General features: G+C 65.3%; 182 protein-coding genes, 1 tRNA gene, 1 other RNA gene and 2 pseudogenes (1 of these 186 only partly in view). 89 read left to right on the forward strand and 97 right to left on the reverse strand.

The window, feature by feature from the left end; genetic code table 11:
• The 3 genes in view from mgtE to M3P36_RS06115 are tightly spaced (at most 48 nt apart) and all read left to right on the forward strand, a layout consistent with a single transcriptional unit that may run on beyond the window.
• A protein-coding gene (mgtE, locus tag M3P36_RS06105; protein ID WP_249702364.1) for a magnesium transporter crosses the window boundary here: on the forward strand, window positions 1-631 show its 3' portion. It extends 812 nt beyond the left edge of the window; the window shows 631 of its 1,443 coding nt (coding positions 813-1,443); the start codon falls outside the window, past its left edge; it ends in the stop codon at window positions 629-631.
• A 48-nt stretch (window positions 632-679) separates the two neighbouring features.
• Window positions 680-1,357: an SDR family oxidoreductase gene (locus M3P36_RS06110; RefSeq protein ID WP_249702365.1), complete on the forward strand. Its 678-nt coding sequence runs from the start codon at window positions 680-682 to the stop codon at window positions 1,355-1,357.
• A gap of 21 nt (window positions 1,358-1,378) precedes the next feature.
• Window positions 1,379-1,774: a DUF1489 domain-containing protein gene (locus tag M3P36_RS06115; protein ID WP_249702366.1), complete on the forward strand. Its 396-nt coding sequence runs from the start codon at window positions 1,379-1,381 to the stop codon at window positions 1,772-1,774.
• 7 nt (window positions 1,775-1,781) lie between these two features.
• On the opposite strand, the gene M3P36_RS06120 is transcribed toward M3P36_RS06115, so the two are convergent.
• Genes M3P36_RS06120 through M3P36_RS06130 form a run of 3 tightly spaced genes read right to left on the reverse strand, consistent with a single transcriptional unit; the run spans window position 1,782 to window position 4,638 of the window.
• A complete protein-coding gene (locus tag M3P36_RS06120; RefSeq protein WP_249702367.1) occupies window positions 1,782-2,462 on the reverse strand; it encodes a DsbA family oxidoreductase in 681 nt (226 codons plus the stop codon).
• Window positions 2,459-3,337 (reverse strand): NAD(+) diphosphatase, encoded by an 879-nt coding sequence (nudC, locus tag M3P36_RS06125; protein ID WP_249702368.1) that lies wholly within the window; start codon window positions 3,335-3,337, stop codon window positions 2,459-2,461. Before nudC ends, M3P36_RS06120 begins: the two co-directional genes overlap by 4 nt.
• The gene (locus M3P36_RS06130) at window positions 3,334-4,638 is read right to left on the reverse strand and encodes a serine hydrolase domain-containing protein (RefSeq protein ID WP_249702369.1); all 1,305 of its coding nucleotides are present in this window, start codon (window positions 4,636-4,638) and stop codon (window positions 3,334-3,336) included. Before M3P36_RS06130 ends, nudC begins: the two co-directional genes overlap by 4 nt.
• A 96-nt stretch (window positions 4,639-4,734) precedes the next feature.
• On the opposite strand from M3P36_RS06130, the gene M3P36_RS06135 reads away from it, so the two are divergent.
• Entirely contained in the window at window positions 4,735-4,956 is a 222-nt protein-coding gene (locus M3P36_RS06135; RefSeq protein ID WP_249702370.1) for a hypothetical protein, read from the forward strand.
• Here the strand turns inward: M3P36_RS06135 and M3P36_RS06140 are convergent.
• Entirely contained in the window at window positions 4,953-5,975 is a 1,023-nt protein-coding gene (locus tag M3P36_RS06140; RefSeq protein ID WP_249702371.1) for an A/G-specific adenine glycosylase, read from the reverse strand. The genes M3P36_RS06135 and M3P36_RS06140 overlap by 4 nt on opposite strands.
• 29 nt (window positions 5,976-6,004) lie before the next feature.
• On the opposite strand from M3P36_RS06140, the gene M3P36_RS06145 reads away from it, so the two are divergent.
• The 5 genes from M3P36_RS06145 (at window position 6,005) to M3P36_RS06165 (ending at window position 12,389) form a co-directional block, all read left to right on the forward strand.
• Window positions 6,005-6,568, forward strand: coding sequence for a DUF721 domain-containing protein (locus M3P36_RS06145; protein ID WP_249702372.1), 564 nt, complete (start codon window positions 6,005-6,007; stop codon window positions 6,566-6,568).
• On the forward strand, window positions 6,565-7,239 hold the full coding sequence (locus M3P36_RS06150; protein WP_249702373.1) for a thioredoxin domain-containing protein: 675 nt from the start codon (window positions 6,565-6,567) through the stop codon (window positions 7,237-7,239). Before M3P36_RS06145 ends, M3P36_RS06150 begins: the two co-directional genes overlap by 4 nt.
• Window positions 7,240-7,369: 130 nt before the next feature.
• Entirely contained in the window at window positions 7,370-8,116 is a 747-nt protein-coding gene (locus M3P36_RS06155) for a thioredoxin domain-containing protein (protein WP_249702374.1), read from the forward strand.
• Window positions 8,117-8,146: 30 nt separating this feature from the next.
• Window positions 8,147-11,569, forward strand: coding sequence for a chromosome segregation protein SMC (smc, locus tag M3P36_RS06160; RefSeq protein ID WP_249702375.1), 3,423 nt, complete (start codon window positions 8,147-8,149; stop codon window positions 11,567-11,569).
• Window positions 11,570-11,576: 7 nt separating this feature from the next.
• Window positions 11,577-12,389: a helix-turn-helix domain-containing protein gene (locus tag M3P36_RS06165; protein WP_249702376.1), complete on the forward strand. Its 813-nt coding sequence runs from the start codon at window positions 11,577-11,579 to the stop codon at window positions 12,387-12,389.
• 46 nt (window positions 12,390-12,435) lie between these two features.
• Here the strand turns inward: M3P36_RS06165 and M3P36_RS06170 are convergent, their stop codons facing one another.
• On the reverse strand, window positions 12,436-13,104 hold the full coding sequence (locus tag M3P36_RS06170) for a spermine/spermidine synthase domain-containing protein (protein ID WP_249702377.1): 669 nt from the start codon (window positions 13,102-13,104) through the stop codon (window positions 12,436-12,438).
• A 122-nt stretch (window positions 13,105-13,226) separates the two neighbouring features.
• Window positions 13,227-13,658, reverse strand: a complete 432-nt coding sequence (gene soxR, locus M3P36_RS06175; protein ID WP_249702546.1) for a redox-sensitive transcriptional activator SoxR — start codon at window positions 13,656-13,658, stop codon at window positions 13,227-13,229.
• Window positions 13,659-13,800: 142 nt separating this feature from the next.
• Between soxR and M3P36_RS06180 the strand changes: the two genes are divergently transcribed.
• The gene (locus M3P36_RS06180) at window positions 13,801-14,172 is read left to right on the forward strand and encodes a VOC family protein (RefSeq protein ID WP_249702378.1); all 372 of its coding nucleotides are present in this window, start codon (window positions 13,801-13,803) and stop codon (window positions 14,170-14,172) included.
• 89 nt (window positions 14,173-14,261) lie between these two features.
• Here M3P36_RS06180 and M3P36_RS06185 read toward each other — a convergent pair whose 3' ends face one another.
• Window positions 14,262-15,632, reverse strand: coding sequence for a glutamate--cysteine ligase (locus M3P36_RS06185; protein ID WP_249702379.1), 1,371 nt, complete (start codon window positions 15,630-15,632; stop codon window positions 14,262-14,264).
• A 79-nt stretch (window positions 15,633-15,711) separates the two neighbouring features.
• Window positions 15,712-16,458 (reverse strand): 16S rRNA (uracil(1498)-N(3))-methyltransferase, encoded by a 747-nt coding sequence (locus M3P36_RS06190; protein ID WP_249702380.1) that lies wholly within the window; start codon window positions 16,456-16,458, stop codon window positions 15,712-15,714.
• 39 nt (window positions 16,459-16,497) lie between these two features.
• Between M3P36_RS06190 and ubiA the strand changes: the two genes are divergently transcribed.
• On the forward strand, window positions 16,498-17,403 hold the full coding sequence (gene ubiA, locus M3P36_RS06195; protein ID WP_249702381.1) for a 4-hydroxybenzoate octaprenyltransferase: 906 nt from the start codon (window positions 16,498-16,500) through the stop codon (window positions 17,401-17,403).
• Between the two features lie 3 nt (window positions 17,404-17,406).
• On the opposite strand, the gene M3P36_RS06200 is transcribed toward ubiA, so the two are convergent.
• The 5 genes from M3P36_RS06200 to M3P36_RS06220 form a co-directional block, all read right to left on the reverse strand.
• Entirely contained in the window at window positions 17,407-18,780 is a 1,374-nt protein-coding gene (locus tag M3P36_RS06200) for a methyltransferase family protein (RefSeq protein WP_249702382.1), read from the reverse strand.
• Between the two features lie 67 nt (window positions 18,781-18,847).
• Complete coding sequence (locus tag M3P36_RS06205) at window positions 18,848-20,209, reverse strand: outer membrane protein assembly factor BamB family protein (protein WP_249702383.1); 1,362 nt, start codon at window positions 20,207-20,209, stop codon at window positions 18,848-18,850.
• A gap of 14 nt (window positions 20,210-20,223) precedes the next feature.
• A complete protein-coding gene (locus M3P36_RS06210; RefSeq protein WP_249702384.1) occupies window positions 20,224-21,003 on the reverse strand; it encodes a tetratricopeptide repeat protein in 780 nt (259 codons plus the stop codon).
• A gap of 142 nt (window positions 21,004-21,145) precedes the next feature.
• A complete protein-coding gene (locus M3P36_RS06215) occupies window positions 21,146-22,312 on the reverse strand; it encodes a glycosyltransferase family 4 protein (protein ID WP_249702385.1) in 1,167 nt (388 codons plus the stop codon).
• Window positions 22,309-23,178 carry an alpha/beta fold hydrolase gene (locus M3P36_RS06220; protein WP_249702386.1) on the reverse strand — a complete coding sequence of 290 codons (870 nt, stop codon included), beginning with the start codon at window positions 23,176-23,178 and terminating at the stop codon, window positions 22,309-22,311. The genes M3P36_RS06215 and M3P36_RS06220 overlap by 4 nt, the downstream gene beginning before the upstream one ends.
• A gap of 68 nt (window positions 23,179-23,246) precedes the next feature.
• Between M3P36_RS06220 and M3P36_RS06225 the strand changes: the two genes are divergently transcribed.
• Complete coding sequence (locus M3P36_RS06225; protein WP_249702387.1) at window positions 23,247-24,584, forward strand: protein adenylyltransferase SelO family protein; 1,338 nt, start codon at window positions 23,247-23,249, stop codon at window positions 24,582-24,584.
• Window positions 24,585-24,680: 96 nt separating this feature from the next.
• Window positions 24,681-26,087 carry a succinylglutamate-semialdehyde dehydrogenase gene (gene astD, locus M3P36_RS06230; RefSeq protein ID WP_249702388.1) on the forward strand — a complete coding sequence of 469 codons (1,407 nt, stop codon included), beginning with the start codon at window positions 24,681-24,683 and terminating at the stop codon, window positions 26,085-26,087.
• 6 nt (window positions 26,088-26,093) lie between these two features.
• Here the strand turns inward: astD and M3P36_RS06235 are convergent, their stop codons facing one another.
• Window positions 26,094-26,834 carry a hypothetical protein gene (locus M3P36_RS06235; protein WP_249702389.1) on the reverse strand — a complete coding sequence of 247 codons (741 nt, stop codon included), beginning with the start codon at window positions 26,832-26,834 and terminating at the stop codon, window positions 26,094-26,096.
• Between the two features lie 99 nt (window positions 26,835-26,933).
• On the opposite strand from M3P36_RS06235, the gene rarD reads away from it, so the two are divergent.
• Window positions 26,934-27,866 (forward strand): EamA family transporter RarD, encoded by a 933-nt coding sequence (gene rarD, locus M3P36_RS06240; protein ID WP_249702390.1) that lies wholly within the window; start codon window positions 26,934-26,936, stop codon window positions 27,864-27,866.
• Here the strand turns inward: rarD and pyrC are convergent.
• The gene (pyrC, locus tag M3P36_RS06245) at window positions 27,863-28,900 is read right to left on the reverse strand and encodes a dihydroorotase (protein ID WP_249702391.1); all 1,038 of its coding nucleotides are present in this window, start codon (window positions 28,898-28,900) and stop codon (window positions 27,863-27,865) included. The two genes, rarD and pyrC, sit on opposite strands and share 4 nt — an antisense overlap.
• Before the next feature lie 38 nt (window positions 28,901-28,938).
• Between pyrC and ygfZ the strand changes: the two genes are divergently transcribed.
• Window positions 28,939-29,688 (forward strand): CAF17-like 4Fe-4S cluster assembly/insertion protein YgfZ, encoded by a 750-nt coding sequence (gene ygfZ / locus M3P36_RS06250; RefSeq protein ID WP_249702392.1) that lies wholly within the window; start codon window positions 28,939-28,941, stop codon window positions 29,686-29,688.
• Here the strand turns inward: ygfZ and M3P36_RS06255 are convergent.
• The gene (locus tag M3P36_RS06255; protein WP_249702393.1) at window positions 29,678-30,268 is read right to left on the reverse strand and encodes a TetR family transcriptional regulator; all 591 of its coding nucleotides are present in this window, start codon (window positions 30,266-30,268) and stop codon (window positions 29,678-29,680) included. The genes ygfZ and M3P36_RS06255 overlap by 11 nt on opposite strands.
• A 29-nt stretch (window positions 30,269-30,297) precedes the next feature.
• On the opposite strand from M3P36_RS06255, the gene M3P36_RS06260 reads away from it, so the two are divergent.
• Window positions 30,298-31,167, forward strand: a complete 870-nt coding sequence (locus M3P36_RS06260; RefSeq protein WP_249702394.1) for a metal-dependent hydrolase — start codon at window positions 30,298-30,300, stop codon at window positions 31,165-31,167.
• Window positions 31,168-31,176: 9 nt separating this feature from the next.
• Here M3P36_RS06260 and M3P36_RS06265 read toward each other — a convergent pair whose 3' ends face one another.
• From M3P36_RS06265 to rplU, 3 genes are all read right to left on the reverse strand, one after another.
• Window positions 31,177-31,743, reverse strand: coding sequence for a GNAT family N-acetyltransferase (locus tag M3P36_RS06265; RefSeq protein ID WP_249702395.1), 567 nt, complete (start codon window positions 31,741-31,743; stop codon window positions 31,177-31,179).
• A 181-nt stretch (window positions 31,744-31,924) separates the two neighbouring features.
• Window positions 31,925-32,194, reverse strand: a complete 270-nt coding sequence (gene rpmA / locus M3P36_RS06270) for a 50S ribosomal protein L27 (protein WP_249702396.1) — start codon at window positions 32,192-32,194, stop codon at window positions 31,925-31,927.
• A gap of 44 nt (window positions 32,195-32,238) precedes the next feature.
• Window positions 32,239-32,664 (reverse strand): 50S ribosomal protein L21, encoded by a 426-nt coding sequence (rplU, locus tag M3P36_RS06275; RefSeq protein ID WP_249702397.1) that lies wholly within the window; start codon window positions 32,662-32,664, stop codon window positions 32,239-32,241.
• 233 nt (window positions 32,665-32,897) lie between these two features.
• Here rplU and M3P36_RS06280 point away from each other — a divergent pair, with 233 nt between their 5' ends.
• Window positions 32,898-33,419 carry a hypothetical protein gene (locus M3P36_RS06280; protein ID WP_249702398.1) on the forward strand — a complete coding sequence of 174 codons (522 nt, stop codon included), beginning with the start codon at window positions 32,898-32,900 and terminating at the stop codon, window positions 33,417-33,419.
• Between the two features lie 94 nt (window positions 33,420-33,513).
• Here the strand turns inward: M3P36_RS06280 and M3P36_RS06285 are convergent, their stop codons facing one another.
• The 17 genes from M3P36_RS06285 to coxB form a co-directional block, all read right to left on the reverse strand.
• Window positions 33,514-33,972 (reverse strand): hypothetical protein, encoded by a 459-nt coding sequence (locus M3P36_RS06285; protein WP_249702399.1) that lies wholly within the window; start codon window positions 33,970-33,972, stop codon window positions 33,514-33,516.
• A 96-nt stretch (window positions 33,973-34,068) separates the two neighbouring features.
• Window positions 34,069-34,512, reverse strand: coding sequence for a molybdenum cofactor biosynthesis protein MoaE (locus M3P36_RS06290; protein WP_249702400.1), 444 nt, complete (start codon window positions 34,510-34,512; stop codon window positions 34,069-34,071).
• 4 nt (window positions 34,513-34,516) lie between these two features.
• On the reverse strand, window positions 34,517-34,756 hold the full coding sequence (locus tag M3P36_RS06295; RefSeq protein WP_249702401.1) for a MoaD/ThiS family protein: 240 nt from the start codon (window positions 34,754-34,756) through the stop codon (window positions 34,517-34,519).
• Between the two features lies 1 nt (window position 34,757).
• On the reverse strand, window positions 34,758-35,759 hold the full coding sequence (gene moaA / locus M3P36_RS06300) for a GTP 3',8-cyclase MoaA (protein WP_249702402.1): 1,002 nt from the start codon (window positions 35,757-35,759) through the stop codon (window positions 34,758-34,760).
• Between the two features lie 11 nt (window positions 35,760-35,770).
• Window positions 35,771-36,103, reverse strand: coding sequence for a Rossmann fold domain-containing protein (locus tag M3P36_RS06305; protein WP_249702403.1), 333 nt, complete (start codon window positions 36,101-36,103; stop codon window positions 35,771-35,773).
• Window positions 36,103-36,471 (reverse strand): dihydroneopterin aldolase, encoded by a 369-nt coding sequence (locus M3P36_RS06310; RefSeq protein ID WP_249702404.1) that lies wholly within the window; start codon window positions 36,469-36,471, stop codon window positions 36,103-36,105. Before M3P36_RS06310 ends, M3P36_RS06305 begins: the two co-directional genes overlap by 1 nt.
• 44 nt (window positions 36,472-36,515) lie before the next feature.
• Window positions 36,516-37,757 carry a hypothetical protein gene (locus M3P36_RS06315; protein WP_249702405.1) on the reverse strand — a complete coding sequence of 414 codons (1,242 nt, stop codon included), beginning with the start codon at window positions 37,755-37,757 and terminating at the stop codon, window positions 36,516-36,518.
• Window positions 37,758-37,900: 143 nt separating this feature from the next.
• Window positions 37,901-38,884 (reverse strand): class I SAM-dependent rRNA methyltransferase, encoded by a 984-nt coding sequence (locus tag M3P36_RS06320; protein ID WP_249702406.1) that lies wholly within the window; start codon window positions 38,882-38,884, stop codon window positions 37,901-37,903.
• Entirely contained in the window at window positions 38,884-40,296 is a 1,413-nt protein-coding gene (thrC, locus tag M3P36_RS06325; protein ID WP_249702407.1) for a threonine synthase, read from the reverse strand. Before thrC ends, M3P36_RS06320 begins: the two co-directional genes overlap by 1 nt.
• A gap of 13 nt (window positions 40,297-40,309) precedes the next feature.
• Window positions 40,310-40,936, reverse strand: coding sequence for an SURF1 family cytochrome oxidase biogenesis protein (locus M3P36_RS06330; RefSeq protein WP_249702408.1), 627 nt, complete (start codon window positions 40,934-40,936; stop codon window positions 40,310-40,312).
• Window positions 40,933-41,328, reverse strand: a complete 396-nt coding sequence (locus M3P36_RS06335) for a DUF983 domain-containing protein (RefSeq protein WP_502798366.1) — start codon at window positions 41,326-41,328, stop codon at window positions 40,933-40,935. The genes M3P36_RS06330 and M3P36_RS06335 overlap by 4 nt, the downstream gene beginning before the upstream one ends.
• Window positions 41,329-41,481: 153 nt before the next feature.
• A complete protein-coding gene (locus M3P36_RS06340; protein WP_249702410.1) occupies window positions 41,482-42,342 on the reverse strand; it encodes a cytochrome c oxidase subunit 3 in 861 nt (286 codons plus the stop codon).
• Window positions 42,343-42,406: 64 nt separating this feature from the next.
• Window positions 42,407-42,976 (reverse strand): cytochrome c oxidase assembly protein, encoded by a 570-nt coding sequence (locus tag M3P36_RS06345; RefSeq protein ID WP_249702411.1) that lies wholly within the window; start codon window positions 42,974-42,976, stop codon window positions 42,407-42,409.
• Entirely contained in the window at window positions 42,976-43,101 is a 126-nt protein-coding gene (locus tag M3P36_RS15155; protein ID WP_283773360.1) for a cytochrome c oxidase system small membrane protein, read from the reverse strand. Before M3P36_RS15155 ends, M3P36_RS06345 begins: the two co-directional genes overlap by 1 nt.
• Window positions 43,098-44,024 carry a heme o synthase gene (locus M3P36_RS06350; RefSeq protein WP_249702412.1) on the reverse strand — a complete coding sequence of 309 codons (927 nt, stop codon included), beginning with the start codon at window positions 44,022-44,024 and terminating at the stop codon, window positions 43,098-43,100. Before M3P36_RS06350 ends, M3P36_RS15155 begins: the two co-directional genes overlap by 4 nt.
• Before the next feature lie 44 nt (window positions 44,025-44,068).
• Window positions 44,069-45,787 (reverse strand): cytochrome c oxidase subunit I, encoded by a 1,719-nt coding sequence (gene ctaD / locus M3P36_RS06355; protein WP_249702413.1) that lies wholly within the window; start codon window positions 45,785-45,787, stop codon window positions 44,069-44,071.
• Window positions 45,788-45,847: 60 nt separating this feature from the next.
• A complete protein-coding gene (gene coxB / locus M3P36_RS06360) occupies window positions 45,848-46,888 on the reverse strand; it encodes a cytochrome c oxidase subunit II (protein ID WP_249702414.1) in 1,041 nt (346 codons plus the stop codon).
• 189 nt (window positions 46,889-47,077) lie between these two features.
• Here coxB and pyrE point away from each other — a divergent pair, with 189 nt between their 5' ends.
• Genes pyrE through ruvX form a run of 7 tightly spaced genes read left to right on the forward strand, consistent with a single transcriptional unit; the run spans window position 47,078 to window position 52,438 of the window.
• The gene (pyrE, locus tag M3P36_RS06365) at window positions 47,078-47,659 is read left to right on the forward strand and encodes an orotate phosphoribosyltransferase (RefSeq protein WP_249702415.1); all 582 of its coding nucleotides are present in this window, start codon (window positions 47,078-47,080) and stop codon (window positions 47,657-47,659) included.
• Window positions 47,656-48,402, forward strand: a complete 747-nt coding sequence (locus M3P36_RS06370; protein WP_249702416.1) for a pyridoxine 5'-phosphate synthase — start codon at window positions 47,656-47,658, stop codon at window positions 48,400-48,402. The genes pyrE and M3P36_RS06370 overlap by 4 nt, the downstream gene beginning before the upstream one ends.
• A 3-nt stretch (window positions 48,403-48,405) precedes the next feature.
• Complete coding sequence (acpS, locus tag M3P36_RS06375; RefSeq protein WP_249702417.1) at window positions 48,406-48,807, forward strand: holo-ACP synthase; 402 nt, start codon at window positions 48,406-48,408, stop codon at window positions 48,805-48,807.
• Window positions 48,808-48,818: 11 nt separating this feature from the next.
• On the forward strand, window positions 48,819-49,697 hold the full coding sequence (gene lepB, locus M3P36_RS06380; RefSeq protein WP_249702418.1) for a signal peptidase I: 879 nt from the start codon (window positions 48,819-48,821) through the stop codon (window positions 49,695-49,697).
• Window positions 49,694-50,803, forward strand: a complete 1,110-nt coding sequence (locus tag M3P36_RS06385) for an AI-2E family transporter (protein WP_249702419.1) — start codon at window positions 49,694-49,696, stop codon at window positions 50,801-50,803. Before lepB ends, M3P36_RS06385 begins: the two co-directional genes overlap by 4 nt.
• Complete coding sequence (locus tag M3P36_RS06390) at window positions 50,796-51,959, forward strand: DUF3089 domain-containing protein (RefSeq protein WP_249702420.1); 1,164 nt, start codon at window positions 50,796-50,798, stop codon at window positions 51,957-51,959. The genes M3P36_RS06385 and M3P36_RS06390 overlap by 8 nt, the downstream gene beginning before the upstream one ends.
• Window positions 51,941-52,438: a Holliday junction resolvase RuvX gene (gene ruvX, locus M3P36_RS06395; protein WP_249702421.1), complete on the forward strand. Its 498-nt coding sequence runs from the start codon at window positions 51,941-51,943 to the stop codon at window positions 52,436-52,438. The genes M3P36_RS06390 and ruvX overlap by 19 nt, the downstream gene beginning before the upstream one ends.
• On the opposite strand, the gene M3P36_RS06400 is transcribed toward ruvX, so the two are convergent.
• From M3P36_RS06400 to argH, 7 genes are all read right to left on the reverse strand, one after another.
• The gene (locus M3P36_RS06400; RefSeq protein ID WP_249702422.1) at window positions 52,435-53,334 is read right to left on the reverse strand and encodes a transposase; all 900 of its coding nucleotides are present in this window, start codon (window positions 53,332-53,334) and stop codon (window positions 52,435-52,437) included. The genes ruvX and M3P36_RS06400 overlap by 4 nt on opposite strands.
• Window positions 53,334-54,287 carry a hypothetical protein gene (locus tag M3P36_RS06405; RefSeq protein WP_249702423.1) on the reverse strand — a complete coding sequence of 318 codons (954 nt, stop codon included), beginning with the start codon at window positions 54,285-54,287 and terminating at the stop codon, window positions 53,334-53,336. The genes M3P36_RS06400 and M3P36_RS06405 overlap by 1 nt, the downstream gene beginning before the upstream one ends.
• A 28-nt stretch (window positions 54,288-54,315) precedes the next feature.
• Window positions 54,316-54,474: a hypothetical protein gene (locus M3P36_RS06410; protein WP_249702424.1), complete on the reverse strand. Its 159-nt coding sequence runs from the start codon at window positions 54,472-54,474 to the stop codon at window positions 54,316-54,318.
• Between the two features lie 75 nt (window positions 54,475-54,549).
• The gene (locus M3P36_RS06415) at window positions 54,550-55,356 is read right to left on the reverse strand and encodes a precorrin-2 dehydrogenase/sirohydrochlorin ferrochelatase family protein (protein WP_283773361.1); all 807 of its coding nucleotides are present in this window, start codon (window positions 55,354-55,356) and stop codon (window positions 54,550-54,552) included.
• On the reverse strand, window positions 55,353-56,618 hold the full coding sequence (gene lysA / locus M3P36_RS06420; protein WP_249702426.1) for a diaminopimelate decarboxylase: 1,266 nt from the start codon (window positions 56,616-56,618) through the stop codon (window positions 55,353-55,355). The genes M3P36_RS06415 and lysA overlap by 4 nt, the downstream gene beginning before the upstream one ends.
• A 12-nt stretch (window positions 56,619-56,630) precedes the next feature.
• Window positions 56,631-56,816, reverse strand: a complete 186-nt coding sequence (locus M3P36_RS06425; RefSeq protein ID WP_349630547.1) for a hypothetical protein — start codon at window positions 56,814-56,816, stop codon at window positions 56,631-56,633.
• A 56-nt stretch (window positions 56,817-56,872) separates the two neighbouring features.
• Window positions 56,873-58,249, reverse strand: coding sequence for an argininosuccinate lyase (gene argH / locus M3P36_RS06430; RefSeq protein ID WP_249702428.1), 1,377 nt, complete (start codon window positions 58,247-58,249; stop codon window positions 56,873-56,875).
• Between argH and M3P36_RS06435 the strand changes: the two genes are divergently transcribed.
• A complete protein-coding gene (locus M3P36_RS06435; RefSeq protein WP_249702429.1) occupies window positions 58,209-58,862 on the forward strand; it encodes a TlpA family protein disulfide reductase in 654 nt (217 codons plus the stop codon). The two genes, argH and M3P36_RS06435, sit on opposite strands and share 41 nt — an antisense overlap.
• Window positions 58,855-59,634, forward strand: a complete 780-nt coding sequence (locus M3P36_RS06440) for a peptidase associated/transthyretin-like domain-containing protein (RefSeq protein ID WP_249702430.1) — start codon at window positions 58,855-58,857, stop codon at window positions 59,632-59,634. The genes M3P36_RS06435 and M3P36_RS06440 overlap by 8 nt, the downstream gene beginning before the upstream one ends.
• Here M3P36_RS06440 and M3P36_RS06445 read toward each other — a convergent pair.
• Together M3P36_RS06445 and M3P36_RS06450 are read right to left on the reverse strand one after the other, a co-directional pair.
• On the reverse strand, window positions 59,631-60,848 hold the full coding sequence (locus tag M3P36_RS06445) for an FAD-dependent oxidoreductase (protein ID WP_249702431.1): 1,218 nt from the start codon (window positions 60,846-60,848) through the stop codon (window positions 59,631-59,633). The genes M3P36_RS06440 and M3P36_RS06445 overlap by 4 nt on opposite strands.
• Window positions 60,849-60,931: 83 nt before the next feature.
• Window positions 60,932-61,864, reverse strand: a complete 933-nt coding sequence (locus M3P36_RS06450; protein ID WP_249702432.1) for a LysR family transcriptional regulator — start codon at window positions 61,862-61,864, stop codon at window positions 60,932-60,934.
• 78 nt (window positions 61,865-61,942) lie between these two features.
• Between M3P36_RS06450 and M3P36_RS06455 the strand changes: the two genes are divergently transcribed.
• The 10 genes from M3P36_RS06455 (at window position 61,943) to M3P36_RS06500 (ending at window position 71,966) form a co-directional block, all read left to right on the forward strand.
• A complete protein-coding gene (locus tag M3P36_RS06455; protein WP_249702433.1) occupies window positions 61,943-63,058 on the forward strand; it encodes an FAD-dependent oxidoreductase in 1,116 nt (371 codons plus the stop codon).
• Window positions 63,059-63,084: 26 nt separating this feature from the next.
• The gene (locus M3P36_RS06460) at window positions 63,085-63,987 is read left to right on the forward strand and encodes a VOC family protein (RefSeq protein ID WP_249702434.1); all 903 of its coding nucleotides are present in this window, start codon (window positions 63,085-63,087) and stop codon (window positions 63,985-63,987) included.
• Between the two features lie 4 nt (window positions 63,988-63,991).
• Entirely contained in the window at window positions 63,992-65,149 is a 1,158-nt protein-coding gene (locus M3P36_RS06465; protein WP_249702435.1) for an alpha/beta hydrolase family protein, read from the forward strand.
• On the forward strand, window positions 65,143-65,832 hold the full coding sequence (locus tag M3P36_RS06470; protein WP_249702436.1) for a glutathione S-transferase family protein: 690 nt from the start codon (window positions 65,143-65,145) through the stop codon (window positions 65,830-65,832). The genes M3P36_RS06465 and M3P36_RS06470 overlap by 7 nt, the downstream gene beginning before the upstream one ends.
• On the forward strand, window positions 65,829-66,392 hold the full coding sequence (locus tag M3P36_RS06475) for a cupin domain-containing protein (protein ID WP_249702437.1): 564 nt from the start codon (window positions 65,829-65,831) through the stop codon (window positions 66,390-66,392). The genes M3P36_RS06470 and M3P36_RS06475 overlap by 4 nt, the downstream gene beginning before the upstream one ends.
• Entirely contained in the window at window positions 66,389-67,357 is a 969-nt protein-coding gene (locus M3P36_RS06480) for a fumarylacetoacetate hydrolase family protein (protein ID WP_249702438.1), read from the forward strand. Before M3P36_RS06475 ends, M3P36_RS06480 begins: the two co-directional genes overlap by 4 nt.
• 334 nt (window positions 67,358-67,691) lie before the next feature.
• Window positions 67,692-69,761 (forward strand): TonB-dependent receptor, encoded by a 2,070-nt coding sequence (locus tag M3P36_RS06485; RefSeq protein WP_249702439.1) that lies wholly within the window; start codon window positions 67,692-67,694, stop codon window positions 69,759-69,761.
• A gap of 17 nt (window positions 69,762-69,778) precedes the next feature.
• Window positions 69,779-71,248: a PepSY domain-containing protein gene (locus tag M3P36_RS06490; RefSeq protein WP_249702440.1), complete on the forward strand. Its 1,470-nt coding sequence runs from the start codon at window positions 69,779-69,781 to the stop codon at window positions 71,246-71,248.
• Between the two features lie 29 nt (window positions 71,249-71,277).
• On the forward strand, window positions 71,278-71,772 hold the full coding sequence (locus M3P36_RS06495; protein ID WP_249702441.1) for a hypothetical protein: 495 nt from the start codon (window positions 71,278-71,280) through the stop codon (window positions 71,770-71,772).
• A 118-nt stretch (window positions 71,773-71,890) separates the two neighbouring features.
• A tRNA-Val gene (locus tag M3P36_RS06500) sits at window positions 71,891-71,966 on the forward strand.
• A gap of 111 nt (window positions 71,967-72,077) precedes the next feature.
• On the opposite strand, the gene M3P36_RS06505 is transcribed toward M3P36_RS06500, so the two are convergent.
• From M3P36_RS06505 to M3P36_RS06520, 4 genes are all read right to left on the reverse strand, one after another.
• Window positions 72,078-73,055, reverse strand: a complete 978-nt coding sequence (locus M3P36_RS06505) for a winged helix DNA-binding protein (RefSeq protein WP_249702442.1) — start codon at window positions 73,053-73,055, stop codon at window positions 72,078-72,080.
• 89 nt (window positions 73,056-73,144) lie between these two features.
• Window positions 73,145-74,434 (reverse strand): adenylosuccinate synthase, encoded by a 1,290-nt coding sequence (locus M3P36_RS06510; protein WP_249702443.1) that lies wholly within the window; start codon window positions 74,432-74,434, stop codon window positions 73,145-73,147.
• 161 nt (window positions 74,435-74,595) lie between these two features.
• Window positions 74,596-76,368: a sodium:solute symporter family protein gene (locus tag M3P36_RS06515; protein ID WP_249702444.1), complete on the reverse strand. Its 1,773-nt coding sequence runs from the start codon at window positions 76,366-76,368 to the stop codon at window positions 74,596-74,598.
• An 8-nt stretch (window positions 76,369-76,376) separates the two neighbouring features.
• Complete coding sequence (locus M3P36_RS06520) at window positions 76,377-76,682, reverse strand: DUF4212 domain-containing protein (RefSeq protein ID WP_249702445.1); 306 nt, start codon at window positions 76,680-76,682, stop codon at window positions 76,377-76,379.
• 156 nt (window positions 76,683-76,838) lie between these two features.
• Here M3P36_RS06520 and wrbA point away from each other — a divergent pair, with 156 nt between their 5' ends.
• The gene (gene wrbA, locus M3P36_RS06525; RefSeq protein ID WP_249702446.1) at window positions 76,839-77,441 is read left to right on the forward strand and encodes an NAD(P)H:quinone oxidoreductase; all 603 of its coding nucleotides are present in this window, start codon (window positions 76,839-76,841) and stop codon (window positions 77,439-77,441) included.
• Window positions 77,442-77,465: 24 nt separating this feature from the next.
• On the opposite strand, the gene M3P36_RS06530 is transcribed toward wrbA, so the two are convergent.
• The 3 genes from M3P36_RS06530 to M3P36_RS06540 all read right to left on the reverse strand — a co-directional run bounded on the left by M3P36_RS06530 (window position 77,466) and on the right by M3P36_RS06540 (window position 82,582).
• A complete protein-coding gene (locus tag M3P36_RS06530) occupies window positions 77,466-77,987 on the reverse strand; it encodes a winged helix DNA-binding protein (protein ID WP_249702447.1) in 522 nt (173 codons plus the stop codon).
• 419 nt (window positions 77,988-78,406) lie between these two features.
• Window positions 78,407-79,453, reverse strand: coding sequence for an MlaA family lipoprotein (locus tag M3P36_RS06535; RefSeq protein WP_249702448.1), 1,047 nt, complete (start codon window positions 79,451-79,453; stop codon window positions 78,407-78,409).
• Window positions 79,454-79,588: 135 nt separating this feature from the next.
• Window positions 79,589-82,582 carry a TonB-dependent receptor plug domain-containing protein gene (locus M3P36_RS06540; RefSeq protein WP_249702449.1) on the reverse strand — a complete coding sequence of 998 codons (2,994 nt, stop codon included), beginning with the start codon at window positions 82,580-82,582 and terminating at the stop codon, window positions 79,589-79,591.
• Window positions 82,583-82,784: 202 nt separating this feature from the next.
• On the opposite strand from M3P36_RS06540, the gene purC reads away from it, so the two are divergent.
• From purC to purQ, 4 genes are all read left to right on the forward strand, one after another.
• A complete protein-coding gene (purC, locus tag M3P36_RS06545; protein WP_249702450.1) occupies window positions 82,785-83,588 on the forward strand; it encodes a phosphoribosylaminoimidazolesuccinocarboxamide synthase in 804 nt (267 codons plus the stop codon).
• A 50-nt stretch (window positions 83,589-83,638) separates the two neighbouring features.
• Window positions 83,639-86,524 carry a M16 family metallopeptidase gene (locus tag M3P36_RS06550; protein ID WP_249702451.1) on the forward strand — a complete coding sequence of 962 codons (2,886 nt, stop codon included), beginning with the start codon at window positions 83,639-83,641 and terminating at the stop codon, window positions 86,522-86,524.
• A gap of 127 nt (window positions 86,525-86,651) precedes the next feature.
• Window positions 86,652-86,891, forward strand: a complete 240-nt coding sequence (gene purS, locus M3P36_RS06555) for a phosphoribosylformylglycinamidine synthase subunit PurS (RefSeq protein WP_249702452.1) — start codon at window positions 86,652-86,654, stop codon at window positions 86,889-86,891.
• Complete coding sequence (purQ, locus tag M3P36_RS06560) at window positions 86,891-87,562, forward strand: phosphoribosylformylglycinamidine synthase subunit PurQ (protein WP_249702453.1); 672 nt, start codon at window positions 86,891-86,893, stop codon at window positions 87,560-87,562. Before purS ends, purQ begins: the two co-directional genes overlap by 1 nt.
• A gap of 242 nt (window positions 87,563-87,804) precedes the next feature.
• Here the strand turns inward: purQ and M3P36_RS06565 are convergent, their stop codons facing one another.
• Genes M3P36_RS06565 through glmU form a run of 6 tightly spaced genes read right to left on the reverse strand, consistent with a single transcriptional unit; the run spans window position 87,805 to window position 94,683 of the window.
• Window positions 87,805-90,159, reverse strand: a complete 2,355-nt coding sequence (locus M3P36_RS06565) for a putative bifunctional diguanylate cyclase/phosphodiesterase (protein WP_249702454.1) — start codon at window positions 90,157-90,159, stop codon at window positions 87,805-87,807.
• Between the two features lie 57 nt (window positions 90,160-90,216).
• A complete protein-coding gene (gene glmS / locus M3P36_RS06570; RefSeq protein WP_249702455.1) occupies window positions 90,217-92,040 on the reverse strand; it encodes a glutamine--fructose-6-phosphate transaminase (isomerizing) in 1,824 nt (607 codons plus the stop codon).
• 17 nt (window positions 92,041-92,057) lie between these two features.
• Window positions 92,058-92,438, reverse strand: coding sequence for a PIN domain-containing protein (locus M3P36_RS06575; RefSeq protein ID WP_249702456.1), 381 nt, complete (start codon window positions 92,436-92,438; stop codon window positions 92,058-92,060).
• Window positions 92,435-92,812, reverse strand: a complete 378-nt coding sequence (locus M3P36_RS06580; RefSeq protein WP_249702457.1) for a ribbon-helix-helix domain-containing protein — start codon at window positions 92,810-92,812, stop codon at window positions 92,435-92,437. Before M3P36_RS06580 ends, M3P36_RS06575 begins: the two co-directional genes overlap by 4 nt.
• A gap of 57 nt (window positions 92,813-92,869) precedes the next feature.
• Window positions 92,870-93,325: a hypothetical protein gene (locus tag M3P36_RS06585; protein ID WP_249702458.1), complete on the reverse strand. Its 456-nt coding sequence runs from the start codon at window positions 93,323-93,325 to the stop codon at window positions 92,870-92,872.
• Entirely contained in the window at window positions 93,322-94,683 is a 1,362-nt protein-coding gene (gene glmU, locus M3P36_RS06590) for a bifunctional UDP-N-acetylglucosamine diphosphorylase/glucosamine-1-phosphate N-acetyltransferase GlmU (RefSeq protein WP_249702459.1), read from the reverse strand. Before glmU ends, M3P36_RS06585 begins: the two co-directional genes overlap by 4 nt.
• Window positions 94,684-94,744: 61 nt before the next feature.
• On the opposite strand from glmU, the gene M3P36_RS06595 reads away from it, so the two are divergent.
• The gene (locus tag M3P36_RS06595; RefSeq protein WP_249702460.1) at window positions 94,745-95,419 is read left to right on the forward strand and encodes an HAD-IA family hydrolase; all 675 of its coding nucleotides are present in this window, start codon (window positions 94,745-94,747) and stop codon (window positions 95,417-95,419) included.
• Window positions 95,420-95,439: 20 nt separating this feature from the next.
• Window positions 95,440-96,099, forward strand: a complete 660-nt coding sequence (locus tag M3P36_RS06600) for a DUF4328 domain-containing protein (protein ID WP_249702461.1) — start codon at window positions 95,440-95,442, stop codon at window positions 96,097-96,099.
• Here M3P36_RS06600 and M3P36_RS06605 read toward each other — a convergent pair whose 3' ends face one another.
• From M3P36_RS06605 to M3P36_RS06620, 4 genes are read right to left on the reverse strand one after another with little or no spacing between them, the layout of a single operon-like run.
• Window positions 96,100-96,453: a DUF2794 domain-containing protein gene (locus tag M3P36_RS06605; RefSeq protein ID WP_249702462.1), complete on the reverse strand. Its 354-nt coding sequence runs from the start codon at window positions 96,451-96,453 to the stop codon at window positions 96,100-96,102.
• Window positions 96,453-97,157, reverse strand: a complete 705-nt coding sequence (gene epsC, locus M3P36_RS06610; RefSeq protein ID WP_249702463.1) for a serine O-acetyltransferase EpsC — start codon at window positions 97,155-97,157, stop codon at window positions 96,453-96,455. Before epsC ends, M3P36_RS06605 begins: the two co-directional genes overlap by 1 nt.
• Window positions 97,158-97,184: 27 nt before the next feature.
• Window positions 97,185-97,793 carry a P-loop NTPase family protein gene (locus tag M3P36_RS06615; protein WP_249702464.1) on the reverse strand — a complete coding sequence of 203 codons (609 nt, stop codon included), beginning with the start codon at window positions 97,791-97,793 and terminating at the stop codon, window positions 97,185-97,187.
• A 25-nt stretch (window positions 97,794-97,818) separates the two neighbouring features.
• Window positions 97,819-99,093 (reverse strand): heavy-metal-associated domain-containing protein, encoded by a 1,275-nt coding sequence (locus M3P36_RS06620; RefSeq protein WP_249702465.1) that lies wholly within the window; start codon window positions 99,091-99,093, stop codon window positions 97,819-97,821.
• Between the two features lie 69 nt (window positions 99,094-99,162).
• Between M3P36_RS06620 and purM the strand changes: the two genes are divergently transcribed.
• On the forward strand, window positions 99,163-100,260 hold the full coding sequence (gene purM, locus M3P36_RS06625) for a phosphoribosylformylglycinamidine cyclo-ligase (RefSeq protein WP_249702466.1): 1,098 nt from the start codon (window positions 99,163-99,165) through the stop codon (window positions 100,258-100,260).
• Window positions 100,253-100,834: pseudogene (gene purN, locus M3P36_RS06630) on the forward strand (phosphoribosylglycinamide formyltransferase); the annotation flags it as partial. The gene purM and the pseudogene purN, both read left to right, overlap by 8 nt.
• A gap of 35 nt (window positions 100,835-100,869) precedes the next feature.
• On the opposite strand, the gene M3P36_RS06635 reads toward purN, so the two are convergent.
• The 6 genes from M3P36_RS06635 to M3P36_RS06660 all read right to left on the reverse strand — a co-directional run bounded on the left by M3P36_RS06635 (window position 100,870) and on the right by M3P36_RS06660 (window position 104,436).
• Window positions 100,870-101,115, reverse strand: coding sequence for an HP1242/YdcH family protein (locus M3P36_RS06635; RefSeq protein ID WP_249702467.1), 246 nt, complete (start codon window positions 101,113-101,115; stop codon window positions 100,870-100,872).
• Between the two features lie 140 nt (window positions 101,116-101,255).
• Window positions 101,256-101,678 (reverse strand): nucleoside-diphosphate kinase, encoded by a 423-nt coding sequence (ndk, locus tag M3P36_RS06640; RefSeq protein WP_249702468.1) that lies wholly within the window; start codon window positions 101,676-101,678, stop codon window positions 101,256-101,258.
• A gap of 134 nt (window positions 101,679-101,812) precedes the next feature.
• Window positions 101,813-102,310, reverse strand: coding sequence for a hypothetical protein (locus M3P36_RS06645; RefSeq protein WP_249702469.1), 498 nt, complete (start codon window positions 102,308-102,310; stop codon window positions 101,813-101,815).
• A gap of 51 nt (window positions 102,311-102,361) precedes the next feature.
• Entirely contained in the window at window positions 102,362-102,799 is a 438-nt protein-coding gene (locus tag M3P36_RS06650; protein ID WP_249702470.1) for a DNA polymerase III subunit chi, read from the reverse strand.
• Entirely contained in the window at window positions 102,800-102,967 is a 168-nt protein-coding gene (locus tag M3P36_RS06655) for a DUF2256 domain-containing protein (RefSeq protein WP_249702471.1), read from the reverse strand. It abuts the gene before it with no gap.
• An 8-nt stretch (window positions 102,968-102,975) separates the two neighbouring features.
• Entirely contained in the window at window positions 102,976-104,436 is a 1,461-nt protein-coding gene (locus M3P36_RS06660; RefSeq protein WP_249702472.1) for a leucyl aminopeptidase, read from the reverse strand.
• 98 nt (window positions 104,437-104,534) lie between these two features.
• On the opposite strand from M3P36_RS06660, the gene M3P36_RS06665 reads away from it, so the two are divergent.
• From M3P36_RS06665 to rsmA, 4 genes are all read left to right on the forward strand, one after another.
• Window positions 104,535-106,955 (forward strand): LPS assembly protein LptD, encoded by a 2,421-nt coding sequence (locus M3P36_RS06665; protein ID WP_249702473.1) that lies wholly within the window; start codon window positions 104,535-104,537, stop codon window positions 106,953-106,955.
• 171 nt (window positions 106,956-107,126) lie between these two features.
• Window positions 107,127-108,467, forward strand: a complete 1,341-nt coding sequence (locus M3P36_RS06670) for a peptidylprolyl isomerase (RefSeq protein ID WP_249702474.1) — start codon at window positions 107,127-107,129, stop codon at window positions 108,465-108,467.
• 40 nt (window positions 108,468-108,507) lie between these two features.
• Window positions 108,508-109,509 carry a 4-hydroxythreonine-4-phosphate dehydrogenase PdxA gene (gene pdxA, locus M3P36_RS06675; RefSeq protein ID WP_249702475.1) on the forward strand — a complete coding sequence of 334 codons (1,002 nt, stop codon included), beginning with the start codon at window positions 108,508-108,510 and terminating at the stop codon, window positions 109,507-109,509.
• A complete protein-coding gene (gene rsmA / locus M3P36_RS06680; RefSeq protein WP_249702476.1) occupies window positions 109,506-110,327 on the forward strand; it encodes a 16S rRNA (adenine(1518)-N(6)/adenine(1519)-N(6))-dimethyltransferase RsmA in 822 nt (273 codons plus the stop codon). The genes pdxA and rsmA overlap by 4 nt, the downstream gene beginning before the upstream one ends.
• A 6-nt stretch (window positions 110,328-110,333) precedes the next feature.
• Here rsmA and M3P36_RS06685 read toward each other — a convergent pair whose 3' ends face one another.
• The gene (locus tag M3P36_RS06685; RefSeq protein WP_249702477.1) at window positions 110,334-110,825 is read right to left on the reverse strand and encodes a PilZ domain-containing protein; all 492 of its coding nucleotides are present in this window, start codon (window positions 110,823-110,825) and stop codon (window positions 110,334-110,336) included.
• A 120-nt stretch (window positions 110,826-110,945) separates the two neighbouring features.
• Between M3P36_RS06685 and M3P36_RS06690 the strand changes: the two genes are divergently transcribed.
• From M3P36_RS06690 to M3P36_RS06705, 4 genes are all read left to right on the forward strand, one after another.
• Window positions 110,946-112,157, forward strand: coding sequence for a hydrolase (locus M3P36_RS06690; protein ID WP_249702478.1), 1,212 nt, complete (start codon window positions 110,946-110,948; stop codon window positions 112,155-112,157).
• Window positions 112,154-113,173 (forward strand): arginine N-succinyltransferase, encoded by a 1,020-nt coding sequence (locus M3P36_RS06695; protein WP_249702479.1) that lies wholly within the window; start codon window positions 112,154-112,156, stop codon window positions 113,171-113,173. Before M3P36_RS06690 ends, M3P36_RS06695 begins: the two co-directional genes overlap by 4 nt.
• The gene (locus M3P36_RS06700; protein WP_249702480.1) at window positions 113,173-114,420 is read left to right on the forward strand and encodes an N-succinylarginine dihydrolase; all 1,248 of its coding nucleotides are present in this window, start codon (window positions 113,173-113,175) and stop codon (window positions 114,418-114,420) included. The genes M3P36_RS06695 and M3P36_RS06700 overlap by 1 nt, the downstream gene beginning before the upstream one ends.
• Before the next feature lie 116 nt (window positions 114,421-114,536).
• Entirely contained in the window at window positions 114,537-114,779 is a 243-nt protein-coding gene (locus tag M3P36_RS06705; protein ID WP_249702481.1) for a hypothetical protein, read from the forward strand.
• Window positions 114,780-115,054: 275 nt separating this feature from the next.
• On the opposite strand, the gene ssrA is transcribed toward M3P36_RS06705, so the two are convergent.
• Together ssrA and mscL are read right to left on the reverse strand one after the other, a co-directional pair.
• Window positions 115,055-115,398, reverse strand: a transfer-messenger RNA (tmRNA) gene (gene ssrA, locus M3P36_RS06710).
• Between the two features lie 124 nt (window positions 115,399-115,522).
• On the reverse strand, window positions 115,523-115,942 hold the full coding sequence (gene mscL, locus M3P36_RS06715; protein ID WP_249702482.1) for a large conductance mechanosensitive channel protein MscL: 420 nt from the start codon (window positions 115,940-115,942) through the stop codon (window positions 115,523-115,525).
• Between the two features lie 161 nt (window positions 115,943-116,103).
• Here mscL and M3P36_RS06720 point away from each other — a divergent pair, with 161 nt between their 5' ends.
• Genes M3P36_RS06720 through M3P36_RS06740 form a run of 5 tightly spaced genes read left to right on the forward strand, consistent with a single transcriptional unit; the run spans window position 116,104 to window position 119,758 of the window.
• On the forward strand, window positions 116,104-116,727 hold the full coding sequence (locus M3P36_RS06720; RefSeq protein WP_249702483.1) for a LemA family protein: 624 nt from the start codon (window positions 116,104-116,106) through the stop codon (window positions 116,725-116,727).
• Between the two features lie 26 nt (window positions 116,728-116,753).
• A complete protein-coding gene (locus tag M3P36_RS06725) occupies window positions 116,754-117,581 on the forward strand; it encodes a TPM domain-containing protein (RefSeq protein ID WP_349630548.1) in 828 nt (275 codons plus the stop codon).
• A gap of 1 nt (window position 117,582) precedes the next feature.
• Entirely contained in the window at window positions 117,583-118,260 is a 678-nt protein-coding gene (locus M3P36_RS06730; protein ID WP_249702484.1) for a TPM domain-containing protein, read from the forward strand.
• A gap of 35 nt (window positions 118,261-118,295) precedes the next feature.
• Window positions 118,296-118,838, forward strand: a complete 543-nt coding sequence (locus M3P36_RS06735) for an NUDIX hydrolase (protein WP_249702485.1) — start codon at window positions 118,296-118,298, stop codon at window positions 118,836-118,838.
• Window positions 118,835-119,758, forward strand: a complete 924-nt coding sequence (locus tag M3P36_RS06740; RefSeq protein WP_249702486.1) for a ketopantoate reductase family protein — start codon at window positions 118,835-118,837, stop codon at window positions 119,756-119,758. Before M3P36_RS06735 ends, M3P36_RS06740 begins: the two co-directional genes overlap by 4 nt.
• A 7-nt stretch (window positions 119,759-119,765) precedes the next feature.
• Here the strand turns inward: M3P36_RS06740 and M3P36_RS06745 are convergent, their stop codons facing one another.
• Complete coding sequence (locus M3P36_RS06745; protein ID WP_249702487.1) at window positions 119,766-120,680, reverse strand: isopenicillin N synthase family dioxygenase; 915 nt, start codon at window positions 120,678-120,680, stop codon at window positions 119,766-119,768.
• A 72-nt stretch (window positions 120,681-120,752) separates the two neighbouring features.
• On the opposite strand from M3P36_RS06745, the gene M3P36_RS06750 reads away from it, so the two are divergent.
• The 8 genes from M3P36_RS06750 (at window position 120,753) to M3P36_RS06785 (ending at window position 130,987) form a co-directional block, all read left to right on the forward strand.
• Complete coding sequence (locus M3P36_RS06750; protein WP_249702488.1) at window positions 120,753-121,586, forward strand: beta-etherase; 834 nt, start codon at window positions 120,753-120,755, stop codon at window positions 121,584-121,586.
• Window positions 121,582-122,550 carry a 2-hydroxyacid dehydrogenase gene (locus M3P36_RS06755; protein ID WP_349630549.1) on the forward strand — a complete coding sequence of 323 codons (969 nt, stop codon included), beginning with the start codon at window positions 121,582-121,584 and terminating at the stop codon, window positions 122,548-122,550. Before M3P36_RS06750 ends, M3P36_RS06755 begins: the two co-directional genes overlap by 5 nt.
• The gene (locus tag M3P36_RS06760) at window positions 122,547-123,413 is read left to right on the forward strand and encodes a kinase (protein WP_249702489.1); all 867 of its coding nucleotides are present in this window, start codon (window positions 122,547-122,549) and stop codon (window positions 123,411-123,413) included. The genes M3P36_RS06755 and M3P36_RS06760 overlap by 4 nt, the downstream gene beginning before the upstream one ends.
• A gap of 70 nt (window positions 123,414-123,483) precedes the next feature.
• Window positions 123,484-125,589: a PQQ-dependent dehydrogenase, methanol/ethanol family gene (locus M3P36_RS06765; RefSeq protein WP_249702490.1), complete on the forward strand. Its 2,106-nt coding sequence runs from the start codon at window positions 123,484-123,486 to the stop codon at window positions 125,587-125,589.
• Window positions 125,586-126,854 carry an FAD-dependent oxidoreductase gene (locus tag M3P36_RS06770; protein ID WP_249702491.1) on the forward strand — a complete coding sequence of 423 codons (1,269 nt, stop codon included), beginning with the start codon at window positions 125,586-125,588 and terminating at the stop codon, window positions 126,852-126,854. The genes M3P36_RS06765 and M3P36_RS06770 overlap by 4 nt, the downstream gene beginning before the upstream one ends.
• Window positions 126,851-127,948, forward strand: coding sequence for an alpha/beta hydrolase (locus M3P36_RS06775; protein ID WP_249702492.1), 1,098 nt, complete (start codon window positions 126,851-126,853; stop codon window positions 127,946-127,948). The genes M3P36_RS06770 and M3P36_RS06775 overlap by 4 nt, the downstream gene beginning before the upstream one ends.
• A gap of 76 nt (window positions 127,949-128,024) precedes the next feature.
• Window positions 128,025-129,980, forward strand: a complete 1,956-nt coding sequence (locus tag M3P36_RS06780; RefSeq protein WP_249702493.1) for an outer membrane protein assembly factor BamB family protein — start codon at window positions 128,025-128,027, stop codon at window positions 129,978-129,980.
• Between the two features lie 23 nt (window positions 129,981-130,003).
• A complete protein-coding gene (locus M3P36_RS06785; RefSeq protein WP_249702494.1) occupies window positions 130,004-130,987 on the forward strand; it encodes a VOC family protein in 984 nt (327 codons plus the stop codon).
• Between the two features lie 84 nt (window positions 130,988-131,071).
• Here the strand turns inward: M3P36_RS06785 and M3P36_RS06790 are convergent, their stop codons facing one another.
• The gene (locus M3P36_RS06790) at window positions 131,072-131,476 is read right to left on the reverse strand and encodes a c-type cytochrome (RefSeq protein WP_249702495.1); all 405 of its coding nucleotides are present in this window, start codon (window positions 131,474-131,476) and stop codon (window positions 131,072-131,074) included.
• Window positions 131,477-131,703: 227 nt separating this feature from the next.
• Here M3P36_RS06790 and M3P36_RS06795 point away from each other — a divergent pair, with 227 nt between their 5' ends.
• From M3P36_RS06795 to M3P36_RS06835, 9 genes are all read left to right on the forward strand, one after another.
• Window positions 131,704-132,261: a hypothetical protein gene (locus M3P36_RS06795; protein WP_249702496.1), complete on the forward strand. Its 558-nt coding sequence runs from the start codon at window positions 131,704-131,706 to the stop codon at window positions 132,259-132,261.
• 3 nt (window positions 132,262-132,264) lie between these two features.
• Window positions 132,265-132,954, forward strand: coding sequence for a HupE/UreJ family protein (locus tag M3P36_RS06800; protein WP_249702497.1), 690 nt, complete (start codon window positions 132,265-132,267; stop codon window positions 132,952-132,954).
• A complete protein-coding gene (locus M3P36_RS06805) occupies window positions 132,951-133,634 on the forward strand; it encodes a hypothetical protein (RefSeq protein ID WP_249702498.1) in 684 nt (227 codons plus the stop codon). The genes M3P36_RS06800 and M3P36_RS06805 overlap by 4 nt, the downstream gene beginning before the upstream one ends.
• A gap of 149 nt (window positions 133,635-133,783) precedes the next feature.
• A complete protein-coding gene (locus M3P36_RS06810; RefSeq protein WP_249702499.1) occupies window positions 133,784-135,748 on the forward strand; it encodes an outer membrane protein assembly factor BamB family protein in 1,965 nt (654 codons plus the stop codon).
• Entirely contained in the window at window positions 135,748-136,806 is a 1,059-nt protein-coding gene (locus M3P36_RS06815; protein WP_249702500.1) for a hypothetical protein, read from the forward strand. Before M3P36_RS06810 ends, M3P36_RS06815 begins: the two co-directional genes overlap by 1 nt.
• Window positions 136,803-137,933, forward strand: a complete 1,131-nt coding sequence (locus tag M3P36_RS06820; RefSeq protein ID WP_249702501.1) for a hypothetical protein — start codon at window positions 136,803-136,805, stop codon at window positions 137,931-137,933. Before M3P36_RS06815 ends, M3P36_RS06820 begins: the two co-directional genes overlap by 4 nt.
• Before the next feature lie 74 nt (window positions 137,934-138,007).
• The gene (locus M3P36_RS06825) at window positions 138,008-139,129 is read left to right on the forward strand and encodes a hypothetical protein (protein WP_249702502.1); all 1,122 of its coding nucleotides are present in this window, start codon (window positions 138,008-138,010) and stop codon (window positions 139,127-139,129) included.
• 170 nt (window positions 139,130-139,299) lie between these two features.
• The gene (locus M3P36_RS06830; RefSeq protein WP_249702503.1) at window positions 139,300-140,994 is read left to right on the forward strand and encodes a carboxylesterase/lipase family protein; all 1,695 of its coding nucleotides are present in this window, start codon (window positions 139,300-139,302) and stop codon (window positions 140,992-140,994) included.
• A gap of 79 nt (window positions 140,995-141,073) precedes the next feature.
• Window positions 141,074-143,191 carry an outer membrane protein assembly factor BamB family protein gene (locus tag M3P36_RS06835; protein ID WP_249702504.1) on the forward strand — a complete coding sequence of 706 codons (2,118 nt, stop codon included), beginning with the start codon at window positions 141,074-141,076 and terminating at the stop codon, window positions 143,189-143,191.
• A gap of 76 nt (window positions 143,192-143,267) precedes the next feature.
• On the opposite strand, the gene M3P36_RS06840 is transcribed toward M3P36_RS06835, so the two are convergent.
• On the reverse strand, window positions 143,268-143,843 hold the full coding sequence (locus M3P36_RS06840) for a DUF6644 family protein (RefSeq protein WP_249702505.1): 576 nt from the start codon (window positions 143,841-143,843) through the stop codon (window positions 143,268-143,270).
• A gap of 14 nt (window positions 143,844-143,857) precedes the next feature.
• Entirely contained in the window at window positions 143,858-144,349 is a 492-nt protein-coding gene (locus tag M3P36_RS06845; RefSeq protein WP_249702506.1) for a DUF6644 family protein, read from the reverse strand.
• Between the two features lie 465 nt (window positions 144,350-144,814).
• Here M3P36_RS06845 and M3P36_RS06850 point away from each other — a divergent pair, with 465 nt between their 5' ends.
• From M3P36_RS06850 to M3P36_RS06865, 4 genes are all read left to right on the forward strand, one after another.
• The gene (locus M3P36_RS06850) at window positions 144,815-146,731 is read left to right on the forward strand and encodes an outer membrane protein assembly factor BamB family protein (RefSeq protein ID WP_249702507.1); all 1,917 of its coding nucleotides are present in this window, start codon (window positions 144,815-144,817) and stop codon (window positions 146,729-146,731) included.
• A gap of 63 nt (window positions 146,732-146,794) precedes the next feature.
• Complete coding sequence (locus tag M3P36_RS06855) at window positions 146,795-147,589, forward strand: hypothetical protein (RefSeq protein WP_249702508.1); 795 nt, start codon at window positions 146,795-146,797, stop codon at window positions 147,587-147,589.
• A 72-nt stretch (window positions 147,590-147,661) separates the two neighbouring features.
• Window positions 147,662-148,090, forward strand: a complete 429-nt coding sequence (locus tag M3P36_RS06860) for a DUF6152 family protein (RefSeq protein WP_249702509.1) — start codon at window positions 147,662-147,664, stop codon at window positions 148,088-148,090.
• 123 nt (window positions 148,091-148,213) lie between these two features.
• Window positions 148,214-149,410 (forward strand): alpha/beta hydrolase, encoded by a 1,197-nt coding sequence (locus M3P36_RS06865; protein WP_249702510.1) that lies wholly within the window; start codon window positions 148,214-148,216, stop codon window positions 149,408-149,410.
• On the opposite strand, the gene M3P36_RS06870 is transcribed toward M3P36_RS06865, so the two are convergent.
• Window positions 149,407-149,769: a thiol-disulfide oxidoreductase DCC family protein gene (locus M3P36_RS06870; protein WP_249702511.1), complete on the reverse strand. Its 363-nt coding sequence runs from the start codon at window positions 149,767-149,769 to the stop codon at window positions 149,407-149,409. The genes M3P36_RS06865 and M3P36_RS06870 overlap by 4 nt on opposite strands.
• A gap of 157 nt (window positions 149,770-149,926) precedes the next feature.
• Complete coding sequence (locus tag M3P36_RS06875) at window positions 149,927-150,556, reverse strand: PAS domain-containing protein (protein ID WP_249702512.1); 630 nt, start codon at window positions 150,554-150,556, stop codon at window positions 149,927-149,929.
• Window positions 150,557-150,722: 166 nt separating this feature from the next.
• On the opposite strand from M3P36_RS06875, the gene M3P36_RS06880 reads away from it, so the two are divergent.
• On the forward strand, window positions 150,723-152,012 hold the full coding sequence (locus M3P36_RS06880) for an OmpP1/FadL family transporter (protein ID WP_249702513.1): 1,290 nt from the start codon (window positions 150,723-150,725) through the stop codon (window positions 152,010-152,012).
• Between the two features lie 13 nt (window positions 152,013-152,025).
• On the opposite strand, the gene M3P36_RS06885 is transcribed toward M3P36_RS06880, so the two are convergent.
• Complete coding sequence (locus M3P36_RS06885; RefSeq protein WP_249702514.1) at window positions 152,026-153,015, reverse strand: hydroxyquinol 1,2-dioxygenase; 990 nt, start codon at window positions 153,013-153,015, stop codon at window positions 152,026-152,028.
• A 1-nt stretch (window position 153,016) separates the two neighbouring features.
• Window positions 153,017-153,514 carry a cupin domain-containing protein gene (locus M3P36_RS06890; protein WP_249702515.1) on the reverse strand — a complete coding sequence of 166 codons (498 nt, stop codon included), beginning with the start codon at window positions 153,512-153,514 and terminating at the stop codon, window positions 153,017-153,019.
• 155 nt (window positions 153,515-153,669) lie between these two features.
• On the opposite strand from M3P36_RS06890, the gene M3P36_RS06895 reads away from it, so the two are divergent.
• Together M3P36_RS06895 and M3P36_RS06900 are read left to right on the forward strand one after the other, a co-directional pair.
• A complete protein-coding gene (locus M3P36_RS06895) occupies window positions 153,670-155,091 on the forward strand; it encodes an aldehyde dehydrogenase family protein (RefSeq protein WP_249702516.1) in 1,422 nt (473 codons plus the stop codon).
• 95 nt (window positions 155,092-155,186) lie between these two features.
• Window positions 155,187-155,354 (forward strand): hypothetical protein, encoded by a 168-nt coding sequence (locus tag M3P36_RS06900; RefSeq protein ID WP_249702517.1) that lies wholly within the window; start codon window positions 155,187-155,189, stop codon window positions 155,352-155,354.
• A gap of 42 nt (window positions 155,355-155,396) precedes the next feature.
• On the opposite strand, the gene M3P36_RS06905 is transcribed toward M3P36_RS06900, so the two are convergent.
• Window positions 155,397-156,326, reverse strand: a complete 930-nt coding sequence (locus M3P36_RS06905) for an HWE histidine kinase domain-containing protein (protein WP_249702518.1) — start codon at window positions 156,324-156,326, stop codon at window positions 155,397-155,399.
• A 463-nt stretch (window positions 156,327-156,789) separates the two neighbouring features.
• Between M3P36_RS06905 and M3P36_RS06910 the strand changes: the two genes are divergently transcribed.
• Window positions 156,790-157,932 carry a cupin domain-containing protein gene (locus M3P36_RS06910; RefSeq protein WP_249702519.1) on the forward strand — a complete coding sequence of 381 codons (1,143 nt, stop codon included), beginning with the start codon at window positions 156,790-156,792 and terminating at the stop codon, window positions 157,930-157,932.
• 7 nt (window positions 157,933-157,939) lie between these two features.
• The gene (locus M3P36_RS06915) at window positions 157,940-158,482 is read left to right on the forward strand and encodes a pseudouridine synthase (RefSeq protein ID WP_249702520.1); all 543 of its coding nucleotides are present in this window, start codon (window positions 157,940-157,942) and stop codon (window positions 158,480-158,482) included.
• Window positions 158,483-158,490: 8 nt separating this feature from the next.
• Here the strand turns inward: M3P36_RS06915 and M3P36_RS06920 are convergent, their stop codons facing one another.
• The 8 genes from M3P36_RS06920 to M3P36_RS06955 are packed head-to-tail and all read right to left on the reverse strand — an operon-like array spanning window position 158,491 to window position 168,125.
• Window positions 158,491-159,093: a carboxymuconolactone decarboxylase family protein gene (locus M3P36_RS06920; protein ID WP_249702521.1), complete on the reverse strand. Its 603-nt coding sequence runs from the start codon at window positions 159,091-159,093 to the stop codon at window positions 158,491-158,493.
• A 17-nt stretch (window positions 159,094-159,110) separates the two neighbouring features.
• Window positions 159,111-159,716, reverse strand: coding sequence for a CDP-alcohol phosphatidyltransferase family protein (locus M3P36_RS06925; RefSeq protein WP_249702522.1), 606 nt, complete (start codon window positions 159,714-159,716; stop codon window positions 159,111-159,113).
• Window positions 159,717-159,721: 5 nt separating this feature from the next.
• Window positions 159,722-160,975, reverse strand: a complete 1,254-nt coding sequence (locus M3P36_RS06930) for a NupC/NupG family nucleoside CNT transporter (protein ID WP_249702523.1) — start codon at window positions 160,973-160,975, stop codon at window positions 159,722-159,724.
• Between the two features lie 24 nt (window positions 160,976-160,999).
• Entirely contained in the window at window positions 161,000-164,026 is a 3,027-nt protein-coding gene (locus tag M3P36_RS06935; RefSeq protein ID WP_249702524.1) for a TonB-dependent receptor, read from the reverse strand.
• Window positions 164,023-166,170 (reverse strand): dihydrolipoyl dehydrogenase family protein, encoded by a 2,148-nt coding sequence (locus M3P36_RS06940; RefSeq protein WP_249702525.1) that lies wholly within the window; start codon window positions 166,168-166,170, stop codon window positions 164,023-164,025. The genes M3P36_RS06935 and M3P36_RS06940 overlap by 4 nt, the downstream gene beginning before the upstream one ends.
• 57 nt (window positions 166,171-166,227) lie before the next feature.
• Window positions 166,228-166,422, reverse strand: a complete 195-nt coding sequence (locus M3P36_RS06945) for an anti-sigma factor family protein (protein ID WP_249702526.1) — start codon at window positions 166,420-166,422, stop codon at window positions 166,228-166,230.
• Window positions 166,423-166,424: 2 nt separating this feature from the next.
• On the reverse strand, window positions 166,425-167,009 hold the full coding sequence (locus M3P36_RS06950) for a sigma-70 family RNA polymerase sigma factor (RefSeq protein ID WP_249702527.1): 585 nt from the start codon (window positions 167,007-167,009) through the stop codon (window positions 166,425-166,427).
• A gap of 3 nt (window positions 167,010-167,012) precedes the next feature.
• Window positions 167,013-168,125 carry an FAD-dependent oxidoreductase gene (locus tag M3P36_RS06955; protein ID WP_249702528.1) on the reverse strand — a complete coding sequence of 371 codons (1,113 nt, stop codon included), beginning with the start codon at window positions 168,123-168,125 and terminating at the stop codon, window positions 167,013-167,015.
• 144 nt (window positions 168,126-168,269) lie between these two features.
• Between M3P36_RS06955 and M3P36_RS06960 the strand changes: the two genes are divergently transcribed.
• Entirely contained in the window at window positions 168,270-169,034 is a 765-nt protein-coding gene (locus tag M3P36_RS06960) for a DUF1499 domain-containing protein (RefSeq protein WP_249702529.1), read from the forward strand.
• A 2-nt stretch (window positions 169,035-169,036) separates the two neighbouring features.
• On the opposite strand, the gene M3P36_RS06965 is transcribed toward M3P36_RS06960, so the two are convergent.
• From M3P36_RS06965 to M3P36_RS06985, 5 genes are all read right to left on the reverse strand, one after another.
• Window positions 169,037-170,323, reverse strand: a complete 1,287-nt coding sequence (locus tag M3P36_RS06965; protein ID WP_249702530.1) for a sugar MFS transporter — start codon at window positions 170,321-170,323, stop codon at window positions 169,037-169,039.
• A 38-nt stretch (window positions 170,324-170,361) separates the two neighbouring features.
• Complete coding sequence (locus M3P36_RS06970; RefSeq protein WP_249702531.1) at window positions 170,362-172,779, reverse strand: glycoside hydrolase family 3 protein; 2,418 nt, start codon at window positions 172,777-172,779, stop codon at window positions 170,362-170,364.
• Window positions 172,780-172,921: 142 nt separating this feature from the next.
• On the reverse strand, window positions 172,922-173,989 hold the full coding sequence (locus M3P36_RS06975) for a LacI family DNA-binding transcriptional regulator (RefSeq protein ID WP_249702532.1): 1,068 nt from the start codon (window positions 173,987-173,989) through the stop codon (window positions 172,922-172,924).
• A gap of 1 nt (window position 173,990) precedes the next feature.
• Window positions 173,991-175,013 carry a glycoside hydrolase family 16 protein gene (locus tag M3P36_RS06980; protein WP_249702533.1) on the reverse strand — a complete coding sequence of 341 codons (1,023 nt, stop codon included), beginning with the start codon at window positions 175,011-175,013 and terminating at the stop codon, window positions 173,991-173,993.
• A 126-nt stretch (window positions 175,014-175,139) separates the two neighbouring features.
• Window positions 175,140-178,325 carry a TonB-dependent receptor gene (locus M3P36_RS06985; RefSeq protein WP_249702534.1) on the reverse strand — a complete coding sequence of 1,062 codons (3,186 nt, stop codon included), beginning with the start codon at window positions 178,323-178,325 and terminating at the stop codon, window positions 175,140-175,142.
• Between the two features lie 253 nt (window positions 178,326-178,578).
• Between M3P36_RS06985 and M3P36_RS06990 the strand changes: the two genes are divergently transcribed.
• The 3 genes from M3P36_RS06990 to M3P36_RS07000 all read left to right on the forward strand — a co-directional run bounded on the left by M3P36_RS06990 (window position 178,579) and on the right by M3P36_RS07000 (window position 181,080).
• Window positions 178,579-180,087, forward strand: a complete 1,509-nt coding sequence (locus tag M3P36_RS06990; protein WP_249702535.1) for a tryptophan halogenase family protein — start codon at window positions 178,579-178,581, stop codon at window positions 180,085-180,087.
• A 47-nt stretch (window positions 180,088-180,134) separates the two neighbouring features.
• Window positions 180,135-180,569: a nuclear transport factor 2 family protein gene (locus M3P36_RS06995; protein ID WP_249702536.1), complete on the forward strand. Its 435-nt coding sequence runs from the start codon at window positions 180,135-180,137 to the stop codon at window positions 180,567-180,569.
• Between the two features lie 97 nt (window positions 180,570-180,666).
• Window positions 180,667-181,080 carry a nuclear transport factor 2 family protein gene (locus tag M3P36_RS07000; protein WP_249702537.1) on the forward strand — a complete coding sequence of 138 codons (414 nt, stop codon included), beginning with the start codon at window positions 180,667-180,669 and terminating at the stop codon, window positions 181,078-181,080.
• A gap of 12 nt (window positions 181,081-181,092) precedes the next feature.
• Here M3P36_RS07000 and M3P36_RS07005 read toward each other — a convergent pair whose 3' ends face one another.
• Window positions 181,093-182,700 carry a GMC family oxidoreductase gene (locus M3P36_RS07005; protein WP_249702538.1) on the reverse strand — a complete coding sequence of 536 codons (1,608 nt, stop codon included), beginning with the start codon at window positions 182,698-182,700 and terminating at the stop codon, window positions 181,093-181,095.
• 298 nt (window positions 182,701-182,998) lie between these two features.
• Between M3P36_RS07005 and M3P36_RS07010 the strand changes: the two genes are divergently transcribed.
• Window positions 182,999-184,294, forward strand: coding sequence for an O-acetylhomoserine aminocarboxypropyltransferase/cysteine synthase family protein (locus M3P36_RS07010; protein WP_249702539.1), 1,296 nt, complete (start codon window positions 182,999-183,001; stop codon window positions 184,292-184,294).
• A gap of 98 nt (window positions 184,295-184,392) precedes the next feature.
• Here M3P36_RS07010 and M3P36_RS15320 read toward each other — a convergent pair.
• The 3 genes and pseudogenes from M3P36_RS15320 to M3P36_RS07025 all read right to left on the reverse strand — a co-directional run.
• A pseudogene (locus tag M3P36_RS15320) lies at window positions 184,393-184,524 on the reverse strand (IS6 family transposase); the annotation flags it as partial.
• 190 nt (window positions 184,525-184,714) lie between these two features.
• On the reverse strand, window positions 184,715-185,413 hold the full coding sequence (locus M3P36_RS07020) for a cytochrome b/b6 domain-containing protein (protein ID WP_249702541.1): 699 nt from the start codon (window positions 185,411-185,413) through the stop codon (window positions 184,715-184,717).
• A 13-nt stretch (window positions 185,414-185,426) separates the two neighbouring features.
• On the reverse strand, window positions 185,427-185,921 hold the full coding sequence (locus tag M3P36_RS07025) for a c-type cytochrome (protein WP_249702542.1): 495 nt from the start codon (window positions 185,919-185,921) through the stop codon (window positions 185,427-185,429).
• Window positions 185,922-186,591: the final 670 nt, after the last annotated feature.

A 186,591-nucleotide genomic window follows, 5' to 3' on the forward strand; every position in this document is an offset into this window, starting at 1 on the left:
GCTGGTGGGCCAGCTCACGGTCGATGACATCGTCCACATCATCCAGGAAGAGGCGGGCGAGGATGCCCTGCTGATGAGCGGCGCGGGCGATGGCGACATCAACGAACCGATCCGCGATGCCTATTACAGCCGCGTGCGCTGGCTGGTGGCGAACCTCGGCACGGCCTTGGTCGCCAGCCTGATCATCGCCGCCTTCGGTGGCGCGATCGAACAGCTGGTGGCGCTCGCCGTGCTGATGCCCATCGTCGCCTCTATCGGCGGCAATGCGGGCACCCAGACCATGGCGGTGACAGTGCGCGCCATCGCGCTGAACCAGCTTACCCGTTCCAACACCAAGCGCATGGTCTGGCGCGAGCTGCGCGTAGCCATGCTCAACGGCGTGACCGTGGCAGCGCTCGTGGGGATTGCCACGGCGCTGGTCTTCACCCCTCAACTGGGCGTGGTGATCGCCGCTGCCGTGGTCATCAACACCGTGACCGCAGGCCTTGCCGGGGTTGCCGTGCCGATCATCTTCGACCGGCTGGACCAGGACCCTGCCGTCGCCTCCAGCGTGTTCGTGACCATGATCACCGATTCGATGGGCTTCTTCGCTTTTCTCGGGCTGGCCGTGGCAGCAGGGCTGGCGGGATAGCGTCTTGCTTCCTATCTCCGGCGTTCAACACCGGCCGGAGCAAACCCCATGGCAGACCAGCAGACCGCACTCATCATCGGCGCATCGCGCGGGCTTGGAGCGGGGCTGGTGCGCGAACTGGCGGGGCGCGGGTGGTCGGTCATCGGCACCCAGCGCAAGCCCAGTGCCGAGCTGGCCGAAGCGGGCGCGGCGGCCATCGAGACTGTCGATATCGACGACCATGCCAGCGTTACCGCGCTGGCGGGCAAGCTGGCAGGCCAGGCGTTCGACCTCGTGCTGGTCAACGCCGGAGTGACCGGTCCCGGTCACGCCTCGGCAGACAAGGTAACGGGGCAAGAACTCGGCGCGCTGATGATGACCAATGCCGTGGCCCCGATCCGCACCGCCCGCACCCTGCTGCCGCTGGTCAAGGACGACGGCACCGTGGCCTTCATGTCCTCGGGCCTGGGCTCGGTGGCGGGCCGCACGCACGACATGGCCGAGCTCTACAGCGCCAGCAAGGCTGCGCTCAATTCGCTGACGCGGGGATTTGCGGCCAAGGATGTGGCGGGCAAGAACGTGGGCGTGGTCAATCTCCACCCCGGCTGGGTGAAGACCGACATGGGCGGCGAAGGAGCCGATATCGACGTAGCCACCAGCGTTGCCGGAATGGTCGATGTGCTCGAAGCGAACAGAGGTCCGGGCCACAAGTTCCTGGATTACCAGGGCAAGACCCTGCCCTGGTAGGCTGCGGAGAGAATTTCGCCCATGCCGCTCCACATGACCAAGATCGCCTATCGCGCGGCCAGCTTGCGGGAATTGCAGGACTGGTTCGACGGCGCCACGCCCGAAAAGCGCCTGCGCACCCGCTACCTGCCCAAGCGGCATGAGGAGATGCAGGGCGGCTCGCTCTACTGGATCCACGAACACGCCATGGTCGCCCGCGCCGCGATCCTCGGCTTCGAGCAGCGGCCCGACGGGCACTGGGACATCGTCATGGAAAACCGCCTGCGGCTGGTCCATCCCAAGGCCAAGCGCGCCCACCAGGGCTGGCGCTACCTGGCCGACAAGGATGCCCCGGCAGACCTGCTCGACGGCGAGGTGGCAGGAGACGCGCTGCCCGTGCGGATGGTGCGCGACCTGAACAAGCTGGGGCTGGTCTAGCCCTCGCTCAAGCCATCGCCTCCATGCTCGCCAGCTTGGTCAGCGCCTGCCGGTAGCTTTCCGGATCAGACGAGCCCTGGAGGATGTACTTGCCGTTGACCACATAGGTCGGGACCGAGCGGATGCCGTTTTCGGCGGCGCGCTGTTCTTCCATGCGGATCGCGGTGGATAGCGCCGGATCGTCGAGCGCCTCTGCCGCCTTCGCGCGGTCCAGCCCCAGTTCCTCCGCCAGTTCGAGCAAGACCGCGCGGTCCGACACGTCGAGCCGTTGCTGGAAATAGGCCTTGAACAGCGCGACCTTGAGCGCGGTCTGCACTTCAGACCCCGCCACGGCGAGGGTCCAGCGCAGCAGCATGTGCGCTTCGTGGGTGTTCCACACCCAGCGCGGCGGCTCTGCCTCGATACCGCGCCAGTCCATCGGAAAGCCCGCCGCCTCTGCCGCCGCTTCCACCGTGGCGCGCATTTCCGCGACTTCTTCCAGGGTCTTGCTGTAGTTTTCGGCCAGCAGCTCGGCCTGGCCGCGTCCTTCAGAGGCCATGTCGGGATTGAGTTCGAACGGCATGAAGCGTGTTTCCACTTCAACGTCGCCCGCCAGGTCCTCAATGGCCCGCGAGAACTGGGTGAAGCCGATGGCGCACCACGGGCACATCACGTCGGACCACACGTCCACTACCAGCTTGTCGGTCATGCCTCGTTCTCCAGCCACCACTTGAGCATGTGCCAGGCAATAGCGTGGCGCGGCGGCGGAATGAAGGCCCTTGCGTCCTTTCCTCGCGCCATAGCCTCGGCCACCTCGGCGCGGGTGAACCAGCGGGCATCGTCGAGTTCGGAATAGTCGATCACCAGATCGCGGGCATCGGCGCGGGCATGGCAGGCAATCATCAGCTGGCTGGGAAAGGGCCAGGCCTGGTTGCCAAGATAGCTGACCGAGTGGACCGCCACCCGCACCTCCTCCAGCACTTCGCGCGCCACGCCCTGCTCGATCGTTTCGCCCGGTTCAATGAACCCGGCCAGCGCCGAATAGGATCGCGGCGGGAACTGCGTGCCGCGCCCCAGCAGCAGCGCGCCGTCGTGTTCGACCAGCATGATCGCCACCGGATCGGTGCGCGGGAAGTGCTGCGCCCCGCAAGCCGGGCAATCGCGCTGCCAGCCGCCTTTGGCGATGGCGGTGGCCGATCCGCAGCGGGCGCAGAACCGGTGCCGCGCATGCCAGTCGACCAGGCTGCGCGCCCCGCTGTAGAGCGCAAGGTCAGCGGGCGAGAGCACGGCGATGGCCACCCAGTTGGGCCGCTGGAGATAGGCCGGGCGATCATCGCCTGCCAGCGGCACGACGGCAAAGACCGGCGCACCGGCATCGAGGCCGAGGAACACCGTCTCCGCACCTTCGGGCAAAGAGTCGAGCCCGGCCCAGGATAGCCGGTTCGCATCGTCGAGTAGCGGCGAGAGGCCATCAAGCACCAACACCCGCGCATCCGGCCGCGCGCGCAATTCGGCTTGCGCTACTGCATCGGGGCGCAGGTTGTCGGCGCGGTCCAGCCCGTGCCCGGCAAAGGAAATTGTCATGCCCGGGCTGCGTCTGCCGCCACGACGAGCGGGAAATCGTTCTGCAGCGAGTACTCCTGAGCAGGCATGTATTGCGTCATCAGCGTGTGGCGCAGGCCCTGCCTCATATTGACGAGGCCTGCAGTGCCAGCCGCGCCGAACCAGCCGAACAGCCCCGCCGCATCGCCCCGGCCAACCAGCCCGCCCGCGCCATAGCCGAACTCGCGCCCGCCGCTGGCAAAGCCGCCATCGGGCGCAAGGGTATCGGGGAACAGGTCGCTGGTGCCAAGGTCCACGCTCTCGCGGTCGAGCACGCGCACGCCGTCCAGCTCGCCCCGCCCGGCCAGCATGGCGAGGAAGCGGTCGTAGTCGCGGGCAGAGGAAACCAGCCCCGCCCCGCCGAACGGGAAGGCGGGCTCATCCAGGTAGACCGAGCTTTCGGGCAGGTCGATCGGCAGCAACATTCCGTTCAGCAGGAAATAGTTGGTGGTGAGGCGAGGCACTTGGCTCTGCGGCACGCGGAACATGGTCGATGCCATGCCCAAGGGATCGAAGAACCGTTCGCGCAGGAAGCGGTCGAAGGGCTGGCCGCTCACCACCTCGATCACCCGGCCCAGCAGGTCGAGCCCGACCGAATAGGACCAGCGGGTGCCGGGCTGGTGGACCAGCGGCAGTTCGGCCAGTCCTTCGGCAAAGGCCCGCAAGCTGCCCACCGGGGTGCCACGGAAAGCGGCCACGTTCTGCAACCGGGTGACCGCGCCCGGCACAAGACCCGCAGCCGTATAGGCCTCGGCAATCGGACCCTGCTGGACGATGCCATAACCAAGACCCGCCGTATGGGTCAGGCAGTGCCGCACGGTAACCGGGCGCACTGCGGGCTCAAGATTGTCCGCCGTGATGGCCCCGTCATAGACCTTCTGCACCTGCATGTTGGCAAAGCCGGGAATGATGTCGGCAATCGGCTGGTCCAGTTCCAGCCAACCTTCCTCGATCCACAGCATCACCGCCATGCCGGTGATCGGCTTGGTCATCGAATAGATACGATAGAGCGTATCGGCATCGACCGCCGTGCCGCTGGTGAAGCTGGTGTTGCCCCGCGCAATGATGTCGGGCTCGGGAGTGCCCATGCCGATGGCGGCGACCATATTGGCCACCTTGCCCTCGCCCACATAGCTGTCGATCAGCCGCGAGACGCCGGGCCAGCGGGTAGCGCCCTGGGCAAAGGCGAGCGAAGGCAGGCCAAGACTGGCCGCCGCCAGGGCTGCCGCGCCCACGAATTCACGGCGCGAAAGCCTGGCCGAAATGAGGTGATCGCTCTGCACTGTGTCTCTCCCCCACGGGTTGCGGCGCGGACAGTAGCAGCACGCAACTGGCCTGCAAGTCTTGCCAAGCGTTACTGTCCTGCCTAAGTAATACACATGCTGAACATCGTCTCGATCCTCATCGGCCTCGTCTCCTTGGTCATCGTCATCCCCGCGCAGATTCCGCTGCTCGGCTGGGGCAACTGGTTTGCCCTGCCGCTGGTGGTTATCGGCATCGTGGTGGGCGCCTTGTCGAGCAAGAACAGCGGGCGCAATTTCTGCCTGGTGATCTTCGCCGTGGCCGTGGTGCGCCTGATGGTGGGCGGCGGGGTTATCTAACCGCGGGCCAATACCAACATTCCCGCCTTGGCAAACAGGGTCGGCAGGCCCGCTTCGTCCAGCCGGTCGAGCGGCCACCATTCGCCGCCCGTCAGCCCGTCCATACCTTCCCCCGCATAGGCCGCCACGCCCAGCTCAAGGTCGAAGTGCGTGAACGAATGGCGCACCACGCCGGCGGCCTGCCACATGCCGGGAAGCGGCGGATCGTCCGCCCCGTCGCCCCGCGCCGACCAGCCATCATCGGGCAGCGCGCGCATTCCGCCCAGCATCCCGCGCCCTGGCCGCGTCACCAGCCAGACCGCGCCCTCGCGCTCGATCCAGAAGGCCGTTCCGCGCCGCCGGGGTTTGGCTTTCTTCGCCGCCTTTACCGGCAACCGCAGCGGATCGCCGCTCGCACGTCCTTCGCAACGCGAACTTAACGGGCAGAGCATGCACTTTGCATCGCGCGCGGTGCAGATCGTGGCACCGAGGTCCATCATGGCCTGCGCGAAATCGCCTGCACGATGGTCCGGAGTGATGGCATCGGCAGCAGCGCGGATGGCCTTCCTCGCACCCGGCAGCGGCTCGTCAATGGCGAACAGCCGTGCCACCACCCGCTCGACATTGGCATCGATCACCACCGCCCGCTGACCAAAGGCAATCGCGGCCACGGCGGCGGCGGTATAGGCACCCAGCCCGGGCAGCCTGCGCAGTTCGGCCTCGCTGGCCGGAAATCCGCCCATTGCCGCCACGGCGCGGGCGCAGTGTACCAGGTTGCGGGCGCGGCTGTAGTATCCCAAGCCCGCCCAGGCGGCCATGACGTCCTCCTCCGGCGCGGCGGCCAGCGCCTCCACTGTCGGCCAGCGCGCCGTGAATTTCGCGAAATAGGGCGCGACGGCTGCCGTGGTGGTCTGCTGCAGCATCACTTCGGACAGCCATACGCGGTAGGGATCAGGCCACTCGCCGTCCGTCACCCGCCACGGCAGGCTGCGGCGATGGCCGTCATACCAGTCCAGCAGCTCGTCAGCGGTGTTGTCCATTGCCGCGCCATGGCATAGGCAGGCGGACCATGGAAAGCGGCAGCCCCAAACCTCCTGCGAAGAAACCGCCGGCGAAGAAGCCGGACGCGAAGAAAATCGTCCGCCCATACGAGCGCCCGCGCGGCGGAGAGGCGCGCGCCGTTTCGGACCTGGTGCCGCAGATCGGCCGCGCCGCCTTCCGCCGCTTCGGCTTCGTACAGAGCTCGGTCGTCAGCCGCTGGCCGGAAATCGTCGGCGAGGCCCATGCCCGCGTCTGCCTGCCCGAGGCGATCCGCTTTCCGCCCGGCGCCAAGGCCGACGGGATCATGGACCTTGTCGTCCTGCCCGCCCACGCCCCGCTGATCCAGCACGTGATCCCCGAGATCATCGACCGGGTGAACCGCTTTTTCGGTTACAAGGCCGTGGCACGGGTCAAGATGCGGCAAGGCGTGGTTAAGCCCGATGCTGCTCAAAAGGCTGCGGCTCCGGTGTCGCTCAAGCCCATCCCGCTGGAACTGGGCGAGTCTTTGCGCGATATCGGCGATCCGGAGCTGCGCACGGTGCTGGAATCACTGGCAAGATCGCTGGGAACGGACGAGGACGAAAGACGATGAAAAAGGCCCTGATCGCCGGTCTGCTGCTGGCGGTGGCACCGATTGCCGCCCTCAGCGCACAGAACTGGGATGCGACCTATACCGCCACCACTGGCGGTCACCTGCTCGGCAATCCTGCGGCGGAAACCAAGCTGATCAGCTTCGTCAGCTATTCCTGCCCGCACTGCGCCAATTTCGAAACGCAATCGGAAGGCCCGCTGCGCCTCGCCTACATCCAGCCGGGCAAGGTCAGCGTGGAAGTGCGCAACGTGATCCGCAACCCGATCGACCTTGCCGCCGCGCTTGCCGCCGAATGCGGTCCTGAAAGCCGGTTCTGGGGCAACCACCGTGCCATCCTGCGTGACCAGCCGCGCTGGCTCGGCGTGGCGACCAGCGCAACTGCCGCCCAGCAGGCGCGCTGGAGCAGCGGTACGGTGGGCTCACGGATGAAAGCCATCGCTTCCGACCTGGGGTTCTACCGGTTGATGGAACCGCGCGGCTATTCTGTTGCCCAGCTCGACCAGTGCCTGACCGACGAGGCCGAGGCCCGCCGCATCGCCGAAAGTGCGCGGGCCGACAATGTCCGCTGGACGATATCCGGCACGCCCAGCTTCGCTATCAACGATACCATGCAGGAAGGCGTCCACAGCTGGAGTGCCCTGCAAGGGCGGCTGGATGCCGCAATCCGCTAGTCCAGTCCGCAAGTTCACTGGCGAAAGCCGGGCATATCCTGTGCAAAAGCACCGGTCTGGCCACCGCTTCCGTTTGCACCCTGCCCCGCATGGGTTAGCCTCTTTTTTCCCTTCAGACAGGAACCGTCCGATGATCTCGATCCGCCGCCTTGCATTTGCCACCCTGGCTGCCCCGCTCGCCCTGGGCCTTGCCGCCTGTTCGGACAACGGCTCGTCCACCACTGGAACCGATCCCGTGGCAGAGGTCGCCCCGCCCGAAGGCACCACCTGGGGGCAGACCGTCACCCGCACCGAACAGGGCGGCTGGCTGATGGGCAATCCCGATGCGCCGATCAAGCTGGTGGAATATGGCTCGCTCACCTGCCCGGCCTGCGCCGCCTTCGCTGCCGAAGGCTCGGCACCGCTGAAGGAAAACTATGTCGAAAGCGGCCGCGTCAGCTTCGAATTGCGCAGCATGATCCTGCACGGTGTGGTTGACCTGTTGCTGACGCGGATGCTGGAATGCAGCCCCAACGAGGTTGCCATTCCGCTGGCCGACCAGGTCTGGGCCAACCTTGGTGAGCTGCAGAACACCTATATCCCGCAAGGCGATGCCATCAACAACGCGCTGCGCCTGCCCGAGGACCAGCGCTTCGTGGCCGTGGGCCAGGTCGGCGGCTTTACCGATTTCTTCGCCGCGCGCGGGATCAGCAGCGATCAGGCCCAGGCCTGCCTCGCCGATGCCGAAGCCGTCACCCAGCTGGCCGAGGTAACCAACGCCGCCGCCCAGGCCGACGCGATCACCGGAACGCCCACCTTCCTGATCAACGGCCAGAAGATCGACGCCCTGCGCTGGGCCGAGGTCGAGGGCGCGCTGCAACGGGCCGGCGCCCGCTAAAGGCAGGGCGCGAGGGGGGCACGCAGTCAGGTGGAGATCAGGAAGCTCAAACTGTCGGGCTTCAAGAGCTTCGTCGAACCTGCCGAACTGCGGATTGAGCCGGGGCTGACAGGCGTTGTCGGCCCCAACGGCTGCGGCAAATCGAACCTGCTCGAAGCGATCCGCTGGGTGATGGGCGAAAACTCGCCCAAATCCATGCGTTCGGGCGGGATGGAGGACGTGATCTTCGCGGGCACGGCCACCCGCCCGCCGCGCGATTTTGCCGAGGTCGTGCTCCACGCCCGCGATGCCGAGGGCGAGGAACTGAACGTCACGCGCCGGATCGAGCGCGGGGCGGGTAGCGCCTATCGCGTCAACGGGCGCGACGTGCGGGCGAAGGACGTAAGCCTCGTGTTCGCCGATGCCGCCACCGGCGCGCATTCCCCCGCCCTCGTCAGCCAGGGCAAGATCGCCCAGGTCATCGCCGCCAAGCCCGAAGAACGCCGCATGATGCTGGAGGAAGCCGCGGGGATCGCCGGCCTCCACGTGCGCCGCCGCGATGCCGAGAACAAGCTCAAGGCAACAGAGCGCAACCTGGCGCGGCTGGAAGACCTGATGGCGGGCCTCGACAGCCAGATCGCCACCCTCAGGCGGCAGGCCAAGCAGGCCGAACGCTACAAGGAACTCAGCGACCAGATCCGCGTGGCCGAAGCGCGGCTGGTCTTCGCCCGCTGGCGCGATGCGGCAGCAGCAGCAGAGGCGGCGCGGGAACAGGCCAAGGGGGCCGATGCAGCCGTGGCAGCGGCACAGGAAGCAGCCAAGGTCGCCCAGTCGGCACAGGCCGTGCTGGCGCAGAAGCTGCACGACCTGCGCGACGAACAGGCCGACCGGCGCGACGATGCCAGCGCCCACGGGCACCGCATGGCCACGCTCGCCAGCGCGCTGGAAGCAGCCAACCAGCGCCTCGCCGATCTCGACCGGCAGAAGCAGCGGCTGGAGGAAGACCGCTTCGAGGCCGACCGCCTGACGCAGGATGCCGCCAAGGCCTTGCAGGAACTCGAAGCCTCGCTGGCGGCCAATGTTGCGTCGCTGGCTGCGCAGGAGGAAGCGCGGCCCGGCTTGCTGGCACGCTCCGAAGAGGCCGAACGGGCGGGCCGCGCTGCGGAGTTGGCGCTGGCCAAGGCGACCGCCGACCACGCCGGAGTCGAAGCCGAATGGCGCGTGGCAGAGGCGGAACTGGTCCAGGCCCGCGCCCGGCTCGAACGGCTGGGGCAGGACGTGCGGCGGCTGGCGGACCAGCGGCAGGCGCTTGCGGGCGAAGGGGATCCCGAACTCGCGGTAGAAGCGGCGCGGAGCGCGGTGGAGCAAGCCGCAGCGCGGCGCGAGACCTTGCGCACTGCTCTCGAAGCCGAACGGGCGCGCAAAGACGAACTGACCAGATCGCGCGACGATGCAGCCAGCCTGCTCGCCACGGCGCGGGCCGAACTGGCTGGCGTGGAGCGCGAATGGCAGGCGCTCGACCGTGACCGGCAGGCGCGCGCAAAGCAGGCGCAGGGCAAGCATGGCCTGCCTGTGGCGCTGGACAAGCTGGCGGCGGAACCCGGCTATGAACGCGCTCTGGCCGCCGTGCTGGGGCGCGATGGCAAGGCGCCGCTGGGATCGCCCGACAAAGGCGCGGACGGGCGGTTCTGGACCGGGGCCGCTGCCCCCGCCAAGGTGGCAGACAACCTCGCCGACCATGTCCGCCTGTGCCCGCCCCAACTGGCCGCGCGGCTTGCGCTGGTCCACGTGGCCGAAACCGATGATGGCCGCGCACTCGGTCCCGGCGAATGGCTGGTCACCCGCGACGGCTTCCTGCGCCGGTGGGACGGCTTCGTGGCGCGCGGCGAAGGTGCGGCAGAAGCGGCGCGGCTGGAGGCAGACAACCGGCTGGTCGATCTGGAAGCGCGGCTGCCTGCCCTGCGGGATTCACTGGCTGCGGCCCAGTCGGCGCATGACCGGATGGCCGCGGAAGCGGGTGAATTGCAGCGCCAGCTTGTCGCCAGCGAACGCAGCGTCAACGAGGCTGCTGAGGGCGAGCGGCAGGCCCTTCGCGCATTGGACCAGGCCGAAGCGCGGCGCGAGCGGCTCGCCCAGCGCCTGACCGAGATTGCCGCTGCCGAGGCGGACCTCGCCGACCAGCGCAAGACGGCGGAAAGCGAAGTCGCTGCGGCAGAGGCCAAGCGCACCGCCCTGCCCGATCCCGCCAGCGGGCGCTTGGCGCTCGATGCCGCGCGGCTGCGGCACGAGGCGGCGCGCGATGGCTTGCAGGCGGCGATGGCCGCGCTCGCGTCGCATGACCAGTCGCTGGCCGTGGCGCGCGAACGGGTGGCGGCGCAGAAGTCCGACAAGTCGAACTGGCAGGCCCGCGCGGGCGAGGCAGCGCAGCGGCTGGCGGGCATGTCCGCCCGGTTCGAGGAGATCGAGCAGGAGCGCGCGGTCGTCGCCGCCAAGCCTGCCGGATTGATGGCCGAGATCGAAGGCGGAGAGGCGGTGCGGACGCGGCTGACGGAGGAACTCGCCGCTGCCGATGCCGCCGTGACCGGGGCGACCGACGAACTGCGCCGCGCCGACCTTGCGCTGGCCGAAACGGGCGAAGCGCTCAGCACTGCACGCGAAAACCGCGCCACCCTCGCCACTCGCGCCGAAAACGAGGAGCAGCGGCGCGAGGAAATGGCGCGCATTTCCGGCGAACGCTTCCAGTGCCCGCCGCCGCTGCTGGGTGAGCGTTTTGCCTTCGATCAGGGCGCAGTGGCGGATTCGGGCGTGGAGAGCGCCGAGATGGAGCGGCTTACGGCCAGCCGCGAACGGATCGGGCCGGTCAACCTCGTCGCGGCAGACGAACTGGCGCGGATCGAGGTGGAGCATGGCGCCAGCAGCGCCGAACAGGCCGAACTGGTGGAAGCGGTGCATCGCCTGCGCGGATCCATCGGCAACCTCAACCGCGAGGGCCGCGAACGGCTGCGCGCTGCTTTCGAGGCAGTCGACGGCCACTTCCGCACCCTGTTCACCCGGCTGTTCGAAGGCGGGCAGGCACACCTGGCGCTGGTCGATTCGGACGATCCGCTGGAGGCTGGCCTCGAAATCTACGCCCAACCGCCGGGCAAGCGGCTGCAATCGCTCAGCCTGCTGTCGGGGGGCGAACAGGCTTTAACCGCAACGGCACTTATCTTCGCGCTTTTTCTAACCAATCCGGCACCAATCTGCGTACTGGACGAAGTCGATGCCCCGCTGGACGACGCCAATATCGACCGCTTCTGCGACCTGCTCGACTGGATGGTGGGCGAAACCCAGACCCGCTACCTCATCGTCACCCACAACGCCGTCACCATGAGCCGCATGCACCGTCTGTTCGGCGTAACCATGGTCGAAAGGGGGATCTCGCGGTTGGTCAGCGTGGATCTGGGTGAAGCTGCGGCGCTGGCGGCGGAGTGAGCAGGCGGTGAGCGAGGTTCTGGAACTGCTGAGCGAGCGCGAGAAGGAGACATTGCGCCTTCTGCTAGTCGGCCACGATGCGAAATCATCGGCGCGAGCAATGGATCTGTCGGTTCATACCATCAACGACTACCTGCGCTCCGCCCGGCGCAAGCTGGGTGTTGGCAGTAGCCGTGAAGCGGCACGCATGCTGGGCGAAGCGGAATTCGCATCGTCCCCCGAAACTCTTGCCCCCAAACAATTTGGGGATTCCAAAACCGACGGGGACGAACAATTCGGGATCACTGAACGAGGTGATCAGATGCCAAACGGTGAGCCGTCTCATCAATCGCCAGCACGGGGTGGAAACTTCACCTGGCTTGCAGGAGGAATGCTCATCATGTCTTTGCTTATTGCTGCAGCGATCATCTTTGTAACCCCAGGCGCGGAGGATGCTTCGCTTGTGCAAACGCGTGAGTCCCCCGCCGTCTCGACTGTTCAGGAAGCTGCCTCCGCGGGCGCGGCCCGAAACTGGGTTGCCATGCTCGACCGGGGGGACTGGTCGGGCAGCTGGAATGCTGCGGGCGCATTGTTCCAACAGGGAGTAAGCGCCGAAGTGTGGGTAGGCACCGTCGAACCACTGCGTGCGCCACTCGGCTCGGCCAATTCGCGCGTTTTCGAGAAGGTGACCCAGGCAACAGAACTGCCTGGCGCGCCTAATGGAGAATACGAATTGCTCGAATTCCGCACGGATTTTGCCAACAGGGCAGGGACAATCGAAACCGTGGCGATGGCGCGCGAAGGCCAAAGCTGGCGCGTGGTCGGCTATTTCCTGCGTTGATCACTGGGGAATCCCTCTCTCCTTCTGGGGAGAGGGATGACCGCCCCTACCTCACCGCAAACCAGATCACATGCCGCGGGCCCTTGCCGTTGCTGCGTGCCCGCACCACCACTTCGTCCACCGCGAAGCCTGCCTTGCGCAGGCGGCCGGCGAAGACCGGGTCGGGCGCGGCGGACCAGATGGCGAGGACGCCGCCGGGTTTCAGCGCGGCCTTGGCGGCGGCGATGCCGTCGCGCGAATAGAGCTTGCCGTTGTCCTTGCGCACCAGCCCGTCGGGGCCGTTATCGACATCAAGCAGGATCGCATCGTACATCCCTCGCCCACTCACGATCAGCGGGGCGACATCGGAGTGGACCAGCTTCACGCGTTTGTCGTCAAGGCAGGTGCCGGTCAGGCCAGCCATAGGGCCGCGCGCCCATTCGATGATCTCCGGCACCAGTTCGGCCACGGTGAGCTTGGCGTCCTTGGGCGCGACTTCCAGCGCCTTCCTCAGCGTGAAGCCCATGCCATAGCCGCCGATCAGCCAGTTCTGTCCGGGACAACCGACCAGCCGCTCTGCGGTCATTTCGGCCAGCGCCTCTTCCGACCCGCTCATCCGGCTGTTCATCAGTTCGTTACGGTCGAGCACGATCATATAATCGGCCCCGCGCCGCATCAGGCGCAGTTCCTCTCCGCCGGGGACCTGGGCAGTGGCGAGATGTTCTAGCGGGATCATGTGGGGCCTATGGACGGAGTTGGGCGACAAAACCACCCGTCCCGTTCGCCTCGAGCGAAGTAGAGAGGCCGCGCGCGGGGTCTCGACTTCGCTCGACCCGAACGGAAGCTAGGCGAAAGAGTTCAATCCAAAACTGCCCGCGGCCCCGGCCCCTTCAGCCCCAGCCGGTCATCCTTGTTATAGAGGCGGCACTTTTCGAGGCTCAGGCAGCCGCAGCCGATGCACTGGTCGAGCTGGTTGCGCGCGCGGGTGAGGAGGCCGATGCGCTTGTCGATCTGTTCGCGCATGTTGCGGCTGATACGCTGCCAGTCGGCCTGGGTAGGATTGCGGCCATCGGGCAGGCTGGCGAGCTGCTGCTCGATCTCGCCCAGCGCCAGACCCAGCCTTTGGGCGATCAGGATGAAGCTGACCCGGCGGATATCGCCGCGCAAAAAGCGCCGCTGGTTGCCGCTGGTCCGCACCGAATGGATCAGGCCCTTCTCCTCGTAGAAACGGATGGCCGACACCGCCACGCCGGTGCGCGCGGAAAGCTGCCCGATGGTGATGAAGCGCATTTCGGTCATGCAAAAATATCCCCAGTCCATTGACCTCACCTTAGCTTGAGGTTGCATGATCTGGCAATCCCGATTCGCGATGGTCGATATGTCCGCACGAAAACGTTGTTGTTTCAACAGGTTGCCGCAGGGATTTACCACCATGACCAAGGGCCGCATCGAACACGTCAATCTCACCGTCAGCCACATCGAACGCTCGTCCGCGCTGATGCAACAGTTGCTCGGCTGGCACGAACGCTGGCGCGGGCCGTCGCAGAATGGCGGCGAGACGATCCATGTGGGAGAGGCAAACACCTACATCGCGTTTTACACCGATAGGCGCGACCATGCCGGGCAGCAGAAGGGCCGCCCGCTCAACCACGTGGGCCTGCTGGTCGATGATCTTGATGCGGCAGAGCGCGTAGTGGTGGACAACGGCCTCAAACCCTTCGGCCATGACGACTATGACCCCGGCCGGCGGTTCTATTTCTTCGACTGGGACGGGATCGAGTTCGAGGTGGTCAGCTACGCATGAGCCGTTCGCCTCCAGCGAAGTCGAGAGGCCGTTTGCGGTGTCTCGACTTCGCTCGACACAAACGGACAGTCAGTCAAGGCCTGCGAGGCCTAGAACGCCTCTTCGTAAACCCGGCCGATATCGCCGCCCCATGCGCCGTTGTATTTGTCGAGCAGGCGCTGGGCGGGGACTTTTCTGCTGGCGACGATCTCGTGCAGCGGTTCGAGGAAGCCGGTCTCGTCATCGCCCGAGGCGTTATAGCGGGCGCGGTTGGCGAGGCCGCGGTGGGCTACGGCGAGGACTTCGCCCGCCAGGTCCTGCAACCGCCGTCCGCCGGGGATCGGCGCTTCGAGGCCCTGGGCGGGCACGGCATTGCGCAGCGCCTCACGCTCGTCCATCGACCAGTCCTTGACCAGGTCCCAGGCGGCATCCAGCGCCTCACCATCGTAAAGCAACCCCACCCAGAAGGCGGGCAGCGCGCAGATACGGTTCCACGGGCCGCCATCGGCGCCGCGCATTTCGAGGAAGCTCTTCAGGCGCACTTCGGGGAAAGCGGTGGACAGGTGATCCTGCCAGTCGCTCGGCGTGGGCAGTTCGCCCGGCAGCGCGGGGAGCTTGCCCGCCAGGAAATCGCGGAAGCTTTGCCCGGCGGCGTCGATATATTTCCCGTCGCGGAACACGAAATACATCGGCACGTCGAGCATGTAATCGACATAGCGTTCGTAGCCGAAGCCGTCCTCGAACACGAAGGGTAGCATGCCGGTGCGGTGCGGGTCGGTATCGCTCCAGATATGGCTGCGATAGGAGAGCTTGCCGTTGGGCTTGCCTTCGGTGAACGGCGAATTGGCGAACAGCGCAGTGGCCAGCGGTTGTAGGGCCAGGCTGGTGCGGAACTTCTGCGCCATGTCCGCCTCGCTAGCATAGTCGAGGTTGACCTGGATGGTGCAGGTCCGCAGCATCATGTCGAGGCCCATCGTGCCCACGCGCGGCATGTGGTCCAGCATGATGGCATAGCGGCCCTTGGGCATGATCGGCAGTTCGGCCCGTGTCTTGTCGGGCCACATACCGAGGCCGAGGAAGCCGACGCCGTATTCCTCGCCCACTTCCTTGCACTGCTGCAGATGGCGGCCGGTTTCGGCGCAGGTCTGGTGCAGGTTTTCCAGCGGTGCGCCCGAAAGTTCGAGCTGGCCGGCCGGTTCCAGGCTGATCGCGCCGTCGGCCCCGCTCATGGCGATCACCTTTCCGCCCTCCTCGACCGGAGCCCAGCCGAAGCGCTGCATGGCCATCAGGATATCGCGGATGCCGCCGGGTTCGTCATAGGTCGGGGCGCGGTGGTCGTCCTTGCGGAACACCAGCTTCTCGTGCTCGGTCCCGATGCGCCAGCGTTCGGGAGCCTTCTCGCCCGCCTGCATCGGCGCGGCCAGATCCGCGCGGCCCTCGATCGGCCGCTCCTCCCCTTCTGACGCCGTGCGCGTGCTCATGCCAGCGCCGTTAGAATGTTAAACGACCCTGCGCCAGCGGGAAATGCGGGCGCGTTGTGTTTGTCCACCGCGGCCGGACTTATTCCCAATCCCCCCGCATCCCCATCCACAGGGCCGTAGCGGCGATGGCGGCGGTTTCGCCCCGAAGGATGCGCGGGCCGAGGGTGATCGGGCGGGCCTGCGGGTGGGCGCCGATGGCCTCGCGCTCGGCATCGTCGAAGCCGCCTTCGGGGCCGGTGATGAGGGCCGCGGGGCCGGAGTGCGCGGCAAAGGCGGCGGCGGCAGGTTCACCGCCCAACTCGTCGGCAAAGAACAGTGCGCGGTCCTGTGGCCAGCCGCGCAGCAGGGCGTCGAGCTTGGTCACATCGCCCAATTCAGGCAGCGCGGTGCGGGCGCATTGTTCGGCCGCTTCAGTGACAATGGAGCGCGCACGGTCTGCGTTCAGCTTGTCGGCCACGCAGCGGCGGGTGAGCACCGGCACGATCCGCGCCACGCCTAGCTCGGTGGCCTTTTCCAGCACCAGGTCGAAGCGGTCCTTCTTGAGCAAGGCGGGGCAGAGCCAGAAATCTGGTACCTGTTCGCGCGGACGCAATTGTTCCACCGCTTCGAGCAGGACGGCGTGCTTGCCCGCCTCTACCACCCGCGCGGCCCATTCGCCGGTCTGATCATCGCACAGCACCACGGCATCGCCGGGGCCGGCGCGCATGACGCGGGACAGGTAATGCGCCTGGTTACCGCCGAGCGAAACCTGCGCGCCCTGGTCCAGCCGCTGTTCGACAAACAGGCGGGGTGCGCTCCGGGGCGGCCAGGCAGGAGTAGCGGGCATGGGTTTGCACTAGCGAGCCGTGCGGCTAGGACGCAAGCCATGACTGCCGAACACATTACCCCCGACAGCGAACATCGCGGCCTCGTCGGCGCGCTCCCGCCAGCGCTGCGCGACTATGCCCTGCTGGCGCGGTTCGACCGGCCGATCGGCTGGTGGCTGCTGTTCTGGCCCTGCGCCTGGGGCGTGTGGCTGACCGGCGCGGGAGCGCAATGGCAGCTCGTTGCCTGGCTCCTGCTCGGCTCGATCGCCATGCGCGGGGCGGGCTGCGTCTATAACGATATTGTCGATGCCGACCTCGACCGGCAGGTGGCGCGCACCGCCGTGCGGCCAGTGGCCAGCGGGCGGGTGAGCAAGCGCGCGGCCTGGGTGTGGTTGCTGGTGCTGGCGGCGGTCGGCCTGGTAGTCCTGCTGCAACTGCGCTGGCAGGCGCAGCTGGTTGCGCTGGCCAGCCTGCTGCTGGTGGCGGCCTACCCTTTCATGAAGCGCATCACCTGGTGGCCGCAGGCATGGCTGGGGCTGGTTTTCACCTGGGGCGCGCTGGTGGGGTGGACGGCCCTGCGCGCCGACCTGATCGGCGTGGCCCTGGCGCTTTATGCAGGCGCCTTCTTCTGGTGCATGGCCTATGACACGATCTACGCCCTGCAGGACCGCGAGGACGATGCCCTGGTGGGGATCAAGTCTTCCGCCCTGCGGCTGGGCGACAAGGTGCAGGCGGGCGTGGCGCTGTTCTATGCACTCGCCGTCGCCTGCTTCGCCTTCAGCTTCTGGCTGCTGCGGGCAGACTGGCTGGCGCTGCTGGCGCTCGTGCCGGTGGCGCTGCATTTCGGCTGGCAGGTGGCAACGCTCGACCCGGCAGACGGGATGAACCCGCTTGTCCGCTTCCGCTCGAACCGCTGGGCAGGCGCCTTGATGGCGGCGGCCTGCTTCGTGGTGGGCAACGCCTGAGGATTATTCCGCCGGTTGCACCTGCGGCTGGACAGGGCGCGGGTTGGCGCGCTTCCAAAGTTTCGCCAGCCTGCTGGTAATCATGCCGTGTTGCTGCATCCAGTCGTAGTAGGCGCGGTATTTCGCGTCCTCGCCCAGGAGGTGCGCCTCTTCGGTGCGCGCGCGCCAGTAGTAGATCGCGCTGACCACGCCGAGGAAGAAGGTGTTGCGGATGACATCCACCATCGAGCCGCTGGTCACCAGGAATGGCAGTATCGAGCACCACCAGAACAGGTTTTTCGACACATAGGCCGGGTGGCGGGTGAAGCGGTAGGGCCCGTTGGTCAGCACCCCGCGATAGGTCAGGTTGGAAAAGCGGATACCGAAAGCAACCGTCGCCCAGGCATAGATCGCGGTGAGGAACACCAGCCAGCCCGCCCAGATCCACAACAGCAAATCGTGCCCCGCCAGCCAGTGACCCCAGCCAGCCGTGTTGTATTCATACTGGATAATGCCGCCGCCGCCCATGAATCCGAACACGAACGGCGGGTAGCACAGCAGTGCCGCCAGCCAGCCAGCCAGGAACGGGTTGCCGCTGCGGATGTGCGCGTCGAGCGGGCGCAGGGTGAGGAGGTAGCCGACCGTGCCGATCTGCACGTCGATCACGAACAGGATCTCGAACAGGAAAATCCCGATCATCACCGGATTGTCGATGAATTGCGCCGGCTGCGCCTCAACAATCGAGGCAAAACCCGGCGGCAGGATCGAGATCATGAAGGCGGTAAAGAAGCCCTTGATGCCCCATGCGCGCCAGTGCTTCTTGACCTCGTACATGTCCCACGCCTCGCGCCCCAGCAGCAGGGCGCCGAAGTGCCAGGCATGGTCGCGCGGGTTGACGAGGTAGCGGTCGAGCCAGACGACATAGGGCACCGACAGCACGAACAGCGGGATCGCTGCTACGCCGATCACCTGCATGGCAAACAGGTATTGCCCATCCCAGTACCAGCGCCCCAGGCAATAGAACATGCCGATTACCGCCCAGGTCGCCCACAGCCCGGCGATCTTGGTAGCCGATACGTCGATGATTTCGCCGACCGGGCGTTTCCGGCTCCAGTCGATGCCGGTGGACGGGTTGCGGTGGACCTTTTCCACCACCACCGACCAGACGGCCATCGACAGGCCGGTCAGCACCATGGCCAGCAGCGCCGAGAATGGCCCCGACAGGCGCTCTGCCGGGCTCGGCAGGCCCAGCGTCGTGACCACCTCGGGCCAGGCGCGGCACAGCAGGATGTAGGACACCAGCACGGCCAGCCCGACGAAGCCCACGCGCGAAGGCACGTCGCTTGCCGGTGGGCTTGCCGGAAGCTGCGGTCGAAGGGCGGAAGCAGGCGCGCTCATGGCCCGGCCCTAGCCGGAAAAGGGTTAAAGCGGCGGTAATGGAGGGCGCGAAATTTGCTCCCTCGGTCTATCTCCAGGCGGTGATCCGGCCACCATCATCTAGGATATAGAGCGTGTTGTTCGCTACCACGGGGGGCAGCGAAACGCCGCTCGACAGTTCGGTGAACAAGGTGGGCGTGCCAGTCATCACGTCAACCGAGTGGACCTCACCCCGGCTGGAGGCGACCCACAGGCGGTTGTTGGCCAGCACCGGGCCGGTCCAGAAGATCGGATTCTCACGCTTCTCCGGATTACGGAAGCCATCAAGCTGGGTGATCCAGCGGATGCGACCGGTGTTGCGGGCGATGGCCAGCAGGCGCGCGTCGTCGGTCAGGGTGAAGACCCATTCGCCCGCCAGTGCCGGGGTGGAAATGCCCGCCAGGGTCAGTTCCCAGATGCGCTGGCCGGTGGTCAGTTCATAGGCCGCCATGCGCCCGCCCTGCCCCAGGGCGAAGACCTGGCCATTGGAAATGATCGGATCGGCATCGACATCGGTCAGCGCGCCGACAGACGTGCTGATAGAGGTGCGCGCCAGGGCATCGGACCACAGCACGCGGCCGTTCTCGTAACGGTAGGTGACAATCTCACCCGAGGAATAGCCAGCGATGACAGAGCCCTGCGCCGCAGCCGGTGCCGCCACGCCGAACACGCCCGACTGGCCGCTGGCGGCAGCATCCTGCCATACGGCTTCGCCATCGGCGGTGTTGAGCGCGTGGATCTGGTTGTCCTGCGTCATCACATAGACCGCGTTGAACGCCACGGTGGGCGATCCGCGCAGCGGGCCGGCGGGACGCTTGCGCCAGATTTCGGTGCCCGTTTCGGCGTTGAGCGCCACCACGTCGCCAGTGCCGCTGGTGGCATAGACGACATTGCTGTTGAAAGTCGCCCCACCGCCGAAGGTCGCATCACGCAGGTTCGCCGCATTGGAGATCGTATGGCTCCACACGCGAGCGCCGGTATCAGCGTTGAACGCATGGATCACGCCCGAACTGTCCACCGCGAACAGCTTGCCGCCGCCGATCACGGGCGAAGCGGCAAGCCGACGGGTGTTGGTGGTGCCGGCAATCTGTACGCTCCACGCACGGGTCGGCGCATCGGCCAGGGTCACGTGCCCGGTGACCTTGGCGGCATTGCGCCCGCCCTGCGGCCAGTCGGCATTGGCCTCGGCGGTCGGCACGATTACCGACACCGCGGCAAGTTCGGGATCGGCCACCACATCGTTCTGGATGCGCGACAGGATCGGCGTGCGGTTGCCCATTGTCGGCGTTTGCGGTCCGCTGTCGTTGCCGCCAAACACCCCGCATCCGGTCAGCACCATGGCGCCTGCTGCGGCAAGGACGAGCCTGGACGCGAAGCTGGCGGAACGGGAGAAGCGGGCAGCAGAGGTCATGCAGGTATCCTGGTTCATTGGGCCACAGCCCCAGCGGCGCCATCGGCTTGCAGGTCTTCCATCATGCTGTTCACATCCTCGATCGCATCGAAGCCGTGGAAACCGGCCAGCTGGCGCGTGCGGGCGCGCAGCGTTTCGGGCACGCTATCATCTTGCGCGATGGAGACCAGCAGCGGGCCGGCCTGCTCGAGCTTGCCCTGGTCGAGATAGGCATGGGCCACCAGTTCACCGGCCGAGCCGAACCAGGCGCTGTCGGCCTGGGCCAGCGGAGCCAGCCGGTCGATCACGGCCTGCGGGTCCATGTTGTCGTAATTGGCGGCGACCAGCCGCAGCAGGCTGGCATCGCGCATCGGCTGCGGGGCACGGTCGTTAGCCACGACCTGTTCGTAGAAGGCCACGGCATCGGCGGTGCGACCCTGCTGCAGGGCGATTGCTGCGCGCAGCATGTTGGCCGAGGCCTTGGCCGCCGGGCTGGTATCACCATCGATCAGGGCCAGTTGCTGGTCCGCCTGGTCGAGATTGCCCGCTTCGAGCTGGTCCATCGCCTGGACGAGTTGTTCCGACTGCTGCTGCAGGGCCTGCTCGCGGTTGCCGTCCCACCACAGGTAGCCACCGAATGATGCGAGCCCCAGCGCCAGGGCCAGGCCGACCGGCAGGCCCCACTTGCGCATGGCGCCGGACAGCTCGTCGGAGCGCACAGCCTCGTCCACCTCGCGCATCAGCATCTGCTGCGAAGGATCGACGGACTTGTCAGGCTTGGAGCCGCTGTTCGGATTGCTTGGTGTAGTCGCCACGCTCGTCTTCGAAATAAAAAGGGTTAAACTATCGGTAGGCGCTGTTAGAGCCTGCAGCCGGTCAATTCAATTGATCATTCGAGCCTGTCCCCCAGCGGGTGAATGCCCGATGAAGCGGTATACCTGCCGAACCTGGCGGACGCTACTTTACGAACCCGTTGCGGTCCATCAACCCCCAGTAGAGCGCCTGGTAGCGCCGGGTCATGCCCTGGGCATCGTATTCTGCTCGCGCCTTGTCGCGGTTGGCCTGCCCCAGCCGCTTGCGTTCGGCAGGGCTGTCGGCCAGCGCGCGCAGCTGCGCCACCAGCGCACCCTCGTCGCCCGGCGGGGCGAGGTAGGGGCCATTCTCGCTCGCCACCATTTCGCCGATGTCGCCCACGCGCGGAGCCACGACCGGCTTGCCCGCCGCCATGGCTTCCACCACCGAGATCGGGAACTGTTCGGAATGGGAGGACAGGGCGAACACATCGAATAGGCCGACGATCCGCTCGGGCTGTTCGATGAAGCCGGGCAGGTGGACGCGGTCTTCCACCCCGGTGTCGATCGCCAGTTGCCAGAGGGCATCGCGCTCCGGTCCCTCGCCCGCGATCACCAGGTGCCATTCGGGCGGCAGCTTGGCGATGGCGCGAACCAGCGCGCCGAGGTTCTTCACCTCCCGCAGCCCCGCCAGCGAGCCGAGCCAGAACTCACCCGGCCGCTTGATAAGGCCGGGCAGCACGTCGCGGCGCGGCGCGGTGGCAAAGGCGCGGGTATCGATCCCGTTGGCAATCCGCTGGACGCGCGTGCGCGGCTGCTTCCACACTTCCAGCGCGATCCGTTCGAGCTTTTTGGACGGCACCACCAGCGCCGCCGTGCGGCCCAGCGCAATGCGGCGGTACCAGTTGCGCCGCAGTTTCAGCCGCTCGGTCTCGTCCTCGTTGAAGCCGTCCTCGTGGTGGACCAGCGGGGCCAGCTTGAAGGCATCGGCAAACAGCGTGTGCGCCATCACCGCGTCGATCGCGCCCCAGTTGTAGGTGCAGATGAGGTCATACCCCGCCATCGCCGCCGCCAGCCGCTTCAGCCGGGCGGGTGTCGGGCGGCCCTGCAGCGCGGGAAAGCGCGGCCACTTGACCGAGACCTTGGGCGACAACAATCGCGCCGCGCCCCGCCGTTCAAGGTCGCCAGAGACCAGCCCGTGCTCGGCCTCCTTGCCCCAGGCATTGATCAGGCGGGTGCAGCGCACCTCCTTGCCGCCGGGATCGAAAGTGGAATGAAGGTGGAGGATGCGCGGGGCAGTTTTGGGCGGGGCCTTGGACGAAGTTTTGCTCATGCCACCTGCTCCAGCAGGCTGGCGATGGCGGCCTGCGCCTCGGGTTCGTCGAGCGTCGGGGCATGGCCGGTGCGGGCAATGGTGATCGTATCAAGGCCGGAAATCTTGCGCTTCATCGCCTCCAGCGTGGCGGCGGACAGGATATCCGACAATTCCCCGCGCAGCACCAGCCGGGGGACGGCGGGCAAGGCGCGGAAGGCGGGCCAAAGGTCGCCAGCAGGCGCATCGACCGGCGCAGCGGCGAATGGCTCGGCGATGCGCATGTCGTAATCCAGCACCACGCGTCCTGAATTGCCAAGCGCCATCAGCCGCTTGGCCAGTCGCAGCCATTCTGAGATGGAAAAGTCGGGATAGGCCGCGCCCATGCTGTCCTGCAGATAGCGCGCGGCATGCATCCAGGTGGGGAAGCTGCGCCCCTGCCCCACATAGTCGCGGATCCGCGCCAGCCCCTCAGGCTCGATCACCGGGCCGATATCGTTGATCACCATTCCGGCAATCTTTTCCGGCATCAGGTTGGCCAGCAGCACCGACACGATTCCGCCGAGCGACGTGCCCACTGTCACCATCCGCTCCAGCGCCAGGTGCTCCACCAGTGCCGCCACATCGGCTACATAGGTGGCCGGCACATAGGTCGATGTATCGCGGGCATAGTCGCTATCGCCCCGGCCGCGGAAATCAACTGCGATCAACCGCCATTGGCCGGCAAAGGCCTGCGCCACCGGCTCGAAATCGCGTACATTGCGGGTCAGTCCGGGCAGGCACAGCATCACCGGACGCTCAGGTAGACCGCCCGCATAGTCACGATAATGCAGCTTGAGGCCGTCGGCGCTTTCCCACTGGCCGTCGTGCCAATCCTGTTCGCTCATGTGATGATAGCGTCCCTGATTGTGCCGGACGCCTTGCGCCGCCCGCTGGTTGTCACCACTAATGGCATATGCGCGATGAACCGCAAGACGCCCCATACCGCCCCGATGCGGCGATTACAGCAATTTCCGACTGGATTGGCGATGCGGTGGAGCCCGCCGCCTTTCCCGCCCACCAGTTGCGCTTCCGCAATACGCGATGGGACCGGGCGGTGGGCCTGGGCGACCTGTCCGACGAAACATGGCTCGATCACTTCGGCCGCTTTGTCCCGCTGCCGGACAACCTGCCCCGCCCGCTGGCGCTGCGATACCACGGCCACCAGTTCCGCAACTATAACCCCGAAATCGGTGACGGGCGCGGCTTCCTGTTCGGGCAGTTGCGCGATGGAAACGGCCGAATGCTCGACCTTGGCACCAAAGGGAGCGGGCGCACGCCCTACAGCCGCACCGCCGATGGCCGCCTTACTCTGAAAGGCGCAGTGCGGGAAATTCTCGCCACCGAAATGCTGGAGGCGCTGGGCGTCTATACCTCCAAGACTTTCAGCGTGGTGGAAACGGGCGAGGAACTGTGGCGCGGCGACGAGCCTTCGCCCACCCGCTCCGCCGTGCTGGTCCGCCTCGGCCATTCGCACATGCGCATCGGCACCTTCCAGCGCCTCGCCGTGCTGGACGAAACGGATCACCTGGCCCAGCTGGTCGATTACTGCCTGGCGCAGTACCCCGGCCCCCTGCCCCCCGCCGATGCGCCGGGGCATGACGAACCCGCCGTGATCCTGCTGCATCAGGCAGTGGAGCGGCTGGCCGACCTTGCCGCCAGCTACATGGTGGCAGGCTTCGTCCACGGCGTGCTCAATTCCGATAACATGGCGATCACCGGCGAAAGCTTTGACTATGGTCCGTGGCGCTGGCTGCCACGGTGGGATCCGACCTTTACCGCCGCCTATTTCGACCACAACGGCCTCTACGCCTTTGGTCGCCAGCCCGAGGCGATCCGCTGGAACCTGGGGCAACTGGCCATGGCCCTGCGTCCCCTGGCCGAAGCCGAACCGCTGATTGCCGCGCTCGCCCGCTATGGCGCCTGCTACCAGCAGGCCATGGTGCGGCGGTTCTGCTGGCGGCTGGGCGTGGAAAGCCGCGAGATGGAAAGCGACACCGCGCTGATCGAACAGGCCGAGGAAACCATGCGGACCGAAGGCATCGGGCCCGATCGCTATTTCCACCGCGAGCGCGGGCTGGACGGCGAACCTGTTAGCCTCTTGATCGAGGAAGTGGAGGACCTGTGGTCCGCCATTTCCGAGCGTGATGACTGGGAACCGCTCCACGCCAAGATCGCTGCCATCCGGCAGCTTGGCCAGGCGCTGGGCGAACCTCCTGTTCCCTCCGGGCATCTACCGGGGGAGAACCCTTAACCTATCGGTTGCAGATGCAACCACACTTGGAAATTTCCGCTACTCCTGTCTATTGGAGGGGAACGGGCATTTGAGAGAGGCTGCATCACATTGGCCATGACAGAACTGGTTTCCTACGAACCTGCGACCGGCGAAGAGCTGTGGCGCGGCGTGCCGGGCGATGTCGATGCCATCGTGGCCCGTGCGCGCAAGGCCTGGCCGCAATGGGCCGCCAAGCCGCTCGCCACCCGGATCGAACTGCTGCGCCGCTTCACCAACGAAGTGCGCAAGGATCTCGAACTGTTTGCACAGACCATCGCGCGCGAGACCGGCAAGCCCATGTGGGAAGCCCGCACCGAGGTGGAAAGCGTCATCGCCAAGGTGGAAATCTCGGTCCGCGCCTATGGCGAGCGCACCGGCCAGAAGAAGCTCGACGCAGGCATCCAGGGCACTGCCGCCGTGCGCCACAAGCCGCATGGTGTGATGGCTGTGCTCGGCCCCTACAACTTCCCCGCCCACCTGCCCAACGGCCACATGATCCCGGCGCTGATCGCGGGCAATGCGGTGATCCTGAAGCCGAGTGAAAAGACCCCGGCAACCGGCGAGATGCTGGTGAACCTGCTCAACCGCGCGGGCCTGCCCGAAGGCGTGGTGCAGCTGCTGATCGGCGGCCCGGATGAAGGCAAGGCCATCGTCGCCCATCCCGGCATCGACGGCGTGCTGTTCACAGGGTCAGCCCAGGTCGGAATTGCCATCAACCGCAAGCTGGCGACCGAGCCCGGCAAGATCGTGGCGCTGGAAATGGGCGGCAACAACCCGCTGGTGGTGTGGGACACGCCACTGGTCAGCGATGCCGCCACCCTGATCGTGCAGAGCGCCTTTACCACGGCGGGCCAGCGCTGCACCGCAGCGCGGCGGCTGATCGTCAAGGCATCAATGTATGACGCCGTAATCGCCGAGGTGAAGAAGCTGGTGGACCGCATCATCGTTGGCGCGCCTTTCGACGAGCCACAGCCGTTCATGGGCCCGGTGATCGACAATGCCACCGCCGACCAGTTGACCGAAAGCTTCGTCTATTTGCTGTCCAACGGCGGGCGCCCGATCACCCACCTGCGCCGCCCGCGCCAGGGCCTGCCCTTCCTCACCCCCGGCATCATCGACATCACCGCCATGGCCCAGCGCCCAGACGTGGAACTGTTCGGCCCCTTGTTGCAGGTCATCAAGGTGGACGATTTCGACCAGGCCATCGCCGAGGCCAACAACACCCGTTTCGGCCTTGCCGCATCGCTGGTGGGCGGCACGCCGGAGCAGTACAATCGCTTCTGGGCCAATGTCCGCGCCGGGATCGTCAACTGGAACCGGCCGACCAATGGCGCTTCGAGCGCCGCGCCGTTCGGCGGGACGGGCTTTTCGGGCAATCACCGCCCGGCGGCCTACTATGCGGCGGACTATTGCGCCTATCCGGTCGCCAGTACGGAAATGGAGCAGCCCCGCGCCAGTGTGGGCGTGGGCTTTAAAGCTTAGTCGGACCTAAAGCCCCCCGGTCGTCACCAGATCAACCGAGGTCAGCCCGCGCGCATCGGGGCGGGCAAAGACCATAAAGCTGCGCGCCTGGCTGGTCCCGCCCAGCACGTGGTCGCCGCCCTGCATGATCCGCTGCACGGTGAACCCGTCGCCCATGGCGCGGGTGTAGTAGAAATCCATCACGTCGGCCAATGGCACCGGCGTGGTGAAGTTGACCACGCGCAAGCAGCAGACGCCCTCGTCAGTCCCCGCCGCCTCGCTCACCGCGCCGCGCGGATAGACCGGGAACGTGGCCGGCATCCGCGCCGCCCAGGTCGCGCTGAACTGGGCCAATGCGGCGCAATCGCGGGTACCGCTTCCGGGCGTTGCAGCAGCCCGAGCCGCCACGCTCAGCACGGCTTCTGCCGGCAATTCGCCTTCGGTCCGTTCGGGCGGCGGCGCGCGGCGCAAGGCGGCATTGCCGCCGACCAGCTCGATAGCTTCGTTGCGGGCGGCAATGATCGCTTCCGGCCCGCTGTCCGGCAGGGGAATAGAGCCGTCGCCGCTGGCAAAGCTCGCCACCTGGTTGGCGCCGTTGCGCGCCACCATGTCGGGATCGACCATGATGTGATCTGCCAGCGCGCCTTCCATCAGCGGATCGGAGTGATCGACCGCAACAGGCACGACCTCCTCGCTGTTCCCGCACCCCGCCAGGGCGAGCGCGGCAAGCGGCATCAGGCTGCCAAAGGTTTTGCGCAAGGCGTTCATCGGGCAACCATAGCCCGGCAATTACCAAGAGGCATTTAACGAAGGCGCCGATTTTTCCCCGCTTGCCGCCCGCCTGCCGCTGGCATAGCGGTGATGGCGATGAGCACCGCCGTACCCGCCGCTTCGCCAGCCCCTGCGCCGATTTCGCAGAAGCGGGGCCTGCTCTATGCGCTGGGAGCCCATGCCACCTGGGGCTCGATGCCGCTTTACCTGATGCTGGTCGAGACGGTTCCGGCGCTGGAATTCGTCGCCTGGCGGCTGGTCTTCACCCTCCCGTTATGTCTGCTGATCGTGGCGGCACGATCGGGCTTTGCCGACTTGCGGCGCGTGCTCGGCAATGGCCGCACCATGCTGACGCTGCTGGGCAGTTCCACGCTGATCGCGATCAACTGGTTCCTCTATGTCCATGCCATCCAGACCGGGCACGTCTATGCCGCCAGCCTGGGCTATTACATCCTGCCGCTGGTGATGATGCTGCTGGGCCTCGTGTTCCTGGGCGAGAAGCTGACGCGGCTGCAATGGGCAGCAGTGGCGATTGCCGGGGCGGGCGTGGCGGCACTGGCGGCAGGCGCGCTCAGCACGCTGTGGCTCAGCCTGTCGATGGGCGTGACATTCGGGTTCTACGGCCTGCTGCGCAAGACCGTGGCCGCGGGGCCGCTGACCGGCCTAACGGTCGAATCGATGATCCTGGTGCCGGTGGCGCTGGTGATCGTCGGCTGGCACGCTGCCAGCGCGGAAGGCACGGCCATGGCGCAAGGCCTGGGCGTGGCGGCGGCGGTCGCTTTCAGCGGGCCGATGACTGCCGTGCCGCTGCTGATGTTCGCCAGCGCGACCCGCGCCATGCCCTATACCGTGATCGGCTTCCTGCAGTTCCTCTCGCCCACGGTGGTGTTCCTGATGGGCCTGTTCGTGTTCAACGAGGAGCTGAAACCGGCGCAACTCGCCTGCTTCGTGGCGATCTGGGCGGCGGCCGCGCTGTTCACCGTGGGGCTGTTCACGAAGCCCAAGGCCGTGGTCGCCCCGCCGGTTTAGCCGATGAATTTCCAGTGCAGCACTTCGCCTGCATGGAACGGGACCAGTTCAGCCGCGCCCACGTCGATGGAGGCCGGAACCTCGTGCTCCAGCCGCTCCAGCGTGACTGTCTCCTCGTTGACCGGCAGGCCGTAGAATGCGGGACCAAAGCGGCTGGCAAAATCCTCAAACTGCCCGATCGCGCCCTCGTCCTCGAACACGGTGAGGTAGCTTTCCAGCGCAAAGGGCGAATTGTAGATGCCTGCACAGCCACAGGCGCTTTCCTTGGCTTCGCGGGCATGGGGCGCGCTGTCGGTGCCGAGGAAGAACTTGGGATTGCCGCCCGTCGCCGCCTTGCGCAGCGCCAGCCGGTGCTTCTCGCGCTTGGCCACGGGCAGGCAATAGGCGTGCGGCCTGATCCCGCCCGCGAACATCGCGTTGCGGTTGATGTGGAGGTGCTGCGGAGTGATCGTGGCAGCCACGTTATCGCCCGCAGCCTCGACAAACTGCACGGCTTCCTGGGTCGTGATATGCTCGAAGATCACCCTCAAAAGCGGGATGCGCCGGAGCAGCGGCTCCAGCACCTGCTCGATAAACACCGCCTCGCGGTCGAACACGTCCACGCTGGCGTGGGTCACTTCGCCGTGGATGCACAGCGGCATGCCCGCTTCGGCCATGGCTTCCAGCGCGCCCTGGATATGCATGATGTCGGTCACGCCGCTGTCCGAATTGGTCGTCGCGCCTGCCGGATAGAGCTTAGCGGCGGTGAACACGCCTTCCCTGAAACCCTGCACCAGGTCGGCGGGATCCGAATTGTTGGTAAGATAGGCCGTCATCAGCGGAGTGAAATTCATTCCGGCAGGAACCGCAGCCACAATACGCTCGCGATAGGCGCGTGCCGCCTCTGCCGTGGTCACCGGCGGCGACAGGTTGGGCATCACGATGGCGCGGGCGAACTGGCGCGCGGTGTGGCCCACCACGCCGGCCAGCATCGCGCCGTCGCGCAGGTGGACGTGCCAGTCATCGGGGCGGCGGATGGTGAGTTGCGTCGTCATGCCTTCCCCTTAGCCAAGCCCCGCCCTATCTGTCACCCATGACCGCAACCCGCCTGTTTTCGCGCGCCCTGGTGCGCATTTCCCCCACGGCTGAGGCAGAAAGCGCCGCGGCCTTCCTGCAAGGACTGGTGACCAACGATGTGGCGGGTCCGCTGCCCTGCTATGCCGCGCTGCTGAGCGCGCAGGGCAAGCACCTGTTCGACTTCCTGGTGTGGGGGGACGGGTCGGACCTGCTGCTCGATTGCGAGGCGGAATTGGCGGACGAACTGGTCAAACGTCTTTCCCTCTACCGCCTGCGCAAGCAGCTGGCGATTGTGCGGGATGAGTCGCTGGGGGTGTTCTGGCGCGCAGAAGGCGACTCAGGCACGCCCGATCCGCGCTTGGCCGCACTGGGCGTTCGCTGGATCGCCCCCGCCGCGCCCGATGACGACGCTGCCGATGCCGCATGGCTCGCCCACCGCCTGTCGCTCGGGGTACCCGAAGGCCGCGCCGAACTGGGCGATGTGCTGTGGCTGGAAACCAATGCGGTGGAACTGAACGGCGTCAGTTTCACCAAGGGCTGCTATGTCGGGCAGGAGAATACCGCACGGATGAACTGGCGGCAGAAGATCAACCGGCGGCTGGTGGTCGTGCCGCTGGACCGGTCCGCTCCGGCGCGGCAGGTGGTGGCCTATCCCGACCTTGGCCTGGCAGTGGACCACCTGCGGATCGATGCCATTCCGGCCGATCTTGTGCCGCCGTGGATGCGGCTGACTGCGGCCGATTCGGGCAGCGATTCTACTGTTTGAGCGCCGCAAGCGAGGCCACGACCATCGCGGTCGCCCGTTCGCGCGAAGTGGAGCGATCCACTTTCAGCGATTCGGCCAGCCGCTCACCCATCAGCGCATCGCCCAGAGCCAGCAGGACAAGAGTGTAGGTCGCCTCGTGCATGGCGCGCTTGGCGCCGTGGGCCAGTTCCTGCGGGTGCAGTTCATCGACCAGTTGGTGGATCGTCTCGACAATGGGATCGAGCGCATCCTCGTTGCCAGACAGCAGCATCCAGCTCGCCAGCGCGCCGCCGCCCTGCCGGTCGAAAGCATCGAAGGCCAGGTCCACCGCGCGCCGCTGGCTGGATATCCCGGCCTTCTCGTCACGCACCGCCTCGCCGATGGCATCGCAAACGGTGCCCGCGATATGCGCCGCCAGCGCCTTTTGCAGCCCGGCGGCAGAGCCGAAGTGGTGCAGCAGGTTGGCGTGGGTCCGGTCAATCCGGGTGGCGACAGCCTTCAGCGTAACCGCCTGCGGCCCAGCCTCGATCAGCAGGTCACGCGCGGCAGCCAGCGCGGCGGAGCGGCTCTCTTCAGGCGACAGGCGTTTCCTTATTGACATCGATGTCAGCTATTCCCATTTTGCCGCACATGACCACGAACCTCGACCTAGGCCCTGGCCTGCCCCACGGCAAGACGCCCGCCAGCAAGTCTCCTCCCGGCCTCACCCTGACCGTGCGCGACCGGCGCTTTGCCCGCGAGCACGCGCTCCAGCGCGGCTGGGCGGGCGGCGATCCGGTGGCGAGCGCATGGCTCACCGCCCTGTCGGCCTCGTTCCCGCGAGGCGAGGCGATGTTCATCGATGCAGTGAAGGCGCACCGCGATGGCGTGCCGCCGCAGCTTGAAGGCGAAATCCGCGATTTCATCCGCCAGGAAGTGAACCATTCGCGCGAGCACCTGGCTTTCAACCGCGCCGCCAGCGAAGCGGGGTACGACCTTTCCGCCATTGACGAACGGGTGGCCGCGCTGGTCGCCATGACCTACACCCGCCCGCCGATCGTGCGGCTCGCCATCACCACGTCGCTGGAGCATTTCACGGCGATCTTCGCCCACCAGTTCCTCGCCTTCCCCGAGCATTTCAAGGGCAGCGACAGCGAACTGGCCGACCTGTGGCGCTGGCACGCGGTGGAGGAGATCGAGCACAAGGCGGTCGCCTATGACACCTTTCTCCACGCCACGCGCGACTGGCCAGAGTTCCGCCGCTGGCTCCTGCGCACGATGGTGATGCTGGATGTGACGGTGCGGTTCATCACCAACCGGTGCCGCGATGCGCTGGAACTGCTGGCGCAGGACGGTATCACCGGCTGGCGGGCACGCTGGCGGCTTACCGCCTACCTGCTTCACAAGCCGGGCATCCTGCGCCGCCTGGCTCCCGGCTGGCTGAGCTGGTTCGCCCCCGGCTTCCACCCGTGGAACCACGACGACCGGCACCTGCTGGACCGGGCCGCCGAACCGGCCTGAGCCTGAGACTCAGGCCGGCTTGCGGCTGTCCTGCGCCATATTTGACCGGCCGACACTCTCGACCTGGCCAAGCTCCAGCCCATAGCGCCGCGACAGCACCAATTGCCCGCCGCGCCCCAGCGCATGGGTGGGTCGCACTTCACCGGTTTCGACAAAGCCCGCCTTCTTCAGCACCGCGCCGCTTGCCGGGTTGTCGAGATAGTGCCCTGCCGACAGGCGCTGCACGCCCAGCGTGCGGGCTATTTCCAGCACGCCTGCCAGAGCTTCGGACGCATAGCCCTTGCCCCGGTGGCCGCGGCCGATCCAGTAGCCGACATCGGGCACCGCCGCAGTGCAGTCCATGCCGATGGCCCCGATGATCGGCGAACCCTCAACACCCGGCAGGGTAATGGCAAACTGCAGGTCGAGCGGATCACGCAGCGCACCGCAGAACGCCTGTGCATCCTCGGGCCCATAGGGCCACGGCGCGCGGGCCAGCATCCGCACCACGCCGGCATCGTTTATCCCGCGATAGATCTCGCGCCAGTCCTCGGGGAATGGCGGGCGGAGGAACAGCCTCTGCGTGCGAATGAACATGACACTTCTCCCTCGTGCCCCCTGCGCAGCGCCCCTCTAGGCACGGCAAGTGACGGTGATGTTGCGAAGGAGAAACAAAAAAGGAGACGGGTCGGCCCCATCTCCTTCGTCTTTTCCGGAAAAAATATTTGGTCCGGAAAGGGGCCACCCGGTGGATGGCCCCTTTATCGGTCCATCCGGTTTATTCGGCTGCCTCGGCGGCCATGTCTACCGACACGTATTGACGGCCCAGCTTGCCCATGTGGAAGCGCACGCGGCCCACCACGAGCGCAAACAGGGTGTGGTCCCTGCCGATGCCGACATTGGCACCCGGGTAGAACTTGGTCCCGCGCTGGCGCACGATAATGTTGCCGCCGATCACTTCCTGACCGCCGAACTTCTTTACGCCGAGGCGACGGCCAGCCGAATCGCGACCGTTGCGCGACGAACCGCCAGCTTTCTTATGTGCCATCTCGTCTTACTCCGTCTTCAGCCCGGCGCACCGGGGATCAAATCTTATTCTGCGGCCTTCTTGGCAGCAGCCTTCTTGGCGGGCGCCTTCTTGGCAGCAGGTGCAGCTTCCGCAGCAGCGGGAGCGGCATCGGCCTTCGGCTCGGCAGCCTTCTTCGGCGCGGCCTTCTTGGCTTCGCCCACGGCCGTGATGCGCAGCAGGGTGAGCTGCTGGCGGTGGCCGTTCTTGCGGCGATAGTTGTGGCGGCGCTTCTTCTTGAAGACGATGACCTTTTCGGACTTCGCCTGCGCGATGATCTCTGCCGAAACAGTGATCTTCGAAGCGTCCGCCATGTCGGCGCCTTCGCCGGCCAGGAGGACATCGCCCAGCACGATCGTTTCGCCGGCATCGCCTGCCAGCTTTTCGACCGCAATCTTGTCTCCGGCGGCTACGCGATACTGCTTGCCGCCTGTGCGCACTACTGCGAACATGGTGTTCTGTTCCGTTTCATCAGCTGTCGTTGCACCGGGGTTATCCCACCGCAATGACAAAAAAGGGCGCCCACAAGGGCACCGCCAAGTGGGGCGCCGATAAGGCAGGTGGCCCTTGCTGTCAACACGCAGACGCGGATTTTCGCCGTTGTTGGCCGGGGAAATGTGCAGTTCAGGCCACAGGGACGATGGACTGCTGGAAAGTGCACCCATGCCCCGCTAAGGCCCATGCGATGTTGTTGCCGCGCCATACCACAGCCCTCGCCCTGCCTGCCATGCTGGTTCTGGGGGCCTGTGCCTCGTCCGGCGGCGGATCGTCGCAGTACCCCAGCCTGGATATCCGCGAATCGGAACGGGTGCTGGGCACCCTGGATGCGCCGCCTGCCCCTGCGTTCACCCCGGCCCCGGTAACGCCCGCCACGCTGGCCAGGCTCGATAGCCTGGCAGCCACTGCCCGCGCGGCGCACCAGCGCTTCCTGGCCGCTGCAGGCGACGCTGGCGCCATTGTGCGCAGAACCGCCGGAAGCGCCACTGGATCAGACGGCTGGTCACGCGCGCAAGTGGCCGTGGCGGGGCTCGCCTCGATCCGCAGCGATGCGATGATCGCGCTGGCCGATATCGACCGGATCCATGTCGATGCCCATGTGGGCGGGGCGGAAATCGTCCGGAGCGAGGCCGTGCGGGCCGAAGTGTCGGCCCTGGTAGCCGAGCAGGATCGCGTGATCGCCGACCTGTTGCAGACGCTGGGCGGCTGAAGCCTGCTTTACAAACTAAACGCGGGACCGGCCGTTAGACCGATCCCGCGCAGACGAGGCATAGAAATGCGGTAACCCGATCGCGTGAAGCGGGTCAGCGCACCAAGGCGGCAATGGTCACAACCGCCAAACCCCAGACAACGATCAATACAGGGAGGATCAGTACCTGCACTGTGGCTGCGCCTGCGGTGTTATGCCCCGTAAGGGAAGTGATGCCGTCGCGCTGGAACTTCGCCCAGCTTTTCGCCTTTGCCGGAGCATCGGGCGACAACTTGGTCCAGATCGTGGGAATGCCGAAGCCCGCCACGATGAAGAAGGTGAAGATCACCATCGGAATGATCAGTTCCGGAGTGGAAAAGGCCAGCGCCGTGGTGGCGAGGAAGGTGAGGTAGCAGGCCACGGTGGCAATATAGAGCCCGCGCGGCAGTTCGAAATTGCGATCGACCACATGAGTAATCGCCGGGGCAATTGCCGGGGCCTGCTGCAGGTCGGGCAACAGGTCATGCACGTCCGCATGGGCGGCTATGGTGGCGCGGTTGAGTTTCTGGGCCATGAACCTTGATCCTTCCTTGTTACAGGCAAGGATGTGGACGCGTTCAGGCCGAGTCGCCTTGATTCCGGTCAAAATTCCCGGGCAGGCGGATTGCGGTCAGCCCCAGCGGGAGATATCCGCGTAGTCTTCTCCGCGCGGTTCGATCCAGTTCCACACGCCGCCGCGCTTCTCGCGCTTCCAGAACCACGAATCGGACTTGAGGTGGTCCATGGCGAAATCCACCGCGTCGATAGCCCCGCGCCGGTGGCGGGCGGCGGCAGAGACCAGCACGATCGGTTCGCCCGGCAACATCACTCCGGTGCGGTGGACGATGAGCAGGCTCATCAGGCCGAAGCGCTCGATCGTCTGGTCGGCCAGCTGCTCCATTCCCGCCAGGGTCATCGGCGCATAGTGCAGCAGTTCCAGCGCCTCCACATCATCATCGCTGCGCACTTCGCCCACGAAAGTGCAGACCCCGCCAAGACCAGGGTGGGCATTGGTGAACGGGCCAACATATTCGCCAGGAACGAACGGCTCGGCCAGCAATCGGACATCACGCATGGGTTCAGCCGCCGCTGACCGGAGGCAACAACGCCACTTCGTCACCTGCTCTGGCCTGGAGCGCGGCCTTGTCGGCCAGCAGCGCGCCATTGACAGCGATCCGCGTGCGATCTTGCATAACAGTCTCACGCAAGGGGCCGTGCAATTCATCGACCAGCCCCTGCCAGTCGAGCGGCGCTTCGATTTCGCGTTCGGCCACGCCTGCCAGGTCCGCCAGCTTGCCGAGGAATACCAGCCTGACCAAGTCAGCCCCCCGTAACCGACATATGGCGCGGCTGGGTCGGCCCTGCCCCTTCGCGGATCTCGAAGTGGTGGCGCTCGGGCTTGATCCGCATGGCCTCGTCCAGCGCGGCGGCCAGCCCGCCATCGGGATCGTCGGAGCGCAGCGGCCCGCGCAGGTCCACCATCTCCGACCCGCCGAGGCAGGCATAGAGCTGGCCGGTGGCGGTCACGCGGATGCGGTTGCACCCGGCGCAGAAGTTGTTGGTCAGCGGCGTGATGAAGCCCAGCCTGCCGCCGGTTTCCTTCACCGTGACATAGCGCGACGGGCCGCCGGTGCGGAAATCGCTGTCCTCCAGTGTAAAGCGCTGCTCCAGCCGGTCACGAATGGCGGTCAGCGGCAGGTAGTGATCCACCCGCTCGCCATCGACCTCGCCCAGCGGCATGACTTCGATCAGCGTCAGGTCATGGCCGTGGCTGTGGGCCCATTCGACGAGGAAGGGTATCTCCTCCTCGTTCAGGCCTTTCAGCGCCACGGTGTTGATCTTGACCTTGAGGCCAGCATCCTTGGCCGCCGCAATACCCTGCAGCACCTGCGCCAGCCGGTCGCGCCGCGACAGCTGCTGGAACAGCGCGCCGTCCATCGTATCAAGACTGACATTGATGCGCTTGACGCCTGCCGCAGCGATAGGCCCGGCGAATTCACCCAGTTGCGTACCGTTGGTGGTGAGGGTCAGTTCTTCCAGACCGTCTCCCAGCTTGCGGCCCAGCGCAGAGATAAGGTCGATCACATCGCGCCGCACCAGCGGTTCGCCGCCGGTCAAGCGGATCTTGGTGATCCCGCGATCGATGAAGCCCAGGGCCAGCTTGTGCAGCTCTTCCAGGCTCAGCACGTCCTTCTTGGGCAGGAACTGCATCGCTTCAGGCATGCAATAGGTGCAACGCAGGTCGCACCGGTCCGTCACCGACAGGCGGAGATAGGAAATGCGCCGGTTGAAGGCATCGACAAGGGGCTTAGAGCAGGACATGCCAGCCCTACCTAGGCGCTTGTGGCGCGAATTGCATCCACCATCAGCACTTGTCCGGTAACGCCGGGGGCACTTGCGAGATAGGCCACGGTTTCATCCAGCGCCGCACCCTCGCCGCCAACGACGGCATTGACCCTGAGCGGCGCAGCAGAGCGGGCCAAGTCCTGCACCAGCGCCAGCCGCCAGCCGGCGTGGGCATGGTCCGCAGGATCGAACACCAGCACCAGGTCATCCCCGGCGCCAAGCGCTGCGCGAACGGGAGCGCCGAAGGAAGCGTGAAAGGCGGCTGCCGCATCGAGCGGATCGTCCGGCAGTCCGCGCGCCTCGAACACCCGCTGCGCCATCAGCGCCGCTCGCGCACCAGGGTGATGCCGATCTGCTCGTCGGCCTCGCTCAGCGCCAGCTTGACGATCTTGACGCTGACCTGCTCGACACGGGTGTCCTGCACGAACAGCGTTTCCACCACATGGTCGGCCACTGCCTCGATCAGCTTGTAATGGGTATCGCCCAGGGCTTCCGAACAGGCGAACTTCAGGTCCATGTAGTTCTTCGACGCATCCAGCGGCGTGTCGGGATCGTAGTGGTGCTGAACCTTGAAGCGCACCTGCACGGTGAATTTCAGCGGCTGCGGCTGGCCGGTTTCTTCCGAATAGATTCCCGTGTGCACGTCATGCACGAAATCGGCGAGTTCGAGGGTGAGGCTGTCGGCCATGGGCGCGCCTGTGGCAGCGGCGCGTCCGCTTGGCAAGCTTATGCCTACTGGCACAAGCCCGCAGCCCGCTCGGCAATGCCGCGCAGGCCGCCGCGGCAGCGCGGGAGTCCGGCCGGCTCGGCGGGTGCGGGATCGGCCTGGCGCGACTGGCGGCCGGTGGTATCGCGCCCGCCCATCATCGCTTCCATGCCCGGAATCATCATCGCCATCGAACGGAACCGCACCCGGGCGATCCATTCGGGTCGCCACGAAGCCGGGGCGTTCTGCGGCCGTTCGGGATAGGTGAAGTTCACTTGCGGTCCATAGGCATAGAGGCTGGTCATCATCGCCTGCCCGCCCGCTGCCCGCGCCTCTGCCGGGATCACGCATTCGGTCGTGCCCGGTTCCATCAGCTGCCCCGCCTCGACATAGCTGCGCGCGGCGGCAGGCGATATCCAGTCGGCAAACGGCCCGCCGAAGGACTGGGAAGAGGACGAGGTCCACCAGACCATGTCGCCATTGTTCTGCCCCGCCCCAATCGACCAGGCATAGTATCCGGTCGCCTTGTCGAGATGGTTCCACCGCATCCGGGTGGCCCCGCTGGCAAGGTCAATGCCTGCCGGGTTTAGGCCGGGCATGAAATCCTCGGCCAAGTTGAATGATATCTCGGGCGAATAGTTGCCCACCACCCGGTGCGCGCCGAGCAGCGAGGACTGCGCGGTGAGGCTGGCGGTGGACCGGCTATTGGGCCAGTCGCCATAGGTCGTGCTGTTGGACACCATGACCTGCCAGTCCTCAGGCAGGTCAAGTCCTTGGGCGAACAGGCCGGGCGGAATCTCGCCGCGCGCCATCCGGGCAAAGTCGATTACCACCGGCTGGCCCGCTCCCGCCCGCTCACCGCAGCCCCAGAACAGCAACAGCCGCCCGCGTGGCATCTCGGCATTGCCGGGCATGCCGGGTTCGGAATCGTCGTCGCTCTGGCCGGTGCGGCGGCTGGGGGTCACCAGCGGCACCGAGGCACCGAGGCCCGCGCCCTGCGGCATGAAATGGTCCGCTGCGGGCGAGCCTTGCGCCGACTGCGTGGAGCCGAGCCGCAGGGTCAGCTCATGCGCCACCCCGCCGCCGCCGCCGCGCATCATGTTCATGATCCCGCCAAGGCCGCCGCCTTGCCCGCCCTGCGTCATCGCCGCCATGCCGGACAATGTGCCGGCATCCATCGTGTAGCGGGCAATTGTCTGGGTGTTCTGCTGCGAAAGGACCGGCGTGACAGCCGCCGCCATGGCAGTGGCCGCGAGCCCGACCATCATGCCTGTGCGAAACCGATTGCCCTTATGGAAGCCCATGCCTTTTCCCCCAAGCGCGGGCGGGCCGACTCAGCAGGCCGACCGGCCCTGGTACTCTGCGATCATAGGCTTGTGGGCCTCGGGTCGGAAGCGGCAATTGCCCGCGATCAAGTGCCCCGCCAGCGGGCAAAGATCGCGGTGGGCAGCAGGCGGCCATCCTGCCCATCCTCACGCACCGCCAGGTCGCCATGCTCGATCGTGCCGGGAAGGTCGGCCAGGGCTTCTGCGAGCAATCCGCCAATGGCGAGCGACGACATGCGCACGGCATAAACCGTGAGGAACAGGAAGCGGCTGTCGGCATCGAGCAGGCGGCGGCAATCGGCGACAAGGCCGGGCAGGCCTTCCTCCAGCCGCCAGACCTCGCCGTCGGGACCGCGCCCGAACTTGGGCGGATCGAGGATGATCCCGTCATAGCGCTTGCCGCGCCGCACTTCGCGCGCGGTGAACTTGCCCGCATCGTCCACCAGCCAGCGGATCGGGCGATCGGTCATTCCCGACAGCGCCGCATTCTCGCGCGCCTGGGCAACCGATTTCTTGCTGGCATCGACGTGGGTGACCGGCCCGCACTGGCTGAGCGCGAGGCTACCAACGCCGGTATAGCCGAACAGGTTGAGGGTGGAAAATCCTCCCCCGTGGGGGAGGGGGACCACCGAAGGTGGTGGAGGCGCGCGCCCGTCGGTTGCCCCTCCACCATGCTGTGCATGGTCCCCCTCCCCGTGCCGGGGAGGATCGCTGAGGCGTCCGCGCATCCAGTCCCACACGGGTGCCATGTCTGGGAAAAAGCCGAGGTGGCGGAAGGGGGTGCACTGGGCGGTGAACTTCGCTTCGTTCCATGCCAGCGGCCAGCCATCGCGCGGCACGTCCTTCAGGAATTGCCAGCGCCCGCCGCCATCCTCGTCCGAACCAGGCACGAATTCGGCGTGGGCCTGCCATTCCTTCTGCCGGGGTGACCACATGGCCTGCGGTTCGGGGCGGATGAAGCGGTACTTGCCATAGCGTTCCAGCTTGCGCCCGTGGCCGCTGTCCACCAGGCCATAGTCGGCCCAGCCTGCGCCTTCCATCACCAGTGGCTGGGTGGCGACCTCAGCCATTAGGCGCTTTCGGTTGCGTGGCTTGTCACATAGGCGGCGACGGCATCATAATCGCCCGGCAGCTCGGTGAAGCTTTCCTCCCGCTCGAACAGGTCGCCCATGCGGGCGGGCAGCGGCGGGCGCTGGCCGGTGGCGCGTTCCACCGCATCGCGGAACTTGGCCGGATGCGCGGTGGCCAGCGTGACGACGGGCACCGCCGGATCGATCCCCGCATGGCGCGCGGCGTGGAGGCCGATGGCGGTGTGCGGGTCGATCACCTCGCCGCAATGGTCCTTGGCCCAGGCCATCGCGCGGTTCATCTCGTCGGCATCGCAGCGGGCCGAGGTGAACAGGGCGGAGGCGCCTTCACGCTGAGCATTGGTAAGCTGCATGGCCTTGCTCGCCTCGAACCCGCGCATCTGCGCCGCCATGGCCGCGCCATCACGCCCGCCCATGTCGAACAGCAGGCGCTCGAAATTGCTCGACACTTGGATGTCCATCGAGGGGGCAGCGGTTTCGGTGACGGTACCGGCCGAATAGTCGCCGCTCGACAGGGCGCGGTGGAGGATGTCGTTGACATTGGTCGCCACGATAAGCTGCTCGATCGGCAGTCCCATGCGGCTGGCGACATAGCCGGCAAACACATCACCGAAGTTGCCGGTCGGCACACTGAAGGCCACCTTGCGCTCCGGCGCGCCCAGTTGCAGCGCGGCGGCGAAGTAATAGACCACCTGCGCCATCAACCGCGCCCAGTTGATCGAATTGACCGCCGTGATGCGGAAGCGGCCCCCCAACGACGAGGCGATTGCCGCATCGTTGAACATGCGCTTCACCATGGCCTGGGCATCGTCGAAGCTGCCCTCGATGGCGATGTTGTGCACATTGGGGCTGAGCACCGTGGTCATCTGGCGGCGCTGCACGTCGCTCACCCGGCCCTTGGGGTGGAGCATGAAGATATCGATCCGGTCGCGTCCGGCCACGCCATCAATCGCCGCGCTGCCGGTGTCGCCGCTGGTCGCGCCGACGATGGTCAGGTGATCGTGGTTCTTCGCCAGGAAATGCTCGAACAGCCCGCCCAGCAGTTGCAGCGCCACGTCCTTGAACGCCAGTGTCGGGCCGTGGAACAGTTCGAGCAACCAGTGCTGCTGGTCGAACTGCTTGAGCGGCGTCACGGCTTCGTGGCTGAACCGGCCATAGGCCTGCTGGCACAGCTTGCGCAGCTCGTCCTCTGACAAGCTGGGCGTCACGAAGGGCAGCATCACCCGCACGGCGAGTTCGGCGTAGGGAAGGCCGCGCATGGCGGCGATCTCGGCTTCGCTGAAGCGCGGATAGTCGCGCGGCACATAGAGCCCGCCATCGGGCGCGAGGCCCGCCAGCGTGACGCCTTCGAAATCGAGCGCCCCGGCGCTGCCCCTGGTCGAGATATATTCCATAGCGCTGGTGCGCCTAGCGCCCGCGGCGGCGCAAGGCCAGTATGTATATGACCAGCGCCGTCAGCGCGAAGAAGAACCACTGCCCGGCGTAGGACCAGGAGGTGTTCTCCTCATCCGAGGGATCCGGCTGCTTCGAAGCGCTGAGCCCGGGCGCCGGTGTCTGTGCCACAATCATAAGACCCTGGGCTTCAGGCTCATCCAACATTCTTTGCGAGATCGGTCGCGTGTCTGGCAGTGACCGACCACGACCTTCAACCTGGCCGCCAGCCCAGGCGGGGCTGAGGTCAGGCCTCTTGCTCACACCCATATCGACCGAAAATTGCGAACTGCCATCAGGCGCCAGGCAACTGGCAACATATCGCCAGCCGGCCCCCTGATCTGCAGAACTGCCGCTAGATACCTCCCATCCGAGAACTTCTGCACACGTTGCAGCAAGTTGGCGATAATAGAGCGATTCGACTTCGCTGGGTACCGCGCCCCCGATTGTCAGGGGCGGCAGAGCGAGCCTTTCCTGCATCAACACCTTGCTAGCGTCACGTTCGATAGCGCGATCGATTTGCCAAAAGCCAAACCGGATACAAGCGAGCACCACTATGGCCACCACGATCGTGGGGATGACAGGAACCTTGCGCCAGTTCACGACAGGTCGCTCCCATCATGCCGGTGTTCCTCGGCGCGGGACTGGAATTCGCGCACCAGCAGCGCGCCCTTGGTAAAGCGCAGGCTAGCAACGACCAGTATAACGATCAGCGGCAGCCACAGGACGATGTGGACCCAGAATGGCGGCGCGAGCGCCAGTTCCACCCACAGCGCCAGCCCCACCACCAACGCGCCCACGCCCAGCGTCAGGAAGGCCGCCGGGCCATCACCCACGTTGAAGCGCGAATAGTCGAGGCCGCAGGCACCGCAGCGGTCAGAGAACTTCGCTACGTCGGCGAACAGAGTCTTGCCGCCGCAGCGGGGGCAAAGACCGAAAAGGGCAGCCTCGGCCAAACCGGGCTGCCCCTTCGATGTGTTGGAATGGTCGGTCAAAAGGGCTCTCCAGAGCATGCGGGAAATCGGCTCAGGCCGGAGCGAGAATGGCTGCCATTCGTGAACCGGAGCGCAGCGGCCTTTTGGGCCGTGAGCACCGGAAGCGCGAATGGTGGCCGTTCGCAGCCCGGCATCAGCCGATTTACCGCGTGCTCAATGGATCGGCGCGCCCCAGCCGCCCCACACGTAAACGCTGATGAACAGGAACAGCCACACCACGTCCACGAAGTGCCAGTACCAGGCTGCCGCTTCGAAACCGAAGTGCTGGCGCGGGGTGAAGTGGCCCTTGTACACGCGGCCAAGGCAAACCGCGAGGAAGATGGTTCCGACGATCACGTGGAACCCGTGGAACCCCGTCGCCATGTAGAAGGCCGAGCTGTAGGCATTGCCGCCGAAGCCGAAGCTTGCATGGCTGTATTCATAGGCCTGGATGGCGCTGAACAGCACACCGAGCGCGATGGTGGCCCACAGGCCCTTCTTCAGCCCTTCACGGTCGCCGTGAATCAGCGAGTGGTGCGCCCAGGTAACCGTGGTGCCCGAACACAGCAGGATCAGCGTGTTGAGCAGCGGCAGGTCGAACGGATCGAGGACATAGATGCCTTCGTGCGGGAACTTCTCCAGCGCGGCGGCGCCTTCCTGCCCGATCAAATTGGTGGCGAACCCGTCCACGATCTGGATCGGCGCGGGGAACAGGGCGAAATCGAACCACGACCAGAACCAGCCGACGAAGAACATCACTTCCGAAGCGATGAAAAGGATCATGCCGTAGCGCATGTGCAACTGCACCACCGGCGTATGATCTCCGCGCTGCGCTTCGTTCACGATCTTGGAGAACCAGCCCCAGAAAGTGGCGATCAGGCCCGCGAGGCCGAGGCCGAGCACCATGTGGCCGCCCGTCATCTCGTGCATGTAGAGCACCAACCCGGTCGTGAAAACGAGGCCCGAAAGGGCGCCGATCAGCGGCCAGATATCGGGATCGAGAATGTGGTATTCGTGGTTCTTGGCGCCGGCCATGTTCTCAAGTCCTGGTTAGTCGTTTCGTCAGCCCTTAGAGCGCACCCGCTCAAGGGTCCAGTGGCTATGAATCGGATTTTGCACGGTGGAATGTGTAAGACAGGGTGATCTGCTGCACACGTTCCATGTTCGGATCGTCCAGCACTGCCGGATCGACGAAATAGAGCACCGGCATGCGGACTTCCTGGCCCGGCTGCAGGGTCTGTTCGGTGAAGCAGAAGCACTGGATCTTGTTAAAATAGCGCCCCGCCTGCTCCGGCTCCACATTGAACGTGGCCGTGCCGGTGATCGGCACGTCGGAATTGTTGCGGGCAACGTATGTCGCCATGTCCCGCTGGCCGATGGACACGCGGTCGGTCACCTGCAGGGGGCGAAACTCCCACGGCATGTTGCTGGCCGTGTTGGCATCGAAGCGGATCGAGAACTCGCGTCCGCCGGCGCTGGCGGCCATGCGCTGGGCGATGTCGGCCTCGGCCTCGGTCGCCACCTGGGTGGTGCCGCCAAAGCCGGTCACGCGGCAGAACAGATCGTAGAGCGGCACGGCGGCAAAACCGAGCCCGAGCATGGCCAGTGCCATGCCGAATGCCATGACCATGGTGCGCCGGTTGCGCTGTTCGAGGACCATCGTCGCCATCAGTCGCCCACCCTTACTATAGTGATGAGGTAGAATAGCAGCACGAAGCCGCCTAGCACCAGCCCCAGCGCAATGTTGCGGCCCTTGCGGCGGCGCATGAATTCGGCTTTTTCCTCGGGCGTCATGTCAAGATCATCCTGTCGGCAACCAGCGCGGTGAACAGCGCAAAGAGATAGATGACGGACCAGGCGAACAGCCGCTTTTCCGGCTTCATCGCATCGTCGGGCGCGGCCATGCGGAAGGCCACCGGCAGCGACAGGGCGAGGAACAGCGCGGACAGCACCAGCGCCGAGACACCATAGATGGCGCCGGTCCCGCCGATCGCCCAGGGCAGCAGGCTGACAGCCAGCAGCAGCACCGAATAGGCCAGGATCTGCCGCCGCGTGCTTTTCTCGCCCGCCACGACCGGCATCATCGGGATGCCGACGCGGGCGTAATCGGTTTGCACGAACAGCGCGAGCGCCCAGAAATGCGGTGGGGTCCACACGAAGATAATGGCGAACAGCAGCAGCGGCATGGCGGTGATGTCGCCCGTTACCGCGACCCAGCCGATCAGCGGCGGAAAGGCCCCTGCCCCGCCACCGATGACGATGTTCTGCGGCGTGCGCGGCTTGAGCCAGATGGTATAGACCACGGCATAGTAGAAGATCGAAATGGCCAGGATAATGGCCGCCAGCCAGTGCACGGCCAAGCCCATCACCATGATCGACGCGCCTGACAGCAGCAGGCCGAAATCGCGCGCATCCTCGCGGCGCATCTTCTTGAGAGGCAGCGGGCGCTGCGCAGTGCGCTTCATGCCGGCATCGAGATCGGCCTCCCACCACTGGTTGAGCGCAGCGGCCCCGCCTGCGCCGAGCGCAATACACAGCACCGCGGTGAAGCCGATGATCGGGTGGATCGAACCCGGTGCCGCCAAGAGGCCGCACAGCCCGGTGAACACCACCAGGCTCATCACGCGCGGCTTGGTCAGCGCGTAGAAGTCGCGCCATTCGGCTGGCATCGTGGCAGCGGCAGGCGCTGCGGCAAGAGGCGTCGGGGCTTGGGTCATAATGTCAAAACCCCCTCCCGCCACCGGCGGAAGGGGGCCTAAGTTCACGCCCGCGCAGGTGCAGGGCTAATGTGGTCGTCGGCCGAATGATGGTCTTCGATCACCGGCAGGGTCTCGAACTGGTGGAACGGCGGCGGGCTCGACAGGCTCCATTCGAGCGTCGTCGCGCCTTCGCCCCAGTAGTTGGCTTCGGCCTTCTTACCGGCAATCAGGGCATAGGCCATGTTGACGAAGAAGATCACCATCGAGGCCGCCATCACGATATAGCCAATGGTGGCGATCTCGTTCCAGTAGGTGAAGGCGGGCGTATAGTCCGGATAACGGCGCGCCATGCCCTGCAGGCCCAGGAAGTGCATCGGGAAGAAGATCAGGTTCACGCCGATGAAGAACACCCAGAAGTGCAGGTGCGACAGGAATTCGCTGTGCATCCGGCCCGACATCTTGGGGAACCAGTAGTACCAGCCGGCAAAGATCGAGGTAACCGCGCCCAGCGACAGCACATAGTGGAAGTGCGCGACCACATAGTAGGTGTCGTGCAGGTTGTCGTCCACGCCGCCGTTGGCCAAGACCACGCCGGTCACGCCGCCCACGGTGAACAGGAAAATGAAGCCCATGGCCCAGACCATCGGGCTCTTGAACTCGATCGAGCCGCCCCACATCGTTGCAATCCAGCTGAAGATCTTGATGCCGGTCGGCACCGCGATCACCATGGTCGCTGCGGTGAAATACATCTTCGTGTTTACGTCGAGGCCCACGGTATACATGTGGTGCGCCCAGACGATAAAGCCGACCACGCCGATCGCGACCATGGCATAGGCCATGCCGAGATAGCCGAACACCGGCTTGCGGCTGAAGGTCGCCACGATCTGCGAAATCATGCCGAAGCCCGGCAGGATCATGATGTAGACCTCGGGGTGGCCGAAGAACCAGAACAGGTGCTGGTACAGGATCGGGTCACCGCCACCGGCGGGATCGTAGAAGGTGGTGCCGAAGTTGCGGTCGGTCAGCAGCATGGTGATGGCAGCAGCCAGCACCGGCAGGGCCAGCAGCAGCAGGAAGGCGGTCACCAGCACCGACCACACGAACAGCGGCATCTTGTGCAGCGTCATGCCCGGGGCACGCATATTGAAGATGGTGGTGATGAAGTTGGTCGCACCCAGGATCGAGCCTGCGCCCGCGAGGTGGAGCGAGAAGATCGCGAAATCGACCGCCGGGCCTTGCGAGAAGGTGGTGGAAAGCGGGGCATAGACCGTCCAGCCCACGCCCGCGCCATTACCGATACCGCCCGGCACGAAGGCGCTGAACATCAGCGAGATGAAGCCCGCGACCGTCAGCCAGAACGAGATGTTGTTCATGCGCGGGAAGGCCATGTCGGGCGCGCCGATCATCAGCGGCACGAACCAGTTGCCGAAGCCGCCGATCATGGCCGGCATAACCATGAAGAACACCATGATCAGGCCGTGGGCCGTGATCAGCACGTTCCACATGTGGCCCTGTTCATCGAAGGTGCCTGCGCCGCCCATGAATTCGACGACCTGGCCCATGATCTGCAAGCCCGGTTCGGCCAGTTCCCAGCGCATCAGGCCCGAAATGGCACCACCGATGATACCCGCGAAAATCGCGAAGATCAGGTAGAGTGTGCCAATGTCCTTATGGTTGGTGGACATGAACCAGCGCGCGAAGAACCCCGGCTTGTGATCGTGGTGATCATGCGCGGCGTGATCGTCGTGGTGAGCGTCGAAGCCTTCAGCGGTAGTGGCCATGTTTCTCTCGGACCCTTGGTCAGTAAAATCGGTATGTCAAAAACGGATCAGGCGAACAGCTCAAACTGCCGGCGCTTCGGCAGCCGGAAGCGGCTCTTCAGCCACTTCGGCGGCCGGAACGACTTCGGCTTCGGCATGGGCGATCACCCCGCCCGGCTGCGACAGCACCCAGGCGTTATAGTCTTCCAGGCTGCGCGCTTCGAGCGCGATCGGCATATAGGCATGGCGTGCACCGCACAGTTCCATGCACTGACCGTAATAGATGCCTTCTTCCTCGACGATCAACACCTTCTCGTTGATGCGGCCGGGCACGGCATCGAGCTTGAACCACAGTGAGGGCACAGCGAACGAGTGGATCACGTCGGCCCCGAAGGTCTGGATGCGGATCGGCACGCCGACCGGCACGACCATGCGGCGGTCGGCCTCGAGCTGGGCGGGATAACCCTGCGCAATGGCGTCGGCCTCGGGCATCATGTTCGAGATCACCTCGAACCCACCGTTGTCCACATATTCATAGCCCCAATACCACTGGTAGCCGTTGGTCTTGATGGTGATCGCGTCTTCCGGCGGGCTTTCGTACTGCGCGGCCAGCAGGCGGATCGACGGGACAGCGATGACCAGCAGGATGATGACCGGGATCACCGTCCAGATTACCTCGATGAAGGTGTTGTGGCTGGTCTTCGACGCCACCGGATTGCGGCGGCGGTTGAAGCGTACGATCACCCACAAGAGCAGGCCGAGCACGAACAGGCTGATCACCGTGATGATCGGCATCAGGATCGCATCGTGCATCCACAGAGCATAATTGCCGGTTTCGGAATACTGGTCCTGGAAGCCCATCGATGCCCACATGTCGTCCTCGGCAGCGATCGGCTGGCCCTTGATCATGTCGGGTCCGAAATGCTCGAAAGCGGGCGCGGCAGTGGCTGCCTGGTCCGCTGCGGCATCAGGCGCTGCGCCTTCGACCATTGCAGCAACCGGCGCTTCGACCGATTCCGCTTCTTGCGCCAGGGCGCCCACGGAAGCCGCGGAGAAAGTCAGGCCGGCGGCCAGAATTGCCAGGAATTGCAGCCGCTTGCGGGCGATATCGCCGAAATTCATCAGTCCAGTGCTTTCCGTTCTAACGCGGGCTCGATGCGGCCCCTTCAACCCTTGGCTAGGGCATCTTGGGCGGGCCTATACGCCCGCTTGCCCCGTGCCTCAAGCGCTTCTAGGAGGAATTTTCACAGTTGGCGATAAGGGCTTTTGTCCCGCCGCCCCGATCACCTGTCGAAAGGCTTTCGCAAAACCATGACTGATGACGAGGTGCTGGCCGAATTCCGCGGCTCCCAAGCCCTGCTCGAAGGGCACTTCAAGCTATCATCGGGCCGCCACTCGGCCCATTACCTGCAATGCGCCCGGGTTCTGATGAATCCCGAACGCGCCGCCCGCCTCGCCCTGGCGCTGGTGCAGCGCATCCCGCGCGATGTGCGCGCGAAGATCGACCTGGTGGTCTCGCCCGCCATGGGCGGCCTCATCATCGGGCACGAAATGGGCCGCGCGCTGGGCAAGGACGCGATCTTTGTAGAACGGCCCACCGGCACTTTCGAACTGCGCCGCGGCTTTGCCATTCCGGCAGGCGCGAGGGTGCTTATGGTGGAAGACGTGGTGACCACCGGCCTGTCCAGCCGCGAGGCGATGGATTGCGTGCGGGCCGAAGGCGGTGAGATCGTTGCCGAAGCAGCACTGGTCGATCGTTCCGCAGGGTCGGTCGATCTCGGCGTGCCGTTCTTCCCGCTCGTCGCCATCAATTTCCCGACCTATGCCGAAGACGAGCTTCCGGCAGATCTGGCCGCCTTGCCCGTTACCAAGCCCGGCAGCCGCAAGGAGTGAGTGCCGTGAGCCGTTTAAGGCTGGGCGTGAACATCGATCACGTCGCCACGATCCGCAATGCGCGCGGCGGGGACCATCCCGATCCCGTGCGCGCGGCGGAAATCGTCGCGGCGGTGGGCGGCGACGGCATCACCGCACACCTGCGCGAAGACCGCCGCCATATCCGCGACGAGGACCTGCGCCGCATCCAGGCAGCAACCGACCTGCCCTTGAACCTCGAAATGGCGGCGACCGAGGAAATGCTCGCCATTGCGCTGGCCCACAAACCCCACGCCGCCTGCATCGTGCCCGAAAAGCGCGAGGAGCGCACGACCGAGGGCGGGCTGGATGCCGCAGGCCTGCACAACCAGCTCGCGCCGATCTGTTCGCGGCTCGCCGATGCGGGCATCCGCGTTTCGCTGTTCATCGAGGCAAGCGAGCGCCAGCTTGAAGCGGCGATGCGGCTCAATGCCCCGGTGGTGGAATTCCATACCGGCGAATATGCCCACGCCTGGCTCGACGGGGATCGCGACAAGCTCGCCCGCGAGTTGAAGCGCGTGACCGACATGGCCGCGCTGGCAGTAAAGAATGGCATCGAACCCCACGCCGGCCACGGCCTCACCTACGACAACGTCCAGCCCATAGCGGCCATCCCGCAACTGGCCGAACTCAACATCGGGCATTACCTGGTGGGCGAAGCGGTGTTCGTCGGACTGGAAGCGGCCGTACGGCGGATGCGCGACCTGATGGATGCGGCGCGCTAGATCATGATCATCGGCCTCGGCTCCGACCTGTGCAATATCGAGCGGATTGCCAATTCGCTCGAACGCTATGGCGCGCGGTTCACCAATCGCGTGTTCACCGATGTGGAGAACGCCAAGGCCGCACGTCGCCCGCACACCATTGCCGGGACCTATGCCAAGCGCTTCGCCGCCAAGGAGGCCTTTTCCAAGGCGGTCGGGACCGGTTTCAAGCGCGGAGTGTTCATGAAGGACATCGGCGTGGTCAATGCCCCATCGGGCGCGCCGACGCTCCATCTCACCGGCGGCGCAGCGCAGCGCCTCGCCGAACTCACACCTGAAGGGCACACGGTGAAAATCCACTTGACGCTGACCGATGATCACCCCTGGGCCCAGGCCTTCGTTATCCTGGAAGTCCAGCCCGAATGAGCCCCCTTTCGATGAGTGACGACGAGATCAAGAAGCGCGAAGGTATCAACTGGTGGGCCGAAGTGCGCGGCCTTGCCCTGATGCTGCTGGCTGTGCTGGCGTTCCACACCTTCCTTGCCAAGCCGTTCTACATCCCCAGCGCCAGTATGGTGCCCAGCCTGATGGTGGGCGACCGTCTGGTGGTGTCGAAGTATCCCTATGGCTGGTCGTGGGTCTCGGCCAGCTTCCATGCCCTGCCCCGGTCGAGCTGGCGGATTGCACCCGATACGCCCGAATATGGCGACGTGGTGATCGTGGTCCCGCCGGACCGGGCCGAGGACTATATCAAGCGCGTGGTCGCCCTGCCGGGAGACCGGATCGCCATGGTAAATGGACAGATCATCCTCAACGGCGAACCCGTGCCACAGGACATGGAGCCGCCGGTGCGCCTGCCCGCCGACAACCAGAACCTGTGCGACAATTTCGGCAGTGCCAGCCCCTGCCTCGACGTGTTCGAGCCCTACCGCGTTCGTCTTGATGATGGCAGCGAGGTCTATGAACCGCCGACATACCGCGAAACCCTGCCCAACGGCGCAACCTATCTCATCATCGACCACGTCCAGCAGCGGCTCGACAATTTCGAGGAGCTGACCGTGCCTGATGGCCATATCTTCCTGATGGGCGACAACCGCGACCATTCGGCCGACAGTCGCGCGCCTTCCGGGCTGGATGGCGGCAATGGTCTTGGCGGCCCTGTCCCCATTGCCGATGTCGGCGGGCGGGCGGAGTTCATCACCTTCTCGCTGGACGGGCGCGCCACGCTCAATCCCTTGACATGGTGGCCCGCGCTGAGGCCTGATCGCGCCTGGACCAGCCTGCGCCCGCCGCTTGCCGAAGGAAACGCGCCATGAGCACCCGTGCAGAGGAAGATGAAGCGCTGGGCGCCAGCCCCACCCGCATCGCCAGTTCCGAGATCCGCCACGAGGTGAAGCGCGCCGCGGTCTGGATCGCGATGGTGGGCCTTGCGATCCTCACCGTCTATATCTCGCAGAGCCTGCTGGTGATCTTTGGCGCCCTGGTGTTCGCCGCCATGATCGACGGCGGTGCGCGTCTGCTGGGGCGCGTGCTGCCGATCGGGCGCATGTGGCGGGTGGCCATCGTGCTGCTCGCCAGCGTGGCATTCCTGTACTGGCTCGTCATGTTCGCCGGATCGCAGATCTCGCGCGAAGCCGCCCAGTTTCCCGCGATCATCGAAGCCCAGGCGACGCAGTTCGCCGCCTGGCTCGACAGCCAGGGCTTCCAGATCGACATCAGCAATGTGCAGGGCCTGATCGGCCAGGCGATGAGCGGGTTCGGCACCGTTACCCGCGCGCTGGGCGGCATCCTCGGCGGGCTGACCACCGTGGTGCTGATCCTGATCATCGGCATCTATGTGGCGATGGAGCCGCGCCTCTACGAACGCGGCGTGGCATGGATGATGCCCGCCCACAAGCGCTCGGATTTCCACATCCTCGTCAGCCGCATGGCCTTTACCATGCGCCGCCTGATGTTCGGGCGGCTGGTCGGCATGGTGTTCGAAGGCATCCTGACCTATATCATGCTGGCGGCATATGGCGTGCCGATGGCCGCGCTGCTATCGATCCTGACCGGCCTGCTCGCCTTCATTCCCAATATCGGCGCCTTCGTTTCCGGCATCCTGATGGTCCTGGTTGGCTTTTCCGGCGGCGTGGACATGGGACTCTACACGATCTTCGTCTATTTCGTGGTCCAGACCTTCGATGGCTATGTCGTCATCCCCCTGATCGCACGCAAGACGGTGGACCTTGCCCCCGCGCTGGTCCTGGCGATGCAGCTTATCATGGGCATCCTGTTCGGCATCCTCGGCCTGTTCCTGGCCGATCCGCTGCTGGCGATGATCAAGGTTGCGCTGGAACGCCGGTCGGAAAAGAACGCGGCGGCCGATGGCCTCGCCCGCGACCACCAGACAGAATCAGAGGCGATCCCCCGCGATGCGTAAGTTCCTTTATACCATCGTAATCCTCATCATCCTGGTCGCAGCAGCGCTGTTCGCCTTCCGCCTTTATGGCGACGAGCTGACGCGGATCGCCCTGGTTCCTTCGGCGGAGTTCGCGCCGCCTGATGCGCTGGATTCCAATGCCTATGCCGATCCGGCCATGTGGTTCTCCCGCCCCGGCATGGGTGCTCCCGAAGATGCCGCGCGCTGGCAGCCGCAGGTGCGGGCGGCAGAAATCGGGGAGGATGCCGTTGCTGCTACTCCGCCCGCTTCCGAACCGGCCATCGCCTATCCGCAGTTCGCGGTGTTCTTCGTTCATCCGACCAGCTTCTGGGACAACCGCCGCTGGAACGCAGGCCTGGACGATGCCGATTCGCAGCGCCTCGCCCGGCTGATGGTGCGCGGCATGGGCAGCGCCTTTAACCGGGCGAGCGAGATCTGGGCCCCGCGCTATCGCCAGGCGACTTTCGGCACATTCCTGTCCGATTCCGACCAGGCGCAGCAGGCATTGGACGCCGCCTATGCCGATGTGGCCGCGGCCTTCGACTATTTCGTCAGTCGGGTCGATCCTGCCACCCCGATCGTACTGGCGGGCCACAGCCAGGGCGCGGTCCACGTACTGCGCCTGCTGCGCGAGAAGGTTGCGGGCAACGCACTGGAGGGGCGCATTGCCGCGGCCTATCCGGTCGGCTGGCCGATCTCGGTCGAGCACGACCTGCCCGCCCTGCCGCTCCCCGCCTGTGCCACGGTGGACCAGGCGGGCTGCCTGGTGGGCTGGACAAGCTTTGCCGATAACGGCGACCCCGGCATGATGCTGGCGCAATACCGCCTGACCGACGGCTTCACCGGCGAGCCGCGCGGCGACAGCCCGATCCTCTGCGTCAATCCGCTGACCGGCTCGATCAACGGCACCGCGCCTGCCACGGCCAACATGGGCACACTGGTGCCGAGCGACGACCTGACAACGGGCGATCTGGTGGTGGGTGCCGTACCCGCACGGTGCGACGCACGCGGCCTGCTGCTGATCGGCGATCCGCCGGAAATGGGCAGCTATGTCCTGCCGGTGAGCAATTACCACGTCTATGACATACCGCTGTTCTGGGCGAACCTGCAGGCCGACGTGGTGCGACGGGTGGGCGCATGGACCCCGAACCGCTAGTCCCCGCGCCGATTACCGAGAACGCGATCGAGTTTCGCGACGCGCTGCCAGAAGAAGGCGGCGCGCTGCTCGGCCTCGACCTCGGTACCAAGACCATCGGCATCGCCCTGTGCGACCCCGAATGGCGCTTTGCCACGGCGGGCAAAACCCTGCCGCGCACCAAGTTCACCGCCGACAAGGGTGCGATTGCCGCGCTGGTGACGGCGCGGTCGGTAAAAGGTATTGTCATCGGCCTGCCGCTCAACATGGATGGCAGCTCCGGCCCGCGGGCGCAGGCCAGCCGGGCTTTTGCCAAGAACCTCGCCGTGCTGGGCCTGCCGATCCTGCTGTGGGACGAACGCTGGTCCACCGCTGCGGCCGAACGCGAGATGATTGCGCAGGATTTCAGCCGCGCCAAGCGGGCGGAACGGATCGACAGCCACGCCGCCGCGGTGATCCTGCAAGGCGCGATCGACCGGCTGGCGGGCGGGATTTTCTAGGCCGTTGCCAGTTCCCGCCGCCGCCGGGTGGCTTCTCCTGCCACCAGGCGGCTGCCGTTACCCTCAGCCCTCCGCCACAGGGCATCGCGTTCCGCAGGGGGCAGAATGCCCGCCTGGGCCTCCAGCGCCACCAGCCGCATCCGGTCGCTCACATGGTGCGCGGCGAAGTTTTCGGCCAGGTCCAGCCCGTCGGGATGTTCCAGCCCCACGGCCACCCGCAGGAAAACCTCGCTGCCGCCCGAACTGATGACCCTGGCGATCCGGTCCTGCTCCACATCGAAGGCATACTGGTCGAGCCAGCCCTGGGCACCGCCGGCATGCATGATGTTGACCGAGACCGACAGGCTTTCGGGCGGCAGTTGCGAGTGCACGTCCACATGGGCGCGGTAAAGCATCAGCTTGCCGGGATCGAGCGTGGAGCGTTCGATAAAGCGCAGCCCCGCCTTCTCGCCCACCACGCCGGTCACCGCGTCATAGTCGTATTCGTAATAGTCCGAGGCATAGCCCGGTCCGAAATAGCCCACGGTGAGGAAGTCGAAATTGTGGTCATGCGGCAGCTCGTAGCTGAAGGCACTCTTGCCCGAAGCGCGAAACACGTGGTCGCCATGGCCGGGCCAGAAATTGGCGCGCATGAAATATTCGCTGCCCAATGGCGACAGCATGATCACCTGCGGGCCATAGGCCGAGGCATCCTCCTCGCCGCCCTTGGGGTCCTTCAGTTCGGCCAGCATGGCCTCGGCCAGGAAATCGCGGTTGTTGCCGAGCCTGCGCAGCCAGTGGGCGGCGTGGAGCAGGCTCTCCTCCTCGCGCGGATCGAAGCCGAAGCTGTCGAGCGCGGCGTGGCATTCCTCCAGCGCGCAGGCGGTATCGTCGGCATATTCGATTACGCGGGGCATCAGGCTATCTCCAACTGGCGCAGGGCGGGATGGTCTTCGACGAGGCGCGCATGAAGCGCGGCGGCATCGGATGACAGCGGATCATCGGTGCGGCGGGCAATCCGCGTCAGTGCCGCAAATCCTTCAGCCGTATCGAGCGCGAGGCTTTCGCGCAGGGCCTGCCAGCGCAGCGAGGCATCGTCGTGGGCCAGGGCCATCTGCGCCAGCACCGGCGCGGCTTCGCTCCGCTCCATCCGGCCAAGAAGTGCGGCCATCATCTCGCGCCGGCTGATGGCGAGCGATCCGGCAGACAGGTGCCGCAACTCCCCCGTCATGCGGCAATACTCGCGGCCCGGCTCCGGGTGCTCAGTCTGCTGCAACAGCCGCAGGGTGACGAGACGCTGCTCGACGCAGCTCGTCGTTAGCGCTTCGGAACTGCAATCGAACGCCAGCCGCACACCCTGCTGCAAGGAGATCTCCTCCTCGGCAAAGCTGACCTGCTCGCGCGGCCCGTGGATTCGCAGGATGGTGGCCCTGGCCCGTCCTGCCAGTGTGGCATCGTAGCGCAGACCGTCGGTGAACGATGCGCAGGGAGAGGTGAACGTGCCCGGTTCCCGCGATTGCAACAGCAACTGCGCGCGGCCGGACTTGGCCAGCAACAAGGTGCCGGTACACCCGTCGAAGGCATAGCGGAAGGACGGATGGCCCAGCGGATTGGCGGCAATCGCGCCGCACAGGTGTCTGGCCAGCGAGGCGATCAACGCCTCGGCCGCGCCCTGCCCGGTGAACAGCTCGTCGAGGCCGGGGCACTGCTCCAGTGCCGCCCCTGCACCGAAGGCATCGAAGTGGGCAAGCATCCCGGCCACGCCGGTTTCCTCGCGCCAGGCGTCGAGCGCCGCCTTCATGGCGGCCTGGGCCTGGCGCTGCGGAGCCCGATCGCTCCGCAACGCCGCGATGGCAGGGTGAACATGCATTGCTGCTATCCGTCCTTGGCCGCCGAGCTCAGATAATGCCGCCGCCGGGGGGCATCGTTTCATAGACGATGGTGGCGAGCACCAGGATCGAGTCGTCGTGGCCGGGCATCTTGCGGGCCGATCCGAACAGGCCGGTCAGCGTGTTGAGATCGGGCAGGCTCGCCAGATCGATCTTGGGAAGGTTCATGGGTCAGTCTCCTCTTACCGACGGGTCAGGCGCCCGACCGAACCGACCTTGGCGGCGTCGCCTTGAGGAGTGAAATTAAGAGACTGTAATGTTGGCTGAGCCTGTCCCTTGCCGCACAACGACAACCAGGCCATCGGGTTCTCGGCCCGCATAGGGATTTTCGAACCGGGCCGCATCCGCGCGCGCGCGGTCGAGGATGGCGGCGGGAATGGCGGGATCGTGCAGCACGGCATCGGCGCTGCCAAGCAGCCGCGCCTGGCGCAGGGTCAGGTCTTCGGGATCGAGGCTGGCGAGCACGATCTCGACCCGCCCGGTCAACGGTTTCGCCCCGACCTGCTCCAGCCAGTCACCGATCCGCCCAGCTGCGCCTTCGCTCAAGGGATCGAGCGGCCCGCCAGTGGTCAGCGCCGCATCGAGCGCCTGCCGCCGATCGGCCATGCGTGGCCAGCGGGCCTTGATCGCATCACGCGCGGCGTTGAGCCTGGCCGCCAGATCGCCCAGGTCCGCCGGCAGCAGCTGTTCGAGCCGCAACCGCAATTGCTTGGCAAGACCTGCCGATGCGCCCGAGGTGCCGATTGCCACGATCACCGGATCGCGTTCGAGAATGCTCGGCGTGGTAAAGTCGCACAGTTCGGGCCGGTCCACCACGTTGACCAGCAGTCCGGCACAGCGGGCGCGGATTGCATCGGCCTCGCACATGGCGGCATTGTCATGGGCAATGAAGGCGAGCCTCGCGCCGCGGTCGATACCGTCCTGCAGCTCGGCAATCATCTCGCCGCCCGCGCGTTCGACCAGCCGCCGTTTGGGCTCGGCCATGCCCCCCTCGCCCAGCACCACCACCGGCTGTCCGGCGAGGCGATGGAACAGGGGGAGCGATTTCAATCGAGCCACTCCGGCACGCGTTCGGCCGCGGTAATTTCGGCGGGCAGGATGCGGTCGGCCACGCTGGCCACCTTGTCGCCGTCCACCATCACCTCGGCCACGAACCCGCGCGAGTTGTAGGAGCTGGCCATGGTCGCGCCATAGGCCCCGGCGGTGCGGAAGATGGCGAGGTCGCCGCGCTCGAGCGCATCGGTCGGGCGGTCCGTGGCGAAGGTATCGCCGGTCTCGCAGATCGGGCCGACGATATTGGCCACCATGCGGTCACCCGTGGGGGCAACGGCATCGAAATCGTGCCAAGAACCATAGAGCGCCGGACGCGCCAGGTCGTTCATCGCCGCATCGACGATGACGAAAGGCACACGGTTGCCGTTGCGCTTTACCCGCACCACGCGGGTCAGGAGCACGCCGGCATTGCCCGCAATCACGCGGCCCGGCTCGAACATCAGGGTCACGTCCCAGCCCTTGGTGACACGCGCGACCATCGCGCCATATTCCGCCGGGCTCGGCATGACTTCGCCCGCGCGATAGGGAACGCCCAGACCGCCGCCGAGATCGACATGGGTCACCGTACCGCCCTGGTTGCGGATCTGCTGCATCAGTGCGCCGATCTTCTCAAACGCCTGTTCCAGCGGGCGCAGGTCGGACAGTTGGCTGCCGATATGCACCGCCAGCCCGCGCATCTCCAGGCCGGGCATTTCGGCCAGCCGCAGGTACATCGATACGGCCAGGTCAATCGGCACACCGAACTTGTTGTCGGCCTTGCCGGTGGAGATTTTCTCGTGCGTGCCCGCGTCGATGTCGGGATTGACCCGCAGGGCGCAGGCCGCAGTCTGCCCCTTGCCTGCGGCGATTTCCGACAGCTCGATCCCCTCTTCCTCGCTTTCGAGGTTGAACTGGCCGATTTGCTTGTCGAGGCCCATCGCCAGCTCGGCGCCGGTCTTGCCCACTCCGGAAAACACGATGTCGCTGGCCGGCATGCCCGCCGCCAGCGCCCGCGCCAGTTCGCCGCCCGAGACGACATCGGCCCCGAAGCCTTCGCGCTGCATCACCCGCAGTACGGCGAGGTTGGGGTTGCTCTTGACCGCAAAGGCGAGATGCGGCGGCTTTTCCAGCCCGCTCAAGGCCTCGCGGAACACCCGCGCATGGCGTTCGAGCGTGGCGCGCGAATAGATATAGACCGGCGTGCCGAATTCATCCGCGATCCGCGCCATCGGCACGTCCTCGGCGTGGAGTTCGCCGTTCCTGAGTTCAAAATGATCCATGATATGTCTAGTTCAGCCTTCGGGCGGGAGATCGAACGGATCGTCCTCGCGTTCTTCGGATTCGCTGCGCAGTTCGACGCTGCGTTCGGGCACGGCCTGCGGTGAGGTGCGGAGCAGGTCGTGACTGGTCGGCGGCTCGGTCGCGCCATAGGGCGTGGGCGGCAGGCTCTTGCCTTCGGGCGGTTCAAGTTCGCGCATATTGCCACAGGCAGAGAGCGCCAGAGTTGCCAGGCAAAGGATAGCGACGCGGCGCATCATGGTTCCATTCCCAAGGTCTTGCGGGCCCCTGCCACCTGCTTGCGTACCTGTTCCGGCGCAGTCCCGCCATAGCTGTTGCGGGCTGCAACCGAAGCCTCGACCGAAAGCGCGGCGAACACGCGGTCATCGATCCGGCTGTCGATTGCCTGGAGGTCAGCCAGCGGCAACTGGTCGAGCGCCACGCCGCGGCCTTCCGCCAGCTTCACCGCCGCGCCGGTGATGTGGTGCGCCTCGCGGAAGGGAATGTCGGCCTGCCGCACCAGCCAGTCGGCAAGGTCGGTCGCCGTGGCATAGCCCATTTCCGCCGCCTGCCGCATCCGTGAGGTATTGAACGTGCTGTCGGCCACCATGCCGGTCATCGCCGCGATGGACAGGCACAGGAGGTTGGCCGCTTCGAACACCGGCGGCTTGTCATCCTGCATGTCCTTGGAATAGGCCAGCGGCAAGCCTTTCATCGTGACCATCAGCGACACCAGGCAACCGGTGATCCGCCCCGCGTGCCCGCGCACAAGTTCGGCGGCATCGGGGTTCTTCTTCTGCGGCATGATCGAGGAGCCGGTGCTTAGGCTGTCGGCCATGCGGACAAAGCCGAACGGCTGGCTCGCCCAGATCACGAATTCTTCCGCCAGCCGCGACAGGTGCAGGCTGCACTGGGCAGCGGCATTGAGATAATCGAGCGCAAAATCGCGGTCCGATACGGCATCGAGGCTGTTGGCCGTAGGGCGGTCGAAGTCGAGCGCCTGGGCCGTCATCTCGCGGTCGATGGGAAAGCCCGTGCCCGCCAGCGCCGCACTGCCGAGCGGACACTGGTTCAGCCGCTCGCGGGCATCGGCAAAGCGCGACACGTCGCGGCTGACCATCTCGTAATAGGCCATCAGGTGGTGGCCCAGGGTTACCGGCTGGGCGATCTGCAGGTGGGTGAAGCCGGGCATGATGCTGCCATTGTGCTCGCCAGCCTGCGTCACCAGCGCGCGTTGCAGGCCCTGCAGCCCGTCCATCACCTGGTCGATCGCATCGCGCACCCACAGGCGGAAATCAGTCGCCACCTGGTCATTGCGGCTGCGCGCGGTGTGGAGGCGGCCTGCCGCCGGGCCGATCAATTCGGCGAGGCGGCTCTCGGTGGTCATGTGGATGTCTTCGAGCGCCCAGTCTTCGGGCACGCCGTTCGCCTCGTACTCGGCGGCGACCTGGTCCAGCCCGGCCAGGATCGCCTCGGCATCCTCCCCGCTGACGATATCGCAGGCGCCCAGCATGGCGACATGGGCGCGGCTCGCTGCGATGTCCTGTCGCCACAGAGCCTTGTCGAACGGGATGGATGCGTTAATCTCGCGCATGATGGCGGAAGGCCCTTCGGCGAACCGCCCGCCCCACATCGCGTTGGAGGAACTGACCTTGCTCAAGACGACATACCGCTCCGCTATGCTCGCCGTCCTGGTGGCCGGCGCTCTGGCGGGTTGCGATAACGGCGCAGGTGATGAGGCGCAAGGCGGCGATCAAGTCTCTTCGGAAACCGGGGCCGAGGACTTCACCGGCACGATCGACCGCACGTTCGCCGGCGACATGCTGCCCGAAGTCACCCTGATCGATCCAGATGGCACCACCCTGGCCCTGGCCGAAGCGGCCGGCACGCCGATCCTGCTCAACCTCTGGGCCACCTGGTGCGCGCCCTGCGTGGCCGAAATGCCCATGCTGGATGAACTGGCGGCAGAGATGGACGGCCAAGTGCGGGTGCTGACGGTGAGCGAGGACATCAACGGGGCCGAGGCGGTGGTGCCCTTCTTCGAGCGCCATGGCCTCGCCAACTTGCCGCGCTGGATGGATTCCACCAACGACCTGGCCTTCAAGTTCGGCGGCGGGGCATCCCTGCCGCTGACCGTGCTGTATGATGCCGAAGGCAAGGAAGTATGGCGCATGATCGGTGCCTATCACTGGACCAGCGAAGATGCCCGCGTGCTGATCGCCGAAGGGCTGCCGGGCGGTGCCTGACCGCTTCGCCTCGCAATTCGCCGCCGATCTTGACCGGCGCAGGGTGCTGGCGGGCCTCGCTGGCGGCATCGGTGGGCTGGTGCTGGCCGGATGCGGCAGCCGCGCGGGCGCGCAGGCCGTGGCGGCGCAGGAGTGCCCTGTCACCCCGACCGAGATTCGCGGCCCCTTTCCCGCCGATGGGGTGGGCGGACATGACCGCACGATCAACGTGCTGGCGCTGGACGGAGCCGAGCGCGGGGATATCCGGGCGAGCTTCGCCGGAATGGCAGGAGAAGCCGCCGGTGTGCCCCTGGCCATCGAACTCGCGCTGGCCGCCAACCCGCAGGACTGCGCAGCCCTGGCCGGGCACGCGGTTTATCTGTGGCAGTGCGATGCGCGCGGCGACTATTCGCTCTATACCGCCCCGCAAGTGAACTACCTGCGCGGATTGCAGCAGGCGGGCGCTGATGGCGTGGTGCGGTTCACCTCGATAGTGCCCGGCTGCTATGGCGGGCGAGCGCCGCACCTCCATCTCGAAGTGTTCCGCGATGCGGCGGCGGCCGTGGCAGGCGAGGCACCCTTGCTGGTCTCGCAACTCGGCCTGCCGCCGGAACCATGCGACGCAGTCTATGCCGATGCGGCGACCTATGGCGACAGCGCCGCCAACCACGCCCGCTGGCCCGCGACCCGCGACTGGGCCTTCCGCGGGGCCGACCGTGCCCATATGGTGCTGGCGATGGACGGCGACGTCGAACGCGGGTTTACGGCCAGGGCTACCGTGGCGCTGGGCTAAGGCGCCCGCAGCGCCGCGTAGTCCGGCAGGGCAAGGCCGAGCGCTTCCAGCGGCGACCCCGCCAGCCCCGCCACCAGCCGCGCCTTGATCGCTGGCCCGGGGGCAATGCGCGAAGCCGGGGCCAGCAGCAGGTCACGAACCATGGCAGGCCACGCACTGGCGGATTGGTACAACGGCGTGAAGGCGGCGGTGAGCCACTGGTACAGCCGCACATGGTTGCGCCTGAGGGCAATCGCCAGCTCCAGCCGGTGCTGCAACTCCCCCTCGCTCTCCAGCGCCATGGACAGGGCAAAGGCATCGAGCAGCGCCGTGTTGGCCCCCTGCCCCAGTTGCGGGCTGGCCGAGTGCCAGGCATCGCCGATATGGACCAGCCGATCCTCTACCGGCGGGGCAAAGCTGCGGTGGGCATAGCAGGCAAAGACCATCTGTTCGGGGGACTGGAGCTGGTCCAGCACCGCATCGCACTGCGGCCACAGGTCCGTCACCTCGGCTTTGAACTGCGCCAGGCTGTTCGCCTGCCAGGCCGCATGGTCCGCCTGCTGCAGCGACCAGAAGAACGAAAACTCGCGCACCCCGCCCGCCCCGCGCCGCCCGGTGGGCAGCACCCCCGCCATCTTGCCCGCATTTTCATAGCGCTGTTCGAGCAGACTGGCATCGAACGGTCCGTCCTCCGGCCATTCCATCGTGCACCACAGCGCGCCGAACGGCAGGTAACTGTCGCCCGCCGGGGCCAGCGGCGAGCCTACGCCCATGCAATCGACCACCAGTTCGTGCGCGGCGGCCGCGTCGCGGTCGGTGAAGTGGAGCCGGCGGCTATCTGCACCCGCCGTGCTAACGCGGACCTGGTGATCGGTCAGGATGGCGATCCCTGCGGCCATCACGGCGCGGTGCAGCACATCGAACAGGCTGGCGCGGTGGATGCCGATGCCGAACACCCCCGCCATGCCGAGGTCCGCATAGTCGGCCTCCAGCACCGCCACCCCTTCACGGTTCAGCCCGTGGAGCCGCTGGATCGGCGCCCCGCAGGCCAGCGCCTCTGCCGCGAGGCCCATGCGGTCGAGCACTGCCATGCCCGTCGGCTGAAGCATCAGGCCCGACCCTACCGGGCGCGGTGCGGGGAAGCGGTCATAAAGCGTGACATGGTGGCCCTGGCGATGCAGCAGCAATGCCGCCGCGAGCCCGCCGATGCCGCACCCGGCAATCCCGATATCCATCTGCCCCGTTCCTTATCACCCTTCTTCATCCCTAGCAGCCGGCACCGGTGCGGCAAGGACCGGGATCGACGGCCAGCAGGAGCTTACGCGAGTGACTCGACGTGCTCGGCCAGCAAGGCCCAGGTTGCCGCGTGCAGTTGCGATACCAGCCAGCGCAAGCCGGGATCGTCGCGCCGGGCACGGTTGATCTGGACCATCTGCTGCATGTCCGGAAACGGGAACGGCATTTCCTGCCAGGCGATGTCCAGCCGGCTCGCCATCACCCGGGCCAGCAGGCGATGCATCACGGCCAGCCGCTGTGTGCCTACCACAAGGTCCGGCACGCTGGTGAAAGACGATGCGGTGATCTGGATCCTGCGCCCCGGGGCCAGGCTGGCGAGCTGGCTCTCGGCAAATGACGCCCGGTTGGCCTGCCCCACGCGCACTGCCACGTGCTCCGCCCGGGCGAAGGCGTCCAGCGTCAGGGGCTTCTGCACCAGCCGGTTTCCCGACCAGCCCACCACCACGTGCCGTTCGGCAAACAGCAGTTCGGTCGGATGGCCTTCGACACAATGTTCCTGCGGCGTGAGGAGGAGGTCGATCTCCCCACGGTCAAGCTCGCTTTGCGCCTGTTGCGACGGAGCCACGATATCCAGCCGCACCGACGGGGCCACATGCTGCAACCGGATCACCAGCCGGTTGAACAGGACCGCCACGAGATAGTCCGACGCGCAGATCCGGAATGTCCGGTCCGAGCGGGCCGGATCGAAGGCGGTCGAAGCGGCAATCAGCTCGTCGAGCCGGCCGAGCAGGGGCTTCAGCTCTCGCTGCAGGGAGATGGCTTCTGCGGTGGGGATCATCCGCCTGCCCTGCGAGACCAGCAGGGGATTGCCGAAGAACTGGCGCAGCCGCGCAAGCGAAGCGCTCATCGCGGGCTGCGACACGTTCAGCCGCTCCGCCGCGCGCGTCACGCTGCCTTCCTCGACCAGGATGTCGAGCGCAAACAGCAGGTTGAGATCGAGACCCTTGAACCGCATAAGTTATCCGCCATACTTATGGATAATCATCATAACAATCGATTTTAGTTATCCGATAATTTGCGCCATCCTGCCCCCATGCAACAGATGAACATACTCGTGATCGGCGGCGGGATCGGCGGCCTGACCAGCGCGATCGCTCTTGGCAAGGATGGCCACAAGGTCACCGTAATCGAGCGCGATCCGCAGTGGTCGGTCTATGGCGTGGGGATCATCCAGCAGGGCAATGTCCTGCGGGCCATGAACCAGCTTGGACTGCTGGACGATTACCTTGCCGCATCGGTCGGTTTCGATTTCGTGGCGGTCCATGCGCCCAACGGAGCCATGGTCGCCAAGATACCCTCGCCCAAGCTGGTCGATGGCTGCCCGGCCAATGTCGGCATCGGCCGCCGCGCGCTGCAAAAGCTGCTGGCGGACCACACGCTCGCCAGCGGGGCCGAGGTCAGGCTGGGAGTTACGGCCAACAGTTTCGACGATGACGGCCAGGGCGTCACCGTGGCTTTCTCTGATGGCACATCCAGCCGTTATGATATCGTCATCGGGGCCGACGGGGTCCATTCGCAGACGCGCGGGATGCTGTTCCCCGATCTGGACGGCCCGCAATTCACCGGCCAGGCGGTGTGGCGCTATAACATGCCGCGCAGCGAAGGGCTGGATTCGCTGCATGTCTATAACGGACCCACCGGCGCGGGCCTCGTGCCGATCAGCAAAGACCTGATGTACATCTATCTGACCACGCCGGAGCCCGACAACCCGCGGTATCCGACAGAAGGCCTCGCCGCCCGGATGGTCGAGAAGATGGCGGGCTTGGCCGGTGAAGTCGGCGCGCTCGCCCGCCACGTGACCGATGATGAAGCGGTCGTCTATCGCCCGCTGGAAGGTATGATGCTGCGCGGCGACTGGCACAAGGGCCGCGTGGTCATGCTGGGCGATGCGGTCCATGCCACTACCCCGCACCTTGGCCAGGGGGCGGGCATGGCGATCGAGGATTCGATCGTGCTTGCCGAGGAACTGGCCCGTGCGGCCACCCCGGACGAAGCCTTTGCCGCCTATCGCGCTCGCCGGTTCGAACGCTGCGCCTATATCGTGGACCGGTCGCTGGAGATTTGCATGGGGCAACTCGGCAAGGGGCCGCCGGTCGATAATGCCAAGGCCACGGCGGACATGTTCCAGGTCGTTGCCCAATCCATCTGACCCAATCCATCTCAGGAGTATCGGCCATGAGCCGCGTTACGGATATCCGCTATATCGGCTACGGGGTCGAGAATTTCGACGCCGAGGCTGCCTTCTATGCCCAGGACTGGGGGCTGGTCGAAGTCGCCAGCGCGGACGACCTGGCCTGGTTCCGCACCGAGGGCGATGACGAGCACCACGTGGTGCGGCTGCACAAGTCAGATGCCAACCATGTCGAGGTGATCGCGCTCGCCGCCGATGACCGGGCCAGCGTGGAAGCGCTGCACGCCAAGGTGGCAGAGGCCGGCTGCAAGGTGATCCATCCCCCGCGCGATATCGACGGGCCGGGCGGCGGCTACGGCTTCCGCTTCTTCTCGCCCGATGGCCTGCCCTTCGAGATTTCATGCGACGTGGCAAGCGGCCCGTCGCGCGACATTGACCGGTGGGAAGGTATCCCTGTGCGCATCAGCCACATCGTGCTCCATTCGCCCGACCACCAGGCCGCCGTGCGCTTCTTCTGCGATGTGCTTGGCTTCCGGGTCAGCGACTGGCTGGGCGATTTCATGTGCTTCCTGCGCTGCAATTCGGCCCATCACCGGATCGCGATCCTGCCGGGGCCGCCGTGCCTCAACCACGTGGCCTATGACATGACCAATGTGGACGGCATGCTGCGCGGCGTCTCGCGCCTGAAGCAGCGCGATATCGATATCCGCTGGGGTCCGGGACGGCACACGGCGGGCGACAACACCTTCAGCTATTTCGTCACCCCCGGCGGCTTCGCGGTGGAATATACCGCCGAGCTGGAAGAGGTCGATTTCGACACCCACGAAGCGAAGGTCCACAAGCCAGAGCCACGGGTGATGGACCAGTGGGGCATCGGCGTCGGCGGACCGCAGACCATGCCGCACGCCGCGCCCGATCCGCGCCTGTTCCAGCCGGCCGGGGTCTGAGCCGGTGGCCCTGTTCGAATACTTCCCCAACTACATCTGGAACCTGTCGGTCGCCATGGCGCTGGAAAGCGGCGGCAAGATCGGCGAGATCATCGACATGTGCGCGCCGATCCGCGAGGCGGCCGAGCGCGGCGATGCCGGGACCGGCGAATTCATGCAGCAATGGGTAGCCAAGGCTGACACGCTGCTGGACCTCGCCGCCGAGGACGAAGCGCGCGGACGCGGCTTTTCCGCTTCCGCCAAGCTGGAGCGGGCCTCGCTCTACCTGCTGGTGGCCGAACGGATGCAGCAGCAGGGCTCTGCCGGACGAGAGGAAACCTATCGCAAGGCGCGCGAGGCGTTCGACCGTTCGACCAAGCTGGGTTCGCTACCGCGCGAACGGGTGGAAATTCCGCTCGCCACAGGCACGATGCCGGCCCTGTTCACCCCCGGTGCGGGCCAGGGTCCGCGCCCGGTCGTGGTCTATTGCAACGGGCTCGACAGCACCAAGGAGCTGTTGTTCTGGTCACGCCTGCCCGAAGCCCTGGCGCGGCGCGGCATCTCGACCCTCTGCGTGGACCAGCCCGGCACCGGCGAGGCCCTGCGGCTGCAAGGCCTGCCGGTCGATCCGCACTCGGAAAACTGGGCCTCGTGCGCGGTGGACTGGCTGGAAGGCCGCGAAGAAGTGGGCCCGGCGCATATCGGCATGGCCGGCATATCGCTGGGCGGCCACTTTGCCCCGCGCGCCGTGGCCTATGAACCGCGCTTTGCCAGCGGGGCTGTCTGGGGAGCCAACCACAACTGGCGCGAAGTGCAGGACAAGCGCCGCCGCCGAGAGGGCGAAAACCCCGTACCGCATTACTGGGCCCACGTGTTCTGGACCTTCGGTGCGAGCGACATGGAGGATTTCCTCGAAAAGTCCGCCGCCATGAATCTCAACGGTCACATGGACCGGATCAGGGTGCCGTTCCTCGTCACCCATGGGGAAAGCGACCGGCAGATCTCGCTCGACTATGCCCACCAGGCCTATGACCAGCTGGTCAATTCGCCGCGCCGCGAGCTGAAGATATTCACCCCGCGCGAAGGCGGGGTAGAACACGTGGGGGCCGACAACCTGGCCTTCGGGCGCGACTATATCGCTGACTGGTTCGCCGACACGCTGGGCGGGCGCACGCAATGCTGAAGCTGTGGTTTGCGCCCAACACCTGCGCCCGCGTCACCCTGACCGCGCTGGAGGAGATCGGCGAGCCCTTCGAGACCGGCCTGGTCGCCTTCATGGCGGGGGAGCACCGCAAGCCTGCCTATCTGGCGATCAACCCGGCAGGCAAGGTGCCCGCGCTGGAAACGCCCGAAGGCGTGCTGGTGCAGACCGGCGCCATGCTCACCTGGCTGGCCGAGACTTACCCGCAGGCAAGCCTGCTGCCGGATGCGGCCACGGCCTTCGAACGGGCCGCCATTCGCGCCGAGATTTTCCGCTGTTCGTCCGATCTCCACCCGCTGGTCACCCGCTTCGTCATGGCGCCGATGATTTCGGCCGACCCGCAGCACGCCGGGGCCATCCGCGAGAAGGCGCGCGAGACGCTGCTGATGCAACTGGCACCGCTGGATGCGCGGCTTTCGCGCCAGGAGTGGCAGGGGGGCGATCGCTGGTCGGTGCTCGATGCCTATCTGGCGTGGATCTGGTTCCGCATTACCGGCAGCGGCTTCGATGCCGATGCCTTCCCGGCGATTGCCGCGCACCATGATCGCGCCATGGACCGCCCCAGCGCCCAGGCGGCGCTCGCCCGCGAACAGGCGGCAACCGAGGAACTCCAACAGCGCGGACTCGATTTCCGTCCCCCCTTCGATAAAGGTGCCAAAGCATGAGCGAGCAGCCGGTGCGGCGCGTGGTTACCGGGCATGACAATGCCGGCCGCGCGATCATCCAGGAAGATGGCCCCGTGCCGCGCGTCCGCCGTGTAGGCGGCGAGCATGGGCCGCTGTTCTTCGAGGTGTGGAACACGCAGGAAACTCCCGCGCGGATCGACCGCGGCTCGGGCGAGCCGGAGGAGAGCGGCATCACCCTGGCCGCGCCGAAGGGCGGCACGCGCATCCGCGTGCTGGATATCCCGCCCGATGGCGACCGGCTGGACAGCGTCACGCCCGAACAGGCCCAGGCCCATTTCGCCGAAGTGAATGCCGGATCGGCCTCGTCCCACACCGGATCGGGCAGCCGCCATGCCCACATGCACCGCACAGAAACGGTCGATTACGGGATCGTGCTGGAAGGCGAACTGGTGCTGATCATGGATGAAGGCGAAACCACCGTGCGCGCGGGCGATATCGTGATCCAGCGCGGCACCAATCACGGCTGGGCCAACCGCTCCGACCGCAATTGCCGCATCGCCTTCATCCTGATCGACGGGAAGTTCGAGGACGGCCTGTGAAGATGGCCTCGCGCGCCAATGGCACGCCCGATGGCGAGCTGATGGTTGTCTCGGCCGATGGCCTACGCGGCCAGCCTGCCGGGGCGGACTATCCCAGCCTGCGCGAGGCGCTGGAACAGTGGGACAGCGCAGAACCCCGGCTGCGGGCACTGGCGGCACAGGCGGAACAGGCGGAACAGGGTGAGCCGCTCGACCACGCCACCCTGCTCGCACCCCTGCCGCGCACCTGGCAATGGCTCGATGCCTCGGCCTTCCAGACCCATGCCGACCTGATGCAGGTCGCTTTCGGGCACGATCCGATCGAACACGACAAGCCGCTGATGTACCAGGGCATGTCGCACACGTTCCTTGCCCCCCACCAGTCGGTCCCCTTCGTGTCGGAAGACGGCGGCATCGATTTCGAGGGTGAGTTCGCTGTCGTGACCGACCATGTGCCGATGGGCACCCCGGCTGACCGGACGCTGGGCCATGTGAAGCTGGTCCTGCTGCTCAACGACTGGTCGCTGCGCTCGCTCGCCGTGCCGGAAATGAAGACCGGCTTCGGCTGGGTCCAGGCCAAGCCCGCCTGTTCGGCCGCGCCCCTTGCCGTGACGCCCGATGCGCTGGGCGATGACTGGCAGGACGGGCGCGTCTGCCTCGACCTGCTCGTGGACTGGAACGGCCAGCGGTTTGGCGCGGCCAACGGGCGCGAAATGGCCTTCGGGTTCCATGACCTGATCGCCCACGCGGCGGCCACGCGCGACCTTGCTCCCGGCACGATCATCGGGTCCGGGACCGTGGCCAATGCCGCCTATGCGCAAGTGGGTTCAAGCTGCATCTCCGAACGCCGCGCGATCGAGATCATCGCCGATGGCCGCCCCGCCACCGCCTTCATGCGGTTCGGCGACCGCGTGCGGATGGAAGCGCTTGACGCTGCCGGACAGAGCATTTTCGGGGCCATGGACCAAGCGGTCGCGCGCGCCTGACACACTACATCAACACCCCGCGCCCCTTTCAGGAGAGAAGAACATGAGAAGCCCGGTGGGCCTGGCAGGGATCGCCGGGGGGATATGGCGTAGCAAAGGTCGAGGGAAAATCGCGTTGAAACGGTCCGTGTAACGTTACGCCAGGAACGATTACCGTAAATAACCTGTCGCCGCAGGCTCGGCATCAGCATCGATTGCCGCTCAGCCGGGGGACCATCGAGAACGCCTCCGGGAACGAGAACCTGAAAGGCGACGATCTGTGAAGCGGAACACCTTGTGCCGGGCATGCGGCATATCCCTGTTGGCACTGGCGGCGGCTCTGCCGACACCTATCGTGGCCCAGGAAACCACCGATACCGATGACAGCATCCTGGTGACGGCACAGCGGGAGCAGGTGCTGACATCCGAAGCCCCGACCGGGAGCCGCCTTGGTCTCAGCATCCTGGAAACGCCTGCCACGGTGAACGTAGTGAGCGGTGACGACATCCGCGCCCGCGGTGACATGTCGATCATCGATGCCGCCACCCGCGCCCCGGGGATCACCAACGATGCCAATCCGGGCAATGCCGGTCTGTCGTTCGCGATGCGCGGGTTCAGCGGGCAGTCCTCTGTCATGCAGCTTTATGACGGGGTCCGCCTGTTCCCCAACAACGGCTCGATCTCGTTTCCTACCGACCCGTGGAACGTCGAGCGGATCGAAGTCCTGAGCGGCCCGGCCTCGGTGCTGTTCGGCCAGGGCGCACTGGGCGGCGTGGTCAATGTAATCCCGCGCAGCCCCAATGCCGAGCGCTATGATGGTGACGCGGAAATCGGCTTCGGATCGCAGGACAGCTTCCACATTGCCGCCGGTGCCGGCGGGCCGATCAGCCAGGCGCTCGCCTTCCGGGCCGATGCCAGCTACCGCCAGTCGGACGGCTATGTCGATCGCGGCGACAGCGACAACCTGTCACTCTCGGGCGCGCTCAGGTTCGCCCCCACCTCGAATTTTACGCTGACGCTGCGCAACGATTTCGGCAGTGTGAACCCGATGCAGTATTTCGGCACGCCGCTGATCGATGGCGAGCTGGATACTTCCATCCGGCGCGAGAACTACAACGTGAGCGACGCCACGATGCGCTTCCGCGACAACCGCCTGGCGCTGACTGCCAACTGGGAGGTGAGTGACAATGTGTCGATCAACAACACCGCCTACTGGCTGGCCAGCAACCGCAAGTGGCGCAACCTGGAAACCTATGCCGACAACGGCAATGGCACGATCTACCGGGCCGACAACTACGGCATCATTCACGATGTAGACCAGTACGGCAACCAGGGCTACCTCACGCTGCGCAGCGACCTTGGCGGCTCGATGCGCAACGATCTTGTCGTCGGCATGGACGTAAGCCGCGTCACGCTGAACTATTCGCACCAGTTCGCCTCTGTTTATCAAGAGGATGTGGTGCCGATCACCGGCTTCGATCCGGGCCTGTTCCTCGATACCGTGGGCCTGCTGCCGCGCTATCACACCCGCACCACCACCTGGGCGATCTATGTCGAGGACCGGCTGGCGCTGAGCGAGCAGTTCTCGATTGTCGGCGGCTTGCGGCACGAGGAGAACAAGACCGGGCGCTGGAACTGGGTCTATACCGATGGCGTGATCACCGGCGATGCCCCGGCGCTGAACGGGGGCAACGATGCGTTCAAAAACCTGAACAGTACCACCTGGCGCGTCGGCGCGGTGTACCAGCCGTCGGAAAACCTGTCGTTCTATGGCCAGTATGCCACGGCGGTCGATCCGCTCGGCAGCCTCACGACCTTTGCCACCTCGGCCCAGCAATACCAGCTGACCTATGCCGACGGTTACCAGTACGAAGCGGGTGTGAAGGGCCTGTTCATGAATGGCAATGGCAGCTTCACCCTGGCCGCCTATCGGCTGGTGAAGCAGAACCTGTTTAGCCAGACCGTAGTCGGCGGGGCGATCGAACAGGTCGGCCAGCGGTCGTCGCAGGGGATCGAGGCGACGCTCGACCTGGCGCTTCCCGCAGGTTTCGGCCTATCGGCAAATGGCACCGTGCTCGATGCGAATTTCGATGATTTCACCGGATTCGAGGACAACACCCCTCCCGGCGTACCCCAGACAGCAGCCAATGTGGAACTGCGCTGGAGCGACAGCAGGCGCCTCTCCACCCGCGCCAACCTGCGCTATGTGGGTCATCGCTTCACCGATAACGCCAACGCCTTCCGTGTGCCTGCCTATACGGTGGTGGACCTTGGCGCGAGCTATGCGGTCACGTCTAACCTGGCGCTGGATCTGCGGCTCTACAATCTTTTCGACAAGGACTACGCCACGGCCACCTATGGCAACGAACAGTGGATCCTGGGCCGGCCGCGATCGTTCGACGTGTCGCTGCGCGCGAGCTTCTGACGGGCGACGCGCGGGTGATGTGGCATACGGTCAAGCGCTGGCTCTACCTGACCCATCGGTGGATCGGCATTGCGACCTGCCTGCTGTTCGTGCTGTGGTTCGTCTCGGGGCTGGTCATGCTCTACGTCCCATACCCTGCGCTCGATGCGGAGGAACGGCTGGCGGGGCTTTCGCCGATCACTTGGGAACAGGTTGACCACCAGCCCGAGGCCGAGCCCGGTCTGCGTGAGGTAGCGCTGGAAATGCGGGGAGACCGGCCGGTCTGGCGGGTCTCCCCGTGGAATGGCGGATCCTACTCCGTATGGGCCGATAGCGGCGAATTTGCCGGGACGGCTGGCAGGACCGAAGCCGAGGCCATCGCTGCGACTTTCGGCAAGGCTCCGGTCGAGGAGATGCGCCCGATCCGCTCGGACCAGTGGACCGTCGGAAGCGGCTACGATCGCTACCGGCCACTATGGAAGGCAGAACTGGCAGGCGAAGGTGGTCGGGTGCTCTATGTATCGTCCACCACCGGCGAAGTGGTGCTCGACACTGCTCGCACCGAGCGGTTCTGGAACTGGCTCGGCTCGATCCCGCACTGGCTCTATCCGCGCGCCTTGCGTGAGGATCAGCCGCTGTGGCGGCAGGTGGTGATGTGGGTCTCTGGTCCATGCATCCTGGGTGCGATCACCGGCGTGTGGATCGGGCTGATGCGTATCCGCCCCGGTCGCCAACGGTTCAAGGGCGGAAGAATGACACCCTACCGCGGGTGGATGAAGTGGCATCATGTGTCGGGCCTCGTCGGCTCGGCCTTCCTCATCCTGTGGATCTTCTCGGGCTGGCTGTCGGTCGATCCGTTCCGGCTGTTCGCCAGCGAGGGGATCGGCGCCGAGGCTCGGCAGAATTACGCGGGCGACGCCCCGCTCCCCTCGCCCGATACTGGCCTGCTGGCGCAAATGGGCGACGGCGCACACCGGGTGGCCCTGCGCAGTGCAGCCGGTCATCCCTATCTGCGACTGCAACAACCGGGGTCGCCCGATACCCTGCTGGAAGCCGATACCTTCCTGCCACATCATCCCGAATTCGAGCGCATCCGTCAGTCTGCCGCGGGCCTGGTGCCAGGCCCCTCGATTGCCGCAGTCGAGACGCTGACAAAGCCCGATGCTTACTGGTATGCGGTTCGCGGCACGGTGCCCCTGCCGGTTCTTAGGGTGAAGTTCGCCGACGAGGCCGCAACATGGGTCCATATCGACCCGGCCAGCGGCGACCTGCTGAGCGAAGCCGATGCCCGCCGACGCACCTATCGCTGGCTGTTCGACCTGTTCCACCGGTGGGACCTGAACCTGCTGATCGGAACCCCGCCGGCCCGTGACCTGTTGATCTGGCTGATGTCGCTGGCCGGCCTGATCAGTTCCGCCACTGCAGTGGTCGTGGGCTGGCGCAGGCTGCGAAGGTCGGGTCGGCCGAATCGCTCGGTGCAGTCAGGTTTGATTGTCCCGTCCCGTTGAAGTTCACACGATACAGAAAGCAGGATCACATGTTTACCGCTCCCAGACTTGCCGCCGCGCTTGCCGCAGCCACCCTCGTGGCAGTGCCGGCTGCGGCCCAATCGCCTGAATTCCGTACCGATGATCTGCCCGGAGCCACGATTCATCGAGCAACTGCGCAGCCCCATCGTACCGACACCGTCGAGCTCACTCTGGCGCCTGCCGGACAGGACGGATCGCGCCTTGAGTACAAGGTGCACATGGCGGCAGGCGATGTGCTGCTCTACTCGCTCGCCACAAGCGCGCCGCTGGTGGCCGAATTCCACGGCGAATCCGATGCCAACAAGGCAGTCATGTTCTATCGCGAGGATCCCGCCGCATCCGCGACCTATGGCCACCTCGTCGCCCCCATGACAGGCATCCATGGGTGGTACCTGGCCAACACCGGGGATGTTCCGGTGGCGGTTCGCCTGAACTTCTCGGGCAATTACGCGGTGACACCCGGAGTGATCGAACTGCGCCCGCGTCCGCGCGAGACACCCTGACGTAATTCTTGTCAGCTTTGAGCAGGCGCGAGCAATGGTTGCGCGCACCCCCTGCTCCCCAAACTCCATCCTTGACCCAACCGGAAAACCGCGTATTTCCGCGGCTTCCCACTGCGTGGGGCGATTAGCTCAGTTGGTAGAGCATCTCGTTTACACCGAGAGGGTCGGCGGTTCGAGCCCGTCATCGCCCACCAGTTTTGACAACAGAAAATCATCCGGGGGATGATTTTCGGTCGAAACTCCCGAGCGGAGCGAAGGGACACGTTCTCGTCCAGGGTGCAACAGGTTGATCGAGCCTGCACTCCTCAAGCCATCCCCACCCCGCCCTTGCCTATTTCGGCGAAGTAGCGGGCCATGGCATCCACCGCCTTGTCGGTCAGCTGGATGAAGGCGCGGCGGCGGTCGGTATCATCCTCCACCCGTTCGAGCAGGCCGGCATCGGTCATCTGCGATATCCAGCGCAGCGCCGTAGTCGGCGGCACGCCCGAGGCGATGCACAGCGAAGTGACCGAAACGCGCGTGTGCTCCACTCGTGCGGCGGTGAGGTCGAGCAGCATGTCCCACGCCGGATCGGCGAACAGGTCGCCATCGAAGAACCGCGCGCGGGCCTGGCGCTGCTGGATGATGCGGCGGACCAGCCGCGGATCGGGCAGTGGCGGGCGGGCGGGACGCACCAGCTTATCTCCGGGCGAGCGCAAGGTCGCACCCGCCTGTTCATCGAAGCGGAAGGCCATGCCCGCGGCGCGCACCGCGTCGCTCTCCGCATCGCCAAGCCGTTCAAGCTTTTCGGCAATGGTGTTCACCTGCTCTGTCAGGCGCAGCAGGGTCATCCGATCGGTTTCGGTAAGTTCGTGCAACCGGCCATGCGGCGCGCGCGCCATCACCTGGCCCAGCGCGATGATCCGGTCCGCCCGGCGAGGGTCCACCAGGATCTGCGGACGCGATTGCGCGCAACAGCCGAACACCGCATCCAGCGCCTCCATTGAGGTGGAGACCACCAGCATAGCGCCGGACCGCGCCGCGCGCATGTCCAGCCGGGTGAGCGCCGCCATGCCTGCCGCGTCGAGCTGCGGACAATCGATCAGCACCGCCTCCCCCAAAACGCGCAGATCGCCCGTTGCGAGCATTTCCAGCGAACCGCATTCGCGCAAGGTCAGCCCGGCGGCGGCAACATCCTCCGCCAGCTCAACCCGCACGGCGGCGCGATCGGCATAGACCGAGACATCGAGCGGCAGGCCGACGGCATCGGCAATCGCACCATATGCAAAATCGACCTGGCCCATGTTCCCCACTCATGATTCGCGCCTGGCATCAGGCGGGAACAAGATGGGAACAAATCAGGATCGTGTCAAGAATATCGAAAGCTCGGGAGTTAATCCGCAAACGGATCACGCACGGTGATGGTGTCATCCCGCTCCGGACTGGTGGAAACCGACGCCACCGGACATTCGATCAGTTCCTCGATCCGGCGGATATATTTGATCGCCTGGGCGGGCAGGTCGGCCCATGAGCGCGCGCCCACGGTGGTGCCTTCCCAGCCCTCGATCTCCTCGTAAACAGGCGTGCAGGCGGCCTGGTCCTGGGCGTTGGCGGGGAGGTAGTCGATCACCTCACCGTGTAGCTCATAGCCGGTGCAGATGCGGATGGTCTCGAACCCGTCGAGCACGTCGATCTTGGTGAGCGCGATGCCGGTTACACCGCTGAGGGCACAGGTCTGGCGTACCAGCACGGCATCGAACCAGCCGCAGCGACGCTTGCGGGCGGTGACGGTGCCCCATTCATGGCCGCGCACGCCCAGCTTCTCGCCATCTGCATCGTCGAGTTCGGTCGGGAACGGGCCGCTGCCGACGCGGGTGGTATAGGCCTTGACGATGCCGAGCACGAAGCCTGCCGCGTTGGGGCCCATGCCGCTGCCGCTGGCGACGGTGCCGCTGACCGTGTTGGAGCTGGTGACGAAGGGATAGGTGCCGTGGTCGACATCGAGCAGCACGCCCTGCGCGCCTTCAAACAGGATGCGGCGACCGGCCTTCTTGGCCTCATTCAACCGGCGCCACACCGGCTGGGCGAATTGCAGCACGAAGGGCGCAATGCCGCGCAGTTCTTCGAGCAGCGCCGCGCGATCGACCGGCGGTTCGCCGAACCCGGCGCGCAGCGCATCGTGGTGGGCGCAGAGCCGGTCGAGCTGCGGCTCCAGCTCATCGAGGTGTGACAGGTCGCACACGCGGATGGCGCGGCGGCCGACCTTGTCTTCGTAAGCCGGGCCGATGCCGCGGCCGGTGGTGCCGATCTTGCCGGAGCCCGCCGCCGCCTCGCGCAGGCCATCGAGATCGCGGTGGACGGGCAGGATCAGCGGGCAGTTGTCGGCAATGCCGAAGTTGTCCGGCGTGATCGACACGCCCTGGGCTTCCAGCCGCTCGATCTCGGCCTTCAGGGCCCAGGGATCAAGCACCACGCCGTTGCCGATAAGCGAGAGCGTGCCAGTGACGATGCCGCTGGGCAGGAGGCTGAGCTTGTAAGTCTTGTCACCCACCACCAGCGTATGGCCGGCATTGTGACCGCCCTGGAAACGCACGACCACGTCGGCCCGCGCCGCCAGCCAGTCAACAATCTTGCCCTTGCCCTCATCGCCCCACTGGGCGCCGATTACGGTCACATTGGCCATGGATGAATGTCCTCACCTGCCCGATGGATCCGGCTTGCCCTTCGACAGGACTCGGCAAGCGGATGTGCCAGAGCAAGGGAGGCGTCCCCTTGCGCTGGGGCCACTAACGTCGTGCGCTCCAAAGTCAACCGCACCGCACCAGCAATCCTAATGCATGTGCCCTAATGCATGTGCGGAGTTTCGGCTCCCTTGGGAATGCGGATGCGGGCGACCAGTTGGCGCACGTGGAGCGGCACCGGACCGGTAAATTTCGCCACCGCGATCGCCACGGCGAAGTTGAGCACCATGCCGACCACGCCGATCCCCTCGGCCGATATGCCGAACAGCCAATTCTGCGGCCTGTCGAGTTCGGGAAACCACAGCTTGAACCAGGCGATGTAGAGGAAGGTGAAACCCAGCCCCGACACCATCCCGGCAATCGCGCCCTCGCGGTTCATCCACTTGGTGAAGATGCCCATGAAGATCGGCGGGAACAGCGAGGCGGCGGCCAGACCGAAGGCGAAGGCCACCACCTGCGCCACCCAGCCAGGCGGATATATCCCCAGGTAGCCCGCCACCATGATCGCCGCGCTGGCCGCGATTCGCGCTGCGAGCAGTTCCCCCTTCTCCGAGATATCGGGGCGGAAGGTGCGTTTGAGCAGGTCATGGCTGACCGAACTGGATATCACCAGCAGCAGCCCCGCAGCCGTACTCAACGCAGCAGCCAGACCGCCCGCCGCCACCAGCGCGATCACCCAGCCGGGCAGTGCGGCGATTTCGGGGTTGGCCAGCACCATGATGTCGCGATCGACATAGACCTCGTTCTCGCCCACGGCATCCGCGTTAGACACCAGCCGCTGGCCCGAAGGGCCGGTCTCGCCGGTGAACACCGGAGCGCCCGCAAAGGCATCGCCGCTGCGGTACTGCATCACGCCATCCTGGTTCTTGTCGTTCCAGGCGATGAGGTTCTGCGTTTCCCAGTTGTGGAACCAGCCGGGTGCCGTGGCATAGTCCTGCTCGTTCACCGTCTCCACGAAATTGAGCCGGGCAAAAGCCCCCACGGCCGGCGCGGTGGTATAGAGCAGGGCGATGAAGATGAGCGCCCAGCCCGCCGATTTGCGCGCGTCGCTCGCCTTGGGAACGGTGAAGAAGCGCACGATCACATGGGGCAGGCCCGCCGTGCCGATCATCAGCGCGGCGGTGATGCAGAACACGTCGATGGTCGATTTGGACCCGTCGGTATAGGCGGCAAAGCCCAGGTCCTGCAGCACCAGATCCAGTTTCTGCAGCACGAACAGGCCCGATCCGTCATTCACCTCGCTCCCCAGCCCCAGTTGCGGCACGGGGTTGCCGGTGATCATGAAGCTGATGAAGAAGGCGGGCACCAGGTAGGCGAAGATCAGCACGCAGTACTGCGCCACCTGGGTATAGGTGATGCCCTTCATGCCGCCGAGCACGGCATAGACGAAGACGATCCCCATGCCGATCACCACGCCAAGGTTGATATCAACCTCCAGGAAGCGCGAGAACACGATGCCCACGCCGCGCATCTGCCCTGCGATATAGGTGAAGCTGATGAAGATCAGGCAGATCACTGCCACAACCCGCGCAGTCTTGCTGTAATAGCGAGCACCGAAGAAATCGGGCACGGTGAACTCGCCGAACTTCCTGAGGTAGGGGGCCAACAGCAGCGCCAGCAGCACATAGCCGCCGGTCCAGCCCATCAGGTAGACGCTGCCGTCATAGCCCGAAAAGGCGATGATACCGGCCATCGACAGGAAGCTGGCCGCACTCATCCAGTCGGCTGCCGTGGCCATGCCGTTCATCACCGGGCTGACCCCGCCGCCCGCGACATAGAAATCGGTGGTCGATCCGGCCCGTGCCCAAAGGGCAATACCGATATAGAGCGCGAAACTGGCGCCGACGAACAGGTAGATCAGGGTCTGCGTTTCCATGGCGCGGCTCAGTCTTCCAGGTCGTACTTGCGCTCGAGCCGGCGCATGGCATGGGAATAGTAGAAGATCAGCGCCACGAAGACGTAGATCGAGCCTTGCTGCGCAAACCAGAAGCCCAGCGGATATCCGCCGATGCGGAACAGGTCGAGCCAGTCGCGAAAGAGCACCCCTGCCCCAAAGCTGACCACGAACCAGATGGTCATGAGGATTCCGAGCAGGCGCAGGTTGGCCTTCCAGTATTGACCCTCGACAACTGCGTTAGCGCTATCCCCAACGGGTGCGGCGGCGGGAGGCATGTCGTCCTGTTCGCTCATATGTTTGCAAAGGTCTTGCGCGGAACCGCCTGCGGCTGCCATCATTGCAGCTTGGCAAGTGGCGCTCCTCGCGACTAACCATCCTCTTTCCCTTGATCCTTGACCGGGGTTGTAGCGCAGGCGCTCGACCCGGCAAGCCACAAAGAAAGGTTTTCCATGGCCCGCATCCTGGTGCTCTACTATTCGTCCTATGGCCACAACTCGCAGATGGCCGAAGCCATGTCCGAAGGCGTGCGCGCCGCGGGCCACGAAGCTGATATCCGCCGCGTGCCCGAAACCGCGCCTGCCGAAATCGTCAAGAACTTCGGCTTCTCGGTTAACGAGGGGCACAAGGTGATCGAAAGCCCCAACGCGGTCGGCACCTATGACGGGCTGATCCTGGGCGCGCCCACCCGCTTCGGCCGCCTGCCCAGCCAGATGGCCGCCTTCCTCGACACCTGCGGCGGTCTGTGGGCATCGGGCGCGATGATCGGCAAGCCTGCGGCGGTGTTCACTTCCAGCAATTCGCAACACGGCGGGCAGGAAACCACGCTGTTCTCGATGATCACCAACCTGCTGCACTTCGGTTGCACGATCATCGGCCTCGACTATGGCTTCGAAGGCCAGAACGGGGTGGACGAGGTCAAGGGCGGCGCGCCCTATGGCGTCACCACCATCGCCGGACCCGACGGCAGCCGCCAGCCCAGCGCCACCGAATTGGACAGCGCGCGCTACATGGCAAAGCGTGTGGCCGAAACGGCGGCGAAGCTGGCGGGCTGACCACCCGCCATTGGCTCGGCCCGCTCAATGCTGTTCCAGGTATAACCCCACGGCCAGCACTCCCTGGTCGGTCAACGAGACAAAGGTCACGCGCTTGTCGAAGGCGCTGGACTCGCGTTTGACCAAGCCAGCTTGCTCCAGTTGCGCGATGTAGCGGAGCGCGGTGGAGGCAGGCACGTCGGCGGCGATGCACAGGCTGGTGGTGGACACCTTGGCCCCGCCGGCAAACTGCATGAACAGTTCAAGCAGGATGTCCCACGCCGGTTCGCCCAGGAATTGCGCGGGCAGAAAATCGTGCCGCTTGCGCCGCTGCTGGTAGATCACCCGCGCGGTCATGGCCAGGTTCAGCGCATTGCGCTCGATCCGCGAAAGGGCATTGGGCCAGCGGAAGATCGGCCGGGTCGACGTGTCATCCCACCGCTGGTCGAGCGAATCGGCCAGGCGCAGCAGGGTGGCGGCAAGGTCACGGATTTCGCCGGGCTTCCAGCTATCGGCCAGGCCATCGAGGATCGACTGGCGGTCGGTCGCAACCAGCGGTTTTGTCATGCGCCCGCCCGCGCAGCCGAAGCGGTGTCAGGCTCCCTGTCCATCAGCAATATCGCTCCCCGTTTGTGGGCCCAGTCTGGCAGAACGCGGCATTGTGCGGCGATACGCAGTCGTGCGGATAAGGGCTTTCCGCAGGGATGCGCGGGATGTGGCCCGTCTGCGAACTGCGCGCTGTCCTACACCGTGGCAGATCGGCAGATAGCCAGATCGGCTCTTTCCCACCGTCAGTTCCAAGTTGGCCTTGTGGCAGGCCGGATGGCTCCGGCGATGGGGCCAGGCAACAAGAGCGAAGTCTCCGGCTCCCGTGTCACCTTGTCCGGCGCACCGGAAATCTTTGAATTGCAGCAGTTTAAGGCGAGAAACGAAAGTGACAGTGCGTCACTTGTGTCACCTTTTCCGGCCTGTCACCTCCGGCCGGATCAGGGCGCGGGCTGGATCACCGGGGCCGCCACGAATTCGATGACCGGCTCGGGCGCGGGGACTGGAGCCATGTCGATCACAGCAGCTTCGACCGGCGCGGCGGCAGGTTCCTCGGCCACCTCGTCCAGCTCGTCCTCGTAATAAGGATCGGCTGCAGCCATCAGCGCATCGATCGAGCAATCACGCGGCGGCGGGCGGTTGCGCAGTTTGGCAATGTCGGCTTCGCGCAGGCACAGGTAGCTTTCGCGTGTGGCCATATAGGGATCGTCGCTGGCGCGGATCGCTGCCAACCGTTCGTCCACTTCGATCCGGTACTGCAGCGAATTCACCGTATAGGCCGGGATCGCGTAATAGGGCGTATCGAGCGGGGGGCCGACAATGAAGGGCACCACGGCCTGGTCCAGCGTATTGCCCACCAGGTCGCGCAAGGTGGTCGCGCCGACCAGCGGCAGGACCATGAAAGGCCCCGGTCCGACGCCGTAGTAGCCCAGCGTATTGGCAAATCCGTTGCGACGATAGGGCAGGTTGAACTGTTCGGTTGCCGCCACGTCGAACAACCCGCCGAACCCCGCCGTGGTATTGAGCGCGAACCGCCCGAGTGTTTCGAAGGCCTTGCCCGGCTTCAACTGTAGGATGAAGTTGAGGAAGTTGACCGGTTCCAGAAGGTTGCGCAGCACGTTGCGCAGGCCATTGCGCACCGGTTTGGGCAGGTCATCCTCATAGACTCCGGCGATCGGGCCAACGATGGCCTGGTCCACCTTCTGGGTCAGCTCGAAGGTCTGGGCGTTGAGGTTTTCCAGCGGATCGCCCGGCGTATCGAGCACCGTGCCCTGGACGCGGATGATGTCGCCGGGATGCACTTCGCCGGAATCGGGGGCATCGGTCAAAGGGTTCGGACCGGTTTGCTCGCCCGCCGGTTGCGCCTGTTCGACAGTTCCGGCCGACACCGTATCGGGTAGCTCGATGTCCGCCACCTGCACCACCGCAACAGGCAGCGGCAAGGGGGATACAGACGCCAGCAGGGCGGGAGCAATGGCGTGGTACATTCAGGATTTTTCCGGGAATTGCAGTGCGCCGCACAATGACAGCGCCTGGGGCTATACGCAAACGGGCGATTGTGGTTCCACCGGAAAAACGCTCGTTCCGGCCCTTTCGGCCCGGCTATCGCACCGGCGCCTGCCCTAGAACGCCTGGCTCACCCCCAGTTTGGCGGTGAAGCCCAGCGGACTGGCGGTGAACGGATCGTAGTTCTGGTCAAGCCGGGCGAACGGCGGATCGCGGTCGAAAATGTTGTCGAGCGCCACCGACACTCGCGTGCCGCTGTCCAGTGTCCACAGCCAAGCGAGATCGACGGTGGTATGGGCCGCCAACCGCTTGCCGCCGGTGACCGAAGCCCCCGCCAGCGCGCCGCTATTGGGGCCGAACACCGCCGCGCCGCGCTGGTCCTCGTAGCCTGCCACGTGGTTGACGGCGAGGCGCAGGGAGTGGTCGCCCGCCTGGGCCTGTACCCATGCCTGCCCCTTGGCGCGCGGCAGGGGATAGGCCGTGGTCTGGAAGTTGAGCTTGCCGACCGCATCGAAGCTGGGCTGGACCAGCACGCCTTCGACCAGCACGTCGTCCACGCGGTAGTTGATCACATAGCTGCCCGCTGCACCCACCTGCAGGTCCACTCCGCCCGCGCGCCAGTCATAGCTGGCCTGGGCGTCCACCCCGCTGGTCGTCACGTCCGACGCGTTGAAGGCATAGGTCGCCAGCCGCTGGACATTGCCCGCCCCGCAGACCCCCCCGGAAAAGGTGAAGCGCGCCTCAAGCCCGGCAAAGGCCGGATTGCCGCAGTTGGCCGTGCCGATTGCGCCGAACATGGCCGCCACGATCCCACCGACCGGCTCGTTCTCGATCCCGCCGGAAAAGTCATAGCGCCAGTAATCCGCGCTCAGCCTCAGGCCCCCGCTATCGACGACCGCACCGGCGTTCCAGGTGGTCGCCTTTTCCGGCTGCAACTGCGGATTGGCGAGGATATCCACCGCGCGGAAGGCCCCGCCGATGAATGTCAGGATTACCGTGTCGGACAGCGTCTGGTTGGCGGGCGGCCCGCGGAAGGTGCTGCCCACCCCGCCGCGCAGGACCAGCCAGTCGGTCGCCTCGTACCGCAAGCGCACCTGCGGGTCGAAGGTGGAGCCGACATCGGCGCCATAGTCCTCGAACCGGGCGGAAAGCTGGGCGGACAGGCGATCGGCCAGCGGCAGATGCAGCTCGCCGAACAATGCGTAAACCTCGCGACTCACGGCGAAATCGCGCCCTGCCCCGATAAAGCCGAGCGCGCCGGTTTCGGGATCGCAGGTTGCAACCGGGTTGAGCACCGATCCGGGACAGGGGAACAGGTCGAGGTTGTTGCCGCCCTCGAAGACCCGCGCGAAACGGTCGCGGCGGAACTGCGCTCCGGCAGCAAACCGCACCTCGCCGGCCGGCAGCGTGACGCCGCTGTCACCCGCCAGCACGGCATCCGCCACCAGCTGCCGGGTGTTCGCCGTGCGGCCCCACACGTTGTAGAAATGGCCGATGGTGCCGAGATCGTTGACCAGCCCCGCGCCGGGGCTCGCATCCTGCCCGAGCGGATTGCCGTTGCCCGCGAAATTGGGATTGGCCTCGCCGGTCACGGCGTTGCCCGCCACGCCGGTGGAGAACGGATTGAACCATGTGCAGCCACCGGTGCCCGCCAGCGCGGCAAGCTGGGACTGGCTCAGCCCTGCGCGGCTCGCCGGGCTAGCATAGGCGCAGCTTTCCCCACCAAAGCCCGCCAGTGCGTTCTGGAGGAGATCCACGAAGCTGTCGCCCACTTCGAAGAAGGCATCGTATTGCGACCAGGTTGCGCCCAGCTTCAGCTCGATCCCGCCGCTCAGGTCGGCGGTGAATTCGGCGGCAAGTTGGTAGGCATCGTTGTTGTAGTCGAGCTGGGTTGCCCCGCGCTCGTCATCAAACAGTGGGTTGCCGCCGGCCAGCAGCGGGCGGAAGCGCACCGGGAAGGCCAGCGCCGGTTCGGTCGGATTGCCCGCGCCGTCCAGCGCGCAGCCCGCCGCCGCGCCGAAGCGGGCGCAATAGTCGGCCAGCGCCGGGGCATAGGACGGAATAGTGAACAGCCCGGTCCCGCCGAACGCGGCATTGGCCGAAGGTGCGATGGTGGGCAGGAAGCTGGGCGAGGTGTGCAGCCAGGTCTGGGTGCGCCCGTAAAGTCCGGTCACGCGCAGGTCCATTCCCGGCCCAAGGTCGAGGTCAAGGTCGGCGAACAACTGATAGCGTTCCTCCGGCTCGACCAGGTTGGTGAAGCCGAGGTAGCTCGCCTGGCACAGGTCGCTGCTCGATCCCGGCAAGGATCGGAACCCGCCCAGTGCCTCGCAGCCCTCGTCCGCCTCGAACACCGTGCCGCCGACCGCACCGTTGAAATCGAAATTGCCCGGATTGCCGCCGCCACTGAAGCCGCCTTGCGGGTTCTCGGCAAAGTCGCGCCAGGCAAAGGCGCGGTCGGTCATCTGCAATTCGCCGCGCCGCTGGTAGCCGCCCGACAGGAACAGCCTGAGGGCGCCGAACTGCTGGCCGTAGCTGGCCGAACCGGTCCAGTCGCCGCTCGACCCGGGGACATAGCGATAGTCGCCGCCGACCACGAAGCCCTGCTGGTCGGTGCGGGTGATGAGGTTGACCACTCCGGCGATGGCATCCGAGCCATAGGTCGCCGCCGCGCCATCCTTCAGGATCTCGATCCGGGCGAGCGCGGAGGCGGGCATCAGGTTCAGGTCCACCAGCGGCACGTTGCCGCCGCCGGTCGCCGCCATGCGGTTGCCGTTGAGCAGCACCAGCGTGCGCTGCGGCCCCAGGCCGCGCAGGTTCACGCTGGACACGCCCTGGGCAAACTGGCTGCGCGGATCGAACTGGCTGGAATCACCGATCACCCCGGCGGAAACCGGCAGGCGGCGGGCAAGCTCCATCAGGCCGGGCGATCCGGCGCGGGCAAGATCATCCGCCGTGATGACATCGACCGGTGCGGCCCCATCCTCCTCGCTGCCCGAAATCAGCGAGCCGGTGACCACGATCACATCCCCGTCATTATCCTGTGCCAATGCTGGCAACGACGCGAGAATTGCCAGGATGGATGCCGAGCAGGCGGCAGCGCGAATGTTCATATCGACCCTCATGTGACCCGCGCGGGCACTTAGCGGTCATATCCACGAGCCGCAATGCCAGCACAATTGCCAGCAGGGGGGCTTGGGTGTATAGGCCGTGTCAACCGCGCCCCGGCACCGGCGAAGCACCTGCTTCGTTAGCCGGGGCGCTCTCGTTTTCCGGTGCGGACAGTGCCCGCGCCATCAAGCAAAGGGTGTGCCCATGTCCCGCCGCCGCCAGATCTACGAAGGCAAGGCCAAGATCCTCTATGAAGGTCCGGAGCCGGGCACCATCATCCAATATTTCAAGGACGATGCCACCGCCTTCAACGCCCAGAAAAAGGGCACGATCAACGGCAAGGGCGTGATCAACAACCGCATCAGCGAGCATGTGTTCACCCGCCTGTCCACTATCGGCATCCCCACCCACTTCATCCGCCGCCTCAACATGCGCGAGCAGCTGGTGCGGCAAGTCGAGATCATTCCGCTCGAAGTGGTGGTGCGCAACGTGGTGGCCGGATCACTCGCCAAGCGCGTGGGCCTGCCCGAAGGCGAACCACTGCCGCACACGTTGATCGAATACTACCTCAAGTCGGACGAGCTGAACGACCCGATGGTGGCCGAAGAGCACATCGCCTGCTTCAACTGGGCCACGCACGAGGAAATGCAGGACATCGCCGCCATGGCGATCCGCGTGAACGATTTCATGTGCGGCATGTTCAGCGCGATCGACATCCGTCTGGTGGACTTCAAGCTGGAATTCGGCCGCATCTACGATGGCGACTACAGCCGCGTGATCCTGGCCGACGAGATCAGCCCGGACAACTGCCGCCTGTGGGATTTCACCACCGGCGAGAAGCTCGACAAGGACCGGTTCCGCCGCGACATGGGCGGCGAAGAGGAAGCCTACCAGGAAGTCGCCCGCCGCCTTGGCCTGTTGCAGGACGATGGCAGCCCCGGCGAAGTACTGGACATGAGTGCCCACCGTACCCGCTTGCGCAATTCCCCGACCAAGCCGAAGAAGTAGGGCTTAAGAAGTAATTGCGGGTTAAGCTCGATTGCCGCATCAGGTGCGGCATGAAATTCCACGTCTTTTGCGCGGGCCTCGCCGCGCTCGCCCTTCCGCTTGCTGCAACCGCCCAGGCTCCTGAGTACCAGGATGTCGAACGGGTGGTGCATCACGTCACCGCGCCAGATGGCTTACCCGGCGATCCGTTCGGCATTGCCGCCAGCGACCTGCCGCTCGATCCCGACTACCGGCTGGGCGTGCTGGACAACGGCATGCGCTATATCATCCGGCCCAATGGCACCCCCGCCGCGCAAGGGATGGTCTATCTGTGGGTCAATGCCGGGTCGCTGGGCGAGGAGCCGGACCAGGCGGGCTATGCCCACTTCCTTGAGCACATGGCGTTCAATGGATCGACCAATGTGCCCGAAGGCGAGATGATCCGCCTGCTTGAGCGCGAGGGCCTGGCCTTCGGGCCCGATACAAACGCTTCGACCACCTTCGACCGCACGGTCTACATGCTCAACCTGCCGCGCAACGATGAAGGCCTGCTCGACACCGCGTTGATGATCATGCGCGAAACGGCGAGCGAGTTGACGCTGGACCCGGAAGCCGTCCAGCGCGAGATCGGCGTGATCCGGTCCGAACTGCGGGTCCGCGATACCTTCCAGCAGCGCGCCCTGATCGACCAGTTGAAGTTCCTCTATCCCGGCTCGGCCTTTGCCGAAAACTGGATCGGCGGGAGCGACGAAACCGTCTCTGCCGCCACTAGCCAGCGGCTGCGGGACTATTACGAACGGTGGTATCGCCCCTCCAACGTGGCAATCATCGTGGTGGGCGAATTCGATCCCGAGGTGGCCGAGGCCGCCATCGCCAAGCATTTTGCCGATTGGCAGGGCGCACCGGTGGGAGACCCCGCACCGGCCGGCCCCATCGACTTGGACCGCGCGGGGGAAACCGATATCTACCTCGACCCCGCGCTGTCCGAACAGGTCAACGTGTCGCGCAGCGGCCCGTGGATCGAGCGGCCCGATACGGTTGAAACCCGGCGCGAGCGGCTGCTGCGCGAGATCGGCTATTCGATCGTCAACCGCCGCCTGCAACGCCTCAGCCGGACGGAAAACCCGCCGTTCCGCGCCGCCGGGATCAACACCGAGGAAGTGTTCGAGGCTGCCCGCACCACCTCGCTGGTTATCCAGGCCGCCGAGGGTGAATGGCAGCGCGGCCTTGCCGCCGCGCAGGAGGAATATCGGCGGGCGGTGGAAAGCGGCTTCACGGCTGGCGAAGTGGCAGAGCAGGTCGCCAACCTGCGCGCCTCGGTGGAGTCCAATGCCGCCGGTGCCGCCACACGCCACAACAACAACTTCCTCACCGGCGCGATGACCCTGCTGGAAGACGGCCAGGTGCCGACCACTCCGCAAAGCGCGCTCGAACGGTTCCTTGAACACGAACCGCTGATCACGCCCGAAGCCGTGCTGGCGGCGATGCGGGCAGACCTCGTGCCGCTCGACAATCCTTTGATCCGCTTCTCCGGTCGCACCGCGCCTGAAGGCAGCGAGGAAGCGCTCCGCAATGCCTGGGAAACCGGCATGGCCATGGAGCTGGAAGCGCGCGACGATGCCGCGCTTGATGACTTCGCCTATACCGATTTCGGCCAGCCGGGCACGGTGGTGAGCGACGTTGTGGAACCGCTGCTCGAAGTGCGCACGATCACTTTTGCCAACGGCGTGAAGCTCAACCTCAAGCGCACCGACCTGGCGGCTGACCGGGTCACGGTGCAGGTCAATATCGATGGCGGGCAATTGCTCGACACGCGCGAACAGCCGCTGGCCACGGCCATGACTTCGTCGCTAATCTCGGGGGGCCTCGGTGCCCATACGCTGGACGAGCTGGTCTCGATCCTCGCGGGACGGCAGGTCGGACTCAACATCGGTGCCGAGGAGGAGACCTTCCAGTTCAATGCCACGACGACCACGCGCGATCTTGAAATGCAGCTGCAGCTGTTCGCCGCTGCTGCCAGCGATCCCGGCTGGCGCAGCCAGGGCGAGGAGCAGTACCGCCGCTCTGTCGCCAACTTCTTCGCGCAGTTGAACGCCACCCCCGATGCAGCGCTGCGCAATGCGCTGGGCGGGATCATATCCGACAACGATCCGCGCTATTCGCTGCGCCCCGAGTCCGAATACATGCTGCTCACCTTCGCGGGCCTGCGCGATGCGATCGGCGAGCGGCTGGCCAATGGCGCGATGGAAGTGGCGCTGGTGGGCGATTTCGACGAGGACCAGGCCATCGCCATGGTCGCCGCCACGCTGGGCGCGCTGCCCCCGCGCGAGGCGGAGTTCCGCGACTATGCCGCCAACCGCGACCGCAGCTTTACCGCCGACCGCTCGCCCCGCACGCTCGCCCACCAGGGTGATGCAGGCCAGGCGCTGCTCTACATGACCTGGCCGACCCGGGACGGCGAGGACATGCGCGAGACGCTGGAATTGAACCTGCTCGAAAACGTCGCGCGTTCGCTGCTGCTCGACCGGCTGCGCGAGGAGCTGGGGCAGACCTATTCGCCCAGCGCCAACGCCCAGCAATCGCGCGTCTATCCGGGCTATGGCACCTTCTCGGTCAGCGCCGCGGTCACCCCGGACGACGTGGCCCCGGCGCGCGAGGCGATGCTCGATGTGATCGAGCGGCTGCGCGCCGAACCGGTGGACGAGGACACCCTGCTGCGCGCCCGCGCCCCGCAGCTGGAATCCTATGACAACCTGCTGAAATCAAACAGTGGCTGGATGGGCCTGGTCGATCGCGCCCAAACCCAGCCCGACCGCCTGCAGCGCTATGTCGAAGGCCGCGCCGTGCTGGCCGAACTGACCCCGGCGGATGTGCAGGAGATGGCCCAGCGCTATCTCGATCCGGCGCAGCGGCTGGAAGTGACGGTCCTGCCCCAGGCCGATCCAGCGGCAGAGTGATTACGACCCGGCAATCGGCAAAGGGCCTTGCCCCTCTTGCCGATTGCCGGGTGCGTCGCCATAGGCTCGGTAATCCGGCGACTCCGTGCCACAGATCGAATTGACCCCCAGCGACAGGACCGCAGCCATGAAAGTCCGCATCTTCGTCAACCTCAAGCCCGGCGTGCTCGACCCCCAGGGCCGCGCGGTCCATCACGCGCTCGAAGGCCTCGGCTTCGAAGGCGTGGCCGATGTGCGGGTGGGCCGGCTGATCGAGCTGGACGTGGCCGACAGCACAACGGACGAGGCGCTGGACGAGATGTGCCGCAAGCTGCTCGCCAACATGGTGATCGAGAACTACCGCGTCGAAAAGCTGGAATCGGCCTGATGCGCGCCGCAGTCATCACCTTCCCCGGTTCCAATTGCGACCGCGACATGGCGGTGGCGATCGAGAAAGTTTCGGGCAAGGCCCCGCTGCGCGTGTGGCACGGCGATGCCGAACTGCCCCAAGGTCTCGATTTCATCGCCCTGCCAGGCGGCTTCTCTTATGGCGATTACCTGCGTTCGGGTGCGATGGCGGCCAAGAGCCCGGTAATGCAGGGCGTGATCGCCGCCGCCGCACGCGGTGTGGCCGTGCTGGGCGTGTGCAACGGCTTCCAGGTGCTGACCGAAGCGGGCCTGCTGCCCGGTGCGTTGATGCGCAACGCAGGGCAAACCTTCATCTGCCGCACCGTGCCGCTTAAGGTGGAAAACAACCAGTCGCTGTTCACCAACCGCTATGCAGCGGGCCAGGTGATCCAGATCCCGGTTGCCCACCACGACGGCAATTACTTTGCCGACGATGCCACGCTGGACCGGCTGGAAGGCGATGGCCGCGTGGCCTTCCGCTTTGGCGAGAACTGCAACGGGTCGCGCCGCGACATTGCCGGGATCCTCAACGCCGGCGGCAACGTGCTGGGCATGATGCCCCACCCCGAACGCGCGATCGAGCAGGACCATGGCGGCACCGATGGACGGGCGCTGTTCGAAAGCGTGATCGGTTCGCTGGTCGCAGCCTGATTTGCTTTGCGAGGGCGCATCCGCGCCTTCGTCCTCGGCGCTATTCCCTGCACTTCGTTCCGGGGCGCCTGCGGGCGGCCGTTTGGCCTATGGTGCGGCTTCGCCGAACAACCAGCTGATCGTTGAGAGGCTGTCACGGGCCCCAGGCCCGCAAGCGCGAACGCGCGCCCGCAGGTGCCCTGTAGCGTAGCGGAAGGATCAGCGCCGAGGACGAAGGGCCGGATGGCCCTTCGCAACTCAGATCACGCCGCCGCCGTATTCCGGCGTTTCAACACCAGCGATCGGGCCTCCAGCGCGCTCATCGGGCGACCGAAGTAGTAGCCCTGGATCTTGGTGCAGCCGAGATCGCGCACCAGTTGGGCCTGCACCGCATCCTCCACGCCTTCGGCCGTGGTGGACATTTCCAGGCTGGTGGCCATGGCGACCACTGCGTTGATGATCGCCAGGCTTTCGGGATTGTCCTGCGAAGCGCCCTGCACGAAGCTGCGATCCACCTTGATGGTCGAGAAGCGCATCGTGCGCAGGTAGCCGAGCGAGGAATAACCGGTCCCGAAATCGTCGAGTGCGATGGAGCAGCCAAGCGCGAGGATTTCCTCCAGCGTCTGGCGGGCGGTGCGGCCATCGCGCAGGAACACGCTTTCGGTCACTTCCACTTCCAGCCGGTGGGCGGGCAGCCCGGTATCGGCCAGGGCGCGGACCACGGTCTGCGAGAAGCGCGGTTCGAGCAATTGTTCGCCCGACACGTTGACCGCCACCTTGATGTCTTCCGGCCAGGAAATGGCCTCGCGGCAGGCTTCGCGCAGCACCCAGTCGCCGATCGGCACGATGAGGCGGGTATCCTCGGCCAGCGGAATGAACTTGGCCGGGCTGACAAAGCCGTGGTCACTGCTGTTCCAGCGCAACAGGGCTTCGAAGCTGACCACGTTTTCCGACCGGGCGTTGACCACCGGCTGGAAATGCAGCTCCATCTCTTCGTTCCCGATGGCCGTGCGCAGGCTGGCCTCCAGCTTGAGCTTTTCCTGTGCGTTGCTGTGCAGCGCGGGCAGGAACTGGCGGTGTTCGCCGCCGCCATCGTCCTTGGCCTGGTACAAGGCCAGGTCCGCATTGCGCATCAGCGTTTCCACATTGGGCCCGTCGCGCGGACCCATGGCCGAGCCGACCGACGCGCCGATATAGAGCGTGTGATTGTCCACCGTATATGGTTGCGAAATAGCATCGACCACGCGCTGGGCGACTTCCGCCACATGGCCCGTGCGCGAGGCATCGCGGATCACCACGGCGAATTCGTCACCGCCGAGCCGACCGACCTGCTCATTCGGGCTCATCACCGATTGCAGCCGCTGGGCGACCTGCGCCAGCAGGCGGTCGCCCACATGGTGCCCCAGCGAATCGTTGACCGACTTGAAGCGGTCGAGATCGATCATCAGGAAGGCGCAGCGGGTTTTCCACTGGGCGGCATAGCGCAGGGCTTCTGCCAGCCCTTCGGTCAGCATCAGGCGGTTGGGCAGGCCGGTCAGCGTGTCGTAGCGGGCAAGATAGGCGATCTTTTCCGACGATTCGCGTTGCTGGGTCACGTCCGATCCCACGCCGCGGAAACCGGCGAAGGCACCCGTATCGTCGAAGATCGGCGTGCCCGACAGTTCCCACCAGCGACGACCGGAGGGGACTTCGACCTGCACCACCAGGTTGGCAAAGCTCTCCCGCCGCTTCAGGCGTTCGGCCAGTTCGTGCAAGGAAGGGGGCAGGTCACCGGCGTTCCACAGCTTGCCGGCCAGCAGCTCCATGATCAGCTTGCCTTCGGTTTCCTTGGCCTCGCTGCCCAGGGCATAGGCGAAGCGCGGGCTGGCGCCCTTGATGCGCCGCTGGGTATCGATCTGCCACAGCCAGTCGGCCTGGTGCTCCTCGAACTCGCGCAGCAACAGCGAGACGACCTCGTCCTTTTCGGCAACGCCCATTTCGGCAATGCGCGCGGTGAGGAAGGTGCGGGCGATATCGATCGTGCCGTGGACGATGATAAAGCAGAAGATCACGCTGGCCATAGCGAAGACATATTCGCCTTTGAGCATGAACGAAGCCGCCGCCGCCGCGCCGCAGATCACCGCCCAGATGAGCGTGATGGACGGGGCCTGCTTCATCTTGCTGGACGATCCCGCCACCAGCATCGCCACCACGGTCCACAAGGCATAGTGGTTGCCTTGATCGCCCATCGGCACGAAAATCAGCAGTGACAGGGCCCAGACGACGGCCATAGCGGCAATGGCCCAGCAGTGGCGGTTGAATTCTCGCCGTGTCATCAACCGGCGATCAATATCGGCCAGTCCGCGCTCGATGCGGATCACATAGATAACCGACAAGAACAGCGCCACCAGCCAGGCGCCCATCAGCGGCAAGGGTATGTCATCGACATAGAGGCTGATGACAGTCAATGCGGCCAGCAGGTGGCCGATGATGCGCACGCCAGCAGTCTGGTACAATTCGCGGTATTGCAGCACGCGCAGGCGCGCCCAGTCCCCCTCGTCGGGATCCTTGAAACCGATAATCTGCGCAGCTCTCAGGCGGAGCGGCAGGCTCGGCAATCCGGAATAGTCTTCGGCCACGAGCCCGCGTTAAGGGCGAAAGGTTTTATTCGAGTAAACCGCTGCAACGTTTCCGAACTATTCCACCGTTACCGATTTCGCCAGGTTGCGTGGCTGGTCCACGTCGGTGCCCTTGGCGCAGGCCACGTGATAGGCCAGCAGTTGCACCGGCACGGCATAGACCAGCGGCGCGATCAGCGGATGGACCTGCGGCATCTCGATCGTGGCAAGGCAGCCTTCTCCTGCCTCGGCAAGGCCAGCGGCATCGGAAATCAGCACGATCTTGCCGCCGCGCGCGCGCACTTCCTGCATGTTGGACACAGTCTTTTCGAACAAGGGGCCCGATGGCGCGATCACGATAACCGGGACGGCCTCGTCGATCAGCGCGATGGGCCCGTGCTTCATTTCGCCGGCGGCATAGCCTTCGGCATGGATATAGCTGATTTCCTTGAGTTTTAGCGCGCCTTCCAGCGCCAGCGGGAAGTCCGGCCCGCGCCCGAGGTAAAGCACGTCGCGGGCAGGCGCGATGAGGTGAGCCATGGCCTTGATCTCGTCGTCATGTTCCAGCGCCAGGTTGAGCTTGGCAGGTGCTTCCAGCAGGTGGGCGACGATATCGGCCTCCTCCTCGGCATTCATCCGGCCCTTCTTCACCGCGAAATGGGCGGCGAGGGCGGCGAGCACGGCAAGCTGGCAGGTAAAGGCCTTGGTACTTGCCACACCGATTTCCGGCCCGGCATGGGTCGGCAGCAGCAGGTCCGCCTCGCGCGCCATGGTGCTGGTGGGCACGTTGACCACCACGGCGATGGTCTGCCCCGCCGCCTTGCAGTGGCGCAGGGCGGCCAGGGTGTCGGCCGTCTCGCCGCTCTGGCTGATGAACAGCGCCAGGCCGCCCGCAGGCAAGATCGGGTCGCGGTAACGGAATTCGGAAGCGAAATCGATGTCCACCGGCACGCGGGCAAAGGCCTCGAACCAGTACTTGGCCACCATTGCGGCATAGTAGCTGGTGCCGCAGGCAACGATGGTGATGCGATCAATGGCCGAAATGTCGAAGTCGATCTGCGGCAGGGCGACCTGCCGTTCGAGCGGACGCAGGTAGCTCCGCAGGGTCTGCGCCACCACGGTCGGCTGCTCGAAGATCTCCTTCTGCATGAAATGGGTGTAATGCCCCTTCTCGATTGCCGCGGCGCTGGCTCCCGAGGCAACGACAGCACGTTCCACCGGCCTGTTGTCGCAATCGCGGATGGCGATGGAGTCGCGCCGGATGGCCACCCAGTCACCTTCGTCCAGGTAGATCACCCGCTGGGTGAGCGAGGCCAGGGCCAGCGCGTCGGACCCGAGGTAGCTCTCGCCCTCGCCCAGCCCGACGACTAGCGGCGAACCGAGCCGTGCGCCGATCAGCAGGTCGGGATGACTCCGAAAGGCGATGGCCAGCGCGAAGGCCCCGCGCAGGCGAGGTAGGACTTCGGCCACTGCTTCCTCCGGCCCCTTGCCGGCCTCGACCTGTTCAGAGACGAGGTGGGCGACCACCTCGCTGTCGGTCTCGCTTTCGAACTTGCGCCCGCGGGCTTCGAGTTCGGCCCGAAGGCTGGAGAAATTCTCGATGATGCCATTGTGGACGATGGCCACTTCGGGCGTGGCGTGGGGGTGGGCATTGCGTGCGGTGGGCGCACCGTGGGTAGCCCAGCGGGTATGCGCGATCCCGGTGAGGCCGGGGGCGGGATTGCCTGCCACTTCGCGCACCAGGTTCGCCAGCTTGCCTTCAGCCCTGCGGCGGACCAGTTCGCCCTGGTGCAGGGTGCAGATTCCCGCGCTGTCATAGCCGCGGTATTCCATCCGCCTGAGGCCATCGATCAGCCGGTCCGCAACCTGCTCCTGGCCGACAATTCCGATAATTCCGCACATGCTGGTCTGCGCTTTCGCTAAAAGGTGTAGGGGACGCGGATGCCAGGCATCTCTGCCGGGAATTCCTTGGTATTTCGTGTGACAAGTAGCCGGTTACGCAATTGCGCGGTTGCCAGGATGATTGCGTCCGGGGATTTCAGCCGTGGCCTTTCCCGTCGCAAGGCAGCAGCGCGCGCCCCGATTTCGCCATCCATCTCATCGACACCGAACCCGCTCAGGAAGTGTTCGGTCCGGTGCATGTCCTGCGGTGAGCCCTTCGACATGACTTCGACCCAGACCATGCGGCTAATCCAAACCCGAGCGCCCAGTGCAGCACCCCGTGCAATCTCCGCCTTTGCCAGCATCGAACCGCCCAGGGCATCGATCAGGATGTTCGAATCGAACGTAAAGCCGCTCACGCTGCGCCCGGCTTCCGCGGTTCGGGATAAATGCCCTTCTTCATGTCGAGATAGATCTGGCGTTGCCGATCATCTTCGGCATCGAAAAGATCAGGAAATTCGGCCTTCACCTCGTCGTAGTCATCATCCCAGGGCCTGGTCCACGAGGCCCGCTCACGGCGCTGCCACTCGACCGCATCGCCGATATCGGTGCGGTCCTTCCAGGCACCAAAGCCCGCTTCAAGCCAGTCGAGGTCGCCGCTATCCCCTGGCTGCGCATTGTAGGAAGCTACCGCCTCGCGCAGCACGGCCGCGCGGCTCTTGCCCTGCTCGCGGGCAATGCGGTCGAGCCGTTCGATCTCGTCATCGGGCAGGTCTGCAAGGATGCGGGTCATGGTGATATACTGATATCATATCATGATATCATGTCAAGCGGATCACCCTCGCTGTTCTCAAGCGGCGAAAATTGCCGGATCGGCTTCGATCGGCAATAACTCACCCACTACCAGTTTCGCGTCCTGCCCTTCGCTCTGTTCAACCCGGAACGGCGCCAGCACGACGCGGCTATAGTCCGGCGCCTCGACATGAACGCGTATTGCGCTGTCGAACCCCTCGCCAAACTGCCCCGGCGTGCCGCCCACTGCCGATACCATCGTGGCGGCGACTAGCTGACCCGCGCGGGCCTCTTCAGCGATGGCGGCCTGCGTCTTGTCATAGATCTCGTCCAGCGGCAGCTCGGTATCCTCATCGACAAAGCGGATGAAATCGATCTCGCCTGCCGCGTTGGCACGACCGGCAAAGGGGATCAACCGCTGGCCCTGCGCGATCTGGCTGATTGCAAAATTGCGGCTCGCCTCGAGCAACAGGGCCAGTCCCTGCTCGCCAATCGCCTGGTTTTCCGCGCTCACTTGCCCGCTTCCTTCTTCTTTTTCATCGCATCGTGGAAGCGGTCGGCCCAGCCGGGTTTCACCAGCTGTTCGGCCCGCACCATGCGCAGCTCGCCATCGGCCACGTCGCGGCTGACCGCACTACCCGCGCCGACAATCGCGTCACGCCCGATCGAGACCGGCGCGATCAGCGCGGAATTCGACCCGATGAAGGCCCCTTCTCCGATCACGGTCCTGTGCTTGAAATAACCATCGTAATTGCAGGTGATCGTGCCGGCGCCGATATTGGCCCCCGCCCCCACCGTGGCATCGCCCAGATAGGTCAGGTGGTTGGCCTTGGCCCCGGCACCCAGCGTGGCGTTCTTCACTTCGACAAAGTTGCCGATTTTCGCGCCAGCCTCCAGCACTGCGCCAGGCCTGAGCCTCGCATAGGGCCCGATCTCCACCCCTTCGGCCAATGTCGCTCCTTCCAGATGGCTGAAGGCGCGGATGCGGACGTTATCCGCCACGGTCACACCAGGGCCGAAGACCACGTTGGGTTCGACCAGCACATCGGACCCCAGCACGGTATCATGGCTGAAGAATACGGTCTCGGGCGCGACCAGCGTGGCCCCTTGCGCCATGGCCTTGGCGCGCCGCCCCTGCTGGAAGCGCTCCTCCGCCTCGGCCAGTTCGGCGCGGCTGTTGATGCCGGCCACTTCGTCAGGATCACTGGTGACGACCACCGCGGTCGGCACATCGGCGGCAATGGCCACGTTGACCACATCGGGAAGGTAGAATTCGCCCTGCGCATTGTCGTTGCCGACATTGCCCAGCAGGGTGAACAGGATGTCGCTGCGTACGGCCATCAGGCCCGAATTGCACAAGGGGCAGGCGCGCTCTTCCTCGCTCGCGTCCTTGAATTCGACCATCTTCACGATCCGGTCGCCATCCGTCAGCACGCGGCCATAATGGCCCGCGTCCCAAGGCTTGAAGCCCAGCACCACGGCGGCGGGCGCGTCGTCTGCATGGAGGCGCTTGAGCATGGCCATCATGGTTTCCGCCCGCACGAATGGCACGTCGCCATACATCACTAGCACGTCGCCGGCGAAGCCTTGGAGCGCGCGTTCGGCCTGCATCACCGCATGGCCGGTGCCGAGCTGCCGGTCCTGTACGGCGAATTGCACCCGGCCCGCCAGCCGCGCCTCGACCTGCTCGCGCGCTTCGCCCACGACGACTACGGTGCGGCTGGCGCCCAGCCGGTCCACTTCGGCCAGCAGATGCTCGATCATCGGCTTGCCTCCGATTTCGTGCAGCACCTTGTGGCGCTGGCTATTCATCCGGGTGCCTTTGCCCGCAGCAAGGACAATGGCGGCGATCAGTCGTTCGGGTTCCATCATGGACAGGGTCAATGCCACCAAATGATTGCGGTTTCCACCGCGCTGGGCCAGTGGATTGCGGATGAGTGATTTTCCCTTTTCCATCGTCGGCTTCGACCTCGATGGCACCCTGGTCGATTCCGCACTGGACCTCGCCCCGGCCGTCAACCACGCGCTGGTTGCGGCAGGTCGCGAACAGGTGAGCCTGGATACTACCCGCTCGCTGATCGGCGGCGGCGCGCGGCGCATGCTCGAACGCGCGCTGGAAGTGACCGGCGGGCCGGTGGCCATGTCGCATTTCGATGAACTGCACGAGCTGCTGCTGGAACACTACACCGCCAATATCGCCGCCAATACCTTGCCCTATCCCGGCTGCCTCGATGCGCTGGACGTGCTGACTGGCCATGGCTGCAAGGTGGCGGTGGTGACCAACAAGTCCGAAGTGCTCGCCCGCCTGCTGCTGGGACAGCTCGGCTTGACCGAACGCTTCGCCTCCATCGTGGGCGGCGATACGCTGGGCCGCGAGCGCGCCAAGCCCGCGCCCGACCTGATCCATGAGACGGTCGCCCGCTGCGGCGGCGGCAGCTTTGCCATGGTGGGCGACAGCACGTTCGACGTGCTCGCAGCGCGCAATGCGGGAGTGCCGGTGGTGGCACTCAGCTTCGGCTATCACGATGTCCCGCCGGGCGAACTTGGCGCCGACGTGCTGGTGGACCATTTCGACGATCTGGTGGAGGCACTGGCCGCACTGGGATAGAGCAAGGGGGATACGGGGGGATGACAGTAACCATTCGCGGTGCCGCGCGGCTTGAAACGCGGGCGAAAGTCTGCCGACTGGCGCTGTGGACCTTCATCGTGGTCTGCGCACTGACATTCTGCCTGCTGCTGGTGGTCATGGCGCGGCAGTTGCAACTGGCCTATCCGCCGCCCCAGATTCTCGCACTCTATGGCCTGGGCGAACTGCTGCTTTGGCTGGTGCTGCTGCTGGGGACGATCCCGGTCAGCCTGTGGCTCTATCGCGCCCATGCGAACCTGCATGAAGGCTCAGTGGGCGGGCTCAACTATTCGCCCGGCTGGGCGGTCGGCAGCTTCTTTGTTCCTGTCGCCAACCTGTTCGTGCCGATGAAGGCCATGCGCGATCTGCACAACCGCTCGAATGGCGAACCGGCCGATTTTGCCGCCAGCAGCGTGGGCGATGTGACGAGCTGGTGGGCCTGCCACCTGGCCGCAGTCCTGCTGGCCTTCATCGTGGTGGTCATTGCCCTGGTACCGCTGATAACCAATGCCTACTGGACCACGCCGCCTGCCGCGACATCGGTGCTCGGCCTCCTCAACATCCTGTTCTGGACCGGCTCGGCCGCCTACCTGCTGCGAATAATAAACGCGGTGACCACGGCGCAGGCGCACGGGGTAAGCTCGGCAGCAGTTTTCGAGTAATCAGACAAGCTTAACCAGCTTGCGCTCCATTGGCGCCAGCACGCCTGCCAGTTCATGGCCGCGTTTCAGCACCTGGCCGTGTTCGCCGAACAGTGCCCACATGCCTTGCCGGTTGCGCAAGGCGGGCCGCTTTTCGAGGCGCATCTGCGGGACATCTGCCGTGCGGCGGAAAGCCGCAAACACGGCATAGTCGCGGGTAAAGTCCATCGCATAGTCGCGCCATTCACCTGCGGCGACCATGCGGCCATAGAGGTCCAGGATACGGGCAAGCTCGACACGCTCGAACCCGACCTGTTGCGGCGCAGCCCCGCCGGGGAACGGAAGCAGTGTGAAATCGCCGGGCGGCACCCGCATCAATCGTCGGTCCCGCTCTTGCGGCAGCGGGTCGCGGGAGCTTGTTCGCGTTCGGCCTTGAGCGCGGCAATCTCGGCCTTCATGGCGGCGAGTTCGCGCTCCAGCACATCGATGCGCGAATAGTCCGGCTCGCACGGTTCGTCGCAGGGCGTGCCGTAAGGGATGAATTCACGCAACCAGGTTTCGGCCGGAACCAGGGTGGACCGCGCCTTGAGGCCGATCATCGTCGCGCCTTCGGGCACGTCGTCGGTCACCACGGCGTTGGCCCCCACTCGTGCACGTTCTCCCACGGTGATCGGGCCGATCACCTGCGCGCCGGAACCGATGATCACATTGTCGCACAAGGTGGGATGGCGCTTGCCGCCTTCGCCATTGGTGGGATTGGTTCCGCCCAATGTAACGCACTGGTAGATCGTGACATTGTCGCCGATCTCGCAGGTCTCGCCGATCACGGTAAAGCCGTGGTCGATGAAGAAGTTCTTGCCGATCTGTGCGCCGGGATGGATATCAATCGCGGTCAGCCAGCGCGACAGGTGGTTGATGAACCGGGCGAGGAAGTAAAGCCGTCCGACAAACAGCCAGTGGGCCACCCGGTGGAAGCCCAGCGCCCAGACACCCGGATAGAGCAGGATCTCCCACCGCGAACGCGGCGCAGGATCACGCGCGTGGACCGAGTCCAGATAGCTTATCAGGCGGTCAAACATCGGTGCCAGTCTCCCACCATCGTCACGTCAAAGCAAGCGCGGCTCGTCCGGGCCATGCAGCGCTTCCAGCGCCGCGCGCCAGATGCCGGCAGTAGGTGGGGTCTTGCGCTCCAGAGACAAGCGGTCGATCATCGCGACAAGCTTTTCGAGATCTTCCTGCGCGCGTGAGGCCCGGGGGACGAGGTAGATGGCCGCATCCGGCCCCAGCGGCAGTCCGCGCTCGGCGGCCAGCGACAACAGCAGTTCTGCCGCCTGTCCATCATCCGGCATGCCGATATCGAGTTGCAGCGCCGCACCCAGACGCGAGCGCAGGTCCGGCAAGGCAATGGTCCACGGCGGCTCCCCGCCCACCAGCAGCAACGGGGTGCCACTTTGTTGCGCACGGTTCCATCGGTGGAACAGTTCGTCCTCGGGCAGGAGATGCGCGTCGTCCACCGCCTCGCCTTTTCCGGACGAAGCAAACCAGCGCGCGAACAGCGACTTGCCCGAGCGCGGCGGGCCGGTGAGCACGGCTGTATGGAACGGCCAGCTTTCGGGCCGTGCCAGCGCCTCGGCGACGTGGGCATTGCCCGCGCCGATCACGATGCGCTGCGGCCCCTTGCCGGTAGCGGTGAGAGGAAGGGCGATCTGCGACATGGGACGTTCTGCCGTTCCCGCGCGCTCAGCGCGCGATGGCGAGCGCGTTGTTGCCCACGGTCACCTGCCAGCCGGCGGCGCGCAGAGCATCGGCCAGTTCGCCGATCGATCCGGCATAGTTGACCTGCATCACCGAAGTGCCGCCGATTGCCGTGCTCGATACCGACAGTCCGCGCACGCCTGCCACGCCGCGAATGCCGGTCAGCGTGCCATCGAAACTGCGCGCATCGGGGGTGGCGGCCTGGACCACGATGGAATTGACCGTGGCGGCTTGAACCGGCTGTTCGCCTGGCGAGGAGACCCCTCCGGCCACCGGCGGAGCCACGCCCGGCGCGTCGGCTACTCCCATCGCTTCGGCCAGTCGCCCCTGTTCGATCAAAGCGCGCAGTTCGGGGCTGATCTCGACCATGTCGAGGGTCAGCGTGGGATCGGGGCGCAAGGTGCCATCGGCCAGGGCGCGGCGGTAGATCTCGTCGAACCGGGTGATCGCGCGGCGCAGCATGTCCGGCAACTGGCCCGGCCCGTCAGCGCGCATGGTGAATGACGACAGGAAGCGGTTGTCGGGGCCGTAGCGGGCGGTGAACTGCCCCTCGATCGGCCCGCCCGGCCACGAATAGTGGAGCCGCGCCACCGGCACCAGCACGTCGGCCGCGCTGAACTGGTCGAGCACGGTATTCCACCAGGCACGGCTGCGGCGACCGGTCTGGCCATAGGTCAAAAGCAGCGATTCGCCGCCTGCGCCCGATGGGCGGACATAGTCGATCGTCGATGCACCCAGTTGCGTTTCGGCCCAGGCGCGCTGCCACGGGTTGCGGTATTCGAACATGGTTGCGCTGCCGCCGGTCATCATCACCGGCAGGGTCAGCATCGGGGCAGACCTTGCCCGCGCGCCTTCTCCGCCCAGCAGGGAACCGGCGCGCTGGCGATCGAAAATCACGCCCAGCCGCGCGACATAACGCCGCGGTCCGAGGCGTTCCTCTTCCACCACGATGGCAGAGACCAGCCCCTGCAGCCGCGAATCGGGTATATCGGGCCCGTCGATCCGTTCCCACGCAATGCGTTGCGCTTCCAGCCAGCCGTTCATCCGCGCATCGTCCGGATTGTCGCCGGTCACGTTGACCTCGATTCCCGACACCTCGATATCGGTGCTGCTGGCGACGGGCGCGATGCCGCGATCACCGGCCACCTGGGCGAACAGGCTGGCCGCGCCGAGCACGCCAAGGGCCAGCACGACAGGCGCCGCAAACTGCAGCATCGGGCGGTGCGATTGCGTGGGTGAAGAGGCGACTGGGTTCAGCATCGGGGAAATCGCGGCCCTTCTGCGACAAGGCGAGTGGAAATCCAAGCGCGAATGCGCCAATGGCGGTGAATGACTTCCAACACTCCACCATACACCTACGAACAGGCAGGCGTTTCGATCGATGCCGGCAACCGGCTGGTCAAGGCCATCGGCCCCCTGGTGAAAGCCACCCGTCGCCCCGGTGCAGACGGCGAGATCGGCGGCTTCGGCGGCTTCTTCGATCCGCGCGCGGCGGGATACAAGGATCCGCTGCTGGTGGCGGGCAACGATGGCGTAGGCACCAAGGTCAAGATCGCCATCGACCATGACCGGCACGATGCCATCGGCATCGATCTTGTCGCCATGTGCGCCAACGACCTGATCGTGCAGGGTGCCGAACCGCTGTTCTTCCTCGACTATTTCGCCACTGGCAAGCTGGACAACGGCGTGGCCGAGCGGGTGATCGCGGGCATTGCCGAAGGTTGCAAGTTGGCCGGCTGCGCCCTGATCGGCGGCGAGACGGCGGAAATGCCGGGCATGTATGCCGCGGGAGACTATGACCTGGCGGGATTCTGCGTCGGCGCGGTGGAGCGCGGCGAACAGTTGACGGGCAACCGCGTTGCCTCCGGCCACGTGCTGCTGGGCCTCGCCAGTTCGGGCGTCCATTCCAACGGCTATTCGCTGGTCCGGCGGCTGGCGGAGGACAAGCTGTGGAAGATGGACCGCCCCGCCCTGTTCGATCCCGATCGCCTGCTGATCGACTATCTGGCCGAACCCACGCGAATCTATGTCAAAAGCCTGCTGCCGGTGATCCGCGCCGGGCAGATCGATGCGCTGGCCCATATCACCGGCGGCGGCCTGCTGGAGAACGTGCCGCGTGTTCTGCCCGCGGGGGCCCATGCGGTGATCGATGCCGACAGCTGGGAACTGCCGCGACTGATGGCCTTCCTCCAGGCCCAGGGAAATATCGAGCCGGTCGAGATGGCGCGGACTTTCAACACCGGCATCGGCATGGTGCTGGCCGTAACGCCGGACAAGGTCGATGGCGTGACTGCCGCGCTGGAAGAGGCAGGCGAACAGGTGTTCCGCATCGGCGCCATCGTCGAAGGCGCCAAGGGCTGCACGGTCAAGGGATCGGCCGGAACCTGGTCGGCCCGCGAGGACTGGGAAGCGACGCATAATGCCTGACTTGGGGCCCAAGGCAAAGGTCGCCTGCCTGCTGTCGGGCAACGGCACCACCATGTCGGCCCTGCTGTTCCACTCGCGCCTGCCCGACTGCCCTTATGAAATCGTGCTGGTCGCCAGCAACGTGCCCGATGCGCCGGGCCTGAAGATTGCCGAGGCCGAAGGCATCGCCACTTTCGCCCACGACCATCACGGCATGGACCGGGCCGAGCACGAAGCAGTCATGGATGCGGCGCTGAGGGAATCGGGTGCGGAATACCTGGCGCTGTGCGGTTACATGCGCATCCTGACCGCCGAGTTCGTGTCGGGCTGGGAAGGCCGTATGGTCAACACCCACCCTTCCCTGCTGCCCAAGTTCAAGGGCCTCGACACCCACCAGCGGGCCATCGACGCGGGCGAGAAGTACGGCGGCTGTTCGGTGCATGTGGTGACGGCGGAGCTCGACGGCGGGCCGCTGCTGGGCCAGATCCCGGTGGCCATCCTGCCGACCGACTCTGTCGACAGCCTGGCCCGGCGGGTAATCCTGGCCGAATACCAGCTCTATCCGCGCATGTTCGCCGACTATGTCGCGCGGCCCCTTCGGACGGACTAGCCGCCCGAAGGGGTTCAGCCCTATGCGCGCGCCTTGGCGAGGATCGGGGCGATTTCGTCGAGCAGGGCCAGCCGCTTCTTCTTGAGCAGTTCGGCACGGTCATCCGATGCCGGTTCGATTTCTGCATCGATGCGGTGAATTTCGCGGTTCAGTTCGTGATAGCTGTCAGCCAGCCGGGCGAAGTGGGCATCGTCCTGCTTCAGCTTGTGGATGACGGCAACGTCCTGCGGAAATTCGGCGGCGAGTTCGTGCGGGGTGTGGGACATGGTTGATCCTTTCCTTGGTTGTTTCGCCAAGGTTAGGCCTCGCGTCCGCGCAATCCCTTGCGCGCAATCAAAAAGCCAAGCAGCAAAAACCCCGCCGGATCGCTCCGACGGGGTTCATGAATTCAGCATTTGCCGAGCAATCAGCCGACGATTTCTTCCGGCTTAAAGAAATAGGCGATCTCGATCGCGGCATTCTCGTCCGAATCCGAACCGTGGACGGTGTTGGCTTCGATCGATTCGGCCAGTTCCTTGCGGATCGTGCCCGGCTCGGCATTGGCCGGGTTGGTGGCGCCCATGATGTCGCGGTTGCGCTGCATGGCGTTCTCGCCCTCGAGCACCTGCACGACCACCGGGCCGCTGATCATGAAGTCGACCAGTTCGCCGAAGAACGGACGCTCGCGGTGGACGGCATAGAAGCCTTCGGCCTGTTCGCGGGTCATGTGGATCCGCTTGGAAGCGACGACACGCAGGCCGGCTTCTTCCAGCATCTTGGTGACCGCCCCGGTCAGGTTACGGCGCGTGGCGTCGGGCTTGATGATCGAGAAAGTGCGGGTAACCGCCATGGGGTGTTCCTTTGAGATACGCCTGTGGATCCGTGTGAGGGCCAGCCGCCTGTGCCGCCGCCCCTGTCGGGCGCGCCCCTAGCCTTGTTGCCGCCTTTGGGCAAGCTTTCGCATCTGCAACGCGGGCGGCGGGGTTACATGCCCCGGCCCACGGTAAGCTGCACCGTGTTCACCCCGTCACCACCGGGCGAGGCGCTGGCGCTGAAGGCCAGGCCCTCCGGGCCGTCGCCGCCGATCAGCCGGGTGCCATTGGTGTTCATCTCTCCATCGATCGTCACGCCCGCCGCTTCGGCCTGCTGGCGATAGAATTCGATCACCTTTTCCGGCGCATCGGGCGTGGTCAGCACCACCAATACGCCCGAGCCATCGGTGGTGTTCACCGAGGTCGAGGTCACTACCGTGGCACCGGGATAGACCGAGAAGCCTTGGGGCATCCCTTCAACCGCCTGCGAACCGCTGCGCACTGTCACATGTTCGCCGCCCGGCCCGGTCATGTCGACCGAGACATCCTCGCCCTGGCTGTCGATATCGTAGGTGACTTCGCCATCCTCGGTCTGGATCGTGCCTTCATCGCCCGAACCGCAGGCCGCCACCAGCAAGGCCACCGCACTCACCCCCAAAAACCTGCGCATCGCAAATCCTCCTAATGTCCGTGCCAATGTCCGAGGCTGAAGCTTGCCCGTTCAGGCCTTCTGAATCCAGCGCCCGTTTTCCAGCTCGTGGAATTCGCGGCTCACATCCTCGCGCCCGTCGAACAGCCGCCATGTGGCGCGGGCAGCCGAACGACCCTCCTCATCGAAGAACAGCAGCGCCCGTTCGAAGCTTTCCGCCTCCTCGCGCCAGAGGCCGTCGGCAAGGGCCACCAGCGTCGCCCCGTTGGCTGCTTCGCACCGGTCCGACAGCAGGATCGGCTGGCGCGCATCGTGCGGCCCGCCGGAAAAGCCGTGGGCGAGGAATTCGTCGGGGAAGGCCTCCCACAAGGCTGCATCGAGCCGCGCCACTTGCTCCACATCGGCCGAGACCACGAGCAGGCGCTGCCCCTGCCCCATGGCCGCGCGGGCGATCAGCGGCAGGACCCGCTCGATCAGCTGGTCGGCGTGGAGATAGAAGCCAAGGCGCATTCAGGCCACCGCTCCCAAGGTGCGCTTGTCCTTGCTGCTGCGGCACCGGTCGGAACAGAACCGCACGTTGTCCCAATCCCGCTCCCACTTCTTGCGCCAGCTGAACGGCAGCCCGCATGACGCGCAGGTCTTGCTGGGCAGGTCCGCCTTCTTGCGCATCCGTGGCATGGGCGCGATCAGCCCTCGACAGTATCGCGCACGAAGGTGTCGATCAGCCGCACGCCATAGCCGGTTGCGCCCTTGTCCCAGGTGGCGCCGGGCTTATCGGCCCAGACCATCCCGGCAATGTCGAGGTGGGCCCATTCCACGCCCTCATCGACGTAGCGCTGGAGGAACTGCGCCGCGGTGATGGAGCCTGCCAGCCGCGGGCCGACGTTCTTCATGTCGGCAATCGGGCTGTCGATCAGCTTGTCGTATTCGGGGGCAAGCGGGAAGCGCCACAGCTTGTCCCCGCTCGCCTTGCCGGCGGCCGCCAGCCTGTCGGCCAGGGCATCGGAATTGGAGAACAGCCCCCCGTGCTCCACGCCAAGCGCAATCATCATCGCGCCGGTCAGGGTGGCCAGATCGACCATGGTTTTCGGCGAAAACTCCTTCTGCGCCCAAGTCATCGCGTCGCACAGCACTAGGCGTCCTTCGGCATCGGTGTTGATTACTTCGACCGTCTGGCCCGACATGGTGGTGACCACGTCGCCCGGACGTTGGGCATTGCCATCGGGCATGTTCTCGACGAGGCCGCAGACGCCGATCACATTGGCCTTGGCCTTGCGCCCAGCCAGCGCCAGCATGGCCCCTGCCACCGCGCCTGCGCCGCCCATGTCCCACTTCATGTCTTCCATGCCCGCGGCAGGCTTGATCGAGATGCCGCCGGTGTCGAAAGTCACGCCCTTGCCGACAAAGACCACCGGCTTGGCACCCGCTTTTCCGCCCTGCCACTTGATGACCAGCATCTTGGGAGCCCGGGCCGAGCCCTGCGCCACGCCGAGCAGCGCGCCCATGCCAAGCTGGCGCATCTCGTCCTCGTCCAGCACGGAAATCTCCACACCGCTTCCGGCAAAGCGCGCCTGGCACCGTTCGACGAAGCTTTGCGGATAGATCACGTTGGCGGGTTCAGCCACCAGCTCGCGGGTGAATTCAACGCCGGTGGCGACGGCCGCTTCGGCCTGCCACTCAGCTTCGGTTCCTTCGGGCGCACCGACCACGACCACTTCGCCGAGGGACTTCTTTTGCTCTTCCTTCAGCTTGGTGCGATAGGCATCCCAGCGCCACGAGCGCAGCCTGAGGCCGAGCAGTACGGCGGCAACTTCGCGCGGGCTGGCCTTGCTGCTCGTCAGGTCAAGCGCCAGCACGGTTTCTCCCGAGGTGAGGTAGCGCGCGGCCAGCGCTGCGCCGGCCTTCTCGAAATTGGTCACCCGGCTTGACCCGTTGTCCTTGCCCGCGCCCGCGAGCGCCAGCCGCACCACCGTGCCGCCGCTTTCGACAAAGCCTTCGAACAGTTGTCCGGCCTTGCCTGAAAAGCGTGAGGCTTCGGCCCCTTGCAGCATGGCCACCGGCAGGTCGGCGGGCAGCTTGTCCGTTTCGACAAGGCGGGCGACGAGGCGGGGCGAGGACGGCAGGGCCTGGGCGAAAGTAACTTTCATGATTTCTCCGGTGATCCGAAACGGGGACACGGCGATCCGATCTGGCGGCCGCGAATGCTGCCGTTGCAGTTAAGCGCGGGCGGTGCGATAGGCAACCCATGCTCCCTGCCCTGCCGTCATCGCCACAAGTCCGGGATCTGGCCGGAGAAACGGCGCCGGATCATGTGCGCGCCCGATCGCATTCCATGCGGCTGGGAGCTCTACTCGGCGCCACTGCGCTGGCCTGTTTGGCCTTGCCCGCGATGGCGCAGGTTTCCTCACCGACGGACGAACCTGCTGCCGAGATCGAGCCAGAAAGCGCCATGACCGAGCCGGGCTTCCGCATACGGCCTGATCCGACAGAACCCGCACCGGTGCCCGCAGAGACGCCAGCAGAGTCGGAAGGCCCTGCCGATGACCCGGCTGCAACCGAAGGCCGCCGCATCGCCTTTGAAGCTGGCGAACTCGATTACGACAGCAATGCCGATGTGGTGACCGCATCGGGCGATGTGCTGGCGCGATCGGGCGACGAATCGGTACGCGCCGACCGCATCGTATGGAACCGCACCACCGGCCAGATCGTGGCCGAGGGCAATGTCCGCCTGGTCGATGGCGACGGGAACCAGTTGTTCACCGAACAGCTCGAACTGACCGACGAGTTGAAGGCCGGGGCCATGAGCAACCTGCTCCTCGCCTTCCGCCAGGGCGGCCGGCTGGCCGCCGACATGGCCGAGCGTGACGAGGCCGGCAACGTGGTGCTCGACCGGGCTGCCTATTCATCCTGCGCCGTGGTCGATGCCGAAGGCTGCCCCAAGGATCCAAGCTGGCGGATCACCGCGCGGCGCGTGGTCTATGATGCCGAAACCCAGCTTATCCGTTTCCAGGGCGCGCACCTTGAACTGTTCGGCACGCGCGTCCTGCCGCTGCCGGGCATGATGCTCAGCGCAGATGGGCGGGCGATGTCGGGCTTCCTCATCCCCGATCTGGGCATAACCGCGTCCAACGGGCTGGAAATCAGCAGCAGCTATTACTGGCGCATCCAGGAAAACCGCGACCTGACACTGACCGGTTTTGTCTACAGCTCGGCCACGCCGATGCTCCAGGCCCAGTACCGCCAGTTGAACGATGACGGCGCTTTCCAGGTGACGGGCTATGGTACCTACAGCCGCCGCATCCCGCTCAACACCAATGTGCCGACGCCAGAAAGCTCGCTGCGCGGCTATATCTTCGCCAATGGCCGCTACCAGCTTGACCCCAACTGGAGCGTGACCGGATCGCTGCGGGCAGCGAGTGACCGCACTTTCATCCGCCGCTACGATATCAGCCGCGAGGACCGGCTGCGTTCCACCGTTAATGTCGAGCGGATAGATCCGGACAGCTACCTGTCGATTTCCGGCTGGGCCACCCAGGCGCTGCTGGTGCCGGTGGGTCAGGGACAGGTTCCGGTGGCCCTGCCGCTGCTCGACTATCGCCGCCGCCTCACCGATCCGATCGCCGGCGGGCGGGTGGACCTACAGTTCAACACCCTGGCCATCACCCGGACCGAAGGGCAGGATACCCAGCGCGTCTTTGCCCGCGCCCAGTGGGACCTGAGGCGCATCACCCGGATGGGGCAGGAAGTGACGCTGACCGGCATGGTGCGCGGCGATGTCTATCACTCCAACCAGAACTTGCTGACCCTGACGCCCAGCTACCGCGGCGAGAACGGCTGGCAGACGCGCGGCGTGGCCGTGGCGGCGGTGGATGTGAAATGGCCGTTCATCGGCGAATTCATGGGCGGATCGCAGATCTTAACACCGCGCATGCAGGTCGTGGCCACGCCCGATGTGCGCAACCTGGCCATTCCCAACGAGGACGCCCGCGCGATCGACCTGGAGGATTCCAACCTCTTCGCGCTCAATCGCTTCCCGGGGTATGACCGGGTGGAGGACGGCGTCCGCCTGACCTATGGGCTCGACTGGGAAGCAAGCTTTCCCGGCTGGCGGCTGGAAACTACCATCGGCCAGTCCTACCGCCTGAATGACAAGCCGACGCTGTTTCCCGATGGCACCGGCCTCAACGAACAATGGTCCGACTTTGTCGGGCGGACCACGGTGCGCTACCGCGATTTCGTCAAGTTCACGCACCGGTTCCGGCTCGACAAGGACAACCTTGCCGTGCGCCGCAACGAGATCGATGCGACGCTGGGAAATGACCAGACCTACATCGAAGTCGGTTACCTGCGGCTCGACCGCAATATCGACCTCGACTTCGAAGACCTGCAGGACCGCGAGGAGCTGCGCGCCGCAGGGCGGATCGCCTTTGCCCGCTACTGGTCGATTTTCGGATCGGCCGTGGTCAACATGACCAACCGCGAGGAAGACCCGACTTTCCAGGCCAACGGTTTCGAGCCGCTGCGCACCCGCCTTGGCATCGCCTATGCCGATGATTGCCTGGAACTGGGCTTTACCTGGCGGCGCGACTATATCGAGCTGGCCGATGCCCGCAGCGGTAACTCCTTCCGCCTGCATTTCGCCCTGCGCAACATCGGCTTCCGGTGATAGGCCGGACGGGTACTTGGCGGCTGGATTGGCAGCAGGCGACAAAGCGGCTATCAGCCGCCGTTCCAGCACGGCAACTCAGCTTGGGTTAAGCCTTGGCTTGGCATTTGGCCCGGAGTTGCTTTGGGCAGAACGGCGCAATATCGCGCCATCGACAGGATTGAGAACGACGTGAACCGTTTCGGCAAGACGATACGATTGGCCTCCACCGCTGCCACGCTGGCCGTGCTCGGCCTGGTTGGGGCCTCTGTGGCGCAGGCGCAGGAAGACGGGTTCCAGCTTCCCGGCGATATCAACTTCCTCGGCCAGGCCGATCCCAACGTCCGGCGCGCCACTGCGCGGGTCAACGGGAATATCATCACCGGGACCGACGTGGATCACCGCGTGGCGCTTATCGCGGCATCCAACAACATGGAGATCCCGGCCGAAGAAATGAGCCGGCTGCGCCTGCAGGTGCTGCGCAACCTGATCGACGAGACGCTGCAGGTGCAGGAAGCCGCCTCGCTCGACATGGAAATCACCGCCGAAGAGGTGGACCAGGCCTATACCCGGTTCGCGGTCGAGCAATTCAATCTCAGCCCCGAGGACATGGACGCCTATCTCGCTTCGATCGGTTCGTCGGCGCGCACGGTCAAGCGGCAGATCCAGGGCGAACTGGCGTGGGACCGGCTGCTGCGCCGGAACATCGCCCCCTTCGTCAATGTCTCGAGCGAGGAAGTGAACGAGATCGTTGACCGCATGAATGCGGCCCGCGGGCAGTTTGAATACCGCATCGGTGAAATCTACATGGCGGCCACCCCCGCCACGCGCGATGCAGTGCTGTCCAATGCCAACCAGATCGTGGCCCAGTTGCGCCAGGGCGGTTCGTTCGCCGCCTATGCCCGGCAGTTTTCGCAGGCTTCGACTGCCGTCGTTGGCGGGGATCTTGGCTGGATCCGCATCGAGCAGTTGCAAAACCCGGTGCTCGAAGCCGCGGCGCGCGACCTTGCCCCCGGGCAACTGGCCGGTCCGCTGGAGATACCCGGCGGCTATTCGCTGCTGTTGCTGATTGACCGCCGCCAGATCGGCATGGCCGATCCGCGCGACGCGGTGCTCAGCCTCAAGCAGATTTCGCTGGATTTCCCCCCCGGCATACCTGAATCCGAGTTCCAGTTGCGCGCCGAACAATTCGCCGCCGCTGTGGCCGAAATCAACGGCTGCGGCGATGCCGATGCCCGGGCGGCCGCGATGGGAGCCGAGGTCATCGCCAATGACGAGCTTGCCGTCCGCGCCCTGCCCGACGCGCTGCAGCCCATCATGCTCGAACTCAACGTGGGCGAGGCAACCCCGCCGTTCGGTGACGTGCAGCAGGGTGTGCGCGTGCTGATGCTTTGCGGTCGCGATGACCCATCGCAGACGTCGGGGCCTGAGTTCGACGAGCTTATGAACAACCTAGAAAACGATCGGATCAACCGCCGGGCCCAGCGCTACCTGCGCGACCTGCGCCGCGATGCGGTGATCGATTACAACTGACCGGGTGGTGCCGACGCCGCCCGCCCCCGCTCACCTTGAAATGGCGCCTCTCGTCCTGTCGCTGGGTGATCCGGCGGGGGTCGGTCCGGAACTGATCGCTGCCGCATGGGCCGCGCGGGCAGAATTGGACCTGCCGGCTTTCGTTGTGGCAGGCGGAGCCGATGTGTTGCGCGCCGCTGCTGCAACTCGCGGCGTGGACCTGCCGGTGGCCGTGATGGACGATCCGGCTTCGGCTGCCGCGCTGTTCCCCACGTCCCTTCCCGTCCTCACCACGGTCGGAGATGGCCCATACCGCCCCGGCGAACCGGGCGTGGAGGGCGCGAGGCTTGCGCTGCACTCGCTCGAACAGGCCACCGCCCTGGCCCTGTCGGGCGCGGCGAGTGGCCTTGTCACCGCGCCGGTTTCCAAGTCCGAACTGGCGCGTGTCGGCTTCACTTTCCCCGGCCAGACCGAATTCCTCGCCCATGCCTGCGGCATCGCCGAAGAAGACGCGGTGATGATGCTGGCGGGGCCCAGCCTGCGCACCGTGCCGTTGACGGTCCACGTGCCACTGGCCGAGGTGTCACGGCTGGTCACTATCGACCTGATCCTGCGCCGCTGCCGCGTGATCGCCGCAGCCATGACGCGCGATTTCGGCATGGCCCACCCGCACCTCGCGCTGGCCGGGCTCAACCCCCATGCCGGAGAAAAGGGCCGCATGGGCGACGAGGAGCAGGCGGTGATCGCGCCCGCCATCGCGCAGTTGCAGGCCGAAGGCATCAATGCGAGCGGACCCCACCCCGCCGACACCCTGTTCGCCCCGCACAAGCGCGACACCTATGATGTCGCCGTGGCGATGTACCATGACCAGGCGCTGGTGCCATTGAAGACGCTCGATTTCGACGAGGGCGTGAACATGACGTTGGGCCTGCCGATCGTGCGCACTTCGCCCGATCATGGCACGGCCTTCGACATTGCCGGCAAGGGTGTGGCGCGGGTCAATTCGCTGGTCGCGGCGATTCGCATGGCCGCCAGTGCCGCCGCGCATCGAGCCGCTGCATGACCCTCCCGCCCTTGCGCGAAGTCATCGCACGGCACGGTCTCAGCGCATCCAAAGCCTTGGGCCAGAACTTCCTGTTCGACGAGCACCTGCTGGACCGTATCGCCCGCGTTCCGGGTGACCTTGCCGGCCAGCGCGTGCTCGAAGTGGGCCCCGGCCCCGGCGGCCTTACGCGCGCCCTGCTGAGGGCCGGTGCCGAAGTGACCGCCATCGAAATGGACCGCCGCTGCCTGCCAGCCCTGGCCGAACTGGGCGAGGCATTCCCCGGGAAGCTGACCGTGGTCGAAGGCGACGCGCTGAAGATCGATCACGGCACCCTGATGCAGGGGGAGCCCTTCGCCGTGGTCGCCAACCTGCCCTATAACGTGGGCACTGCGCTGCTGGTCCGCTGGCTCGAAAGCCCGCAATGGCCGCCGCAATGGACCTCGTTGACACTGATGTTCCAGTTGGAGGTGGCGCAGCGGATCGTGGCCGAACCGGATACATCGTCCTTCGGGCGGCTCGCGGTGCTGGCCCAGTGGCGCACTTCGGCCAAGCTGGCGATGAAAGTCCACCGTAGCGCCTTCACGCCCCCGCCCAAGGTTATGAGTGCGGTGGTCCATGTCACGCCGGACGAGGCGCCCGAAGGCGTGCGCGCCGCGAAGTTGTCGCAAGTGACCGAGGCCGCTTTCGGCCAGCGGCGCAAAATGTTGCGGCAAAGCCTGAAGGGCCTGCCCGGCGCGGTCGAGGCGGCAGAAGCGCTGGGTATCGACACCGCCCGCCGCGCCGAAACCCTGTCGGTCGATGAATTTGTGGCGCTGGCCCGCTGCCTCTCGGCCTAGTGCACCCTATTTCTGCGCCAGCATGGCCGCGCGCATCGGATCGAAGCCGCTCGAGACCAGCTCGGTCAGGATGAAGCCAGCACCCATCAGCGCCGCCAGCACCATGGCAAACTGGCCGATCCGCGCCAGGGCCTGGGGTGTTGCAGCGAGGGCCGCCCAGTGATTTGTCGTGCGCCTCGCCCTTGCCGGGGAAACCGCCAGCGCCACCGCGCCAGCCCCGCCTTCCAGCATCGCGGCCACACTCACCCGTTCGCGCAAGGACAGCCCGAACCGCCGCTCCCCCGACCACTTGACCAGTGCGGTCAGGCGATTGGGGCCGATGATCAGTTCGACAAACTCGCCACGTCCGGGCGGGCAGGCCGTGGTCATCAGCAGGCCGCGGGTCGAAACGTCGATGATGCAGACATCGCGCTCACCCGCCGAATCGCGCAGGCGCGCGCGCACCATGGCCCGCACGCGCGGCTCGACTCTCGGCTTGTCGGCTATGGCCAGGCCCATGTAGTAGCTCCCCTGTAGGCAATGTAGGGCGACAGCCTTAGCCAGGGGTTAAGGCGGGCCGGGGGCGGGGAATTGCCGGGGAATTGACACCATGCAGCAAGTCCCTAAACCCGGTTGCGGATGAAACAACTGTCGCCTTTTGAGCAACAACTGGTCCGCGCCGTCGATCAGTCCGCCATGCTCGACCGCACGCTGCATTGGGCGGCGATCAACAGCGGCACCGGCAACCTGGCGGGACTGGACGCGGTGGCGGGGGCGCTGGCCGAGGCATTTGCCGTGCTTCCGGGCGAGCTGTCGCTGGTGGAGCCTGCGCCGGTGGTCACGGTCGATGCCGCGGGCAACGAACACGCGCAGCAGCATGGTCGCCACCTGGTCCTGCGCGTGAGGCCCGAAGCGCCCCGGCGTGTGCTGCTGACCGGGCACATGGACACGGTTTTCCCGGTGGACGATCCGTTCCAGTCGATCGCCTGGCTCGATGATGACACAATCAACGGTCCCGGTACGGCGGACATGAAGGGCGGCTTGTCGGTCATGCTGGAAGCCTTGAAGGCCTTGGAAACCTCGCCCGCTGCCGCCAGCCTTGGCTATGACGTGATGGTTAATTCTGACGAGGAGACCGGCTCGCTGTCTTCCGCCGCGCTGATCGCGGAGCTGGCGCAAGGCAAGTTCGCTGCGCTGACCTACGAACCTTCGGCCCTGCCCGATGGCACGCTGGCCCATGCTCGCGGCGGCAGCGGAAACTATGCCGTCATTTTCCGCGGCCGCTCGGCCCATGCCGGGCGCAACCCGCAGGACGGGCGCAACGCCCTGGTAGCCGCCGCCGATTGCGCGGTCCGCCTCAAGCTCATGAGCCACGATGACCTGCCGATAAATCCCGCGAAGATCGATGGCGGATCGGCCAACAACGTAGTGCCCGACCTTGCCGTGCTGCGCTTCAACATCCGTCCCTGCACTGCGCAGGCGGCAGATGACTTTGCATCCGATTTCCACGATTTGCTGCAACTTCTGGAGAAGTTGCACGAGGTTTCCATCCACAGCCACGGCGGCGTGACCCGCCCGCCCAAGCCGGTCGATGCCCGCGCGCAAAAGCTGTTCGACCTTGTGCGCGACAGCGGCGCGGCGCTGGGGCAGACGATCGGCTGGCAGCCATCGGGCGGCGTCTGCGATGGCAACAACATCGCGGCCTGCGGCATTCCCGTGGTCGATACGATGGGCGTGCGCGGGGGCTCGATCCATTCGCCCAACGAGTTCATGATCGTGCCTTCGCTGGCAGAGCGGGCGGCGCTGAGCGCATTGGTCTTGAGCCGCCTGGCAAGGGGGGCCGACCTATGACATTCGTGATCCGCGCGGCAACACCGGAGGACCTTCAGCCTCTATACGAGATGGCCAAACTGACCGGCGGGGGATTCACCAACCTGCCGCCCGATCGCAAGTCGCTCGCCGCCAAGCTTGAACGCGCCGCCACGGCCTTCGCCCGCGATGGCGCGGACCTGCCGCTGATCGACGAGCTGTTCGTCATGGTGCTGGAAAACACCGAAACGGGCGAAGTGCGCGGCACCAGCCAGTTGTTCACCCGGGTCGGCCAGCACTGGCCGTTCTATTCCTATCGCATCACCACGCTGACCCAGCATTCCGAGGAACTGGAACGCACCGTCACCGCCGAAATGCTGACCCTGACCAACGATCTTGGCGGGTGCAGCGAAGTGGGCGGGCTGTTCCTCCATCCCGGCCAGCGAGCGGGCGGGCTCGGCATGTTGCTGGCCCGCAGCCGCTACCTCTATATCGCCGCCCATCGCGAGCGGTTCGGCGACCGGATACTGGCCGAGCTGCGCGGGATTATCGACGAACGCGGCGGATCGCCGTTCTGGGATGCCATCGGAGGGCGGTTCTTCGGCATGAATTTCCAGACCGCGGACCAGTTCAACGGCGTCCATGGCAACCAGTTCATCGCCGACCTCATGCCCAAGCACCCGGTCTATATCGCCATGTTGAGCGACGACGCGCGCCAGGTGATCGGCCTGCCCCACCCCAATGGCCGCGCCGCCATGCGCATGCTGGAGAACGAGGGCTTCGCCTTCGAAGGCTATGTCGATATTTTCGACGGCGGCCCCACCATGCTGGCCCGGACGGACCGCGTCCATTCGATCCGCGACGCAGTGCACCTGCCGGTCACTGGCACCGACCTCGCCAAGGGGGAGAAGGCGTTGCTCGCCACCGGGCGGCTGGGCAATTTCCGCTGCTGTTATGGCGCGCGCGAGATGCGGGACGGCGGCATCGCCATCGACAGCCGCGCCGCCGACGTGCTGCAGGTGGGCGATGGCGACGTGGTGTGGAGCATCGGGCGGTAATGCTGCAGGAAATCAATTTCGACGGTATTGTCGGGCCGAGCCACAACTATGCCGGCCTGAGCCTTGGCAACCTGGCCGCCACGAAGAACGCAGGCGGCACGTCCTATCCCCGCGCTGCCGCCCTGCAGGGCCTCGCAAAGATGCGCGGCAACATGACGCTGGGACTGGCGCAGGGCTATCTCCTGCCGCTGCCCCGCCCCAACGCCGGCTGGCTGGACGAGGTGGCCGCCGATGCCACGACCGACCGGGCGCTGGTGGCGGGCGCGTGGTCGGCCAGTTCGATGTGGACCGCCAATGCCGCCACGGTATCTCCCGCCCCTGACACGCAGGATGGCCGCTGCCACCTGACCGTGGCCAACCTTGTCACCATGCCGCACCGCAGCCATGAGTGGCCCGATACCCACCGGCAGCTGCGGCTGGCCTTTGCCGATTCCCGCCATTTCGGTGTCCATCATCCCGTACCGATGTGCTTTGGCGACGAGGGCGCGGCCAACCACATGCGCCTCGCCCCCTCGCATGGCCAGCCGGGGCTGGAAGTGTTCGTCTATGGCCGCAGCGGAGGCCCCTTCCCCGCCCGCCAGCACGAACAGGCGAGCCGCATTGTCGCGCGGCGGCACGGCCTTGATCCGGCCCGCATGCTATTCGTGGAACAAGCCCCCGAGGCCATCGCGGCAGGCGCGTTTCATAACGATGTGGTGGCCGTGGCGAACGAGCACGTGCTGTTCACCCACGAGTGCGCCTTTGCCGATCCGGCGGGCACCTACGCGGCGATTGCCGCCAAATGTCCCGGCGCTCAGGTGGTGGAGGTTCCAGCCAGCGCGGTGAGCCTGAACGAGGCAGTGCGCAGCTACCTGTTCAACGCCCAGCTCGTCACCCCGCCCTCGGGAGAAATGACGCTGGTTGTGCCCGGTGAATGCAAGGAAAGCGCGCCGGTCTGGACCTGGCTGCAGGCCATGCTGGCAGGCAATGGCCCGATCCGGCAGGTGAAGGTGGTGGACGTGCGCCAGTCGATGGCCAATGGCGGCGGCCCCGCCTGCCTGCGCCTGCGCGTGGTGGCAGACCCCACCACGGTCGATCCGCGCTTCCTGCTGGACGAGGCGCGGGCCGATGCGATGGAGGCCCTTATCGCGCAAATGTGGCCCGAACAGATCGATCCGGCGGATGTGGGCAGCGCCAGCCTGGCCGCCTCGATCCATAGTGCGCGGACCGCCCTGCTCGACCTGCTTGGCCTCGGCGAACTGGCCTGATTGCCCTCACCTGTCGGATTGCCTTACAGACTGCCTTGCGTTAACCTTCGACAATGGCGGGAACCGGCCAATGGCACGGGCTTTGCACCTGTAATTCCTAACAAGAAAGGGGAGCAATGCTGCGCAAGATTTCAAGGCTGTTCACAATCAAGACGCGGGTCGAAGCCTTCCTGATCATCTATGCGCTGGCATTGGGTGCAACGTCGCGCGGCGCGACCTACCTTGAAACCTATCCCGGCACCGGCGGCTGGCTCCTGTTCCTCGCCTGCACCGGCGCGGTGTTCCTGGCCGGCGCCAAGATCCTCGACTGCCTGAAGTTTGAACGGGTCGAGCGGGAAGCGGTGAATACCTCCGAATAGCAGGCACCTGATGGTCAAAGGTGACAGAAGTGACACCGTGTCACTTTCTTTCTCGGGCATTTAGCGACGAAAATCAGTAGGTTGATCGCAAGGTGTCAAAGTGACACCCCGGCGGGAAGCATCTGTTTGCACAGGGGTCGACAATGGCAAAGAGCAAGCACGTGGGAAGCTCGGCCATCAACCATCCGGCGTCCTGTAGGAAAGCCGCAAATCGCACCGCCAATGTCTGGATAGATAGGTGGGAGGCTTCTGTTGCCCGGTGCCCCCCAAACCGCTGGAATCCGTTCTGTTGCCCGGTCGGTCCAACCGCGCTTTAGCTTTGTAAGATCAGGCCGTTAGGCCGTCAGGTTACGCAGCGATTGCGAGTGCTTCGTTATCGTTGGCACTTGTGTGTTGTGAGCCTTGAAACAGGTTACTCAGCCTGGGCAAAAACATTGTCTTTCAACACACGTCGATCCTAGTTCGGCCCCGTCATTTCCCCCGGTTTCCCGGGGAAGGTGGTGGAGCCGCCGGGTACTGCCCCCGGGTCCGCTGCGTCTATTACACAATGCCATTTATCGCCATATCCGACCGAAGCCGGCACGATTGATATAGCGTGCAATTGCTGAATGTGAAGTGAGCGGCAACGGTAGCCCCCTCTTCTTTAGAGGAGGGGGTTGGGGGTGGTGGCGTAGAATCGCACCGTGCGGTGCACCGCCACCACCCCTCGATCCCCTCCTCTTAAGAGGAGGGGAGGAATTCCCCTACTTCTTCAGCGCATCCCTGATTTCGGTCAGCAGTTCGATCTCGGTCGGACCGGTCGGTGCTGCGGCCTCCTCGACTTCCTTCTTGGCCATCAGCTTGTTCGCCTGGCGCACCAGCAGGAAGATCACGAAGGCGAGGATCAGGAAATTGATAGCCACCGAGATGAAGTTGCCCCAGGCGAGCACATTGGCCCCCGCCTCGCGCGCAGCGGCGAGCGAGGTGCCTTCGGGCACGGCGCCGCTGAGGACGACATAGAGGTTCGAGAAATCGACATCGCCCACCAGGCTGCCAACCAGCGGCATGATGATATCGTCGGTCAGCGAACTGACGATGGTGCCGAATGCGGCCCCGATGATGACGGCCACGGCCAGATCCAGCACGTTACCCTTGGCGATGAATGCCTTGAACTCGCTCAACATTATGCGTCCCCTCCATTGATTAACCACGGTTTCCTGCCACCGGGCGGCACAAACGGCAAGTGTCGCCAGTTATGCCGGGGCAATCCTTGAAACCCCGCCCCACCGTGCTATATGCGCAATACACCTGCGGGTGACCGACTTGTTTGGGAGGAATATCCAAGATGTTTTCGCGCCAGAATTTCCCGCAATTGGCCCGCTTTGCGACCGTAGCCTTCGCCAGCCTCGCCCTCACCGCCTGCGGCATCAATTCGGTGCCCGCGGCAGAGGAAAACGCCAAGGCCAAGTGGGCCGACGTGCAGGCCGCGTTCCAGGAACGGGCCAACCTGATCCCCAACCTGCAGGAAATCACCATGTCTTCTGCCGAGCAGGAGCGCGAGACGCTGGAAGGGGTGATCCAGGCGCGCGCCTCTGCCACCCGCCCCGAAATCCAGCTTTCGACCGAAGACCTCGACGATCCCGCCCGCATGGCCGCCTTCCAGCAGGCGCAGGGCGAACTGGGTGGTGCGCTGGCGCGGCTGATGGTGACGGTGGAACAGTATCCCGAACTGCGCAGCCAGGACAATTTCGGCCGCTTCATGACCCAGCTGGAAGGCAGCGAGAACCGCATCCGCGTGGCCATCCGCGACTACAACGAGGCCGTGCGCCAGTATAACACCACGATCCGCACCTTCCCCGATACCATCGGCGCCAATATCATCCACGGCGCCGAACCGATGGTGCCCTATGAAGCCGTAACCCAGGGTGCAGAAGTGGCTCCCACCCTCGACATGCGCAGCGGCGAGTGACGGCGGCGCATCGCGAGACCCGGATCGTGACCTTTCGTACTCTTTTGGCAGGATTACTGGCGGCGTGGGCGCTTGCCTTCACCGCCACCGCCCACGCCCAGTCCGCCTTCCCTGATCGCGGCACGGCACCCGTGCTCGACCTGGCCAATATCATCGACCCGGCTACCGAGGCAGACCTCACCGCGCGGCTCGATGCCTTCGAGGAAGCGAACCAGCGGCAGTTCGTGATTGTCACGCTGGATTCGCTGCAGGGCTACAATATCGCCGACTATGGCTACCAGCTTGGGCGCGAGTGGGGCCTGGGCGATGCGGAGCGCAATGACGGCATCCTGCTGATCGTGGCGCCGAACGAGCGGGCTATGCGGATCGAGACCGGTTACGGGCTGGAGGCGATCATACCCGATGGCCTGGCCTTCGACTATATCGAGGAAATGAAGCCCTACTTCCGCCAAGGTGATTATTCGGGCGGCATTGCGCTCGGCGCGGATCGCATCCTGACCCAGTTGACCCTGCCACCCGAGGAAGCGGCGGCCATCGCGCAGCAGAGCCAGGGCCGGCAGAGCGAAGGCGGCGTGCCGATTGGCGCGCTTATTTGGCTGGGCATCATGTTCTTCTTCTTCATCCTGCCGATGATGCGCGACGGAGGGAGCAGGCGCTATCGCGACGGCGGCGTTGGTAGCGCAGTCGGCAACATCATCCTGTGGGAAGCGGGCAAGGCGCTGATGGGCGGACATGACCGTGGCGGCTGGGGCGGCGGAGGCGGCTTTGGCGGAGGCGGTGGCTTCGGCGGCGGCGGCGGTTTTGGTGGCGGTGGCGGCTCCTTCGGGGGCGGCGGCGCTTCGGGGGGCTGGTAGGATGGCGATGCTCGATAACGACCAGCACACAATCGTGTCCGATGCCGTCGGCGCGGCGGAGCTTTCCACCAGCGGCGAGATCGTAACCGTGCTGGCCCGCAGTAGTGACGGCTATACCGATGTGGCGCTGGTCTGGGCCATTGCCGTGGCCTTTACCGCCATGTCGATCTTCGCCGTGTTTCCGGCCTTCTTCCTCGGCCTGTGGGACGGGTTGTTCCATGGCGGCTGGGCAAGCGAATGGACCATGGGCCAGGTGCTGACACTGATGCTCGGCTTCGGCCTGGTCAAATTCGTCGGTGTGCTGCTGGTCCAGCTGTGGCAGCCGCTGCGGATGTTCCTCATCCCTGGCCCGATCAAGTGCGCGCGGGTACGCAGCGCCGCGATCCGCCATTTCAAGGTGGGTGCGGAAAAGCGCACCCATGGCCGCACCGGCGTGCTGATCTACCTTTCCATGGCCGAACACCGCGCGGAAATCGTCGCCGACAACGCCATCGCGGCGAAGGTTCCGGCGGAAGTCTGGGGCCTCGCCATGGCCGACATGCTCGTGGAAATCCGCAAGGGCTGCACCGCCGAAGGCATCGCAGCGGGCGTGCGCGATGTGGGCGTTGTACTGGCCGAACATTTCCCGCGCGGCGCCGAAGATGTCAACGAACTGCCCGACAGGTTGATCGAACTCTGATTGATCGAACTCCGGGCCTTCGTTAGGCGGGTCCGATGACCAGCGAACCAGCCGAGCCCGAAGTAGTCCTGTGGTCCGGCAAGTGGATCGAAGCCCGCAGCCGCGGCAAGTGGGAATATGTTTCCCGCGCGCGTGGCATCCGCGCGGCGGTGATCGTGCCGATTGACGCAGGCCATGTGATCCTCGTCGAACAGTTTCGCGTGCCGCTGGGGCGGCGCTGCCTCGAACTGCCCGCAGGCCTGATCGGTGACGATGCGGGGTCGGAAGGTGAAGACCCGCTGGCCGCTGCCAAACGCGAATTGGTCGAGGAAACCGGCTATGCCGCGGCGACCTGGCGCGATGCAGGCGAATACTTCTCCAGCCCCGGCATGACCTCCGAAAGTTTCACCCTGCTGCTGGCAAGCGACCTTACCCGCGTGGGCTCTGGCGGAGGGATCGAGGGCGAGGATATCACCGTCCACCGCGTGGCGCTGGCCGACCTGCCTCAGCGGATCGCGCAATTCCGCAAGGCCGGGCTGGCGATCGACGTCAAGCTCCTGCTGCTGCTGGGGGCCAACCTGTTGGGAGAATCTGCATGAAAGTCGCCATCCTCGGTTCAGGCGCAATGGGCTGCCTGTTTGGTGCAGCCTTCCACCGGGCGGGCCACGATGTGACGCTGGTGGACGTGAACGCCGCCCATCTTGACGCGATCAATGCCCACGGCCTCGAACTCGACACCCGCGCCGGGGTGGAGCACCTGCCCATCCCCGCCCGCCTGCCTGCCGATGCCGCAGGCCCGTTTGACCTGGTGGTGGTGTTCACCAAGACCTTCCACACCCAGGGCGCGCTGGAAGGTCTGGCCCATGCCATCGGACCCGCCACCCACCTGCTCAGCTTGCAGAACGGCCTCGGCAATGACCGGCGGCTGGCAGGCTTCGTGTCGGACGACCGGGTGATGGTGGGTGCATCCATGTTGCCGAGCGACCTTGTCGGCCCCGGCAAGGTGCGCAGTCATGGCGAGGGCTATTCGCGGCTCTATCCGGCGTTCGGTGGCGATCCGGCCATGGCGCAGGCCCTGGCAGAGGCGCTGACCGCAGGCGGCCTGCCCGCCCAGCTCGATCCCGAAATCCACAACGCCATCTGGTCCAAGGTCATCTTCAACGCCGCGATGAACCCGCTGTGCGCCCTCACCCGCCGCACGCCGGGCTTCCTCGGCGCCAGCGCCGAAGCACGCGCCACGATCCGCGCCGTGGTGGAAGAAGGCGTTGCGGCAGCCCACGCCAATGGCGCGATGATCGACTCCGCGCCGATCCACGCCCTCACCGAAACTTCGATGACCGACCATGCCGACCACGAAGCCTCGATGCTGCAGGACGTGAAAGCCGGTCGGCGCACCGAGGTGGATGCGATCAACGGCGCGATTGTCGAGGCGGCAGAGGACAAGGGCGTGGCCGCGCCGGTCACGCGGACTTTGTGGCACCTGGTCAAGCTGGAAGAGGCCAAGCTGGCCCCAAGCTAACGCAGGGCTAGGCCAGCCTGATCTCGCGCAGCCGCTCCATCAGGTAATCCTGCGCGGTGATCGGCTCCTCGCCGCCTTCAAACAACGGATCGATTAGGAAATCGGGCCGGAAGTGGAGGAAATAGGGCATCGAATAGCGCGCCCGGCCAACCGCCTCGCCCGCCGGATTGACCACGCGATGCGTGGTGGAGCGCAGGCGTCCGGCGGTATAGCGTTGCAGCATGTCGCCAATGTTCACCGCCAGCGCGCCTGGCGGCGGGCTGACCGGCAGCCAGCGGCCATCGCGCGCCAGCAGTTCGAGCCCTGCCTCCTCGGCCCCCAGCAGCAGGGTTATGGCGTTGATATCTTCGTGCGCGGCAGCGCGGATAGCCCCTGCCGGACCACCCTTCACCGGCGGATAGTGCAGCAGCCGCAGGACTGAGTTACCATCGCGCACCGCATCCTCGAAGAAGTCCTCCTCCTCGCCCAGATAAAGCGCAATTGCCGACAGAATGCGCCGCCCCGTCCAGTCGAAGGCGAGGAACAGGTCCTGCATGACGGGGCGAAAATCGGAAGGCTCGTCCGGCCACACATTGGGCCGCATCTGGGCGCCATAGCGGTGGCCTGCGGGAAGATCGCGCCCCACGTGCCAGAATTCCTTCAGATCCTGCACGGCAGCGCCCTTGGCCTGCTCCACCCCGAACGGCGTATAGCCGCGCGCGCCTGCCTGCCCGGTGCGGTGGTACTGCCGCTTCACATCATCCGGCAGGGCAAAGAATTGCCGCATCATCTGCTCGGCCCGGTCGATCAGTCCCTGGTCGATCCCGTGGTTCTCCACCACGGCAAAGCCGTAGTCCTCGAACGAGCGGCCCAGTTCGTCCGCCAGGTCCCGCAGCGGTTTGGCGAGGCTGACGGTTGCGACTTCAGGAGCAATATCTGACATGGCGCAATGTCTCCCACTTTCCTTTTGCGGCATCAACCAATAGCAAGACCGCTAGAGAGGAATTTTCCCGACATGGCCGCCAACAACACCATCACCTTCTATGACCTGACCATGGCGCACGGCGCCACCACCAGCCCCTTCGTCTGGGCCACCAAGTATGCGCTGGCCCACAAGGGCTTCACCATCGACACCGTGCCGGGCGGTTTTACCGGTATCATGGAACGCACCGGCGGCATGACCGAGCGGCTGCCGGCCATCGTGGACGATGGGAAATGGGTGCTCGATAGCTGGGGCATCGTTGAATATCTCGACGCCACCTACCCTGACCGCCCCATGCTCATCCCGCACGAAAGCGTGGCCGCGCTGACCAAGGCGCTGGATGCCTGGTGGTGGCCCACCGCCGTGGGGCCGTGGATGCGCTGTTTCTGCGCCGATTACCGCGACCTGTGCTTCGAGCATGACAAGGAATATGTCACCACCAGCCGCGAGAAGATGCTCGGTATGAAGCTGGAGGACATGCAGGCGGGGCGCGAGGAGCGCCTGCCGCAGATATCCGCCGCGATCGAGCCCTTGCGCATGGCGCTACGCGAGCACCAGTGGCTGGGCGGGAGCGAGCCCAACTATGCCGATTACCGCATCCTCGGGCCGATCCTGTTCCTCGCCTCTGTCGGCAAGGTTCCCGCACTGGCCGAGGACGATCCGCTGCGCGACTGGATCGAGCGGTGCCGTGATCTTTACGGCGGTCTGGGCCGCCATCCCGGCCTGATGAACCTCTATGGCCTCCACGTGCCTGAAGGCGGGCCGGAACCCTATATGCGCGAAAGCTGGCGCGGCGGGATCTACAAGCGCAATACCGGCCCAGCCTCCACCCGCGCCGAAACCGAACACATCACCACCAAGGATTGACGCATTGCGCATTTTGATAACCCGCCGCTGGCCGGTCGAGGTCGAGCGAGCCATGGCGGCGCAGTTCGACGTAGTGCTGAACGAGGGCGACAAGCCGCTCTCCCAGGCGGACCTCGCCGCCGCCATGGGCGAGTTCGACGTGTTGTGCCCCACGGTGTCTGACCGGATCGACGCCGATGTGATCGGAGGCGGCGACCGCGTGAAGCTGATCGCCAATTATGGCGTGGGGTTCGACCATATCGATCTCGCCGCCGCGAAGGCCAAGGGCATTGCCGTTACCAACACCCCCGGCGTGCTGACCGATGCCACGGCCGACATCGCCATGACGCTGCTGCTGATGGCGGCGCGGCGGGCGGGCGAAGGCGAAAGGGAACTGCGCGCCGGGCAGTGGAGCGGGTGGCGGCCGACGCACCTTGTCGGCAGCGCGCTTAAAGGCAAGGTGCTCGGCTGTGTCGGCTTCGGGCGGATTGCCCAGGCCACGGCGCGGCGGGCGCACCACGGCTTCGGGATGAAGGTTGCCTATTACGCGCGGCGGCCAGCCGACGAGGCGGTCGCGCAGGAGTTACAGGCAGAGTTTACGCCTGATCTGATAAACTTGCTGGGCAAAGCTGACTTTGTTTCTCTCCATGTTCCCGGCGGCGCGGAAACGGCCAGCATGATCGATGCTGCCGCCATCGCAGCGATGAAGCCCGGCTCCTACCTCATCAACACGGCGCGCGGCGGTGTGGTGGATCATGCAGCGCTGGCGGCAGCGCTCAGGTCAGGCCACCTGGCGGGCGCGGGGCTGGATGTCTATCCGGCAGAACCACAAGTACCGGCAGAGTTGCTCGATATCGAAAATGTCGTTTTGTTACCGCACCTTGGCAGCGCCAATTCAGAAACGCGCATAGCCATGGGCATGTGCGCCATGGCCAATGTGGAAGAGTTTGCGAAAGGGGCCGAGTTGCCCAACCCCGTTACATGACCATTGATGACCTGATCGCCGCCCACGGCCTGCCAGCCTCCTACCGCGAGGTGGTGGAGCAATACTGGCAGCCGCTCGCCACGGCGATTGCGCGCCGCACAACCAGCCGTGAACCTCTTATTGCCGGCATCAATGGCGCGCAAGGGTCTGGAAAATCGACAATTTGCGCTTTCCTCGAAGTGCTGTTGGCAAGCCGCCAGTTGCGCGCCGTAACCCTGTCGATCGATGACCTCTACCTCACCCGCGCCGAGCGGCAGGCCGTGGCGAGCGAGGTCCATCCGCTGTTCGCCACGCGCGGCGTGCCTGGTACCCATGCGCCGGGCCTGGGCATGGCGATCATCGAACATGTCCGCGCCCGTCGCAGCTTCGACCTGCCACGGTTCGACAAGGGCACCGATGACCGCAAGCCCGAAGGCGAGCGGATCGAAGGGCCGGTAGACGTGCTCTTGTTCGAAGGCTGGTGTGTCGGCTGCCACCCGCAGGCCGACGAGGAACTGCTCGATCCGGTGAACGAACTTGAGCGCGACGATGATCCGGACGGTGTCTGGCGCAGCGTCGTCAACCTGTGGCTGCGCGGCGATTATCGGGTGTTGTTCGACCAGCTCGACATGCTGGTGATGCTTAAGGTCGATGGGTTCGATGCAGTCCTCGCCAACCGATCCTTGCAGGAAACCAAGCTGCGCGCCGCCGATCCCGCCGCGCCCGGCCTGATGGACGAAGCCGCCATCGCCCGCTTCTGCCAGCATTACGAACGCCTGACGCTGCACATGCTGGAAGACTTGCCCCGCCGCGCCGATTTCGTGTTCGACATCGGCGCCGACCAGCGCCCCACATCCCTGCCAGAGGGACTCGCCAACCGCTGACAGGCATCCTAACGTCCGTGACGATGACGCCATAAGACGCACGCACGATTCCTAGGGAGGGGACGCGGGAATGAGATTGCTTCCGACATTGCTGGCAGTGGCAGCGACCTTATCTTTCGCCGCCTGCTCGCAGGGCTCCGAATATGGCGCGGTGGACGAAGCGCGGCTGCTGGCGGCAGAGGACGATTCCGACAACTGGCTCGCCCACGGGCGCACCTATGCCGAGCAGCGCTTCAGCCCGCTGGCCGACATCAACACCGGTAATATCGGCGAGCTGTCGCTCGCCTACGCGGTCGAATTCGATACCAACCGGGGGCAGGAAGCGACCCCCATCGTGGTCGATGGCACGATGTACCTTTCCACCGCCTGGTCCAAGGTCATGGCGGTCAACGCCGCCACGGGCGATGTGCTGTGGCGCTATGACCCGCAAGTGGACGGAGCCAAGGGCGCCCACGCCTGCTGCGACGTGGTCAACCGCGGCGTGGCGGTATGGGAAGGCAAGGTCTTTGTCGGCACGATCGACGGGCGGCTGGTCGCATTGGACGCAGCGACGGGCGAGGAGCTGTGGGACGTGGTCACGGTGGACCAGTCCCAGCCCTATACCGTGACCATGGCCCCGCGCGTGGTACGCGGCAAGGTGATCGTCGGCAATTCGGGCGCGGAAATGGGCGTGCGCGGCTATGTCTCAGCCTACGATGCCGACAGTGGCGACATGGTCTGGCGGTTCTACACCGTGCCCGGCAACCCGGCGGACGGGCCCGATGGCGCGGCGAGCGACGAGGTCTTTGAACGCTTCGCAACCGACACCTGGAGCGGTGACTGGTGGGAACTTGGCGGCGGCGGCACGGTGTGGGATTCGGTGGTTTACGATTCCGAGTTCGACCAGTTGCTGGTGGGCGTCGGCAACGGCAGCCCGTGGAACCACCGCGTGCGCAGCGACGGGCAAGGCGACAACCTGTTCCTCACCTCAATCCTCGCGCTCGATCCCGATACCGGGGCCTACAAGTGGCATTACCAGCAGAACCCCGGCGAGACATGGGACTATACCGCCACCCAGCAGATGACGCTGGCCGACCTCGAAATCGACGGCGAGATGCGCAAGGTGATCCTGCAGGCGCCCAAGAACGGGTTCTTCTATGTGATCGACCGGGCGGACGGCACGCTGGTCAGCGCCGAACCCTATACCGAGCAGACCTGGGCCGAACGGATCGATCTTGAAACCGGCCGCCCGGTGGAACGGCCCGGCGCGCGCTTCGCCGATGCCCCGTTCCTGATCACACCCAGCGGGCTTGGCGCCCACGCCTGGCAGCCGATGAGCTTCTCGCCGCAGACGGGCCTCGTCTATATCCCCACCATGCAGGTGCCCAGCGCCTATGCCGATGACAGCGACTTCGAACGCCACATCGGCCGCTGGAACACCGGGGTATCGTTCCTTGCCCCGCCAGAAGGACTGGTGCCCGGCGCCACGCCCGAAGCGCGCCGCGCCTATATGACCGCGCGGACCAAGGGGCGGCTGGTGGCCTGGGATCCCGTGGCTCAGCGCGAGGTCTGGGGGATCGACCGTGACTGGCCGTGGAACGGCGGCACCCTGGCCACCGGCGGGGGCCTGGTATTCCAGGGCCTGCCCGATGGCCGGTTCAACGCCTATGACGCGACCAGTGGCGCGGAGCTGTGGTCGTTCAAGCAGGAACGCGGGATCATGGCCGGGCCGATCTCGTTCCGGGCCGACGGCGTGCAATATGTCGCCGTGCTGGCGGGCTATGGCGGATCGATGGGCATGGCCAGCCAGACCGACTGGATGCGCCGCCCGCCGCCCAATGGCATGCTGCTGGTGTTCCGCATCGGCGGAACTGGCGAGCTTGCGCCCCTGCCGCCGGTCGAGCCCCGGCCCTATGCCGCCAGCCAGGAAAGCTTCACCGCCGCGCAGGTCGCCATGGGCCAGGGACAGTATTTCGCCTTCTGCACCATCTGCCACAACGGCCCGGTCAACCCGGACCTGATGCGCAGCCCTGTCGCCACCGATGCGGCGGCATGGAACGCGGTAGTGATGGACGGCATTCTGGCACAACGCGGCATGATCGCTTTCGCGCCGTGGATCGATGCGGAACAATCCGAAGCGATCCGCGCCTATGTCCTGACCGAAGCCGCACGGCGGCAAGCAGCGGAGCAGCAATGAGCGACATTACCGAGTTCCGGCCCACAGACGTCCTCATCGTCGGCGCAGGCCCCGTCGGCATGATCACCGCCCTGGCCCTGGCGCAAGCCGGTGCCAGCGTGCGGGTGATCGAGCGCGAGGGGCAGATCATCAATTCCCCGCGCGCCGCAGTCTATTTCCCCTCCACCCTACTGGTGTTGGAGGAACTGGGCATCCTGGACGAGCTCGACCGGATCGGCTTCCGCAACCGCGCCTTCGGCACCCATGTGCCGGAGTTCGATTACCACTCGGTCGTGGTGACCGAGCCGGTCGAGGGTATTGCCTACGATTACCAGCTCCATGTCGGGCAGCACGATGTGGCGCGGGTGGCGATGGAACATGCGCAGCGCCTCGGCGTGGACGTGCAGTTCGGCTGCGAATTGCACGGCTTCGAGGAATATGACGATCACATGCTCGCCATGGCGAGTGGCCCCGATGGCGAAGTGACCTACAGCGCCAAATGGATGATCGGCTGTGACGGCGCACGGTCGATGGTGCGCAAGCTGGCTGGGATCGAATTCGAAGGCCACACCTGGCCCGAACGCTTCGTTGCCACCAACGTGAAGTTCCCCTTCGGCGAACTGGGCTATGAACAGGCCAATTTTGTCTGCGATCCGGTTAATATGGCTGTGATTGCCCAGCTTGATACGGCCGGTCTGTGGCGCTGCACCTATATGGAGGATTCCTCCCTGCCCGAGGAGACTTTCGCCGAGCGTATTCCGCAGCGCTACGAATGGTTCATGCAGGGCCGCACCGATTACGAGGTGGTCTCGGCCAGCCCCTACATGCTTCACCAGCGGGCGGGCGAGACCCTGCGCAAGGGGCGCGTGCTGCTGGCAGGCGATGCAGCCCATGCGACCAACCCCTGCGGCGGCCTGGGCCTCACCAGCGGCCTTTGGACCGGGATCGTCCTGGCCGATGTGCTGGGCGCGGTGCTGAAGGGCGAGGAAGACGCTAGCATCCTTGACCGCTTCAGCGACGAGCGGCGGCGGATATTCTGGGAAGTCGTCACCCCGGCGGCGACCGAGAACAAGCGGATGCTGCAGGAGGCCGACCCAGAACAGCGCCAGAAGGACCTCGGCTTCCTGAAAGCGCTGGAGGACAATCCCGAAAGCGGCGCGTTGCTGATGCTGTTTGCCTATAAGGTGATCGGTGACGTTCTGCGGCCCAATTCGCGCTGGGCTCACGCCGACCCGAGCGACCGCGTCGCCATCGACATCAGGAACCGCAAGGGCCAGATTCATTGAGCGCTACCGGGAGCAAGTCATACCGCCCGGCGGACCTCCACGCAGCGGGGCGCGCACGGCCGCTGGAACTGGCGGCGCAGGGCTTTTTCTGGACCGGCGGCGAACTTGTCGATCATCCGCAAGCCGGCAAGGCCATGCGCGGGCAGCAGTATGTCGAGTACTGGATCCCGCTGGTCCTGCAGCACGAATTGCCCATCGTGATGATCCACGGCGGCGGCGGCCAGGGAACCGATTTCCTCGGCACGCCCGATGGCCGCGAAGGGTGGGTCCACTGGTTCGTGCGGGCGGGCTGGCCGGTCTATGTGGTGGACCGCCCGCAACATGGCCGCAGTCCGTTCAACCCCGAATTCCAGGGCGCGATGGCGAGGCCGGGGCCAACCATGTTCCTCGAACGGCTGTTCACCCGGCCGGGCGACTTTGCCGACAACTATCCGCAGGCCAGCCTGCACAGCCAGTGGCCGGGCACGGGCAGGATGGACGATCCGGCGTTCCTCGCCTTCCTCGCCGGAACGGGGCCGACGCTGGCCGATCCCGCGCAGTGGCAAGCCGATGCGCAAGCCGCCGGGGCTGAAATGCTCGACCGCATCGGCCCGGCGATCCTGCTGACCCATTCAGCGGGCGGGCCCTGCGGTTGGCTGATTGCCGATGCGCGGCCCGACCTTGTCCGCGCCATCGTCGCGGCAGAACCGCTCGGTCCGCCGTTCGAGGCAATCAGCGGCACCCTGCCCTTTGGCATCACCCACGCCCCGCTCACGTTCGATCCGCTGCTGCAAGCGGGGGAGAAACTGGCGAGCATGGACCTGCCCTCGCCCGGCCCCGGTCTCGTGCCCTACAAGGTACAGGCCGAGCCCGCCCGCCGCCTGCCCGCGCTGGCAGACAAGCCGGTTATGGTTCTGACCGCCGAAGCAAGCTGGATGGCAGCAGACAACCATGCGATTGTCCATTTCCTGCGGCAGGCAGGGGCCAGCGTCGATCATGTGCGGCTGGAGGAACACGGAGCGCGCGGCAATGGCCATGCCATGCAACTGGAAGCCAACAGCGACGATGTTGCGGCGGTAATTGCCTGCTGGCTTGCCGATCAGGGGTTGAAATAGTTTTCCAACAGAACGATTAAGATACAAATGAATCGCGCGGCAACAGCTGCGATTCTCTCGGGGAGACGACAGGAAAATGCGCAAAATCACCGGACTGGCGCTTTGTGCCGCCTTGTTGGCCACAGCATCGATCGGGCCGCTGATGGCACAGGGCGTGGCCGAGGGCGACTGGCCGCTCTATGCGCGCGACCACGCGGGCCAGCGCTATTCGCCGATGACCGATATCAATCGCGACACCGTGGGCCAGCTCGAACGGGCATGGACCATGCAGTTAAGGCCGGAAGGCGGCGCTGCGATCCTTGCAGGTACGGTGCCGGTCGTGATCGAAGGCGTGATGTATCTGCCGTTGGGCAATTCGGTCGTGGCGCTGGAAGCCGACAGCGGCCGCGAAATCTGGCGCCACCAGATCGCGCAAGGCACGGCGCGGCGCCACGTCGCATGGTGGCCGGGTGATGGCGAGCTTGGTCCGCGCCTGTTCTACAACCCCGGCAACAGCATCGTGGCACTCGATTCACGCACGGGCGCAATCGACCGTTCCTTTGCCGACAATGGCGTGCTGACGTGGGACGGGGCAAGCTATCCTTATCCCCCCAGCATTTTCCGCGACACTCTGGTGATCGGTGCATGGACGCCAGAAGTCTCGGTGGCCGGGCCAGAGGGCGATGGTGACAGCCGCGCCTTCGATGCGCGCACCGGGGCGTTCAAGTGGCGCTTCAACACCATTCCCCATGCGGGCGAACCGGGTAACGAAACCTGGCCGGAAGACGGCTGGCAGGGCCGCCCGGGTGCAAACATGTGGATCTGGTACACCACCGCCGATGTCGAAACCGGCATGCTCTACATGACGCTGGGCAGCCCCGGCCCGAACTATTGGGGCGGTGACCGGGCGGGCGACAACCTCTATGCCAACTCGCTGGTCGCGGTCGATATCGAGACCGGCGAATACCGCTGGCATTTCCAGGCGATCCATCACGAGTTGTGGGACTGGGACCTGCCCGCCCCGCCGGTGCTGGTTGACGTGACGCAGGACGGTGCGACAGTTCCGGCCCTGTCGCTGACCGGCAAGAACGGACTGATGTACATCCTCAACCGCCAGACCGGGGAGCCGATCCACGGGGTGAACGAGATGCTGGTGGCGCGCGGCGACGTACCGGGCGAATGGTACAGCCCCACCCAGCCGTTCCCGGTCAAGCCCGAGCCGCTCAACCGGATGACCTGGACGCCCGATGACGTGGTCACCGAGGACGATACCAACGCTGCCCACGTCGCCGCCTGCCACGCGCTGCTGGATAGCTATGGCGGCCTGTTCTTCAATGCCGGGCCGTTTACCCCGTTCTTCCTGCACAAGGAAGGCGACCCGCCGCGCGCATCGATCAATATGCCGCACAACGGCGGGTCTGTGTGGGGCGGCAGCTCGGCCGATCCCACCACCGGAATGGTCTATATCAACATCACCGAAGGGGGCTCGATCGGCTGGATCGAGGAGCGCGATCCCGATGGCAACTATGGCAGCGGGACCGATGGCTCGGTCCAGCCCTATGACCGCGGCAGCCTGACCGGCCCCGGGGCCTATTCCGGCTTTCTGGCCAGCTTCACCGGCGACGATGGCCGCCGCGTAACCCTGCCCTGCATCCGTCCGCCGTGGGGCCGGATGATCGCAGTCGATGCCAGTACCGGCGAGATTGCCTGGGCGACCAGGCTCGGCACTTCGCCACAGCTGGAAGAGGGCAAGCGCGATACAGGGGCCAACAATTCGGCCGGCGGGTCGATGGTCACGGCAGGTGGCCTGGTCTTCATCGGCGCGACCAGCGACGGGATCTTCCGCGCCTTCGATGCCGACAACGGCGAAGTGGTGTGGGAAGACCAACTCGACTATACCACCAACACTATTCCGATGACCTATCGCGGGGCGGACGGTCGGCAGTATATTGCCGCCCTTGCCACGGGAAATACGGCCATGGGATCGCCGCGAAACGAGAGCGGCGCCCCGGCCAACCAGGAAAGCCTGATCGTGTGGGCCCTGCCGCAATAGGGCGCACCAAGGGAGAGAAGACTATGAACCGCAAGATTACTTTCGCACTCACGACCGCGATGCTCGCCCTGGCCGCACCGGCCACGGCGCAGGATACGATCACCACGCCCGAAGGCGCCGTGATGCAAAGCGGCGCGGACCTGGCCTATGCTCCGGGCGAGCTGACCGATGCACAGCTTAACGGCAGCGCCGGGCACCTGTTCATCCAGGATTCGATGAACGTGTTCCGCCGCTTCCCGCGTGAAGCGACCGAGCAGATGGTCAACTTCTACGTCAACGCATTGGGCCTGCGCTCGCTCAACCCGATCCAGCTGACCAGCACCCAGCAGATGATCCTGACCGGTGTGGGTAGCGGGCAGGTCAAGCTCTCGGCCGGACAACTGGGCAATCGCACCTACAACCTCGACGGCGGCTATGCCGGGGGCACCGGTATCCGGTTCTTCATGTTCACCTATCCCGATCCCGCCGTGGTGACGCAGCGCTTCACCGATGCCGGGTTCCCCGCGCCCGAATTCGTCGCGCGCGGCGATGGCTCGAGCCAGGCGCTGGTGCGCGATCCTGGCGGGTTCGACGTGGTGATCGTGACCCGCCCCGGTGCGGCGGACAATTCGGACGATGGCGTGGGCGTGGGCATCCATGTATCCGACCTGGAGGAAAGCCGCAGGTTCTATCGCGAGTTCGTGGGCCTGGAGGAGCTTCCCGCAATGGAGGCACCGCTGATGGGCGCAACGTTCCATCCCTATCGCCACGGCGAAACCACGGTGATGCTCTACAAGATGGGCGATAACCTGCCGGTCGATAACGGCAGCGCGGGCATCCAGTACGTGGTCAGCGACGCGCCCTATGTCGCGGCCATGGGCGCGCACCGCGATGTGGAAGTGCAGACCCCGCTCAACAAGATGGCCGGGTTCGACTTGGTCACCGTGTGGTTCAGCGATCCCGATGGCGTGACCAACTATTTCGCCCAGGTCGGCCCGAACAGCCGCACCGCCCGCGGCGAGAACTGATCCGCCCCGCAAAGCCGGACTTGCGGCAAGAAAAAGGGGGCCGCGAAGCCCCCTTTTTTGTGTCTGGTGGAAGGCGGTCAAGCCTTACTTCTTCACCTGCATGATATAGGCCGAGACCAGGTCGATCTCTTCGTCGGTCATCTGGCCGCCGAAGCCGGGCATGGCACCCTGGCCGTTGGCGATGCGCGAGACGACAAAGGCGTGGTCCATTGCCGCATTGCCATCGAGCGCCGGGCCGATCTGGCCGAAGCCGTTGGCATCGCTCAGCGCGTGGCAGGCACCGCAGGACCAGTTCTGGAACAGCGTGCGGCCTTCGGCCAGCTGTTCAGCACTCAGCGCCGCTGCTGCTTCATCGGCTGCCGGGGCAGCCTGGGTCGGATCGACCGGCGTGGCAACAGCCCCCGCCAGCGGAACGGCCAGTACCGCCGCGCCAAGGGCAGCGAGCCCTGCGTTCTTCCACTTGCCGGTGATGCCCTTGATTCCAGCCATGTCGATACTCTACCTTTCGTGATCCATCTGCGGGGTCCGAATTCGCTTCTGCAATTCCGGGCTCCAGTCAACAACCGGTCTAGCCGAGTCAATGTTTACCGCACATTTATGCGGCGCTTCCAAAGCCGATTTTTTCGGACTTTGTCAACCTCGGCAAGATTTTTTCGGTTGCATCGGCCTTCCCGCAGGAGGACAAAGAGCAAACAGACGGGAAGAGGCACCGAATCATGGCAAGGCATTATCGACACCTGGCGCGTTTGGCTCCGCTGGCCCTGGCGGGCGTGGGCCTGGCGTCCTGCGGGGAAGAGCCGGTGGACCTGCCCTATGGTACCGCCCAGCAGTTCATGGCCAACGAGGTGCAGTCCACGGCAGAGGTCTATTGGAACGCCGTGGGGGCAGTCAGCGAACTGGTCGATGGGGAGCCGGTGTTCCGCGAATTCGAGCCCCAGACCGACGAGGAATGGCAACAGGTGGCCGATGCGGCAGTAAAGATGCGCGAATATGGCGAAGTGCTCGCCACTCCCGCCTATGCCGATGGCCGCGGTGATGACTGGATGGACTTTGCGCAAGGGCTGCAGGCGGTCTCGCGCCAGGCCGAACAGGCCGCTCTCGACAAGAGCCCCGAGGCGGTGTTCGAAGTGGGTGGCACACTCTACAATGTGTGCACCGCCTGCCACCAGTCCTACCCGCCCGCGGACCTGCCCGCCGGGATGACAGTGGACGACATCGATCGCCCCTCGCCCGATGAAACGCTGGAAGAGTACCGCGCCCAAGACGCGACCTAGCCGATGATCCGTCCCGCCCATGTCGTGGCGGCGTGCCTGATTGCCGCCGCCCTGCTCGTCCCTGAACTCGCCCTGGCGCACGATGTTGCCGAGGGTGACAAGGCCTTCGTCCAGTCGGTCGAAGGCCCGGCGGTGTTTCCGTTCCTCTATCTCGGCGCCAAGCACATGGTGACGGGGTACGATCACATTGCCTTCCTGGTGGGCGTGGTGTTCTTCCTCCACCGGTTGCGCGACGTGGTGCTCTATGTGTCGCTGTTCACTCTCGGGCACTCGATCACCCTGCTGGGCGGCGTGCTGCTGGGGATCGGCGCCAACGCCTATGTGATCGATGCGATCATCGGGCTGTCGGTGGTCTACAAGGGGGTGGAGAACATCGGCGGGTTCAAGCGCATCGGCCTCAATATCGACACCCGCGCGGCAGTGCTGGTGTTCGGCCTGTTCCACGGCATGGGCCTGGCCACCAAGGTGATGGACCTGGAGATGTCGCGCGACGGGCTGCTGACCAACCTCGTCGCATTCAACGTGGGTGTGGAGCTTGGCCAGGTACTGGTGCTGGCCTTCGTCGTCTCGCTGTTCGCCGTGTGGCGCCACCGGTCGAGCTTTACCCGCTACGCCTTTGCCGCCAATGTGGCGCTCATCCTGGTGGGCCTGGTGCTCACCGCCGTCCAAGTCGAAGGATATATCTCGTCATGAGCCTTAACCCGCCCGCCAAATCACGCCGCACGCCCTTGCTCGTCGGTGGCGCAGTGGTCGTCGTGGCAGCAATTGCCGTGCTGTTCGTCCTGCCCGCCGAAACCGGCTGGGATCCGACCGGCGTCGGGGCCGCAACGGGCCTCGTCAAGATTGCCAGTCCCGACAACGAGGAGCTGGAGCGCGGGCTCGCCCGGATGGAGACCGAGGATGTGCTGCTGCTGTCCGACACCCCGCCCGCCGCAGAACCTGGCGCGACCGACGTGTGGGAGTACGAACTGGCCCCCTACGAATCGATCGAATTCAAGTACACCGCGCCGGAAGATGCCCGGATCGCCTTCCGCTGGGAGGGCTCGGCTCCGCTCAACTACGACATGCACAGCCACCCGTTCGACGGCGGCGTGGAACTGACCGAGAGCTTCGGGGTGAGCCAGGCGCAGCAGATGCAGGGCATCTATATCGCTCCGTTCACTGGCATCCACGGGTGGTACTGGCAGAACCGCTCGACGGACAATGTCATTGTCCGGCTGGAAGCGAGCGGCGGTATGACCACTTCGACAATCTACAGTTCGGTTGGCGAGGTGGATCGCCCGCTGGAAGGCGTGGAGAACAGTGTCGAGGGCAGCGCCGCCGGGCACGACATGCAGGGCTCCGCCGAGGGTGATGGCGGCGAAACCGGATGATACAAAGTGCGACAAAAAAACCGGATTAAGTCAACTGGCAGGGCCTATATGGCCTTGTTGTTACGCTGGGCTTGGCGCTAGGTTTGTGCCAATGCCTGAGCTGTGGCTGGCGCATTGATACCGGCCAAGTGAAAGATGGGGAGTTGGGTGTGATCAGACTGGGGTTCAACCGTGCCGTGCGGATCGCCGCGATTTCGACGATGGCCCTGGCGGCTGCCGCCTGCACCACCGCCACTGGCGGTTCTGGCGCAATGGCCAGCAGCGTCGGCGTTCCGGCGGAAGATTTCGACTATGCCGCCTGGGATGGCTATCTCGGTGGCGGGCACAGCGCGCAGTATTCCGCGCTTGACCAGGTCAACCGCAGCAACGTCAACCAGCTTGCCGTTGCCTGGACTTATGAAACCGGCGCGGGCCAGGCTCCGCTGTTCAATCCCACCGTGGGCGGTGGCCGCATGTATGTGCAGAATGGCCAGGGCAAGCTCGTCGCGCTCGATCCGGCCACCGGACGGGAACTGTGGGTCAGCAACCTCGAAGGGCGCGTGGGCAGCCGCGGGGTGAACTACTGGGAAAGCGCCGATGGCCGCGAAGGCCGCCTGATGGTGCTCAACAACGGCATCCTGCGCGCGGTCGATGCCGCTACGGGCCAGATGATTCCCGGCTTCGGGACCAATGGCGGGGTGGACCTGCGCGATGCCCTGCCGCGCGATATCGCCATGCCGGCCAACCCGCTGATGACCAACAACCCGGGCCGCATCTATGGCAACACGATCATCATGTCGCTGCCCGCCGGTGCCTATGACTATGCCTCGGCGCCGGCCAATATCCACGCCTATGACGTGATCACGGGCGAGTTGAAGTGGACCTTCAACGTGATCCCGCGTGAAGGCGAATTCGGCTATGACACCTGGCCCGAAACCGAGGATCGCGCGCAGTTCGGCGGCGTGCACAACTGGTCGGAAAGCACGGTCGATACCGAACTGGGCATCGTGTTCATCCCCACCGGCACCCCGCGCTATGATTTCTACGGCGGCAACCGCGAAGGCGACAACCTGTTCGGCAACTCGATCGTCGCGCTCGATGCCAACACGGGCGAGCGGATCTGGCACTTCCAGACCGTGCACCATGATCTGTGGGATTTCGATCTGCCGGTAGCTCCCAAGCTGATGACCATTACCCGCAACGGACAGCGGATTCCGATCGTCATCCAGGTGTCGAAGCAGGGCTATGTCTTTACCTTCGACCGCCGCACGGGCGAGCCGATCTGGCCGATCGAGGAAGTGGCTGTGCCCGCTTCGGACGTGCCGGGCGAACACGCCAGCCCGACCCAGCCGGTCCCGACCTGGCCGCTGCCCTACATGCGGATGGAGTTCACCGAGGACGACATCAACCCCTACCTGCCCGAAGCGGACCAGGAAGCGCTGCGCAATTCCCTGCGCAACGAATGGCGCAACGACGGCATCTTCACTCCGCCGTCCCTGCGCGGGTCGATCTCGATGCCGGGCCACAACGGCGGCGCGAACTGGGGCAACGTTTCGGTCGATCCGGAACGCCAGCGACTCTACATCGTCAGCCGCGAACTGCCGCTGCTGCTGAAGATCAACCCGGATAACCGGCCCGAAGCGCTGGAAGCCATGCCCAATGCGCAAGAGGACAACATCCCCTATCGCTGGCCGGTCAACTTCATGCTGCAATCGAACGGCATGGTGGCGATCAAGCCGCCGTTCTCCAACCTCACCGCCTATGACATGAACACCGGCGAGCGGATCTACCACATCCCCAACGGCGAGATCATGACACTGGAAGCGCAGGGCATCACCGGCGTCGGCGCGCAGACCCCGCGCAGCGGTCCGGTGGCGACGGCTGGCGGCCTGCTGTTCGTCAACACCGCCAGCGACCGCGCCCTGCGCGCCCGCGACGCGGACACTGGCGCCGTGCTGTGGGAACACCGCTTCGACGCGGCGACCGAAGGCGTGCCGGCGGTCTATATGGTCGATGGCGTGCAATACATCACCGTGCCGGTCGGCGGCGTGGGCCACTTCCTCGGCGGTCTCGGCCTGCCCGAGCCGGGGGCCAGCCGCTATGTCACCTTCGCCCTGCCGCGGGGAGGCAACTGATGCGGAAAGGTGCACTGCTGACCGGGATCGCTGCTTGCGGCCTGCTGCTGGCCGGCTGTGCATCCTCTGCCGTGATGGCGCAGGCGGAGGAGGACCTGACGGTCCTCCCTGCCCCGTCCAACGACTTTCAACCATCGCTGACCCAGTGGGGTGAGCCCGATTTCCGCGGCGGCTGGCCGATTGACCATCTCAACGGCCGCACCCCGCTGCAACGGGCGGCAGAACACGGCAACCGCCAACTGCTGACGCAAGAAGAATTCAACGCCCGCTCCGAAATGGTCGAGGCGCTCGAACTGCGTTACCAGAACGAGGATACCGGCGGCACCATGGGCATTGGCCACTGGGCCGAAGTGGCCGCAGCCAATCGCCGGACCAGCTGGATCACCGCGCCCGCCAATGGCCGCCTGCCCGCCTTTACAGCCGAGGGCCAGGCCCTGTCCGATGCCATGCGCAGCACCTGGGTGCAGGGCCAGCCATTCGACACCTGGACCGATTTCGACAGCTGGGACCGCTGCATCACCCGCGGCCTGCCGGCCTCGATGTTCCCCTTCATGTACAACAACGGCATGCGCATCTTCCAGGCGCCCGGCCTTGTCGCGCTGCAGATGGAAATGGTCCACGAAACGCGGATGATCTACACCGATGGCCGCGCGCCCATCCCCACGCAGATAGCCCATTGGCTGGGTGAAAGCCGGGGCGAGTGGGAGGATCACAACACGCTGAAGGTCACGACCACCAATTTCATGCCCGGCCCCAGCGCGACCAACATCGGCACGACCGGATCGCCACCCAACAACAAGACCCCGGTCAGCAGCAGCGCCCGATTGGTGGAACGCTTCCACATGGTCGGCCCGGACGAAATCATCTATGAATTCACCTGGGAAGACCCGGTCGTCTTCGCCGAACCCTGGTCCGCGCGGCTGGAATGGCAGCGGGACGAGGAATTCGAGATCTACGAATATGCCTGCCATGAAGGCAATGTGCAGATCCGCAACTATATCAATGCCAGCAGGGTCGAGCGCGGCCTTGCACCGCCGACCATGGGAGCGGGTGAATGACCTTGCGTAGTGCCACCAGTCGCGCGGCCCTTGCCGGAGTGTTCCTGGCTGCGGCCTGCTGGGCGCCGGCCATGGCGGAGACGGCGGTACCCGATGACCTGACCGTGATGCCTGCCGTATCGGACGATTACCGTCCGGCAACCACACCCTGGGGCGACCCAGATTTCCGTGGCGGCTGGCCGATCAACGATATCGCCGAACTGCCGGTGGAACGGCCCGACCGTTTCGGCAACCGCCACTGGAAGACGGCCGAGGAACTGGCCGCCGAACAGGGCCGCGTGGACCAGCTCGAACAGGCCTATGACGCCGAGGACGAGGAAGGCACCATCGGCCTCGGCCACTGGATCGAATACCAGGCCGGCAGCCGTCGCACCTCGATGCTGGTCGAACCGGCCAGCGGCAAGCTTCCCGCGCTGACCGATGAGGGGGTCCGGGCAGCCTCGTTCAACAGGTCGAGCTGGGTCAACGGCCAGACGTTTGACTGGGTGGACGATTTCGACAGCTGGGACCGCTGCTGGACGCGCGGCTTCCCCGCTTCGATGCTGCCGTTCCGCTACAACAACGGCATCCGCATCTTCCAGGCGCCCGGTTATGTGGTGATCCAGCTCGAAATGCTCGGCACGCGGATCATCCCGGTCAGCGGTGCGGAACAATGGCCCGCTGCCGTCACCGGCATGTTCGGCAACAGCCGCGGCCGGTGGGAAGACCACAACACGCTGGTGGTGGAAACGACCAACATGCAGCCCGGAGCCTCGCCGCTGAACGTGGCGACGCGCGGCGTTCCGCCACACAATACCCTGCCGACCAGCGCACAAGCGACCACGGTGGAACGGTTCCACATGATCGGGCCCGATACGATCACCTACGAGCTGACCTATTCCGATCCGGTCGTGTGGCAGGCGCCGTTCACCCTGCGGATGGACTGGTCGCGCGATGACTCCTACGAGTTTTTCGAGTATGCCTGCCATGAAGGCAACGTGCAGGTGCGCAACTACATCACCGCCGATCGCACGGCGCGCGAGCAGGAATATGCCCGGGGCCGGATGTTCGATCCGATCGATCCCGATGCCGGCCCGCCCCCGGCAATGGACCCCGCCAGCCGGGGCGTAGGCAATAACAGGAATTGATTCAGGACGTGACTTTTGGGGCGCATGGCCCCGCCCGGTACCAAGCGAATTCGACTATCAGGAGAGAGACCACCATGACCAAGATCACCACCTTCCGGACGGGCCGCCTGATGGCCGCCCTGTCCGTTGCCGCCCTGGCCTGCACCGCGCTGACCGCTCCGGTTGCCGCGCAATCCTATATCCCGGATGACCTGACAGTCATGCCGCCGGTGCCGACCAATTTCGACCCGCCCAAGACCGCCTGGGGCGATCCCGACCTGCGCGGCATGTGGCCAATCGACAACATCGCCAGCCTGCCGATGAACCGCCCGGCCCAGTTCGGCGACCGCTTCTGGTTGAACGATGATGAATATGCCGCCCGTCAGGCACAATATGGCGGCTCCGACGCGCGTTATGCCGCCGAAGACGAGAGCGGCACCATCGGCATGGGCCACTGGGTGGAATCCGACAGCTCGGGCCGCCGCACCAACCTGCTCGTCAGCCCGGCCAATGGCCAGCTTCCGGCCATGACCCCCGAAGCCGAAGCGCGCTATCGTTCCGGCCGGTCGAGCTGGACGCCGAACACCCAGTTCAACTGGACCAGCGATTTCGACACCTGGGACCGGTGCGTCACCCGTGGCTTCCCGGCATCGATGCTGCCGTTCCGCTACAACAACGGCATCCAGGTGCTGCAGTCGCCGGGCTATGTCGTCATCAACCTCGAGATGATCCACGATGCCCGCGTGATCCCGATCGTCGGCAGCCGCGATGAAATCGCCGCCCGTCGCTGGCCCGCCAGCGTCCGCACCTGGATGGGCCAGTCGATCGGCTACTGGGAAGGCAACACCCTGGTGATCGAAACGACCAACATCATCGCCGGCGATAGCGTGCCGGAAAACTCCTACGAGCGTGGCCCGTCGCCGCTGAACATGGCAACCATGGGCGTTCCGCCGTGGAACACTATCCCGACCAGCGAACAGGCCGTGGTGACCGAACGCCTGACCATGACCGGTCCGGATTCGGTGGTTTACGAACTGACCTACAACGACCCCGAAGTGTTCGTGGCTCCGTGGACCGCGCGCCTCGACTGGTCGCGCAATGACGACTATTCGTTCTTCGAATATGCCTGCCATGAAGGCAACGTGCAGATCCGCAACTACATCACGGCCAGCCGCGCCGGGGTGGAACTGTCGGGTGCCGAAGGCGGCGTCGAGTAACAGGCAATGGTGCCGGGGGCGCGGGCTTGCTGCCTTGCGCCCCCGGACACTGCCCCTCCCCTGAAGGTCGAGGGCACGGCGGCCGCACGCTACGCGGCGCATTTCACAACACATTATCGGAGCGCGCGCATCGTAACCAGGCGCGGCCGCAACAGGGAAACAGGACGACCATGACACGCAAAATCGGCAAAACCGCTTTCGCCAGATCCGCTCTGGTCGCCCTGATGATGGCTTCGGTCGGTGCCTGCGCCACTGCCGACATGGCCGTGGCGCAATCCACTGCTGCCGGCACCAGTATGATCGCCAGCGGTCCCGTGCAGACCGAGCAGGGCATGGTGCGCGGCGTGCCGGGCGCGCTGCCGGGCATCACAGTGTTCAAGGGCCTGCCCTTTGCCGCGCCGCCGGTGGGCGACCTGCGCTGGGAACAGCCGCAGCCCGCCGCCTCGTGGACCGGCGTGCGCATGGCAGACACCTGGGGCGACAGCTGCGTGCAGAACCCCGCCCCCACCCGCTTCCCGCCCAATTCCGCCACCGACATGCCCGACAGCCCGGGCATTTCGGAGGACTGCCTCTACCTCAACGTCTGGACTCCTGCCGCCAGCGCCGACGAGAGCCTGCCGGTGATGGTCTGGATCTATGGCGGGGCCTACAACGAAGGCGGCGGTTCGGCTCCGTTCAGCCATGGCGACCAGCTGGCGGCCAAGGGCGTGGTACTGATCACGCTGAACTACCGCGTCGGCTCGCTCGGTTTCTTCAGCCATCCGGAACTGACTGCGGCCAGCCCGCATGGCGCTTCGGGCAACCAGGCGCTGGGTGACAGTATCGCCGCGTTGCAGTGGATCCAGGACAATATCGAGGCCTTCGGCGGCGATCCCTCGCGCGTGACAATCTTCGGCGAGAGCGCCGGGGCAGCCATTGCCGGTGGCTTGGTCGGCGCGCCGCCCGCCCGTGACCTGGTGCACCGCGCGATCCCGCAATCGGGCGCGTGGATGGGCCTTGGCATCGGCACCATGGTCCCGCGGGAACGCGCCGAAGCACAGGTTCTGCAGCAGGCACAGGAACAGTTCGGCACCACTTCGCTGGCCGAACTGCGCGCCCAGCCCGCCACCGAAATCCATGCCAAGATCCGCGGTGCGGGCATGATCGTGGATGGCCACATCATTCCCGAAGACGTGTCGATCGCGGTCGCCAACAACCGCCAGAACCCGTGGGACGTGCTCGCCGGATCGAACGAGGACGAAGGCAGCTTTACCGGCGGCATGGGCCCGGCGATGACGCTGGAACGCTACAACGCGGGCGAAGCCCAGCGCTATGGTGCCCACGTGGACCTCGGCCGCGCGGCCTATCCCGCCAGCAGCGATGAAGAAGCAGCGCTGCAGGCCCAGCGCCCGTTCTCCGACGGGATGAGCTGGCACATGCGCCAATATGCTGACGGGCAGGCGCGGCTGGGTCGCAATGCCTTCCTCTATTTCTTCACCCACGACCCGCTGTATGATCCCGACAAGCCGGATCTGGGCGCGGCGCATACGGGCGAAATCCCCTATGTGTTCAACAACCTGTGCGCCCCGCGGACTTTCCCTGGCGGCTCGTCGGTCGAACTGATGTGCGGCAATCCGCGCGAGGAAGGCTTTGCCGACCAGGTTTCGCAGTACTGGGTCAACTTTGCCGCCACCGGCAATCCCAACGGCCCCGGCCTGCCGCACTGGCCTGCCTCCAACGAACTGCCGCGCAACCAGGTCATGCGCCTCGACGCCGATGGTTCGGGTGTCGGCCCCTGGCTGACCCCGGCGCAGGACGCCTTCTACGCCGCGCAGTTCAACGAGCGCGTGGCCGGCCCGCTGGGAATCCCCGCCGCCGGACAATGATCTAGTTCCCCTCCCTCCACGCTTGCGCGCGCACGGACTTGCGCCATAGTGCGGACAAATATCTCTGGAGGGAGGGGACATGACATACTTCAAGGGGGCCCTCCTGGGCTCTGGCGCCGCGCTTGCGCTGCTCGGGGCGGCCTCGGGCTCCGCCCAAAACGCGCCCCAGAACGCACCCGCCACTTTTGCGACCCAGGTTGAACAGGGCCGCACGCTTTATGCCACCCAGTGCGCCGTCTGCCACGGGGCAGACCTGACCGGCGGCCAGTTCGCCGGAACCCTGACCGGGCCCAACTTCCTGTCGCGCTGGGGCAAAGTGCCGGTGGGCGAGCTTGAAGCCTATATCCGCACCTCGATGCCGCCGGGTGGCGGCGGGCGCCTGTCCGCCGAAGCCTACCTCGCGCTGACCGCGCTGGTAGCGCATGAAAACGGGCTGGCGCTTGGCGAGCCGGTAACGCGCGGACTGGCCAGCGCCATGCCGCCTGCCCCGCCGGTGGTGGTCAGCAGCCAGCTCAGGATCGGCGGGATAACGCCCAACTACCCCTTCCCCGCCGCGCCGGTGCCGGTGGACCGCTTTGCCGGTTATACGCCGGTCACGCCGGAACAACTCGCCAATCCGGAGCCGGAGAACTGGCTCACCTGGCGGCGCGGGCATAACGGCCACGGCTTCTCGCCGCTGGACCAGATCACCACCGAGAACGTCAGCCGGCTCAATATCGCCTGGGCCCAGGCGCTGCCTGTCGGACCCAACATCAACGAACCGCTGGTGCGCGACGGCGTGCTCTATGTCTTCGGCTTTGGCGACGAGGTGTTCGCTTTCGATGCCGCCAATGGCCGCCCGCTATGGCGCTACCAGCGGCAATTGCCCGAAGGCACCAACCCGCTGTCGAAGAAGACCATCGCCCTATGGGCCGACAAACTGATCGTCTCGACTTCCGACCTCCACATCGTCGCGCTCGACGCGCGCACCGGGCGGCCCATTTGGGACGTCGCCATGGTGGACGGCACCCCCCCCGGCTATCGCAACAACGGCGGGCCTTTGGTGGCCGATGGCGTGGTGATGAACGGCCTTGCCACGACCGAACCCGGCGGCGGGCTGATCGTGGGCGTCGATGCCGATACGGGCGAGCGGCTGTGGTCCTTCGACACCGTCGCCAAAACCGGCACTCCCGGCGGCGATACGTGGAACGGTGTGCCGGATGAAGAACGACGCGGCGGATCGGTGTGGACTTCGGGCACCTATGACGCCCGCACCGGCATTGCCCTGTGGGGCGTCGCGCAGACCTATGACACCGGCCCGGTGCGCGACGTGATTCCCGGCGGCAACAACGACGGGCTATACACCAATGCCACCCTCGCATTCCGCCCGCGCACGGGGGAACTTGTCTGGCATTACCAGCACATGGCGAACGACCAGTACGATCTCGACTGGGCGTTCGAGCGGGTGATCGGCGATCTGGAGGTGAACGGCGAGCAGCGCCACGTGGTGATCACCGGCGGCAAGGAAGGCCTGTTCGACACGCTCGATGCGGCGACCGGCCAGTATCTGTCCACCGCCGACATGGGCTTCCAGGACTTCATCATCGCTATCGACCCGGTAACCGGCCGCAAGACGCCCGACCCCGCCCTGCTGCCCGGCCGCGACCGGCTCGCGCTGTTCATGTGCCCCCACGCAGGCGGAGGACGCAACTGGAGCCCGACCGCCTTTGTCGAGACGACCGGCCATCTGTTCGTCAACGCGCGCGATACCTGCATGGAACTGGTGCCCACCGAACAGGGCTTCCTGACCAGCGGGGTCAACGTGTTCTATTCGGCGCCGGCCGACAGCGACGGCAACTTCGGCTTCATCCAGTCGATCGACATGAGCACCGGCGAAGTACTGTGGGAAAGCCGCCGCCGCGCGCCCTATGACGTGGGCATGCTGGCCACTGGCGGGGGGCTGCTGTTTACAGGGGCCATGGACCGCGAATTTATCGCCTATGCGCAGGATGACGGGCAGCAGTTGTGGCGCGCGGGCCTGACCGGTGTGCCCAATGCCAGCCCCATCACCTATGCCGTGGACGGGCGGCAATATGTCGCCGTGGTGACCGGCATGGGCAACCCGCTGGCGCTCGGCCTGCCAGGCTATACTCCGGAACTGCCGGTCCCGCAGGTCAATTCGTCGAGCATCTATGTCTTTGCGCTGCCGGAGGAATAGTCCGCCATTTGCCTGCCGTTTCGCACAAACAAAAAGGCCGCCCGGTGAAGGGCGGCCTTTGCGTTAGTCAGGTCAGTTACATCTGGCAGACGTACTGCGCGAGGCTGTTGTAGAAGCCCGCTTCGTCCGGATTGAGCAACTCGCAATCGTAAACACCCAAGGTGAAGCCGATGGCGCGTCCGAAGAAGATGATGGCCAGCCACATCACCAGCGACGCAATACCGGCGAACCTTGCCGCAGACGGCGGCCTCGCGGCGTTATCCCAGTCGGTGACCGTCTTGTAGGTGAGGAAGTGGAACAGCAGCATGTTGAGGCCAGCCAGCGCCATGACTGCCATCTTGCCCAGGAAGAACGGGTTCACCATGTAGCTGCTGGCCTTGCTGATGAACAGCAGGGTGCCGGTTACGGCGGCCAGCACGAAGGCCATCCAGGTCCACTTCAGCGTATCGGCCGAAAGGCGCGAAACCGGAACGTTGGTGGACGTGATGCCCAGCAGGCGCAGATCCATGATCACGATCGTGCCGAACACGGTGACCAGGGCGATCACGTGGATGGTTTCGATAGTGGGAAATGCCCAGAGGCTTTCGGCAAGGCTGATGCCCATTGGCGAATACTGGATCGATTGCCAGATATTGGTCGGTTCAGGATACATTGTTTTCTTCCCCCTCAGACCGGAACGTAGGCGATCCAGCGACCGCAAAACATGATGAAGCACCACAGGATCACGAGCGCGAGGCCCGTGGTCCGCGTACCGGAACTGGCGACATATCCCGCACCCCCGGCCAGGGCCTTGGCCTTGACCGACGTCTGGAAGCGCAGCGTGACCAGGATCGTGCCGACCAGCGCGATCATCTTGATCCAGAACACGGCGTTGACCATGTTGCGGATCGGCTCTGCCGTGATCATCAGCAGGCCGCTGAGCAGGATCACCAGCAGGCTCCACCACATCCACGGCAGGTAGCGCGCGGCATTGGCCGATACCGGCTGGGTCATCCCGGCCTTTTCATAGACCCGCAGCGTCATCATCAGCAGCGAGGCGAAGCCGATGCCGATTGCGGCGATATGAATCACCTGGGCAATCGGCACGTTCCAGAAATTTTCGACCATGAACAGGCTGAGCGACGTGTCGCCCAGCCAGAAGGAGAAGTCGAGGAGCACCGTTGTCCTCAACCACTCCGTAATGCTGAAAAGCAAATCTAACATCTATCGGGCTCCCCCTCGTTGACTCTGACCCAATCTGTCGAGTCGTGTTCCGACTCTGGCGTTGACTCTGACCGGACCACTTGATGCCCGGCAGGCCGACAAACCTTGATCTTGCGCAAAACCCGCTAACGCCTCAAGCGGCTTGCGCCAAGCCCCGCCGGGGCGGAACGACCATTCGCGACAATTTATCACAAACTCTGCCTCGACAATCCACCGCGCATTCGCAACGGAATACGGACAAGTTCAAGGCGCGGTCGCAAGGCCGCGAAAGAAGTTGCCCTCGTTCACCAGCTAATGCAGGCGCGAAGGCATTGTCAAAAGATGGATGCGCCTTTAGGACAGAATCAACTAGGACGGCCATGCGACCCTCGATTGCGAGGTGCGAAGCGGCCGGTCCATAAAGGCGGGAGATTAGGGGTTATGAGAAAGGCTGGAAGCCTCCTTGTTGCAGCATTGCTGGCCACTGCCGGCACCACGGCCGTGGTCGCTCAGGAGAGGATTCCGGAAGGCGACTGGCTCACCATCAACCGTGACCTTGCCGCCACCCGCTATTCCCCATTGAACGAAATCAACCGCGGCAACGTGGCCAGCCTGCAACCGGCCTGGACCTATCCGCTGCGGGCCTTCAACACTGCCGTGCCGCTGGTGGTGAACGGCACCATGTACATCACCGCCCAGGCCCGCGTGGTGGCGCTCAATGCCGCTACGGGTGAGGAAATCTGGGTTCACGACACTACTCCGCCCGAAGGTGCTGCGGCAGGCCCTGGCGCGGGCGGCCCCGGCGGCTTTTCCGGCCGCGGCGTCGGCTACTGGCCCGGATCGGGCGATATGGCCGCGCGCATCCTGGTCACACGCGGCACGTTCCTGGTGGCGCTTGATGCGGCTACCGGCCAGCCGGTCGAAAGCTTCGGCCAGGGCGGTCAGGTGGACATGGGCGTTGGCTTCGGCGGCGTGCCCACGATCAACGGCAATGTGGCCGTGGTCGGCGCAGCCAGCCTCGAAAATCCCATCGGCAACCCCGGCAACCCGCGCGGCTTCGACGTGGTGACCGGGGCCAAGTTGTGGGAATTCGATACCACTCCCGAAGGCGATGCGATCGGCGCCGACACCTGGGGCGCAGGAAGTGCCGCCGGGCGCGGCGGCACCAACATGTGGGGTTTTGCCGCCACGGTGGATGTCCGCAGCAACACCGCCTACCTGCCCATCGCCGGGCCGGCGCACAACTATTACGGCGGCGATCGCCCGGGCGACAACCTGTTCGGCAATTCGATTGTCGCGGTCGACATGCAGACCGGCGTCTACAAGTGGCATTTCCAGACGGTGCACCACGACCTGTGGGACATCGACATGAGCAATGCCGGCCCGCTGATCAATGTCGATGGTCCCTACGGCCGCCACCAGGCGATTGCCAATATCGGCAAGTCGAGCCTGTTCTTCCTGCTCGATGCGCAGGATGGCGAGCCGGTGCTGCCGGTGGAGGAAATGCCGGTTCCCCGCGGTGACGTGCCGGGCGAATGGTATTCACCCACCCAGCCGATCCCCACCGTCACCCCACCATTGAGCCGCGTGTCGATGACTTTCGCCGACATGGTGACGGCCGAGGACACGACCGAAGCCCATGCCGCCGCCTGCCTGGCGATGTGGGACCGCGCGGGCGGGTTCTACAACATGGGCATCTATACCCCGTTCCACTACAAGCCGGCCGATGCCGCGCCGCGTTCGACCATCCAGCTTCCGGGCGGGACGGGCGGCGTAAACTGGGGCGGCCCGGCGGCCGATCCCACCAACGGCATGATCTATGTCAACGCCCAGGACACCTCGCTGGTCGGCTGGGTGGAACGGGTGGAGGGTGACCGGCCCTACAGCTTCGATGCCACCTCCTCGCCCCCCTATGACCGGGCCAGCGTGGACGGCAAGGGACCGTTTTTCTCGTTCAGCGCGCCGATTTCGGGCGAGTACGATGCGAACAACCGCCCCGTTGGCGCCACTGCGCCGTGCTACAAGCCGCCGTGGTCGCGCTTGACTGCGGTCAATGCCAATACCGGCGAAATAGCCTGGGCTGTGCCCCTTGGAATTTACGAAGACCTGCCCGAAGGTCGCCAGACTCTCGGCAATTCCGGCAGCGCTGGCCCCACGGTTACGGCCGGCGGACTGGTTTTCGTAGGTGCAACGAACGACCGGCGCTTCCGCGCCTTTGACGCAGATACCGGAGAGCAGCTATGGGAGACCACGCTCAACGGTAATGCCAACGCCAATCCGATGACCTATCGGGGAAGCGACGGCAAACAATATGTCGCCATCAACGCCAGTGGCGTTATCATGGTGTATTCGCTCTGAACTTAGATGCATACAGGAGAGGTTATGCGGGGGATTAAGAGGTTTTCGACGGCTGTGGCTGCAGTGGCGCTTATCGCGCTGGGCGGTGTTTCGGCCACTGCGCAGGATCGAATCGGCAACAACCCGAACATCAACGGTGTTTGGCAGGCCATGAATACCGCCAACTGGAATCTGGAACCGCATTCCGCGGCCCCCAACCCGGTGGCAGACAGGTTGCTGGGCGCCATCGGCGCGATCCCGGCTGGCCTGGGCGTGATTGACGGGGGCGAAATCCCCTATCTGCCTGCAGCCGAGGAACTGCTGGCACAACACAAGGCCAATGTGATCTATCATGATCCCGAAGCCGCCTGCTATCTGCCCGGCATTCCGCGCGCGACCTACATGCCCTTCCCGTTCCAGATCATCCAGGGCAACGACGACGACATCCTGATGGCCTATGAATATGCGTCGGCCAACCGGGTCATCCATATGGAGCCGGTCGGCATCCCGCCGATCGACACCTGGATGGGCACGTCCTACGGCCAGTGGGAAGGCGATACGCTGGTCGTCACCACGCTGGCTCTCGGGCCGGGCCTGGTGAAGCTGCCGGCTGGCGAGATGGTGGAAGGCGTGACCTGGCTCGACCGGGCGGGCAACTACCTGACCAACAACGCCACGGTGACCGAACGCTTCACCAAGATGAGCGACAACCACATCCAGTACGAAGCGACGATCGACGATCCTTCGATCTACTCGCGTCCCTGGACCATCCGCATGCCGCTGTACCGCCGCATGGAAGAAAACGCCCAGCTGCTTGAATTCAAGTGCGTGCCGTTTTCTGAACAGCTGTTGTACGGCGACTTAATCGAGGGCCAATGACCGGGGTGCTAATGCACTCTTGTTGAAGTCCCGCAAGACGTCACATTACGTGAAACAAAGGAGTTACACGCCATGCAATTGAAGAAGCTCAGCATCGCCGCGATCGGTGCCGTGCTGGCCGTAACGGGGGTTGGCGCTGCTGCTCACCACTCGTTCGCCACCGAGTTCGACCGCAACAAGCCCGTCCGCCTTGAAGGCAAGGTTGTGATGTTCGAGTGGGTCAACCCCCACTCGTGGATCCACATCGACGTGCAACGCAACAACCGCACCGAACGCTGGCGCGTGGAGGGCGGCGCTCCGTCGGCCCTGCTGCGTCGTGGCTGGAACAGGAACTCGCTGCCGGCCGGTACCGACATCATCGTGGACGCCTTCCAGGCTCGCGACGGTGACACCCGCGCCTCGGCCGCCGAAATCCGCTTCCCGAACGGTCGCGAGCTCTCGCTCGGCAACCCGACCACGGAAGCCGTTGCTGCCGCGGCTCGCCGCGCCCAGGGCAACTAAGAAATACCATCCCGCCTCGGCGGGTTGGCATGAAGCGGGGGTTCCTTCGGGAGCCCCCGTTTTCTTGTGCGGGCCTGCGCCGTCCCCGGCATACTAACGTTCGTTAGAGTGGGAGAGAGCAGCATGAACATCCGTCACCTGGCCCTGGCCGGGGCGTCCGCATCCGTCATGGCGCTGTCGGCACTCGCCGTTCCGGCATTCGCCCAGCAGACTCCCTCTGCCGCCAGTGAAACCTGCCTGCCACAGGGCAATTTCGCCCTGCCCGCCTATACCTCGGTGGAGCAGCTGGCCGATGGCCGCGTCACCTTCCGTCTTTGCGCCCCGGCGGCGCAGGTGGTGAAACTGATCAGCAACGATATCGCCCAGATCCCGCTTGGACCCAATGGCGGCCTGCCGATGGAACGCGACGCCACGGGCCTGTGGCAGGTGACCACGCCCGAACCCATCCCGGCCGACAACTACCGCTACAATTTCCAGGTCAATGGCGCGAAAGTGCCCGATCCCTTGGCCACCACTTTCAGCCGCGAGCGGGCGGGCGTCAATTCCACCGTAGATCTGGCCGGGCCAGAGGGCGATTTCCAGCGCTGGCACGCCGATGTGCCGCATGGCACGGTAACGCAAGTCACCTACTGGTCGGAACCACTGGGCGCCATGCGTGAAGCCAATGTCTATACCCCGCCCGGCTACATGAACGGCAGGGAGAGCTATCCGGTGCTCTACCTCGTCCACGGCGCCGGAGATTCGTCGGACAGCTGGACCCAGGTGGGCCACGCGCAGAACATTCTCGATAACCTGATTGCCGCAGGGCGCGCGCAGCCGATGATCGTGGTCATGCCGTTCGGCCACACGCCCGATTGTCCCGGATCCAACATACTTGCCAATACCGACTTCGGCGAGGATCTGCACGGCGCGCTGATCCCGCATATCGATGCCACGTTCCGCACGCTCGACGATTCCGACAGCCGCGCCATGGCAGGACTTTCGATGGGTGGATCGCACACCATCCGGTTCGGACTGCCCCGCCCCGACCGCTTCAGCCATATCGGCATATTCTCGATGGGCCTGGGCATGGGACCGGACGATGTGGCCAATTACTCCGCCGCCGATGGCGACATGCTGCGCCGCTCGGCAGCAGAGCTGGACCTCGTCTATTACGCCATGGGCACCGACGATTTCCTCTACGGCACCGTCGCCCCCACCCGCGCCATGCTCGACGAATACGGCGTGGACCACGTCTATAACGAGACCGGTGGAGGCCACACCTGGATCAACTGGCGGCGCTATCTGGCGGACTTCCTGCCGCTGCTGTTTACCGACTAGCGCAGCATCGCCGAAATACGCGGCCGCACCCTGAGGAACCGCAGGTAAAGCCATTCCATCGCCCGCAGCACGGGCCGCCAGCGTGCCGCCAGGCCCAACGGGCGCAGCAGCGGGATGGCGCGCCACATGGCGGCAAAGGCAGCGGCACCGGACAGCAGCACGCCGTGCTCCTGCGCATGGAAGCGGGCGAGCAGGTCCTCGCGCCGGATCGGGCAGCTTTCGTCCGCCGCATCCACCGCGTCGATGAAGAGGATCGCGCCATTCCGGTCGAGCCGCCGCATCAGCGCGATCTCGCGGCGGCACAGCGGGCAGTTGCCATCGTGCCAGACCACCAGCCTGCCGTTTGCATCAGTTGTCATAGGGGGGCGCATCGCAGTCAGATCGGGTGGGATGGAAGGAAGCGGGACATGAGGGGGGAAGGTGAGGATCCCGCAACTGATTTCCGACTGCGATGCAGTTGCGGTATGGACCTGTCCGGGCAAGGAAAAAATATGGACCTTGGGACAGGGTCGCGGTTTATATCCCTGCTTCAACAGCCAGCCGGATCATGTCGGCCGAAGTCTGCACGCCAAGCTTTTCCATCGCGATGCCGCGGTGCATCTTCACGGTCTTTTCCGACAGGCCGAGCTCCCAGGCGATCTGCTTGTTGCGCAGTCCGCCCGCCACCAGTTGCAGCACTTCGAGCTGGCGCGGCGACAGGTCGCGGATCTTCAGCGAGGCACGCACCCGGCGGTTGAGGCTTGGTCCGGCGGAATCCTCTGTCAGCTCGATCTGGCTGCCGATGAAATAGGTCAGTTCCTCGTCGTCTCCGAAGATCGGCGCCACCATCACCGCATTGCGGAACGGAGTGCCGTCCTTCTTGTAGTTGAGGATTTCGACCAGCACCGGCTTCTTCTCGCGCACGCCTTCGCGGATCGATTCGGTCAGCCAGGGTTCGCTGGCAGGTCCGGCCAAGAAGCGGCAGTTGCGGCCCACCACTTCATCCTCGCCATAACCGGTGAGATCGCAGAAGGCCTGGTTGCAGGCAACGATGGGGTTGTCATCCAGCCGCGGATTACTGACAACGCCGGCAATCGGCGATGCCTTGATCAATTCGGCGACCCAAGGTTCGGGATCAATGTCGATCTTGCTTCCCACAAGAAACATATAGGGAGGCTGCGCGGCGTTTGCCAGTCATTTGGACCAGTGCATAATGCAGATTGCTGATGGACAAGCCGAACTAGCTTCGGACTTGGCGCACTTGTCTCTAGAGGCCCTGTCCAGACCACCGCATTCGAACGGTGGATAGAGCAGATTGAAACAGGATCCATCCATGCCAAACCTCGATACCCGCGCTTCCGCAGCTCGTCGCCTGCGTCTGTTCGCCGCGACCTCCGCCTCGCTGGCGGCGCTGGTCCTTGCCCTGCCCGCACAGGCGACCGACGGCTATTTCCTTAATGGCGTGGGGGCCAAGGCCAAGGGCATGGGCGGGGTCGCCATCGCGATGCCGCAGGATGCACTGTCGATTGCCAGCAACCCGGCTGCGGCCACCATGCTGGAAAGCCGGGTGGACCTGGGCGTGGAGATTTTCGTGCCGGATCGCGGCGCCACCATTTCAGGCAATGGTGCCGGATTGAATGGCACCTACAGCGGCAACGGTGCCAATCCCTTCATCCTGCCCGAATTCGGCTATGTCCGTGCCCTGACAGATAGCGTTTCGATCGGCCTGACGATCAACGGCAATGGCGGCATGAACACGCAGTACGATGCCAATCCCTTTGCCAGCTTCGGTGCCACAGGACCGGCAGGCGTTGACCTCAAGCAGGTGTTCATCTCGCCCACGGTGGCGGTGGAACTGGCCGATGGCCATTCGCTGGGCCTGTCGCCGATTCTGCTGGTGCAGGGCTTCCGGGCAACCGGCATCCAGCCTTTCACGGCTGCCTCGTCGGCCCCCACCCGCTTCACCAACCAGGGTACCGATTGGGCCTTTGGCGGCGGCTTCCGCGCAGGCTATCTCGGCCAGCTGGCACCGGGCCTTGCCATTGGCGCCTTCTACCAGTCGCGCATCGAAGCGCAGGAGTTCGACAAATATGCCGGACTGTTTGCCCAGGGCGGCGGGTTCGACGTGCCGGAAAGCTATGGCGCGGGCATTTCGGTGCAGCCTGCACCGGGCGTCCTGCTGGGCGTGGACGTGAAGCGGATCGAATATTCCGAAGTGCAGTCGGTCGGCAATCCGCTGGCTCCGCTGTTCGGCGGCGTGCCGTTCGGGGCACAAGGCGGCCCCGGCTTCGGCTGGCGGGATATCACGGTGTTCAAGATCGGTGGCAGCGTGGCGGCGAGCGACAGGCTGACCCTGCGCGCAGGCTATGGCCGGTCGGGCAACCCGGTCCCGGCGTCCGAGACCTTCCTCAACATCCTGGCGCCGGGCGTGGTGCAGGACCACTTCACCATCGGCGCAACGCTGGATCTTGGCGGCGGCAAGGAAGTGACCGCCTATGGCATGCGCGCACCGCGCAACGAGGTGGCGGGCGCAGGCTCCATTCCGGCTCCCTATGGCGGTGGTGAAGCGGATGTTTACCTCGCCGAAACCAGCGTGGGGATCGCCTTTGGCTGGACGCTGTAGCCAGACTGCTCGCTCAGTCGAAATCGACCGGATAGGGCTTCAGCTCGCCACTGGCATAGCGTTGTTCCAGCCCCGGCGTGCCGTTTTCCATCACCATCAGCATGGCCCGCTTGGGGGCGAACCCCTGGTGGCGGATGTCGGCGGGCATCGCGCAGACATCGCCCGCCTTCATCACGATCCGCCCGCGCGGGGCGCCGGTGTTCTTGTCGGCAATGTTCCAGTGGATCTCGTCGGTCAGCTGGATGAACCATTCGTTGCGGTCATTTCCGTGGATCACCGGCAGCATGTGCTCCTCTGATGTCACGCAGCAGATGTTGGCGCGGGTGACGGCGCTGATCGACGGGTTCCATGTCACGTCCGAACGGGCGATGTGGTCGAACAGGTTTATCGCGTGGAGCTGCCCTTCGAAGCCCGGCTCGCATTCGATATCGGGCGCATCGTAATCCAGGTCGGCAAAGGCGCGGTTGACGGGGAAGCCGCTCTCGTCCGAACGCACCGGCTTGTCGCCCGGCAGGCCCAGCATCCGGTCCGCCGCGATGAAGGCGCGCAGCAAGGGATCGCTCCGCTCCTTGCCTTTCGGCCCCATCGGGCTGCCGGTTTCGAGCGGGGCATTCAACGGATCGTAGCCTTCGGAAATCCAGTCCTGCGAAATCGTCATGAAGGCCGCGCTGACTGCATCGGCGCTGAAGGTTTCGAGGTGGTCGGTCCCGGCATCGCGGCAACCCTTGTCATAGGTGCCGGCGAAGACATCGACCGTGCCATAGTGGTTGGTCGTGCCGAACACGTCGTCGAAGAAGATCCAGCCATAGAAGAACCCCCAGCCGATATCGCGCACCATGGCGCGCAGGAAGCGGTCGATCTCGATGATGTGGCTGCCCCTGGGCCAGCTTACATGGGCGAAATACTCGTCACGCCGGAAAGTGAAGCTGCCGAGCTGGAAAGCGGAATAGCCGGTGGTCTCGTCTTTGGAGAGCTTCTGCACGGTGGCATCCAGAACGGTCATCTCACTTGTCTCCCATGACGCAGATTTCGGACCAGCGCTTGACCGTTTCGGGGCCATCGACGGTTTGCAGGATGGCGACCGAGGGATTGGCGGAGGCCATCTGGTAGGCCGCGCCCCGCGGCAGCAGCACCTGGTGCCCGCGCCGGGCGACCACGCGGCCCATCGGCGGGCCGTTGGGCTTGGCGCCAAGCCGCACCGCGCCGCCCTCGTGCCCCGGAACCTGGGCGTCTTCCAGCTTGACGAAATGGAAGGCGATCTCGCCGTCCATCACGATGGCGAATTCATCGTGCGGGGCAGCGTACCATGCGCTCTCGCCCTCGGCCCGCACGACCTCGGCGGTATATTCGAGGTTCTGGACCACGGCCACGCGCTCAAAGGGTTTGGCTGACCCGGCCACTTCGAACACGTTGGAAAAGGCATATTTGCGCAGGTCGTCGTCCAGCTCGATCACGCCCTTTTCGTAGGAATCGAGCGCTCCGATGCGCGTGGTGTAAGCCATGGCTGTCCTCCAGTGCGGCGCTTTTGGTGCAGCCGTCAGGGGCAAGCTATCACTGCGGGCTGGCCATGGGAACGCGATAATTCGGAGGCCATATTGACCGCGCCAGCCGCCACGGTCAGGGTCCGCGCAAACAGAACCATGGCGAGGATCCTGCAGTGAAAACCGACACCCGCTTCTATATCGACGGCCAATGGACCGACCGGCCCCAGGCCCCGCTGATCCCCGTCCTCAACCCCTACACGGAGGAAGCGTTCGGCCAGATCGCTGCGGGCAGCGCGGCGGACGTGGACCTTGCCGTGGCCGCAGCAAACCGCGCCTTCGCCAGCTTCTCGGGCACCACGGTGGCAGAGCGCGTGGCCCTGCTCACCCGCATCCGCGACTTGCTGGAGGAACGCAGCGAAGAGTTCGCCCAGGCCATCGTGGCCGAGATGGGTGCGGCGATCACCTTTGCCCGCGGCGGGCAGGTGCATTTCGGGATCGAGCATGTGCGCTCGGTGCTGACAGTGCTGGAGGACTATGCCTTCGACACCCAGGTCAACGGCATCCACGTGCGGCGCGAACCGATCGGCGTCTGCGCCCTAATCACCCCGTGGAATTGGCCGCTGTACCAGATCACCGCCAAGGTCGCCCCCGCCATCGCGGCAGGCTGCACCGTGGTGCTGAAGCCGAGCGAGCTGTCACCGTTCAGCGCCCTGCTGTTCGCGCAGGTGATGCACGATGCGGGGACACCGGCGGGCGTGTTCAACCTCGTCAACGGCACCGGAGAGGAAGTTGGCGCGGCGATGAGCGCACACCCGGACGTGGACATGGTATCCTTCACCGGCTCCACCCGCGCGGGCGTGCTGGTGGCCCAGGCCGCCGCTCCCACGATCAAGCGCGTGGTGCAGGAACTGGGCGGCAAGTCGCCCAACGTCTTCCTGCCCGACGCCGATTTCGCCTCTGCCGTGCCCAAGGGCGTGCTGGGAGCCATGCGCAATGTCGGCCAGTCCTGCGCCGCCCCCACCCGCATCGTCGTGCCGCGCAATCGCCTGGCCGAGGTGGAGGCTATCGCCGCCGAGACCGCCAACGGCATCATTGTCGGCAATCCGCTGGACGAGGCCTGCGTGATCGGCCCGCTGGCCAATGCCCCGCAATTCGCCAAGGTGCAGGAACTGATCCAGGCCGGGATCGACGAAGGCGCGCGGCTGATCTGCGGCGGCACCGGCCGGCTCAATGGCCTCAACCACGGCTTCTTCGCCCGCCCCACGATCTTCTCAGACGTAACGACCGAGATGCGCGTGGCGCAGGAGGAGATCTTCGGCCCCGTGGTGGTAATCCAGCCCTATGATGACGAGGAAGACGCGGTGCGCATCGCCAACGCCACCGTCTATGGCCTGTCGAGCCACGTGCAGAGCGCCGACCACGAAGCCGCCCGCCGCGTGGCGGGCCGCATCCGCGCTGGCCAGGTCCACATCAACTACCCCGCATGGTCCGGCTTCGCGCCGTTCGGCGGCTATCGCCAATCGGGCAACGGCCGCGAATACGGCGTATTCGGGCTGGAGGAATATTGCGAGGTCAAGGCGATCCTCGGCTATTGATCGCCCGCCTCGGTTCGGAACCGGCCCGCGATTTCGTCCATTGGTGACAGGACAAGGCGGACAATTCCCGCGCCTGCCACCGATGGAGAAGTGCGATGAGCTCGCTTTGGAGCCTGATTACCGTCCTCGGCCCGATCCTGCTGTTCGGCGCGATCATCTGGGCCACCCTCTACACCAAACGCGCCCGCCGCTCGAACCTCGACCGCGCCGAGCGCGGGGCGAAAGAAGTGCGCGAGGAGATCGAGGAGGATCCTCGGCAGTAGTTCCTCCGTCACGGCCCGCATTCAATCACCCCCGGCGATCGATCAGTCCAGTTCTGCCCCCTCAATCACGATCACACAGTGGATTCCGGAAGTCTCGTGAACCACCTTCACATCCGTCAGCCCGTTCTGTGTTCGCAGGAACAAGGCCCCCATGTCTTTCCCGGTTGTCGCCGCATCCGGGGGGCCACCTACTTCCTTCCAGGTGACCACCGCCTTCCCTTGCTCATCAACTACCCAGGTCACCGCAATACGTCCGCCCGGTACCGTCAGCGCGCCGTGCATCACCGCATTGGCGGCCAGTTCGTGCAGGAATAGCAGCAGCGGAACGCAGCTTTGTGCAGGCAGATGGCAGTCCGGGCCACGAAGTTCCAGGGTTTGTCGGCCACAGAAGGGAGAGCAGGCTTCCAGCACGATAGTACGCAGGCGGCACCTGTTGACCGCAACTTTCCGCAGCAGGGTGTAGGCATTGCCAAGTGCCAGTAGACGGCTGCGGAAGGCCTCCGGAAACTCATCAGGATTCGAAATGCGAAGTGTTTGCGTTGCGATCGCTTGCACGATTGCCAGTGTATTGCCGACCCGGTGGAGCAGTTCGTCGGTCTGGTGTTCCGCTGCCTTTTTGGCAACTTCGAGATCGGCCACAAGGCGGCGCAAAAGTTCCGCAACTCCGACGACAATGCTGGATACGATCAAAAACGCGAAAAACTGGATGTAGAAGGTGGACGAGCTACCAAAAAGCGATGCGCCAAGGATTGCTGAGGCCACCGATACCGCCGCGCCCCAGCGCCAGTCCGTTACAAGGGCGATGATCATTACACTCGGAAGATAGGTCAGAAACGGCATGTTGGGGACATACGGCTCCAGAACCAACCGGATCGCTGTGGCCGTTCCCATGACAAAGCCGGCCAGATAGAAGCATTCCAGACGTGATCGCTTCGCGAGAAGGGCATCTCGGATGAGGGGAAATTTGGCCATTTTTTCTTCTTTTTTCAGGCGTTCTGGTGACCCGCGTGGAGGATCTCAATCCTCGCTGCTTCTTGTGCTACAGCATTTAGCGACCCCTTGTTGCCGCATAAACATTGCCACCCGGTTGAAGTCGCTGGCTCTGTATCATCGCCAGTCCAGATTCCCGATGCCGCAAACGGGTGGCTTGCTGCTTAACCTGCTTTGCCATGGCAGATGCCCCTGGCCTCCACGCCACCAAACCCTTTCCTACACCCCCCGAACAGTGCGACGAAGCGGCAACCCTGCCCGTAAGGATCACCGCCCGCCATGTCCGCAGTTCTCCCAGCCCCCTGTCACTTTGTCCGCCCTCCCGTAAGATACGGAAACAACACGCAAAACAGGCCCAAAACAAAGGTGACACCCTGTCACTTCTGTCACCTTCTCCCGGCCAGCGCTTTTGACACCCGTCCCCGCCGGGCGCATTGAGCGACCCATGAAACTCACCAACTTCGATATCGACCTGTTCCTGCGCGACTACTGGCAGAAGAAGCCGCTGCTGATCCGCAATCCGTGGGACCGCTGGACCAATCCGCTGGAGCCTGACGAGCTGGCCGGCCTCGCCTGCGAGGAGGGCGTGGAATCGCGGCTGGTTGTGCGCCAGGGCGAGCAACTGGCTCTGGAAGCCGGCCCCCTGCCCGAGGAGCGCTTTGGCCAGCTTGACGGCGATAGCTGCACGCTGCTGGTCCAGGCGGTCGATCACTATGTGGCCGATGTGGCCGCGCTGATCGAACCGTTCCGCTTCGTGCCCGACTGGCGGATCGACGATGTGATGGTGTCGTGGGCAGCCAATGGCGGCGGGGTCGGCCCGCATTTCGACCAGTATGACGTGTTCCTGGTGCAGGGCCTTGGCCGTCGCCGCTGGCGCATCGGCCCGCTATGCGACAGCACCACGCCCCTGCAGGACAATGACGACCTGCGCCTGATCGCGGACTTCGTAGCCACCGACGAATGGGTGCTGGAACCGGGCGACATCCTCTATGTCCCGCCGCGCTTTGCCCATGATGGCGTGGCGGTGAGCGACGATTGCATGACCTATTCGATCGGCTTCCGCGCCCCGTCGCTGGCCGAACTGGTCGAAGGCTGGTGCGAGCACCAGGCCGATGCCTCGCCCGATGAACTGCGCTTTGCCGACCCGGACCTTGCGCGGCAGGCCAATGCGGGCGAGATCGCCCCGCCCGCGCTCGACCGGCTCTATGCCATGGTGAGCCAGGCCCTGGCAGACCGGCCTGCGTTCGACCGCTGGTTCGGCTGCCACGCCACCCAGCCCAAATACCCTGACATCGACTGGCGGCCCGAAGACATGGTGGATGAGGGCGAAGTGCTGGCCTTGATGGCCGCAGGCACTCCGCTGGTCCGCAACCCCGCCAGCCGCTTTGCCTTCACGCAGGCTGGCGATGGAGCCGTGGTGCTGTTCGTCGATGGCGAGGCGTTCGAGTGCTCGGGCGATCTGGCGGAGTTTGCGCCAATCCTGTGTGCTGCAACAACAGTGCAGGCGCCTGCCACTTCGGCGGAAGTCGCCGCGCTGGTCGCCACGCTGGTCAACCGCGGCAGTCTGGCGTTCGAGGAGGCGGAATAGAGCCGCCATGGCGCTGATCATGTTCAACAAGCCCTATGGCGTGCTGTGCCAGTTCTCGCCCGAACCAGGCGGCCCGCCGCGCCTGACGCTGGCCGATTTCATCGACAGGCCGGGCGTCTATCCGGCCGGGCGGCTCGACATGGACAGCGAGGGACTGCTGCTGCTGACCGACGATGGCCGCCTGCAGGCCCGCATCGCCGATCCGCGCTACAAGGCCCCCAAGACTTACCTCGTGCAGGTGGAGGGCGAAGCAGGCGAGGAGCAACTGGTCGCCTTGCGCGCAGGTGTGCGCCTGAAGGACGGCCTGACCCTGCCCGCCGAGGCCGAAGCGATCGACCCACCCGCCCTGTGGCCGCGCGATCCGCCGGTGCGGTTCCGCAAGACCGTGCCCGATTGCTGGCTCAGCCTGACGATCCGCGAGGGGAAAAACCGCCAGGTGCGGCGGATGACTGCGGCGGTCGGCCTGCCCACCCTGCGGCTGGTGCGCTGGGCCGTGGGGGACTGGACGCTGGACGGCCTTGCGCCGGGCGAATGGCGCGAGGTCGGGTGATGAGCGGCTCAGGCGTCGTCCGGAATGCCCCACAGGGCGGCCAGCGCGGTATAGCTGCGCGCGGCGCTGTGCGGATCATCCGTCGGTTCGCCGGCCATGCGCGCCATGCGGGCATCGAGCTCGGCCTGACTGGCGGCGAGCGGGTTCGACTTGATGCCCGATCCTTCGACAATGCGATTCATTAAGTTGAACAGCGCGCAGACACTCACCGCATCGAACAGCGCCTGTTCGTCCCACCCGGCGGCATAGACCGGCGCGGCGTCGGCATCGGTCATCATGGCGGGCGTGCGGGTGAGCTTGCCGACATAGGCCAGCAGCGGCTTCAACCTGTCATCCACTCCGCTGGTGGCGAGGTCGGCCATCAGCCCTTCGAACAGGTCCGCGTCCACCCCGAAAGCCCGCGCCGCCACCACATGCGCGCCGTGGCAATAAGTGCAGGAATTGATGCCCGAGACATAGGCCGCGATCAGCTCGCGCTCGGCCACGGTCAAGGGCGAGGGATCGCGCAGCAGGCGGTCATGGTATTCGAGCAGCGGCGCAACTGTGTGCGGGAAACGCTTGAAAACCTTGGCAAGATCAGGCTCTTCTGCGATCGACGGGAACACTGGCACGGGCGGGTCTCCTCAGGTCATTTGCGGAAAGTGCGGCGGGCGAGCGCCGTGCGCTGCACCACGGTAAGCAGGCATAGCGCGGCAAAGCCGTAGGCCAGCGGCACGAACATGGCAGGCCACAGGCACATGGCGACGAACACGGCAATGGTCTCGGCCCCTTCGGCAAGGCCGGTGGAATAGAAGAAGCTCTTGGTGCCATGCTCGCTGGCCATGCGGCCATGCTTGGCGGCCAGCGCGGCAAAGACGAGGAAGCTGACGGCGGTCAGCGTAAAGCTCGCCACCAGCACCATGGCGGCAGGCGTGTTGGCGGCGCTGGCAAAGCCGAAGCCCAGCGGCACGGCGAGGTAGAATACATAGTCGGCCACCATGTCGAGATAGCCGCCCCAGTCGCTCGGCCCCCTGATCCGCGCCACGGCCCCGTCCAGCCCGTCGATCAGCCGGTTGAGCAGGACCAGCGCGAGGGCGAGGACATAGTGGTGGTGGGCGATGGCGAGGCCCGCTCCCACAGCGGGCAGCAGCCCCGCCAGCGTCACCGCGTTGGCCCCTACCCCGGCGCGGGCGAGCAGGCGGCCCAGCGCATCGAGTGGCGGGTCGATCAGCGGGCGCAGTCGGGCATCGAACATGGCCGTCAGCTCCAGGTGACAAGGCCGATCACGGCCCCGGTCATCAAGGTAGCAAGGTTGCCCGCCAGCCAGCTCTTCATCCCCAGCGCCGCCACATCCTTGCGCCGCGCCGGGCACAGCGAGCCGACGGTGGTGACGATCAGCCCCACGCTGGCAAGGTTCGCCACTCCCGACAGCGCATAGGTCACGATGATGAGGCTGCGGGCCGACAGGGTGCCATCGGGCACGGCGGCAAGGTCGAGGTAGGCGACATATTCGTTGAGGATCGCCTTGGTGCCCATCAGTGCGCCAGCCGCCGGAGCCTCGCTCCACGGCACGCCGATGGACCACATCAGCGGCGCGAACAGCCAGCCGAACACGCGGCGCAGAGTAATGGCCGAGCCATCGACGAAGGGCAGCAGGGCCAGCACCTGGTCCACCAGGTTGACCAGGGCAAAGACCACGATGATCACCGCGATTACCGCCAGCACCAGCTGCATCCCGTCCATCGTCCCGCGCACGGCCGCATCCATCGAGCTGTCATAGGCAAGGTCCGGCTCGCCCGCGTCGGTGCCGGGGGAGCCATCACCGGGCACCATCAGGCGCGCAATCAGCAAGGCGGCGGGCAGCGAGATCAAAGAGGCGACGATCATATGACCCACGGCATTGGGCACCGTGGCCGACAGGGTGGTGGCATAGAGCACGAGGATCGCGCCCGATATCGTCGCCATGACCATGACCATCACCGCAAACAGTTCGGCGCGGCTCATCCGTTCGAACCAGGCGCGCAGGATCAGCGGGGTTTCCACCACGCCGAGGAAGATCGTGCCGCCCCCGCCCAGCCCGACGACGCCGCTCACCCCCAGGGTGCGGCGCAGTGCCCAGGCAAGCCCGCGCACCGCCGCTCTCAAGATACCCCAGTGCCACAGCAGCGCCGAGATGGTGGACAGCACGATGATCAGCGGTAGGATCTGGAAGGCGATTACCACCGGCGGCGATGCCCCTTCCGCCAGCGCGAACGGCAGCGGCGCTCCACCGAGATAACCGAACATATAGGACGATCCCGCCAGCGTTGCCCGCTCCAGTGCGAACACAGCCTCATTGGCAAAGCCTACCACGGTCCACACGAAAGGCACCTGCGTCACCACCAGAGCGATGGCGAACTGCAGCAACAGCGCACCACCAATCCAGCGCAAGCTTGGACGGCGGTTGCGATCCTCGGACAGGGCCCAGGCGAGCAGCAGCACGGCGGCAAGGCCGACCACCCCCTGCAGGTTCATCAATGCCCCCATCATCCCCACCCCCTAAAAGCGGTATGCCGCGCCAAACTGGAACTGGCGCGGCGGCCCCGCATTGCGCTGTACGAAGGGTGCCCCGCCCCCGAACTGTACCTGGTTGGACGTTGTGGCGGCGTTGGCAAAGCCGCTTTCGTTGTTGGTGTTGAGCACGTTGAACACATCAGCGCTCAATTCCAGTCCACCAAGCCCGGGAATGGCGTAGCGCAAGCCCAGGTCCAGAGTGGCCGACCACGGCAGGCGACGCGAATTGCGGCTCTCTCCCGGCCAGCGGTCGGAATTGCCGACGAAGTTCTCGCCGAATGAAGCCCCATCGCCGTTCAAGTCCTGCGTGCCGAAAATGCGCGCATCGGGCACCAGGTTCACCGGCTGGCCGCTTTGGAACAGCCCCGCCAGGCTGACGGTCAGGCCTTCCACCGGATAGGCATAGCCGACTGCCGAGATCACGTGCCGCCGGTCATTGGCGGACGGGCCCCATTCCGTGGTGAAATCGTTGTTGGCGGCGCGGAAGTTGATGTCATCGGTGTCGTTGGCGAGCTTCGACAGGGTCCAGGACAGGCGGAAGGCATAGGGATCGGTTCCGCGCGCCTTGTTCGCCTGAAGCACCAGCGCACGGTATTCCGCCTCGCCTTCAGTTTCCGACACGGTGATCTGCCGCGCTCCGCCTGCCACTAGCGGAACCGGGCGCGAGGCATCGGCATCGGCCTGGCTGCGGACAAGGCCGAGCGATTGGGCCAGAGCCAGCCGCGCGGCGTTGTCGGGCTGGCTTTGCAGCAGGGCGATGTTGGCCTGCGTCAGGTTGGCCACATTCGGCGTGAACGGGCTTGGAGCATTAAGATCGCGCAGGCGCACGAGGTTGCGGGTGCGGCTGTAGATCAGGTCGGCCGACAGGGTGACCAGCTCGCTCGCCTGGAACTGGTAGCCGGCGCTCAGTTGCACGGCATAGGGGCTGTCATAGCCGGTCGGGCTGAGGATGCGCGCCTCGTTGATCGTGGCCGTATCGCGCAGGCCTTGGACTGCGTCGGGGCCAGGGCAGGCGGCGACCGTGGTGCAGGTGGGCGAGACGGTGAGGCTGCCGTCGAAGGTGATGGCGGCAAGATCGGTGCCTGCGGGGATTACGCCGAGACCCTGCAACTGCGCCAGCTGCGCCAGGAAGCCGGGCGACGTGGTGTTGCGCTGGAGCGCATCGGACACCACGGCATAGGACATCTTGCCATAGAACAGCCCTGCGCCCAGCCGCACGACGGAGCGCGCATCGGGCCGCCAGTTGAGCGATGCGCGCGGGGCAAAGTTGTTCTTGTCGCCTCCGCCGCCGCCCTTTCCGGTCAGGCTGTCATAGTCCCACCTGAGGCCCAGCGTGGCGGTAAGCTGCGAGGACAACTGCCACTCGTCCTCGATATAGAACGCGATCTGCTGCTGGCTGGTGCCGAAGCTGGCCGGCCGCAATTCGACCGCATAGTTCGCGACGGCTGGGTTGAGGGCCAGCACCTGCTGCGCTTTCAGGCCCAGTCCGGCGCCGCTCGCCGCCAGCGTGGCGAGTTGCTGCGCGGTCAGGTCCACGGTGAAGTTGCCATCGGGATTGCCGCCGCCAAGCAGCGCGAAGTCCGACCGGATCGCGTCCACGCCGAAGGTCAGGCGGTGATTGCCGAACTCGCGCCCCAGCCGGTGGGTGGTCTGCCAGCTTTCCTCCAGGTCGTTGAACACGAAGCCAGGATGGCCGACCACGCCAACGGTGAGGCCCGAAGGATCGCGGATCGCCACTTGCGGCCCGGCGGGGCCTGTTGGCTGGCCGTAATCCCAGCGGAACCGGCTGAATTGCAGCGCGCCGTCATAGGACCAGTCCTCGCCTGCATAGCTGGCCGTGGCGGCCACCAGAGTGGAAATGCGGTCCTGGTCCGATCCCGCGGAAGGGAACGTGACATTACCGCCGCCCAGCCCGCCGCCCGGCCGCTCGATAGTCACCCTGCCGTGGTTGGCGCGCAGGCCCAGCGTCCAGTCGTCGGTCAGCCGGTGATCGAGCCTGACCGAGCCGAGGAGGAACCGGTTGTTGCCGGTCACGGTGTCGGTCACGCCCAGGGCAGGCGTATCGACCACCTGCACGTTGCGGTCGCGGGTATATTCGAGGTTGGCGTAGAAGAAGGTCCGGTCACGTACGATTGGCCCGCCGATGGCGCCGCCTGCCTGGTACCGCTCGAAGCTTTCGCCGACCGCATTGCCCGACAGGTCGCGGCGCGGGAACGGGCTGTTGGCATCGAGCGGCTGGCCCGGGCGGACCGAGGCATAGACCTCGCCCGCATAGTCGTTGCTGCCCGATGGCGAGGTGTAGTTGACCACGCCGTTGGCCGTGCGCCCGTATCGCGCCGAGTACGAATTGGCGAGCACGGTGACCTCGCGGGTGAAGCCCAGCGGCACGGGAAACTTGATGCCGCCGAGGAAGTTCTCGTTGTTGTCGAGGCCATCCAGCAGGTAATTGGTATCAAGGCCGTTCGAGCCGTTGATCGAGATGCTTGGTGCTTCGGGAAAGAACCCGGTCGATGGCACCACGCTGGGCAAGCGGACCAGCGCGCCCAGCACATCGCGCCCCTCGATCGGCAGGGCCGCCAGTTCTTCCCGCCCGAGCGAGGCGGAAACCTCGGCATTGACCGTGTTGAGGCGGGTGATCCCGCGCGCTCCGGTCACCACGATGATGTCGCCACCTACCGGGCTGAGCCGCAGGGTCACGCTGCCGGTGAAGTTGGCGCGCAGGTCGATCGTGACAGGACTGCTGGCCTGATAGCTGTCGGTCGCGCCGGTGGTTACGCTATAGGTGCCTGCCGTGGTCAGGCCTTCAAGCCGCACGAAGCCCTGGGCATCGGATTGAACTGTCCGCGACAGGCCGATGGCCGGGTTATCCACCCGCACTTCGACCCCGGCGGCCGGTGCGCCGGTCTCGGCATCGACCAGCGCGATCTGCAGGCCTGCCTGCTGCGCCTGGGAGGGAACGGCAAGGGCGGACAAGGCGACGATGGCCGCCGCTCCGCAAAACAGCCGCATCATCCGCGCCTCCATGCGTGATAGCGTTCCACCAGGGCCAGCAGCCGTTCGGGCTTGCGCGCCTTCTTCCATTCGCCCGCGGCAAATTTATTCGCTTCGGCCATGGTCGGATAGGTGTGGATCGTGCCGAGGATCTTGTTGAGACCAAGGCCGTGCTTCATCGCCAGCACATATTCGGCCAGCAGTTCGCCCGCATGCTCGCCCACGATGGTGACGCCGAGGATCGTGTCCTTGCCCGGCGCGGTGAGCACCTTGACGAAGCCTGTCGTGGCGCTCTCGGCAATGGCGCGGTCGAGTTCGTGCAGCGGGTAAGTGGTGACTTCGTGCGCCACGCCCTGCTCCGCCGCTTCCTGTTCGTTGAGGCCGACGCGGGCGACTTCGGGATCGACGAAGGTGGTCCAGGGGATCACGCGATAATCGGCCTTGAACCGGCGGACCTCACCGAACAGCGCGTTGACGCTGGCATACCAGGCCTGGTGCGAGGCCACGTGGGTGAACTGGTAAGGCCCGGCCACGTCCCCTGCGGCATAGATGTTGGGGTAGATCGTGGCGAGATAGTCGTCGGTCGGCACGGTCCTTTCGGTATCGATGCCCAGTGCCTCCAGTCCATAGCCGGTCAGCCGCGCCTTGCGGCCCACGGCGAGGATCAGCGCATCGAACGGCACGGCATGTTCCGCGCCATTGTTGCCCACGACCAGCCGCTTTTCGTCACCGCTCTCCACCCGCAGCGCATCGTGGCCTGAAAGCACGGTAACGCCCGCAGCCTGCTGGCTGGCCAGCACCAGCGCCGACACGTCGGCATCCTCGCGCGACAGCAGTCGCTCTCCGCGATCGACCTGGGTCACTTCGGCGCCGAGCCGGGCGAAAGCCTGGGCCAGCTCGCAGCCGATCGGCCCGCCGCCCAGCACCACGATCCGGCGCGGCATCTCGTCCATTTCGGCGAACCGTTCCCACATGGTATCGCTGGTGACGTAGCCCGACTGGTCGAGCCCCGGCAGGTCCGGCACGATGGGCGCGGCACCGGCGGCGATCACGATGGACCGCGTGGTGAGGCGCTGGATTTCGCCATCGTCGCGCGCGATCTCCACCGTCCACGGATCGACGATTTTGGCGTAGCCCTTCACTACGTCCACGCCCAAGCCGGTGTAGCGTTCCACGCTGTCATGCGGTTCTATCGCGGCGATGATGGCGTGCACCCGCTGCATCACGGCGCGAAAACTGAACTGCGGCTCTGTGCCTTGCAGCCCATAGGCATCGGCGTGGCGTATCTGCTCGGCCACCTTCGCGCTCGTGATCAGCGCCTTGCTGGGCACGCAGCCATAGTTGAGGCAGTCGCCGCCCATCTTGCCTGCCTCGACCAGCGTGACCTTCGCCCGCACCGTGGCGGCGATGTAGGACGACACGAGCCCTGCCGCGCCTGCCCCGATCACCACCATGTTGCGGTCGAACCGGCGCGGCCTGTTCCACCGGGCATAGACCTTGCGCCGCTGGATCAGGCCCATGATCCACTTGCCCAGCCACGGTAGCAGCCCCAGCGCGGCGAACGACGCCAGCAGCCCCGGCGAGGCGATGTCCGACAGGCTCTCGATCCGCGCGAGCTGCGTGCCCGCGTTGACATAGACCACTGTGCCCAGCAGCATCCCCACCTGGCTCACCCAGTAATAGGTCCAGGTGCGGATCGGGGTCAGGCCCATCAGCAGGTTCACCGCGAAGAACGGGAACACCGGCACCAACCTGAGCGAAAACAGGTAGAATGCGCCGTCGCGCTCCATCCCTTCGTTGATCCCCTTCAGCCGCGCACCGAACCGCGCCTGTACCCAGTCACGCAGCAGGAAGCGGCTGGCGAGGAATGCCAGGGTCGCGCCGATGGAACTGGCGAAGGAAACCAGCAGTGTGCCCGTCGCCACGCCGAATATCGCCCCTGCCGCCAGCGTCATGATTGCCGCCCCCGGCACCGACAGCGCTGTCAGCAGCACATAGACAAGGAAGAACAGCGCCAGAACCAGCGCCGGATTGGCCCCGTAAAAGCCCAGCATCGCGTCGCGCTGCGCTTTCAGCGTGTCGAGCGTCAGGTACTGGCCAAGGTCGAATATGAACCATGCAGCCAGGGCCAGGGCCAGCAATGTGGCCAGGATAATGCGTTTCATCGGGCGATCCCCTTTATGCCTGTTACCAGACAGTGGGTCGTGCGGAAGGGGACAATCTTACACATTGCTGCCATCTTCTCCGCCGCCAGCATGATGCCGCGCAGCCTCGCCCAGCAGGGGCAACTGCCGCTCGAACCGCGCACAGGCGCTGCACATGGCGGCGTGGAGCCGCAGCCTCATCCGTTCAACAAGTCCCAGCGGCCGCTCGCGCGCTTGCGACATCAGGAAGGTGGCGTTGTGGCAATCGAGCATGGTCAGCTTTCCCGGTCAATCCAGTGGTGTTGCAGGCAGGCGCGCAGTGCGAGGCGTGCGCGGTGGAGGATCACATGAAGGTTCTGCGTCGTCAGGCCGAGCTCGGCGCAAATCTCGCCCGCCTCCAGTTCCACCACCTCGCGCATCAGGAACACCCGCCCCTGCTGCGGCGGCAACTTGTTGAGGCAGGCATCGAACTGGCCGAGGAACTGGCGCGAATGGATGTCGGCTTCGGGATCTTCCCAGCGCGCAGGCCTTGCCCCGTCGCGCCACATCCCGCGCCGGTCGAACAGGGCGGGCAGCGGGCCGTCGTCCTCCGTCCCGCATAACTGGCTGGCAGTGACCGGCCCGCGCTGGCGCTTGCGCAGCATGTCGGCAATCTTGTTCTTGAGGATGGCGATCATCCAGGTCTTGAGCGCCGCCTCGCCGCGAAAGCTGACGGCATTCTTCAGGGCTCCGGCCAGCGCCTCCTGCACCACGTCCTCGGCCTCGTCGTCGTTCCCCAGTTGCAGCCGGGCGAACCGCAGCATGTCGCTGCGGATGCGGGCAAGGGCGGCCGGATCGATGGGGGATGGAGGAGGCGGCATTGGTCAGGCCCCCTGCGAAGCGGTTGGAGACCGGCGATGGCGCGCCACGAAGCCCCGGTCGATACGGTCCTTCAGCCACCAGACCAGCGACCCGGCCACGCACAACTCGCCCCACGAGGCAATGGCGCGGCGGTCTCCCGTGGACATCAGGTAGAGCGTGCGGCGGCGCGGCTGGTATTCGCGCAAGCCTCCCCCGCCCAGCCGCGCGCGGATATTGGCGGCGAGCACCGGCCCCGCCTTCACCGCGTGGACACCGGAGCGCGGCAGCTTGCGGTCGATCCGCTCGACAATGTCGCCGGCCGCCATGATCGCCGGATGCGACGTGCTGGCAAGGTCCGCGCCGACTGCCGCATATCCGGCATCGGTGCAGGCAAGGCCTGATTGCGCCAGCCAGGCAGGCGCGCGGCTGCCGGTGGCGGCGATCACGTGGTCGGCGGCCAGGAACGAGCCATCCGATAGCTGCAGGCCGCCCGGTGCCCCTGCTGCCTGGGCAAAGTGGAGCGTGACCCCGCTGCGACCGAGCGCGCCAAGGGCCTTGTCCCGCACCCGCTGATGATGGCCAGGCAGGAAGCCTTCGTGCGGGCAGACCAGAGCAATGCTCGCGGATCGCTGGCGCAGGGCCCGGGCCGCAGCCAGTGCGATCTCGACCCCGGCAGCGCCGCCACCGACAACCGCCAGCGACAAAAGTCCTGTGGACTCCGCAATCGCCGTCCAGCCAGCCAGGAACTGTTCCACCGGCTTCACCGGCAGCAGTCGTTCGCCCAGCACCGCAAGGCTGGACAGGTCCGCCTCGCCGCCTGTGGCAAGCGACAGGAGATCGAACGACAGCGTGTCTCCCGAAGCCAGCGTCAGCAGCCGCCAATCGGCATCAAGCCGGGTTACCGCATCGTAGACCAGCCGCGCGCCGGCATGCTCGGCCAGCGGGGCAAGGTCGATCAGGCAGTCCTCCATGCGATAGTGGCCCGCCATCCAGCCCGGGACCATGCCCGAATAGGCCGTGTGGCGCGCGGGCGTGACCAGCACCTTTTCCGCACCGGGCAGGGGCTCGCGTGCCCAGTCGGTCAGGACCGCCAGGTGGGCATGGCCTCCGCCAGCCAGGATGATGCGTTTTGTCACTTGCCGCCCCTAATGGCCCTGTTGCCGCGCTTGTCCGCAACGCGAACTACCCTCTTGTCGCGGCAGCCGCGCAAACCTTACACGACCAAAGGTCCATGTCCGCGCCAATTGACTCCACCCGGCATACCTGCTGCTCTGCGCCGCATGAATGATCAACAGCCCGCATCGCCGCAAGCCGCACCCGCCATGTGGGCTCCGCGCCTGTCGAAATGGGCGCTGGTCGCCATGCTGGTGGCGGTGGCCATCGCCTTCATCGGCCTGACCCTGGCGCGCTATGATGTCATCGCCAAGCTGTCCGGCTTTTCCGCCTTTCTCGGCGGAGGACTGGTGGCGGTGGTCGCCTTGCTGCTGGCGGTGCTGGCCCTGCTGATCGGCTGGAAAACGGGCAATCCGGCAAGGCCCAAGGCGCTGGTCGCGCTGGTAGTGGCGCTCGCCTATGTCAGCTTTATCGCCACACGGCCGATGGCGGCAGGCGATGCGCCTTCGATCCATGACGTGACTACGGATATCGCCAACCCGCCGCAGTTCGAAGTGCTGGAACTGCGGGAGGATAACCTCGCCGGGGTCGGCACGGTGGAGAACTGGCAGCAGATTCACGCCGCAGCCTATGGCGATCTCGGCCCGGTAACCCTGCCCCTGCCGGTGGCGGAAGCGACCCAGCAGGTCGCCCTGCTGGCAGCAGCCGAAGGGTGGGACGTGGTCACCACCGATCTGGCGCGCGGCCATGTGGAAGCAACCGCCAGCGTTTCCTACATCCGGTTCTACGACGATGTCGTGGTCCGCGTTACCCCTGCTGGCGACAACAGCTCGCGGATCGACATGCGCTCGGTCAGCCGCGTCGGCGTGGGCGATCTGGGCGTCAATGCCCGCCGGGTGCGCTCCTTCCTGAGGAAGCTTACTGCCAGCTAGGATCAGGCCGGATCGGGTGCCGGTCGGCGGGCATAGAAGCCGAAGCCGGCAATCACCGCATAGCACAGGGCCGGAAGGGCCAGCGCCTGGGCGAGGCCAACCTGATCTGCCAGCGCGCCATAGATTGCCGGAATGATCGCGCCACCGGCAATGGCCACGTTGATGATGCCCGAACCGTCCGCCGCCTTGGAGCCGAGCTTCTCGCAGGCGAGCGAGAAGATGGTGGGGAACATGATCGCGTTCATCAGGCCCACGGCCAGCAGCGAATAGCCCGCCACCTCCCCGGTGGAGTTGGCCGATATGGCGATCAGGGTGATGGCCCCTGCCGCCACGGTGGCCAGCAGCAGGCCCGGGCTCACCACCCGCAACAGGCCTGAACCGATAAACCGCCCGACCAGCGCCCCGCCCCAGTAGAGCGAGATCAGCTTGCCTGCCTCCTGTTCGGGCAGGCCCAGGACATGCCCCTGCATCAGGTAATTGACGATGAAGGTGCCGATGGCGACTTCTGCCCCGACGTAGAGGAAAATGCACGCCGCGCCATAGCCGAACCGCGGGCGGGCGAGCAGCTTGAGACCGTCGGCAAAGCTCGATGCCTCGTGCTTTTCGCCCTTCAGCCGGTTGCGGAACATCCACACGACCCCGGCCACCACGGCCAGTGCCGCTGCAATGCCGAGATAGCCGTTCACGATCGCCTGGCTTTCGGCCTGCCGGTAAGCGGTCAGTTCCACGCCGGAAAGCTGGTCTGCCGTTATGGCCGCTAGCGATCCGAGGATCAGGATCGCCCCGAAATAGGGGAAAATCGTGGTGCCGAGGGAGTTGAACGCCTGGGCAAAAGTCAGGCGGCTGTGGGTGGTGGATACCGGACCCAGCAGGCTGATCAGCGGGTTGGCCACGATCTGCACCAGCACCACGCCTGTCGCGAGAATGAAATAGGCGAACAGGAACACGCCGAACACCGCGCTCTGGCTGGCCGGGATGAACAGCAGGCAGCCGACCAGCATGGTCAGGAGGCCTGCCACCGCGCCGCGCATGTAGCCGATCTTCTTGACGAGCTGCGCGCCCGGAATCCCCACCACGGCATAGGCGATGAAGAAGCAGAACTGCACCAGGCTCGCCTCGAAGAAGCTGAGGGTGAACAGCTCCTTCAGTTTGGGAATGATCACGTCGTTGAGCGAGGTGATCCCGCCGAAGATGAAGAACAGCGCGAAGACGAAATAGTTGAGGCCCGGCGCCTCCACCTGCGGGCGCGAGGCCGCGCTACCGGGTGCCAGGTCAGGTGCAAGTGCCATCGGTATTCTCCCCCCGAAACGAAGTCGGTATCAGCAAGTCAGAACGAACAAGGCGTGCCATCCGGCACCGGCGCGCGCCTTACGCCGGAGATGCGGAAGGTGACATCGCCTTCAGTCTCGAACGCGATCCGCTGGCCCAGTGCAGGCGCGCACTGATCGGTAATGACCATCTCGCGCCAGCCCTTGTCCTGTGCATGGGCGAAATGCGTGGCTAGGTCGATCACCTGGTTACCTTCGCCCACTCGCAGCCTGACGGGCGCAGCCGGACGGGTGAGCACTTCGTAGGCCACGATCCACGCGCCGCCGCTGTCCTGGTCCTGAATCAGCCCGAACCGCGATCCGGCGCGCATCGTCACTTGCCGCGCATCTTCCTGGGCGGCCCGGTCATGGCCGCGCACGGTGACACCAGCCGCGCTCATATCGCCGCGCATCTGCGGCAACAGTTCGCCATCGCCTGCTGTACCGATCCGGGCAGCAAAGGCGGAAACGCCCTGCCCCAGGCGGCCCGAACCATAGACCAGCGCCCCGTCTTCGGGATTGCCGAGCGCCGAACAGTCCTCGTCCAGCGCAAACGGCCTCGAGGTCTCCCCTGTCGTCATGCCAAAGCCGAATGCGAACAGCGCGCCCTCGGGTCCGTTCAGCGGCCGGCCTTCGCAAGTGGCGGGCCAGGTGAACGACAGCCGACCAGTGGCGGGCCGCGCACCGGTGAGCACGTCGGCCACCCCCGCGCCCTCGCTGCCCGGAAGCCAGGCGGCGACAAAGGCATTGGCAGCGTTCAATTCGCGGTTCATCCACATCGGCCTGCCGGACAGGAACACCGCCACGCTGGGGATGCCCTGTTCGCGCAAGGTCCGCAGCAATGCCAGGCCTTCCTCGTCACGCAGCACCAGGTCACGCAGGTCGCCGGCGAATTCGGCATAGGGCCGTTCCCCGAATACGACCACCGCCACATCGGGACGGGTCGCGAAGCTGCCGTCGGGCGAAAGGGTGGCCGTGCCGCCGCCCGCCTCCACGGCGTCGCGCAGCCCTTCCCAGATCGAAGTTGCGCCGGGGAACCGGTCGCGCGGCAACTGGTCGGCGCGGCCACCCTGCCATTCCAGCGTCCAGCCGCCCGAGGCCTGGCCCACGTCGTCTGCCGCGCTGCCAGCCACCAGCACCCGCGCCCCGGGAGCCAGCGGCAGCACGCCGTCGTTCGACAGGATCACCTGCGAGCGGGCCACAGCCTCTCGCGCCAAAGAGCGATGTTCGGGCGAACCGAGCAGGTCGTACTGCCCCGCCACGCCGCGTTCCGACGGCCGCCGTGCTTCAGGGCCAAGCAGGCCCGCGCGATATTTCAGCCGCAGCACGCGCCCGACCGCTTCATCCAGCCGGGCCATCGGCACCGTACCATCCCGCACCTGGGCCACCAGGCTTTCCAGCAGGCCGCGCCAGTCGTCCGGCACCATATAGATATCGAGCCCGGCCAGCAGGGCGTCGGGGCAATTGTCCACCTCGCACCCGGCAATCTGGCCGTGGCCGTTCCAGTCACCCACGACCAGCCCGTCAAACCCCATGCGGCCGCGCAGCACGTCGGTTAGCATGGCGCGGTTGCCGTGCATCTTGGTGCCGTTGATCGAATTGAAGCTGGCCATGATCGTTTCGACCCCGGCTTCGATGGCGGCGGGATAGGGCACGGCATGGAGCGCAAGCAGTTCCTCGATATCGCCGTTAACATCGCCCTGGTCCACGCCCTGTTCGGTGCCGCCATCGCCGAAGAAATGCTTGGCCGTGGCGATCACCCGCCGGTCGCCGAGGTAGCCAGCGCCGGCCGGATCACCCTGCTGCCCGCGCACCAGAGCCGCACCCAGGCGGGCGACAAGTTCTGGATCCTCCGAATAGCTTTCGTAAGTCCGGCCCCAGCGATCATCCCGCGCCACGGCCACGGTGGGCGAGAAGTTCCAGTCGATCCCGGTCACTTCGATCTCGATCGCGGTCGCCTCGCCGATGCGCCGCACCAGTTCGGCATCGCCCGCCGCGCCAAGGGCGATGTTGTGCGGGAAAAGCGTGGCGCCGACGATGTTGGAATGGCCGTGGACCGCGTCTGTCCCCCAGATCACCGGGATGGCCGGCTCACCGCCGGGCAAGGGGCGGACCGAGGCCTCGTACATCTCGTCGGCCAGAGCCAGCCAGCGGTCAGCCGGGGCGAATTCATCGCCATAGGGCCCGCCGTTGCCGCCGTTGAGATAGCTGCCGAAGCGGTAGCGCTCCATGTCTGCCGCGGTGAAAGAATTGATTTGCGGCTGGATGATCTGGGCGACCTTGCGTTCCAGCGACATGCGCGACAGCAGATCGGCCACTACCGCATCTTCGCCCTGTTCCCAGGGTGTCGCGGCAGAGACTGCCGCGGTTGTGGTACCAGCCGTCGCGCAGCTCGACAGGGCCACGCCACCCAAGGCCAGCCATGCCACCGTCGCCATGCGGATTGTCCGCCTCGAAGCCCCTGCCCGCATCGTCATCCTCTAAATTGGGAACGTTCTCAATTGATGGTCTTACACGGCTGGGCAGAGGGCGCAAGACCCTATCGGACGGGGTGAGGGCGGTAACGGCCCACGAGGTTGATCAGACGCCGGATGAACCTGCTTGCGTGAGGTCCGCCACCGAATCACGTTCAATCAGGCTGCCCTCGATCACCACCGGCATGGGCGGCAGATCCTCTCCCCGGTTGGACAGGATCAGCAGTTCCACCGCAGCCCCCACTGTGTCGGCCACCGGCTGGTCGATCGCGGTCAGTGGCGGCTGGACGAAGCGGACCACCGGCGAATTGTCGAAGCTGACCAGTGACAGGTCCTGCGGAACGGTAAGCTCCATGCTGCGAGCCACCGCCATGGTGGCCAGCGCCATCTGGTCGTTGCTAGCGATGATCGCGGTGGGAGGGCTGGCCTGCGAAAGCAGCCTGTGCGCCGCTTCCTCGCCGCTGGCATAGGAGAAGTCGCCCCGCTCGCACAGGTCGGTGTCCAGCCCGGCCTCGGCCATCGCCTCAAGCCAGCCAGTCTTGCGCCGGTCGCTCACGGCATATTCGCGCGGGCCGGCGATAAAACCGATCCGCCGGTGCCCCTTGGCAACGAGGTGGCGCGTGGCGACCCCCGCCATCCGGCTGTCGCCCATGGTCAGGGAAATCGCCCCGCCCTCCGCCCGCGAACCGATCCGCGCAAAGGCAATCCGCCGCTTTTCGAGCAGGCCTGTAATCAGGGCATTGTCCGAGTGCGGCGGTGTGAGGATCACGCCATCGGGTTGCAGCGCGGCGATGGCCGCATTCAGTTCACGCTCGATATTGTCGGCGTGGGTATCGACCAGTTCAAAGATCAGGCGATAGCCGTATTCAGCACACTTGAGCATCCCGCCCAGCAGCATCTGGTCCACCCAGTCGCTGCCCTCGCGCGCCTTCCATGCCTCGATCGTCCGCTCGCGGTCGTTCAGCGCCAGGATGAGATAGCTTTTAGAACCGCTCATCCGCTGGGCGGCAATCGACGGGACATAGCCCAGCTTGTCGATCGAAGCCTGGACCCGGCGCTTCATCTCCGGGCGCACATTCGGCTCGTCGTTGATGACGCGGCTGACCGTTTGCAGCGAGACGCCGGAATCGGCTTCCACGTGCTTGATCGTTACCGACTGGCGCCTGCGTCCCACGTCAATTCCCCCCGGTACACCTTTGCACACCGCCATCCTGCGGACACTGCCATACCCGCACCCAGTCTATTTCCACCCGCTTGGGAAAGCCCTCGGTCGAGATTCCGCCCAGCGCGGTACTTTCCGGCCAGTTACCGCCAATGGCAAGGTTCAGGATGAGATGGAAGGGTCGGTCGAATGGTGCCTGGGGGTCGGTGCTGGCCCGGGTCCACCATTCATCCGCCTCCATGGTGCCATACGGCACCCCGTCGATCGTCCAGGTGAAGCGCCCCGGCTCCCAGATCACGCCATAGGTGTGGAACCCGCCGTCCAGCACGGCGGGAAACGAGGTCTCGCGGTTGCGATAGACATTGTCCGGCGGCGCCGCGCCGAAATGCAGCGTGCCAAGGATAGAGTTCTCGCCACCCGGCTCGCAGGTGGGACAGGTCACACCCAGGTTGACCGCTTCCATGATGTCGATCTCGCCCGATAGCGGCCAGCCGCCATAGATCGATTCCTCGGGCATCATCCAGAAGGCGGGCCACACGCCCTGCCCCTGCGGCAGGCGCGCGCGGATCTCGAACCGGCCATAAAGCCAGGCCGCCTTGCCCTGGGTGGTCAGCTTGCCCGAAGTGAACGGCTTGGTCGCCTGCAAATGGGGGTCGGCCTGGCTGGCCGCCCAAAGCGCGGGCCAGGCGTTGCCGGTGCGGCTTTCCTCCAGCGCGGTGATGACCAGTGCACCGTTCTCGCCCACCACGTTGTCAGGCCGTGCCGTATAGCATTGCTGTTCGTTGTTGCCGCCGCCCCAGCAATCCTCGATCAGGTTCCAGCGTGCGGGATCGGGCGCCGCGCCGTCGAATTCGTCGGCCCAGACCAGTTGCCAGCTGCCCACCGATGTCGGAGATGGAGATGGTGCGGGAGCAGGCGTCGCAGGCGCTGACAGCACTGGCGCCGGTGCCTGGTCCGCCCCTCCGCACCCTGCCAGGCCGAGGCAAAAAGCGACGGCGGCCATACCGTGCCGGATAGGTGCCAGGTTCGCCATCATATCCGTTTCCCTGTCCAAACGGGCAGGCAAGCACCAGCCCCTCCCCTTGAAAATAATCGACAGGCTCCGGCGAGGGAGTACGCCGGAGCCTGTCTGCATTCACTCGTCCGTAGAGAAGCGCCGCCTTCAATAGGCAAACCGGACAAGGAAAGTATAGCGGCGGTCATTGCGGAAGGCGGACCGCGTGGCACGGGTGCCATCGAAATCGATCACCTGCGACGTGCGCGTCACCTCATCCAGCAGGTTCACGCCCTGCACACCGATCTTGATGGTGTCGGTCAGGTCATAGAAGATCGATGCATCGAGCTGCCCGGTGCTTTCGCCATAGATTGGCGAGAACGGGAAGATCACGTCACGCGGGGTCTGCAGGAAATCCGACCGCCAGTTGTAGGCCGCACGGGCCGACAGTCCCCCGCGTTCGTAAAACAGCACGGCGTTGATCGTGTGCTTGGATATGCCCGCCAGCGGCAAGCCTCCGGTGAAGGGACTTTGTTCCGCACCCAGCCGGTCGTTGGCGAAACTGCCGCCATCGACATAGGTATAGGTCATCTGCGTACCCAGCCCGGCCAGAATACCCGGCAAGAAATCATAGACCTGCTGATGCGCCAGTTCGAACCCCTTCAGCCAGCCCTTGTCGCTGTTGACCGGGCCGTTGACGAGGACATCGGTGGTGACGCCGCCAGGGCTGGTAAAGCTGCGGACATTGGCCCCGAAGTTGACGAGGTTGGAAATCTCCTTGGCGAACAGCGAGCCGGTTAACGATCCGACCGCGCTGAAATAGTATTCGAACGACAGGTCGTAATTCCACGATTCGATTGGGCGGAGCAGCCGGTTGCCGGTATTGATCGCAAACAGCGGTCCGCTCTCCAGAGTGCCCGACTGGCGCAGGTTGGTGGTGTTGTCGAAGATCTGTCCGCCGGTTTGGAAAGCGCTCAGGTCCGGACGGGATATTCCGCGCGAAACCGCGGCGCGGACCAGCATGCCGTTGCCGAAGTCGAGCCGGGCATTGAAGCTGGGCAACCAGTGGCTGAACTTGATGTCGGAACTGTCGTCCACCACTTCGCCGCTGAATACCGAGGCAAATTCGCCCAGCCGCGCGGCCGAGAGGCTGCAATAGCCCGGCGCCACCTGGCCTTGCTGGACATTGGCGCAGGCTGCCTGCAGTTCGCTCACCTGGACCACGCCATCGCCGTTGCCGGCTGCGCCCTGGTCGAAGAATTCGCCTGTGGGATAGCCGATCTGCCCGGCGGCACCGACCGTGGTCTTGACGTAACGCACGCCGAAGTTGCCGACGAGCTCCATGGTATCGCCAATGTCGCTGCCGAAATCGACCCGGCCATAGAAGCCCAGCGTCTGCTCATCCACGTCCGAGATTTCGCCCGGAGTCCACGGGCCCCCTGCCACCGCATTGCCGCGCGCCGAGATCGGGAACCAGGCATTGGGGGTCAGGCTGAAGGCGGTGATATCGTTTGCCTGGCTGGTGATCGCCCCGCTCAGGTAATCGGCCACCAGGTTGTCGCCGCCGAAGAAATAGGCCGATCCGTCACCCAGCGGCACCGGCGCATTGCCGCGCTGGAAGTTGTCGCCGAACGGGTTGTAGATATTGGCCGAACCCGGGAAATCGGACACGTAGGCACCACCGGCGCCGAAGGCCTGCGGATCGTCGCCGTTCCAGTTGCCGTTGCGCCCGGTCCACGGAGCGCCCAGGTTGCCCCAGTTGGAGAAATTGGCCGACCGGGTCACCCGGTTGCGATCGCTCCAGCGGGCACCGAAGCGGGCTTCCTTGAAGAACCCGTCATCGCTGATGGTGTACTCGGCATCACCGCGCAGGGTGTAGAGATCGCCTTCGTTGGCGACCTGGTTGTCGATCAGGAACCAGTAGAGCGAACGCGAGGGATCGTTGAAATAGCTCGATGGCGACGTCGTGCCGCCCGGTTCGAGGAATTCCACCAGCGGGGTCGATCCGGTGTTGTCGATCCTGAGGTCGCTATAGGTCTGCATCGCCGAGATGAAGCCATCCTCGGTGCGGTTGGAATTGATGTACTGACCTTCGAAGTTCACGCGCAGGCGGTCGTTCAGCTCCAGGTCGATGTCGATCGACACGTCCTCGGTCATCGCCGTGTCTTCGCGCTGGAAACGCAGCAGCTCGGTCGGAATGCCGCGCCCGCCGTTGAACGGCTGGACCTGGGTCAGCGTACCCGAACCGAACTGGTTGCCGATGAACACCGGCGTGGTGCCCGGCGCAATGGTGGGGAACAGGGCGTCATCATTGACCAGGGCCAGAGCCGCAAATTCATTCAGCGTAGCGTCGGTTTCGGCCCGCAGGTATTCGACTGTCAGCAGGAAACGCCGGTCGCTGCTTTCGAACTGGCCGACTGCCGAGTACGCTTGGCGGTCACGCGACAGGTCGGTCGTGCGGACACCCGCGCCCTTGGGCACGAAGACCGAATTGGCCGGCGGGAAATTGCTCTCGTTAAACTGCGCATCCCCACCAAAACCACCCGAGCCGACGGGTCGCACACGGATGCACGGGCCATCCAGCGTATTGGCGCGATAGCATGGATCAGTGATCTGGGAGGCATCGGTGCGGGTGACCAGCTCCTGCTGGGTGTAGCCGAGCTGCAATCCGAAAGTACCTGCGGCGCTTTCGAATGTACCCGAACCCAGCACCGAGAAACCGGGGGACCACTTGCCCGCCAGGTCGCCTACATTGATTTCTGCCGTGCCGGCAATGTGCCAGCCGGGCCGGTCGAGCGGCTTGCGGGTGACCAGGTTGACCGTACCCGACAGGCCGCCGTCGATCATGTCGGCGGTGGTGTTCTTGAACACTTCCACCCGGCCGAGCAGTTCGGGCGAGACATCGTTGAAGCTGAGTTCGCGGCCGCCATTGGCCGAAAAGATATCGCGACCGTTCAACTCCGACCGCACGAACGACAGCCCGCGGATAATGACGCCGGACCCTTCGACCGAGAACCGGTCCGGATCGTCCCGCTGCTCGAAGCGGCTGATGTTGACGCCGGGGACACGCTGCAGCGCTTCTGCCACCGAGCGATCGGCCAGCGCGCCAATGTCATCGGCCGTGATGACATCGACAAAGGTATCGGCACTTTCCTTGATGTTCTGCGCGTTTTCCAGAGCCGCGCGATAGCCGGTTACGAGAATGACATCGCCTTGCCCCTCGCCTTCCTCGGCCGCAGTGTCTGGTGCCTCCTGCGAAAAAGCGGGAACGGAAACCGCAGCACACAGCGCGAGGCTGGATACCGTGACGAGCGAGCGGACGCGATTCGCGGGCTTGAAATTGGATAGGCGCACTGTTTTCTCCCCATCGGTGCGTGGCTTATGCCGCCCCTGCACCTGCAACCAACCTTGGATCCCGACTGGCGGGATTGCACGCTCAATAGCACCGTTGTGAGCGTTCACAACGCAAAAAATGAACGTTCACATTTCGCCCGGGAAGGTGTAGCAATTTGCCCACACAAGCCATTGCCAGGCTGCGTGCGTCCCCGTTAGGCTGCTGGCCGGGCGTCCGCTGCACACCGCACTGGCCACGAGAGGGGAGCGGCCAATGGCCATCGAACACATCGTAATCGTGGGCGGGGGCACCGCCGGATGGATGGCCGCGGCAGCCTTGTCGCGCCTGAAGACGGGCCGCCAACTGGCGATTACCCTGGTGGAAAGCGAGGCTATCGGCACGGTCGGCGTGGGCGAGGCCACGATCCCGCCCTTCGTGGATTTCCAGCGCCTGCTCGAAATCGACGAGGCCGAGATGCTTACCGCCACGCAGGGCTCGTTCAAGCTGGGCATCCAGTTCATGAACTGGGGCAAGCAGGGCGACAGCTACATCCACCCTTTCGGCAACTATGGCTATGACATCGGCGGCATGTCGTTCCACCATGTCTGGCACCATCACAGGACGATGGGCGACAAGCGTCCGATCCAGGTGTTCAATGCCGAAACCATGGCCGCCTTCTTCGGCAAGTTCGGCAAGACCGACGCACTGCGCCGCGATGACCTGCCACCGGTCAACTATGCCTACCACATCAACGCCACGGCCTATGCCGGCTTCCTGCGCCGCTATGCCGAAAAGCGCGGCGTGGTGCGGCTGGAAGGCAAAGTGGCCGACGTGGAGCTGGACGGCGAGAATGGCCATGTCCGCGCCATCACCATGGAGAGCGGCGAGGACGTAGCAGGCGACCTGTTCATCGATTGCTCGGGCTTTCGCGGCCTGCTGATCGAGCAGGCCCTGCATACGGGATACGAGGACTGGTCGCACTGGCTGCCCTGCAACCGCGCGGTGGCCCTGCCCTGCAACCGCGACGATGGCAGCCCGCCCCCGCCCTTCACCCGCGCCACGGCCCATTCCGCCGGGTGGCAGTGGCAGGTGCCGCTGCAGCACCGCAACGGCAACGGCCACGTCTATTGCGATGCCTTCATGTCGGCTGACGAGGCGACCGATATCCTGCTGGCCAATATCGCCGGCAAGTCCACCGCCGATCCCAACCACCTGCGGTTCGTCACCGGGCGGCGCAAGAAGTTCTGGAACGGCAATGTCGTGGCACTGGGGCTGGCGGCCGGTTTCATGGAGCCGCTGGAATCAACCTCGATCCACCTGATCAATACCGGGATCAACAAGCTGGTCTCGCTGCTGTCATTGGACGGCGTGACCCGCGCGCAGGAAGATGCCTTCAACCGCCTTACGGGCCGCGAATATGCCCGCATTCGCGATTTCCTGATCCTCCACTACCACGCCACAACGCGCGACGATTCCGAGTTCTGGAACTATTGCCGCACGATGAGCGTGCCCGACAGCCTGACCGAGAAGATCGACCTGTTCCGCCTGAACGGCCAGGTCTTCCGCGAAGAGGATGAGCTGTTCACCGAAACGAGCTGGGCGGCCGTGATGATGGGCCAGGGCATCGCCATGGAGGGCCACAATGCCATGGCCGAAACGCTGGACCACGCAGCGACCCGGCGCGAATTGGACGAGATCGAGAAATCGGTCCGCTTCCTGGTCCAGACCATGCCCGGCCACGCCGAATTCCTCGCCCGCTATTGTCCCGCCCCAGGCTCCTGAGGCATAGGGTCAGGAACCGGCCCGGCAGGGCAGAGGAGAGACACAAATTGGCAAGATCTGACCGTACTGCGAGCCTTCCGGAAGCAGCGAGCGCGGAATATGCCGCCCGCACAGCGCGCAACCGGGCGGCGTTCCTCGACTTCGTGCGTCTCTACTATGACGAGATGAAGGTCCGCGAGGCCTTCGAACGCTACGTCCATGCCGACTACATGCAGCACAACCCGGCCGTCATCGATGGCCGCGAGGCGGCGATTGCGCACCTTGAGGGCCTGCTGGCGCTTCCCACGGTCAGCATGGATGTGCGCCGCCTGCTTGTCGATGGAGACTATGCGGTCGCCCACCTCATCGGCCGCCAGGGCCCCGATGATCCGGGCCATGCCCTGATGAATATCTTCCGCATGGAAGACGGCATCATCGTGGAACACTGGGACGTTGCGCAGAAGGTGCCGCCAGAAACGGCCAGCGGACGCGGCATGGGTTGAGAGCCGCGTGGGTTGCTGCTTGCAACCACGCTAACGATCGTTACGAACGGGGTGCCGGCGGACGATAGCTGCCGTGGCCAGGGAACGGGAGCCGGGGATGGGCGAGAAAACGCTGGAAGAGCGCAATGCCGAAATCGTGAAGGCGATGTGGAAGGGCGTGATCTACGATGGCGATCGCGAGGCTGTGTTGCGGTATATCCATCCCGATTACATCCAGCACAACGTGAACATGCCATCAGGGCGCGAACATATCCTCCACCTCGTCGATCTGATCAACAACAAGCCCAAGGATTTCGTGCCCCCGGCCCACAAGGAACTGGTCCGAACCGTGGCCCAGGGCGACTATGTCGTCACGATCTGGGAGCAGGCCCAGCCCGATCCGACCCGGCCCGGCGAAACCTACATTGGCCATGCGTTCGACATGTACCGGCTGGAGGACGGCCTGATCATGGAGCACTGGGACGACACCCGCAAATGGCCCCGTCCGTGGAACGAAGAGAAGGCAGATTAGGGCCTTCTCCCGTCAGGCGTTGATCCGCAGCGATTTCAGCACATGGTCCGAGCCCTTGTCGCCCACCATGATCGCGGTGGCATTGGTATTGCCTGCGGTGAGCGAGGGGAAGATCGAGGCATCGGCCACCCACAGGCCGTCCAGCCCGTGAACCTTGAGATCGGGATCGACGACCGCCATGGCATCGCCTGCCTGGCCGATCCGCGCGGTGCCCACGGGGTGATACATCGGAATGGCCGCCATCCGGACATAGCCCTTGAGGTCTTCCGGTGCCGAGAGCTCTGGTCCCGGACGCAGCTCTGTCGTAAGGTATTGCGCCACGGGTGATTGCTGCAGGATATTGCGCGCGATCCCGATGCCCTCCACGATCTGGTCGATATCGTCATCGCACGACAATTGCCGGTGGGCGATGACGGGAGGAGCCAGGGGGTCTGCCGAGCGCAGGGTGATCCGCCCGCGGTAGGCAGGCCGCATCAGGCCGACGAGGGTTGAAACCGAAGCCTTTTCTCGCAGCATCAGGCGGCCCTGCTCGTCAAAATCGAAGGCGAAGGCCGCGAAGGAAATCTGCAGGTTCGGCGCGGGCAGGCCGGGCCTGCTTTTCACGAAAGCTTGCGCGTGACCGATCGACGTGCTCAGCGCTCCCTGCCGCGACAGGGCATAGCGCAGCACGGACAGCGCACCGCGCAGTCCCTTCGCGTCGTCGTTCAGCGTGCGGGCGCTCACTTCGTTGACCACATGGGTGCCGACATGGTCCTGCAGGTTCCGCCCAACGCCCGGCAGGTCCTGCACCACGGGAATGCCCATTTCCGCCAGATGGTCGGCCGGGCCGATGCCTGACAGGAGCAGGAGCTTGGGCGTGCCCATCGCGCCTGCACTGATCACGACGCCATGCCGCGCACGCAGGGTGTGCTCCACGCCGTCCCGCAGATAGACGATCCCGACAGCGCGCCGGTCCTCGATCAGGATACGCAGCACTTGCGCCTGCAACACAATTTGCGGCGGGTTGGCTCCCTTGAATTCGTGCAGGTAGCCGCGCGCTGTGGAACAGCGCTCACCGTTGCGCTGCGATACCTGCACATAGTCCACCCCCTCGGCCTTCTCGCCGTTGAGGTCCCTGCGCTCGATTCCGGCCTGCTCGGCAGCGGCGATCCAGGCGTCGGTAATGGGATAGCGCGCGCGGCCTTCCGATACCGAGATCGGTCCGCCAGTGCCGCGCCACTCGTCTGCCCCGCGTTCGTTGTCCTCCATCCGGCGGAAATAGGGGAGGACCGACTTGTAGTCCCAACCGGTAGCGCCAAGCCCGGCCCAGTTGTCATAGTCCCAGCTGTGCCCGCGCACGAACATCATGCCGTTCAGTGCACTGCCGCCTCCCAGCATCTTGCCGCCCGGCCAGACATCGGCCCTGCCCCCGATGGTTTCATCAGGTTCGGCCTGGTAGCACCAGTCGAATTCAGGGTTCTGGACGATCGAGCTGGTCAGCGCAGGCACGCGGGATTTCAGGTGGCGGTCCGATACGCCGGCTTCCACCAGCGTTATCTTCAGTCCCGCCGAAGCCAGGCGCCCTGTCATGGCCGCTCCGGCAGACCCGCCCCCGATCACGATAATATCCGGGTCGCTCAAAACCTGCCTCCTCTCGGCACCAATCAACGAAAACCCTTATGATGGCGGCGTGTCAGCCAGGCCCCATCCCTGGTCCCGTTGTTCCCACTTGGACCATAACGGACGTTATGATCGGGTCAACCGCCGCGATCCTGTCTCCACGGTACGTCATCGGGGAAGAAGGTGGGGCGGCTTGCCTTCGCATCATGCACCAGATACCCAAACGCACTTTCCGGATAGGACGCTGCCTTGCAGCGGCGATCCGCAGGGCACTTCTTCCAGACGAGCCCCAAACGAGCGATGCGATAAAGGACATGTCATGGCCGATCGACCACTTCACCCTGAAACCCTGGCCCTTCATGCGGGCTGGCGCGCGGACCCGTCCACCGGCGCTGTAGCGCCGCCGATCTACCAGACGACATCCTACCAGTTTCGCGACACCGGCCATGCCGCCGACCTGTTTGCCCTGCGCGAGCTCGGCAATATCTACACCCGCATCGGCAACCCCACCACCGCAATCCTGGAAGATCGCCTGGCGGCGATGGAAGGCGGCGCGGCGGGCATTGCCCTGGCATCGGGCCAGGCAGCATCGGCCTATGCCGTGCAGACCCTGGCGCGCGCAGGCGACAACATTGTTTCTTCGACCGACCTGTACGGCGGCACCTACAACCTGTTTGCCAACACCTTGCGCGACCAGGGTATCGAGACACGGTTTGTCGATCCGACCGACCCCGACGCATTCGCCAGGGCCACGGACGAACGGACCCGCGCCTACTACGCCGAGACTTTGCCCAATCCCAAGCTGGTCGTCTGTCCGATCGCGGAAATAGCGGCAATAGGGAAGCAGTTCGGCATCCCGCTCATCGTGGACAATACCGCTGCCCCGCTGATCGCGCGACCATTCGATCACGGTGCCGCAATCATCGTCTATTCGACCACGAAGTATATCGGCGGCCATGGCACTTCCATTGGCGGGATGGTAATCGACGGCGGCAACTTCGACTGGGCAGCCAACCCGGCACGACAGCCTGCGCTCAACACGCCCGATCCCAGCTATCACGGCGCCATCTGGACCGAAGCGGCCAAACCCATCGGCCCTGTCGCCTATGCCCTGCGTCTGAGGACGGTCCTGCTACGCGACCTTGGCGCGGCCCTGTCACCGTTTAACGCGTTCCAGCTCCTGCAGGGGGTCGAGACGCTCCCGCTGCGGATGGCGCGCCATTGCCAGAATGCGCTGGAAGTGGTCGATTATCTGGCAGGATGCGATAGCGTCGCTTCCATCGTCCACCCTTCCCGGCAGAAGGGACAGGCACTGGAAAATGCCACCAGATACCTGCCTGGCGGATTTGGCAGCCTTGTCGGCTTCGAGCTGAAGGGCGGCAGGGCAGCCGGCGAGCGCTTCATCAATACCCTGCAGCTGTTCTACCATGTGGCCAACATCGGCGATGCGCGTAGCCTGGCGATCCATCCTGCATCGACCACCCACTCGCAGCTTGGGCCCGAAGAACAGCTCGCGGCAGGTGTATCCGAAGGATATGTCAGGCTGTCGGTCGGCCTGGAGCATATCGATGACATCGTCGCTGACCTGCAGCAGGCGATGGACGCCGCCCGCTAGGCGATGATCATGATCGGTGCTGGGGGTTAGTGGCGGAGCTGTCAGTCTAACCGCAACTCGTCTCCGATTGGCGGAGCTGCCCCCGACCCGGCATCGGCTCAGGCCAAGAGCAGCTGCCACTCGGCCAGTGCGGCCGAGCGGCGGGTCTTGTAGGTTGTTGTGTCGACGAGTTGGCGCTCGAGATTGAAGTGGTAGTGGACGTTGGCGAGGACCGAAGCGAACTTCTGTAGCAGGAAGCGAACGTGCATCAGCACTACCAGGCGGATCACCACGGGCGACGAGTTGAAATAGCGGAATGACTTGGCGGATTTGTTGGACGTCGACATAACGGAGTTCGACCCACGCTACTCCAAAGCGTCCAGCAGTGCCGTTGGCCTGACAGGACCCGCAATCCCAAGCGGAAGTGGCAGAGTGCCCTTCTTACAGCCCTGGCGCGCCGTTGTAGACCCAAAGGGCCACTCCGGCAGCCACCACCGCGCAGGCGAGGGCGCGCCAGGCGGGCACCGGCGCCATGGCCGACGGCAACTCTGCAGCGGAGCGGCGCCCGCTGATCATCGGCCTGATGAGATTGTCGCCAAGACCCATCAGGTAGAATGCGATCGCCGCAATATGCAGCCCCACCAGGGCGAGAATGACGTTGAACAGCGTCTCGTGCCAGTCGGTAAGCTGTCCCGCAGTCGTCACACCGACCAGATCATTGAGCGGCCCCGTGGCGCCATCGAACGGATCGCCTGCGAACAGGCCGAGGCTCGCCTGCGTGCCGAGGACCAGCAACAGCGCCACCACGCTCCAGCCGCCGGCAGCATTGTGGCCGAGCACCTTGCCGTGCTCATTCCGTATCGAGCGCAGATAGGTGATCACCGCGCCAGGTCCCTTCACGAAGGAGGCGAAGCGCGCGGTCGAACTGCCGACAAAGCCCCACAGGATGCGAAATATCACCAGCGCAAGCAGCAATGACCCGGCGCGCATGTGCCAACGCATCTCGCTGTTCTCGGCGGTCCACCACATCACCGGCAGCAGTACAACGAAGCTCCAGTGGCAGATTCGCACCGGCAGGTCCCACACCCGCGCGCTCGCGGTGTCGGCGTCTTGCTGGGCGGCCGCTGTTTCGGCGCTCACCTCCGGCGTGCTCCTACTCGTCGTCGAGGCGATAGGTGTCGTGGCAGTTCTGGCAGGAGGCGCCAAGCGTACCGACTGCCGCCTCTACCATGGCCGGATCGTTCGATGCGGCCGCTTCGAGCATCGTCTCGCTCGCAGCCACCAGGCGCTGATGCGCAGCGGCAAAGCCGTCCGGATCCTCCCAGATGACCGCCAGAGCTTCTGTATCGGCGCCCGAATCAATGCCGGTGCCTGCGGGGAACAGATCGATGATCTGCACCGCATTGGTGTTGATCGTCTGCGCGCTTGTGGTGATTACCGCGAAGTCAGGACTACCTTCCATCTGGCCGCGAATGGCCCGAAAAGAATCGCCGATCCCCTCCAGCAGGTTCTGCCGCTGGTCGATCACGTCGAATTCGGCATCGGCCACGGCAGTCTGGTCCGGCGCCTCACCGGAATCACCACAGGCAGCGAGCAGGAGACAAAGGGCGGCGACAGGCAGGGCAGGCGGGACAAATCGCTGAAGCATGTTCAAAATCCTTCGTGTTGGGTGTGCACCGAGCCGCTCGGTTGAGTACTTGTTGACAGACAGATGGTCAGAGCGCGAAATGATCTGGTTGCGTTTCTATCGTGATCTTACTCGATTGGTTAGAGTTGTCGATGCCAGTATTCGCGCCGAATTTGCCGCATCGCGCTGCGGCGGATGAACTAGTGCGATAATTTGAAATAGCGGAGTGAGGCGGGCGGAGACGCCCTGTTCCGGCGAATATCAGGGAAACCCGGTTTTGCGCCGAGCGAGTGACGGAAATCGCACAAAAAATCCTCCTGTTAACAGGCAAGCCCAACCGATGCCCACTTCGGCACAAACTGGTCGCGAAATGGCCGCCAGGAAGGGGCGTTGAGACAGGCCTGTTTCGGCTGCGGTGACGGATTGGACGCCGCAAACCGGCCTGTTGCGCGGTCTTGCGCGGCGGGCTCCGAACAGGAGACGAGTGCTGGGGGTGACTGGCGGAGAGGGTGGGAGAAAGCGCCACATATAGAAAAGTCCCGTTTTTCAATACAATGATGGCATGCGAAAACGGGCCTGTGTAGCCGGAAATGTAGCAGGAGCGTCTCTAACATTTTACGTCAACAAGACGGTTCGGGCGAGTTTATTGAAATGGCAGGAATGCGCCATTTCTGTTGCAGATGAGGGTGCT

Source organism: Altererythrobacter sp. KTW20L, assembly GCF_023501975.1.
GTDB lineage: Bacteria > Pseudomonadota > Alphaproteobacteria > Sphingomonadales > Sphingomonadaceae > Alteraurantiacibacter.

Coding starts and splice junctions, on each gene's coding strand:
- M3P36_RS06945 (WP_249702526.1), bottom strand. CDS start 166,422: ATGCTCGATTGCCACAACGCCACCTTCCTGATGTCGCAAGCGCGCGAG.
- M3P36_RS06695 (WP_249702479.1), top strand. CDS start 112,154: ATGACATTCGTGATCCGCGCGGCAACACCGGAGGACCTTCAGCCTCTA.
- M3P36_RS06260 (WP_249702394.1), top strand. CDS start 30,298: ATGACCACGAACCTCGACCTAGGCCCTGGCCTGCCCCACGGCAAGACG.
- M3P36_RS06115 (WP_249702366.1), top strand. CDS start 1,379: ATGCCGCTCCACATGACCAAGATCGCCTATCGCGCGGCCAGCTTGCGG.
- M3P36_RS06930 (WP_249702523.1), bottom strand. CDS start 160,975: ATGAACCTGCAGGGGGTGGTCGGCCTTGCCGCCGTGCTGCTGCTCGCC.
- M3P36_RS06815 (WP_249702500.1), top strand. CDS start 135,748: ATGCGGAAAGGTGCACTGCTGACCGGGATCGCTGCTTGCGGCCTGCTG.
- M3P36_RS06940 (WP_249702525.1), bottom strand. CDS start 166,170: ATGAAACGCATTATCCTGGCCACATTGCTGGCCCTGGCCCTGGCTGCA.
- rplU (WP_249702397.1), bottom strand. CDS start 32,664: ATGTTCGCAGTAGTGCGCACAGGCGGCAAGCAGTATCGCGTAGCCGCC.
- M3P36_RS06235 (WP_249702389.1), bottom strand. CDS start 26,834: ATGAACGCCTTGCGCAAAACCTTTGGCAGCCTGATGCCGCTTGCCGCG.
- M3P36_RS06740 (WP_249702486.1), top strand. CDS start 118,835: ATGAAAGTCGCCATCCTCGGTTCAGGCGCAATGGGCTGCCTGTTTGGT.
- M3P36_RS06765 (WP_249702490.1), top strand. CDS start 123,484: ATGAGATTGCTTCCGACATTGCTGGCAGTGGCAGCGACCTTATCTTTC.
- pdxA (WP_249702475.1), top strand. CDS start 108,508: ATGGCGCCTCTCGTCCTGTCGCTGGGTGATCCGGCGGGGGTCGGTCCG.
- M3P36_RS06580 (WP_249702457.1), bottom strand. CDS start 92,812: ATGACCCGCATCCTTGCAGACCTGCCCGATGACGAGATCGAACGGCTC.
- M3P36_RS06190 (WP_249702380.1), bottom strand. CDS start 16,458: ATGCCCGCTACTCCTGCCTGGCCGCCCCGGAGCGCACCCCGCCTGTTT.
- M3P36_RS06120 (WP_249702367.1), bottom strand. CDS start 2,462: ATGACCGACAAGCTGGTAGTGGACGTGTGGTCCGACGTGATGTGCCCG.
- M3P36_RS06880 (WP_249702513.1), top strand. CDS start 150,723: ATGCCAAACCTCGATACCCGCGCTTCCGCAGCTCGTCGCCTGCGTCTG.
- M3P36_RS07025 (WP_249702542.1), bottom strand. CDS start 185,921: ATGCTTCAGCGATTTGTCCCGCCTGCCCTGCCTGTCGCCGCCCTTTGT.
- M3P36_RS06460 (WP_249702434.1), top strand. CDS start 63,085: ATGAGCCGCGTTACGGATATCCGCTATATCGGCTACGGGGTCGAGAAT.
- M3P36_RS06170 (WP_249702377.1), bottom strand. CDS start 13,104: ATGATCCCGCTAGAACATCTCGCCACTGCCCAGGTCCCCGGCGGAGAG.
- pyrC (WP_249702391.1), bottom strand. CDS start 28,900: ATGACGACGCAACTCACCATCCGCCGCCCCGATGACTGGCACGTCCAC.
- wrbA (WP_249702446.1), top strand. CDS start 76,839: ATGGCCCGCATCCTGGTGCTCTACTATTCGTCCTATGGCCACAACTCG.
- M3P36_RS06180 (WP_249702378.1), top strand. CDS start 13,801: ATGACCAAGGGCCGCATCGAACACGTCAATCTCACCGTCAGCCACATC.
- M3P36_RS06830 (WP_249702503.1), top strand. CDS start 139,300: ATGACACGCAAAATCGGCAAAACCGCTTTCGCCAGATCCGCTCTGGTC.
- M3P36_RS06310 (WP_249702404.1), bottom strand. CDS start 36,471: ATGGCCGACAGCCTCACCCTCGAACTCGCCGATTTCGTGCATGACGTG.
- M3P36_RS06200 (WP_249702382.1), bottom strand. CDS start 18,780: ATGAGCGCGCCTGCTTCCGCCCTTCGACCGCAGCTTCCGGCAAGCCCA.
- M3P36_RS06645 (WP_249702469.1), bottom strand. CDS start 102,310: ATGCGCAGGTTTTTGGGGGTGAGTGCGGTGGCCTTGCTGGTGGCGGCC.
- M3P36_RS06475 (WP_249702437.1), top strand. CDS start 65,829: ATGAGCGAGCAGCCGGTGCGGCGCGTGGTTACCGGGCATGACAATGCC.
- M3P36_RS06805 (WP_249702498.1), top strand. CDS start 132,951: ATGAGCCTTAACCCGCCCGCCAAATCACGCCGCACGCCCTTGCTCGTC.
- M3P36_RS06890 (WP_249702515.1), bottom strand. CDS start 153,514: ATGGCTTACACCACGCGCATCGGAGCGCTCGATTCCTACGAAAAGGGC.
- M3P36_RS06520 (WP_249702445.1), bottom strand. CDS start 76,682: ATGAGCGAACAGGACGACATGCCTCCCGCCGCCGCACCCGTTGGGGAT.
- M3P36_RS06730 (WP_249702484.1), top strand. CDS start 117,583: ATGGCGATGCTCGATAACGACCAGCACACAATCGTGTCCGATGCCGTC.
- M3P36_RS06690 (WP_249702478.1), top strand. CDS start 110,946: ATGAAACAACTGTCGCCTTTTGAGCAACAACTGGTCCGCGCCGTCGAT.
- M3P36_RS06910 (WP_249702519.1), top strand. CDS start 156,790: ATGAAACTCACCAACTTCGATATCGACCTGTTCCTGCGCGACTACTGG.
- M3P36_RS06650 (WP_249702470.1), bottom strand. CDS start 102,799: ATGCGCCTTGGCTTCTATCTCCACGCCGACCAGCTGATCGAGCGGGTC.
- M3P36_RS06205 (WP_249702383.1), bottom strand. CDS start 20,209: ATGACCTCTGCTGCCCGCTTCTCCCGTTCCGCCAGCTTCGCGTCCAGG.
- M3P36_RS06110 (WP_249702365.1), top strand. CDS start 680: ATGGCAGACCAGCAGACCGCACTCATCATCGGCGCATCGCGCGGGCTT.
- M3P36_RS06505 (WP_249702442.1), bottom strand. CDS start 73,055: ATGGGCCAGGTCGATTTTGCATATGGTGCGATTGCCGATGCCGTCGGC.
- M3P36_RS06960 (WP_249702529.1), top strand. CDS start 168,270: ATGAATGATCAACAGCCCGCATCGCCGCAAGCCGCACCCGCCATGTGG.
- M3P36_RS06540 (WP_249702449.1), bottom strand. CDS start 82,582: ATGAACATTCGCGCTGCCGCCTGCTCGGCATCCATCCTGGCAATTCTC.
- M3P36_RS06435 (WP_249702429.1), top strand. CDS start 58,209: ATGATGGCGGAAGGCCCTTCGGCGAACCGCCCGCCCCACATCGCGTTG.
- ctaD (WP_249702413.1), bottom strand. CDS start 45,787: ATGGCCACTACCGCTGAAGGCTTCGACGCTCACCACGACGATCACGCC.
- M3P36_RS06535 (WP_249702448.1), bottom strand. CDS start 79,453: ATGTACCACGCCATTGCTCCCGCCCTGCTGGCGTCTGTATCCCCCTTG.
- M3P36_RS06825 (WP_249702502.1), top strand. CDS start 138,008: ATGACCAAGATCACCACCTTCCGGACGGGCCGCCTGATGGCCGCCCTG.
- M3P36_RS06780 (WP_249702493.1), top strand. CDS start 128,025: ATGCGCAAAATCACCGGACTGGCGCTTTGTGCCGCCTTGTTGGCCACA.
- M3P36_RS06750 (WP_249702488.1), top strand. CDS start 120,753: ATGGCCGCCAACAACACCATCACCTTCTATGACCTGACCATGGCGCAC.
- M3P36_RS06865 (WP_249702510.1), top strand. CDS start 148,214: ATGAACATCCGTCACCTGGCCCTGGCCGGGGCGTCCGCATCCGTCATG.
- M3P36_RS06265 (WP_249702395.1), bottom strand. CDS start 31,743: ATGTTCATTCGCACGCAGAGGCTGTTCCTCCGCCCGCCATTCCCCGAG.
- M3P36_RS06495 (WP_249702441.1), top strand. CDS start 71,278: ATGTTTACCGCTCCCAGACTTGCCGCCGCGCTTGCCGCAGCCACCCTC.
- M3P36_RS06935 (WP_249702524.1), bottom strand. CDS start 164,026: ATGATGCGGCTGTTTTGCGGAGCGGCGGCCATCGTCGCCTTGTCCGCC.
- M3P36_RS06515 (WP_249702444.1), bottom strand. CDS start 76,368: ATGGAAACGCAGACCCTGATCTACCTGTTCGTCGGCGCCAGTTTCGCG.
- M3P36_RS06620 (WP_249702465.1), bottom strand. CDS start 99,093: ATGCTGAACCCAGTCGCCTCTTCACCCACGCAATCGCACCGCCCGATG.
- M3P36_RS06450 (WP_249702432.1), bottom strand. CDS start 61,864: ATGCGGTTCAAGGGTCTCGATCTCAACCTGCTGTTTGCGCTCGACATC.
- nudC (WP_249702368.1), bottom strand. CDS start 3,337: ATGACAATTTCCTTTGCCGGGCACGGGCTGGACCGCGCCGACAACCTG.
- M3P36_RS06870 (WP_249702511.1), bottom strand. CDS start 149,769: ATGACAACTGATGCAAACGGCAGGCTGGTGGTCTGGCACGATGGCAAC.
- purQ (WP_249702453.1), top strand. CDS start 86,891: ATGCGCGCCGCAGTCATCACCTTCCCCGGTTCCAATTGCGACCGCGAC.
- M3P36_RS06225 (WP_249702387.1), top strand. CDS start 23,247: ATGCGCGATGAACCGCAAGACGCCCCATACCGCCCCGATGCGGCGATT.
- M3P36_RS06915 (WP_249702520.1), top strand. CDS start 157,940: ATGGCGCTGATCATGTTCAACAAGCCCTATGGCGTGCTGTGCCAGTTC.
- M3P36_RS06215 (WP_249702385.1), bottom strand. CDS start 22,312: ATGAGCAAAACTTCGTCCAAGGCCCCGCCCAAAACTGCCCCGCGCATC.
- lepB (WP_249702418.1), top strand. CDS start 48,819: ATGAGTGACGACGAGATCAAGAAGCGCGAAGGTATCAACTGGTGGGCC.
- M3P36_RS06600 (WP_249702461.1), top strand. CDS start 95,440: ATGACAGTAACCATTCGCGGTGCCGCGCGGCTTGAAACGCGGGCGAAA.
- M3P36_RS15155 (WP_283773360.1), bottom strand. CDS start 43,101: ATGACGCCCGAGGAAAAAGCCGAATTCATGCGCCGCCGCAAGGGCCGC.
- M3P36_RS06305 (WP_249702403.1), bottom strand. CDS start 36,103: ATGGCGCAGCGGGTGTTCGAGGCGCGCGGACTGCCGGACGATCCGCTC.
- M3P36_RS06635 (WP_249702467.1), bottom strand. CDS start 101,115: ATGTCCCACACCCCGCACGAACTCGCCGCCGAATTTCCGCAGGACGTT.
- M3P36_RS06400 (WP_249702422.1), bottom strand. CDS start 53,334: ATGCCCCGCGTAATCGAATATGCCGACGATACCGCCTGCGCGCTGGAG.
- M3P36_RS06150 (WP_249702373.1), top strand. CDS start 6,565: ATGAAAAAGGCCCTGATCGCCGGTCTGCTGCTGGCGGTGGCACCGATT.
- M3P36_RS06390 (WP_249702420.1), top strand. CDS start 50,796: ATGCGTAAGTTCCTTTATACCATCGTAATCCTCATCATCCTGGTCGCA.
- M3P36_RS06685 (WP_249702477.1), bottom strand. CDS start 110,825: ATGGGCCTGGCCATAGCCGACAAGCCGAGAGTCGAGCCGCGCGTGCGG.
- moaA (WP_249702402.1), bottom strand. CDS start 35,759: ATGTCCTGCTCTAAGCCCCTTGTCGATGCCTTCAACCGGCGCATTTCC.
- M3P36_RS06550 (WP_249702451.1), top strand. CDS start 83,639: ATGAAATTCCACGTCTTTTGCGCGGGCCTCGCCGCGCTCGCCCTTCCG.
- M3P36_RS06470 (WP_249702436.1), top strand. CDS start 65,143: ATGCTGAAGCTGTGGTTTGCGCCCAACACCTGCGCCCGCGTCACCCTG.
- M3P36_RS06490 (WP_249702440.1), top strand. CDS start 69,779: ATGTGGCATACGGTCAAGCGCTGGCTCTACCTGACCCATCGGTGGATC.
- M3P36_RS06660 (WP_249702472.1), bottom strand. CDS start 104,436: ATGAAAGTTACTTTCGCCCAGGCCCTGCCGTCCTCGCCCCGCCTCGTC.
- M3P36_RS06140 (WP_249702371.1), bottom strand. CDS start 5,975: ATGGACAACACCGCTGACGAGCTGCTGGACTGGTATGACGGCCATCGC.
- M3P36_RS06340 (WP_249702410.1), bottom strand. CDS start 42,342: ATGGCCGGCGCCAAGAACCACGAATACCACATTCTCGATCCCGATATC.
- coxB (WP_249702414.1), bottom strand. CDS start 46,888: ATGAATTTCGGCGATATCGCCCGCAAGCGGCTGCAATTCCTGGCAATT.
- M3P36_RS06615 (WP_249702464.1), bottom strand. CDS start 97,793: ATGTCGCAGATCGCCCTTCCTCTCACCGCTACCGGCAAGGGGCCGCAG.
- rarD (WP_249702390.1), top strand. CDS start 26,934: ATGAGCACCGCCGTACCCGCCGCTTCGCCAGCCCCTGCGCCGATTTCG.
- M3P36_RS06760 (WP_249702489.1), top strand. CDS start 122,547: ATGACCATTGATGACCTGATCGCCGCCCACGGCCTGCCAGCCTCCTAC.
- rsmA (WP_249702476.1), top strand. CDS start 109,506: ATGACCCTCCCGCCCTTGCGCGAAGTCATCGCACGGCACGGTCTCAGC.
- M3P36_RS06255 (WP_249702393.1), bottom strand. CDS start 30,268: ATGTCAATAAGGAAACGCCTGTCGCCTGAAGAGAGCCGCTCCGCCGCG.
- astD (WP_249702388.1), top strand. CDS start 24,681: ATGACAGAACTGGTTTCCTACGAACCTGCGACCGGCGAAGAGCTGTGG.
- ruvX (WP_249702421.1), top strand. CDS start 51,941: ATGGACCCCGAACCGCTAGTCCCCGCGCCGATTACCGAGAACGCGATC.
- M3P36_RS06980 (WP_249702533.1), bottom strand. CDS start 175,013: ATGATGGCGAACCTGGCACCTATCCGGCACGGTATGGCCGCCGTCGCT.
- M3P36_RS06875 (WP_249702512.1), bottom strand. CDS start 150,556: ATGTTTCTTGTGGGAAGCAAGATCGACATTGATCCCGAACCTTGGGTC.
- M3P36_RS06405 (WP_249702423.1), bottom strand. CDS start 54,287: ATGCATGTTCACCCTGCCATCGCGGCGTTGCGGAGCGATCGGGCTCCG.
- M3P36_RS06445 (WP_249702431.1), bottom strand. CDS start 60,848: ATGGATATCGGGATTGCCGGGTGCGGCATCGGCGGGCTCGCGGCGGCA.
- M3P36_RS06410 (WP_249702424.1), bottom strand. CDS start 54,474: ATGAACCTTCCCAAGATCGATCTGGCGAGCCTGCCCGATCTCAACACG.
- soxR (WP_249702546.1), bottom strand. CDS start 13,658: ATGCGCTTCATCACCATCGGGCAGCTTTCCGCGCGCACCGGCGTGGCG.
- M3P36_RS06425 (WP_349630547.1), bottom strand. CDS start 56,816: ATGCGCGAACTTGAACCGCCCGAAGGCAAGAGCCTGCCGCCCACGCCC.
- M3P36_RS06735 (WP_249702485.1), top strand. CDS start 118,296: ATGACCAGCGAACCAGCCGAGCCCGAAGTAGTCCTGTGGTCCGGCAAG.
- M3P36_RS06530 (WP_249702447.1), bottom strand. CDS start 77,987: ATGACAAAACCGCTGGTTGCGACCGACCGCCAGTCGATCCTCGATGGC.
- M3P36_RS06900 (WP_249702517.1), top strand. CDS start 155,187: ATGAGCTCGCTTTGGAGCCTGATTACCGTCCTCGGCCCGATCCTGCTG.
- M3P36_RS06745 (WP_249702487.1), bottom strand. CDS start 120,680: ATGTCAGATATTGCTCCTGAAGTCGCAACCGTCAGCCTCGCCAAACCG.
- glmS (WP_249702455.1), bottom strand. CDS start 92,040: ATGTGCGGAATTATCGGAATTGTCGGCCAGGAGCAGGTTGCGGACCGG.
- M3P36_RS06285 (WP_249702399.1), bottom strand. CDS start 33,972: ATGGCCCAGAAACTCAACCGCGCCACCATAGCCGCCCATGCGGACGTG.
- M3P36_RS06700 (WP_249702480.1), top strand. CDS start 113,173: ATGCTGCAGGAAATCAATTTCGACGGTATTGTCGGGCCGAGCCACAAC.
- M3P36_RS06905 (WP_249702518.1), bottom strand. CDS start 156,326: ATGGCCAAATTTCCCCTCATCCGAGATGCCCTTCTCGCGAAGCGATCA.
- M3P36_RS06145 (WP_249702372.1), top strand. CDS start 6,005: ATGGAAAGCGGCAGCCCCAAACCTCCTGCGAAGAAACCGCCGGCGAAG.
- ubiA (WP_249702381.1), top strand. CDS start 16,498: ATGACTGCCGAACACATTACCCCCGACAGCGAACATCGCGGCCTCGTC.
- M3P36_RS07000 (WP_249702537.1), top strand. CDS start 180,667: ATGGGCGAGAAAACGCTGGAAGAGCGCAATGCCGAAATCGTGAAGGCG.
- M3P36_RS06280 (WP_249702398.1), top strand. CDS start 32,898: ATGTTGTTGCCGCGCCATACCACAGCCCTCGCCCTGCCTGCCATGCTG.
- M3P36_RS06885 (WP_249702514.1), bottom strand. CDS start 153,015: ATGACCGTTCTGGATGCCACCGTGCAGAAGCTCTCCAAAGACGAGACC.
- M3P36_RS06135 (WP_249702370.1), top strand. CDS start 4,735: ATGCTGAACATCGTCTCGATCCTCATCGGCCTCGTCTCCTTGGTCATC.
- M3P36_RS06925 (WP_249702522.1), bottom strand. CDS start 159,716: ATGTTCGATGCCCGACTGCGCCCGCTGATCGACCCGCCACTCGATGCG.
- M3P36_RS06185 (WP_249702379.1), bottom strand. CDS start 15,632: ATGAGCACGCGCACGGCGTCAGAAGGGGAGGAGCGGCCGATCGAGGGC.
- M3P36_RS06820 (WP_249702501.1), top strand. CDS start 136,803: ATGACCTTGCGTAGTGCCACCAGTCGCGCGGCCCTTGCCGGAGTGTTC.
- M3P36_RS06795 (WP_249702496.1), top strand. CDS start 131,704: ATGGCAAGGCATTATCGACACCTGGCGCGTTTGGCTCCGCTGGCCCTG.
- purS (WP_249702452.1), top strand. CDS start 86,652: ATGAAAGTCCGCATCTTCGTCAACCTCAAGCCCGGCGTGCTCGACCCC.
- M3P36_RS06785 (WP_249702494.1), top strand. CDS start 130,004: ATGAACCGCAAGATTACTTTCGCACTCACGACCGCGATGCTCGCCCTG.
- ndk (WP_249702468.1), bottom strand. CDS start 101,678: ATGGCGGTTACCCGCACTTTCTCGATCATCAAGCCCGACGCCACGCGC.
- thrC (WP_249702407.1), bottom strand. CDS start 40,296: ATGGAATATATCTCGACCAGGGGCAGCGCCGGGGCGCTCGATTTCGAA.
- M3P36_RS06705 (WP_249702481.1), top strand. CDS start 114,537: ATGCTGCGCAAGATTTCAAGGCTGTTCACAATCAAGACGCGGGTCGAA.
- M3P36_RS06835 (WP_249702504.1), top strand. CDS start 141,074: ATGACATACTTCAAGGGGGCCCTCCTGGGCTCTGGCGCCGCGCTTGCG.
- M3P36_RS06655 (WP_249702471.1), bottom strand. CDS start 102,967: ATGCCACGGATGCGCAAGAAGGCGGACCTGCCCAGCAAGACCTGCGCG.
- M3P36_RS06840 (WP_249702505.1), bottom strand. CDS start 143,843: ATGTATCCTGAACCGACCAATATCTGGCAATCGATCCAGTATTCGCCA.
- M3P36_RS06850 (WP_249702507.1), top strand. CDS start 144,815: ATGAGAAAGGCTGGAAGCCTCCTTGTTGCAGCATTGCTGGCCACTGCC.
- M3P36_RS06605 (WP_249702462.1), bottom strand. CDS start 96,453: ATGCGGGTGCCGCCCGGCGATTTCACACTGCTTCCGTTCCCCGGCGGG.
- glmU (WP_249702459.1), bottom strand. CDS start 94,683: ATGATGGAACCCGAACGACTGATCGCCGCCATTGTCCTTGCTGCGGGC.
- purM (WP_249702466.1), top strand. CDS start 99,163: ATGACTTCCAACACTCCACCATACACCTACGAACAGGCAGGCGTTTCG.
- M3P36_RS06950 (WP_249702527.1), bottom strand. CDS start 167,009: ATGCCGCCTCCTCCATCCCCCATCGATCCGGCCGCCCTTGCCCGCATC.
- M3P36_RS06320 (WP_249702406.1), bottom strand. CDS start 38,884: ATGGCTGAGGTCGCCACCCAGCCACTGGTGATGGAAGGCGCAGGCTGG.
- M3P36_RS06965 (WP_249702530.1), bottom strand. CDS start 170,323: ATGGCACTTGCACCTGACCTGGCACCCGGTAGCGCGGCCTCGCGCCCG.
- pyrE (WP_249702415.1), top strand. CDS start 47,078: ATGACTGATGACGAGGTGCTGGCCGAATTCCGCGGCTCCCAAGCCCTG.
- M3P36_RS06800 (WP_249702497.1), top strand. CDS start 132,265: ATGATCCGTCCCGCCCATGTCGTGGCGGCGTGCCTGATTGCCGCCGCC.
- M3P36_RS06595 (WP_249702460.1), top strand. CDS start 94,745: ATGAGTGATTTTCCCTTTTCCATCGTCGGCTTCGACCTCGATGGCACC.
- M3P36_RS06770 (WP_249702491.1), top strand. CDS start 125,586: ATGAGCGACATTACCGAGTTCCGGCCCACAGACGTCCTCATCGTCGGC.
- epsC (WP_249702463.1), bottom strand. CDS start 97,157: ATGTTTGACCGCCTGATAAGCTATCTGGACTCGGTCCACGCGCGTGAT.
- M3P36_RS06970 (WP_249702531.1), bottom strand. CDS start 172,779: ATGGCGACGGTGGCATGGCTGGCCTTGGGTGGCGTGGCCCTGTCGAGC.
- M3P36_RS06345 (WP_249702411.1), bottom strand. CDS start 42,976: ATGGCGACGATGGTCCTCGAACAGCGCAACCGGCGCACCATGGTCATG.
- lysA (WP_249702426.1), bottom strand. CDS start 56,618: ATGGATCATTTTGAACTCAGGAACGGCGAACTCCACGCCGAGGACGTG.
- ygfZ (WP_249702392.1), top strand. CDS start 28,939: ATGACCGCAACCCGCCTGTTTTCGCGCGCCCTGGTGCGCATTTCCCCC.
- argH (WP_249702428.1), bottom strand. CDS start 58,249: ATGTGGGGCGGGCGGTTCGCCGAAGGGCCTTCCGCCATCATGCGCGAG.
- M3P36_RS06290 (WP_249702400.1), bottom strand. CDS start 34,512: ATGCGTGATGTCCGATTGCTGGCCGAGCCGTTCGTTCCTGGCGAATAT.
- M3P36_RS06455 (WP_249702433.1), top strand. CDS start 61,943: ATGCAACAGATGAACATACTCGTGATCGGCGGCGGGATCGGCGGCCTG.
- M3P36_RS07010 (WP_249702539.1), top strand. CDS start 182,999: ATGGCCGATCGACCACTTCACCCTGAAACCCTGGCCCTTCATGCGGGC.
- M3P36_RS06790 (WP_249702495.1), bottom strand. CDS start 131,476: ATGGCTGGAATCAAGGGCATCACCGGCAAGTGGAAGAACGCAGGGCTC.
- M3P36_RS06385 (WP_249702419.1), top strand. CDS start 49,694: ATGAGCACCCGTGCAGAGGAAGATGAAGCGCTGGGCGCCAGCCCCACC.
- M3P36_RS06510 (WP_249702443.1), bottom strand. CDS start 74,434: ATGGCCAATGTGACCGTAATCGGCGCCCAGTGGGGCGATGAGGGCAAG.
- purC (WP_249702450.1), top strand. CDS start 82,785: ATGTCCCGCCGCCGCCAGATCTACGAAGGCAAGGCCAAGATCCTCTAT.
- M3P36_RS06720 (WP_249702483.1), top strand. CDS start 116,104: ATGTTTTCGCGCCAGAATTTCCCGCAATTGGCCCGCTTTGCGACCGTA.
- M3P36_RS06220 (WP_249702386.1), bottom strand. CDS start 23,178: ATGAGCGAACAGGATTGGCACGACGGCCAGTGGGAAAGCGCCGACGGC.
- rpmA (WP_249702396.1), bottom strand. CDS start 32,194: ATGGCACATAAGAAAGCTGGCGGTTCGTCGCGCAACGGTCGCGATTCG.
- M3P36_RS06155 (WP_249702374.1), top strand. CDS start 7,370: ATGATCTCGATCCGCCGCCTTGCATTTGCCACCCTGGCTGCCCCGCTC.
- M3P36_RS06860 (WP_249702509.1), top strand. CDS start 147,662: ATGCAATTGAAGAAGCTCAGCATCGCCGCGATCGGTGCCGTGCTGGCC.
- M3P36_RS06350 (WP_249702412.1), bottom strand. CDS start 44,024: ATGACCCAAGCCCCGACGCCTCTTGCCGCAGCGCCTGCCGCTGCCACG.
- mscL (WP_249702482.1), bottom strand. CDS start 115,942: ATGTTGAGCGAGTTCAAGGCATTCATCGCCAAGGGTAACGTGCTGGAT.
- M3P36_RS06315 (WP_249702405.1), bottom strand. CDS start 37,757: ATGATGGTCGGGCTCGCGGCCACTGCCATGGCGGCGGCTGTCACGCCG.
- M3P36_RS06990 (WP_249702535.1), top strand. CDS start 178,579: ATGGCCATCGAACACATCGTAATCGTGGGCGGGGGCACCGCCGGATGG.
- acpS (WP_249702417.1), top strand. CDS start 48,406: ATGATCATCGGCCTCGGCTCCGACCTGTGCAATATCGAGCGGATTGCC.
- M3P36_RS06665 (WP_249702473.1), top strand. CDS start 104,535: ATGCTCCCTGCCCTGCCGTCATCGCCACAAGTCCGGGATCTGGCCGGA.